This window comes from Salimicrobium flavidum (assembly GCF_900156645.1).
GTDB lineage: Bacteria > Bacillota > Bacilli > Bacillales > Halobacillaceae > Salimicrobium > Salimicrobium flavidum.
This window is the reverse complement of sequence record NZ_FTOC01000001.1, coordinates 288,358-519,043: the sequence shown is the minus strand read 5'-3', so window position 1 is coordinate 519,043 and position 230,686 is coordinate 288,358. Positions and strand designations below refer to the sequence as shown.

Sequence of the window (230,686 nt, the reverse complement as noted above, 5' to 3'; positions counted from 1 at the left end):
TACACGATGTTAAAAGAAGAAAATTTGCAGGAAAGTGAGCTTCGCTCCCAAGTTTCCGATATCAATGAAAAATATGGGCGCGTAATGGAAATCAACGAAACGTTCAATGAGCAGACGGAGCGTTTCAACGAATTGAAGAAAGAATTTTATGAAGCATCAGATCTCAATGTTGATTATAATGAAAGTTAAGTATAAAGGCCGCGCCTCCGGGGACGGTCTTTTTCTTTTGCAAATTCCCACATCATAAACTACAATTACAACAGAAGGATTAATAGAGTAATACAGATTTGGATAGTGGGAGGAAATGAATAACAAGAAACATTTGTACCTACAGGTCCTTCTTTTATTAAATGATCCGAAGTTCTGTCTATTGACGAATTCATTGGAAGTGGGCTAAACTATTAAAGGATTAAACATTGTACCAGTTAATAGTGTAGATCTTTTTGTAACAGTTGTACTATGGAGGTATGTGATTAGGATTTTTTCCAATCGGGTATCACTAATAAGAGGCGATAGGTACATGTTTCCTTTGAATTTGGCTACACTGAACAAAAGTACTCCTGGTCGAACAGGAATAGCATTTCACATTTTTTATATGGAAAGGAAGAGGTGACAGACATTGAAACGAACTCTTGAAAATATTGAAAATCAGTTCGAAACATTTCAAATTCTGAACGAAGAAGGCGAGATCGTGAATGAAGACGCAGTGCCTGAACTTTCAGACGACGATTTAAAAGAAATTATGCGCCGTATGGTTTATACACGTATCCTGGATCAGCGTTCCATTGCATTGAACAGACAGGGACGTCTCGGTTTCTATGCTCCGACAGCGGGACAGGAAGCATCACAACTGGGGAGCCAATACGCACTTGAACAAGCGGACTATATTCTTCCGGGCTATCGTGACGTACCTCAACTGATCTGGCAGGGTCTTCCACTATACAAAGCATTCTTGTTCTCTAAAGGACATTATGTCGGTAATCAGATGCCTGACGGGTTGAACGCGGTGAGTCCTCAAATTATTATCGGTGCTCAGATTACCCAGGCAGCCGGTGTAGGAATCGGATTCAAAAAACGTGGAGAAGAGGCTGTAGCGATTACTTACACAGGAGATGGCGGAGCTTCCCAAGGTGACTTTTACGAAGGAGTCAACTTCGCAGGTGCCCTAGGTGGACAGAACATTTTTGTCGTGCAGAATAACCAATTTGCCATCTCTGTACCTGTAGAGAAACAGTCTGCGGCTCAGACAATAGCTCAAAAAGCGGTTGCTGCCGGTATCGAAGGTATCCAGGTGGACGGAATGGACGTACTCGCCGTTTACGCTGTAACCAAAGATGCAAGAGAGCGCGCCATTAATGGAGAAGGTCCTACATTGATTGAGACTCTTACGTATCGTTACGGTCCTCACACAATGGCAGGGGACGATCCTACACGTTACCGTACGGAAGACATGAATGACGAGTGGGAGAAAAAAGATCCGATTGTCCGTTTCCGTAAATATCTCGAGAGCAAAGATCTATGGAATGAAGATGAAGAGAATAAAGTCATCGAGAAGGCAAAAGAAGAAATCAAAGCTGCAATTAAAGAAGCGGATAACACACCAAAACAGAAAGTCACTGACTTGATGGATATAATGTATGAAGAACTCCCACAGAGCCTGAAAGAACAAAGGGAAGAATACGCAGAGAAGGAGTCGAAGTAAATCATGGCACAAATGACAATGATACAAGCCATCACAGAAGCGATGCGCACAGAACTTGGTAATGATGAAAATGTGCTGGTCTTCGGGGAAGACGTCGGTCATAACGGCGGTGTATTCCGCGCTACAGAAGGCTTGCAGGATGAATTTGGCGAAGAACGTGTATTTGATACACCTCTCGCAGAATCAGGTATCAACGGCATGGCTATAGGTCTTGCTCTTACAGGATTCCGTCCTGTACCTGAGATTCAGTTCTTCGGTTTCGTGTTCGAAACGATGGACGCAATCAGCGGTCAGATGGCACGTTACCGGTTCAGGACCGGTGGCACTAAATCGATGCCGATTACAATACGTTCCCCGTTCGGCGGAGGTGTCCACACGCCCGAGCTGCACGCTGACAGTCTTGAAGGACTGATGGCTCAACAGCCTGGACTTAAAGTGGTGATTCCTTCAAATCCTTATGATGCGAAGGGCCTCCTGATTCAATCCATCCGTGATAATGATCCGGTCATTTTCCTTGAGCATATGAAACTGTACCGTTCTTTCCGTGAAGAAGTTCCGGAAGAAGAATACACAGTAGAACTCGGTAAAGCGAATGTGAAACGGGAAGGGTCAGATGTGACACTTGTAGCGTATGGAGCGATGGTTCACTCTGCACTTAAAGCTGCTGAACAGCTTGAAGAAGACGGAGTATCTGCTGAAGTGATCGACCTTCGTACGGTCAGCCCGGTCGATTATGAAACGATTCTCGAGTCGGTTAAGAAGACAAACCGCGCTGTTATGATCCAGGAAGCGCAAAAACAGGCAGGAATCGCCTCGAGTGTAGCTGCAGAGATTCAAGAGAAAGCTATTCTTCACCTTGAAGCTCCTGTTATGCGTGTTACTGCACCGGACACTGTTTATCCGTTTACGCAAGCGGAAGGTGTATGGCTGCCGGATCATACCTCTATCATTGAAAAAGTAGAAAGTGTAATGAATTTTTAAAATAAAAACCAGGTAGGAGGTTTTCGCAAATGGCATATGAGTTTAAATTGCCTGATATCGGTGAAGGTATCCATGAAGGTGAGATTGCAAAGTGGTTTGTAAAAGAAGGGGAAGAAGTATCAGAGGATGATGTGCTCTGTGAAGTTCAAAACGATAAAGCTGTCGTAGAAATCCCTTCACCAGTAGATGGAACAGTAAAAGCAGTACACGTAGCTGAAGGTGAAACGACAACTGTCGGCACGGTCATCATCACTTTTGATGCTGAAGGTTACGAAGATGAAGGTTCTTCTGAAGAGTCTCAGGAAGAAGAGAAAAAAGAAGAGCCGAAAGAAGGAAAGAAAGAGGAAGAAAAAGAAGAGAAGTCGGATGAAAAACCGGCTGCGTCATCTTCTTCAGACGAGTCAGAAGAAGATGATGGAACGCGCGTAATAGCTATGCCATCAGTGCGTAAATATGCGCGGGAGAACGATGTGAACATACAGAAAGTACAGGGAAGCGGAAAGAATGGTCGTATCCTGAAAGAAGACATTGAAGCTTATGTAAATGGTGATCAGACAGCTGCTGAAGGTGAGAAAGACGAATCTGCCGAAGAAACTCAAACAGATTCCACTGAATCTAAGCAGCAAGTTCCTTCCGGCGAAGCTTATCCGGAAACCCGCGAGAAAATGAGTGGCATGCGTAAAGCTATTGCGAAAGCTATGGTCAACTCGAAGCAGACAGCTCCCCATGTTACACTGATGGATGAAGTAGACGTAACGGAACTTGTCGCTCACCGTAAGAAGTTCAAAGAAGTTGCTGCTGAACAGGATATCAAGCTGACATATCTTCCATATGTAGTGAAAGCCCTCGTTTCAACGCTTAAGAAGTATCCGGTATTGAATACTTCTCTCGATGATGAAACGCAGGAAATTATTCAGAAGCACTACTATAACATCGGTATTGCAGCTGATACGGATAAGGGACTACTTGTTCCAGTAGTGAAAGATGCGGATCGTAAAGCGGTATTCTCGATTTCTGATGAAATCAACCAGCTTGCTGTCAAAGCACGTGATGGAAAACTTACTGGTGAAGATATGAAAGGTGCTTCGACAACGATCACAAATATCGGATCTGCTGGCGGTCAGTGGTTCACACCTGTAATCAACCATCCGGAAGTTGCAATCCTTGGTATTGGCCGAATTGCAGAAAAACCGATGGTCCGAGACGGAGAAGTAGTAGTTGCTCCGGTACTTGCGATTTCCCTAAGCTTCGACCACAGAATCATTGATGGAGCAACTGCACAGCACGCAATGAACAACATCAAGCGTTTACTGAACGATCCACAACTAATTATGATGGAGGCGTAAAGTATGGTAGTAGGAGATTTCCCGATTGAATTAGACACATTAGTAGTAGGAGCAGGACCTGGCGGCTACGTTGCTGCCATCCGTGCTGCTCAGACAGGCCAGAAAGTATCTATTGTTGATAAAGGAGACCTTGGAGGCGTTTGTCTTAACGTCGGTTGTATTCCTTCCAAGGCCCTTATTGAAGCTGGACACAATTTTGAAAAGGCTAAAGGGAACTCGGATATGGGTATATCTACTGAGAATCCTACTGTCGATTTCTCGAAAGTCCAGGAATGGAAAGGTAGCGTCGTGGAGAAACTTACGGGCGGCGTGCAAGGTCTTTTGAAAGGCAACAAAGTTGATATTCTGAGAGGCGAAGCTTACTTCGTGGATCAGAATACAGTGAAAATCATGGATGATAAGCAGTCCCAGACTTACAAGTTCAAAAACTGCATTATCGCTACAGGTTCCAGCCCGATCGAAATTCCTAATTTCAAATTCTCTGATCGCGTTCTTGATTCTACAGGAGCACTTGCTCTTAAGGAAATACCGAAGAAACTCATTGTAATCGGTGGAGGGTATATCGGTACTGAACTTGGTACGGCATACGCAAACTTTGATACAGAAGTTACGGTACTTGAAGGTACAGACCGAATTATGAACGGTTTTGAAAAAGACCTTGTTCAGCCGGTTATGAAGAACCTTAAGAAAAAAGGTGTCGAAGTAGTGACCAACGCCATGGCTCAAGGCGTGGAAGAAACGAAAGATGGAGTGAAAGTCACCTACGAAGTGAAAGGTGAAGAGAAGACTGTTGAAGCTGATTACGTACTCGTAACAGTAGGGCGTACTCCGAACACGGATGAGCTTGGTCTCGAAGAAATGGGAGTAGAAATGGACGACAAGGGCTATATTCAAGTAGATAAGCACAGTCGTACCAATTTCGAAAACATTTACGCTGTCGGAGATATTGTACCTGGTCCTCCGCTTGCTCACAAAGCTTCGTATGAAGGTAAAATTGCAGCGGAAGTCATCGGGGGAGAGAAAGCGGAGGTAGATTACCTAGCTATCCCTGCAGTCGTCTTCTCTGATCCGGAAATCGCTTCGGTCGGATATACGAAAGATACAGCGACAGAAGCTGGTTATGAAGTGAAAGAGTCCAAGTTCCCATTCCAGGCTAACGGACGCGCACTTTCACTTAATGACACGGACGGCTTCCTTAAGCTTATCACTCGAACTGAAGATGGTCTGATCATCGGCGGCCATGTCACAGGACCTAATGCCAGTGATATGATAGCTGAAATAGGTCTTGCGATCGAAACAGGCATGACGGCCGAAGATCTATCGCTTACGATTCATGCGCATCCATCTCTTGGTGAGATTACGATGGAAGCATCCGAAGTTGCAATCGGTCGACCGATTCACATTAAATAATCAATAAAAAGCCTGCATCAGAAAATTTCTCTTTTGCAGGCTTTTTTTATTTGTTATATCAGCGGTTATCGTTGATTTTCTTCTCTGGGGGCAGAAGCTTGCCGGGAGCATGACACTAGGTCTTCCGCAACTCTCTGTCATCGATTCAACTGATTCTCCGTTCATGCTCCTCTCGGCAGGCGTCTTCAGTCTTCGTTCAAAATCAAAACCCGGCTTTAACAGAGACGTTCATGTAAAGTCCTTTGCACCATGTTCTATGAAAATTTCGGGCTCTGTAAATGATTCGTGTTGTTAGGATAAATGTAGAGAAAGGCGGCGACTCCGACGGGAACTCGGGTAGCTGAAGACCCCACAGAGAAACGAGGAGGCTGAAGCATTGCCCGCGGAAAGCGTCCGCCTGAATATTTATTTTCAGGGTAGCCTTTTTATTTGTAATGGGAGAATGTGATCATACGCATATTAAAAAAGCTGTGAGCGGCGCTCACAGCTTTTGATCTTGAAGTATGGTATTTAACTGCTTAACGATCTGCTGCTTACTCAAGGACTCCCCAGAAACATCTCCGATGACTGTACCTTCTCTTTTGACAATTATCGAAGGGATCTCCTTGGAAGAATTTGTGACTTCCTGAGCTGTCATTTCCTCTCTGGTAAATTCAAAGGAGTGTGATTCTGTCTCTTTGAATTCAAGTAATGCAGACATGTACGGTTTCATGGATGCTTCATCTTCTTCTGCCACAAGTATAAGTTCATAATCATTTCCGCTGGCATAAATAACATCAATGGTGGGATCGGTCACCTGAAGATTTACTACAAATACTAGTATATAAATTAGCAAGAAAGAGTATTTCATTACACGCTCGTCTCCTTCCGTTTATCTCTATATAAAGAATAACAAAGATAGGAAGAAAAACCGTTAATGTAATTGAAATGTTAAGGAAAAGTCATCCATTTGTAGATTAGGGTCATTAAAACGAAAAAAATCTGAAGTTTTTTCTTTATCCTGGAACATATTCAGATGTGTTCTAAACATAACTTTACCTTTTACTCGACGGATTACACACTATGCTCTAATGTGAATCAAAAAAAGCGTCCGGATTTCCGGACGCTTTAAAAAAGCTATTTTTTCTTTTTCAAGTCGACGAGTTTTGCTTCTTCTTTGAATGCGATCATAAGGGAGAAACAAATCATAATCAAAATAAAAGTGAACGGGAAGGCAGAGATGATTGCAGCGGTCTGCAAAGCACTCAATCCACCTTGCCAAAGTAATACGGATGCTGCTCCGGCCTGTATGACCCCCCATGTAAATTTAACTCTACGATTCGGGTTCAGGCTGCCATTTGTCGTCTGCATTCCGAGAACGAAAGTAGCTGAGTCTGCAGAAGTGATAAAGAATGTACCGATCAGGAGCAGGCCGACGATAGACATTACTGAGCCAAACGGTACGTGCTCAAGCATGGAGAACAAAGCAACTTCCGTACCGAGTTCTGACATATCAGAAAAGACGTCGATACCGTCAAAATATTCTAGGCCGATTGTCGCTCCACCAAACGCGGAGAACCATAGGGCACCGAAAATAGTCGGCACGAGCAGGACACCAAGGACAAATTCGCGGATTGTACGACCACGGGACACGCGGGCGATAAACGTTCCTACGAAAGGAGCCCAGGAAATCCACCATGCCCAGTAGAAGATAGTCCAATCTTGGATCCATGAATTGTCCTGGGAGAACGGTGTCAACCGGAAACTCATATATGGTAAATCTCTAATATAAGCACCGAATGAAGTCGTGAAGAAGTCCATGATAAAGTTTGTCGGCCCTGCAAAAATCATGAAAAGCAGTAACAGTAAAGCTAACACGATGTTCGTATTACTTAAATACTTGATCCCCTTGTTCAGTCCTGTCATTGCGGAAGCCATGAACAGCACGGTTACTGCTACAATGATGATGAATTGAAGGGTGAATGTATTCTCCAAACCGGAAAATGTAAAAGAGAGCCCACTGGAAATCTGAAGTGCTCCCAGTCCGAGAGACGTAGCTACACCAAAGATGGTGGCGAATACTGCAATTGAATCAACGATAGTTCCGATAGGTCCCTGGATTCGTTTTTCACCAAGTAGTGGTACTAGTGCTGTACTAATAACTCCCGGGGCACCTTTTCTGAATTTGAAATACGCAAGGGCCAAAGCTAGTGTAGCATAAACAGCCCAAGGGTGAAGTCCCCAGTGGAAGAATGTATACTTCATAGCTGAATAGGCCGCGTCAGGCGTCTGACTTGATTGCTCAGGTACAGCTGGTGTATGGAAGTGGGATAGTGGCTCTGCAGCTCCCCAGAAAACAAGCCCGATTCCCATACCGGCACTGAAAAGCATAGCAAACCATGTGATGTATGGATATTCCGGTTCATCTTCCGGTTTTCCTAGTTTCAATCTTCCATACTTCGAGAAAACTAAGTAGATCGCAAAGATTACAAATCCTGTAGTGGAAAGCAGGTAGAACCATCCGAATTTTTCGGTGAGGAACCCTTGGATTTGTGTAGTAACAGTAGAGAGGTTACCGTTTGGTAGTACGCTTTCCGGGATGACTCCCCATCCGATAAATAAGAATGCGATAACTACTGAAATGTAGAATACTTTTGTTACTTGATTCATCAAGTGTTCATCCTTTCTTCTTTTTTTCATCATTAGACATGATATGGGCTCTATGCTTTGAAGTCAACTGGTTCATTTCTTCCAGGACATCGTGGAAAGACAACAATTCATAGACCAACACCACTTCAGAAGCGAAATGATGTCTGAAGCCATAGTTCTTCTGGATGTGTTCTTCTCGCCATTTCCAGAATAGACGATCCAGCTCTTCTATAAGTTTGAATTGCTCTTCACTTATCTCGTGATGGTCATCCATAATCGTCTGTTCGAAATGAGTGCTCAGGTTCTGAAGGAGATCAACCTCACTCTGACTGAATGAGGGAGATGCTTCTCTTGCGAATATCATATTTCCGAGATGATGAGCGAGTTGATGCATCAGAGATAAATGTTCTTTCACATAGACGAGCTGTTTCAAGTCTTTTCTGGAATGGCGATGATAATTCCATTCTTCACGTTGGAAATTCAACAGATTTTCAGTTCGTTCCAGCCGACTAGTCAACTGACGATGGAGCCTTTTCGTCAAGGCTTTCTTATGCTTGGCGGTGTGAGTAATATCGAGAATAATGCTACTGAGCAGTTGACTTGAAGTTTTATTCATCGCATGAAGGTTCTGCAATATAGTCGGTGTATAGTTGGGTGGAAGCAAAAAGAAATTCACAAGAGTGGAAACGACGATACCAATAGAAGTAGTACCCAACCTTGTGATAAACGAAACAATTTCACTTCCTCCAAAATCAGGGATCATAGCAATTGCAGTAATGGTTGCAACAAGAATACCCTCATCCAGTTTTAGTTTGTGACATATCCCGATGGTCAGCATTGCAGCCAGGCCGAATGTGAGTGCCCCTTTGCCGAACATTGAATACATAAGTACTGCAATGAGCGCTCCAATGGCTGACGCCGGAAATCGCACAGCGGCTTTTCTTATCGATGCAACAGCAGTATGTTCAATAGTAACCACAGCAGTAATCACAGCGAAAATTACCGGTAAGTTGAATATAGAACAAATCAGTGCAGTAAGAAATACCGAAATACCAGTCTTGATTGTTCGTCCGCCGAATAGTTTGAAATGTTTCAAATACTGCTTCACTCTAAGGGACCACCTTTTAAAGACTTCTCGATAAGTCACGTTTATATATTGTAATACAAATTTCGTTTGAATAATAGAGAATATGGAGAAACTATATTATAATTAAAGAAATTACATAATATTATAGGGGGAAATTATAATGAGATTGTGGATTATAATGGTTGTTGTTCTCCTTCTGGCGGCCTGTAGTGCTTCAGGAGATGCAACTTCGGAAGGTAAGAGTGAGGAAGAAACCGATAAAAAAGAAGGGACAACAGAAAAGAAAGAGGATGAACAAAAGAATGAAGACGAAGTTAAGGGTACTGAAGACATAGAAAAAGAAGAAAAAAAGAAGGTGACAGAACCACACTATAAGATTCAAGAGGATTGGTCATTTTCCCCTATCAATGAGGAAACTTCCAAAGTGGCACTTTTGACTATCGATGATGCTCCTGACGAACATGCCGTAGAAATGGCGGAAAAACTTAAAAAGAAAGATGCTCCTGCCATTTTCTTCGTGAATGGACACTTCCTGGATACGCCTGAAGAGGCAGAAATGCTTAAGAAAATTCATGAAATGGGTTTTCCGATAGGTAATCACACTCAAACTCATGCTTCATTGCCCGATTTAACTGAAAAAGAACAGAAAGAGGAAATCGTAGGTTTGAATGACCGGATCGAAGAAATCATAGGAGAGCGGCCTGATTTTTTCCGAGCTCCTTTTGGTCAGAACACTGAGTATTCAAAACAGCTCGTCCAAGAGGAGGGGATGCTTCTCATGAATTGGACATACGGGTATGATTGGAACGAAGAGTATACGAATGCAGAGAGTTTGGCAGACATTATGGTAAACACACCGTTACTAAGAGATGGAGCGAACCTTCTGATGCATGACCGGGAATGGACGAACAACGCTTTGAAAGATATAGTGACAGGTTTGCGTGACAAAGGTTATACCTTACTTGATCCTGAAAAAATAAAACATCCTTGATTATTTGAGACCTATTAAAAGGTCTCTTTTTTTCTTTCACAGAAGTGAGGGGGTTCGGAAGTGCCCAGTATACCCTCCACAATTTTTCACATTGCGAAAAAATATCAATATCAAATAAATAAAGCCCCTAAATAGGGTGAAAACTTTGCGCGATTAGTCTAAAATCAATTAGTATGACATTTTTATAAAAAAGTTATACTATACCATTGACTTTCTTGTTTTTCCCACTTATAATGAAACTACATTGAAAGCGATTACAAAAAAGAGAGGATGGATGCAAAATGGGAACTATCGTATGCCAAGACTGTCAAAGGGTAATTGAACATTTCGAGAATGAAAAGGTTTCGACGCTTTACAGTACTTGCCCGACTTGCAATACTAAATAACTATTTTACGGAAGAAGCTGCCGATTTCGGTGGCTTCTTTCATTTTGTATGACCTATAAATTGAATCTTTGATTTTAGATTGGCATTCATTTTATTCATGTATGCTAAACTGAAATGAGGAGGGGGCTATTATATGAATTGGAAAACAAAAATCACGGAATTGCTTTCTATCCGATACCCGGTTATTCAAGGGGGGCTTGCATACCTTGCTTATTCTGAACTTGCTTCTGCCGTATCGAATGCAGGAGGTCTGGGACAAATTACGGCTATGAGCCTGGAATCTCCGGAAAAACTTCGTGAAGAAATACATAAAACCAGGAATAAAACCGTTCATCCATTCGGTGTCAATTTTGCTATAGGAAGCCATGGAAGACCTTATGAAGATATGGTGCAAGTGGCGATTGAAGAGCAGGTGCCGGTGGTTTCTGTAACTGGAGGCAATCCGAAAGGTGTACTCGATATGTTGAGTAATACAGGGATTAAGAAGTTGGTATTGGTAGCTGCAAAGCGACAAGCAAAAAAAGCTGAGGAACTTGGGGCTGATGCTGTGATGGTTGTGGGACAGGAAGGCGGAGGTCATATTGGCCGCTCGGATACTGGTACCTTCATTCTTACTCCTGAGGTGGTTGATACTGTAGAAATCCCGGTTATTGCATCTGGGGGTATTTCGGATGGACGGGGAGTGATGGCTGCCCTTGCTCTTGGGGCCGAAGGTGTGGAAATGGGAACGAGGTTTATTGCGACGAAAGAGTGTCTGCATGCTCATGAAAAATACAAACAGAGTATTCTGGATGCGACTGATGAAGGCACGACGGTGATCAAAATATCGCTAGGTACTCCTGCAAGAGTACTGGCGAACGATTGGACTGATCAAATCCTTGCTTTGGAGAAACAGGGTGCAGATTATGATAAATTGAAAACACTCATTTCAGGAGAGGCAAATAAAAGTTTCATTCATATGGGGTTAGAAAAACAAGGGTTTGGATGGGCAGGGCAGGTCTCGGCCAGAATCCATGAAGAGCTGAGTGTTCAGCAATTATTTGATAAAATAAAAGAGGAAGCAGATTATATAAGTGACAAATGGAGGTGAGGAACGGTGGATTACACTTATCCTATAGATGAAGAATATTGGTCGAAAGAAGAAATTATAGATGTCGTGAACTTTTATTCACTGGTCGAAGAAGCTTATGAAAATGGCGTGGAAAAAGGGAAACTCATGGATGCGTATAAGCGATTCAAACAGGTAGTTCCTTCCAAAAGCGAAGAAAAACAGCTATTCAAATCATTTGAACGTGCTTCTGGTTATTCGGCCTATCATGTGGTTAAAGAAGCGAACAACGCAGACGTAGTAAATATAAAAATGTAAAGAGGGCTTCGACTGAAGCCCTCTTTACATTTTTTAGGTTCTTAATGCTTTTTCGTAAATAGGAAGTAGTGTCTCGAATGTTTCTTTCGCTTCCCGGATGAAGGACTGCTTGTCTTTTAGGATATCGTCGTCTGAAGAAATGCGTCGCCCTACAAGGAACTCTCCTTTTTTCACGTCCCGGAAGCGGGTGAGCGTCTCATTCAACGTGCTCTCGGAAAATGAAATACCTTCGTTCTTTGTGTGATCCTTAGATAGAACAAAATAATCGGGAATAGTCTGCTTTATCGCATCGAAGTCTTCGAGGAAAGTTTTTGCTATTTCTTCTTTGTTCGGAGCTTCGTAAATGAACGCCAGCCAGAGAAACACATTGTCCTCCCACATCCCTACCTGAAAATGGGGGATTTTTTTATAGCCACGCTTGTTATTGGCTATAGCGGCCCACGTATCATCTGGAGGGTTTTTACTGCGTCTAGCATGTTTCGCTACGTGTACAAACATCTCATCACCGGTTTGTGCTGCAAGGTCCGGAGCGATCGTTTGGGCTATATCTTCGAGCTTCGGCGAAACCCTGGACCTGAGAACTTCCATCCTTTCCTCGAGCCCATCAATTTGGAAGACTTCAAAGTCTTTTTCTGTAAATCCACTGAATGTAGTCATATTATCACCTCGAATTAAATTGACATTTTAAATGCTAACATAATTATACGAAAAGGTTGAATTTTATGTTTCAGAACCGGGGGAAACGGATAAATAATAGTAAATTAAAAGCTTTTGAGGAAGGGAGGATCTGTAATGAGAAAAGCTGTCGACATCTTAAGGGAAAGGGATGAAAAGCTGCTGTCCGTGGAAGAAGAGATAGACCGGGAATTGGAATTCTTGTTCCGCGCCTTGCAGGAGAATGACGAACACCAGATTTCATGGAGTAAAATGAGGTTAGCTTCGTTGAGTGGAAGAAAGTAGTGTAGACAAAAGGAAATGATTGCAATTCAATTTCGTGTAAAGGGTCGCTCCTTTTGATAACATGAGATAAGACATGGATGAAAAGGAGTTCGACTTATGGATAAACAGCAAATATTTCAAAAAGCAAAATCCTGGGTGCTTGAGGCCGGTAAGCATATCAGGGAAAATATCGGTGAACCATTGCACATAGAAACAAAGTCCAACCCGGACGATCTTGTCACACAGATGGATCAGGATACCGAACAATTTTTTGCGGATAAAATAAGAACGGAGTATCCTGAGCACCGATTATTTGGAGAAGAAGGTATGGGCGATGATATATTTGATTTGAATGGGGTCGTCTGGATTGTAGATCCGATTGACGGGACGATGAATTTTGTGCATCAACAGCAGAACTTTGCGATCTCGGTCGGTGTCTTTGAAGACGGGGTAGGAGAGATCGGAATAATCTATGACGTTATGAATGATAATCTATATACGGCAGTGCGTGATGAAGGCGCACACCTTAACGGTAAGTTACTTCCTGGATTATCAGTGGAACGACCACTTAAACGTTCTATCTTTTCATTGAATACCACTTGGCTGCTTGATGAGAATAAACGAGTAGATGCAAAAGGGATACGCGAACTTGTGAAACGGCTAAGAAGCACGAGGTCCTATGGATCAGCCGCACTTGAGTTCGCTTATGTTGCGGAAGGGCTGCTTGATGGTTACGTAACTATGAGTCTAATGCCATGGGATATCGCCGCTGGAAAAGTAATAGTAGAAGAAGTCGGAGGAGTGGTCACTACAGGAGATGGCAAACCTTTGTCAATGCTTGACCGAACCTCTGTCTGTGCCACGAGAGCGAATATACACGAAGAAGTTTCGACTACTTATATATCGTTGAAAGAAGAATAAAGCAACTGGCTTCTAGTCATATGAATAGCTTACATTAAGATGTGAAAAGGACCTCCCGAAATATCAGGAGGTCCTTTATAATTTTTGCCAATTATGAGATGAACCGCTCAATTGCCAATCAAGCGCTTCTTTGTTTGTTGATTTTGATACCATATCCCATAATGCCGCCTCCTGCTAAGAAAAAAAGTACGGCAAGCAGAAATAGTTCCACGGCTATTGAGAATCCGGTAAATACGAAACAGAAAATTACAGCACATGCTAATAAAATATTTTGCATTGTTCTTCACCTCTATTCTTTCGGCTCATTGATTTTTTGCTTGTCGTTTCCCAGTTGTACGATTACTGCGGTTACTGGCCCTTTCTCTGGATCGGCTTCAGGAGAGTATATTCCTGAAGCGTAGAAAAATTATGGACAAAGTTTCTACAAAGCCATTCTTTATAAGTATAAATTATTCTTTCTGAAACTTAAACAACTAGCATAAAAGATAGAATTTTAGTATGATGGGAGAAGATGAAACAGAGGGGGAAGCAACATGCAAGCGACATCTACACTACGGGTTCCGGATGATTTGTGGCCTGTAGCCGACTTTTTTTTCAAGGGTCTTGGTCCGGAAGTGAATTTGAATAATCCGGCGGAAGCATCTTCCTTGTTTCAAAGCTTTTTCTGGTTGTATATCACTATAGTTATACTGACGGTTATTACTTTCAAGCTCGGTTTCGCCAAAAAGCTTCCGCTTCTGAAAAATGTGGTCGTCTATACAGTGCTCGTCATCGGGACGTTTATTCTTACTTTGATGCTAGGGTTAAATCTGCCTCTTGCGGAAAGTCTGGTCGCATCCTCGATAGTTTTAGGACTCTACAGGCTACGACTGTCGAGAGAACGTAAAGAGAGACAGCCACAATAAAAGCCTTCCCGAAAAAGGGAAGGCTTTTATTCGTAATCCATCATCAGGAAAGGTAATGTTCATTTTTAATTTCTCGGCGAAAAATAAATTTCCCTGTATTGATCCGTTTTGCTGTATTAGCGGCAATGCGGTCATGACAGGTTTGACACATATATGTTGAGTTTCTGCGGTTCCGAAGTCTCTTTGCCTGAAGGCTTTTACTATCGATGGATTCTATATCGTCACATAAAACGCATTGTACGCGCATTTCCATCACCTCTTTTTTTCATTGTATCACAGAGGGAGTATGTATTCCTACATAATATAAGTAGTGTTGAAGAAGTTTGAATGGTGTATAATGGGGAAGAGTAATTGTAGCATGAATGAAAGGGTGGTAATGTGAGAAAACGTTGGAAGATAGCACTGGCAGGAGCTATAACAGGTGGAGCTGCTGCATACTTAATGTATGATGATGAACGTCGTACACAATTGACGGAAAAAGTTAAGCAACTGAACAGCACGAGCGACTCGAATGATATGCCGATCCGTGAAGCCGGGGACCCGGAAGCAGATAACCTGCAAAATGCCAAAATGGTTTCGGAAGGCTCGCAATTTGGCGTTCAATATTATAATGAGCTGACGGAGAAAGAAAGGGAAATCCTTGAAAAAAGCCGTCACGAAGATTAATTTAAAAAAGGCTTATCCTACCTGTTGGTGGGATAAGCCTTTTTTAAAAGGGCACTGACAACATACCCTCTGATAAGTTGAAACTTTTTATTCGAAACGTATTTTTTTCACACCTGTGATGGGATCGTTCAGGTTAGATTCATCACCAAAATATATGTGGATGGGTCCATCTTCTTTTAAAGGTTTCCCTTTTTCAGCAAATAAAGCGTAGGAATCACGTATTTTTTCAGTGGTGATAGAGATGTCGCCATCTGAAGTTTCTAAAACAGCTGTTTTAGCCTCATCGCTGATTTCACTAGTATATAAAAATGGTAACAAAGGCATAAGGAAAGTACCTTTGATTGCCCGTTCCTTCTCGTAGCGGTTCACGCTTTTATTGACCGGAGGGCTGACCTTCTGCTGATACATAGCACGATTGAATCGTTCGGCCTGCTCCCTTAACTCATCAATTTCCTGTTCTTCTCCGGTGCTGATTCCTTCTCCGAACACTTCAGAAAAAGTACGTTTACGATCATCAAATATCCATACTGTAGGATCGAGAGTAATCGGATAAGTAACCTTCCCGATGATTTGTACAATCATGGATGCAACCACCTTTCTTTTTCACTCTGATTTTTATCATAGCAGACATTATAACCGATTTCATTATGTCATTGAATTCTCTCGCGGAGAAATGATTTTTTTGCTATAATGGAAGAGTGTTTGATTCATCGATTTGTTGCAATTTTTCTATAGAAGCGATACTATAAATGAAAGAATGTCTAAGATGAGGGGGAGTTGGATGTTATCTGATGTGGCGGTGGATCACCGTGAAAAAGCATATGCCCTTCTTAAAGCGGATGCAGATAGAATTCTTCAACTGATTAAAGTACAGATGGATAATTTGACCATGCCTCAATGTCCTCTATATGAGGAAGTACTAGATACTCAAATGTTCGGTTTATCCCGTGAAATCGATTTTGCGGTGCGATTGAATCTTATTACTGAAGCTGAGGGCAAGGACTTGCTTGATGACTTGGAAAAACAATTGAATGTTTTACATGAAGCATCTCAACGGTCATAAATAACAGCTCAAATTGCGACCTTCTGTTGTAATTTGAGCTTTTTTGTACAAATGAACGTATTCAGAAAATTAAATGGTTTAACGTTAGGAATGAGATATATGAAAAGATGGAAATCGTTGGACTTCACTCTAATGTTTGCGCCACTTGTTCTGATCGGTTTCGGAACAGTGATGATATATAGTGCCAGTATGGTGGATGCTCCTGTCAAATTCGATGTAGCACCGAATCATTTTCTAGTGAAGCAGCTGCAGTGGGCGGCGATAGGGTTGGTCGTTTTCCTTGTGGCAGCGTTTATACCCTACAGACAGTATCGACGATTTGTGAAATTGACAGTTCTTATTATGGTTCTGTCGTTAGCTGGTCTGTTTGTTTTTGGAGAATCAAGAAACAACGCTAATTCATGGTATGTATTTGGAGGATTCAGTATCCAGCCTGCGGAGTTTGTGAAGATAGGGCTGATTCTTTACCTTGCTTCCGTTTATGCTAAGAAGCAGTCTTACATAGATAATTTCACAAGAGGTGTCTTACCGCCCCTGTATTTGACTGCTTTGTTACTGGGATTGATTATAATGCAGCCTGACATTGGTACAGCTGCGGTTGTAGCTATGATAGCAGCAAGTATCGTAATCTCCTCCGGTATCAGAATCAAGCATATGTCCATTCTTGTAGGGGGCATCCTGCTGGTTACGGTTTTTGCCAGTCAGCAGATGATTACAGAAGAGAGAGCCTCAAGGTTCACAGGAGCTTACCAGCCATTTGAAACTCCTGCCTCTGATGGGTACCATCTGATTCAATCCTATATCGCAATTGGAACAGGAGGGTGGTTTGGAGAAGGCCTCGGCCAAGGTGTCCAGAAACTGGGGTATCTGCCGGAACCCCATACAGATTTCATCATGGCGGTGATTGCTGAAGAGTTAGGGTTCATAGGCGTTCTGATAATTATTGGACTGCTATCTCTTATCGTATTGCGTGGATTGTACATTGCTAAAAAATGTGGGGATCCATTCGGGTCGCTGCTTGCTATCGGGATTTCTTCGATGATAGCCATTCAGGCTTTCATAAATCTCGGAGCAATGAGCGGTTTGCTTCCTATAACGGGTGTACCACTACCTTTTGTAAGTTATGGAGGATCAGCTTTACTTATTTTCATGTTGGCTGCAGGTATGTTGAATAGTGTAGCAAGAGGCGTGCACCACAGTGAAGAAAAAGAGGTGAAAGAGAAGACCACTGCAACTTCGAATAATGAATCGTATACTAAAAATCGAGGAGTGAAATCATGGCAGAACTGAAAAACATCGAAAAAGTACTTGTAGCAAATCGCGGGGAAATTGCGATCCGAGTGTTCCGAGCATGCACAGAACTTGATATACGTACAGTAGCTGTTTATTCCCAGGAAGACACAGGCGCATTCCACAGATACAAAGCGGACGAAGCTTACTTGATCGGAAAAGGGAAGAAGCCGATTGATGCCTATCTTGATATTGAAAATATTATAGAAGTAGCTAAAAATGTAGGGGTAGATGCGATTCATCCCGGTTATGGATTTTTATCAGAAAACATTCACTTCGCGAAGCGCTGTGAAGAGGAAGGAATAAAATTCATCGGTCCCGGGAGTAGACAATTAGAAATGTTCGGAGATAAGGTCAAAGCTCGGGAACAGGCGATTGACGCAGGTATTCCTGTGATCCCTGGTACAGACGAACCCGTGAATGGTATCGAGGACGTTCGTAATTTCGGTAATGAAAATGGCTATCCTATCATTATAAAAGCCTCAATGGGAGGCGGCGGCCGAGGTATGCGGATAGTCAGAAAGCCTGAGAACCTTGAAGATGCGTTCGACCGGGCTAGAAGTGAAGCGAAAGCTGCTTTTGGCAGTGATGAAGTGTACGTCGAGAAGCTCATAGAAAAACCGAAACACATAGAAGTGCAGATTATTGGAGATGAAGATGGGAACATCGTGCACCTGTACGAACGTGATTGTTCTGTACAACGCAGGCACCAGAAAGTGGTGGAAATCGCCCCAAGCGTATCCCTCTCGGAGGAATTGAGAAAAGAGATTTGTGATGCCGCAGTCAAATTGATGACGAACGTAGAGTATCTGAACGCTGGTACAGTAGAATTTCTGGTGACAAATGAAGAGTTTTTCTTTATCGAAGTAAATCCACGCGTTCAGGTGGAACATACGATTACAGAAATGATTACTGGTGTTGATATAGTTCAGACGCAGATTAAAGTTGCGGAAGGACGTAATCTTCATGAAAGCTCTATAGGTATTCCCGCGCAAGAGGATATCACTACTTATGGATATGCGATTCAATCACGTGTCACTACGGAAGATCCTCTGAACAATTTCATGCCGGATACCGGTAAAATCATGGCTTATCGGACAGGAGGAGGTTTCGGCGTTCGCCTGGATGCAGGGAACGGTTTTCAAGGAGCGGTCATCTCTCCCTATTATGATTCCCTACTCGTGAAATTATCGACATGGGCATTGACGTTCGAACAGGCTTCTCAAAAGATGGTGAGAAATCTTAAGGAGTTCCGTATCCGCGGTATAAAAACAAATATTCCGTTTCTTCAGAACGTTATTCAGCACAGCCAGTTCATCAATGGTAAGTATGATACAACGTTCATCGACAGTTCTCCTGAGCTGTTCGTCTTTCCGAAAAGGAAGGACCGTGGGACGAAAATGCTTCATCATATAGCAGATAAAACCATTAATGGATATGACGGGGAAGGCGGTAGGAAGAAACCGAATTTTTCAGAGCCGAGAATTCCGGAAGTTTCTTATACCAAGCATATTCCGAAAGGGACAAAGCAGATTTTGGATGAGAAGGGTCCGGAGGCACTGGCCGAATGGTTGAAACAACAAAAGGAAGTCCTTCTTACAGATACGACTTTCCGTGATGCTCATCAGTCTCTTCTGGCTACAAGAGTACGAACCAAAGATCTTGAAACTATCGCAGAACCTACCGTCAGATTGTTGCCAGAACTTTTTTCCATGGAGATGTGGGGAGGAGCGACATTTGATGTTTCTTACCGCTTCCTTAATGAAGATCCATGGTCCCGACTCCTCACTTTAAGGGAAAAAGCTCCGAATGTACTTTTTCAAATGCTTCTCCGTGCTTCGAATGCCGTAGGTTATAAAAATTATCCGGATAATCTTATTAATGAATTCGTGGATAAGAGTGCCAGTGCGGGAATCGATGTGTTCCGTATATTCGACAGCCTCAATTGGGTCGAAGGAATGAAACCAGCGATTGAAGCTGTCCGGAGAAGCGGAAAGGTAGCGGAAGCGGCTATGTGTTATACAGGCGATATTCTGGACTCGGAACGCTCGAAGTACGACTTGGATTACTATATAAAAGTGGCAAAAGAACTCGAAGAAGCCGGGGCACATATTTTAGGAATCAAAGATATGGCCGGTTTATTAAAGCCTGAAGCGGCTTACCAGCTGATCAATGCGTTGAAGGAAAACATAACGATTCCAGTGCACCTTCATACACATGACACTAGCGGCAACGGCACCTATACCTACGCACGCGCTGTAGAGGCAGGTGTAGATGTTGTAGATGTCGCTACAGGGTCTATGGCTGGCCTTACCTCCCAACCAAGTGCAAATAGCTTATACTATGCACTGGAAGGGAACGAGCGTAAACCTCAGGTAGATATAGACGCGTATGAGCAATTGGGCCACTATTGGGAAGATGTGCGGAATTATTATAATGATTTCGAGAGCGGTATGCGTGCTCCTCATACAGAAGTGTATGATCACGAAATGCCGGGCGGGCAATACTCGAATCTACAACAGCAGGCAAAAGCAGTAGGTCTCGCTGATCGTTGGGATGAAGTCAAGAGGATGTACCGCCGGGTCAACGATATGTTCGGAGATATCGTTAAAGTGACCCCGTCATCGAAAGTGGTGGGAGATATGGCTCTGTTCATGGTACAAAACGACTTGAATGAGGATGAGGTCTATGAAAAGGGGGAAACGATCGATTTCCCTGATAGTGTAATAGAGTTCTTCCAAGGGTATCTTGGCCAGCCTTACCAGGGTTTTCCTACGGAACTTCAGCGGATAATTCTGAAAGGGAAGGAACCGGTCATAGATAGACCCGGGAAATTTCTTGAACCTGTCGATTTCAAAGATTTAAAAGAGACCCTGTTCCATAAATTGGATCGACAAGTAACAAGCTTTGATATGATTAGTTATGCCCTTTATCCGAAAGTGTTCATGGACTACCAGAAGTTCATTGAACAATACGGCGATATGTCCGTGCTGGCTACTCCGACATTCTTTTACGGTATGCGACTCGGAGAAGAAATAGAGGTTGAGATCGAGCAGGGGAAAACACTGATTGTCAAGCTAGTTTCGATAGGAGAAGCTCAGGTGGACGGTACTAGAACCGTTTACTTCGAACTTAACGGTCAACCCAGAGAAGTGGTGATTAAGGATAATAATGTCAAAGCGACTGTCGCTACACGTCCCCAGGCAGATAAAACCAATGAAAAACACATCGGTGCAAGCATGCCGGGAACAGTGATCAAAGTGATTGCTGAAAAAGGGGAGAAGGTCAAAAAGGGTGATCATTTGATGATTACAGAAGCGATGAAAATGGAAACGACGGTCCAGGCACCTTACGAGGGTACGATCAAAGACATTTATGTATCTGATAATGATGCCATCCATGTCAGTGATTTATTGATTGAATTTGAATAAATGGCACAACCTAGTCTGTTAGGCTAGGTTGTTGTTATGAAAAGACTTCTTGCAAAATGGTTCGGACTTTGATAAAAATAAATAAGTCCTCACATTTTACATATGTTTTACATACTTTTTTCACATTCCCGTCACATTTATATAAAATTCTATTTATTAAATAGATAGAATAGGGGTTACATGATACAATTGTTTTGATGTTTCTTATGTCAGTGATTATTATTTCTGTAACTTTTGTTTGAAGGACAGAAGGCAGAAGGGGGAATTATAAGTGATGGACAATCCAAGAACTGTTGAATCAGCGTCTACTCACGTCATGGAGAAGGATGTAAGCCAGGACGCTTCCCTGGTTAAGGATATAAAAAGTTTAATAAAAACAGGAATTATCAATTCGAACCTGATCACCACTTTTGCAGGGTTTTGGCTCGCTTTATATTATACGGGTGCTTCTATCGTCAATGAGTGGATGACTCTGGTTTTGACTCTGCTCGGTACTGCGCTTGTCATAGCCGGTGGGTGTATATTGAACAATTGGTATGACAGGGATATAGACCCGATCATGGATCGTACGAAAAAACGCCCTACTGTTACCGGAACGATATCTTTGAAAGCGATTCTTTTAGGAGGAGTGATCACTTCTGCAGCAGGGGTGCTGGTCTTGACACTTGCGTCCTGGGAAGCCGCATTATGGGGAGTTTTTGGCTGGTTCGTATATGTAGTACTGTACACGATGTGGTCTAAACGCCGCTATACGTTGAATACGGTAGTAGGCAGTTTCTCAGGGGCAGTGCCTCCTTTGATTGGATGGGCCGCCATTGAACCGGGGCTGCGCATGGAAGCGTGGATTCTGTTTCTGATTATGTTTCTTTGGCAGACGCCTCACTTTCTTGCCCTTGCAATGAAGAAAAAAGATGATTATGAAAAAGCGGGAATCCCGATGCTCCCTGTGGTCAAAGGATTTCGGATGACGAAACGTCAAATCGTCGTCTACGTAGCTTGTCTTTTGCCTTTACCTCTTTACCTTGCGTCGCTTGGAGGTATTTTCCTTGCGGTCGCATATGTACTGTCAATCGGATGGTTGGCTTTAGCGTTTACAGGGTTCTTTATGAAAGATGATAAAAAATGGGCGACCTGGATGTTCATATACTCGCTCAATTATCTAACTGTACTATTCCTTACAATGGTGCTTGTCACCATGCCATTTCCTTATGTATGAAATTGGGTGAAAACCTGATTCACATTAATAAACTTTTTTAAATATAAAAGAGAAAGAGAGGTATTTCACATGATAGGTTTGATGGGCAAGCTTCGTCCTGTATTCATTTTCAGCGTGCTAGCATTATTCCTCGCCGGGTGTGGGGAAGAGAATCTGAGTGCGCTTAAACCGAAAGGGTACGGGGCAGAGTTATTACTTGATCTCATGATGATCAGTATTGCGATAATGTTATTTGTTTTCGTAATCGTCATGGCTATTTATACTTTTGTACTTATCCGTTACCGTCGTAAAAAAGGGGAGGAAGATTTCATCCCCAAACAGACCGAAGGTAACAAATCTCTGGAGATTATCTGGACGGTCATACCGATTTTGCTGCTTCTCATTCTGGCAGTACCTACAGTACAGGCCACCTTCGATCTTGCAGATGAACAACCACGAAGTGAAGATGGTTCTATTACGATTGAAGTCACAGGGAACCAGTACTGGTGGCACTTCAATTACCCGGACCAGGAAGTTTCCACCAGTCAGGATCTTTATATCCCTACAGGTGAACGCGTTTACTTAGATATGACATCCAGTGATGTTATTCATTCGTTCTGGGTTCCTTCTATTGCAGGTAAAATGGACACCAACCCGGGAGGGAACGAAAATACCATGTACTTAGAAGCATATGAAGAGGGTGTTTACTGGGGACATTGCGCAGAGCTTTGCGGACCATCCCACTCCCTGATGGATTTCAGAGTAGTAGCTGTAAGTTCTGAAGAGTATGATCAGTGGATTTCTGATATGCAGAACATTGATGCAGAAGCTACTCCTGAAACAGCCTCCGCGCAAGACGGAAAAGCTGCTTTTGAAAACAGTTGTATGGGTTGTCACGCAATCGGTAACTCTCCGGCAGGCGTAGGTCCCAATTTGAGTAACTTCGGTAATCGGACCAAAATCGCAGGTATTCTCGATTATAATAAAGAGAACCTTGTAGATTGGATCATGAACCCGGACGAAATCAAACCAGGCAACAAAATGCAGGGTTATAACGTATCGGAAGAAGAAGCTCAGCAAATTGCTGATTACTTGATGCAGCTCGATCATACGGAGGTAACTCCTGAAACTGTAAGCAATTCTTCGGGTGAAGAATAAACACTATCTAAAAAGGAGGTATAAGCGTGAGTAATGCAATAGCACAACAGCGTGGCCTCGCAGCAGCAATTTGGGACTATATGACAACGGTCGACCACAAAAAGATAGCACATCTTTATCTGGTCTCCGGTGGCTTGTTTTTCCTGATAGGCGGACTCGAGGCAATGATTATCCGAATTCAGCTTATGAAGCCGGATAATGACTTTATTTCAGCAGGACTTTATAATGAAATGATTACGATGCACGGTACGACGATGATATTCCTGGCAGCCATGCCGATCATATTTGCGTTGATGAACGCCGTTGTACCATTACAGATAGGAGCCAGAGACGTAGCATTTCCGTTTCTGAACTCCCTTGGTTTCTGGCTATTTCTCTTCGGAGGATTATTGTTGAACGTCTCCTGGTTCACCGGTGGCGCACCGGATGCAGGGTGGACGAACTATGCACCTTTATCAACGACCTCTCCAGGGCACGGGATCGATTATTACGTGATGGGACTCCAGATTTCGGGGGCTGGTACACTCATCGGGGGTATAAACTTCCTGGTGACGATCATTAACATGCGGGCCCCAGGGATGACTTACATGCGTATGCCTTTGTTTACATGGACTTCATTCATCACAAGTACCTTGATTCTATTTGCATTTCCGGCGTTGACTGTAGGTCTCTTCCTTATGATGTTCGACCGCATGTTCGGTTCTGCATTCTTTGACGTTACTGCTGGTGGTAATGAAATCATCTGGGAGCATTTGTTCTGGATATTCGGACACCCGGAAGTTTACATATTGATTCTTCCATTATTCGGTGCCTTCAGTGACATTATTTCCACTTTCTCGAAAAAGCGTCTGTTCGGATATTCCGCAATGGTATTCGCTACAGTGCTTATCGGTTTCCTAGGATTCATGGTGTGGGCTCACCACATGTTCACTGTAGGTCTCGGTCCGATCGCAAACTCGATATTCGCCGTTTCTACCATGGCGATTGCAGTACCTACAGGAATCAAAATTTTCAATTGGCTATTTACGATGTGGGGCGGAAGTATAAAAATGAGCGCGGCGATGCTTTGGACTGTCGCTTTCATCCCTTCCTTTACCATCGGTGGTATGACAGGGGTAATGCTTGCTTCTGCTGCAGCTGACTATCAGTATCATGATACCTATTTTGTGGTAGGGCACTTCCACTACGTTATCGTCGGTGGTGTGGTATTCGGTATCTTTGCAGCTTTACACTACTGGTGGCCGAAGATGTTCGGGAAAGTCTTGAATGAAAAACTTGGACACTGGGCTTTCTGGCCTTTCTTTATCGGTTTCCATTTAACTTTCTTTATTCAGCATTTTCTTGGCCTTATGGGGATGCCTCGCCGTTACTGGACATATTTCGAAGGGCAGAGTCTTGCCACAGGAAATATGATCAGTACGGTAGGTGCTTTCTTCATGGCACTCGGAACATTGATATTCCTTTATAATGTGGTGTATACAGCAATTAAAGAACCGAGAGCTTCCGCTGACCCTTGGGATGGGCGTACGCTGGAGTGGTCGATTCCTTCGACACCGCCGTTCTATAACTTTAAACAGACACCACTAGTACGTGGATTGGATCCGTTATGGATCGAAAAAATGGAAGGAAGAAAAGGAATTACACCTGCAGAGCCACTTGGTGATATTCACATGCCGAATGGATCGATTCTTCCTTTCCTCATGTCTTTCGGTTTATTCATCGCAGGGTTCGGATTCATTTATCAGGTCGATCATAATGCCTGGTTTATAGCGGTAGCTGTCGGAATGGGTCTAACACTCGGTTCGATGCTTACCAGATCCCTTAAAGATGACTTGGGGTACCATATCCACAAAGAAGATCTTATAGAGAAGGGGGAGGGTAAAGAATGAGTCAAGAGGACATTTTAAATCCAAAACAAATGCCTAGTGATCCTGAAAAAGCCACCCCGGAAGGTAAGAACAAGTTTGTAGGCTTCTGGATGTTCCTGGGAGGAGAGACGGTTCTTTTTGCCTCTCTCTTCGGGACATACCTTGCGCTGGTCCGGTCTACGTCAGGAGAGAACACACCAGAAAATCTTTTCGGACTGGAACTTGTGTTTATCATGACCATGCTTTTGTTAACGAGTTCTTTGACAAGTGTATACGCTATGTATCACATGAAGAATAACGATTTCAAAAAGATGCAATTGTGGTTGGGTATCACTGTAGTGCTTGGCCTAGGGTTCTTGGGTTGTGAAATTTATGAATTTTATCATTACATTCATGAGTATGGGTTCACATTCCGTTCTTCTGCCTTCGGATCGGCATTTTATACATTGGTCGGTTTTCACGGAGGTCACGTAGTGTTTGGACTCAGCTGGTTCATTGCTCTAATGCTCCGTAACCGTAAACGTGGTTTGAATCTTTATAACGCTCCGAAGTATTATATTGCAAGTCTGTATTGGCACTTTATTGATGTCGTTTGGGTATTCATTTTTACAGTTGTTTACCTATTAGGAAAGGTGGGGTAAGGAATGGAAGAGAATACAAGCTCCGCATCTAGACATAAGATTGATGTTCATAAAAAAGAGCACAAGGAAGAGATGATTCATCAGGTAATCAGTTTTATATTGATGATCCTTTTCACATTTATCGCTTTCGGAATGGTTGTACTGGAAATCAGTTCTTACTTCGTGAAACCTGTACTAATTTTGCTTGCAGTCATCCAGGTTGTGTTTCAACTATATTATTTCATGCACATGAAGAATAAAGGTCACTTCATGCCAGCAATGATGATGTATGGAGGACTCACCGTCGCGTTTTTTACAATTATCACTTTCACGACTATAATATGGTGGTAAGATCAAAGCCAGGGGTGTTACCCCTGGCTTTTTCTTATTTGTTCAGTCACCTTTAACTTTTGAAAGGGGACGTTCCTACTGGTCAATGATCTTTTAATTGACCTTATGAATCAAAGCAAATTTGACATTTTAGAAAACTTTAGCCGTTTTATCTCGTTTTTTTGCTTTGTGTCCTTTAGAATAGGCAATAGAATGTCTTACATGGGGTGAATAATAATGTGGCTAGAATTACAGATATTCGGGTTTCGCGCGCTATGGAGCCCTTATTATATGCTGTTCATTGCTGTTCTTGCATTAATATATTTCTATCTGACCGGGCCGGGGAAGAAACGTGAAGAAGAGAAAGCATCAGGATCACAACAGCTTATGTTTTATACGGGTTTGATACTTCTTTATATTATCAAAGGGTCACCGATCGATTTGTTGAGCCATATAATGTTTACTGCCCACATGACGCAGATGGCTCTGTATTATCTGTTAGTACCTATCCTGATCATCAAAGGGGTACCATTTGCGACGTGGAAAAGAATCCTGGACCGACCGGTTATTCGTCCCGTATTGAATTTTTTGACGACACCGCTTTTATCTTTATTGCTGTTCAACGGTCTGTTTTCGATGTACCATGTACCGGTCGTTTTTGATTTTGCTAAATCGAACGAACTTATTCATGCGGGTATTTCGACCCTGCTGCTGTTTCTTGCCTTTTGTATGTGGGTGTCTGTGTTTCCACCTTCCAAACAGTTCGACAGACTAAGCCCAATATTGAAAATCGGTTTTATATTTGCCAATGGGGTGTTAATTACACCAGCATGTGCTCTGATCATTTTTGCGGATACTCCGTTGTATGCGACTTACACCCAGTCAGGAGCTTGGATGGACGCGCTTAGTCTCTGTGTGCCTGCAGGTGTACTCGAAGGTCTGGCAGGTTCGCTCAGTGGCCCCGAGTTCTTCACACCTATTCCACTGGTGGAAGATCAGCAGCTTGGTGGAATTATTATGAAAGTGATGCAGGAAATTATATTCGGTGCCATCATCGCTTATATTTTCTTCAATTGGTTCAATAAAGATGAAAGAGGAATGGTGGATCCTGTTCCGGAGGCTGCCTATGAACAAAGATAATAGATACAGGAGAGATGGATATGCCGTTTTTGCCAACAATAAGCACAATTTTTATCGTACTTAGTGCCATCCTCGTAGGAATCGGATGGATCCTCATCGCAAACAACAAAAGGGCCGCTCATAAAAAAGTGATGTTGATGGGGGCTACGAGTGCACTGATTTTTTTCATCATTTATGTCAGTCGTACTATTTTTGTAGGGAATACAAGTTTCGGCGGACCGGAAGAATACGAAATATATTATACGATCTTTCTTATATTTCATATTATTCTTGCTACAACCGGTGCAGTTTTCGGTATTGTTACACTGACACTGGCTTTTAAAAGAAATATCAAAAAGCACCGTAAAATTGGTCCTGTGACCAGTATCATCTGGTTCTTCACTGCAATAACCGGAGTTGCTGTTTATCTGCTACTTTACATTCTATATGAGGGTGGACATACAACTAGTCTGATCAAAGCGATTCTGGGATCATAAATCAAAGGAACATTAGCTGAGGTGCCGTATAGGACAGCAATTCGGTCGAGGAATGGATTCTTTTAAATTAGGCTCTGTGAAAGCCGGCTGTTGATTTTAAGGACAAAGGGTGGAGACGCCTGCGGGAGTAGCATGAACGGAAAATCACCGGAATCGACAATAGGGAGATTCCGGAAGTTGACGTCATGCCCGCGGCAAGCTTCCACCCGAAGGAACGAAAATCAACAATAAACGCTAACAGAGCCTTAAATTATATGATTGAGCACCAGTTATTTCCAGTTTCATTTACGCTTTTTCTCCCAACGGAGGTTCGGTAAGGGAATGTCCCTGCAGTTCAAAATGTTTTCAAAAACAAGCATAACGACACAGTCAAAATTTAATTTTAAAAAACTCTCTGTTAATGGGGAGTGTTGATATTTGTTCATGTTGAGAAGAGACAGGCGGCGACTCCGACGGGAACTCGGGTAGCTGAAGACCCCGAAGGAAACGAGGAGGCTGAAGCATTGCCCGCGGAAAGCGTCCGCCTGAAGTGTTGAAAACGGGCAACAGGCTTTAATAGAGCCATAAAAAAGAAATGTGCCGATAAAAGGCACATTTCTTTTTTTAACTCTAATAAATATGAGTGTTGATTTCAGAACAGACGGAGGTAAATCAACAATAAAAAGAGCTTTAAATTTTGACGTTCAACTTGATAAGCCCTGCTTCTTTGGCTGAATTGAATGCAATCACAACCAGTGGCCCGATGAAGAAACCGAGAAATCCTATAAGTTTGAGACCTATGTACATAGCAATCAATGTAGCCAAAGGAGATAAACCTATTTGTGTTCCCATGAACTTAGGTTCTACAGTACGACGGATGGCTAAAAGAACGATTGCCAGTACTGCGAGCTGTGTGCCGGTAGTGAGATCACCGATAGCAATCATATAGATCGACCACGGTCCGATGATGGCTATGGAGCCGATAATAGGAATGAAGTCCACTAACCACGTTATTAAAGCCATAAGAATAGCTATTTCCGGTGCAATAAATAATAGACCAACTAACGTTACGATGAAAATGATGATACTCACCTGGAATTGGGCCTTCAGGAAGCCGAACACCACATAGGATAGACGAGCGTTCATGAATTTCACTTTTTCGGACGTTTCTTCAGTAAGATAACTGTGCAATTTACTTTTGAGTCGCGGTAAGTCCAACATGAATAAAAACAGGGCGATCAAATAAACTAAAAGACTTACAATCAGGTTAGGTATTTTCGTTGCTAAAGCAGCGACGTTCTCGATATTCAACGTTTCGGTCAGCCTGTCTGTAGAGTTTCTGAGGCTTTCCTCTATCCGGGAGGACGTCTGATCCACGAATTCTTTCGGGAGCATCTCCATAAAACTGTTCATATTGTTCTGTAAATCAATGAGCACCTGGTTCAACTGTGAAATATAATAAGGGGCGTTATCGATTAACTGGATAGTTTGTGCAACGGCTCTGGTCACAGCGAACGTTCCCATCAATCCAAGAAACATAAGGAACAACAGGAATACGATAGACACAGCGAATTGTCGGCTGATATGAAATCTGTACTGGAACCATCTTATAGAAGGGTTCAGAAAAAGCGCAGTAACGTAAGCGACAATCAATGGCACCGAAACCGGTAATATGAAGTAAGCAGCGATGATCCCGATTATAGTTAGAATGATTAATGTCCAGTGACGTTTAGTGATTTGTTTAAACAACGCTTGGCCGTGTCTCCTTTCCCTCAGCGGAATCTTTGATAAAAAGAGCCGCTCATCAACGGTGATGCGCGACTCGACTTCTTATTTCCGTTCAGTCTGGTTTGCTTCAGCCGGTGGCTGGACGTTTTCTACCAGTCGATAGGCTTTATCGCTAAGGTCTTTAGAGAAACCTTCCTCTTCTTCGCCATATTCTACTCCATGAGGATAATAGTGGCGTCCAAGCAGCGGAGTCAACAACTTGATGACCGCATTCCCTTTATCCACGTCCCCTTCAAGTGCGTAGCCCTGTATTCTCACATAATAAGTAATGTTCGTTTCATTCGACTCGATTTTATAGTCATATGTAACCCGCTCGTAATCCCAAGAGCCGCCTAGCATAAACCCGTTTGATTCCATAATTCTTGTCAATGTTCTAACGTTCAGAACCAAATCTTCAATACCTGTATTTACTAATTTCATACTTTCCACCTCGCAACAATTTATGTATATGGTTCATTTTATTATGAAAAAGGAAAAGTTGCAATTAAACCGGTTAGGTTTCTGTGCAAATCTGTACATTTTTGGATCTGTTATGGTTGATTGATGGTTTTTATCTTTACGGGTGGAAACTTGCTACGGGCATGACCTCGGATTTCCGGAATCTCCTTGCGTTCGCTTCCGGTGATTGAACCGTTCATGCTCCTCCCACAGGCGTCTTCGTCGTCCGTTGTTTGAAATCAACAACAATCTTTAAAAGAACTATTTTTTTAGAATTTGAAAATTTCCGTCGAAAGATTTTCATATCCCCTGTTGTCTGATATGATGAAGGTGGAGGTGAAGCCTTTTATGTTAGCTACAATGGAAATTGTAGATTTACTAGATAGATCAGAGGAAGTCGGGCAGTTGATAATGAAATCAGACGTTATGGAAGAGTTCTATGATTCAAAGACAGAACTTGATAATAATGAAGAAGCCCAGCGTCTTATCCATAATTTCAACAATATGAAAGAACAATACGAAGAGGTACAGCGCTTCGGCAGATATCATCCTGATTATAGCAAGATCACGAAAAGTATTCGAAGTGTCAAAAGGGATATGGATATGCATGAAAGTGTCGCCCGCTATAAGCGTGCGGAACGTAATGTCCAGAAGCTTCTTGATGATATCAGCCAGAACGTGGCGCACAGCGTAAGTGAACAGATAAAAGTCCCTAGAAACGGGATGGTTTTCACGGATACAGGCTGTTCATGTGGCACTGATGGCGGCGGCTGCGGCTGTTCTTAAGAAGGATGTGTCAATGATGAGAGTGAGTAGACAAGGGATAGTAGTATATTTTCAACAGATGAAAAATGTACGGCATCTAAAAAAACACGGTCATTTAATACATGCTTCCAAACGTAGAAAATATGCGATTATTTACGTCAATCGTGACGAAGTAGAAAGTAAAATGGCCGAACTCGACAAACTGTCTTACGTAATACGTACGGAACCGTCCCATAAACCGGAAATACGAACAGATTTCGAAAATGCCAAACCCGATAAAGCGAAGGAATATGATTACAAATTCGGAATATGAATAAACTGTAGATGGTATCTGAACCTCTGGAGTTTCTGCGCGTGTGAAAGCGCCAGGAAGGATAGAAACGGGGGTTTTGAGCATTTATTGCATTCAAGCTGAAAACTTCTCCAATCAGGAAAGTATCTGAAAAGGAGGGGGTTTCAGCTTGATTAATTAGAGGTCTCGGAATTTTCTTTGAATCAGATGTCCGCCTGATTCAAAGAAGTCGCGGGAGTTCTTTGTTGCTTCGGAGTATGCCTATTAAGTACTGATAATACAAATCAGTTTCCGGGAACATAGTGGAAGGTTTTAAGGTATACTCATGAATGTCGGTTTGTATCTCTTCGGTCATCTTCTGAAAAAGGTCGAACCGGGTATTGGGTATCTCGTGTGGATTCGGTATACCTTCCCGGCATATATAAATAGGCTGGAACTTTTCTGCCGGCTTCATTATTAATGCTAATGACGTTTTCGATTGTCCGTTTATTTCACTATGAAAGGCGAGTGCTGCCTTCACTCTTTCAGGCATTTGTCTCCCTAGTTCAATAAGTTCATAAATATCAGTATATCCTTCTCCAAGCTCAATGAATTTCTGTCGCATGCAATCGTTCCTTTCTTTGTTGATGTTACTTATACTGTAGCATGCAAGCATTTGAATGCAAAATTTTTATCGTGTCATACACTATCCTATAGCAAGACTATATCAGGGGGTACATAAAGGTATGAAAAGAATGCTCCTCGTGATCCTTTTCGTCATGTCAACAGGGACTATTATCCTGACTTATCAATGGCTTTCTTTTTCGGAAGACAATAAGCAGACGGAGGCTGATTTAGCCTCTTCCGTAGTTATCACTGCAAGGGGCCAGGAGCTTCGCGTAGAGCAGAGTTTCTATCGATATAGTCCCGGGACCTATGAGTTGGAATTTCCTCAGGCGGCGACCAACATTACTTGTAATGACGAAGCGTGCCCGGAAAAAGAAGAAGTGGTATTTGAAGAAGATACGCCGGTGATCAGTTTCGATCTTCCTTTGACTAAAAAAACCGAAGCATGGGCGGCACGAATAAAGGGTAAAACGTCCACGTTTGAAGTGACTTTAAGAGATACATCCTTCCAGAATAGAAGCTTTACTATGGTCGCTTCACCGGATGCCAGTGTTGAAAAAGAACGTCTCCATTACTATAAGTGGGAAAATGCATCCGTTGAAGAGCCACTTTATATGTTCAATCTGAAGAAGAAGCAACGGTTTGCCAATGAAGAGGTGACTATTTTACATGAGCCGGGTAAGTTGCTGGAACAAGATTTTGTGAAGGGTGCTACTTCTTTGGCAGAAGAATATGGTTCTTATCTGTTATTTGTGGATGAAAAGGGGAGTTCTTTTTCCGAATACAGCGTCTCCCTTAAGAATCGTGATCAGGAAGAACTTGAACAGCTGCTCTTCAGAAAGAAAACGGCAGAGATGACCCCCGGGCAGGAACACTGGGTGAATAGGATGTATGCCGCCCTGCTATTTGAAACATCCATGCAAGAGGCGGAAGATTTAGCTGCACCCCTATCAGCTACATTAACCGCAGAAGAGATAAATGAAATCAAGGGACGGTTTCTTACCATGCCCCCGTCTGAGGACCCTGTTTCCTTCTCGGATAGAGTATTATCGTCGTTGAGAGAAGGAGAAACCAATTATACGGAAATGAGCGAGAGTAAAGAAGAAGCGCGTTTTTATTATTTGATTCCATGGGTTTCGGATGAAGGTGGGGAATTCAGGTTCGTGGAGTATTCGAATGAAACCTATATTCCACTGAACGCTTTGAGGGAAGACGATTCATTTAAGGTGGTGATGGTGGGTGAAAATTCATTCTTTATCGAAACGGAAGACGAGCGATACAGACTCACTCTCGGTGCAGAAACTTTTGTGCAAAATGAATCCAGTTTCGGGATAGCTGAAGAAGCTGTGAATCTTTTCGAGGGAGACTTATATATCAAAGAGACATTTTTGAATGAAGTTCTTAATCTCTATCTGGGGAACCCATATTCTTCTGGGTGAGTTAGAGAAAACGGGACAGGTTTCACATAATGAAACGTAGATAGGTATCGATGATTTTTCTCCTATACGTTTTATGGTAGGATTAAGAAAAATATCATGGGAAGGAGGTGATTATAGTGAGAGTGATCAGCGGAACCCATAAAGGTCAACGCCTGTACTCTGTGCCCACTCACGATACAAGACCAACGACCGATAAAGTGAAAGAAGCGATATTTCAGATCATCGGCCCTTATTTTGAAGGTGGAATGGTATTTGATGGTTTTGCAGGAAGCGGAGGGCTCGGGATTGAATGTCTTAGTCGAGGGGCCAGCGAGGCTATTTTTGTGGATAAAGAGCAGAAGGCTATAAAAACTGTGAAAGATAATCTCAAGTCCTTGAAACTTGAAGATCGTGCGGAAGTTTATCGGACGGACGCTTCCAGGGCAATGAAGGCTGCAAGCAAAAGAGGGCTTGTGTTTTCGTATGTTTTCCTCGACCCTCCTTATAAAAAGTTCTCTTATGAGGAATTGATGGAAAATCTGCTGGAATATGGTCTGTTGGAGAAGAATACTCTTGTTGTGTGTGAACACGATGTTTCGGAAGCTTTACCTGAAAAGGTAGGAGCGCTACGCCTTTTTAAGCAGGAGGAGTACGGTTCCAACATAGGAGTAGCGTTTTATCAAAAGGAGGATTAACATGTCACGCTTAGCGATTTGTCCGGGAAGCTTCGACCCGATTACATATGGACATCTTGATATCATAGAAAGGGCCGCTCGCGTATTCGATGAAGTGAGAGTCGTAGTCTTCAATAATCAGAGTAAGTCCCCGCTTTTTTCGGTAGAAGAAAGAAAAGAGCTGATTGAAGTTTCAACGTCCGAAATACCTAACGTAACTGTGGATAGTTATGGTGGATTGCTGATGAACTATGCTGAAGATGTGGAAGCAGTTGCAATTATACGAGGTCTTCGTGCTGTAAGTGATTTTGAATACGAGATGCAGATAACCTCGATGAATCGCAAACTGAATGAAAAAATCGAAACTTTTTTTGTAATGACAAATAATCAGTATTCATTTTTGAGCTCGAGTATCGTGAAGGAAATCGCCAAATACCACGGGGAAATTACCGATCTAGTTCCGAAAGTGGTGGAAGATGCTTTAAAAGAAAGGTTCAAACAGGGATAAGAGGCGCGCCGTTTTATAGTAACAGTTCAAACCCGAGGTAAGCTTCCACTTGTAGAGATGAAAATCAACAAGGAACGATGATAGAAGCAATAATTAAATAGGAATCGATGAAAATGCGTGAAAATGTTGGTTATTATTATTTTTACGCATTTTTTTATGTGATCTCTGCTACCCCAACTGAGTAGTGGAGTGATCAAATTTCTGTGAATCTCGATATTTTTTCTCTTTCCGGCTGATTTCTGTACTTATTAAAAAAGCCCATGTAAAATAAATATGTATTATTCTAAGTGTAGTTTGGGAAGGGGTCTTTTTTAATGCAAATAAACAAGCGGACGATGATTGCTGTTGTGATTACAGCGGTGATTACAGCTTTATTATTTTCATATCAATTACCGTATTATGTATATAAACCCGGTTCAGCCGAAGCCCTGGATCCGGTTATCGAAGTAGAAGGCGGATATGCAAGCTCCGGGGATATGCACCTCGTTACGATCCGGGGAGGGCAAGCTACAATTGTGCAATGGGCTCTTGCTCAAATCAGACCATATTATGAATTGATGCCCCTGGAGCAGGTGAGACCGGAGGGAGTATCTGAGGAGGAGTATTTCCATGCACAGCTTCAAATGATGGAATCCTCCCAGGAAGCCGCACAAGTAGTTGCTTATGAAGAAGCGGGGAAAGATATCGATATTCAGTATGAAGGTGTTTATGTGATGCAAGTAATGGAAGGGATGCCGGCTACCGATCGTTTGCAATCAGGTGATCGGATTATTGAGGTGGACGGGCAGGAAGTGAAGGAATCCACGGACCTCATCGATTATGTAGAAGAGAAAGAAGCCGGAGAGAGCGTTTCGCTCCTGATCGAAAGAGAAGATGGAACATTAACCAGGGAGGTAGAGCTTGCACCATTTCCAGATGATGAAGAAAGAGTAGGGATAGGGATTTCGCTTGTAACCGACCGCTCAGTAGAAGTTGATCCGAATGTTACCGTCGAGAGTGGAGATATCGGAGGTCCGAGTGCCGGTTTGATGTTTTCGCTGGAAATTTATGATCAGCTCATAGAAAAGGATTTGACGGACGGCCGCCAAATTGCCGGGACAGGAGAGATCAACTACGAAGGAGAAGTGGGAAGAATCGGAGGGATCGATAAAAAAGTGGTAGCAGCAGATAATGAAGGTGCTTCTATATTTTTCGCTCCGAATGAAGAAGGTGCAGAAGAGTCGAACTATGAGGTAGCTAAGCAAACAGCAGAGGAAATCGGGACAGACATGGAAATCGTACCTGTGACATCTTTTGAAGATGCTGTTACTTATCTAGAAAAAAATTGAGAGGGGGATACGCCCTCTCAATTATTAATTTTGGCTGTGTTATCTGTTAAAACCTATTGTTGATTTCAAAACGGAGGGTGGCGACTCCAACTGAAAGTCAAGCAGATTAAGACTCCCACAAGGGACGAAGAGGCTGAAGCTTTGTACGTGGGAGGCACCCACCTGTCCCATTGAAAAAGCAACAACTAAAAGTGAGAGAGCCTTCTTGTCCTGGAAGAATCCCTTTATAAAAGTGGAATGGTTCAAGGGAACTAATAGAACACAGGTGGCATCTTCTCCCGGCGATAGCTGTCGACCCTGTTTTCCCCAGATAGAGGGTACAGGTAAGCTTTTTGTGCTTTCAGATCCAGGGTGAAGAGTGGATCCTCGAGTTGCTTTAATTGAGTAACTACAGGCACTTCGAAATCTTTTTTATGCTGCGAAAGATATTCACGCCCCCGGTCGTTCATCCCTAGAACTCTCACATAAGATACAGGCTTTTCGAGAAGCCTGCTGTCAGTTTTCTTTATATTAGTAAGCAGATGGATGAATAGTCGCTGTAACCTTGTCCAGGTATACCTTTTCGTTTTTACCGTATGCATGAGATCATGGAAGGAAGAACTCACATCAATCGCTTTCAGTAATCTGTGTTCCAGTCCTTCATCGACTCCTTGTATCATACGTAATTCTTCCGGAGAAGAAGTCCATAGCAAGTGTTGTATCAAAGGGAAATATATTTCCAGTGAATGCCACACCTGTTTTTCATCCCGATATGCCTGGAGTGCTTTTGAAGTGAAGGTGGGCAGGGTTTCGGAGGCTTTCTTTGTGATTTCCCCGTATTTATGTAAGTTCTTGCGGATGCTTGTGGCACTTGCAATCGTCCCTTCAATCGTTTCGTCATGGTAATCACTTTCGACCCGAGTAATAGTCTCCGGTGTAATGGATGGGGCATAACGATTGATGGCTTTGACATAGCTGTACCCCAGAATGTTGTTCGGGCGGGACAAATCGATTTCGCTGATACCGATAGCTTCATAAGCGAGTCTCGAGGACTCGGGGTATGAATTCCCTTTTTCCAAAAATGAGGTGAGGATGGAATCGAAGGAATCCCTCTTATCCTCCCACGTTTTGTGTGCGGTGAGAAACGGTTCTATAGTCCCCTGTTCACTGCCGAAGCAGATCGAGGATACATGTAAGTTCGCCAAAGTTTCGACGGCTCCCTTGCTGAAGTAGTCTCCATGCTGGACTGCGAAGAGATGAGGGAGTTCTACGACTAAATCGACCGATGCTTCAAGGGCTGTCTTTGTACGTTCCCATTTATCGATGATCGCTGGTTCCCCCCGTTGAAGGAAAGGACCGCTCATGACTGCAATAATGCAGTCTGCTTCCGTGGTTTTACGGGTCTGTTTGATATGGTGTAGATGACCGAGATGCAAAGGGTTGTATTCGACTATAATACCTGTGGCTTGCATGGAATCTTCCTCTCCTGTATTATTTGCACTTCTGTTTCATCTATTTTAACATTAGGTAAACACATTCATATGGTGTAAAGAAAAAATGTTGACAAAATACTGATTTGGTTTTAAAATTACTCTTGTTGTCATGAGGTGATGACCATGAAATTTCCTATACAAAAAGTAAAACAGGCAGGGGATAAACCCTTCTATTTTGAAGGGGATGTAGATATCTCTTCTTTGGAAGAAGCGAAAAATGACATTCGCAAAATCGCCCCTGTTTCAGTAAGTGGCCAAGCCGAGATGAAAGGGGATGAACTCGAGGTATCGATGAGCATCGAAGGAGATATGATTCTTCCTTGTGCCAGAACTCTCGTTGACGTTCCGTTCGTCTTTCATATCCAGGCAGAAGAGTACTTTAATCTTTCTCCTTATTATGAAATGGAAGACGATTCGGAAGTGCATCCTCTTCCCGGAGAAGTGCTTGACTTGACTCCTTATATCAAGGAGAATGTGCTATTGGAGGTTCCTTTCCGTGTGTTTGCGGAGAATCCTGAAGATACCCCTCCTCAAGAAGGAGATGGGTGGGAAGTTGTGGAGGAAAAACCACAATCCGAGGAGAAAGTGGATCCCCGATTAGCGAAATTGGAATCATTATTAGATGACAAAGAGAAATAGAGTTAGTAACACGACTTTCTCTATTATTCATAAAGGAGGTGTACAGCAATGGCAGTACCTAAGCGCAGAACGTCGAAAAAGGTGAAGAATCAACGCCGTACCCATAAGAAATTGAGTGCTCCTAAATTGGCTGCGTGCCCAAACTGTGGAGATATGACCAAGCCGCACCGCGTGTGCAGTTCATGTGGTCAATACAACGGAAAGCAAGTTGTAGAAGCATAAAGAAAAGCCTGTGATTGCAGGCTTTTTTTTATGAGGTTATTTACCTTTTTGTCTCTGTTAAAGCCGGTTGTTGATTTCGGAACGAAGGGGGGGAGACGCCTGCGGAAATGGCATGAACGGAAAATCACCGGAATCGACAATAGTGAGATTCCGGAAGTTTACGTCATGCCCGCGGCAAGCTTCCACCCGAAGAGACGAAAATCAACAATAAACGATAACAGAGCCAACTTTTTTAGAGTCTGGAATGATAGAGGAAGAAAAACCCACTTAGAGGAGGGGCCTATGGAGACGGTTGAAGTTACAAATGAAAAAGATATAGTAATCGTTACTCTTGACAGACCTTATAAAAGAAATGCTGTAAACCGAATAATGATCGAAGAGTTGAAGCAGGTCATCGAACAAGTTAAATATGATGAAAATCTGAAGGCTTTCGTGCTTACTGCAAAGGGGGAAGACGCCTTCTGTGCAGGAGGGGATTTAAGAGATCTTCACGGAGAGCTATCGAAGGAAGAAGCTTTTGCTCTGCTCTCACAGATGAGGCTTGTCTTGTACGACATAGCCACTTTGCCTGTACCTACCCTTGCTCTTTTGAACGGGGAAGCGCGTGGAGGAGGTTGTGAACTTGCCACTGCGTGTGATCTGAGGATTGGAAAGAATGGGGATAGTTACGGGTTTGTGCAAGGTAAGCTGGGTATTATTCCTGGCTGGGGTGGAGGCGCCCTTTTATATGAGAGGATATCAAGTGAAGAGACGTTCCGCTGGTTGATGAGAAGTGAAATGCTGAAATCCTCAGAAGCCCTTCGCATAGGCTGGTTACAGGAAGTTTCGGACTCCCCTGATTTCACTCTTTTCAGTGGAAAATCCAAAGAGCAGCTTAGGTTTTGGAAAAAACAATTTCTGAAAAGGCTGAACGAGCAAAGGCTTTATGAAATGATGGAGGAGGAGACCCGCCAGGCTTCTGAACTTTGGGGGTCGAAAGCTCACAAAGAGGCGATCCAGGCCTTTTACGATAGGAACCAAAAGCGGGGATAGTCTTGAGCGGATCGGTCACTCATATAAAAAGACAGCTGAGAGTCGCTCTTATCGAAGGACTCCCTGCTGTCTTTTCTCTATGGAGATTCTATTCTTCTACCTGTTCGTGAACACCTTCAGGCAACCAAAGCAATGGATTTTCTCCCAGGTCTCTTTCCACTTTGTACGTAGCTTTTTGAAAACCCATGCGCTCCCAGAAGCCGTGTGAGTTTATGCGGGGATTCGTTTTGATAGGGAGCTTGTAGCTTTTGGCGAATTCTACTAGCTGCTGTCCGTAGCCTTGTCCCTGATAATCTTTCAACACTTCAAGCTTCCAGAGCTCCATGTAATCCTGGGGAGGGTCGAAGTAGTTGTCGTATTTTGCCGGAATCCGGTAAAGGCTCATGCGAGCAATTAAAGCGTTACCTATATAAATTCCAAAAAAAGGTGATTCACTATTGTTTTCTACGATATTACTTTGTAAATCTTCGAGCATGGTAAGCTCCTGAATCCCATACTCTTTGAATCTTTTGAATTCTTCAAGTGTTTTATAATTAATAAGTAAGGGTTGGACTTGTGTAGTGATACCCATAATGTACCCGATTCTCCTTTCGACATTCGATCTTCTACATTTAATTATAGTATAAAAATTTTCAGAATGAAACGAATAATCCCTTCCTTATTTATTCTGCCATCACAAGGAAAAGTTTGCTACAATAGAATCTGGATTTATAGAGAGAGGTGATTCGTGTGACCAGTATGTTTGCTTTTATTGCGGCTATTATTATAACTATGCCGCTATTGTTCTATGTTCTATTATACATATGGTTTCATAAATGGACGAATAATAAAAGAAAAGCTTTTCGGGGAGCGGTTCATCTGACTGCCCCTGTAATTGTTGTGGCGGTGTATCTACTGTTGAACAACCTGGTGGATAGCGGGTTTGGCGGCTGGGTAATCGTAGCTTTACTCATTCTATTGGGAGTTTCTCTTATTATCCAGTACAGGACAACCGAAGAAATAAGGTTAGGGAAAACGTTCAAAGGATTGCTGCGTCTGACTTTTCTGGTATTTTCATTTGCGTACCTATTTCTCATTTCGTATGGACTGATGCGGGTAATACTTTCCTCCTGAGTGCTCTGACTTGAAATCAGTGATCGATCCCTACAGTATCCTCTGTAAACAGAATAGATGAATGCATTTTGATTATTATGTACAATGTGATGAGAATAGTTGATACATAGGTGCGTATAAAAGGAGAATGTGTGATGAAAATAGATCCGGTACAGTTCGGAGAAAAAAATCCATTGATGAGAGATTACCGCTCTCATTTTGAAAAAGTTGAGAATAAATTCGATTACCACCCGTTTGAAGAAAAATCCTGGAGTAGTCGATTAGAGGAACTGAAGAATCGATCTTTCAAAAGGGAAGAATTATCGGAAGTATTGAAAAAGATGAATGAGGCATATGGCGCAGGTCCTTCCACTCTGGCTCACATCGAAAGGTTGAAAGAAGATCATGCTACTGTGATGATCGCTGGTCAGCAAGCAGGTCTTCTCACCGGCCCGCTTTATACCGTCAATAAAGTCATTTCGGTCATAGAAGCAGCGAAGCAGAAAGAAAAATCTTTAGGAGTACCTGTCCTTCCGGTTTTCTGGATCGCTGGGGAGGACCATGATTTTGATGAAATCAACCACGTGTATTTGAACAGAGACGGACTGAAAAAGCAGAAGGTCGCACAGACCACAGATGGGAAAACGTCCGTTTCCAACGTGGAGCTGGATAAAGATGCTATGGTTGATTTCGTTGAAGAATGTTTCAGACAGTTACCTGAATCCTCCCATACGCGAAGAGTGTATGAGTATATTAATGAAGCTTTTGAAGAATCCCGTACCTATACTGATTTTTTCGCCCGTCTATTGGTAAGTTTATTCGGCGAGCAGGGGCTGATTGTAATGGATGCTCATGCCCCCGCTATTCGAAATATGGAAAGTGATTACTTCATCCAGATGATAGAGCATAACAAAGCTATATCATCAGGCGTTTACACAAAAGAGCAGGAAAATAGAAGACAGGGATATCCGGTTTCACTCGAGACGGAACCTGAGGACGCTCATCTTTTTTATCATAACAATAATCAACGTGTGTTGTTGATGCGTCAGGGAAAAGGGTTTGTCGGAAAACAGGGAGAACTGGAAATCAGCGAAGAAGAACTGTTGATGGTGGCCGAAGAAACACCCGAAAAGTTAAGCAACAATGTGGTCTCTCGTCCACTGATGCAAGACTTGCTTCTGCCTTGTCTGGGGTTTATCGGCGGTCCGGGAGAAATCACTTACTGGTCGGTACTTGGTCCTGCTTTCTCTGAATTGTCCATTAAAATGCCGCCGGTACTACCCCGGCTCAGTTTCACTTTCATTAACGAAGAAAAACGGTTGAAAGCCAAAAGGGAAGGTCTCGATCTTTATGAAGTCGTCCGTTACGGGTTGGGAGAAGAGAAAATGAATTATCTGGCTTCGCAAACGACAATTCCCATGGAGGAATTGAATAAAGAAGCGAAAGAAGAAATTTCACGTCTTCATTCCCCTTTTAGAGAGGAAGCCGAGAAAATCAGTCCGGATGTAAAAGCTTACGCAGATAAGAATCTTGAATATATAGAAGCTCTTATCGATGATATGGGAGAACGGATTTCAAAAGAAAAACAGAAACGGTATCAGAAAACATTGGAATTCTACACAGAATTGGAAGAACTGCTGCGGCCGAAGGGAGGGCTCCAGGAAAGAATCTGGAATCCGCTTCCTTTCCTCAATGAATATGGATGGCATTTCTTTACGGAGATCCCTGAGTATAATTGGGATTTCAGACAACAACATTATTTCATTTATAACTGACCCTACTTTTAAAGTGGGGTTTTTTTCGTTTTCCGTTAGTTTGCTGTGGTACATAGTGGAGGAATGTGGTACGCTTGAAACAGAAGGTGGGGGTCATCTAAATGTTAATGGGAGAATATCGCCACAATTTAGATTCAAAAAGCCGATTGATTGTCCCGAGTAAATTGAGGGATTCTCTTGGTGATTCTTTCGTGGTCACCAGAGGCTTGGATGAATGTCTGTTTGTTTATCCACCTTCTGAATGGGAGAGGCTTGAAAAGAAGCTTCAATCACTCCCCTTAACAAAAAAAGACGCCCGCGCTTTTGCCCGCTTCTTTTTGTCAGGAGCAATGGAAAGTTCACTTGATAACCAGGGGCGCCTCCACATCCCCCCACCACTCAGGCAACATGCATCGCTTGAGAAGCAGTGTGTAATAGTGGGGGTTTCCACAAGACTTGAAATATGGTCAGAGGAAAAGTGGGAGGTTTATATGGAAGAGTCCCGTCAGTCCCTGGAGTCGTTTTCAGAGAATTTGTTGGATCTTGATTTATGAATAATAGAAACGAGTGAGATTATGTTCGATCACTACAGCGTATTAAAAGAAGAGACTATTGAAAAATTGAATATTCGTCCGGAAGGTGTGTATGTCGATTGCACCTTAGGGGGCGGGGGTCATAGTGAAGAGATTGCCAAGCGTCTCACATCTGGTCATCTATATGCTTTTGATCAAGACGTGAATGCAATGACGGCCGCCAAAACCCGCCTTGCAGACTATGAAGCTAACATAACCTACATCTCAGCCAATTTCCGTGATTTGGAAAAAGAGCTTATGGATCATGGTGTAGAGCAGGTGGACGGTATTCTTTACGACCTCGGGGTTTCAAGCCCTCAGCTCGATGTAAAAGAAAGAGGGTTCAGTTATCACCAGGACGCCCCTCTTGATATGAGAATGAATCAGAATGAAAGTATCAGTGCTTATGAGGTCGTCAATGAATGGGCTTATGAAGACCTGGTCCGAATTTTCTTTAAATACGGAGAAGAGAAATTTTCAAAACAAATAGCCCGTAAGATCGAAAAACGAAGAGAAGAAGGACCGATCACTTCTACCGGAGAACTTGTAGAGCTGATTAAAGAAGGTATACCTGCAGCAGCCCGAAGAAAAGGTGGACATCCTGCGAAACGGGTTTTCCAGGCTATACGGATTGCTGTAAATGACGAGCTTGGTGCTTTTCTTTCCTCCCTCGACCAGGCCGCACGTTACATATCAACAGGTGGGAGAATCGCAGTAATAACCTTCCACTCCCTGGAAGATCGTATTTGTAAGCAAGCTTTTAAGCAGTGGAGTACAACTCCACCCCTCCCCAAAAATCTTCCTGTAATTCCAGATGATAAACAACCGCCTTTCGAACTTATCACGCGGAAACCGGTAGAAGCAGTGGAGGAAGAATTGGAAGAAAACAGGAGATCGCGATCAGCAAAGCTACGAGTTGTCGAAAAAGTAAGACCCTGGTCAGGAGAATTCAATTTTGAGAAAGGGCGGAAAATGACATGAGCATAGAAAAGGTAAGAGCTTCTCAAACGGAAAGACAACCGGAAAGAAAACAGGTTAAAGTTAAAGTAGCTAAGAAAAAGTGGATTAGTACAGGAGAAAAATATCTCTATTCGATAGTAAGCGGAGCGGTGTTGTGTGCATGCGCTTATGTAATCAGCTTTTCTAGTGCAACAGATTCACTGAATCGTGACATTGAAACACTCGAAGGAAATTTGGAGCAGCAACAGTCCGTAAACAGCTCTCTTTCCTATGACGTGGAACAGCTGAAAAATCCCGAGAGAATACTTGATGTCGCCAAAAAGCACGGGCTGGACATCCAGCAATCTCAAGTGAAACAGGCCGGTACAGTATCGTCAGACTGAAAATCTGGAGGCTCACAGCATGAAACATAAAAATACAACCCGGGGAGCTTCCCTTCTCTTATTGTTGTTCGGTCTCGCATTTCTAATTATTGCCGGACGGTTTCTCTACATCCAGTCTACGGGGGCGGTTCAGGGTGTTGATCTTGAAGAATGGGCCGATAAGAAACGGACGAGTTCTTATACGATCCCTGCCGAACGTGGGGAGATCTACGATAACAACGGGATGGTACTTGCATATGATCGTCCGACTTATCGGTTGCAGGCGATTGTCGACCCTGATTACTCCGATAATCTTCCCGAGCCTGAACATATAACCGAACCCGAACAAGCGGCCGAAGTTATCGCAGAATACCTGGCTATTGAGGAAAAGAAAGCTGTCGACCGTATAGTGGAGGCTCGTGAAGAAGGACGATTTCAAGTTGAATTCGGAAGCGCCGGCCGTGATATCCCTAAAGATGAAAAAGAAGAGATAGAATCTGCATTGAAAGAAGCGGAAGTATCCGGTGTTACTTTTGAAGAAGAGACGGAACGTTACTACCCTAACGGAACCTTCGCTTCACATATTATCGGCTTCGCCCAGTCCACGGATGATGGAGTGGAAGGGGTGACCGGTGTGGAGAAATCCATGGAGGAATATCTTAAGGGGGAAGACGGAAGCATCTCTTATCAACGTGATAAGTACGGAACAGAGCTTCTGGATCCTGAGCAAATTCTGAATCCTCCTGAAGATGGGGAAGACGTGTATCTGACCATCGACCAGAAGATCCAGACGTTCCTTGAAGATGCTCTTACTCAGGTGGAGAAGGAGTATGATCCTTCAAAAGTGATGGCGGGGGTGATGGACCCGGATACCGGAGAAATCCTGGCGATGGGTAACAGACCGGCCTACAACCCTAATAAGCGGAGTGACGTAGAGAACTGGTACAATGATATGATCGCTTATCCATTCGAAGTAGGTTCGACTATGAAAATGTTCACCTGGGCTGCGGCTATGGAAGAGGGAGTTTACAACGGTTCGGAAACTTACCAATCGGGATCATACTCCGTCGGTGGGTCTACGATATCGGATCATAACGACTCGGGATGGGGAACCATCACATATGATGAAGGGTTGATCCGTTCTTCAAATGTGGCAGCTGCGAAGCTCGGTTATGAAAAATTAGGACCTGAGAAGTTCGGTGAGTATATTGATAAATTCGGACTTAATGAAAAGACCGGCATCGACCTTCCCGGAGAGAAGACAGGTACGATTTTGAATGATAAGTCCATTGAAACTGTAACTACAACTTATGGGCAAGGCTCAACGATGACACCTATTCAACTTCTCACTGCAGCTTCCTCCATTGCCAATGATGGAAAAATGATGAAACCTTACGTGTTTGATTCTATAAGAGAAGCGGATTCTAAAGAAGTGATTACAGAAAATGAAACATCCGTCCTTGAAGAACCTATTTCCAAAAAGACTTCAGAACAGATGAGAAATCTATTGAAGCAGGTCGTCACCCATGAGAACGGAACAGGAAAACCTTTTGCTCTTGAAGACTTTTCTGTAGCTGGTAAAACCGGAACAGCGAGTATTTCGGAAGGGGGATATCTTGTAGGAAGGAATAATTACACATTTTCTTTTCTCGGGATGGCTCCTGCAGAGGATCCGGAACTTGTGATGTATGTCGCAGTGCGACAGCCTCAGCTCGAGAACTCTGAGGTCGGGTCTGATCCCGTCTCCCACATTTTCAAAACAGTGATGCAAAACAGTCTTCATTATCTGAATATATCACCTGATCAGAACGAACAGGTGAACGTTGAGAAGGTGGATATTCCTGAACTTGAAGGGAAATCGTTAGAAGAAGCAAGAAACTCACTGAAGGCATTTCAGGAAGTCACCGTGGTCGGAAGCGGCTCGACGGTAGAAGCTGTACTTCCGCAATCTCAGGAACAAGCGGTCAGCAGTGAGCATGTGATCGTAATTACTGATCAACCTACAATGCCTGATATTACTGGATGGTCACAGCGGGAAGTCCAAAGACTTGCAGATTACTTTGACCTTTCGCTTGAAGTAATGGGGAACGGGTACGTCACAAAGCAGAGTATTAAACGAGAATCTGCTTTAACAGACTCCAAGTACCTGGTTATTGAACTTCAACCTCCCGAAAGCCAATAGCAGTGTCCTGGATGTTTTCTCCTACATTTGTATAAGTAATGGTTGTGGGATATCTCCTCTGCCGTACTTGCTATGTGTGTAGTCAGAAAACTTTCAGGCGCTGTATTTTTTGTGAATAATAGGGGAGCTTCTGATGGATGGTGGTATTTCAATTTCTATTAAAGCATCCGCTTTTTGATCATGCGGATGCTTTTTCTGACCAAAAGTAAAGATGTTTTTGATATAATAAGTAAGAATGTGTTTTTTACTAAGATAGTTAGGATGAATACAATGAATTTACAAGAACTACTTACTTCCGTTCCCTTTTATCAAACGTACGGGGAAATTGATAAGGATATAACAGGTATTACTATGGACTCCCGGCAAATAAAGCCGGGTGACTTATTTATTTGTATCAAAGGGTTCGAAACGGATGGTCATCAATATATTACTTCAGCCATCCATGCAGGAGCAGCGGCAATCGTCGCTATGCATCATGTGGAGATGGATATTCCGCTTATCGTAGTTTCTGATACGAAACGTGTTATGGCCCAACTCGCCTCTTCTTTTTACGGGAATCCGACTCGAGAAGTGGGACTGATCGGGGTGACCGGGACTAATGGTAAAACGACGATCACTTATTTGTTGGATGAAATTTTCACAGAGAATAAGATGTCCACAGGAGTCATTGGCACGATTCAGACCAAAATAAACGGGAAGTCCTACGGAGTCTCGAATACTACACCGGACTCTGTGAGTCTCAATGAATTTTTCTTTGAGATGAGAAAAGAAGAGGTGCAGACTGCAATGATGGAAGTCTCCTCCCATGCTCTCGATCAGGGGAGAGTGTATGGGCTTGATTTCGATGTGGCTGTTTTTACGAATTTGAGCCAGGATCATCTTGATTATCATAAGGATATGGATGATTATTTGAGGGCTAAATCCTTGCTTTTTGCACAGCTTGGCAACCATTATGAACAAGGTCGTGAAAAATATGCCGTAGTAAATATAGATGACCCTGCTTCACACATATTGATAAAGTCAACAGCGCAGCCTGTACTTACCTATGGAGTCGAACAGGGGGATGTCCATACCCGAAACATACACATGGATGAGACGGGTGTATCCTTTACGATGATCACACCTGTCGGAAATATCCAGGTTGACAGTGGTCTGATGGGGCATTTCAGTATATATAATATGCTCGCAGCAGCTGGAGCTGCTATAGTACGAGGAGTCCAACTGGAAGTGATAGTTGCCGCTTTTTCCAAAACGAAAGGCGTGCCGGGGCGGCTTGAGCCTGTATTTGCTGGGCAATCTTTTGGGATTGTCGTTGATTACGCCCATACACCGGATTCACTTGAAAACGTCCTGAAAACACTGAAGGATGTATGCGAAGGGTACGTGAGAGTCATAGTCGGCTGTGGTGGTGACAGGGATGCAGGAAAACGCCCGAAGATGGCAGACGTAGCTATGAAATTTGCCGATGATGTATTCTTCACTTCCGACAATCCGAGATCTGAAAATCCCGAGAACATTCTCGATGATATGACGGGTCATTTAAAAGGTGAATTCCATCGGATCACTGATAGAAAAGAAGCGATTGAATCAGGCATAGCTTCCTGCAGGAACAAAGATATTCTGCTTATAGCAGGGAAAGGTCACGAAACATACCAGGAAGTGGATGGTATGAAATTGGAATTCGACGATCGGAAAGTTGCAACGCAGGCTGTAAAGCAAGGGAGACATAATAAATGATAATTACGACTGGACAACTGACCTCCCTCTTTGAAGAGGGTAAGGGTGGAACGGATAAGAATATCAGAATTGAATCTGTCATGACAGATACACGAATAGAACAAAAAGGCAGTCTTTTTATACCTATTGTCGGAGAAAACTTCGATGCTCATTCATTTCTTGATAAGGCGATAGAGAACGGCGCAGTAGCTGCACTTTGGCAAAAAAACATGGAATTTCCAGCAGACATCCATGAAGATTTTCCCGTATTTTTCGTGGAGGATACCGTCAGTGCCATGCAGTTGCTTGCGAATGAATATATTCGGCGCATTCAGCCGACTGTAGTAGCTGTAACAGGTTCAAACGGCAAGACGACTACAAAGGATATGGCTGCTTCCGTCCTCTCTCAGAAATTTCGTACTCATCACACGAAGGGCAATCTGAATAATCATATCGGAGTTCCGCTTACTATCTTTTCCATGCCTGAAGACACTCAGGTGCTCGTGCTGGAAATGGGGATGAATAATAAAGGGGAAATAGAAGTCCTGAGCAATATTGCGCGACCTCATTATGGTATTGTGACCAATATCGGGGAATCCCACATTGAACAGTTGGGAAGCAGGGAGAACATCGCTGCTGCGAAACTGGAAATAACTTCAGGGTTTCGTGACGACGGTGAACTGATTTTCGATGGAGATGAAAAGCTGTTAAAAGGGACAGATGGTCTTTCTTGCGGCTTCTCGGAAAACGTTGAATATAGAGCGAAAGAAATCTTCCTTCATGATGAGGGCAGTCGATTTCTGGTGGAGGGTCACAGATATCTTCTTCCGCTTGTTGGAAAGCACAACGTGAAGAATGCAACATATGTAATCCTGCTAGCAAAAAAACTGGGGATGGATGCCGCAGAGATTCAAAAAGGGTTCGATTCCCTATCTATGACCGGGATGAGACTTGAAAAACTGAACGGAATGAAGGGGTCTCATGTTTTCAATGATACGTATAATGCTTCACCGACTTCTATGAAGGCAGTGATTGAATTTGTGAGAACTTACAAAACAAAGTCTCATAAAGTGCTGGTGCTAGGGGATATGTATGAACTTGGTATGCATTCCAAAGAGCTTCATGCTCAAGTTGCGGAGGCGATCACTCCTGAGATCGATATCGTTATGACTGTAGGGGATGATTCCAAAGCGATTTCGGATAAAGTAGCTACGATCTTCTCTTCTATTACAACGAAGCATTTCAGAGAGAAAGGACCTTTGATCGAGGAACTGAAATCCGTGGTAGGAGAGCAAAGTATCGTCCTGGTGAAAGCTTCGAGAGGAATGAAGCTGGAGGAGATAGTAGATACTATTGTGAAAGATTAATGTTCGGTAAGAGGCTTAAGGAGGAAATATTGAAATGAATGAACTTTTATTACTGTCAATCATGGGAATAGCCTTTACAATGACAGTCGCTCTGTTCCCTGTGGTGATCCCATTTTTGAGACGACTGAAATTCGGTCAGGAAATTCGTGAAGAAGGACCTTCTTCACATCAGAAGAAAAGTGGGACGCCTACAATGGGAGGGGTTATGGTATTGTTTTCAGTCACCCTGACCATGTTAGTGTTTCTACCATTCTTTTATTCAAATGGAATAGGTATGGAAACGACCCTGTTATTGATTGTTCTACTGGGTTATGGTCTGATCGGATTTCTCGATGATTATATAAAAGTAGCTAAAAAAAGAAATCTCGGACTTACATCAAAGCAGAAAATGCTTATGCAGCTGGTAATTGCTACAGTAGTATACATCATACTTCTGGCAGGTGATTTCAATACAGCCATTCATATTCCTGCTACTTCCTTTTCGATAGACCTCGGTATAGGATACGGAGTACTTCTTCTCCTTATGCTTGTGGGAGGCTCGAATGCTGTCAATCTGACGGACGGTCTGGATGGTTTGCTTGCGGGTACGGCCTCGATCGCTTTTGGGGCCTTCGCTATACTCGCATGGGCTGTGTCGGGGGACGTGGAAACGGCGTTGTTCGCTGTAGCGGTCGTTGGTGCACTTCTCGGGTTCTTAGTATTTAACGCGCATCCGGCTAAGGTCTTCATGGGTGATACCGGATCGCTTGCGCTTGGAGCAGCAATAGCTATGATAGCTATTCTCCTTAAGATGGAATTGTTGCTCATCGTAGTCGGAGGTGTGTTCGTCCTCGAAACCCTTTCTGTGATTATACAGGTCGCTTCTTATAAAACCACGGGTAAACGTGTGTTTCGAATGAGCCCCCTTCACCACCATTATGAACTGAAAGGCTGGTCGGAGTGGAAGGTAGTGACAGCTTTTTGGGTAGCCGGTCTGTTATTCGCAGTACTTGGAGTATCGATGGAGGTGATGGTCGGATGAAACAATTGAAAAATTTCCCTTATAGTAGTGCGCTTGTAGTTGGTCTTGCAAAGAGCGGTTTCGCAGCAGCAGAACTCCTTCAAAACAGCGGGGTGAAGACTGTGGTCAACGATCTGAACGCAGATGAAGATAGCGAGCAGGCAGTAAGTCTGAAAGATGCAGGAGTCTCATTAGTCACAGGGAGTCATCCGTTTGAGCTGTTGGACAAGGCTGAAATTCTCGTCAAGAACCCGGGCATCCCTTATGAAAATGAAATGATCAGTGAAGCTCTCCGAAGGGAAATCCCCGTTATTACAGAAGTGGAACTGGTCTCTTATTTGCATGAAGGTAAAGTCATCGGTATTACTGGTTCGAATGGGAAGACCACTACTACGACTCTCGTGCACCGTATGCTTGAGGCTGATCGAAAAGGTGTATATGTAGCCGGTAATATCGGAGAAGTTGCATGTGAGGTTGCTCAAAGAACTTCACCGGAAGATATAATGGTGATAGAGCTATCTTCTTTTCAATTATTGGGGACGATTAATCTTCACGTAGATATAGCGGTGTGGCTGAATCTGTTCGATAGTCATCTCGATTATCATAAAACAAGAAATAATTATATTTCCGCTAAAGCGAAAATACTTCAGAACCAAACTTCAAAGGACAAATTCATCTATAATAGGAATGATTCGACAGTGAGTCCTTTTCATCAAAATACTTTCGCCGAGTCCGTGCCTTTCACTTTATCATATGAAGAGACTGGGGCCTCTGCCGATACTGCTTTCATCTATTTCAATGGAGAAATAGTAGCTGAAAGGGAGAAAATCGTCCTTGTCGGCGAACATAATATACAGAATTGTCTTGCTGCTGTAGCAGCCTGTAAAAGTGTAGGAGTTTCGAACGATGCTATCCAGTCGGTGTTGTACAGCTTTCAAGGGGTAGCTCATCGCCTGCAGTACGTAGATTATAAACATGGGCGTTACTTTTACAATGATTCTAAGGCTACAAATATCCGTGCTACAAGCTATGCGCTTGAAGCATTTGAGAAACCGGTAGTGCTTTTGGCCGGCGGGCTGGACAGAGGAAATTCTTTTGATGAGCTGAGTCCTTATCTTGCGGGGGTGAAGCGCCTAGTTCTATTCGGAGAAACAGCCTCAAAACTTGAAATTCTTGCCAAGAGTCTGGATATTCCTTTCATAAGAGTGAAGAGTATGGATGAAGCCGTCACCAAAGCTTATGATGCTTCTGAAGATGATGAAGTGATATTACTTTCACCAGCTTGTGCCAGTTGGGATCAATATCGTACGTTTGAAGAAAGAGGAGACGAATTCATAAATGCTGTGCTTAACCTTTGACGGAAACATGTAGATGATTTTTTCCTCCGGTTTCTGACAAAGAGGCCGGAGTTTCATTGGAAAGTATTCTATTGCCTTTCACTCGTGTTATCTATCAATGTGAATCAAAAGCGAAGAATACCTATGGGCCGATCTCTTCTTCACTGTTGTTAAGCGCTTTCAGGGAGGTTTCATGTTTAGAGGTTTGCTGGTGATTTGACGAGGGAAGAAGAGAAGTTGGAAGTTTCCTTCTATTTTTTTCGATTTCCTCTCCCAATCGTCGCCGCAGGAGCCTTAACATATGATATAATAAATTAGAAAACATCTATACTGGCTGGGTATCAAGCCTACCCGTACATAAGGGGTTCCTTAGATGAAGAAAGAAAAGAATGTCGTTTCGATTGAAGAACGGATTCCCCAATTGAAAAAACGGCGAAAAAGAAAAGTGAATCGACAGCTGATTCTATATTTGACCATTCTATTTTTGTTGATAGGAATTGTCATTTATCTTCAGACTCCGCTCAGTCATGTAAGGAATATTGAAGTGAGCGGGAATGCAGAAGTTACAAAAGAAGAGATTGTAGAACTCAGTGGTATAACTGAGAATAGCAGTTTATGGGGAATCGACCGCTCAAATGTTTCAGACAAATTGACTACTCATCCAGAGATCAAAAATGCTGAAGTGGGTCGTAATTTTCCTGCAAATGTTACAATTTCGGTAGATGAGAGAGAAAGAATCGCTTACGTGAAAAATGGAGAAAGCTACGCGCCTATCCTTGAAAACGGAACTATTCTGGATGAACTTGTTGAGAATCCAGGAGGAGACGCCCCGATATTTTTCGGCTTCCCGGATAAAGAGCATCTTAAAGAGCTCACCTCTGAACTGAGTGACCTTCCTTCAAGTGTGTCCAGCTTAATTTCTGAGGTTCATTGGGTGGAAGAAGAAGAATGGGACAAGGTGAGGCTTTATATGAGTGATGGGCATACAGTACTTGCTTCCGTAAGGCATTTTTCCGAAAAAATGCCTAGTTATCCATCGATTGTAGCTCAATTGAATCCTGAAACTGAAGGGATTATTCATATCGGTGTAGGTACTTACTTCGAATCATTTTCCTCTGAAGAAGACGAAGAGGAGGAGGAAAGTGAAGAAAGTGATGTAGAAGATCCTGCAGCAGAAACTGAAGAAGAGAACCCGGAAGAAACTGTGGAAGGTTAGTAGCGGATAAAGGTTTTTCTACAACAGTGGAAATACAATAAAATACTTTTATGAAGGTCTATAAACTCACGCTTTGATTTGATTGTGGTGCAAAAGAATCACACAGTCTATCAATTCGTTTACGATTACAAAAATCGATTGTTTTAAAAAATGTTATCCTTTAATATGTGACATACTTTCATGGTCGTTAACAGGAGGTGCGCTATAGTGATTAATGAAAAAGAGATACTCGTGAGCTTGGATGTAGGCACGAGTGAAATAAAAGCAATCATCGGTGAAGTGGCCAATGAGTCACTGAATATCATCGGTGTTGGTACGGCTCCTTCCCTTGGTATGAAAAAAGGCGCGATTGTTGATATAGACAAGACTGTACAATCGATTCGTTCGGCCGTGGAACAGGCTGAACGAATGATTGATATGAAAATTGATAGCGTCGTAGTAGGTGTGAATGGCAACCACGTTCAGCTTCAGGATTGCCACGGGGTCGTCGCTGTCTCAAGCGAGGATCGGGAAATTGAAGACGAAGATATTACTAGAGTTATCGATGCTGCTCAAGTAGTTTCTGTACCTCCAGAGAGAGAAATCATTGATGTCATTCCTAAAGAATTTATTGTGGATGGCCAGGATGAGATTACTGATCCTCGTGGAATGATTGGTGTTCGTCTGGAAATGGAAGGGACGATTATTACTTGTACCAAAACGGTATTACATAATACCCTTCGTTGTGTTGAAAGAGCTGGTCTACAGGTTACGGATGTGTGCCTTCAGCCTCTGGCTACCGGTTCGGCTTCTCTATCTGAAGATGAAAAACATCTCGGTGTGGCACTTATGGATATCGGCGGAGGATCGACAACTATTTCCGTATTCAAAGAAGGTCACCTGATTGGTACGGGAATGATCCCTCTCGGGGGAGACAACATTACAAAAGACTTATCTGTCGGGTTACGCACTTCTACAGAAGAAGCAGAAAAAATCAAAGTCGATTTTGGTCATGCTTTCTTTGATGATGCGAATGATCAGGAAACTTTCTCCGTTAATATTATTGGAAGTAATCAGCAGCAAACGTTCAATCAGCAGCAAATTTCTGATATGATTGAAGCTAGATTGGAAGAGATGTACGTCATGGTTGCAAAAGAACTTCAGCGTCTGGGTGTACGCGATTTACCTGGAGGATTCGTTCTGACGGGTGGAAGTATGAATATGCCTGGAGTGCTGGAGCTTGCACAGGATGTTTTCAGTGCTAATCTAAGGCTGGCAGTTCCTGATTATCTTGGGGTCCGTGACCCTAAATATACAAGTGGCGTAGGTATCTTGCAATTTGCCTATCGTAATGCGAAAATCCAAGGGAAGGATATCTTCCCAAGTGCTCCAAATCCTGTAAATTCAGGGAAATCTGTAACTAAACAGAAAAAAGTGCAGAAACCGAAACAAGATAAGCCTCAGAGAGAAGAGCAACAGCAGCAGAGTAAAGAAAAAGAAGAAACAGGTTTTTCGAAATTCATCAAAGCGTTTTTTGACTAAAATAAAAGAATGCGACTAGCCGGTTAGGAGGAACGAATAATGTTAGATTTTGATACGAGCATGGATCAGTTAGCTACGATTAAAGTTATTGGAGTCGGGGGTGGCGGTTCAAATGCCGTCAACCGTATGATTGAACACGGTGTCCAGGGTGTAGAATTCATAGCGGTCAACACTGATGCTCAGGCACTTAACATGTCCAAAGCTGAAGTTAAAATGCAAATTGGTAATAAATTGACTCGCGGTTTAGGTGCGGGTGCTAATCCGGAAGTAGGTCGAAAAGCGGCCGAAGAAAGTAAAGAGCAGCTAGAAGAAGCTTTGCAGGGAGCGGATATGGTGTTTGTCACTGCCGGTATGGGTGGTGGAACCGGAACGGGTGCAGCTCCGGTTATTGCTCAGGTTGCTAAAGAAGTGGGTGCCCTGACTGTCGGAGTGGTCACACGTCCATTCTCCTTCGAAGGAAAGAAACGTTCGACTCAGGCCTCCGGTGGTATTGAAAGCTTTAAAGGAAGTGTGGATACGCTCATTGTTATCCCGAACGACAGACTTCTCGAAATTGTGGATAAAAACACACCAATGCTTGAAGCGTTCCGCGAAGCCGATAACGTCCTTCGTCAGGGTGTACAAGGTATCTCCGACCTTATTGCAGTACCAGGACTTATCAACGTAGACTTTGCTGACGTGAAAACTATAATGGTTGATAAAGGTTCGGCGTTAATGGGAATTGGTATTGCGACTGGAGAGAGCAGAGCAGCAGAAGCGGCCAAGAAAGCTATCTCCTCTCCTCTTCTTGAAACTTCCATTGATGGAGCCCACGGAGTGCTTATGAATATCAGTGGCGGTACGAACCTCAGCCTGTATGAAGTCCAGGAAGCTGCCGATATTGTAACTTCGGCCGCTGATCAGGAAGTGAACGTCATTTTCGGTTCCGTCATCAATGAAAATCTGAAAGACGAGATTGTAGTAACCGTCATTGCTACCGGTTTTGATGAAGCCCAGATGAAAGAGGGACAGAATAAACCGAGACAACGCAATATTCAACAATCACAACCTGAACCTGAACAGGAAAACCGTTCGAGGGAAGAAGCAACGAGACGCGAGTCGAGAGAATCAGTGAATGAACAGCCGTCCTCTCAAGAAGAAGAAGATACGCTGGATATTCCGACATTTTTAAGGAATCGTAACAAACGTAAATAATTGTAAACCTTCCACTTGTGCTTCAAGTGGAAGGTTTTTCTCTTTGGCACTCTTAAAGCCTGATGTCCGTTTTATTGACGTTTCTGTCGCACACTTTAAAAGGAGGACTCTTCGGCTTCTTCGTTTCGCTGTAATATCTTCAGCTGTCTGATTTGTAGGCAGACGTCTCCTCCCTTCATTCTAAATCAAAACTGAAAATGAAAAGGATGGTCACTTTTATTATGATCCTGGACTGTTCTTCATATAAGTTCAGCGAAACTGATTCACCAGTGAAAATGAAGAATGATAAAGCAATGTAGAACAACTTATGATAAAATGAATGATAAATAGAGGTGTTTTTCATGTTTGTTCCTGCATCAGAAAAAATACTTGAATTAAAAAATACGGATTCCGCTATTAAATCAGGTTTCACTACACGCCGGGGAGGATTTTCTGCTTACCCGGATCAATCTCTCAACCTTGGCCTTCATATTGGGGATGACCCTTCTCTTGTTCTTAAGAACAGGGAGGCTGTAGCAAAAGAGGTGGGCGTTCCACTTTCAAACTGGGTTTTCGCAGAGCAGGTCCATGGTACTGAAATACAGGTTGTTTCCACAACGGAAAGAGGAAGTGGAGCAAAAGAGTTACATACAGCTATCGAGGGTGCGGATGGGCTTATCTGCAAGGATGAAGATATACTCCTTGCCTGTTTTTACGCTGACTGTGTGCCACTTTACTTTATGGATAAAAGTACTGGATGGATTGGGATAGCTCATGCTGGCTGGAAGGGTTCCGTGAACGGACTGGCTGGGAAAATGGTCCGGAAACTGATTTCAGAAGGAGCACGCAAAGACTCGCTGGAGATGGTGATTGGTCCTTGTATATCCAGAGAAAAATATGAAGTGGATGATTGTGTAGCGCATCAGATACAGGAGCGGTTCCGTGTTGAGGTACTTGAATATATAAGACCTGACACGTGGATGCTTGATTTGAAAAGACTGAACCGGGAGATTGCTATAGATAGTGGTATGAGTGAAAAGAACAACCATACTTCAGAATATTGTACGTATAAAGAGGAAGAGTTATTCTTTTCCCATCGGAGAGACCATGGATATACCGGCAGAATGCTCGGCTATATCGTCAGGTCTCGCTTGTGAAAGGAGTAAGAGCAGTGAACGTAAAAGAAAACGCAGAAAAAATCAAGAATACCATTGAAAATACCTGTGCTTCGGTTGAACGTGACCCTGAAGACGTTACGGTTATTGCAGTAACGAAATATGTAAGTACAGAAAGAGCTGAAGAAGCGATTGATGCTGGCATTGTAAATCTGGGGGAGAACCGCAAAGAAGGTTTTCTTGAAAAGCAAAGGGAAATCGGGAATAAAGCTACCTGGCATTTCATAGGATCTCTCCAGTCGAGAAAAGTAAAAGATGTCATTGAGCATATCGACGTTCTCCATTCCCTGGATCGTAAGTCCTTGGCTAAGGAAATCAATAAACGTGCAGAGACGTCCATTTCCTGCTTTGTACAGGTGAATATCAGCGGCGAAGAATCGAAACATGGAATCAATCCCGGAGACGTTCATGCCTTTATAAAAATGCTCAAGGATTATCCAAAAATAAATGTCGTAGGGCTGATGACGATGGCTCCTCATGTTGAAGATGAAGAAAAAACCAGGGGGATCTTCCGCAAACTGCGTGCGCTTCGGGACGAAATTAAAAATGAGGGTTGGCCCCACGCACCTTGTGAATTTTTGTCTATGGGCATGAGTAATGATTACACGATTGCCCTGGAAGAAGGGGCTACACACATTCGACTCGGAACGAGCCTTGTGGGGAATGAGACAACAGGAGGTGAATCATCTTGAGTATGAAGAATAAATTCAAATCTTTCTTTACCCTTGATGAAGATTATGAATATGTCGAAGAAGACGTATATGAAGATGAACAATCAGAAACACCCGCGGAAAAGAACAGAAACGGTAAAGAACAGAATGTTGTCAGTTTGAAAAGTGCCCAGAGATCTTCTAAAATGGTTTTACACGAACCGAGAAATTATAGTGAAGCACAGGAAATCGCTGATGAACTGGTGAGTCATCGTGCTGTCGTGATTAATCTGCAGCGGGTCGACCATGATCAGGCTAAACGGATCGTCGATTTTCTGAGTGGCACCGTGTATGCTATAGGAGGAGATATTCAGAAGCTCGGCAGTCAGACCTTTCTTTGTGTTCCTGATAATGTCGAAGTAACAGGGTCTATATCAGAAATGATGCAGAACGAGGACGATTTTAATAGAAGGTGGTAATGCGTTGTGGATTTGATTTTTTCTCTTTTGATCAATGCTATTCAAATTTATAGTTGGTTATTGATCATCTATATTCTTATGTCCTGGTTCCCTGGAGCAAGAGATTCCTCATTCGGCCAGGGACTGGCGAAAGTTACGGAGCCCTTCCTGGAACCGTTCCGTAAAATCATTCCTCCACTTGGAATGATTGATATTTCTCCGATTGTAGCTATTTTGACGCTGAATTTCGCATCAAGAGGGATTCAACAACTTTATTTTATGCTTATGTAGTAATGGAAGGAGCAGGAGGCAGGGCTTTCTGTTCTTTCTTTATATGTGGTTTTTTACGTGAGTAAGGAAGGCTGGACTTGAATTAGGCAGGATTGGATTGGGACGAGGTGCTCTGTAACGTCCTTTTTGCAGTTACTGTACATAATAATCGAAACTTTAAAAAGGAAGCAGGAGGTCCTATGGACGTTTATCAGCACTTTAGAAAAGAAGAGAGACCGTTCATCGATCAAGTGGAGGCATGGAAATCGGATGTTGAGATGAGGTTTGAACGAAAACTGACTGATTTTCTCAACCCGAGAGAGCGTCGGATAGCATATTCTCTTTTAGCTAACACCGATTTACAGATAGCTGTTTCCGGGCATGAAGAAGAAAGAATGCGGATGATTATTGCTCCTGAATACGAAATGATCGATGCGGAGGATTTTCAGGTAACGTTGCTGGAAGCTTCTTACCCGGAAAAATTTATGAACCTCGAGCACCGGGATGTGTTAGGGGCATTTATGTCCCTTGGAATCAAACGCGAAAAACTTGGTGATCTTGTAGTTCGAGACGGGTTGATACATATACTGGTAGCTTCCGAGATATCTGAATATATCAAAATGCAATTGACTCAGATAAAGAAAGCGAATGTCACTTGGGCGGAAAAATCGCCTGAAGAACGGATGGTTTCTGAAGAAGAATGGAAAGATTCCTTCGCTACTGTGTCTTCCCTGCGCCTGGACGTGGTGTTGAAAGAAATATATCGTATGCCGAGGAAAAAGTCGGTGATGCATATTCAAGCGGGCCATGTGAAAGTCAACTTCCGTACTGTTGATGACCCCTCTTTTATTCTAGAAGAAGATGATCTTCTTTCTTTGAGAGGAAAAGGAAGAAGCAAGCTCACTGAAGTGATGGGACAGACAAAAAAAGAAAAGTGGCGAATCACTTTTTCAGCGCTGAATTGATTTCTGATTTAAGTGAATTGATTATAAAAGGTTCTGTTAAATCCTGTTGTTGGTTTTTGGAACGAAGGGTGGAGACGCCTGCCAGAGGCAAGCTTCCACCCATAGAACGAAAACCAACAATAAACCATAACAGAGACGTTCATGCAAAGATATTTGCAACATGGTACATGAAAATTTTCGGGCTCTGTTAGTATTTGAGTTTGATAGGGTGGATATAGAGAAAGGCGGCGACTCCGACGGGAAGAGCAATAGCTGAAGACCCCACAGGGAACCGAGGAGGCTGAAGCATTGCCCGCGGAAAGCGTCCGCCTGAATATTTATTTTCAGGGTAGCATTATAAAAAGAAATCAGGACCGTTCTTTGTTTCAGTGGAATAAGGTGCCATAGAAAAGAAGTTCAAGGAGGTGGGTCGTATGCCGTTAACACCGCTGGATATACACAATAAGGAATTCTCTCGCGGGTTTCGAGGGTATAATGAAGATGAAGTGAATGAATTTTTGGATCAGGTGATCAAGGACTATGAAGTGGTTGTCCGCCAGAAAAAAGAGCTCGAAGGGGAAGTGGATCGTCTCAATGAAAGATTAACTCATTTCAACAACATAGAAGAGACGTTGAACAAATCTATTCTCATAGCTCAGGAGACAGCTGAAGAAGTCAAAGGTAATGCTACAAAAGAATCGAAACTGATCATCAAAGAGGCCGAGAATAATGCAGACAGGATCGTTAATGACGCACTTGAAAAATCCCGTCGTATCTCGATTGAAGTGGAAGAAATGAAAAAACAGGCTAAGGTTTTCAAAACCCGGCTCCGAATGCTTGTAGAAGCTCAGATTGATATGATCGAAAACGATGAATGGGATCGTCTCTTTGATGAAGAAGTGGAATCTGATCAGATCAAAGAAGAGTATACCTCATCCAATTCATGATGGAAGAAGCCTTTCCCGTGTAGGGGAAGGCTTTTTCATGTGAACAGGTATTGCTTGAAAGGCTCAGTACTGTTAACCATCAGAGAGAACATGAGTAATGAAAATCTCGACGGGTGATGAACACTCCTTATATAATATTATTGGTTTTATTTGTGATAATGGTATAATGGCAAAGGAAAAGACACGGATGGAGGATATTTATGATTTGGTTATATGGATTATCATTTTTCGTAATACTAATAGATCAGATTACTAAATGGCTCGTCACCATGTTCATGGAAGTAGGAGAACGAATCGCCATAGTCGATTCTTTTTTGTATTTGACTTCTCATCGGAATCAGGGTGCTGCCTGGGGGATTCTACAGGGACAGATGACTTTTTTCTATATCATTACTGTTATTATAGTAGCGTTTCTTGTGTATTACATGCAGACTCAAGCGAAAGAAAGTAAGTGGAGCGGCATCGCGCTTTCGCTGCTTTTGGCCGGCGCTATCGGAAACTTCATCGATCGTCTGTTCAGAAAAGAAGTGGTCGATTTTGTAGATGTATATATCGGAAATTATAACTATCCTATTTTCAATGTGGCGGACGCTTCATTAAGCATTGGTGTCGTTTTGTTTCTGATAGCGACATTTATAGAGGAAAAGAAACAGAAGGAGGCGAAGACGTCATGAGTGAGCAGAAGCAGGTTTTAGAAGAAGATAGTTCCAAAAGGATCGATAAATGGCTAAGCGATCATTTAGAAGACGTATCGAGAGCTCAAGTCCAGCAATGGATACGGGAACATCATGTGTCCGTCAATAGCAAGCATGTAAAAAGCAATTACAAAATCCAGGCTGGAGACATTGTGGAATGGAGCATTCCTGAAGTGAAACCGGCTACTATTGAAAAGGAAAATATACCGCTTTCGATTATATATGAGGATGAAGATCTTTTGGTCGTTAACAAACCTGTAGGAATGGTTGTTCACCCTTCAGCGGGGCATTACAGTGGCACACTCGTCAACGCACTTCTATACCACTGCAATGACCTCTCTGGTATAAATGGTGTGGAGCGTCCTGGCATTGTTCACCGGATTGATAAGGATACGAGTGGATTACTGATGGTTGCCAAGAATGATAAGGCCCATCAGCATCTTGCGGAACAACTGCAGGATAAAGAGGTGGAGCGAACCTATGAAGCGATAGCGCACGGGGTGATTCCGCACGATCATGGAACGATAGACGCTCCGATAGGTCGTGATCCTAAAGAGCGTCAACGTATGGCTGTCACTCAAGAAGGAAAAGAAGCAGTAACCCATTTCACCGTAGAAAAAAGATTCGCCGATTTCACACACCTCACTTGCAAATTAGAAACAGGAAGAACGCACCAGATCCGCGTTCATATGCGATATATTGAGCATCCACTTGCCGGTGATCCAAAATACGGTCCCCGTAAAACATTACCTCTTCCGGGACAGGCTCTTCATGCAAAAACACTGACATTCACTCATCCTGCGAATGGTGAGAAGCTTCACTTTACAGTACAGCCTCCTGAACATTTCCAAGATTGTTTACGTCAATTAGAAGAAGCTTATTGACAAAGGAACTGCCTTCTGTAATAATGTACGACAAGTGAATAAGACCTTTAATCACAGTCCCGTGAGGCTGAAAAGGAGACGGATATTTACCCTTTTCTGCCTACGTATGTCAGAAAAGGGTTTTTTATTAGGGGGAGACAGGATGAATAAAAAAACAGCAGTACTCGATGATGCAGCAATCAGGCGTACACTAACCAGACTCTCTCATGAAATAGTCGAAAGAAACAAAGGCGTAGAAGATCTGGTTCTTATCGGTGTGAAAACAAGAGGCGTGCCTCTTGCGACAAGAATTAAGGATAAAATCACAGATATCGAAGGTGTCTCGCTTCCTCAAGGGGAACTCGATATAACGTTGTATCGCGATGACCTGAAGGAAATCACTGACAACCGCGAACCGGAAATCAAGGCCTCTTCTCTTCCGGTAGACATCAGCGGGAAGAAAGTGATACTCGTGGATGATGTGCTTTACACAGGTCGGACGGTGCGTGCCGCAATGGACGCACTTATCGACCTTGGCAGACCCTCTTCGATACAGCTGGCTGTGCTTGTGGACCGGGGTCACAGAGAATTGCCGATTCGAGCAGATTTCGTAGGTAAAAATATACCAACGTCGAAAGATGAAATTGTCACAGTTTATGTGAATGAAACGGATGAAAAGGAAGAAGTAGTGATTTATGGAAAATGAATAGAATTACCTTTAATGAACGTCCCGTGAGACTTCAAAGGTAAGGAGTAGAGCACAGGTGTAGTGGACACCTGGGCAGAAACCTCTTTGCTTATTGAAGCGAAGAGGTTTTTTTGTAGCAAAATATAGGGGGAGATTTCCATGAACAAAGAACAGACCGTATACGATATCGAAGAACGTCCGACTATAGCGAAATGGCTTGTACTCAGCCTTCAGCATTTGTTTGCCATGTTTGGGGCGACGATCCTGGTCCCATTCCTCACTGGTTTATCACCTTCTGTCGCACTCGTGGCAAGTGGAACCGGTACACTGGCTTACCTCCTTATTACCCGAGGGAAGGTTCCTGCATACTTAGGGTCGAGTTTCGCTTTCATCTATCCTATATCCCAGATTTCTGAGACAGCGGGGGTGGCCGGAGCTATGGTCGGAAGTTTCCTCGCGGGGCTGGTTTACGGAGCCGCTTCCTTGCTCATCATGGCATTTGGAGTAAGATGGCTGACCAGACTCTTGCCACCGGTAGTAGTAGGGCCGGTCATCATGGTGATCGGACTTGGACTTGCTACAACAGCTGTAGACATGGCGATGTATGAACCGGGGAGTGACGACGTTTACAGTACCATCCATATCGTAACGGCTTTTATAACCCTCGGAGCGACAATCATAGCGATGGTTTTCTTAAAAGGAATTTTTCGACTGATCCCGATCTTGATCGGCATCATCGTCGGGTATTCATTCGCTTTGATCAATGGCATCGTAGATACTTCCGGTATCCGTTCGGAATGGGAAAGTTGGACAAGCACGGAATCCTTCGCTGGATTTTTACAGGCATTCTTTCAGACACCTGATTTTCTTCTACCCTTTGTCGATTATTCACCACTCAGTGTGCTCAGCTTCGATATCGCACTTTTAATGATGCCTTTCGCGCTTGTAACACTAGCGGAACATGTAGGAGATCAAATGGTATTATCCAAAGTCACAGGGAGGAACTTTTTGAAGAATCCTGGTCTTGACAGAACAATACTCGGGGACGGTACTGCGACATTAATTGCAAGTGTCTTAGGAGGACCGCCGAATACGACTTACGGCGAAAACATCGGAGTATTGGCAGTGACGAGAGTGTTCAGTGTTTTTGTTATAGGTTTGGCGGCAGTATTCGCTATCCTGTTTGGCTGGATTGGAATGGTGACGGTTTTAATAAGTTCAATCCCTCAAGCTGTCATGGGAGGAGTAAGTATTCTGTTGTTCGGGGTTATTGCAGCAAGTGGTCTGAGAATGATGATCGACCATGAGGTGGATCTCGGAGAAAACCGTAACCTGGTGATCACCTCCGTAATTCTTGTAACTGGGGTAGGCGGGGCTTTCATTCGGCTCTCCCCTCAGGTGGAACTCGGAGGAATGGCTCTCGCTGCTATTGTAGGAATCTTGCTCAATTTGCTCATACCGAGATCAGAAGAAGAGAAGCAGCAGAAGTCAGTATTTGAACAGGAAAAGGATATCGCCTAGGAGGTATAGGAATGAAACACTTACTATCTATGCACCAATTGAGTAACGACATGATTTTTTCTCTTTTGGAAAAGACTGAATGTATGAAAAAAGGTGAAGGTAAGACGTTACAGGGTAGTTTTGCCGCGAATCTATTTCTTGAGCCGAGCACGAGGACGAAACAAAGCTTTTATGTAGCTGAAAAAAGACTGGGAATGGAAGTATTGGATGTGGAAGCGGAGAGGTCAAGTGTCTTAAAAGGAGAATCTCTATATGATTCGGTCCGAACTCTTGAAGCGCTTGGAGCAGACGTCCTTGCTATCCGGCAATCAGAACGGGGGGCTCTTTCGAAAATTGCTGAGCATAGTGAAGTTTCGATTATAAATGCAGGAGATGGGACAGGAGAACACCCGACACAAAGCCTTTTGGACCTTTATACGATTTATGAGGAATTCGGGGGATTCAAGGATCTTACTGTGACAATCGCCGGGGATATCAAACATAGCAGAGTAGCGAGATCGAATGCATATGCTCTCAAACAATTAGGAGCCGACATTCAATTTTCCGCTCCGGAGCAATGGAGAGAAACAGAAGGTGATTACGTGTCCATGGAAGAAGCGGTAGAGACGAGTGATGTTCTCATGCTTCTCAGAATCCAGAGGGAGCGTCATGAAAACCAGGATGATATCGGTTCTTATCTTACGATGTATGGATTGACGAAGGAACGGGAGAAATGCATGAAAGAAAGAGCAATCATCATGCATCCGGCGCCGGTAAATAGAGGAGTAGAAATAGACTCGTCGCTGGTGGAATGCTCAAAATCCCGTATTTTCAAACAGATGAAAAATGGAGTTTTCATGAGAATGGCTATTATAGATGAATTAATGGAGGGGAAGCAGAATGAAGATCACAAACGCTTTTCGTTGGGACAAGGAATCTGTGCAACTATGTGAAATCAGGGTGAAAGAAGGAATCATCATTGAAATAGCATCGAACCTTTCTGAGGAAGAAGATGAAGAGGTCTTCGATGCGCAAGGGACATTTGTATCTCCAGGATTCACGGACGTACATGTACATTTGAGAGAGCCTGGGGGCGAGTACAAAGAAACGATTGCATCAGGTACAGAAGCGGCTTTGAGGGGCGGGTTCACGACAATTTGTCCTATGCCGAATACAGAACCGGTCCCTGACACTGTAGAGCATTTAGAAGCGTTGAAAGAGAAGATAAACGAAAGTTCACTTGTGGAAGTGTTACCTTATGCAGCCATTACTTCCGGACAAAAAGGAAAAGACCTCAACGACCTGAAAGCGTTGAAAGGGGCGGATGCCTTTGCCTTTACCGATGACGGAGTCGGTATTCAGTCAGCTGCGAAGATGAAAGAAGCGATGGAACAGGCGGCACAATTACATATGCCGATTGTCGCTCATTGTGAGGACAACAGCTTAGCAGGCAACGGTGTAGTACATGAAGGTGCTGTATCAAAAAGGCTTGGTCTGCCGGGGATCCCTCCCAGTGCAGAAGCGGCACATATTGCAAGAGACGCATTATTGGCTGAGGAAACGGGGTGTCATTATCATGTGTGTCACGTATCATCGAAGGAATCTGTAAGGGTTATCCGTAATGCCAAAGAAGCAGGGATCCATGTTACCGCAGAAGTGACTCCTCATCATTTATTACTGACGGAAAATGACATCATCGAGGACGATGGGATGTATAAAATGAATCCTCCTCTCCGTGAAGAAACGGATCGACAGGCTCTCATAAGCGGTCTCGAAGACGGTACAATCGACTGTATAGCAACAGATCATGCCCCCCATGCGGAACATGAAAAGCAGCAATCCATGAAACAGGCACCTTTCGGGATAACAGGCCTGGAGACGGCATTTCCACTCCTGTATTCTTATTTCGTTCAACGCGGAAGTTGGAGTCTCGGTCAACTCATCAACTGGATGACGACGGCACCGAGAAAAATCTTTTCTCTTCCAAAAAGGGAACTCGAACCTATGCATCCTGCCACACTGACGTTCATCGATATGACGGGAAATGAAAAAATAGACAGATATACATTTTCTTCTAAAGGAAAGAATACACCATTCCACGGAGTATCAGCCAGCGGTTTCCCGCTTTTTACGATGATTTCCGGGGAGATAGTCTGGAAGGGGAGGCAAGGACAATGAAAAAAATCATTCTTGAAGATGGAACGATTTTGACAGGGGAAGGCTTCGGAAGCGACAGGGAAGTTTTTGGTGAAATTGTTTTTCAAACGGGGATGACCGGCTACCAGGAAGTGATGTCCGACCCTTCCTATTGCGGTCAGATCATCACTTTCACCTATCCGTTGATTGGTAATTACGGAGTGAACCGGGACGACTTCGAAACCATTTTCCCATCTTTATTCGGAGTGGTAGTGAAAGAACATTGTGAATTTCCTTCGAATTTCCGTAACGAAGAATCGATCGACTCTTTCCTGAAATCGAGAGACATACCTGGAATAAGTGGAGTGGATACAAGATACCTCACCAAAGTGATCCGGAAGAATGGCACAATGAAAGCGATGATTGTAAACGGAGATCGAGACCCGGAAGAAGTACTTAAAAAAATGAACAGCTCCGATCTGCCGATCGACCAGGTACCGCGAGTTTCTACAGTTAAACCTTACGTTATTCCTCATAGAGGAGAGCGTATCGTTGTTATAGATTACGGGATAAAAAGTGGTCTGTTACGTGCATTCACTGAAAGAAATTGTCATATAACGGTGGTTCCTTATAACACTTCTGCAGAAGAAATAATGCGGCAAAAGCCGGATGGTGTGTTTTTATCGAATGGCCCAGGAGATCCGGCTCATATTCCTGAAGCGACTGCAACTGTCGAAAAGTTGATAGGGAAAGTTCCGATTTTTGGAGTTTGTATGGGGCATCACATCATAGCCAGAGCCTGCGGAGCAACTACAAGTAAATTGCATTTCGGTCATCGGGGAGTGAATCAGCCGGTATTTGATGTGAAGACGGAACGTACGTACATGACTTCCCAGAATCACGGCTATTCAGTCGACGATAATTCAATTATGTCAACTGAACTCAAAGTCACCGAATATTCTTTGAATGATAGGACAGTCGAAGCCCTCGAACATACTAAGCATCCGGTGTTTTCGGTTCAGTACCATCCGGAAAGTACTCCAGGGCCGGAGGATACCGGTCATCTATTCGAAAAATTTCTGAATAACATACGTCAGGAAAAAGGAGTGAGAAAGTATGTCTGAACAAAATACTATCAAAAAAATCCTTGTCATCGGTTCCGGACCGATTGTCATCGGCCAGGCTGCAGAATTTGATTATTCAGGAACACAGGCCTGTCAATCACTGAAAGAGGAAGGGTATGAAGTCATTTTGGCAAATTCGAATCCGGCTACTATCATGACGGATTATACCTTTGCAGATCAGGTATACATGGAACCTTTAACGGTGGAATTCATGTCGAAAATAATTCGCAAGGAACGCCCTGATGCTCTTCTTCCTACACTCGGAGGGCAGGTCGGATTGAATTTGGCTGTGGAGTTGGACCAGACCGGTATTTTAGAAGAAATGAATGTGAATCTTCTCGGAACATCTCTCGAAGCGATCCAGAAAGCCGAGGACCGGGAACTTTTCCGGTCACTCATGAGAGATATAGGACAACCGGTGCCGGAGAGTGACATCGTATCATCTGTAGAAGAAGCACTCACCTCAGCAGTCGATATCGGCTACCCTGTCATTGTGCGGCCCGCTTATACTATGGGAGGCGCCGGTGGAGGCATTTGTAATGATGAAGAAGAACTGGCGCAGATAGTCAGATCGGGTCTTGATTTCTCTCCTGTCCATCAGTGTCTTATAGAAAAGAATATAGCGGGATTCAAAGAGATTGAAATGGAAGTGATGAGGGACCACCGGGATAACTGTATAATTGTCTGTTCCATGGAAAACATAGACCCGGTCGGTATCCATACCGGGGATTCTATTGTTATCGCACCGACTCAGACACTCAGTGACAGGGATTTTCAACGGCTCAGGAACGCTTCGACAGAAATCATCCGTTCACTCCAGATAGAGGGAGGATGTAACGTCCAGTTGGCTATGGACCCTGAAAGCTTCGATTATTACGTGATTGAAGTAAATCCTAGAGTCAGCAGATCTTCGGCACTCGCGTCGAAAGCGACCGGCTATCCTATCGCTAAAATTGCGGCGAAAATCGCAGTAGGTATGACATTGGATGAAATTCGGAATCCGGTGACTGAAACGACGTATGCCTGTTTCGAACCTTCCCTCGATTATGTCGTGTGTAAAATACCACGCTGGCCGTTTGATAAATTCGAAGATGGTAATCGGATTTTAGGTACACAAATGAAAGCGACCGGGGAAGTAATGGCGATGGGGCGTACTCTTGAAGAAGCTTTGTTGAAGGGGGTGAGGTCTCTTGAACAGACGGATGGTGATTTCTATGACCCGTTATTTGACGGCTTCACTGAAGAAGAACTCCTCAGTCATATGCAGAGAGCTGACGATCGACGGTTGTTCGTTTTAGCCGAAGCGATAAGACGTGGAATGAAGCTTGAGGACATCCATGATCAAACGAAAATCGACTGGTTTTTCCTGCGTAAATTGGAATCGATTCTACTTCTCGAAAAAGAACTGGGAGAGGAAGGCTGGACTCCTGAGCGGATCAGGGTCGCTAAACAGAAAGGATTCTCGGACCGTCAACTAGCCCGTGTCCTGGACACTACAATAGAAGCGATCAGCAACAGAAGACAAGAAGCAGGGATTACTCCTGTTTATAAAATGGTGGATACCTGCGCGGGTGAATTCGAGTCGACCACTCCCTACTATTACTCGTCCTATGAAACGTATAATGAATCCGAAGTCACAGAAAAGGAAAAAGTTCTCGTGGTAGGGTCCGGGCCGATACGGATCGGCCAGGGCGTCGAGTTCGATTATGCAACCGTGCATTCCGTATTCGCCCTGAGAAATATGGGGTATGAAGCGATTATCATCAACAATAATCCGGAAACCGTGTCTACAGATTTCAGTGTTTCCGACAAATTGTATTTTGAACCGCTCACGGTAGAAGATGTGATGAACGTGATTGAACTTGAACAGCCGGAAGGGGTCATTTTACAGTTCGGTGGACAAACGGCAGTAAATCTTGCGGACGGGCTTCGTGAACGGGGGGTGCCTATTCTCGGCACGACGATCGAATCCATACGGCAGACGGAGGACAGAGATTCTTTTGAGAGTTTATTGAATGAACTCGAAGTTCTGCATCCTGGAGGAGAAAGTGTCGAAGAAAAAGAAGAAGCTTATCGTGTAGCAGAAAGAATCGGCTACCCGGTTCTGGTACGACCATCTTATGTCCTCGGTGGAAGAGCGATGGAAATCGTATACTCGGAAGAAGAACTGGCTTACTATCTGACCAGGTTCGTATCGAACGGGCATCCGGTACTGATTGATAAATATGTAACTGGTAAAGAAGTGGAAGTAGATGCTATTTCGGATGGAAAAGACGTAGTAATACCTGGAATCATGGAGCATATAGAAAGAGCAGGTGTCCACTCCGGTGACTCGATGGCAGTCTATCCTCCCCAGCGTCTTTCAAAAGACATCAAGAGGCAACTTGAAGAGGCGACGGTGAAAATCGCTAAGAACCTTCCATTGAAAGGACTCATCAATATACAGTTTGTTGTCCATGAAGAGAAGGCATATGTGCTGGAAGTGAATCCTAGAGCCAGCCGAACCGTTCCATTTCTAAGTAAAATCACAGGAATTCAGATGGCGAGACTTGCTACAAAAGTAATGATGGGACAGACGTTAGCGAACGAGGGTTTAAAAACCGGGGTCGCACCTGAACAGGAAGGGATATACGTCAAAGTTCCGGTTTTCTCATTTCAGAAATTGAGAAGCGTGGATACCACACTCGGCCCTGAAATGAAATCGACCGGAGAAGTAATCGGTTATGATGAAACCCTTGATAAAGCTCTTTATAAAGGAATGCTGGCAGCTGGATTGAAGATTCCTGAGCATGGCAGTGTATTATTGACCGTAGCCGACAAAGACAAAGAAGAAGTTGAAGCCATCGCTGCTTCGCTCGTGGACCTTGGCTTCGATCTATTGGCCACCGCAGGAACGGCAGCCTTCCTGGAGGAGAAGAATCTCCCGGTGAAGACGGTCGGAAAAGTCGGTGAGCAGGGGGACGTTCTATCAGTGATTCGCGAAGAGAAAGTGCAGATGGTTATCAATACGCTGAACAGAAAGCGAAAAGCGCATACGGACGGTTTCCGGATCAGACGAGAAGCTGTGGAGTATGGAAAAGCATGCTTCACGAGTATCGATACAGCTTCAGCAGCAGTAGGTATATTAAAGTCGATGAGTTTCACATCGCGTCCCCTTTTGAATCGGGAGGAGACCTACTCATGAATCTTCGGAATATGAAAGTAGCAGGGAACAGAAAAATTGCTGCAGACACTTATGAGTTAAAACTATACACTGGACCAGATTTTAAGACCTCTCCCGGACAGTTCGTCCATGTATTGGTCGACCCTCCCCATTACCTTAGGCGCCCCCTGTCAGTTGCTTCGATTTCTCGAGATGAACTGACGCTGGTGTACAAAACTTTTGGAGAAGGGACAAAGACATTAGCAGGCAAGAAGATAGGGGAAGAAATAAATATCCTTGGTCCTCTCGGTAACGGTTTTACATTTCCGGAAGAAAAGAGGGTGATGTTGATCGGTGGAGGGGTAGGTGTGCCGCCGCTGCTTGAACTCGCTTCCGATTTACACGAAATGGGTAAGAGTATTCATGCTGTTCTCGGATTCAAATCGGAGCAGGACGTATTTTACGAAGAAGAACTGAAGGGTTTTGCTGAAGTCACCGTAGTTACTGAGGACGGTTCCTATGGAAAAAAAGGACTGGTGACCGAATGGCTGGATGATAGTGCTGACATCTTTTATGCGTGTGGGCCGAACCCGATGTTGAGAGCCCTTTTGACCGAACTCGAAATTCCGGGTTTCATTTCCATGGAAGAGCGAATGGGGTGTGCGATAGGAGCATGTTTCGCCTGTACGATCGAGACGACCGACGGAGGATATGTCAATGTATGTAAAGATGGTCCGGTATTTCCAAAAGACAAGGTGGTGCTACCATGAAGCTGAGTCAGACTTTACCTGGCCTGAAGTTGAAGAATCCGGTCATGCCTGCTTCCGGCTGTTTTAGTTTCGGAAAAGAGTACGCTCAGTTCTATGACCTGAATCGTCTTGGGGCTATTGTAATGAAAGCAGCTACGAAGGACTCCCGTTTCGGTAATAAAACTCCGAGAGTGGCGGAGACTTCCAGTGGAATGCTTAATGCGATCGGGCTACAAAATCCCGGAGTGGATAACATTATTAACGAAGAGCTTCCTTTTCTTGATACGTTTTCGACTCCGAAGATAGCGAATATCGCAGGGTCTACAACGGAGGAATATGAAGAGGTGACTGAAAAGCTTTCCTCCCATGTAGACGCGGTGGAATTGAATATTTCCTGTCCAAACGTGAAAGAGGGAGGGATCCAGTTCGGTACGGACCCCGCACTCGCTTCGGAAGTCGTGCGTGCGGTAAAGAGAAAATCGAAGGTACCCGTGTACGTCAAGCTTTCCCCGAATGTTTCGGATATCAAAGGGATGGCTGTTGCCTGTGAAGAGGCGGGAGCAGACGGATTATCGATGATCAATACTCTGACTGGAATGCAAATTCTGAAAGAAAAAAGAAAGCCCCTGCTCGCCAATAATACTGGAGGTTTGTCAGGACCTGCGATCAAGCCGATAGCCATCAGGATGATCTATGAAGTCTATCCGCACGTCTCTATTCCGATTATAGGGATGGGAGGAATCGAAACGGCTGAAGACGTACTGGAATTTTTGCTGGCGGGTGCTTCTGCTACAGCTGTGGGTACTGCCAATTTCCATCAGCCCCTCATTATGCCTGAAATTATAGATGCACTTCCGGGGATTCTCGAAAAATATGGTTTATCTTCCGTTCATGAAGCGATCGGAGGTGCTCATGATGAAAACATTGCATCCTCTCTATATAGCTCTTGATTTTTCAAATGGGGAAGAAGCTCTTACTTTCTTGAATAAGAATAAGCTCACAGAAGTTCCGGTGAAAGTCGGGATGGAGCTTTTTTATAGAGAAGGACCTCCTATTGTACGAAATTTACGGGAGAGAGGCCATCCTGTCTTCCTTGATGTGAAAGTCCATGATATTCCGAATACTGCGGAAGGAGCTGTGAGAAGCCTTGCCTCCCTTGATGTAGATATCCTAACCATCCACGCCCAGGGGGGAAATGAAATGATGAGACGGGCCAAGGCAGCTGCCGGAAACACTGCGGTTTTTGCTGTAACTCATTTGACCTCTATGACTACCGAAACGCTGAATCAGGAGCTTGGAGTTATGGGGGAATTGAGCGACATCGTCGCACGTCTTGCCACTCAAGCAGAAGAATGTGGAATTGATGGCGTAGTGTGCTCTGTACATGAAATGGAAGCGATAAGAGAGAAAACGGGGGAGAGGTTCCTGACGCTTACGCCCGGAATCCGGCTTCTGGAGGGGGATCATCATGATCAGAAAAGAACTGCCACTCCAAGTCTTGCAAAAGAAAAGGGAGCAAATACTATCGTCGTAGGAAGAGCAATCACAGAAGCGGAAAATCCGAAGGAAGTCTATGAATTTATAAAAAAGGAGATGGGAGCAAATGAATCTGACTGAGAGCTTAATGTATATTGGAGCGATCCAAATCGACACCGATAACATGTTTACCTGGTCTTCGGGAATAAAGTCCCCGATTTACTGTGATAACAGATTGACGATTTCCTACCCCGTCATAAGAAAAGAGATAAGTCGGCGGTTGGCCCGTAGGATACAGGAATTTCCGGGTCACGTCGACGTAATCGCCGGATGTGCAACAGCTGGTATCCCTCACGCTGCCTGGGTTGCGGAAGAACTCGGGCTTCCGATGGTTTACGTTCGGGGTTCGAAAAAAAGCCACGGGAAAGAGAATCTAATTGAAGGAGTAGTGAAGGAAGACCAGCATGCTGTAGTGATTGAAGACCTCATTTCGACGGGAGCTTCCTCTATCCATGCCGCTAACGTTCTTCGAGAGAAAGGGGTCCAAATAGAAGGTGTGCTCAGTATTTTTACATATGAGCTTTCCCGTGCTTACGACGCTTTCGAAAATGAAAAGTTGAATTTCGATTCGTTGCTCAACTATTCGGATTTGATCGAAGCACTCCCTTTGGACGAAGAGAGCAGAAAGATTCTGGAGAAGTGGCGGGAAGATATGAACGAACCTGTGGATTGATATACTCAAAAAACATATAAAGCGACATATTTTTTCATCTTTTGTACCTTCAATTAACAACAGGCTTTTACAGAGACGTTTATGCAAAGATATTTGCACCATGATACATGAAAATTTTCAGGGTAGACTTCTCATTATAAGTCTATGAAACGAATGAAGATAAAAGATCCGAACAATTTTTTTGTTCGGATCTTTTATCTTTAAGGTTAGATTGTCCCTAAGGCTGATTTCCAATTATACTTTTTCAGAAGACTGACTATCATTCTTACTCGCGTTTTGCTTCAACTGTTTAACTACTTTTTCTTCAGGCGTAACAAAAAGTGTTTTCTGATGATCATAAGTGACAAAACCTGGTTTGGCCCCAGAGGGCTTTTTCACATGTCTGATTTTCGTATAATCGATAGGAACGGAAGCGGAAGCCGAAAACTTACTGAAGTATGCTGCTAGTTGAGCGGCTTCATGCAATGTCTCTTCAGTAGGGTCATTATCTTTGATTACGACGTGTGAGCCAGGAATATCTTTAGCATGGAGCCAGACGTCTTCCTTGTGGGCAAGTCGATTCGTAACATATTCGTTCTGCAGGTTATTCCTTCCGACATACATCTCTGTTTTATCCGAGGACATATATTTTTCGGGAGAAGGTTTTTTCTTCTTGTTCTTCCGCTTGCCTGTATTGGCCCGTTTCTTCATATAACCCTGATCTCGCAGTTCATCTCTGATATCTTCTACATCTTGAGAGCGTGCGGATTCAATCTGCTGAAGCAGACGTTCCAGATACTCTATTTCTCCGTAGGTCTTCTGTATTTCCTTGTCTACGTACAATTTTGAGTTTTTCAGCTTCTGGTACGTTTGAAATAGACTTTGGGCGTTCTCACTTGGAGATTTATTCGGGTTTAGGTCAATCGTCAATTCAGGCTGTTCCTCCTGGTAATAGTCGGTGACCGTCACTGATTTGTCTCCGGTTTTCACCATGTGCATATGGGCCGTCAGAAGTTCACCAAGTTTCTGATAATCTTCTGCAGCTTCCGATTTCTTCAGAGTTTCTTCATGTTTTTTGATTTTGCGGTGGTTTTTATCGATTTCGTTTTTAAGGAAACGATGCAGGTCTCCGGCCTGTTGTTTCACACGATCCCTTTCAGCTTTGCCGGAGTAAAACTCATCCAGCATTTCACTGACGGAATTGAATTCGGTATGCTCGCCTGTCAAATGCGAGAGTGGAAGAACGTGGAACCATTCTTTCTCCCCCTCATAAATGGCAGGAGTATAAGAATGGGTTTCAATCAGCTGTCTCAGGGTGTCATAAGCTCCCGCATAACTGGAAGAGTCACCGAGGCCTGCTCTATAGACGATTTCTTTTGTTATCAGCGGAGAGAAGCCCATAACTATAGTAAGAAGTTGCCTGTCCATCTTGCCGGCATTGAAGTCCAGTTTTCTGACGATATCCTCGCCGGAGAGTTCTAAAGGGTGTGTTTTTCCCTGGCCCGGTGGAGCGATATACGGTTGACCTGGCATAATAGTCCGGTACGTATTCTGTGCAGGCGGCAAATGTTTTATGCTGTCGAGAATATGACCGCCTTCGTTGTCAACGAGCATGATATTAGAATGTTTACCCATAATTTCAATGACGACGGTTTTCAGCGTCTCGTCACCGATTTCATTTTTCGTACGGATCTGTAGATATACGATCCGCTCATTCTCTACCTGTTCCACCCGTTCTACAAACCCTCCGACAAGATGCTTTCTGAGCAGCATGCAAAGCATTGGGGGTTGTTTCGGGTTGTCATATGAATCCTTCGTCATATGAAACCTCGCGTAGGTGGAGTGGGCCGATACGAGAAAGGAATGATTGGTGCGGTCTTTCCGTACCTGGAATACAAGCTCCGTATCCGTAGGCTGGTATATTTTTGTGATTCTTCCTGTTTGTAACGTAGTGTTCAATTCATGAACCATCGCGCGTGTAACTATTCCATCGAATGCCATAATTTCTTCACCTCTTGCCACAGTATAGCACGGAAGACAAACGTATGTTCAACTATCGCACAAAACGAATTTTTTTGTTACACTATACATCGTGGTTATAGAAGAAAACATGAGCAAATCCAAAAAATTCGACGTATCATTTGAGAAGAGTACCGTCATTCGCCTATAATGGAAGTGATACTATGGTAGGCAGTAATTGTTGGGAGGATACAGACTTGAGCTTAAAATTGATTAATATAGGATTTGGGAACGTTGTTTCAGCAAACCGCATCATTTCGATCGTGAGCCCGGAATCAGCTCCGATCAAACGTATCATAACTATTGCAAGAGATAATAATAAGCTGGTAGATGCTACATACGGAAGACGGACGCGCGCAGTGATCGTCACTGATTCTGATCACGTCGTTCTGTCAGCTGTACAGCCGGAGACAGTCGGCCAACGTGTACTCAGTCACGAGGAAATGTCGGACGACAACTAGGGGGAACATAGGTGTGATTAAAGAAAAAGGAATTTTGTTTGTGTTATCCGGACCTTCCGGAGTTGGAAAAGGCACGGTTCGAAAGGCTCTGTTCGAACAGGATACGGCCCTTCGATACTCGATTTCCATGACAACGAGAAACCCTCGTGAAGGCGAAACCGATGGGATCGACTATTTTTTCAAAACGAGAGACGAATTCGAAAAACTTGTCTCTGAAGGTGAACTGATAGAATATGCGGAGTATGCGAATAATTATTATGGGACCCCGAAAACTTATGTGCAACAGACACTGGATGAAGGGAAGGATGTCTTCCTGGAAATAGAAGTGAACGGAGCATTGCAGGTGAGGGAAAATTTCCCTGAAGGTGTCTTTGTATTTTTGATTCCCCCTTCCCTCGAAGAACTGAAAGACAGAATAGTTAACCGGGGTACAGAGACCGAAGATAAAATCAAAGCTCGGCTTGAAGCCGCCAGAGATGAAATCGACATGATGGATAAGTATGATTATGTCGTAGTCAACGACAACATCGAACATGCGGTGAAAAAAGTACAGTCGATTGTCGTGAGTGAACATTGCAAACGTACCAGGGTTGCAAAACAATACAAACAAGCACTGGAGGATGATGAAAAATGATGCTAGAACCGTCCATTGACTCTCTGCAAAAGCAGATCAGATCAAAGTACACACTTGTTGCACTTTCCGCTCGTAGGGCGAGAGAATTGAAACAAGGCTCAGAACCACTGGTAGAGAAGACAAAATCTCCACAGTCCGTAGGAATTGCGCTTCAGGAAATCGAAGAGGGACATCTTTCCTACTCCTATGCAGATAAAGTCCATACTCGTACGGAAAAAGATTAATTACTGAGGAAGAGCCGCGTGGAAAGCGCGGCTCTTGTTTATAATAAGAATAGTGACTTGGGAAAGGGAAAAGTATTACAGGTGCTTTTCTTTCTTATTTCAGTTCTTTTAAAGCCGGTTGTTGCTTTTCCTACCTGGAGAGTCACCACCTTTCTCTTTTCTATATCAATGAATAGCAACGCTACACGTAAACCGAGCCTTTATTAAAGGAGGAACCAGCTATGTTGCAGGGTAAAAAAATAGTTCTTGGGGTTTCAGGAGGAATAGCCGCCTATAAAGCAGCTGCACTTACGAGTAAACTGACCCAAAAGGGAGCCATTGTGAAAGTTATAATGACAGAAAATTCTAAAAATTTCGTCGGGGCCTCTACGTTTCAGGCGTTGTCCCGCCAACCGGTATATGATGATACCTTTGACGAACAGGATCCTACTGGAGTGCAGCACATAGATCTTGCAGACTGGGCGGACATGTTTATGCTTGCTCCTGCTACTGCAAATCTGATCGGAAAGCTCGCTAACGGCATCGCTGATGATATGCTTACGACTACTCTTCTCGCTACAGAGGCCCCTGTCTATATAGCTCCTGCAATGAACGTTCATATGTACCAACATCCATCTGTAATTTCCAATTTAAAAAAATTGGACAGCTTCGGGTTCAAGTTCATAGAACCGGGAGATGGTTACTTGGCGTGTGGGTATGTAGGAAAAGGGAGGTTGGAGGAGCCTGAAACAATCATTGCTGTGCTTGAAGATGAAGCAAAAAGACGGAAAAAACTTCAAGGAAAGAAAGTGATGATTACAGCGGGACCGACAAGGGAGCAAATCGACCCTGTTCGATATTTCTCCAATCCCTCTACCGGTAAGATGGGCTTTGCTCTAGCCAGACAGGCTGCTGATATGGGTGCGGAGGTCACCCTGATCGCCGGGCCGGTGAGTCTGGAAACACCTCCTAAGGTTGACAGAGTCGATGTCGTATCTGCGGAGGATATGTATGAGTCCGCAATGAAATATTACAAGGAACAGGATGTCATCATAAAAACGGCAGCCGTTGCCGATTACCGTCCTGCCCTCACTTATAATCATAAAATGAAGAAAAAAGATGAAGCGCTGGGTGTGGAAATGGAACGTACAGTTGATATATTAAAAGAACTGGGGAGTCATAAAACGGGTCAATTTCTGGTAGGGTTCGCTGCCGAAACGCAGCAGATCAGGGAGTATGGGCGAGAGAAAATGAAGAATAAGAATCTTGATGCCATCGTAATTAATGATGTGTCAGAAGAAGGTTCAGGGTTCGGGACGGACACGAACCGTGTCATCTGGATGAGTAGCCTGGAGGAAGAGGTTTTGCCACTTCTCGATAAACAGGAACTCTCAAGAGAAATACTTCACCGTATTTCGAAGGAGCTGGCAGACGTATGATTGCAAGAGTTATCGTGGACGTCCCGACAAATCAGACCAATCGCCCTTTCGACTATTTGATACCAGAGGAACTTACTGAAGTCGTCGACATAGGAATGAGAGTGATTGTCCCGTTTGGTCCTAGAAAAATAATGGGGTATGTCGTAGATATTGAAGATAAGACAGAGGTAGAAAAAGTGAAGCCTCTTGAAGAGGTGCTCGACGTCACACCGGTTCTTACGCCTGAACTCCTGCAGCTCGGGAAATGGCTGGCTTCCCAGACACTGAGCTTTTACATATCCTGTCTCCAGGTCATGTTGCCTCAGGTGCTTAAGGCGAAGTACAAGAAAGAGATCTGGAGAATGGAAGAACATCTTCCTGAAGAATTGGAGCACCTTTTCCAGGGAAGAGATGTACTTAGCAATGAAGAGTGGGAAGCCTCTCCTTATAAATATCATCAACTCAAAAAATGGGTGGATGAAGGGTCTCTTGACGTGCGTTATGAGGTGAAAAGCAAAGAAACGAAACGGAAAATCACGGTCATTGAACCCGGTATGGATGAACGGGAACTGGAGGAGCTTATTGCCGACATTCCTCCCCAGGCAAAAAAACAGAAGGCGCTCCTCGATTTTTTCATCGATTACCCCGATCCCATCCCGAAAAAAGATTTGCTGACTCAGGTGGGCACGACGGATGCTTCATTGAAACCTCTGCTTAAAAAAGGACATCTCCATTCCTATACCCAGGAAATATTAAGGGACCCTTATGAGGGCCATACATTTGATAAAACCAATCCTCCTTCATTGACGACACATCAGAAGCATGCAATGGACAGAATAGTTGCCTCTGTGAAAGAGGAGCACCCGGATGTTTTTTTATTGCACGGAGTAACCGGTAGTGGTAAAACGGAAGTTTACATGCAGTCGATCCAGGAAGTGCTCAACCGCGGAGAAGAAGCTATCATGCTTGTTCCGGAAATCGCCCTTACCCCGCAGATGGTGGAAAGATTCAAAGGGAGATTCGGCTCGAAGGTAGCTGTCCTGCATAGTGCGTTGTCGGCCGGGGAGAAATACGATGAATGGAGGAAGATACAACGTCAGGATGTGCAAGTCGTTGTCGGTGCGCGTTCTGCAATTTTTGCTCCTTTCAAGAAGCTGGGGTTAATCATTATCGACGAAGAACATGAAACCAGTTATAAGCAGGAAGACCGGACGAGATACCATGCCCGTGATGTAGCAATTCAGCGTGCTGCGAATCATGGATGCCCGGTTGTTCTGGGTTCTGCCACCCCTTCTCTCGAGAGCTTCGCCAGAGCTCAGAAAGGAAATTATCATCTGCTTGAATTGCCGGAGCGGATGAATGAACAAGCGATGCCTAATGTGGAGCTTATTGATATGAGGGCTGAACTGCATGAAGGCAACAGATCGATGTTTTCTCAGTCTTTGAAAGAGAAGCTGGATGAAAGATTACAGAAAGGGGAACAATCGGTATTGTTTCTGAACAGAAGGGGTTATTCGACGTTTGTTATGTGTCGCGATTGCGGCCACGTAGTCGAATGTCCATACTGTGATATTTCGATGACATATCACCGCAAACAGGAACAGTTGAAGTGCCATTACTGTTCCTATGAAAAACCGATGCCTACTGAATGTCCGGAATGTGAAAGTAAAACCATCAGATATTTCGGAACCGGTACCCAGAAGGTGGAAGAACATCTCCAACAGTTGATTCCTGAAGCGAGAATCTTGCGTATGGATGTCGATACTACGAGGCGAAAAGGGGCGCACGAGAAGATTCTTACTCAGTTTGGAAATCATGAAGCGGATATTCTCCTTGGCACGCAGATGATTGCCAAGGGCCTTGATTTCGGTAACGTGACGCTCGTCGGTGTGCTTGCTGCTGATTCACTATTGAATCTCCCGGATTTCCGCGCCTCTGAAAAGACTTTTCAACTTCTTACGCAGGTCAGTGGAAGAGCAGGTCGTCATGAGAAAGAAGGGGAAGTTGTCGTTCAGACGTATACTCCGGATCACTATAGTATACAACTCGCCAGTACGTATGATTTCGAAAAGTTCTACGCGGAAGAGATGAAGTATAGGAAGATGTTCCACTACCCTCCCTTTTACTATCTTACATTAGTGACAGTGTCACACCCGAATACCTTTCAGGCCCAGGAAGTAACGAGGAAGATCGCCCAATATCTGAAGAAGAATCTATCGGAAACTGCGGACGTGCTGGGCCCGACGCCTTCTCCTTTAGAACGTATCAATAATAGATATCGTTATCAAACCATGATAAAATATAAGGCAGAACCCGAACAGCATAAGTTCATTCAAAGAATATTGAATTATTATGAAAACGACATGAAAGAGCAGAATGGATTGCAAATCACCGTCGATTTCCAGCCATATCAGCTCATGTAGAAGAGAGGATTCAGTTATGACGAACATTGTATTCATGGGGACCCCTGATTTTTCGGTCCCTATTTTAAACAGAGTTATAGAAGAAGGGTATGAGGTCTCTCTCGTAGTCACACAACCAGATAGACCGAAAGGCAGAAAAAAGGTGATGACGCCTTCGCCATTGAAAACGGCAGCTGAAAAATATGGGATTCCTGTTTTTCAGCCTGAAAAAATCAAGAATGAATATGACGAAATATTAAAACATGAACCTGATCTGCTTATAACAGCTGCTTATGGTCAAATACTTCCGGCTGCCCTGCTGGATTATCCTGAATTTGGTGCGATAAACGTTCATGCTTCTCTGTTGCCGGAGTATCGGGGAGCCGCTCCGATTCACTATGCCCTTATGGATGGCAAAGACGAGACAGGAGTCACCATTATGTACATGGTGCAGGGTCTTGATGCCGGGGACATGCTGAACAAGAAGAAGATTATGATTGAAGAGAGCGATGATGTCGGAACCCTTCATGATAAGCTGGCTGTCGTCGGAGCCGAGCTTTTAGTGGAAACGATCCCCGGCCTCCTCAACCGCACGATCGAAGCTTCATCTCAGGATGAAAACAGAGTGACATATGCACCTACAATTAAGCGTGGAGAGGAGTTTGTGGATTTCTCCGGCTCAGCGGAAAACGTTTGGGGGCACATCCGGGGTATGAGTCCCTGGCCGGTAGCACACACCTTCTGGAAAGGAAAACCTTTAAAACTCTGGTCAGCAGTTAAAAGTGAAAAAATCTCTCAAAAAGCTCCGGGGACCGTGATAGAAAAATCAACGGGTGGAGTAACTGTAGTGTGTGGGGACGGACACAGTGTCACCATTAAAGAACTTCAGCCGGCCGGAAAGAAGAAGATGGATGCTGCTTCATTTGTGAATGGAGCAGGCCAGGCTATGGAAACTGGAGAGGTTTTGGGTGAGACAAATGACTGATACGGTCCGTGCAACGGCATTGAATCTTTTGACCCGTGTGGGAGAAGAAGGCGGCTTCAGCCATGTTCTGCTGGACCGGGAAATTGGTAAACAGAGATTTTCCTCTGCAGACGCCGGTCTACTGACGGAACTGGTGTACGGGACATTGCAGCACCGTGATTTATTACACTATTGGCTCGAACCTTCTATCAAAAAGCAGAAAAAAATTTCGCCCTGGGTGAAGTGGTTACTATATATGTCCTTGTACCAGATGAAGATGCTCGATAGGATTCCGGATCACGCAATCATCAATGAAGCGGTCGATATTTCAAAACGAAAAGGACACAAAGGAATAGCCTCCTTCACAAACGGGGTGTTACGTTCGATCCAGAGAAACGGAGTCCCTTCCGTTGAGGAGATTGAAGATGAAGCAGAGCGACTCGCAATTAAGACCAGTCATCCGTTATGGCTCGTAAAGCGATGGATATCCCAATACGGATACGAGGCCACGGAAGACATGTGTAGAACGAACCAATTACGGATGAACGAATCTATCCGTGTCCAGTGTCTTAGAATCAGCCGGGAGGACGTTTTGGCTGAACTCAGGGAAGACGGATTCGAAGTGGAAGAGTCCGGATTCTCTCCGCAGGGGATAATCATCCATAACGGAAACATTGTGAATCATCGCCTTTTGAAAGAAGGATTCGTGACTATCCAGGACCAGAGTTCGATGCTCGTTGCTGAATTGATGGATCTGAAGCCGGATCACGTAGTTTTGGATGCGTGTGCAGCTCCTGGTGGAAAATCAACTCATATTGCAGAGAAAATGGCTAATGAAGGAATCGTTTATGCGTATGATCTTCATAAAAAGAAAGCCGATCTTATAAAAGAGAAAGCTTCCTCTCTTCAACTGACGAATATCCATACGGAAGGGTACGATGCCAGAAAGTTACAGGAAAAACATAACGATGGAACGTTCGATCGTATATTGATCGATGCGCCTTGTTCCGGGTTTGGAGTGATTAGAAGCAAACCCGATATCAAATACAGCAAAGAGGAAAAGGATATTTACAGACTCAGAGAAATCCAGGACGCAATTCTCGATCATACAGCCGAGCTTCTGAAACAGGAAGGGCTACTTGTGTACAGTACGTGTACGGTGGATGTACATGAAAATGATCATGCTGTTCAGGATTTTCTCGAAAGACATCCGGAGTTTGAGGTGGAGAACTTCAAAGATGCGCTTCCAAACTTCCTCGAACATCGTTTTATAGAGGGCGTGGGTTTGCAAATTTTTCCTCAGGATGCAGATTCGGATGGTTTCTTTGTGACTCGACTCAAAAAAAGTTCGAAATGAGGTGATGGAATGGAAGGGTTTTTTTGGACAGACAGAGGTAAGGTCCGCCCTCATAATGAGGATGATGGTTCAGTGAAGGAACATCCCTCCGGAGATGCGTGGTTCGCAATTGTTGCTGATGGCATGGGGGGCCATCGTGCGGGTGATGTAGCCAGCAGAATGGCTGTCGAATACATGGAAAAAGCTTTTCTTGAGCAGGAGGGCTTTGAAACTCCTGAAGATATTAAAAATTGGCTGGAAGCTAGTATGCGGGAGGTTAATGAGAAAATAATACATCATGCTTCTGTGAATGAGGAATGCAGAGGTATGGGAACCACGGTAGTCGCTGCGGTTTCCACCGGGTCGTTCATCGGCATAGTGAACATCGGGGATAGCCGTTGTTATATCGCGGACGAGGAAGGTTTTCGTCAGGTTACCAAAGACCATTCTCTCGTCAATGAATTGGTCCGCTCCGGCCAGATCTCCGAAGAAGAAGCAAAAGATCATCCAAGGAAAAATGTGCTTCTCCAAGCAGTGGGCACGGAAAAACAGGTTAATCCTGATTTTCATTGTTTATCACCTGAAGGCCCTTCCAGGATTCTATTATGCTCCGACGGATTAACGAATAAAGTGTCGGATGACGAGCTTGCTGAGCTTGCTGATTTTGAACAGAGGGTTGAAACCATGGCAGGTAGATGGATAGAACTTGCCAATCAACGCGGTGGGGAAGATAATATTTCCATCGCACTTGTGAATCGACCTTCTTTCCCTGAGGAAGAAGGTGGAGAATAATGCTTGAAAATCAAATGCTGAATGAACGTTACCACGTGAAAAGGATGATCGGCGGCGGAGGTATGGCGAATGTCTATTTAGCTTATGATACTATCCTGGAACGGGAAGTAGCGATCAAAGTTCTTCGTCTGGAGTATGGTGATGATGAAGAATTTATCGCCCGTTTCCACAGAGAGGCCCAGTCGGCGATAAGCCTGAACCACGAGAATATCGTTAACATTTTTGATGTAGGGGAAGAGAATGATATTTATTACATGGTCATGGAATTCGTCGATGGTATGACTTTAAAAAGATACATACAGACTTACGACCCTATTGACCTTGATAAAGCCGTTGATATTATGAGACAGATCACCGATGCTATAGCTCTTGCTCATGAAAATGATTTGATACACCGGGATATCAAACCTCAAAATATTTTGATCGATTCCAAAGGTACTGTGAAAGTGACTGATTTCGGTATTGCAATGGCTCTTTCTGCGACTGCTCTCACCCAGACGAACTCTGTCTTAGGTTCTGTCCATTATTTATCACCGGAGCAGGCCCGTGGAGGTACAGCTACAAAAAAATCGGATATCTACTCCCTTGGTATCGTTTTCTTCGAACTGTTGACAGGTAGACTTCCGTTTTCGGGAGAATCCCCGGTTTCTGTAGCTCTGAAGCATTTACAGCATGACACACCGTCTATATCGAAATATGCGGACGTACCGCAAAGCGTCGAAAACATAGTCCTCAAATCTACAGCGAAAGATCCGCTGCACCGCTATGACAGCGTGGAGGATATGGAGGAAGATTTAAGTCAGTGCCTGGATGTGACTGATGCTGCTCCTTTTCATATCCCTGAGGAGGAAGGGGAAAAAACGAAAGCTATACCGGTTATAACAGAAGATGCCGTTTCTGAAGAAGGGGGAAAAACACTTCCTCATACAAAAGGAAAGGAAACAGTAAAGAAAAAAAAGAAGAAGCCGTGGATCATTTTTCTTTTTTTGTTCGTGTTTCTTGGAGCAGGAGCAGCAGTGGCTCTTCCGATGATGTTAGGACCGAAGGATGTGGAAGTTTCAGATGTCACGGGTATGGAATACGAAGATGCGTATAGTACCCTGCGTGATTTGAATCTGCAGGTCGAAAGAGAGACAGAATACTCTGATGAAGTCGAAGAAGGGTATGTAATCAGCACCGATCCTTCACCTGGAAGCATAACAAAGGAAGAGACGCAGGTAACGGTTGTCTCAAGTTTGGGAAAAGAAACAGTGGAAGTAGGGGATCACACGGGTAAAAATTTCGAAGCAACGAAAAAAGAGCTCGAGGAGAAGGGTTTTACATCCGTGTTTTCTATAAATGAAAGTTCCGAGCGTCCTGAAGGTGAAATTTTGGAACAACTCCAACCTTCTGTGGATCAGGAAGTAGTTCCTGGAGAGACGAGTGTACTTTTCAGAGTGAGTACCGGACCGCCTAAAATCATCCTTCGACCTCTGAGGAATATAACAGAAGAAGAAGCAAGATCCTACCTCGAAGAAGAAGGATTGGAAATGGAAGTAAGTGAACAATTTTCCCGAAACATTGAAGCAGGGCGGATCATTTCTCAAAAGCCCGAAGCTTTTACCGAAGTGAATACAGGGACTAGTGTGGCTGTGGTGCTTTCCCTCGGACAGAAACAGCAACCTTTAAAAGAAGAAACATTATCTCTGAATCTTCCTTATAATGGAGAGGATGGAGAAGAAGTGACGTATCAGATATATATTGACGATACTAACAGCAACGGTGATGAAGTATATCAGGAAGAAACGATTACGGAAGAAACTACAGTCGAGATCGATGTTCAATTAAGCGAAGGAGAGGAAGGCACTTATCGGATCGAGCAGGGCGACGAAGTCGTAGAAGAGGGAAATATGACTTATTGAAGGAGGAATGAAATGGGATCTGGTATCATAATTCAATCACTGAGCGGATTTTATGACGTTATGGCGGAAGAAGAAACCTATCGCTGCAAGGGACGCGGAGTGTTCCGGAATAAGAAGATTACGCCGCTGGTGGGTGATATGGTGGAATTCGACCCGGAAGAAAAAGTGATTCTGACCGTAAAGGAACGGAGCAATGAATTGGTGCGACCTCCGGTAGCGAATATCGATCAGGCGATTGTAGTTATATCCGCGGTAGAACCTGTTTTCAACTCAAGGCTCCTCGACCGTTTTTTAGTTCTGGTGGAGTCGAAGCGGATCGACCCGGTTATTGTCATTTCAAAACAGGATCAGATCCTATCAGCTGATGAAATATCCGGGTACCGGAACATGTATGAAAAGGCAGGGTACACGGTAATATTGAGTGAACCGGAGAGCTTGGAAGCGATGCAACAAGTCAAGGAGCTTTTCAAAGACAGGACAACTGTCATTGCCGGTCAATCAGGGGTTGGGAAATCGACATTGTTGAATGCGATTCTTCCTTCTCTCTCATTGGAAACAGCTGAGATATCCAAAAGTCTCGGTCGAGGAAAGCATACAACCAGACATGTTGAACTGTTCTCGATTAACGGAGGTTTGGTGGCAGACACTCCAGGTTTCAGTTCACTGGAATTTGATGATGTCACTTCCGAAGCACTTGGAGAATGTTTTCCGGAGATAAGAGAATATGACCCGGAATGTAAGTTTCGGGGATGCCTCCATGATAAAGAGCCTAAATGTGCGGTGAAAAAGGCTGTGGAAGAGGAAGAGATCGGCCGGGAAAGATATGACCATTACATCGAATTTTTGCATGAAATCCAAAATAGAAAGCCGAGGTACTGATTTATGACTAAAATCGCACCATCAATTCTGGCATCGGACTTTGCAAATCTCGAAGCAGAAATCAAGGAAGTGGAGCAAGCAGGGGCCGACTACATTCATGTGGATGTCATGGACGGTAAATTCGTCCCGAATATATCTATAGGTGTTCCTGTAGTGGAAGCAATACGTCCCGTAACATCTTTACCTTTGGACGTTCATTTAATGATTGATGAACCGGAAAATTATGTAGAAGCCTTCGCTAATGCAGGAGCTTCGATCATTACAGTGCATCAGGAAGCTACATCCCATTTACACAGGACTGTCCAACTGATTAAAAGCAAAGGGGTGAAGCCCGGTGTTGTTATTAATCCCGCTACACCGGTAGAGTTGATAAAACCGATTCTGCGCGATATCGATCTTGTTCTTATAATGACTGTAAATCCAGGATTCGGAGGGCAGGATTTCATATCGGAAGCGCTGGAGAAAGTGAAACAACTGGATACGTGGAGAAAAGAGGAGTCTGAGTACACTTATGAAATCGAAGTCGATGGAGGAGTGAATCAGCATACCTCGCTCTTATGCAAGCAACAGGGAGCGGATGTACTCGTGGCAGGAAGTGCAATTTTCAAAAGAGAAAATCGAAAAGAAGCTATAGAGGATATTCGTAATAGTTAGGAGAACGTAAAATGAAGACAGTAGCTATAGTCGGCGGAGGCCCTATCCAATATATCCCCGATCTTGTTTCTGAGAGCGCGTCCCTCTGGATCGGAGCGGACAGCGGAGCTCAGTTCCTCGTAGAACATGGACTGCCAGTAGATATTGCCATCGGAGATTTCGATTCGATATCCGAGACAATGTTTAAAAAAATAAAAGATAGAGCAGGGAAGACGGAAGTCTTTCCTGCAGCCAAAGATGAAACGGATCTTGAACTGGCACTTCAGGAGGCAGTACGTCAAGAAGCCGATTCCATTTTGTTATATGGGGTGACTGGTGGAAGAATGGACCACACACTGGCCAACATACAACTTCTTCATTCAATCGCTCATCACGGGGTGAATGCGACGATTGTGGACAGCCAGAACGAGATGGAATTAAAATTACCTGGACACTATAGAATCAAGCACAGCACTAATTACCCATATGTATCTTTTATTCCCATTTCACTTAAAGTGGAAGGGCTGACGCTCGAAGGTTTCAAATATGCCCTCAAAGATAGGCAGGTCCCTATAGGATCAACGTTATGTCTATCCAACGAAATCTCTGACGACTCAGGTGCTTATTCATTCGAAGATGGCATAGTGCTGGTGGTAAGAAGCAGGGATGAAAAGAATCTGTAAGTTTTTATAGACAAACAAAAAAGCACCCTCCAAGGGGTGCTTTTTAAAGTTACACGCGGGTAACTTTACCAGATTTCAAATCGCGTGCAGAAACGTAAACTTTCTTCGGCTTTCCATCCACTAGAATGCGGACTTTTTGTACGTTAGCTTTGAATTTACGTTTATTTGCGTTCATAGCGTGAGAACGGTTGTTCCCGCTTCGTGTTTGACGTCCAGAAACGACACAACGACGTGCCATATCGAATCCCTCCTGTAACAATTTAGATACCTAATTACTCTATCATACAAAAAAAAGTAATGCAATCGAATATATCAAGAAATTCCCCTTGACAGAACAAGAGAATTGTTACAGAGTATTATGGGGGATAGGGATTGTCCTGTGTTACAATTGATGTGAACATGCATGGAAAACATGTTAAAGGAGGATCCGAATGTCCGTGGAAATGAATACCAATAATGGTCAGATAACAATCAGTACCGAAGTTATTTCCACAGTGGCCGGAGGCGCTGCTGTAGAGTGTTATGGAATCGTTGGAATGGCTTCAAAAAACCAGCTTCGCGACGGATTGTCGGAAATGCTGAAAAAAGAAAATTTCTCACGTGGGGTGGTTGTGCGCCAACAGGAAGATAAGGTGCATATAGATATGTACATTATTGTCAGTTATGGAACGAAGATTTCTGAAGTCGCTCATAACGTGCAATCCCAGGTGAAATATACACTTAGTAGAACAATCGGACTTACCGTGGACTCTGTTAATATTTTCATCCAGGGTGTACGGGTAACAAGTGATGATTAAAGTGAGATAGATAGTCAAAGGAGGAAGACGGTGTGAGTTTACAGGAGTTGGATGGGCAGACGTTTGCGGCAATGGTGCTGCAAGGCTCCCGTTATTTGTCGAAAAATGCTCAGATGATTGATGCTCTGAACGTGTTCCCTGTGCCGGACGGAGACACAGGAACGAATATGAATCTCTCTATGACATCCGGAGAGGAAGAAGTGAGAAATGTCGCAACGAATCATACGGGCGACGTTTCGAAAGCACTTGCTAAGGGACTATTGATGGGCGCCCGGGGTAATTCCGGTGTTATTCTCTCTCAACTCTTCCGTGGGTTGTCCAAATCGATGGAAAAGAAAGAGACAGTTACTACTACCGAGTATGCTGAAGCAATGAAACATGGTGTTGAAACAGCATATAAGGCAGTTATGAAGCCGGTAGAAGGCACAATACTTACAGTAGCTCGTGAAGCGAGTGAAGAGGCGGGAAAAGCCGCTGAAGAAGAAAAGGAATTCATCCCGTTTTTTGAACGCATCGTAACTGCTGCAAAGAAGTCGCTGGAGAACACACCCGAGCTCCTGCCAGTTCTGAAGGAAGTTGGTGTCGTAGACAGCGGAGGCCAGGGTTTCCTTACAATATATGAAGGTTTCCTGGCGAACCTTAAAGGGGAAGAGGTCCCTGAAGGTAATTCTGTGGTAGACATAGAAGATATGGTCAGTGCTGAACATCATAAATTGAATCAGGATTTCATGAATTCTGAGGATATCCATTATGGATACTGCACTGAATTTATGGTGAAATTTGAGGAAAAGAAGCTGGAAGCTACTCCCTTTGATCAAGAAGCCTTCAGAGAAGCTCTGAGTGAGTTCGGAGATTCTCTTCTCGTGGTATCGGATGAAGAGTTGATAAAAGTTCACGTCCACGTAGAGGATCCGGGGAGAGCATTGACGCTCGGTCAACAGTATGGAAGTCTGACAAACATTAAAATTGAAAACATGAGGGAACAGCATACTTCCCTCGTAGGAGAACATCACAAGCCACCCAAGGAAAAAAGTCGGTACGGTATTGTTACGGTAGCGATGGGAGAAGGTGTGAAGAAGCTCTTTGAAAGTCTGGGAGTCTCGGTGGTTATCGAAGGTGGACAGACAATGAATCCTTCCACCCAGGATTTATCGGAGGCGATCGAGAAGGCGCATGCAGAATATGTGATCATCCTGCCGAATAACAAAAATATAGTCATGTCTGCCGAACAGGCAGCGGAACTCGCAAAAGAAGAAGCCACTGTCGTTCCAAGCAAGAGTATCCCTCAGGGAATGAGTGCTATGCTCGGATTCTCTGCTGAAGCTTCTTTAGAAGAAAACAGAGAGATAATGACTGATATGCTCAAGGATGTAAAAACCGGTCAGGTCACTTATGCAGTAAGGGATACTAAAATTGATGGAATAACAATTGAGAAAGATCATTTTATGGGTATTTTTGACGGGGATATCACTGTTTCTCACTCTGAAAGAATAGACGTAGCGAAAGATCTGATCTCAGAAATGATAGATGAGGAAGAGGATGAAATTCTGACTATCATCTATGGTGAGGAAATCACAGAAAGTGAACTCACCGAGTTGAAAGCTTATGTTGAAGCTGAGTTCGAGGAAATGGAAGTTGAAATCCATGATGGAGGTCAACCAATATATTCATATATATTCTCCGTGGAATAATACGCCGAACAAAAAACGCACCTGCGCAGGTGCGTTTTTTTTGATCTATGCTTCAGTTTTTCATATATATTGAGAAGTCGTCTCTTTTGTTTTAGTTATAGTGCGGAAGCACGTAATAAAAATTCAATGAAAAACGCTAAAGCAATCAGAACCATAGCCACGGTCAGTTCTTTCTGTTTACCCATTGCCAACTTAACCAGAGGATAAGCGATGAAACCGAAGGCCATGCCATCAGGAATGGAGTAGGTGAACGGAATCATTGCAATCATGAGGAAGGCAGGCAGTGATTCTGACAGATCATCAAAAGGAATGTGTCTGATTTCCTGAACCATCAATGATCCTACGATGATAAGAATCGGACTGATCGCTGTTGACGGTACGATGGATATCCACGGAATCAAAAATAGGGTGGCTACAAAAAGAACGGCCATCGTTATGGAGGCGCGCCACGTTTTTCCGCCGGCTGCAATGACTGCTGCACTCTCAGCTGATGATACGGTCGGTGACGTGCCCAGAAAACCGCTCGTCAGAGAAGAGAAAGCAGTAGCCTGATATGATTTATGGAACTTTGTGTCTGTTTTGTTCCCGACCATATCGAGCTGACCATGGATGAGACCCATGTTTTCGAAAATGATAACGAGAGCCAAAGGGAATACGCCCATCCAGAAACTGAAATCCACAACCACCGAAAAGTCAGGTGCGAAAACCCATTGCTGAGCTCCGAAGTCCAGAGCAGGTTGGGGGTCTTCAAGAATTCCGACGAAATAAGCGATAAGCGTCCCGATCACCAACGTTACCAAAAAGTTACCAGGGACATTTTTCGCAAAGAGAAAAATGGCGATAAACAGGGTGGCAAGAGTCGTTAGTACCACCGGAGATGTCGGGTCACCAAGAGCGATCAATGATTGCTCACCTTTTACAACGACGCCACCTTTCTCGAGCCCAAGCAGGGCAAGAAAGAAGCCGATTCCCACCGTGATGGCATGTATCAGTGAGACGGGCAATGCCCGGCTCAGCCAAGCGCCCAGGGAGGTGAAAGCGGTGATGACGAATAACAGAGAAGCTACTACAACAACTGCGAGTCCCTGTTCGTAAGTAAAACCGTTCCCCTCGACTATCGAATAAGCGAATAAGGCATTTATCCCCATTCCGGGTATCAATACCATCGGTGCATTCGCATACAAGGCGATCAATAGACAACCGAGAGCACTGGCTGCGATAGTCGCCACCATCCCTGTTTCAAGAGGGAGGCCTGCGTCGGAGAGAATCTGACTGTTTACGGCTACGATATAAACGGTAGTGAAATAACCGATAAATCCAGCAATCAGTTCCTGTTTCCAGGAAGTCTGTTGTCCGTTTTTGTTCAGCATCTCGATCTCCTTATGAAATTTGTCCCTCTCCCACCCGGTTACGAATGAACCCACAGCTTTCCATTTTACCTTTTCCTTATAAATATGGCAACCAAAAATCTATGTAAGCGCTACCTTTCCTTTTGCAGCAGTATTGCGTTAACGGGTAAAAGTGGGGGGATTTCCTATTTTGTGCTAAAATAAAGGAAGATATAGGATGAGGTGATGAAAATATGAAGTATAGATCCGTATTTGACATTATTGGCCCGGTCATGATTGGCCCCTCCAGTTCACATACAGCAGGCGCTGCACGTATCGGAAGGGCTGCGAGAAATCTTTTCGGTGAAAAGCCGGAACATGTGGACATACACTTTTATGGTTCTTTCAAATCAACGTATAAAGGTCACGGGACGGATGTTGCAATCGTAGGAGGAATTCTTGATTATGACACTTTTGACGACAGGATAAAGACTTCCCTCGAGACTGCTGAAACAGAAGGGATACAGGTGACGATCCATGAAGAACCATCCACTCCTGATCACCCGAACACAGCCAGAGTCCTTTTGAAGACGGGAGAAAATGAACTTGAGCTCACCGGTATCTCCATCGGAGGAGGTAAAGTGGAGATTACAGAACTTAACGGATTTCCATTGAGACTCTCCGGTAACCACCCGGCTATTGTCCTTCTTCACAACGATCGTTACGGAGCAATAGCTTCTGCGACTGCAGTCCTCGCTGAAGCGAGAATAAATATCGGAAGAATGGAAGTATCGAGAAAAGCAGAAGGAGCTCAGGCACTGATGGTCATCGAGGTGGATCAGAATATCTCGGATGAAGTGATGAAGCAGCTTGAAGGTGCTGAACATATTACACAGGTTGCGCGAATTTCAGATTAAGGGAGAGGTTAGTATGTTTCGTAATGTGGAAGAACTGATTGGAATTGCCAAAGCAGAAGATATAGCTATTTCGGAAGTGATGATTCGACAGGAAATGAAAGCAAAAGAAATGTCACGCGAACAAGTTTTCGAAAATATGGAGCAAAATTTGATTGTTATGGAAGAAGCTGTGGAAGAAGGGCTTAAGGGTGTCAAGTCCCATAGTGGATTGACAGGAGGAGACGCTGTACTTATTCAGAAATATATGGAAGAGAAACGGCCGTTATCCGGTGAACTTCTGCTCGATGCCGTCAGCAAAGCAGTTGCTACAAATGAGGTCAACGCGGCTATGGGGCGCATATGTGCTACACCGACAGCCGGAAGTGCCGGATGTGTACCGGGCACTCTTTTTGCGGTGAAAAATCGACTTGAGCCTTCCCGTGAGGATATGATCCGTTATCTGTTCACTTCTGGGGCATTCGGATTTGTGGTAGCGAATAACGCCTCCATCTCCGGAGCAGCAGGAGGGTGTCAGGCTGAAGTAGGTTCTGCGGCCGGCATGGCATCTGCTGCGATTGTTGAAATGGCCGGGGGTACACCTGAGCAGTCGGCTGATGCCATGGCAATTACACTTAAAAATATGCTAGGATTGATTTGTGACCCTGTGGCAGGATTAGTGGAAGTCCCCTGTGTGAAACGGAATGCTATGGGAGCATCGCAGGCTATCGTTTCAGCGGACCTTGCGCTTGCAGGTGTGAAAAGTAAAATCCCATGTGATGAAGTGATCGATGCCATGTTCAAAGTCGGTCAGCGTATGCCCTCGGCGTTCCGTGAAACAGCTGAAGGAGGACTTGCTGCAACCCCGACAGGAAAAGCGTTAGCAAAAGAAATCTACGGATCTTAAAACGGGAGAGTGTGAGTGATATTGTTGGATCAATCCGTACAACAGTTGAAGGGAGTAGGAGAAAAATTCGCTTCCTATTTAAATGAGCTCCAAATATATACAATTCACGATTTGATATTTTATTTCCCGTTCCGCTACGATGAATTTGAAGTGAAGCCGTTGACGGAATTGGTGCATAATGAAACTGCTACACTGGAGGGGAAGGTTGCTACACAGCCTTCCCTTGCCTATTATGGAAAAAAGAAATCCCGTTTATCATTCACGATGCAGGTCGGAGAATTTGCTGTGAAAGTAGTCATGTTCAATCGCGCTTTCGCCAAAAAGAACCTTGATCTGGACGATACGGTGACAGTAACAGGAAAATGGGACATGCATCGGTTACAACTGACAGCTACACATTTTAAAAAAGGGGAAGCTAAGTCGGACAACCCGATCCAACCTGTGTATTCAGTGAACGAAAATGTCAAAATGGCGAGTTTGAAAAAAGTCATGCGCCAGGCGATGGTTGATTACGGTGATTATATTGAAGAAGTTTTGCCGAAAAGTTATCAGGATATGTACAAACTACCCGGGAGAACGAGGGCGGTCTGGAATATGCATTTTCCTGAATCGCGGATCCTTCTGAAACATGCGCGCAGAAGATTTACATATGAAGAATTTCTCGTGTTTCAATTAAGGATGCAACTTTTAAGGAAAAGATATAAAGAAGCTACAGATGGTAATGAGCTATTTTATGATAATAATCTCCTTACTGATTTCGTACAGTCCCTCCCTTTTTCTCTTACGGATGCCCAGAAGCGTTCTCTTGCTGAAATACTGAAAGATATGAAAGAACCTCATCGTATGAATCGACTTCTGCAAGGTGATGTGGGATCAGGAAAAACCGTAGTGGCAGCCATCAGTATGTATGGGGCGGTTACAGCGGGGAAACAGGCGGCATTGATGGTACCGACTGAAATCCTGGCAGAGCAGCATGCTGCTTCGCTACAAGATTTTTTCGGCGATCGGCTTACTATTCGTCTGCTTACCGGGTCCGTTAAAGGAAAAAAACGAAAAGAAATCATGGAAGAAATGGAAGAAGGAACTATAGATATTTTGATTGGGACCCACGCTTTGATCCAGGAGGATGTGAAATTTTTCGATCTCGGTTTCGTAGTAATCGACGAACAGCACCGATTCGGTGTCGAACAGCGCAGAGTGCTCCGCGAAAAAGGAATAAAACCTGATGTGCTATTTATGACGGCTACCCCTATTCCACGAACTCTGGCTATTACAGCTTTCGGAGATATGGATGTTTCTTCCATCGATCAGATGCCCTCAGGAAGAAAAGAAATCGAAACGTATTGGGTGAAAGGGAAGATGACGGATCGTGTATTGAACTTTATTAAGAAGGAAATCGATCAGGGCGGGCAGGCATACGTGATTTGTCCACTTATCGAAGAATCGGATAAGCTTGATATTCAGAATGCTGTAGATCTGTACGAACAGTTACGAACTGTTTATGAACCAGATGTAACAGTCGGTCTTATGCATGGGAGGCTTCCTAATGAAGAGAAAGAGGACATCATGTCACAGTTTGCGGAAAATAACATGCAGATTCTGGTGTCGACTACAGTAGTGGAAGTAGGGGTGGATGTACCTAATGCAAGTGTCATGGTCATCTATGATGCTGATCGTTTCGGACTTTCGCAGCTCCATCAGCTCAGAGGCCGAGTGGGCAGAGGGGCACGCCAAAGCTATTGCATACTTCTTGCCGACCCAAAAGGGGAAACAGGGAAAGAACGTATGAGAATCATGACGGAAACGACAGATGGTTTTCGGTTATCTGAAGAAGATTTGAAAATCAGGGGGCCAGGTGATTTCTTCGGCAAAAAGCAAAGCGGCCTCCCAGAGTTCAAGGTTGCTGATATGGTGCATGACTACCGAGCTCTCGAAACCGCAAGAAAAGATGCTGCTGAAATTATCGATAATGGCTGGCTCGATAACAGAGTAGAATTTAAGCCACTCAAAAAAATAATGAGAAAAGATTTTGAAAACATGGGAGAAATACTCGATTGATACACAAATGTTGCGTTAGAAACAAGAGTATTATATATTACTATTAGTACCTAGTCATAAAATGGACGGTGGATAATAGAAGATGAAAAAAGGAAAACAACAGAGGCAGAAAGAGCTTCAGGAAACGATAGAGGCTACTCCGTTCGTGACCGATGATGAGCTTGCTAAGAGGTTTTCCGTCAGCATTCAGACGATAAGACTTGATCGGATGGAACTTCAGATTCCTGAAGTGCGTGAAAGAATCAAGTCGGTGGCGAATCATGAATGGACGGAAACGGTGAAAGCTTTGGCCATCGATGACGTAATTGGCGAGGTTATCGATCTTGAACTCGATGAAAAAGCGATTTCGATTATGGATATAAGAGAAGAACATGTTTTCTCGCGGAATGACATAGCGAGAGGGCATCATTTATTTGCCCAGGCTAACTCTCTGGCCGTTGCGGTTATTGATGACGAATTAGCGCTTACCGCCCGTTCCTCCCTGAAATTCATGAGACAGGTGAAACGGGGGGAACGGGTAGTAGCTAAGGCGATAGTGAATGGAACGGACGATAAGAACCGGACGATTGTGAACGTTTCAAGTAACGTCGGAAAAGAAGAAGTATTCCAAGGTATTTTTTATATGTATCGTTCGGAGGAACAAAAAGGAGAGAAGTGAAATGAAGATTGCGATAGACGCAATGGGCGGTGACCATGCTCCGGAAGAAATCGTGAACGGGGCGATGAACGCTTTGAAAGTTTATGAAGACATAGAGATTACGTTGGTCGGTGACGAGCAGGAAATCAATGGGTTAGTGGGAGATCACGAACGATTGCACGTCCTGCACGCTTCCGAGAAAATCACAAATGAAGATGAACCTGTGCGGGCAGTACGGAGGAAAAAGCAATCTTCTCTCGTTCTTGCTGCTGAGGAAGTGAAACAAAAACGGGCGGATGCCTGTATTTCCACAGGGAACACAGGAGCTCTCATGAGTGCCGGGTTATTCGTAGTCGGTCGGATTGAAGGTGTAGAGCGTCCTGCTTTAAGTCCCACACTTCCGACTCTCGATGGCAAAGGTTTTCTCATGCTGGATGTTGGTGCAAACGTTGATGCCAAAGCTGCGCACCTATTGCAATATGGAATCATCGGTTCCATTTACGCGGAGAAGGTCCGGGGGATTGCAAGTCCTAGGGTAGGTCTGTTGAACGTGGGTACAGAAGATGGTAAAGGGAGTGAGCTCACTAAGCAGAGTTTTGATTTGCTGAAAGAGGCTCCGATCAATTTCGTAGGAAATGTGGAAGCGAGGGACCTTTTAGACGGCATAGCGGACGTCGTAGTCACCGACGGTTTCACCGGAAATGTAGCTCTTAAGACGATTGAAGGAACCGCTTCTAATATGTTCAAAATGATCAAAGAAACATTCATGTCCAACATGAAAACGAAAATGGCGGCAGCGCTGGTGAAGAATGATTTAAAAGGTCTTAAGGATAAACTCGATTACTCGGAATACGGAGGCGCAGGTCTTCTCGGGCTCTCTGCTCCTGTTATAAAAGCTCACGGCTCTTCGGATCGCAGAGCGATTGTCAATGCTGTGCGTCAGGCTCGTGATATGGTGGAGAAAGAAGTTTCAGCCACTATCCAAACTACTCTTGAGCAAATGGAAGGTGAAAAGGAATGAAAAAGGTTGCGTTTGTGTTCCCTGGACAGGGATCTCAGAAGGTAGGTATGGGGAAAGACTTATATGATTCATCCGCACTCGTCAGACATTTATTTGATGAAGCGGACGAAGCATTAGGGTATTCGTTGACGTCGCTCATGTTTGAAGGGCCAGAGGAAGAACTGACGAAAACGGAAAATGCTCAGCCGGCTCTATTACTTTTGAGCGCTGCGATTGACCAGCGCTTGAAAAAAGAAGGGATCAAACCTGATATGACTGCGGGGCATAGCCTCGGTGAGTATAGTGCTCTCGTTTCGGCGGAATCCCTCGGAGCCCTGGAAGCAGTACGTTTGGTACATACAAGAGGGAAACTGATGGAAGAAGCTTATCCTTCCGGCAAAGGAGCGATGAGCGCAGTCCTTGGTCTTTCCGTCGATGAAATCGAGAAGGTTATCGAAAACGTGGACGGAGTAGTGAATATTGCGAATATCAATTGTCCCAAACAGGTGGTTATTTCAGGCGATAAAACCGCAGTCGAACAAGCTGGAGAGAAGCTGAAAGAAAGTCAGGCGAAAAGGGTCATGCCTTTGAATGTCAGTGGTCCGTTCCACTCGGATCTTATGAAAACAGCCGCCGGTGATTTTGAAACGTACCTGAGTGAAATAGCGGTGGAGGACGCACGAGTTCCAGTTTATGCGAACGTAACTGGAGCCCCGGTTGAGGAAAAGGAAGAGATAACTCGACTTCTCGTTCAACAACTATACTCTCCCGTCAAATTTCAGCAGACGATCGAAGCATTCGTAGAAGAAGATGTAGATGCAATCGTTGAAATCGGGGAAGGGAAAGTGCTTTCCGGACTCGTAAGAAAAGTGGAAAAAAGCATGAAAACATTCCAGGTCAGTGATGAAGAAAGCCTTCAAACGTTCATTGACTGGTATAGGGAGGAATCATAATGTTAACAGGAAAGTCGGCCCTGGTCACAGGTGCTTCCCGGGGCATAGGGAGAGCTATTGCTTTAGAACTCGCCGCCCAGGGAGCAAAGGTGGCTGTGAACTATTCCGGAAGTGAAGCGAAAGCGCAAGCGGTTGTGGAAGAGATTCAGGCCTCCGGAGGGGAAGCTATCAAAATCAAAGCGGATGTCTCTAATTCTGAAGACGTCCAAGCAATGATCAAAGAAGTGGTGGATACGTTCGGTGGGCTTGAATTGCTCGTGAACAACGCAGGGATTACGAAGGATAATCTGCTGATGAGAATGAAAGAGGAAGATTTCGATTCAGTGATCGATACGAATCTGAAAGGCGTGTTTCTGACGACAAAAGGGGTCACCAGACAAATGATGCGCCAGAAATTCGGACGGATTGTCAATGTTTCCTCTATCGTAGGCGTCTCCGGGAACCCCGGGCAGGCCAATTATGTAGCGGCAAAATCCGGTGTCATAGGGCTGACGAAGTCGAACGCCAAAGAACTTGCGGCCAAAAACATCCGCGTGAACGCTGTGGCGCCCGGTTACATCGCAACCGCAATGACTGAAGAACTTACGGAGGAGCAAAAGGAGCAGATGCTCTCCATGGTGCCTCTCAGCCGTCTCGGTAGCGGAGAAGACGTAGCGCGTGTGGTACGGTTTCTTCTGAGTGATGATTCCGACTATATGACCGGCCAGACACTCCATGTGGATGGCGGAATGGTTATGTAAGAATGGGCAGGGACACCTGCTCAGAATAAAGAATGAATTAAGAAAGGAAAAGATATGGTTTTTTCATAGGAATTTTACTATAATATCTGAAGGGAGGTGAGCCCTGATGGCCAATAGTTTTGAAAAAGTAAAAGAAATTATCGTCGACCGTCTGGATGTTGAAGAATCTAAAGTTACGATGGAAGCTTCTTTCAAAGAAGACCTGGAAGCTGATTCTCTCGACGTCGTTGAACTTGTTATGGAACTTGAAGATGAGTTCGACATGGAAATATCGGATGAAGAAGCCGAAAAAATCAATACAGTGGGAGACGCTGTCAATTACATAGACAGTGTGTCTTAATGAAGAGCTGCCTGGAAAACAGGCAGCCTTTCCTGTAAAGAAAGTAAAAAAGTAAAAGATTTATGTAAAGGAACGGGTGACTTATGGGGGATTTAAAAAAACTTCAGGAACATATGAATGTCCAATTTTCTGATGTGTCATTGCTTGAACAAGCTTTCACCCATTCATCCTATGTGAATGAGCATCGCCACACAGATCGGGAAGATAACGAGCGACTTGAATTCCTCGGAGACGCAGTGTTGGAACTCGGGGTCTCTCAATACCTGTATAGGAAGTATCCGAATATGGCAGAAGGAGATCTGACGAAATTGCGCGCTTCGATTGTGTGTGAAGCGTCTCTGGTGGATTTCGCCAACGACCTGAACTTCCAGGATTATGTACTTCTTGGAAAAGGGGAGGAGATGACCGGAGGACGTCATCGGCCTGCACTTTTGGCTGATGTTTTTGAATCGTTTATCGGGGCGCTCTACCTTGATCAGGGATTCGACCGGGTCCTGTCTTTCCTAAGTTATTATATTTACCCGAAGATTAAACGTGGTGCTTTTTCTCATGCGATGGATTATAAAAGCCAGCTGCAGGAATTCATCCAGCGGGAGAAACAGGCAGATATTGACTACAATATTGTCGAAGAGCGCGGACCTGCCCATAACCGGGAGTTTATCGCCCATGTACATATTCATGGTGACACGGCCGGTATAGGTGTAGGACGTACGAAGAAAGAAGCGGAACAAAAAGCTGCAGAAGAAGCGCTGCAGAAGTTGAAATAGCTTCAGGGACCATATTAAGCATAATTGAGAGAACTAAAAAAAGACTCGGGCCTCCGAGTCTTTTTTTAGGGTTTATTGATTTTGCAGGAACTTCACTTCTTAAGCAACCTTATATTCCGGAAGAATTACCGGGCATGACCCATTCATATCAACAGAAATGATGCTTTGCGAAGGGGGTTGCGGATCTTCACCATTCAACCTTTTCTATACTTGGAAAGCTCTGCGACGAAGGCCTGGATTTCAGAAACGCTGAGTTGGCCCTTCATTTCCACGATATCATACAATTCTTTGATATCGTAATAATGATCCATATCGAAATCATCCGCATTCAGCATACTACGGTTGACAACCTGCATTTTATCGGCAAGTGTTTCAATCATAAAGTTCAAGTTCTCTCTGTTTGCTTCTTCTAGACTCATAGTAATCTTCCCCCTGTTTTCAGTTATTGTCTATGATAGAGGATTCGTCGTGATTTTGAAACCCCTAAAAGCAAGGTGCGTGCCGGAACGGTTATGTGATAAAATATATAAGTTAGAGAAAGTACTTATAAACAGGAGGATAAATGATGTTCCTCAAACAATTGGAAACAGTCGGTTTCAAATCCTTTGCCGATAAAATAGATGTGCAATTCGTTCCAGGGGTCACCGCAGTGGTCGGACCGAACGGGAGCGGAAAGAGTAATATAACAGATGCCATACGTTGGGTACTCGGAGAACAATCCGCCCGCTCTCTCAGAGGTAGTAAAATGGAAGATATCATTTTCTCCGGGAGTGACACAAGGCGTTCTCAAGGGTATGCGGAAGTTACACTGACTCTCGATAATGAAGACAAGGGACTACCGCTTGACTATGAGGAAGTACAGGTGACGAGAAGAGTCTATCGTACTGGTGACAGTGAATTTTCGATAAACAAAGAAACGTGCAGGTTGAAGGATATTGTTGATTTATTCATGGACTCTGGCCTTGGGAGAGAAGCATTTTCAATTATCAGCCAGGGAAAAGTGGAGGAGATATTAAACTCCAAGCCGAAAGACCGGAGAGTCATTTTCGAAGAGGCTGCAGGTGTGTTGAAATACAAACAGAGGAAGCGAAAGGCGGAATCGAAACTCGAAGAAACCGAAGCCAACCTGTACCGTGTGAAAGATATCCTTTCTGAGATTGAAGGCAGAGTAGAGCCTTTGAAAGAACAAGCCTCTATCGCCAAAGATTATTTGGAGAAAAAAGAGGAACTTCAATCTGAGGAAGTTTCTCTACTCGTAACTCAGATAGAGGATATGCATGAAGAATGGCAGTCTCTAGAAGAAACGATCGAAGAACACCGAAAGCAGGAACGAAAGCTGGCAGAAAAAGCAGCTCAAAAAGAGCAGGAAGTAGCAGACCTTCGCAAGGAAGGTGCGAGCCTGGATGAGTCCATTGACGAAACCCATGGGACTCTTCTTCAGGTTACGAAAAAACTGGAGAGCCTTACAGGAAAACGGGAACTTTTCCAGGAGAAAAGGAAACACTATGAAGAGAAAAAGGCGAGTCTCGAATCGGACCGTGTAAAGCTGAAAGAAGAGCTTTCAACGCTTCAACAACAAATTGAAGAAGCAAAAGAAGATAAACAACTGAAAAAACAAGCGGAACAAGAAACGAAGAATCAGCTGAAAACAACGGCTACTGCTTTATATGAAGAGATAGAGACCATTGAAAAATCTGTAGACGATCTGAAAGCCGACTACATTGATCTGTTGAATGAACAGGCAGCCAAACGGAATGAAAAGCAACATCTTAATAAACGGCTTCAACAACTCGTATCCCATCAGTCTGACGAAAGAACAAAAGAAATGCGAGAACAGATGAACGCAGTGAAAAAGCAGCATCAGGAAGTTTGTGAAAAGCTTCAACCGCTACAAAAACAAGAAGAAGAGCTGCACGTTGAATACAAAGATATGGACGGACAGTTGAAAGAAACAAAGAAGAATTACGAAGAATGGCGTCAAAAGCTTTATCAGGGTTATCAATATATGGAGAGTCTCCGCTCTAAGAAAACCACACTGGAAGAAATGAAAGAGTCTTTCTCCGGATACTTCCAGGGAGTAAAGGCCATATTGAAAGCAAGGGAAGACCAAAGTATATCAGGAATAGAAGGCTCAGTGCTCGAAGCGGTGACGATTCCGAAGCACTATATAACAGCAATAGAAACGGCTCTCGGAGCCCAGGCCCAGCATGTTATCACATCTGATGAAAAATCTGCCCGTGCTGCCATTGAATGGTTGAAGAAGACGAATCAGGGAAGAGCGACTTTTCTCCCGATGGATGCTGTGAAAGAAAGGTTCGTCCCTGAAAGGACGCTTCAGGGAATACGGGGGAAAGCAGGTTTTGAAGGGGTGGCTAGTTCTCTTATTGAAGTGGGGGATGAATATTGCCACGTGCTTGAACATTTGCTTGGGCATATTTTGATCGCTGAGGATCTTCAGGCGGCCAATGATTTAGCCCGGACGACAGGACGGAAATTCAAAGTAGTAACTCTTGAAGGGGATGTAGTGAATCCCGGAGGGTCTATGTCCGGTGGAGCAAAATCAGGAAAGTCCTCCTCTCTATTTACTCAAGAGCAGGAACTCAGTGAATTGAAAGAGAAAATTACGGATTACGAGGAAAAAATGAAGCGGGCAGAGAAGAAAGTGAAATCTCTCAAAGATTCCATGGAGGACCAGGAACAATCTCTCCAACGTCTGGAAGAGAAAAGTGATGAAATCAAAGAACAGGTCCGTGTTTATCGTGAAGAAGAAAGAGAACTTCAATTTTCCCTATCCAATTATGAAGAACGGTTATCTTTTCTTGACCAGGAATATACTCAAAAACAGGAAGAGCATGACAGAATAGAAAGAGACGAACAAACGATTGACCGGGACTTGGTGGAACTTGAGGAGAAAATCAGTGAGACCCAGCAGGAAATCGATCGCCTCACCGGCGTGAAAGAAGAAAAAGAACAAAACAAAGAAGCTCTTGTCTCGAAAGAACAGGATCTCAAAGTAGAGCTTGCCACCCAACAGGCGGAAGTAAAAAATGCGACAGAAAGACTTGAACAAATGGGGGAAGAATATAAAGAGAAAGAATCCGCCTTGCAACAAACAGAAGAAAATTATCAGGAACTGATCTCGTTCTTCTCTTCCGGGGAGACAAAAGAAGAAATCGAGGAAAAGATCCGCTCGGAACAGGCGAATCAGGAGAGTCTGTCCAATAAACTTACGGAAACGAAAGAAAAACGCCGCACTTTACAGGAGCGTGTGGATCAGCTGGATGGAAATCTGAAGGAAGATCACCGTATCCATTCGAATTACGTACAGAACCTCCAGGATAAAGAGGTGAAGGCAAACAGGCTTGACGTAGAGCTTGAGAATCTTCTCCGCTACCTCGAAAAGGAATACGTCATGACTTTTGAAAAAGCCAGAGAAACGTATCCCAAGGTGGAGGATATCGACAAAGCCACTACGAAAGTGAAGCTTATTAAACGAGGTATAGAAGAACTGGGAACAGTCAATCTTGCGGCCATCGATGAATACGAAGAAGTGAAAGAGAGATTTGAATTTCTGAAAGCTCAGGAAGACGATCTATTATCTGCTAAACAAACACTTCGTAGCGTCATGAGCGAGATGGACGAGGAAATGGAACGGAAGTTCAAGGAAACATTCCAGGCTATCAGCGCCCAGTTCGATGATGTCTTTAAGCAGCTGTTCGGTGGTGGGAAAGCTGAGTTGAAATTGACTGAACCGGATGACCTGCTGGAAACAGGAGTGGATATCATAGCCCAGCCTCCAGGAAAGAAATTACAGAGTATGAGTCTGCTCTCCGGTGGAGAACGGGCGCTGACTGCTATCACGCTGTTGTTTTCCATATTGAAAGTTCGTCCCGTCCCTTTTTGTGTGCTGGATGAGGTGGAAGCGGCTCTTGATGAAGCGAACGTCGATCGATTTGCGAAATTCCTGACAGAATTCAGCAGTGAAACTCAATTTATCGTTATCACTCACCGTAAAGGAACGATGGAACAGGCTGATGTGTTGTATGGAGTGACGATGCAGGAGTCCGGAGTCTCTAGCGTAGTTTCGGTGAGACTCGAGGAGTCAGAGTCATTATTAGAAGTGTAAAGGAAGGATGATTTGATGGGATTTTTCAAGAAACTGAAAGAACAATTCACACCTATTGAAGTTGAAGAACCGGCCAGTCACGAGGAAAAGCCGACGGAACTTGAAAAAGATGAAACAGAAAAAGATAATAGTATTCAGGAATCTGAAGTTCAGGAAACCTCAGATGAACAATCTGAAGCACCTGTTGCCCCGCAGGAAGACGAGGAAAAAGAGGAAGAAGAGAAGCATGAATCTCCGGTAGAAGAAGACCAACCCGAGCTCGAAGCACCTGAAACTTCCGTTCCTCAGGAAGAATTAGAAGCTCCAAAGGTTGAAGAGCAGGAGGAGACTCCTCTCCCGGAACCGGAAGATACAGAAGCTCTTCCGGAAGAGCCGGCAGTCGTTGAATCGAAAGAGAAGCAAGCCTCTATTGCAGAGAAGTTCAGGAAGGGACTTGCGAAAACAAGAGATTCCTTCTCTACAAAAATCAATGAGCTGGTTGCGAAGTATCGCGAAGTCGATGAAGAGTTCTTTGAAGAACTTGAAGAAGTTCTGATTTCCGCGGATGTCGGGGTTCACGCGGTGATGGATCTTATTGAAGAGCTGGAGATGGAAGTGAAACGCCGTAATATCAAGGACACGAGAGAAGTGCGTGAAGTTATCTCCGAGAAGCTGGTAGAACTTTATTATGGGGATGAGGAAGAAGAAGAGGTTCAGGGGCTGCGTACAGAACCGGACGGTCTCAGTGTTTATCTTTTTGTAGGTGTCAATGGTGTAGGGAAAACGACTTCCATTGGTAAATTGGCTTATCAGTTAAGGCAGGAAGGCAAGAAAGTGATCCTTGCTGCGGGTGACACGTTCCGGGCCGGCGCCATCGAGCAACTTCACTCGTGGGGCGACAGGGTAGGTGTAGATGTCATTAAACACAGTGCCGGGAGCGATCCGGCAGCAGTGGTTTATGACGGGATTAAAGCAGCCAAGTCGAGGAAAGCTGATGTCCTCATCTGCGATACGGCAGGACGTCTCCAGAACAAAGTGAACCTCATGAATGAACTGTCTAAAGTGAAAAAAGTCATTTCCAGAGAAATACCCGGCGCTCCTCATGAAGTGTTGCTTACATTAGATGCTACGACCGGACAAAATGCGATGAGTCAGGCGAAGACTTTCTCGGAAGTGACCGACGTTACGGGAATTGTACTGACGAAATTGGATGGTACGGCCAAAGGCGGAATTATCCTCGCTATTCGAAAAGAACTGGAAATTCCGGTGAAACTGGTGGGTCTCGGCGAGGGTGTAAATGACCTGGAAGCCTTTGATGCCCATGCATTCGTCTACGGGTTATTCGCAGATATGATAGATGAATATGAAGAACAGGGAGAAGAGGAATAATCCTTGACAGTACGGAATATTCTCCTTTATTATTAAGTTTTGTAAAGGTATTTCACTTAACAAGGAGTCGAAGAGATGCTTGAAAAAACTACGAGAGTCAATTTTTTATTCGATTTCTATCAGTCGCTCTTAACTCCTAAACAAAGAAACTACATGGAGCTTTATTTTCTTGAGGATTACTCCCTCGGAGAAATTTCCGAAACGTTCGATGTATCCCGGCAGGCTGTTTATGATAACATCCGTCGTACAGAGATGATGCTTGAGGAATATGAAAAAAAACTGCTCCTGTTTGATAAATTCAGCAAACGTCAGAAACTTTTGGATGAAATGGAACAATCGCTCGATCAGGCGGACCCGTACAGGCGATATGTCGATCAATTGAGAGAATTAGAATAGGGGGGTCTCCCACATGGCTTTTGAAGGGCTTTCGGAACGATTGCAGGGAACAATTCAGAAGATTAAAGGAAAAGGGAAAGTTGAAGAAGATGATGTCAAAGAAATGTCCAGAGAAGTGCGTCTGGCACTTCTTGAAGCCGACGTAAACTTCAAAGTGGTGAAGGATTTCGTCAAAAGGATCCGTGAACGTGCTGTAGGACAGGAAGTCATGGAAAGCTTGACACCCGGGCAACAGGTAATAAAAGTAGTGAAAGAAGAACTTACAGAATTGATGGGTGGCGACGAAAGCAAAATTGCTGTAGCAAAAAAATCTCCCACAGTCATCATGATGGTAGGACTTCAGGGTGCCGGTAAAACGACGACTACCGGGAAACTCGCCAATCTGCTGCGGAAAAATTACAACCGTAGCCCGTTGCTTGCAGCTGCGGACGTTTATCGTCCGGCGGCGATCGACCAGTTGGAAACGATCGGGAAGCAGCTGAGCTTTCCTGTACACTCTGAAGGTACTGAAGCTAATCCTGTTGATATTGCGAAGCGGGCAGTGGAACAAGCCAAAGAGAACCATCAGGACTATGTGATCATCGATACCGCCGGTAGGCTTCATATCGATGGTGAGCTGATGGGTGAACTGGCACAGATCAAGGAAGCCGTGACACCTGATGAGATCTTTCTTGTCGTGGACTCCATGACCGGACAGGATGCTGTGAATGTTGCTCAGAGTTTTGATGAGCAGCTGGATATCACCGGCGTACTCCTGACTAAACTGGATGGCGACACACGCGGTGGTGCTGCACTATCGATCAAAGCGGTGACGGGCAAACCGATCAAGTTCGTAGGTATGGGAGAAAAACTGGATGAGCTGGAAGTTTTCCATCCGGAGCGCATGGCTTCTCGTATCCTTGGTATGGGGGACATGCTTTCGCTGATTGAAAAGGCGGAAACGCAGGTGGACGAAAAACAGGCGAAAGAACTGGAAGCCAAAATGAAGAACGCTTCGTTCACGTTCGATGATTTTCTTGATCAGATGTCGCAGGTCAAAAATATGGGTCCTCTGGATGAGATCATTGATATGATTCCGGGTGCGAATAAGATGAAGGGTCTGAAAAACGCTTCTTTTGATGACAAACAGATTGTACATGTCGAAGCGATCATTCAATCCATGACTAAAAAAGAACGCCAGGACCCTTCCCTCATGAATGCGAGTCGAAAGAAAAGGATTGCAAAGGGATCTGGAACCTCTGTGTCAGAAGTGAACCGTCTTTTGAAACAGTTCAATGAAATGAAGAAAATGATGAAGCAGTTCAGTAATCAAAAAGGTAAAAAAGGAAAAGGAATGAATTTTCCTTTTATGTAATGGAAAAATGCTTTACACAGTTTTGAAGTTCTGCTAAAATCTTAATCTGTGTGAGTCATTAATTTAATTCGGAGGTGCAATAAATATGGCAGTAAAAATTCGTTTGAAACGTATGGGTGCAAAACGTAACCCATTCTATCGTGTAGTAGTAGCAGACGCCCGTGCTCCGCGTGATGGTCGTATCATCGAGCAGATCGGAACTTATAATCCAGTAGCTAATCCTATCGAAGTAAGCATCGATCAGGAAAAAGCTCTTCAGTGGATGACAGATGGAGCTCAGCCTAGCGATACAGTTCGTAACCTTTTCTCTAAAGAAGGTATCATGAAGCAGTTCCACGATAGTAAAAATCAAAAATAAAAGTAGTGTGATCACATGGAAGCCTTACTTGAAACGATGATCACCCCACTGATCGATTATCCTGAGGAAATGAATGTCGAAGTGAAAGATGAAGCTGATAAGCTTGTCTATCACGTTACTGTTCATCAGGACGACGTGGGGAAAATAATCGGTAAAAATGGTCGGATCGCCAAATCGATCCGTACCGTCATCTATGCAGCAAATAGAGATAACACCAAGAAGGTTTATGTTGACATTATGTAAGAAGAGGGAGAGGGATATTGGCCTTTCCCTTTTTTTGCATCTGAAAAGAGGTGCCTCTTTGAAAGTCATTAAAAAAATTCCGGTGAAAGTAGTTCTGACAGAAAACGAACGGGAAGCCCAGAACAACCGTCTCGATCATCAACTTGAGCGCATGGAAAGAGAAGTGGAGCAATTTCATTTCGAACGTAAAAAAATGGAGAAAAAGCATGGTTCGCTCCCTTCTAACATTGACGAACGGTTGACTCAGGAAGTCAGGCAAAGGAAAGCGAAGATACAAACGCTCCAGTATCATAAGGAGCAGCTTGAAATACTTCCGGATTTCCATGAATTCACTATCGAAGAAATAGAGAGTGTCGTCGAAGTGAAGGAAGGTATGGAATGGAAGAAGTTACAGGAAAAAGAAATAGTGATTGAGAATGGATTCGTCAAACGAGTGAGGGATGGTTAAATGGAACAGGAGTATTTGAATGTTGGTAAAATTGTAAACACGCATGGCATTAAAGGTGAGGTGAAAATCAAAAGGATCACCGACTTTGAAGAACGTTTCAAGAAAGGGAGAACGCTTTACTGGACGAGCGGCGAAACGGACGATCCGATTGCCCTTACTGTGGATACTCACCGCATCCACAAAGGTTTTGATTTACTCTCCTTTCGTGAATACCCTACGATCAACGATGTAGAACCTTTAAAAAACGGCATGCTTATGGTTAAAAAAGAGGAGATCGGTTCTCTTGGTGCCGATGAATTCTATTTTCACGAAATCATCGGCTGTTATGTTTATACGAAGACTGGCCTCTATGTCGGAAAAATAAAAGAAATACTGACTCCGGGTGCGAACGATGTGTGGGTAGTTGATAGAGAAGATAAAGGAGATGCGTTGATTCCTTATATAGAGGATGTCGTCATTCGAGTCGATATCCAGAAGCAATCGGTGATCATTGAGCCGATGGAAGGGCTGTTGGACTGATGCACATAGATATACTGACATTGTTTCCTGAAATGTTCGACGGCGTGCTGAACTCCTCCATCTTAAAACGTGCTCAGAATAATGGAGCATTCTCTCATCAATTCATCAATTTCCGTGATTATTCAGAGAATAAGCATAATAAGGTGGACGATTACCCGTATGGAGGAGGAGCCGGACTTGTTCTGACTCCCCAACCCATGTTTGATGCCATGGCAACTATCGACCCTGAAAATAAGGCTAGGGTCATTATGATGTGCCCCCAGGGCGAACCACTCACCCAGGCGAAAGCGGAAGAATTTTCTAAAGAAAAGCACCTAGTGTTCTTATGCGGTCATTATGAAGGGTATGATGAGCGTATCAGAGAAAATCTTGTGACGGACGAGATTTCTATAGGAGACTATGTCCTCACCGGCGGGGAACTTCCGGCAATGGTAACGATGGATGCGGTCATCCGACTGCTGCCGGGTGTGCTTGGGAATGAACAGTCTGCCCCTGGTGACTCCTTTTCCGACCATCTGCTTGAGCATCCCCACTACACACGCCCGCAAAATTTCCGTGGGATGGAAGTTCCTGAAGTTCTTACTTCAGGCAACCATGCCAAAATCGATGAATGGCGTCGCAAGGAATCCTTGAAAAGGACTGCTTCGAGACGTCCGGATCTATTAAAAAAAGCAGAACTCACTGATAGTGAAAAAGAGTGGCTTGATCAGTGGGGAAAAACCTGAAGAACACTTGTGTTCAAGCGTGTGATATGCTATATTATACGTTGTGCTTAGACATTCGGTTTAAGTGTATAAACGGTGTTCCGCTCGCTCATAGAGTGAAGAGCATTAGTTAAAAGGAGAGTGAAAATAATGCAGGAACTACTTCATGAAATTACGAAGGATCAGCTTCGTACGGACCACCCTACTTTTCGCCCAGGTGATACTGTAAAGGTACATGCGAAAGTTGTGGAAGGTACCCGCGAGCGTATCCAGGTATTTGAAGGGGTTGTCATCAAACGCCAAAACGGAGGAATCAGTGAAACATTCACTGTGCGTAAGATTTCCTACGGTGTAGGTGTAGAGCGTACATTCCCACTTCATAGTCCTAGAATCGCTAAAATTGAGCGTTCCCGTCGTGGTAAAGTACGTCAGGCGAAACTTTACTATCTACGTAACCTACGCGGTAAAGCAGCGCGTATTAAAGAAATCATTTAATAGTGGAAAAGGAGCTTGCGCTGTCAAGCTCCTTTTTTCTAATCAATATTAATAAGGGTGAAGATGAAGCGACTCGTCGTGTAGTTCTGTAGATTTCTTTGAAACATCAGAGCTCAAGTCTCTAGCTTTACAGCTTTTTATGCTTTTTCATTAATATTTATCAAAGAAGGTGCCTTGGTCATGAAACGACAAATTATTGATTGGATAAAAGCATTGGCTATAGCTGCTGTACTTGCTATTATTGTACGTTTGTTCCTCTTTGCTCCGGTGGTTGTAGAGGGGCCATCTATGCTTCCAAGCTTACATAACAATGATCATCTGATTGTAAGTAAAATAAATTATACTTTAGGTTCTCCCCATCGCTTCGATATTGTAGTCTTTCATGCAACGGAAAGACGTGATTATATTAAGCGAGTGATCGGGCTTCCCGGTGAACATGTAGCTGTAGAGGATGATCAATTGTTCATAGACGGGGAAAAGGTGGAAGAACCATTTATAGAAGAAACAGTTAATTCCCTTCCTGAAGGTGAGACTTACACGAGGGATTTCACTCTTCAACAGCTAGAGGATGAACATGAAAAAATACCGGAAGACTCTGTCCTCGTACTTGGGGATAATCGAAGAAACTCCACAGACAGTCGCGCTTTCGGTGTGGTTCCACTGGAGAGGGTAGTAGGAGAAGCCGTTTTTTCTTACTGGCCCCCAGGCCGTATGCAGTGGCTTGATTGAGAGAAGGAGGTAAATAATTATGAGTATTCAATGGTACCCGGGACATATGGCAAAAGCGAGACGTGAAGTGAAAGAGAATCTGAATCTGGTCGACTTTGTTATTGAGTTGGTGGATGCAAGAGCACCTTTTTCTTCACAGAATCCGATGTTACAGGAAGAGATACAGGATAAGCCGAAGCTTGTTGTCATGATGAAGAAAGATTTGGCTGATCCGGAAGTGACTAAAGAATGGATCGACTATTTTGATACCCAGTTCTCCCATGCTATTGCCATAGATGTGAACAAACCGAAAGATATCCAGCAAATTGCCGAGGTCTCCCGTGAAATAACAAGGGCCAAGCTTGAAAAGCAGAGAGCCAAAGGGATTAACCCGAGGAATCCGCGAGCGATGATTGTAGGTATTCCGAATGTGGGGAAATCTTCTCTTATCAACAGATTGGCACATAAGAAGAAAGCCGAGACGGGTGACAAACCGGGAGTTACAAAAAAACAGCAGTGGATCAAAGTCAAAAATGAGTTTGAACTACTGGATACTCCAGGTATTCTATGGCCGAAATTTGAAGATGAAGAGACCGGCTTTCGTCTTGCTTCTATAGGCACGATCAAAGACCAGATTCTGCCCCAGGACGAGGTTGCCATCTATATCCTCAATCATTTGAGAGATTCTTATCCGGAGCTACTCGAAGGAAGGTTCGGCTTTTCCTCGTTCGATGATGTGGTAGAAGCCTTTGATATGATCGGGAGGAAAAGAGGCGCTCTCGAAAGTGGCGGGGTCGTGGATTATGAGAAAGTGGCGGAGATTATCATTCAGGATCTGAGAAGCAATCGAATAGGCAGAATAAGTTTTGAACGGCCATAACGCGCATGGATCCAGTCCGTGACGCGTTTTCTTTATATAGGTCGACGTAAATATTCTTCAGGAAATCATTGAATCTCCGATATAAAAAAGGAGTGCAATCATATGACAAGGAAATCAATACAACAATTGAAAGAAGAAGAAAAGCAGGGGTTACTTACCGTCGACAATCTACATAAAATAGAGATGGATGAACGGATAGGGGTCAAGCAACTTGTAAGCCGTATTAAAAAACGTGAAGAAAAGCGCATCTCTCTTCAAAATAAATGGGTGAAGATGAATGAATTGGAAAGACAAGCGAAGCAACAGAACTACGTTTATGTGGCCGGAATTGACGAAGCTGGTCGAGGACCGGTAGCGGGTCCGGTGATGGCAAGTGCAGTAAGGTTACCTGAGGGATTTACCCTTTACGGGCTGGATGACTCGAAAAAACTCACGGAGAAGGATAAGGAATACTTCTATGACGAAATCATGACTCATGCGGATGTAGGAGTAGGGGAAGCGAGCCCTGAAGAAATTGACCGATGGAACATTTATCAGGCTACGAAAATCGCTATGAGGCGTGCCGTGGAGAATATGACTTATACACCGGACTATTTGTTGGTGGATGCGATGGAAGTGCCCGTGCAGATAGAACAGACTTCGTATGTCAAAGGTGACGAGCGTAGCGTAGCGATTGCAGCTGCAAGCGTGATCGCCAAAGTTACGAGGGATCGATTCATGAAAGGACTCGATGAATCATTTCCGGCGTATAAATTCGCTAAGAACAAAGGATATGGCACGAAGGAACATTTGGATGCTATACGAAAAACCGGCATTACACCTTATCATCGAAAAACGTTCGTTCCTTCTGATATTCGAGGATAGCTCCTCTGTAATCCTTCGGAGGTTTATTTCTCAGTGACTTTCAGTCCATTTAGGGCAATCCGTCTTTCGATGCTATATATCGACAGTGTGCCTTTAACACATATGACAAAAAGGAGGTGGAGCGGGTGAAACCCTCTATGCAGAATATGTTTCAATCGCTTCAGAAAGTGCAGAAAGCGACTCCGCCTTCTTTGAATGCGGGGAAGGTCATCAACGGGAAAGTGACGGAATTGTTGCCCGGGAATAAAGCTATTGTGGATATCGGCGGCAGACAGGTCAATGCCCGTCTTGAGACATCATTGACCAAAGGGGGGAATTATCTTTTTCAGGTGCAGGCTCAAAAGAATCCTGTACATTTAAAGGTTGTTTCCAATGAAGCCAAAGGTAATGAAACAGTTTCTCTCCAAAAATGGATGCAGGCACATGGGATAAAAGTGAACAGTCAGACTATGGCGTTTGCGAAGTCACTGATGGATAAACAAATCCCCTTCAATGCCCAGGAGTTGAAACAGGCCTTTTCTATTTTACAATCGTCGAAGAATCCCCTTACGTCTACTGTTTTAAAGGAAATGTTCGAAAGACAGTTACCGATCAGAACGTCGGTTTTCCAGGCTCTTTCCGCCGGAAAGCAAAATCAACTCGGGGCCTTATTCGGCCAGTTAAGTAATAGAGGCAATCCTTTCCCGCCAGCCACAAGAGCTGCAGCACTGTTGAGTTCTATTGTTCCATCGGCCGGCCGTGGGAATTTCCCGCAGGTGGCGGGGCAAAAATTAAGTAATGAAGTACAGAATGACAATCGGCAATCATTTCAGCTCCTGAAACAGGCAGGGGCACTCCCTCCATCAGAAACGTTTGGGAATTTCAAGTCGAAAGTTATACTTCAGAACATGGCTGGATCTTCGACGGGAAGCCCTCCGGGTGCTGACACTTTGATGAGAAATATGCAGGGAGCCGTCGCTCCTCAAAACGATCACAGAGTAGCATCCCAGAGCAGTTTGCAACGGCTTTTTCCGGTGACTGCAGCTTTCTCCTTTTCTGAAAACAAGTCGTTGATGGCAGAAGGTACAGCTGAAAAAATACAGGGATTATTCAGACAACAGGCTCCTCTTTCAGGTTCGGAACAACAGCAACTATCCCGCTGGAGTGGGCAGTTCTCCAGAATCTTTCAATCAGACGGTAATGCTAAACCTTCACCGGCGCTGCTCCAATCTTTCGTTAATAACCATCAGCAGTTGACGGAGCAGGGAAGTTTTTCGAAACTAATGACTGCGTTGACAGGAGCGGAAAAATCTTCTGTGCAAAAGATGCTCGGACAAATATCAGGGGAAGCGGCTAAATCAGTTCATTCCAATTCAGGACAAACTTCGAATGGAACGATGGTACGTATGATGGAAGGGGCGGTAGCCAGGATAGATCAGGCGCTGCAATCCCAAGTACCTTCCTCCCTTCAGAAGACGCTGACAGAATGGACAGCCCTGTCTCAAAGGGAAACTCCCTTACCTGTACAGGAAAGACTTCTGTTACAGGTGAAAGCATTCCAGCAGTTGAGTGGTCTGGATGATGAAGCTGTGCTCAGGCAGAATAACTCTTCGCCGGAGAGTTCAATGAAATCAGGGCTGTTGTCACTTATAACAGACCTGAGTGCATCAAAAGGTGAAGCAGGGAGAAATATGCTCCATTTTTTCAATTCTATGCAAATGACCGCCTCTCAGGAGAACTCTCACTCCCTCCAGTTCACTTTGCAGTTTCCGGGACAGTTACTCGAGACAGAAAAAGATATTCACGTGAACGTAGATGGCAGAAAATCAGAAGACGGCACGATTGACCCGGATCACTGTCACATTCTATTTTACCTTGATTTACAGAGTCTTAAAGAAACGGTGATAGATATGCAGGTTCAAAACCGCGGTGTCCAGGTTACAGTTTTTAATGAGAATGAGGAGCTGACCGGGATTGCGGATGGTTTTGAAGAGAAACTGCAAAAAGGTCTCGAGAATGCGGGATATTCCCTAGTATCTTTACAGGTGAAAAATTCCGGCAAAGAAATTCCGGGTAAGATTCCTTCTTCAGTTACCACAAGTACGTACGAGGGGGTGGATTTTCGAATATGAGTGAGGATAAAAAAAGAAAAGAAGCCATAGCTCTTCGCTATGATCCCGAAAGCGGAGGCGCACCACAAATAACAGCGAAAGGCCAGGGCCACATCGCCGAGAGGATCATGAACAGAGCTGAAGAAGCGGATGTGCCTGTGCAGGAGGATGCGACCCTGGTGGAGCTGTTATCTGAATTGAATATAAATGAACAGATTCCGGAAGAGTTATACCAGGTGGTCGCTGAAGTATTTGCATTCATTTATCAGTCCGATCAGGAACTGAAGCAGAGAAATAAAGACGTGTAGGTAATTGTTTATGAAAGAATCATAAGGGGTAAAGCCGACTGTTGCAGACGTAGGTCTAAGTTTGCAAGGGTCACGCCATTATGCAGAAAGATGAAGAAAAACTGAAATACCTGCATAATGGTAGACAATGAAAGCGGATTTTATATACAATAAGATGTGCAGTAGAAATTGATGGGAGGATGAAACATGAACATTCATGAGTATCAGGGAAAACAGATCATGCGCGATTTCGGCGTTGCCGTACCGAATGGGCACGTTGCGTACTCTGCCGATGAGGCTGTTGAAGCAGCGAAAAAACTCGGCACAGACGTAACTGTCGTCAAAGCGCAAATTCACGCTGGCGGACGTGGTAATGCCGGTGGTGTAAAAATCGCCAAAAGTCTTGATGACGTTCGTACATATGCGGAAGAATTGCTTGGAAAAACGCTGGTCACTCATCAGACAGGCTCTGAAGGAAAAGAAGTAAAGCGCTTACTGATTGAAGAAGGCTGTGACATTCAGAATGAATATTACGTAGGGCTCGTCCTCGACCGTAATACCAGCCGTATCACGATGATGGCGTCGGAAGAAGGCGGTACTGAAATCGAACAGGTAGCGGAAGAGAATCCGGAGAAGATCTTCAAAGAGGTTATCGATCCGGTTGTAGGTCTAGCACCTTTCCAGGCTCGTCGTCTTGCTTTCAATATAAACATTCCGAAAGAATCTCTTTCCAAAGCGGTCAAATTCATGATGGGACTGTACGATGTCTTTGTGAAGAAAGATTGTTCCATCGCTGAAATCAATCCACTTGTCACCACTGGAGACGGAGAAGTACTTGCTCTTGACTCCAAGCTCAACTTTGACGATAACGCCCTGTTCCGTCAGAAAGACGTAGCGGATCTTAGAGACTTAGATGAGGAAGACCCGAAAGAGATAGAGGCTTCGAAATACGACCTGAGTTATATAGCTCTTGACGGAGATATCGGTTGCATGGTCAACGGTGCAGGTCTGGCGATGGCCACGATGGATACGATCAAGCACTATGGCGGCGAACCCGCGAACTTCCTTGACGTAGGCGGTGGTGCCACTACTGAAAAAGTGACGGGTGCATTCAAACTGATTTTGTCTGATGAAAATGTCAACGGTATTTTCGTCAACATCTTCGGCGGGATCATGAAGTGTGACGTCATTGCAGAAGGAATCGTAGCTGCTACGAAAGAAGTGGGACTAACACTTCCACTTGTCGTAAGACTTGAAGGTACGAATGTCGAAGAAGGCAAAAGAATTCTTGATGAATCCGGTTTGAACATTACATCTGCAGATTCTATGGCGAACGGTGCACAAAAAATCGTAGAACTAGTGAAGTAGAAAGGCGGGAATAGGATGAGTGTATATATTGATAAAAATACAAAAGTAATCGTCCAGGGGATCACCGGGTCGACTGCATTGTTCCATGCCAAGCAAATGCTTGAGTACGGGACTCAGATCGTCGGAGGAGTGACACCTGGTAAAGGCGGTACAGATGCGGAAGGTGTACCTGTTTTCAATACAGTGGAAGAAGCTGTGAAGGCAACAGGAGCGAACGCTTCCGTCATTTACGTACCTGCTCCATTCGCTGCTGATGCGATTATGGAAGCGACGGATGCCGAGATGGATATAGCTATTTGTATCACGGAACATATCCCTGTACAGGATATGATTAAAGTGAAGCGTTACATGGAAGGCAAAAAGACACGCCTTGTAGGACCGAACTGCCCGGGTGTCATCACGCCGGATGAATGCAAAATCGGTATTATGCCGGGATATATCCATAAGAAAGGCCATGTGGGTGTCGTTTCCCGTTCAGGTACATTGACGTATGAAGCAGTACATCAGCTTTCTGAGGCAGGCCTGGGTCAATCGACAGCTGTAGGTATCGGAGGAGATCCGGTAAATGGTACCGACTTCATCGATGTGCTGAAGGCGTTCCAGGAAGATGATGATACAGAAGCGGTCATTATGATCGGGGAAATCGGTGGTACTGCGGAAGAAGAGGCTGCTGAATGGGTGAAAGCCAACATGGATAAACCCGTTGTAGGCTTCATCGGAGGACGTACAGCCCCTCCAGGAAAACGTATGGGCCACGCAGGTGCTATCATTTCCGGCGGAAAAGGAACAGCAGACGAAAAAATCCGTGTAATGAATGAATGCGGAATTGAAGTTGCTGAAACACCGTCCGTCATGGGAGAAACACTTATCAATGTATTGAAATCGAACGATATTTATGACAAGTGTAAAACACATTAAGTTTAAATAAAGAAGGGGTTCCGCCCCTTCTTTCTATTTATATGTAATTAAACAGAATAAGAGTGAATGAGGTGGAGAATGGAAGAAAAAAGAAATCTTTTACTATTGCAAAGTTCCCCCCATGTGACCAGAAATCTTCTGAAGAAAATGATCAGACAGGACCCTTCTCTGGCCACTTATAATCAAATTCCCCCTGAGCGCTGGTATGACCAGCTGAATATCCCTCTTGAACGTGCACAAAAAATAAGGAATCATGTAGCGCTCTACTCTGTGCAGAAGTCACTGGATGAAGCTCTGGAACGATTTCATGCCATTATTTTTTCGGATGACTCCTACCCCGAAACACTGAAAATGATTCCTGACCCGCCCCTTGCCTTCTACGCATCAGGGGATTTGTCATTGCTCGGGCACAAAAAACTCATTAGTGTCATTGGTACGCGCAACCCCTCTTCCTACGCCTTACCTGCAATGAAAAAGATTTTCCTCCCCCTGGTGAAACAAGACTATTGTTTCGTTAGCGGGATGGCGATGGGGGTAGATCAGTTCGCTCATAAACTTGCCGTGCACAATAATGGAAGGACGATAGCAGTTCTTGGGTCAGGGTTCGAACACGTATACCCGAAGAACGACCTTTCCCTGTACAGTAAGATGGCCTCGGAGCACCTCGTAATATCGGAACATGCTCCCCATGTCGTGCCTCGAAAATTTCATTTTCCTGAAAGGAATCGGCTTATTTCCGGCCTGAGTGAAGCGACGATAGTAGTAGAAGCCCGAATGAAAAGCGGCACGATGATAACGGTGGATCAAGCTTTGGAACAGGGGAAAGAGGTATACGCATTTCCTGGTCCCGTTGGCAGTGAGACGAGTGAAGGTTGTCACGCAATCATTGACCAAGGAGCAAAAATCGTGCATACTCATCATGATATCCAAATAGGGGATAAAAGGTAAAAATTAATGGAAGCCGTTTGACAAAAGGTTTCTACCTATTTAATAATAAGGAAGATTTACTTTACCAAAACCTCTATGGGAGGCTCGTACATGGCAGATTATCTAGTAATCGTGGAATCACCTGCTAAAGCAAAAACGATTGAACGATATTTAGGAAAAAAATACAAAGTGAAAGCATCCCTCGGACACGTCCGTGATTTACCTAAAAGTCAAATGGGTGTAGATGTCGAAGAAGAAGACTTTAACCCGAAATATATTACCATCCGCGGAAAAGGTCCCGTGCTGAAAGAATTGAAAACTGCAGCAAAAAAGGCGAAAAAAGTTTATCTCGCTGCCGACCCTGACCGCGAAGGGGAAGCCATTGCCTGGCATTTGGCCCATAGTCTCAATATAGACGAAGACAGTGAGTGCCGTGTAGTGTTCAATGAAATTACAAAAGACGCAGTGAAAGATTCTTTCAAAAATCCAAGAACTATCAATAATGATCTTGTAAGAGCTCAACAGGCCAGAAGGATACTCGATCGTCTCGTCGGTTACAACATCAGCCCTATTCTGTGGAAGAAAGTTAAAAAAGGTCTCAGTGCTGGAAGGGTCCAATCTGTTGCCGTCAAATTGATCATTGACCGGGAAAATGAAATCAATAATTTCACTCCTGAAGAATACTGGTCGATAGAAGCAGAATTCATGAAGAATCAAGAAATGTTCGAAGGTTCTTTCTATGGGATAGATGGCAAAAAGCAAAAGCTCAGCACGAAAGAGGATGTGGATGCGGTCACCGAACGTATGAAAGGGAAATCCTTCGAAATTCAAAAAGTGAATAAGAGAGAAAGGAAGAGGAATCCGGCTTCTCCGTTTACGACTTCTTCTTTGCAACAGGAAGCAGCCAGAAAGCTGAATTTCCGGGCAAAGAAAACGATGATGCTCGCCCAGCAGCTGTATGAAGGGGTGGACCTGGGTGGAAAACAGGGTACTGCAGGTCTGATCACGTATATGCGTACTGATTCTACCCGTATATCGGACACAGCAAAAACCGAAGCCCTGAATTATATCGTTGAAGAATTCGGTGAGGAATACAGTGCCGGAAAGAAAGCCGATGAAAAGAAGAAGGAGGGGGCGCAGGATGCACACGAAGCCATCCGTCCTACTTCTACATTGAGGGAACCAAGCTCTTTGAAAAAGATTCTATCAAGGGACCAGCACAGACTTTATAAATTGATCTGGGAACGTTTTGTAGCCAGTCAAATGTCAGCTGCTATCATGGATACGATGACAGTGCATCTTTATAACGAAGGTGTGGAGTTCCGTGCGACAGGATCTGAAGTGAAGTTCAAAGGGTTCATGAAAGTCTACGTAGAGAGCAAAGATGACAATAAGGATGATAAAAACAAACAACTTCCCCGTTTGGAAGAAGGGATGGAAGTGGAAGCGAAATCGATCGAGCCGAACCAGCACTTCACTCAGCCGCCTCCGAGATACACGGAAGCGAGATTGGTCAGAACTCTTGAAGAACTTGGAATCGGCCGTCCTTCCACTTTCGCTCCGACGCTGGATACTATCCAGCGAAGAGGATATGTTTCTCTGGATAATAAACGATTCATTCCTACAGAGCTCGGAGAGATTGTCCTCGAGCAATTGCTGACATACTTCCCTGAAATTCTGGATGTTGAATTCACCAGAAAAATGGAAGATGATTTAGATCATATCGAAGATGGCGAGCAGGACTGGATCCAAGTGTTAAGAGAATTCTATGACGGATTTGAACCGAGGCTCAAAAAAGCTGAGAAAGAAATGGAAGAAATCGAAATCAAAGACGAACCTGCAGGGATCACTTGTGAAAAGTGCGGGCACGAAATGGTGTACAAAATGGGAAGATATGGTCAATTTCTTGCCTGTTCCAATTTTCCGGAATGCAGAAATACAAAACCGATCCTTAAGAAAATCGATGTTACTTGTCCGAAATGTCAGCAGGGAGAAATCGTCGAGAGAAAGAGTAAGAAAAACAGAAAGTTCTTCGGTTGTGAACGATACCCTGACTGTGATTTCATTTCTTGGGACAAACCGATAAGCAGACCATGTCCTAAATGTGAATCATTGCTCGTCGAAAAACGATTGAAAAAAGGCAATCAGATACAGTGTACAGGATGCGATTACAAAGAAGAGCTTCAAGAGAAATAAAACCCGGCGATGCCGGGTTTTTTATATGAACGCTTTCCGTTGACAGGTATAGAACGCTTCTATATAATAAGCGCTTGTGGTAAAATGTATATAGCCGGCGACAATTCAGAATTTTGTTACAATTTTGCGAAAACCGTTGTGTTTCTTTACTGCTAATGATATTATTTAATCGTTTTGTGAGGTGAGATGATATGACCGGTTACAAAGAGTGGCTGCGTCAGTATAAAGAATACTTACAAATTGAAAAGAACGCTTCTCCTCACACTGTACATATGTATATAAGAGACTTGGAGGAATTTCAAGAGTTCCTTCTTAAAGAAGTCGTTTCTACTATCGATGATATAGATATGGGAGTCGTTCGCTTATATTTGTCGCAATTATACGACAATGGATTATCGAGGAGAACGGTGTCGAGGAAACTATCTTCCCTGAGGGGTTTTTTCCGATTCATTGAAAGGGAAGAAGGAATAGAGAAGAGCCCTATGATGGATGTGCGGCTTCCGAAGGAGAACCACTACATCCCTCAGTTTTTCTATGAAGAAGAAATGGAAGAACTGTTCAAATCCGCAGATACGTCTACGCCCCTCGGTCAAAGAAACCTAGCTATTTTAGAGCTCCTTTATGGTACAGGTATACGTGTCAGCGAATGTGCAAACCTGGAGTTGGAACGTATAGATTTTTCTTTATCAACGATCTTGGTGACAGGGAAAGGGCGGAAAGAACGATACATCCCATTCGGTGAGTTTGCAAAGAGCGCCTTAGAGAATTATATAGAGAACGGTCGGAAAGAACTGTCAGCTAAAAGTGGAAGTGCTTCTTCTAAGGTTTTTCTTAATAACAGAGGTAATTCTATCACCCCGAGAGGGATTCGGGTGGTACTTGATAAACTCGTGACTAATGCATCTATGACGGTGGACATACACCCTCACAAGATGAGACATTCCTTTGCTACCCATCTTTTGAACGAAGGAGCGGATCTTCGTTCGGTGCAGGAATTGTTGGGTCATGAACATTTATCCAGCACTCAAATATATACCCATGTTTCAAAAGACAGGCTCAAGGATGTTTACGAAAACAGTCATCCAAGAGCCAGGAAATGAGGTGAGAAAAATGGAAGAAACATTCCATTCGACGACGATTTTCGCAGTACAGCATAATGGAAGAAGTGCTATGTGCGGGGATGGTCAGGTCACACTGGGGAACCAGGTGGTCATGAAACATAAAGCTACGAAAGTACGTAAGTTATACGGTGGGAAGGTTCTTGCCGGATTTGCAGGGTCTGTAGCGGATGCATTCACATTATTCGAAAAATTCGAAGCTAAACTGGAATCTTTTGATGGGAATCTCGCTCGAGCAGCTGTAGAGCTGGCCAAAGAATGGCGTGGCGATCGAATGTTACGAAAACTTGAAGCCATGCTCATCGTTATGGATAAAGATAATATGTTTCTTTTGTCAGGTACAGGAGAAGTGATCGAACCGGATGACGCTATCCTGGCTATCGGTTCCGGAGGGAATTTCGCATTGAGCGCGGGCCGGGCTCTTAAGCGATATGCGCCTGAGAAGGAAGCTGATGAGATTGCAGAAGCTGCTTTGGAAATAGCGGGTGAAGTGTGCGTATTCACGAATGATCAATTAACACTTGAAGTGCTTGAATAAAGGAGGGACAGCATATGTCTGTCAATTTAACACCACAAAGTATCGTCCATAAACTTGATCAATATATCATCGGGCAAAAAGAAGCCAAGAAGTCAGTGGCGGTCGCTCTCCGAAACAGATACCGAAGAATGCAGCTGGATGAAGAGATGAGAGATGAGATCGTACCTAAGAATATCCTTATGATCGGTCCTACCGGCGTAGGGAAAACGGAAGTGGCCAGACGATTAGCTAAATTGACGAACGCACCCTTTATTAAGGTGGAAGCCACGAAGTTCACGGAAGTCGGTTATGTAGGTAGAGATGTAGAGTCGATGGTACGTGACCTGGTAGAAGCCTCTATCAGAATCGTCAAAGAAGAAAAGATGGAAGGCGTGCAGGAAAAAGCCCGGGAAGAGGCGAACAAGCGGCTCGTTAAATTGCTCGTCCCCTCTGCTAAGCAAAAAACCGGTTCTGCGATGAAAAATCCGTTTGAGATGCTGTTTAACCAGGAAGAAGATGATGAAGAAGAACAAGAAGGAAACGAAGAGCAGGAAACGGTGACTAAACGCTCTGCCATTGAACGTCAACTGAAAAACGGGGAACTTGAAGATGAGATGGTGACTATTGAAGTCGAGGAGTCCCAGGCAGGAATGTTTGATATGTTCCAGGGCTCGGGAATGGACCAGATGGGTATGAACATGCAAGATGCTTTCAGTCAGTTTATGCCGAATAAGAAAAAAAACCGGAAGTTAGCTGTAAAAGATGCCAGAAAAATTCTTACACAAGAAGAGGCCCAAAAACTGATTGATACGGACGAAGTTAGTCAGGAAGCTGTGGAGCGAGTGGAATCTTCAGGCATGATCTTTATAGACGAAATAGATAAAGTAGCCGCAACAGGCGATTCTCAGGCGAATGTTTCCAGAGAAGGCGTGCAGCGGGACATTCTTCCCATAGTAGAAGGCTCGACAATTATGACGAAACATGGTTCCGTATCTACAAACCACATCCTGTTTATTGCAGCAGGAGCTTTTCATATGTCTAAACCTTCTGATCTGATTCCTGAACTACAGGGAAGATTTCCGATCCGTGTGGAGCTTGAAAAACTGGGGGCGGAAGACTTCGAAAGGATTCTGAAGGAACCGCAAAATGCTTTGTTGAAACAATATACAGCATTGCTCGAGACAGAAGGAATAAAAGTCACTTTCACTGACGATGCAGTCACAAGACTTGCTGAAATTGCTGCCACCGTAAATAGAGAAACGGATAATATAGGCGCCCGCAGACTCCATACGATCATGGAGAAACTGCTGGAAGACCTTTCCTTTGAAGCACCAGAGGTGACGATGGAAGAGATCGAGATAACTCCACAATACGTGGATAGTAAATTGTCTGCGATTGTAGACGACAAAGATTTAAGCAGATTCATACTTTAATGCAGGGAGGAATACGAAATGAATTTATTAGAACGTACAAGAAAGATTAACGCAATGCTCCAGACCACTACAGGAAAATCGGTGGATTTCAACGACATGTCCGCTACTTTGAGAGATGTGATCGGTGCAAACATATTTGTTGTCAGCCGCAGAGGTAAGCTGCTCGGGTTCTCCATTAAACAGGAAATGGAAAACGAACGAATGAAATCGATGTTATCCAACCGTCAATTTCCGCAGGAATACACGGAAAGTCTGTTCAATATCCAGGAAACAACTTCGAATCTCGATATTGATAGCCAATATACAGCCTTCCCCGAAGAGAACAGGGAATTGTTTGAAGAAGGTCTAACGACAATCTGCCCGATTATCGGAGGAGGCCAGCGTCTTGGAACCCTGGTTTTAAGCAGACTGGATGGTAACTTCAATGAAGATGATCTCCTGTTGGCGGAGTACGGAGCGACAGTTGTAGGGATGGAAATCCTTCACGAGAAAGCTGAAGAAATCGAGGAAGAAGCCAGAAGTAAAGCTGTAGTGCAAATGGCAATAAGCTCCCTTTCTTATAGTGAGCTTGAGGCCATCGAGCATATTTTTGAAGAGCTTGAAGGCAATGAAGGATTACTGGTTGCCAGTAAAATCGCTGACCGGGTAGGTATCACTCGTTCTGTCATCGTAAACGCCCTTCGTAAACTGGAGAGCGCAGGTGTGATCGAATCCCGTTCTCTTGGTATGAAAGGGACGTATATCAAAGTGCTGAACGAGAATTTCCTGGTGGAATTGCAGAAACTCAGAACGAACTGATAGAAGACAGTGGGACGAAAAGTTAATCTTGATTATACAAACCCGAACAAATTTTTGTTCGGGTTTTATATGCGGTCGTGTATAAGTTTATATTGGTTTTTCCGAAAGCCCGCTGTCATGCTCGCGGCTAACTTCCATCGTAAGGATGAAAATCAAAAACAAAAGCTCACAGAGACAGATCGATAAATATCAACAATAGCCTTCCATCTAGCCTTTTTTAATATAAGCCGCGGATGCTATTACTCATAGGATTGTGAAAAAACTTACAAAAATATGTTTATTTTTATTAAGAATTGTGGGAAAATGACGATAAGAGGATTCGCTTTTAAGATGAGGTCTTAATTTTTACACGCAGAGTCAATATCAAATCAAGGAGGAATCCTGTTAGTGCAGGTTGTTTTAAAAAAGACATGACTGGGGTGATGAAAATATGAAGCTATTTAGTGATACGTTCAGTGTGCTTGAAAATTCATTGAATTATTCTACTGCTAAAAACAGAGCAATATCAAATAACATAGCTAACGTAGATACTCCTAACTACAAAGCGAAGGATGTATCATTCAGTAATGTGCTGGCCGGAGAATTACAGGCTAACCGGACTGATTCACGGCATATCCCTTTCGATGAAGACAACAGAAAAGGATATAAAACGTTCGAACGTACCGGGACTACATATAATCATAATGGCAACAATGTAGATATAGACAAGGAAATGACAGAGCTTGCCAATAACCAAATACACTATCAGGCGCTGGTGGATCGTATGAGCGGGAAGTTCCGTTCTCTTGAAAGCGTCATTAAGGGTGGGAGTGCGTAATGGAAATGTTTCGTTCGATCAATAATAGCGCAAGCGGATTGACTGCTCAACGCTTGAGAATGGATGTGGCTTCTTCGAATATCGCTAATGCTGATTCCACCCGAGCGACTATGAACGAAAATGGAGAATGGGAACCTTATCGTCGCAAGATGGTAACTTTCCAGCCTCAAGAATCCTCTTTCCGTTCATTTCTCAACCAGGCCACAGGAAAGAGTTCTAATCCCGGGCAAGGTGTGCGGGCTACTCGGATAATAGAAGATGAGGAGCCTTTTAAAAATGTGTATCAGCCGAATCATCCGGACGCAGGTGAAAACGGTTATGTACAGATGCCTAACGTCGATCCGTTGAAAGAAATGACGAACATGATGAGTGCCACTCGTTCCTATGAAGCGAACGTCACTTCTATGAATGCTTCAAAGAACATGATGATGAAAGCACTCGAAATAGGAAGATGATTAAGGAGGTATTGTTATGGTCCAATCTATAAATGGATTACCCCAGATGTCCCTGCGTGAAACCTATGATACTTCACCTAATGAGGTTCATACCAAATTTGCCGACAGTTTGAAGAATGCCATTGATGGAGTGAATAAAGCGCAGGTGGAATCGAATGAAATGACGAAAGCATTAGCCCGTGGAGAAGTGGATGACCTTCATAATGTAATGATCTCTTCACAAAAGGCCAGTGTAATGATGACTACCGCAACAGAAGTTCAGTCTAAGGTTGTTGAAGCATATAAAGAAGTTATGCGCATGCAAGTGTAAGAGTATTAGTTAAATACGAATAAACGGTTGGTTTTTTTGGGGGCTATTATGAAAGAAAAAATAAAAAACTATCAGGATAGACTGGCTACTTATTGGAAGAAAAGGTCGAAAGGGCAGAAAGGGCTGATACTGGGTTCAATTTTTGCTCTTTTGTTCATTATAGTAATAGTAAGTGTTTTTGCTTCTAAGACGAATATGGTCCCCCTCTATCAGGAGCTTTCCAGGCAGGAAGTCGGCCAGGTGAAAGCTGAACTTGATACACGAGGAGTGAATTATGAAATCACTGATGGAGGAACGACTATCCACGTTCCTGAGGGGGAGGCTGAATCTCTGTTGGTTGATTTAGCGGCAGCGGGTCTTCCTGAAAGCGGAAATATCGATTATGGCTTTTTCAGCAGTAACGTCTCCTGGGGCATGACGGATAACGAATTCGATATGATCCGTCTCGACTCCATGCAGACAGAGCTTGCCAACCTTATGGCTAGTATTGAAGGAATCAATGAAGCGAACGTGATGATTAACATGCCGGAAGAGGAAGTCTTCGTCTCTGATAATCAGCAGCCCACTTCAGCTTCCATCGTTGTAAATACAGAACCAGGATATAATCTCGAAAGTGGTCAAGTAGAAGCCCTGTACAATCTGGCTTCAAAATCCGTGCCGAATTTAACGAATGAAAATATCGCAATCATGGATCAGAATTTCCAATATTATGATCCTGAAAACACGGACTCAATGGCAGGAGCGAGTGACTACACGGAACAACAAAAAGTGAAGAAACAGATTGAGCGCGATATTCAACAGCGCGTCCAGAAAATGCTCGGTGCAATGGTGGGACCGAATAAAGCAGTTACCACAGTAACAGCTGATATCGATTTCACGAAAGAAAACCGAAGAGAAGAGCTGGTGGAGCCTGTAGACCCCGAAGAAATGGAAGGATTGCCGGTAAGTATCGAAAGAATAGAAGAAGCGTATACCGGGGGCGTTCCTGAAGGGGTAGTAGGAGCTGGGGATGAGGATATACAAAATTACCCTGCCGGTGAAGAAGGTGCCCCAGACAATTATGAAATGACTGAAGAAACGATCAATAATGAGTTCAATAGAATTTATAGGGACATCGAAGAGAGCCCCTTTAAAATCCGTGATCTGGGTATTCAGGTTGCGGTTGATACAGTCCGGGGCCAGGACGAAAATGGAGAGCTTGAGTATTTGACGGAGCAGGAACAGCAGGAAGTCTCCGATGGTATTGACGACGTACTTAATTCCATTATCAATACTTCGATCAATACCCAGTATGAAGAGAATGTTAACCCCGATGACAGCGTGTCAATAATTTTCCAGGAATTTCAGGGCACACCTGAATTTGATAACGAAACCGCAGGTCTACCGTTTTGGGTATACATAGCAGGGGGCGTGTTGCTTCTGGTCGTTATTATTCTAATATTCAATATGGTACGCCGTCGTGAGGAAGAGGAAGAAGAATACGAAGAAGTTGTTCAAACCAAGACAGTTCCAGAAGAAATACCGGATATTGAGGAACGTGATGATGAGTCAACAAGAAAGAAAAAGCAGCTGGAACGGATGGCGAATGAAAACCCTGAGGACTTTGCCAAATTACTACGTTCCTGGATATCAGAAGATTAAGGAGGTGTCCGGATGCCTCAGCGTAAATTATCAGGAAAACAAAAAGCGGCAGCTCTACTGATTTCTCTCGGACCAGACGTCGCCGCTCAGGTGTATAAACATTTGAGTGAAGAAGAGATAGAACAACTCACGTTGGAAATCTCCTCTGTTCAAAAGGTGGAAGGATCGCAAAAAGAAGAGATACTCGAGCAATTTCACCAGATAGCGATAGCGCAGGATTATATTTCCCAGGGAGGGATTTCCTACGCAAAGGAAGTACTTGAGAAAGCCGTAGGCAATGATGAAGCTTCCAATATCCTTAACAGACTTACGTCTTCCTTGCAGGTGAAACCATTTGATTTTGCAAGAAAAGCGGATCCGGGACAAATATTGAACTTTATTCAGAACGAACATCCTCAAACAATAGCGCTCGTCTTATCATATCTCGATGCTACACAAGCGGGGCAGATTTTATCTGAATTGCCTCAGGATGCTCAAGCTGATATAGCAAGAAGGATTGCTACTATGGATTCCACGTCTCCTGAAGTGATAAATCAGGTGGAACAGGTGCTCGAGAAGAAGCTATCCGCCACTGTCACGAATGATTATACGGAAACAGGCGGTATCGAAGCAGTGGTAGAAGTGTTGAATGGAGTGGATCGTAGTACGGAAAGAACAATACTGGATTCTCTGGAATCTCAGGACCCTGAACTTGCCGAAGAAATCAAGAAACGGATGTTTGTATTTGAAGATATTGTCACTCTTGATAATCGGGGGATTCAACGGATTATCAGAGAAGTCAATAATGAAGATTTGCAGCTTTCCCTCAAAGTTGCGAGTGATGAAGTCCAGGAAGTCGTTTTCAGCAATATGTCGGAACGGATGGTTGGCAATTTCAAAGACGAAATGGAATTCATGGGGCCTGTCCGACTTCGTGATGTGGAAGAAGCACAGATGAGAGTGGTCGGAACGATAAGAAGGCTGGAAGAGATCGGTGAAATCGTGATCGCCCGTGGAGGAGGGGATGATATCATTGTCTAAACGACTGATACCAATACGTCCCTTGTCTTCTAAAGGGCAAGAATACACGGGGCCTGAGAAGGATGTTCTCGAGCAGAAGAAAGAAGAAGTCCAGACTGAAAAACTGGAGGCCGAGCGTTATTTCCAGGAAACTAAACAACAGGCGGAACACTTGCTTCAGGAAACGAACGAACAGATAAACAAGGAAAAAAAAGCATGGGAAGAAGAGAAGAAGCAATTAAGGGAACAGGCGAAAAATGAAGGATACGAAGAGGGATACGCTCAAGGGCTCGAGAACGGAGAGGCTCTGTATGCTTCTAAAATCGAACAGATGAACGAGGTCATTCGTCAGGCGGATGAAGTGTATAATCAAACGATATCAGATGCTGAGAAGGATATATTAGATATCGCCATGCAGGCAGGAAAAAGTATACTTGGCCGTTCTTTGGAAGGCAACCCGGAGCAATTCCGCTTTCTTGTCGCTGAAGCTGTGAAAGAAGTGACGGAACAGTCGAAGATTTCTATTTATGTACACCAGGACTATTTTGAAGAAATCTCTTCTTATCGGGAAGAACTCAGCAAAATGCTGGACGGCCAAGCGCAAATCTATGTATATGTGAAGCAATTCGAAGATCCTGAGCAGTGCTATATAGAGTCTCCTTTTGGAAGGGTTGATGCAAGTATAGACAGTCAGCTCGCGCTGATTCGTGAAGCGATTATCGAAATGGCGAGAGAAGGTGGATGAAATGGACGTATCAGCGACACTTAAAAAAATCGAAGAGGTTCAACGGTATAAGCATTATGGACGTATCCACCGGGTGGTTGGACTTATGGTTGAGTCGAAGGGTCCTGATGCTTCTGTGGGCGATGTATGTTACATACATCCTTCCAAATCTGATAACAGAAGGATTACAGCTGAAGTAGTGGGGTTTCAGGGGGAGAACATACTTCTCATGCCTTACCAGGAACTAATGAACATTAAACCGGGAAGTCTCGTAGAAGCAACCGGGTCACCCCTCTCGATTAAAGTCGGCAAAGGCCTGGTCGGGTCTGTACTTAACGCTACTGGTGAACCGATGGATGGAGGGGACCATCCAATTGGACTCCAAAGCTTCGCGACAGAACAATCTCCTCCTAACCCGCTTTCCCGTCCCAGAATCCAAGAGCCGATTGAACTCGGAGTCCGGGCCATCGATTCTCTGTTGACTGTCGGAAAAGGGCAGAGGGTTGGGATATTTGCTGGAAGCGGGGTTGGTAAAAGTACTCTGCTCGGTATGATAGCCCGTAACAGTTCAGCGGATATCAACGTAATCGCTCTGATCGGAGAGAGAGGAAGAGAGGTCCGCGAATTCCTGGAGAATGACCTTGGTCAGGAAGGGCTGGAGCGTTCCATCGTTGTAGTAGCTACTTCCGATCAGCCGGCTCTTCTCAGACAGAAGGGGGCTTATACAGCGACTGCTATCAGCGAGTATTTCAGAGAACTTGGATACGATGTGAACTTGATGATGGATTCTGTGACAAGGGTGGCTATGGCACAACGTGAAATAGGCCTTGCGACAGGTGAGCCACCGACTACTAAAGGATATACCCCTTCAGTATTCGCTATGCTCCCTAAATTATTGGAAAGAACGGGGACGAGTGAAAGAGGGACAATCACTGCATTCTACACTGTACTCGTAGATGGAGATGACCTGAATGAACCGATTTCCGACACCGTTCGCGGAATTCTCGATGGGCACTTTGTATTAAATAGAAAAATAGCCGAGCAGGGCAGGTATCCGGCCATAGATATCCTGGGTTCTGTAAGTCGAGTGATGAATCAGATCGTATCCCGCACTCATATCGAGAAAGCGAGCCGATTACGTTCATTATTATCAACATATGAAGAGAACAAAGAATTGATTCAAATCGGTGCTTACAAAAAAGGAAGCAGTAAGAAAATCGATGAGGCCATTAAAAAGGAACCTGAACTAATCTCATTCCTCTCGCAGGATATGAATGAAAAGGCTCCGTTTGAAACGACGGTCGCAGAGCTTGAGGAATTATTTTTAGCAGACAAATAAGGGGAGAGCTTGCGGATAAGCTTCGGCTGAATACATTGCAAAGCACGTGTGAAGTTTTCTGAACAGGGGTGGTGGAAGATGAATATCGATGCTTTTCATAAAATGAGAGATTACCAGGAGAGAGAGAAAGATGAGCGCCAAAGTAAGTACCAATCAGGTGTAGAAGCGTTCGAAGCTAAAGCGACTACTCTTTATAACTTACTTAAAGAGAAAGAACAGATGGAAACGACAGTGGAAGATGAACTTTCGGGTGGAATGGTGAACTTATATGCGGTTCAGCACTATCAACAAGCGATTCAGCGAGTAGAAGAAGAAGTGAAACGGCTCCAGCCCGAAGTCCAGGACGCCCGACAACGGATGTATAAGCTGGAACAACAGCGGGACGAGGCTTATATCGAAGTGAAGAAGTACGAAAAAATAATTGATCGAAAAACACAGGAACTTTCTGAATGGATGAGATTTGAAGAAGCCAAGGATATGGATGCTATTTCCATCCAGCAATTTTCGAACAAAGTGACCAGGTGATTACATGGCAAAGAATAAAAACAAAGAAGGAAAAAGCTCGGGGAAGCTTCAGTGGTTTTTCTTCGTAATAATCGTTCCCCTCGTTTTTGCGTTAACTTTGACTATCGTAGTTTTTACGATCATGGGGAAAAATGTGTTCGATGAAGCTGCGAAAGTAGGTCAGAAAATTCCCGGGGTCTCCGAGGTAGTGACAACGGAAGAGGAGAAGGGAAACGAGCAGGAAGTCGCTCAGCTTGAGGCCACAGTTGCAGACTACGAAGCACAGATTGCAGACCTTGAAGGTACAGTCGCCTCGCGTGATGGTGAAATAGAAGAATTAGAGCAGGAGATAGCCACACTTGAAAGCAGTATCGCTGCTGAAGAAGAGGAAAACACTGAAGACCAGGAGGCGCCGGACAGCGTGGCGGAACTTGCGTCTTCCTTCGAGGAAATGGATGCTGAAAGGGCTGCAGCTATTTCAGAGAATATGGATACAGGAACTATTGTTCAGGTTCTGAGAGAAGTCGAAAGTGAAGCGAGAGGAGAAATACTTGCGGAGATGGAACCTGAAACAGGTGCCGCCATCGCCGAACTTCTGGCTTCAGAAGAATAGATTTGAAGGGGGGTGAAATTATTGCAGATGATGGGATTGTTATCGGGACAGGTGAATGGTGGTAAAACTCTTACCTCTGATAGTGGGAAAATGAGCAACAAGGATAAGGGCTTCTCTACAGTCATCAGTGAAATGATGACAGGAGGCAGTGGTGATGATGTCAAATCACTTTTGAAAGGTGAAGAAGGGCTGAATCGCCTCAATTCTACAGGTGAAAAAGAACTGGTTTCAAAGTTGAAACAGTTATTGGAAGAGATTGACGCAAACATCAAGCAAGTGTTGAAGGATGCGCTTTCTTTCAAAAATGAAATGTCTACACATGGACCCGGAAATGATATGACTGAAGATGAAGTACTCGCAAATTTATTGAATAAGGCATCGAGTGAAGAGTTGTCTGTTCTCGGGAAATTATTTTCGGATAACAATAAGGTGACTGATGCAAATGGAACCGATCATTTAGCCTCCTTATTGGATAAGTTGGAAACGATCATCAAGGAAAGTGAGAATACGGTATCCGGCGAGTGGAAGGATCTTATAAGTAAAATGAATGATTTGATAAAATCTTCAGGAGATAAGCAAGATAACTTTCTGAATCAAATTTTGACAGGGGCTTCTTTTCCGGTCGATAGTCAAAAAGCGTTTGTTTCTCCAGAAAATAGAACAGGATCAACTCAAGGTAAGCTTGAAAACCTGTTTCAGAATTTTCAACAGATCCTTCGTTCAGCCGGGGAAGGTAAGCAATTGACAAATGACCAACTTAAACAAGTCAAAGAGATACTCATGAGTTATGCTAAAACCTCCGACGGCAAAAGTACGGCGACCAGCTTAGAGAATTTCAGCGGCACAAAAGAGGAAAAGGCATTATTTCAACAGTTGATCAGTAACGTCAACAGGAAACAACAAATGCCTTCCGCCTATAATCAGCAGCAGATCTCTGTGAAAGATATTTCGAAATGGATGGCTCAGGCGACCTCGAATTTAACTTCAGAAGAGGTGAATGGTAAACAGGTCGGCAGCGAACAAAAGACTACGCTAGCTTATCAGACTCCTATGACAAGGGTGGAACAGTTAGTCATTAAAGTAGACCAGCAATCATCAACACCAGCTCAGAAACAGGTTTTCCAGCAGATGCAGGGTATGATCCAGTCGAGTCGTATGTTTACGGACAAGGCGGGTAATCAGGAAATGCAGATAAAATTGAAACCTGCTTCACTCGGAGAGATGACGATTAAATTCACTCAACTAAGTGGAGAGATGGCGGTAAAAATCATGGTGACCTCACAGGCTGCCAAGGAGATGCTAGAAGGCAATATGCAGCAGCTTCGTCATATGTTTTCTCCTCAACAGGTAGTAGTGGAGAAAACGGATCAAAGTTTATCTCAGCAATTCCTAAGTGAAGAAGAAGCGGAAACATCTGGTGAAAAGGAAGACACGTCCTCTGAACAGAACTTGGAGGAGGATGGTGAGGATGAAGAAAATGGTAGTGACACTCTTTCTTTCTCCGATATATTAAATGAGAAAGTCTAGGAGGTAAAGAATGAATAATATCGATTCGACTTATTACCTTGAAAATCACCGGAAACAGGAAAGATCGACCAGCAGTGATTCTCTCGGAAAAGATGATTTTTTGAAAATATTGATGACTCAACTCCAGAACCAAAGCCCACAGGATCCGATGAAAGATAAAGATTTCGTGGCGCAGATGGCACAGTTCACCCAACTGGAACAGATGACGAACATGAGTAATTCTTTCCAGGACTTTTTTGAAAACAGACAGAGTTCTGTAGCTGATTACAGCAACATGATAGCAAAAGAAGTGACGTATCCGGTCAAAAATGAAAATACAGGGGAAACGGAAGGAATGAATACAGGTATTGTGGATGCAGTAAGTCAGAAAGACGGAGAAATATCACTGAAGCTGGATGATGGTTCCATGGTTCCGGTCAATCTGGTTCAGGAGGTAAGTAACCCGGGAAGCGGAGATGACAATGCAACCTAAAATTCATCAGACGTATCAGCCCTTACCGCTGAATCCCAATCAGAAACCTGCTTCTGCTAATAAGAGCACTACTTCCTTCCAGGAAGTGCTGAATCAGCAGCTGACTTTGACGAAGCATGCCAAAGAAAGACTGGATGAGAGAAACATTTCTATTCCTTCGGAGCAGTGGGCGAAAATAAGCGAAAAGCTCACGGAAGCCAAGGATAAAGGAGTGAGGGATTCTCTGGTATTAACTGAAGAAGCGGCACTTATTGTCAACACAAAGAACAATACAGTAGTTACAGCTATGGATAAGAAGTCAGCAGAAAGTCGTTTATTCACTAACATCGACGGAACAATAATCATGTAATAGGGCCGGACCTGAAAAAGGAAGCCTTGCGATCGTGGACCGATAGAAGCGATCGAATCAAAGAGAGGATGAATAGTAATGCTTAGATCTATGTATGCAGGTGTATCAGGAATGAAAGGGTTTCAAACGAAACTCGACACAATCGGTAACAATATCGCGAACGTGAACACATACGGATTCAAAAAAGGGAGAACGACGTTCCAGGATATGATGAGTCAGACGATGTCGGGTGCTCAGGGTCCACTCGTGGCTCAAGGTGGAGAAGAAGGCGATCGTTCACTTGGAGGGATTAACGCCACGCAGGTAGGCCTGGGCTCTCAGGTGGGCTCTGTGGATGATCTGCACACTCAAGGGAACAGACAGACGACGAACCGTACATTGGATCTGTCGATTGCAGGAGACGGCATGTTCGCTTTATATGATAGCGAAGGTGGGACAGATCCAGGGAACGGAATCCCTGATGATGCGAATATGACCTTCTCCAGAGCAGGTAATTTCTATTTGGATAGTGACGGTGCTCTGGTGAATGGAGACGGTAAGTATGTTGTAGGCAGAACAGAGAACGATGCTGGAAATCTTGTAGCGGGCTCTATTACCATCCCAAACGAAGCCCAAAGTTTCAGTGTGCAGAGTGATGGAACCATAAACTATGTAAACGGTGAAGGTGAAACAGAAGTAGCTGGTAGAGTGATGCTGGCTAACTTCTCCAACCCGGCTGGTTTGTTGAAAGTCGGCGGAAATGAATTCCAGAATACGGATAATGCCGGCTGGACGGATGCCGGGGACCCCGCTGACCTCGCTGATGGGGAACTTGCTATAAATGGAAATCTTTTGAACACAGCCGGTCAAAACGGAACGGGTACCGTCGTGTCCGGTTCGCTTGAGATGTCCAACGTGGACCTGGCTGATGAATTCACAGAAATGATCACGGCTCAGCGTGGGTTCCAGGCCAATACGAGAATCATCACTACCTCTGATGAAATCCTGAATGAACTGATCAATCTGAAGCGTTAATGATAAAGGGGGAAGGGGGCGCATAGCCCCCTATACATACTATGGTGGAATTGACGAAATTCAACGGCGAACACTTCACTTTCAATGCTGTCTATATTGAGCAGGTACAATCCACACCTGATACTACGATCACGACTACAAGAGGGAAGACATTCGTTGTGAAGGAAGATAAAAAGGAAGTCGTTCAAAAGATCAAACGGTTCTACAGGGAGATAGGTTTATGGCAAGTAGTCAGTAAGGCAGGTGAAGAGGATGTCTAAATTAATGAAGACTATGCTGATAGTACTGATCACACTTACTATTCTAGGGGTAGCTGCAATCATTATCATACTTAATTTGAATGGATCTGAAGCAAGTGGAGAAAGAAGTATCGATGAAATAAGAGAAGCTTCTCTTGAGACGGAGGAAATGACCACGGATTTAGAGAACGGAGGGTTCGTCCGAATCAGCTTCCGGGTCGTCGCTGACAGTAAAGATGGATTGGAAGAATTGGAGAAGCGTGATTTTCAGATGAAGAATGTGATCATTAAACAATTAGCCCAAATGAATGAAGATCAGTTCAAATCCGACCTTTCGACGCTTGAAGAGACTATCAAGCTGAAGCTCAATGAATTTATGGAAGAAGGAACAATCACGGATGTATATACGATCAGTAAAGTGTTGCAGTAATGGAAAAAACGAACGCTTGGAGGAGGTGGAACATTGGCGGAAGACGTACTATCCCAAAGTGAAATAGATTCATTGCTATCGGCGATCTCAACAGGTGAAATGGACGCAGAAGAACTGAAGGCAGAAAAGGAAGAGAAAAAAGTCCGGGTCTACGACTTCAAACGTGCACTACGATTTTCCAAGGATCAAATACGTTCGTTATCACGGATCCATGAAAATTTCGCAAGACTATTGACGACGTATTTCTCTGCTCAGTTAAGAACGTATGTAAGCATCAACGTAGCTTCCGTCGATCAGCTACCATATGAAGAGTTCATCCGTTCCATTCCTTCTATGACTATATTGAATATCTTCAGTGTGCAGCCGCTGGAATCCCGCATTCTTCTCGAAGCCAACCCGAACATAGCCTACGCGATGCTGGATCGTGTTTTAGGGGGGCATGGGGAAAGTGTCAATAAGGTTGAGAACCTTACGGAGATCGAAACGACACTGATGTCGAGACTTTTTGAAAAAGCTCTGGAGAATTATCAGGAAGCATGGGGTTCTGTCGTGGAAATCGATCCTATGCTTGAAGAATTCGAAGTCAATCCGCAATTTCTTCAGATGGTCTCCCCTAATGAGACGGTGATTGTTGTCTCACTTAATACAACAATCGGAGAGACGAGCGGAATGTTGAATATATGCATTCCTCATGTCGTACTCGAACCGATTATTCCTAATCTCTCCGTACATTATTGGATGCAGCAACAACAATCGAAAGAACGGGACCCTGAAGAGTATGCAGCACTTACGAAGACTGTAGAAAAGACGAAAGTCGATGTCAGGGCGATTCTGGGCGAATCTGACATGAGTATCGAAGAGTTTCTTCACCTGGCGACCGATGACGTCATACAGTTGAATCAGTCTGCAGATGAACCTATGAAATTGAGAGTTGATAACGAAGATAAATTCTTCATCCAGCCAGGAAAAATGAAGAACAAAGTGGCTGTACAAGTTCTAGAGACGGTCCGAGGGGAGGACGAAGGAAATGAATGATGATATGTTATCACAAGATGAGATTGATGCACTATTGAATGCCAGTGATGATGACCTGGAGGACGATGATTTTCTTGAAGATGCAAACAAAGAAACGGAAGAGGGTATTTTTTCGGAGATAGAGAAGGATGCGCTGGGTGAAATAGGAAATATTTCATTCGGTAATTCAGCCACAGCCCTTTCGTCTCTTCTGAATCAGAAGGTGGAAATTACTACTCCGCAAATTTCAACAGTACTACGGAACGAACTGGAAGAAAAATTCCCCCATCCTTATGTCGCCGTCCAGGTGGCCTATACCGAAGGTCTTTCCGGAGAAAACCTGCTAGTCCTTCAGACGAAGGACGCAGCTATCATCGCTGATCTGATGCTTGGAGGGGACGGGACGTCTGCAGAGGAAGAACTGAATGAAATTCATTTGAGCGCCGTGCAGGAAGCTATGAATCAGATGATGGGTTCTGCGGCAACAAGTATGTCATCTATCTTCAATAAACGGGTGGACATCTCACCTCCAGAAATTACTATGCTGGACTTGCCGAAGGAAAAAGGAGTGGATCACCTCCCAGAGGATGACAGACTTGCTCAAATATCTTTTCGGTTAAAAGTAGGGGAACTGATTGATTCTGATATCATGCAACTTCTTCCCGTCGGTTTTTCCAAGGAGCTGGTTGACCAGCTGATGAATCCGGAAAGCCCATCAGCATATGGAGAGCAATCTGACTCCCTCACCGGTGAAAAAGAAAAAACAGAAGAACCAACTACTTCCGGCGAGCGGAAGAGGGATGAAGAACAAGAAAAGCAGAAACCTTCCGGAACGAAGTCCTCCGTTGAGACTGAAAATAAAAAGCCGCAAATGATCGGGCACGGAGCTCAAGAAGAAAGTACAGTGGAAGCAGCTGAATTTGAGAGTTTCCAGCCGGTGAATATGTCTCAGGGAGAACGGAACAATCTGGACATGCTTATGGATATTCCGTTGAACGTCACAGTTGAGCTGGGACGGACGAAGCGTACAATCAGGGATATCCTCGATCTCAGTTCCGGTTCAATCGTGGAACTGGATAAACTCGCCGGGGAGCCGGTGGATATTTACGTGAATGAAAAACTCATGGCCACAGGGGAAGTGGTCGTTATCGACGAAAATTTCGGGGTTCGGGTGACGGATATTCTTAGCCAGCAGGATCGATTGAAAAAATTAAGATAAATTGAAGGAGTGGCAATCAAATGGCAGAACGTATACTGATCGTTGATGATGCAGCATTTATGAGAATGATGGTAAAGGACATACTTACGAAAAATGGATATGAAATAGCAGGTGAAGCAGAAAACGGGCAACAGGCCGTCGATATGTATCAGGAACAGAAACCGGACCTTGTAACGCTTGACATTACGATGCCGGAAAAAGACGGGATCCAGGCTCTGAAAGAAATTAAGGGGAAAGACCCGGAAGCTAATATAATCATGTGTTCTGCTATGGGGCAACAGGCGATGGTGGTAGACGCGATACAGGCAGGGGCCAAAGATTTCATCGTAAAACCATTTCAGGCTGATCGTGTAATCGAAGCCATACAAAAAGCATTGAGTTAAGAGGTTTTTATGAAGAAGTTTGGCTCTGTAATTTTTATTGCATTATTATTCGTAGTATTCGACCCGGTGGGTGTTCATGGCAGTAGCCCCAGTGTCAGTGAATGTGCGCAGAACCCCGAGCTTGAAGGGTGTGCCCAGGAAGAGCAGCAGGAAGGTAGCGGGGGAGAAACGGTAGATACTTCCGAACCGTTGTGGTGGAGTGTCACCAAATTACTGTTCGCCCTGTTGTTTGTACTCGCACTTATATATGGAATATTGAAATTTGTTCAGAAAAAGAATAAGCTCTTCCAAAGTACGAGGCAAATGGAGAATCTCGGCGGTGTACCGCTCGGTCAGAACCGCTCTGTGCAGGCAGTGAAAATCGGAGAGAGCATATATATCCTTGGTGTAGGGGACAGTGTAGAAATGCTCACAGAAATTACGGATGAAGAGACGAAACGACAGTTGATCCGGGAAGACGATGGAAAGTCACTTCCGGCTATGTCTTTTTCCGGTTCGAAGAGCGGAGAAGGCAAATCGACCATTCAGTTTCAGCAACTGTTTGAAAAGCAGCTGTCTGAAATGAAGCGGACGCAAGAGAACAGGAAGCATAGAAAGGGTAATTCCGATGAATGAATTCGTTGATCTTTTCTCGGGTACGAGTCCTGAAGATATATCTACTTCAGTCCGTCTCTTTCTATTAGTAACGGTACTTTCAGTGGCTCCGGGCATACTGATATTGATGACCAGTTTTGCCCGGATTATCATAGTTCTGTCCTTTGTACGGACGTCTTTGGCTACTCAGCAAATGCCGCCGAACCAGGTACTGATCGGACTCGCCCTTTTTCTCACTTTCTTCATCATGGCACCGACATTCAATGAAGTTAATGAGCAGGCGCTCACACCATTATTTGAAGAAGAGATCACCCTTGATGAAGCTTATGAACAGGCAAGTATTCCGATGAAAGAGTTTATGTCTACTCATACGAGGCAAAAAGATCTGGAACTCTTCCTTAATTATTCGGGAGCTGAAACTCCTGAGACTGTCCAGGATATACCGATGACCACACTTGTACCGGCATATGCGATTAGTGAATTGAAAACGGCTTTTCAGATGGGTTTTATGATTTTTGTTCCTTTTCTAGTCATTGATATGGCTGTAGCGAGTGTTTTGATGTCCATGGGTATGATGATGCTGCCTCCGGTGATGATATCACTGCCGTTCAAAATCCTGTTATTTGTTCTGGTGGATGGCTGGTATTTAATAACCCATTCTTTACTGGAAGGCTTCTAGGAGGAAAACGTAATGAATAGTGAAATGGTCATACAGTTTGCGAAAGAGGGGATTTACACAGTCCTTATTGTCACGGGGCCTTTATTGATCCTTGCCCTTGCCGTCGGTTTAATCGTGAGTATATTTCAGGCGACCACTCAAATCCAGGAACAGACGCTCGCTTTTATACCGAAGATTGTAGCGGTTCTCATCGGTCTCATATTTTTCGGGCCCTGGATGCTGACGAATATGATCGAGTTCACGGCTTCGGTGTTCAGAAACCTGAATATGTTAGTAGGATAACCGGATGACCGAATGGATCAATTTTGCGAATGTCCCTGCTTTTCTCCTGGTATTTATAAGAATTACTGCTTTTTTTGCAACGCTTCCGCTATTTTCATATCGGAATGTTCCGACCCAGCATAAAGTCGGTTTTTCCTTCTTTTTGGCACTTATTTTATATATAACGATCGATCCTCCGGTGTTTACAATCGATCATACATATTTGCTGTTGATGATCAAAGAAGCGATTGTCGGACTTTTCGTCGGACTCTTGGCGTACATAGTCATAACGGCCGTACAAATTGCGGGCGGTTTCATTGATTTCCAGATGGGTTTTGCTATTGCGAATGTGGTGGACCCGCAGACAGGGGCGCAGAGCCCTTTGATCGGCCAGTATTTATATATGATAACCCTTCTTTTCATCCTCGTCGTTGATGGCCACCACCTGATGATTGACGGTATGTTTTATAGCTATGAGGCTATCGGTATAGATCAGTTCATTCAATTCCAGGATGAAAACTGGATAGAATACGTTGTCTACACCTTCAATGAAATGTTCATCGTCGCTTTCTTAATGGCTATTCCACTGGTAGGTTGTCTGTTTCTCGTAGATGTGGCTCTTGGAATTATTGCCCGCTCTGTTCCGCAGCTGAACGTCTTCGTGGTAGGATTGCCGCTTAAGATCTTTGTGGCTCTCGTTGTATTGACTATTTTAATGGGTTTTTACGTAATGCTGATTGAAGAGCTTTTCGACATGATGCTCCGAACGATGAGAGGATTCATGGAGGTGCTGGGGAGGACGTAGTGTGAAAAGATTACAACTAGATTTACAATACTTTGCTGCTGACGAAAAGACGGAAGAGGCGACCCCTAAGAAAAAACAGGATTCGAGAAAAAAGGGTCAGGTCGCTAAAAGTCAGGATGTGAATACCGGTTTTCTTTTATTACTTACATTCGGTGCTCTTTATCTCACTGGTCCTTTGTTGAAAGACACCGCCCTCACGATGTTTGAGCAGGCATTCACCGAATACATACATCTGGAAGTCACTGAATTCACAGTGGGACGTGTGTTGAATGAAATGACCATCGAAATATCTAAAGCATTGGCACCGATCATGGGAATAGCGGTGGTTGCAGGGATTGCATCCAACCTGGTGCAGGTGGGGGTGATGTTCACAGGGGAACCCTTGAAAATAGACCCGAAGAAGCTAAATCCTATACAGGGGTTCAAACGGATTTTCTCGGCCCGGGCTATCGTAGAGCTCATCAAATCTTTACTGAAAATCACCATGGTCGGAGCTATCACTTTTTCGATCATATGGATCAATAAAAATGAAATGGTCATGGCCGCTCAGAAATCTGTGGACGCAGCACTTTCCTTTTTCGGAAACGTATCAATGGTAATGGGTCTTGCCTCTGCCTTGGCTCTGTTGATTTTGTCGATCATCGATTACACGTATCAAAAATATGATCATGAAAAAAACATAAGGATGTCTAAAAAAGATGTAAAAGATGAGCATAAAAATATGGAAGGGGATCCGCAGATCAGAGCGAAAATCAAAGAAAAGCAGCGGCAGATGTCCGCTGCAAGGATGATGAGCGAAGTTCCTGATGCGGATGTAGTCATAACGAACCCGACCCATTATGCTGTGGCTATCAAATACGATGAAGAAAAATCCGACGCCCCATTTGTGGTGGCGAAGGGTGTCGACTTTGTAGCATTGAAAATCAGAGAAGTGGCGAAAGCGAACGATGTCGTTACTGTCGAGAACAGAGGACTGGCTAGAGGGATATATGCTCAGACCGATATTGATCAGCCGATTGATGAGGACTTCTTTCAGGCTGTAGCGGAAGTTCTGGCCTATGTATATAAACTACAGAAAAAAGTTTGAAATCATTAAGGAGAGACGATCATGTCAGCCAGAGATTTATCAGTATTATTAGGAATCATATTAATTATCGTCATGTTGGTCATACCTCTTCCTGGATGGCTTTTAAGCTTTTTGATATTGGTGAATATCACATTGGCTCTTCTCGTTATCCTTGTATCGATGAACATGGATGATGTGCTTCAGTTTGCCGTGTTTCCGACTCTTCTATTATTGATGACTTTGTTCAGACTGGGCCTTAACGTTTCTACTACCAGATCGATTCTTTCGGAAGCCCAGGCAGGACAGGTTATTGAAACGTTCGGGACTTTCGTTATCGGCGGGAACGCGCTCGTAGGTTTCGTAGTATTCGTCATTCTGGTGATCATCCAGTTCCTTGTCATCACTAAAGGCGCGGAGCGGGTCTCTGAAGTTGCCGCCCGTTTCACCCTTGACGCCATGCCCGGTAAGCAGATGAGTATTGATGCGGATCTGAACGCAGGCATGATCAATGAACATCAGGCTAAAGAACGACGGGACAAGGTGGAGCAGGAAGCGGATTTCTATGGGGCTATGGATGGTGCCAGTAAATTCGTAAAAGGAGACGCCATCGCCGGAATCATCATCGTTTTGATGAATATCATTTTTGGACTTATCATCGGTATGGTGCAGATGGGCTTAGGTTTTCAGGAAGCGATTGATACATACATGAGACTTACTGTAGGAGACGGGCTTGTCAGTCAGATTCCGGCTCTTCTTTTATCCACTGCTACCGGTATCGTTGTCACAAGAGTCGCCTCCAAAGGTAATCTGGGTAACGACGTGACCGATCAGCTTCTTCGTTTTCCGAAACTTCTATACGTAGCCGGAGGAGCGATATTTTTATTAGGACTTACTCCTATTCCTTTCTCTCTGACGCTAATGATCTCTTCCTTTTTGATTTTCGGCGGTTTCTGGTTATCCCGGGAATCTTCGGAACCTGAAATAGAAGAACCGGAAGAAGATGACGCAACAGAAAGTGAACAGATGAGATCGCCCGATAACGTTGTCGACCTCATAAGCATGGATCCGATAGAATTCGAGTTCGGATACGCGCTTATTCCGATCGCTGATGCGAACCAGGGCGGGGATCTGCTCGATCGAATCGTCATGATCCGCAGGCAACTGGCGATTGAACTTGGAATTGTCATACCTGTAGTCAGGATCCGTGATAATATCCAGTTGAACCCGAATGAGTACCGTTTAAAAATCAAAGGGAATGAAGTGGCCACAGGAGAACTGTTACTTGACCATTACCTGGCGATGACTCCCGGGGATGACGATGAAGAAATCGAAGGGATCGAAACCGTGGAACCGGCGTTCGGCTTACCTGCGAAATGGGTGACAGAAGATATGAAGGATGAAGCGGAACTCACCGGCTATACGGTTGTGGACCCTCCTTCTGTCGTTTCTACCCACATCACAGAAATCATCAAACGGTACTCCCATGAATTACTGGGACGCCAGGAAACACAGAAGCTCATCGATCACCTTAAGGAATCCTACCCTATTCTGGTCGAAGAAGTGACACCGGAACCTCTCCACGTAGGGGATGTGCAAAAGGTTCTTGCAAAACTGTTGAGAGAAAACGTTTCCGTGAAAAATCTCCCGGTCATTTTTGAAACGCTGGCAGATTTTGCGAAAATGACGAATGATACGGACCTCCTCGGAGAGTATGCACGTCAGTCATTGGCTGTTCAAATCACCAATCAATATAAAAAAGAGGACGGGACGATCAAAGTAGTGACGATCTCCGGGCAAGTGGAAAAACTGATAGCTGATCATGTGCAACAAACGGAACATGGAAGTTTTCTTGCTCTCGATCCAGAGAAACAGCAGATGATCACACAACGTATCGCTCAACTCGCTGAACAGTTATCCCTTCAGGAAGAAACCGCGATTGTATTGTGCTCTCCGGCTATTCGTATGTATGTGAAACAACTGTTGGACAGGTTCCTGCCACAGGTCGTTGTACTTTCCTATAACGAAATCGATCCAAGTGTCGAAGTTCAAAGCGTCGGGGTGGTGAATATGGAATGAAGGTGAAAAAATTTCAGGCTGAATCAATGCCGAAAGCAATGAAGAAAGTGAAACAGGAAATGGGGACGGAAGCTGTCATCCTCAATTCCAAAGAAGTGAAAAGTAAAGGATTTCTCGGGTTCTTCAGAAAAAAAGAAATAGAAGTGATAGCAGCCAGAGATCCGGAAGCTTCGAAGCCGTTGCGTCCGGAGGTTACTTCAGCACCAGTGGAAAAAGAACGAACGCCTCTGCAGGAAGCTTCTGGTAATGAGTTACTCATGCAGGAACTCGATCAGTTGAAGACTTTGATCAGGGCCGAAAAAATGGACACGTCTGAAGTGAAAGAACATTATGCAAAACTTCAGAACCAGGAACTGGCTTCTGAATTCATTGAGGAAATCCTTTCCGGAAAGGAGGGGGAAAGCCTTCTTTCCATTGCAACTCAAGAGTATCTGACCGGGGAGGCCACTCAGGTCCCTGCCTCGTCTATAAACAAAAGCAAAAAGTTCCTGCATCTTATCGGACCGACCGGTGTCGGAAAGACGACTACGGCTGCTAAGCTTGCAGCCGATGCAATGTTGAATGAAGGGCTTTCTGTAGGGTTCATTACTACAGATACGTACCGGATAGCAGCAATCGAGCAGTTGCAGACGTACGCGAAACTGCTGGATGTACCTATGGAGGTCGCTTACAACATTGAGGATTATCTCACAGCGAGAGAGAAAATGAAGGACAAGGACTTTGTCATCGTGGATACGGCGGGTAGGAATTATAAGGATCCCGCCTACGTCGAAGAGCTCCGGCAAGTCATTGATTTCAGGAAAGATGCGGAGACGGTGCTCGTTTTATCCATGACAAGCAAATTCCAGGATATAGAATCTGTATTCAATCAATTTTCAAGTGTCCCTCTCCATTCTCTGATTTTTACGAAGATGGATGAAACAGGAAGTTATGGCGCTGCTATCAGTCTTGCTCTCAAACATCGGATCGGTATTTCTTATGTGACGAAAGGGCAAAGCGTTCCCGACGATATTTCTTCCGCTTCGTTATCGGAACTAATCGAGAAACTGAGGAAGGAGCTTGCTTCTGATGAGCGATCAGGCTGAAAAATTAAGGATGCGGTTACGTCAGAAACAAAATGGAAAAAAAGCAAAGGTGATTTCAGTAGCAAGTGGCAAAGGCGGGGTCGGTAAATCGAACGTTACCATCAATTTTGCACTTGAATTGATGTCCTATCAAAAAAAGGTGCTCGTCATCGATTTGGATATAGGAATGGGAAATATTGATATTCTCCTTGGTCTTTCCCCTGCCTATCATATGGTAGACCTGTTTCATAGAAACATTCCGATACGTGACATCATAGAAAAGGGACCTAATTCCTTACCGTATATAGCCGGCGGATCAAGCCTCAGTCAATTTTTCCATGTTGAAAAAGAGGAGTTCGCTTATTTCCTCTCCGAATTCGAATCTCTACTTTACGACTACGACTACATTTTTTTCGATATGGGTGCAGGGGCAAATGAAGAAAGCCTCCAGTTCATAGCCGCTTCAGATGAAACTTTCATTATTACCACTACAGAACCTACTTCTCTTACAGATGCTTATTCGATGGTCAAGCATATCTATGCAATGTCTCCTGGAATGAGTATCTCCATATTGATGAATCGCGCACTGAATGATAGGCAGGGCAATAGATCATTGGATCGCATACAATCAGTCGTTTCAAATTTCTTAGAAAAAGATGTTAAATCCCTCGGAGTTCTGATCGATGATAAAGCAGTGATGAAAGCTGTCCATCTCCAGAGTCCATTTATCCAAGAATTTCCGGCGAGTAAGGCAGGGAAATCCTTGAAGGCTGTGGTTCGCGCATATGTAGAAGGCAGGGAAGAAAAAGGGGATGGGTCCTTCCTGCAGAAATTGAAAAAGATGGTTACTGAAAGGTAGATGGTGATGGAAAAGCAATCTGTTCTAATTGTTGACGACTCGGCTTTCATGAGAAAAATGATTCATGAGATGATCGAGGAGGATCCGCGACTATATGTTATTGCTACCGCAAGGAACGGGGAAGATGCTCTTTTAAAAGTGGAGAAATTCGACCCCGATGTAGTCACCATGGATATTGAAATGCCTAAAATGGATGGGATAAGGGCTCTTGAGATCATCATGGAGAAATACCCGAGACCTGTAGTCATGCTATCGAGCCTGACTCAAAACGGAGCGGAAAACACAGTGCAGGCCTTGAGTGCAGGAGCGGTGGATTTCATCCCGAAACCCTCCGGTTCAATTTCGCTCGATATCAATAACATAAAGAAGCAAATCGTGCAGAAAGTGATTACTGCCTCTAAAGCGAAAGTTCCTAAAATGATTGGCACAGCAAGAGATGAGAGGATTCCGACTGTGACTACCAACAAGCCTTCACGTTCACTCATCGCGATAGGAACCTCGACAGGAGGCCCGAGAGCTTTACAGGAAGTACTTACGAGTCTTCCCATTGATTTTCCGAGTCCGATACTCATCGTCCAGCATATGCCGCCAGGGTTCACTAAATCCTTAGCCGATCGTCTCAATAAACTGGCACAAATTCATGTGAAAGAGGCGGAACACGGGGAAAGAATATTGGAAGGGACGGCATATATAGCACCTGGTGGTTATCATTTAAGTGTGAAAGAGAGTCCCGAACTTACTATAGTTTTAAGTGAAAATGAAGAAATATTCGGTCATCGGCCTTCGGTGAATTATCTGTTCGATTCCCTGACTTCTCTTATATCCCATCATCTGGTAACGGTTGTAATGACTGGCATGGGAGCGGATGGGACGGAAGGATTGATCAGGTTGAAGAAAGCCTTGCCGGGAACCCATTCGATCGCCGAAGCAGAAGAGAGCTGTATCGTTTACGGTATGCCGAAGTCAGTCGTCGTCTCGGGATTAGCTGATGAAGTTTTGACATTAAAGGACATCGCCAGAGGGATTCATAAAGCAACCATCCGCTAAGGGGGTAAGGTCATGGAAAATAATCAATATTTAGAAGTTTTCATCGATGAAAGTAAAGAGAATTTACAGACAATAAACGATCAGCTGCTTCATCTTGAAAATGCTCCAGGAGAGATTTCCATAGTTGAAGAAATTTTTCGTGCAGCACATACATTAAAAGGTATGGCAGCAACAATGGGGTATCAGGATATATCGAATCTCACACACAAAATGGAGAATGTTCTTGACCGGGTAAGAAAAGAAGAAATAGATGTAGATCCATCTATGCTGGATGTCGTATTCGAGTCCGTGGATGATCTCGAAGCTATGCTTCTTGACGTTCAAGAAGGTGGGACAGGAGCGAGAGACGTCGAAAAAGTCGTAGCTAAATTACAAAACATCGAAACAGGACAAAGTCCGGAACAGATTGATAAGGTCTCTGATCAAACCAAAACAGACGCTCCGACTTCCGCCGGTTTCCAGGTCGATCGATTTGTGCAGACCGTGCTGGAAGAATCACACGAACAAGGGATGTTTAACTTTCACGTAATAATCACACTACGTGAGGATTGTATGTTGAAAGCAGCTAGAGTATTTATGGTGTTCGAAGTGCTGGAACAGCTCGGGGAAGTGGTTCAGAGTCATCCTCATGCAGAAGCGCTCGAAAACGAAGAATTCGAATCTTTCTTTGAAGTGTTGCTGGTCACAGATAAGCAAGTCGATGAAATCAAAGCTAAGATAATGAAGGTTTCGGAGATTGAAGACGTAGATGTGCAAAGCTACCAGGTGGTTGCAGAAGAAACGGAAGCTGAAGAACAAACAGTCAGAGAAGAAAATGAAACGAACGAGATTGAAGAACAGAGCGATTCTCCCGGCACAAAGGAAGAGAAAAATCGGAAAGTGGCAAACAAAACGATCAGGGTGAACATCGATAGACTGGACGATCTCATGAATTTATTCGAAGAGCTGGTCATTGACAGGGGCCGCCTGGAACAGATTTCTGACGACCTCAAAAACACCGAATTGACGGAAACAGTGGAGCGTATGTCCAGAGTTTCTGGAGATCTGCAATCTATCATTCTGAATATGCGGATGGTGCCGGTAGAACAGGTTTTCAACCGCTTCCCTCGTATGGTACGTCAAATTTCAAGAGATCTGAATAAAGAGATCAATTTGGAGATCATCGGACAGGAAACCGAACTCGACAGAACGGTCATCGATGAGATCGGCGATCCTCTGATTCATCTGATCCGGAACGCTCTCGATCACGGCATTGAAACCCCGGATAAACGTAAGGCTAACGGAAAAGATCCTCAAGGAAATCTCCAGCTGAAAGCCTATCATAGCGGTAATCACGTGTTCATCGAAATAAGTGATGATGGAGCGGGGATCAACCGGGAAAAAGTTATCCAAAAAGCGATTTCAAATGAAGTGGTGACACGTGAACAGGCAGATGCAATGTCTAATGATAAGGTGAACGAACTGATAATGGCCAGTGGCTTCTCCACAGCTGATGAAGTCTCGGATCTATCTGGACGGGGGGTAGGTCTTGATGTCGTTAAAAATACGATCGAGTCCCTCGGAGGAACGATTGCAATTCAGTCTGAGCTCGACAGGGGCAGCACGTTTTCCATCCAACTTCCGCTAACGTTATCCATCATATCCGTCATGCTTGTCGAAGTTCAGAAGGAAAAATATGCAGTACCCCTCTCTTCTATTATTGAGACTGCGATTGTAAGTAAGGACGATATAATGCACGCCCATAATAAAAAAGTGATTGATTTTCGTGGGAAAGTAGTTCCTCTTGTATTCCTTGAAGATATATTCGAAGTACCAAAAGAACTTGAAGAGGAAGAATATTACTCTCTCGTAATGGTCCGAAAGGGAGAGAAGATGGCAGGTCTTGTCGTCGATTCCTTCATTGGCCAACAGGAAGTTGTACTTAAATCTCTCGGTGATTATTTATCAGGAGTTTTTGCGATTTCAGGCGCAACGATATTAGGAGATGGACAGGTCGCGTTGATTATAGACAGTAATGCTCTGATTAAATAAAAGGGGGTTTGAAGATATGGAGGAAGAATTGAATGATTTCAAGGTCATTGTGTTTCAAATTGAAGATGAGGAATATGCAATTCCGGTGGAACAGGTTCATGCTATTGAAAGGATGATGCCGATCACCCGTGTCCCGGGGACTCCTTCGTTTGTGGAGGGGGTTATGAATTTACGTGGGGTTGTCACTCCGGTGCTTGATTTGAGGGAACGGTTCGGTCTCTTCAGAAATGAGCACGCAGATCATACACGAGTGATTATTGTAGCTATCGATCAGATGAGCGTCGGGCTTGTAGTGGATCATGCTAATGATGTCCTCGATCTCAATTCAAGTCAGGTGGAACCCCCGCCTGAAGTCGTCGGAAATGTCGAAGCGGATTACATTCAAGGTGTAGCTAAAATAGGGAAACGTCTGCTCGTTCTTCTGAATCTTTCCAAGGTGTTGTCAAAAGAAGAAATGCTGGAGCTGAAATCTTCGGAGAGTTATTGATGAGTGACGGAATAGGGGAATTTCAGTTGGATGTACTTAAGGAGATTGGAAATATCGGCGCAGGTCATGCTGCAACGTCCCTTTCCGATTTGTTGGATCGGACCATTGACATGAAGGTTCCTACAGTAAGAAAAGCTACTTTCGAAGAAGCGACAGAAATGACAGGTGGTCCAGAAGAGATGGTGGTCACAACTTTTCTCCGAGTGCTGGGAGATGCTCCTGCAACGATGTTTTTTATTCTGCAACCCGACCAGGCTGATTATTTCACGAAGGAAATGATAGGACAGACCCAAGGTTCCTTTAAGGACTTGAGTGCAGGAACGATGATGTATTCAGCCGCTCAGGAATTAGGTAATATTTTGGCCGGTTCTTATTTGAGTGCCCTGTCGGATTTCACGAAACTCGATTTACAGCCAAGTGTCCCGGAACTTACTGTAGACATGTTCGGAGCCATTGTGAATTCAGGTCTCGTCGAAGTGTCAAATGAGACGGACGAAGTCATCATAGTTGAGACCGTATTGCTCGATCCGTTGAAGGACGAGGGGATCAATGGATATTTTCTCTTGTTGCCCGATCCCGGGTCTTACAGAGTGATCTTCGAATCCTTGGGAGTATCTACTGATGAGTACTGAGACAAAAGCAATCATCAAGGTAGGGATATCCGATGCAAAAGTCGCCAGGGCCCCTTATATTCTTAAGACTACCGGTTTAGGTTCTTGTGTAGGCATCGTAATATACAATCCCTTTTCGAATGTGGCAGGGATGGCTCATATTATGCTGTCTGAATCGAAAATGGCAAAAAAGAATGATTTCAATCCGATGAAATATGCGGATACAGCAATTGACTACCTTTTCCGAACGTTGGTGGAGGAAGGTATGAACAAACATGGTATGAAAGCAATCATCGTCGGAGGTGCTCAGATGTTTCGATTTAAAACTTCCAGTGATTTGATGCGTATTGGACCAAGGAATACAGAAGCTGTAAAATTGGAAATGAAAAAAAGAGGGGTTCCGGTCATTGCCGAGGAGACCGGCGGTAGTAACGGGCGGACGATTGAATTCAATATCGAATCTTACGAGCTGACCGTCAAAACTGTGAATGCAGGCGAAAAGGTGCTGAAATGATCGGGTCTATCCGCTGGAATATATGGATATCAATGCTTGTCGCACTGACTGCTTTTCTCCTCAGTTGGCGGGTAAACCCTCTTTTGACTTCTTTGCTTCGTTCGGGTATCGCTTTTATAATTTTGTTTATAACAGTTTTTCTTATTCGGGCTATCGTAACTAAGGTATCTACTCCGGAAACGAATGAGAGTGTTGCTGAAGATGAAATCGAGAGAACTCAGGCTCAGGAGCACAGCGACGCGGGAGAAGATGAAGATGGTGAAGAAACATCCAGGATTATAAAAGAGCTTATGAATCAAGACAAAGGAACGAACTAACATGAAGCCGGCAGTATAGGGAGGTGTAGCATGTCGAACTCAATTTCTTCCGAGGAGCAGAAATTGTGGGATCGTTGGCTAAATCAGAATGATAAAGATGCCGCAAATGAATTGATAGTTCAATATGAATATCTTGTCAGTTATCAGGTCCAGCGAATATCTCAGCACTTACCGAAAAGTGTGAGCAAAGATGATATCAAAAGTCTGGCTTACTTCGGGTTATACGATGCCCTGAAGAAGTTTGATCTAGGACGTGAATTGAAATTTGTAACCTATGCCTCTTTCAGAATAAAGGGCTCCATTATTGACGGATTGCGAAAAGAAGATTGGTTGCCACGAACGGTGCGCGATAAATCCAAAAAAATCGAGCAAGCGGCGGAAACTCTGGAACAGACACTGGGAAGAAGCCCAGATTCCCATGAAATTGCCGAAGTGCTTGAGATGACGCCTCAGGAAGTCGAAGAAATCACGAAAGATGCTTACTTTTCCAATGTGCTATCTGTAGAAGAAAAACCGAAAGATACAGGAGATGAACATAAAGAGGGGATCGGGTATATGATTCCTGATGAGCAAGGGGAGTTACCCGATGAGTCGGTCGTTAAGGACGAGAATATCAGGGAACTCATTGAAGAAATCAAGCAGTTGAATGATAAAGAGCAACTAGTATTAAGTCTCTTTTATGAAGAAGAGTTAACGCTAACAGAAATTGGTAAAGTGATGGAGTTGACAACCTCGAGGATATCTCAAATCCATGCCCGTGCTGTATTTAAACTCCGGGAATCGCTATGGAAGTATCAACGATAAGCCGGGGAGGGAGGTCATATGATTTCAACGATTGAAGTTCGTATTTCAGAAGATAAGACGAAAGCCTACCTTCACGCAGAGAGCGAAACGGAAACTCTGACTCGAGATTTTACTGTGCAATTTCTTAAAGAAGAAGGAATCATATACGGTCTGAATGATAGAAACATTTCTTCTGTTGAAGAAGAGGTCGTAACTTTTCCTGTCTGCGTTGCAGAAGGCACTCAGGCAGTGAATGGAGAGAATGGTTTTGTCACTTATAATGTCGATCTCTCCTTTCAAAAAAATGAAGTTGATAAAGATGATTTCCGGGAAGTGATGAGAATACCGAGTGTCCGTGAAGGAGAAGTTCTCGGTATGATCCACGATCCCACGGAAGGAATAAAAGGAAAAAACGTCTACGGAAAAGAGATTGCCCCGAGACATGGGAAACCCGCCAGAATCCGTCCCGGTAAAAATGTAATTTATGACCGGAACTCCGGTGTTCTTTATGCAGGGATAGATGGACAGGTCAGTTATGATGAAGTACATCTTTCGGTTCATCCGGTTTATCAGGTGGACGGGGATGTAGATATGAAAACCGGCAATATTCATTTCGTAGGCTCGGTAGTGATCACTGGAGATGTACCTACCGGGTACGTAATTAAAGCCGGGGCCGATATCAATGTGAAGGGCCTGGTGGAAGGTGCCAGACTGGAAGCGGGTGGTTCGATCTTTATAGAAGGCGGTGTCTCCGGTGTCGGAAAGTGTAGTCTCATAGCCGGGATGGATGTCAAAGCTTCGTATATAAATCAGGGTGATGTCGAAGCGGGGCAGGATATTATCGTAAACAGATCGATCGTCCATAGTGAGTGTGCCGCAAAAAGATACGTGATTTGCAGTAACGGAGGTATCATCGGTGGGAGTACTTCTTCCGGCCTTGAAATACGTTCTAAAGACATAGGGAATCGTATGAATACACCGACACGTATTTTTATGGGGATAAACAAGAAAATCAAAGAAAAGGTCGATGAATTCGAAAGCAAAATCCAGTCGAAAGAAGAAGAAAAACAGAAGCTGGTGGCCATAGGGGAAAAGCTTCTGCAAGTGTACAAAGTAAAGGGAGTCCTCTCCGACAAACAGAAATCCTTGTTACATAAACAAAAGAATTCTATGGGGTATCTGGACGCTGACGTTGCCGTACTAAAAGATGAATTGTTTGAATTGAACGCCTCCCTGGGTAACGTGGAGAAGGCTGTGGTTTCCGTGGACCGCGTCCTTTATTCCAACGTGAAAATAGGCTTCGGAAAATACGAGTATCAGATTAACCAGGAACAAAATCATGTTTATGTCCGTATGGAAAGAGGGGAAATAAAAGTAGTACCCCAGTAATAGAGAAACTGATGTTATTACAGTTTACAGTTAGTTGGTGAAACGCACATGACCACATTTTTGTTAGTCATCAATTTTATCATTGATGGGGTAATCATCCTTGGCCTGTTTCTATTGTTCACGAAACTTCGCAGTAAAGACGAAGACACCGAAAAGCAGGAGCGTATGGCCAGAGAAATTGAAGGGACGTTCCAATCATATCTGGAAGAAATCAAAGAAGAGAACAAGCGTTTCGAACAACAAATGACAAGCCATAGTCTCAGTCCTTACGACCAGTCAGACCAGGAAGAGAAACAGCAGACGGTGGAACCCCGGCTTCAAGAGGACCAGAGTGTCGTCTATCATCCCCCTGAGATCGAAGACGAAGGCACAGTGGAGCTTTCAGATCAGGTGAGGGTAAAGCAGATGGAGTTGCAGGGGTATTCAACTGAAGAGATTGCCAGAAGTCTTAATCTCGGGAAGACGGAAGTCGATTTAATGCTTAAATTCAATCGAGGGACGTAATCTTCACTTGTCAACGACCGTAAGTTGTGGTATATTAATTTTCGGTGTCAATACACACGTTTCCGGATTTCTATGTGGGTTGCTTTCTTAAGAAAGTAGAGGAAGTTCGCAAAGAAAAATGAAGGAAGCGGCGGATACTAAAATAAACCAAACAGGAGGATTTTAATTATGTCAGCTATTTCCATGAAACAGCTGCTTGAAGCAGGAGTTCATTTCGGTCACCAGACACGTCGTTGGAATCCGAAAATGAAAAAGTACATTTTCACAGAGCGTAATGGTATCTACATTATCGACTTGCAGAAGACAGTGAAAAAAGTGGACGAAGCGTTCAATTATGTTCGTGATCTTGCTGCTGATGGCGGTAAAGTTCTATTCGTAGGTACGAAGAAACAGGCACAGGACACTGTTCGTGAAGAAGCGAACCGTGCAGGTATGTACTATATCAACCAGCGTTGGTTGGGTGGTACTTTGACTAACTTCAAAACAATTCGTAAACGTATTACTCGTTTGAAAGATATCGAACGCATGGAAGAAGACGGAACTTTCGATGTTCTTCCTAAAAAAGAAGTTATGGAATTGAACAAAGAAAGAGAAAAACTCGAGAAATTCTTGGGTGGTATCCGTAACATGGAAGAACTTCCGGACGCTCTTTTCGTAGTAGACCCTCGCAAAGAACGTATCGCAATTGCGGAAGCTCATAAATTGAACATTCCGATCGTCGGTATGGTCGACACGAACTGTGACCCGGATGAAATAGATTATGTAATTCCTGCCAATGATGATGCTATTCGTGCTGTAAAACTTCTTACAGGTAAAATGGCTGATGCGATTCTTGAAGCCAAACAAGGTGAAGAGGAAGAAGCAGAAGTTGCTGAAGAAGAAGCAGAAGAAACAAAAGATGAATCAGAAACTGTAGAAGAGTAGGCAGGTTTCAGGAGGTGATAAGAGGGAAACCTTTTATCACCTTTTTTAAAGAAAAGGCTTTGTTCAAGCCTGTTGTTTATTTCAAAACGAAGGTTGGAGACGCCTGTGGGAGAAGCATGAACGGAAAATCACCGGAATCGAACGTAGGGATATTCCGGAAGTTTACGTCATGCCCGCGGCAAGCTCCCACCCGTAGAGATGAAATCAACCAGGAACGATGACAGAGTTAAAGAAATGGTCTCTATAAATACAAACGAAATACAAGGAGGAACAATTAATGGCTATTAATGCAAAAATGGTTAAAGAATTGCGCGAAGCTACAGGCGCAGGAATGATGGACTGTAAGAAAGCCTTGACAGAAACGGACGGAGATATGGAAGAAGCTCAGAACTGGCTTCGTGAAAAAGGAATCTCTAAAGCAGCCAAAAAAGCGGACCGTATTGCTGCAGAAGGTTCCGCTTATATCGTTACATCCGGTAATACGGCTGTTATGATCGAAGTGAACTGTGAAACGGATTTCGTTGTGAAAAACGATCAGTTCCAAACACTCTTGCAAGAGCTTGGAAATCACATTATTTCACAAAAGCCTGAGGATGTAGAAACAGCTCTTGAGCAGCCCCTTCATGGAGAAGGTCAAAAAGTCGGCGATTATATCACTGACGTTATCGCTAAAATCGGTGAAAAAATCTCGCTTCGTCGTTTCGTTATAAGAGAAAAAACAGACAACGACGCTTTTGGTGCTTATCTTCATATGGGTGGATCCATCGGTGCGCTTACCGTACTTGAAGGTTCAACAGACGAAGCTGCAGCTAAAGATATCGCAATGCATATTGCTGCAGTAAGCCCTCGCTACACGTCTCGTGATCAGGTGCCTGAGGAAGAATTGGACACTGAGCGCGAAACGTTGAAAACACAGGCTTTGAATGAAGGTAAACCTGAAAACATTGTGGAGAAGATGGTAGAAGGTCGTCTTGGCAAGTTCCTTCAGGAAATTTGCCTGTTAGAACAGGATTTCGTCAAGGATCCTGATCAGAAAGTGAAACAGTTTGTCGAGTCCAAAGGTGCGAAGATCAACGAATTCACACGTTTCGGAGTCGGTGAAGGTATGGAAAAACGTGAAGAGAACTTTGCTGATGAAGTGATGAGTCAGGTTAAAAAATAATACCATTCAACTAGAATAGGGGACACGCTGTGTTCCCTATTTTCTAAGGTGAAACTAAAGCTGAATGCTGCTACGGAGGTTATCATGAAAACAGCTCGTTATGACAGAATCGTGTTGAAATTAAGCGGAGAAGCACTTAGTGGCGAGGATGGATTTGGTATTGAACCTAAAATCATCAAATCTGTCGCCCAACAAATCAAGGATGTAGCCGAACTTGGTGTCGAAGTAGCTGTCGTAGTCGGCGGTGGCAACATTTGGCGTGGGAAGGTCGGAAGTCAGATGGGGATGGATCGTGCCAATGCAGACTACATGGGGATGCTGGCAACGGTCATGAATTCTCTTGCTCTTCAGGATAGTCTTGAGAATATCGGAATTCCTACTCGTGTGCAGACTTCCATCGAGATGCGCCAGGTTGCTGAACCTTATATCAGAAGAAAAGCAATTCGTCATCTTGAAAAGAAGCGTGTCGTAATTTTCGCGGCAGGCACAGGGAACCCGTATTTTTCTACAGATACGACTGCTGCCTTACGTGCGGCAGAAGTGGAAGCGGATGTAATACTTATGGCTAAAAATAATGTGGACGGGGTTTATACCTCTGATCCGACATTGAATGCTGATGCCAGAAAGTATGACCGTCTTTCCTATATGGACGTACTGAACGAAGGGCTCGGAGTCATGGATTCAACAGCTTCTTCGTTATGTATGGACAATGATATCGATTTACTGGTATTCTCGATTATGGAAGAAGGAAATATTAAAAAAGCCGTGCTCGGCGAGGATATCGGAACGTTAGTGAGGGGGAAATGAATCATGTCTGACAAATTGATCAAAGAAACGAAAGAACAAATGAAAAAAGCCACCCAGGCTTTTTCTAAGCAATTGGCTACTGTTCGTGCCGGACGCGCCAATCCAGCAATTCTGGATGCTGTTTATGTAGATTATTACGGAGCTTCTACACCGCTTAATCAGCTCGCCCAGGTTTCCGCACCTGAACCGAGGCTTCTGGTCATCACACCGTATGATAAGTCCGCGATTTCAGAAGTGGAAAAAGCTATTCAGAAAGCTGATCTCGGTTTGGCCCCTTCGAGTGACGGTAATGTTGTAAGAATCAACATTCCTGCACTTACTCAGGAAAGACGTAAAGAACTGACGAAAGTTGTCGGCAAGTATGCAGAAGAAGCGAAGGTACAGATCAGGAATATCCGTCGTGAAACCAACGACCAGTTAAAGAAGGATGAAAAAGACGGAGAGCTGACTGAAGACGATCTTCGTTCATCTCAGGATGAAGTTCAAAAGCTTACCGACGAACACGTGAAGAAAATCGATGATCTTGCGAAGCAAAAAGAAGAAGAGATGATGGAAGTATAAAATCAAAGGATGAGCCGTGCTGTATTTGTTTGGCAGTACGGCTTTTGTTTTGCCCTCATCTGTGGTAGTTTTGTTAAGAAGGATAACCGTTATCCTTCATTACATATAGTGAATTAAGAAAAGGATGGTATTCATGCCACTGAATCTCCCGTTCATAAATCGGAGATATCCGAGACAGGAAACAGCATCTGAAATTGATAAAGAGAATATACCAAAACATATCGCGATCATCATGGACGGAAACGGCAGGTGGGCAAAAGAGAAAGGCTTGCCACGGATAGCAGGACATAAAGAAGGCATGGATGTGGTGAAGAAGGTAGTCCGACATGCTTCTGACTTAGGGATCCACGTTCTTACGCTTTATGCCTTTTCAACGGAAAACTGGAAACGCCCCAAAAAAGAGGTGGATTTCCTCATGAAATTGCCCGTTGATTTTCTGCAGACCTACCTTCCTGAACTGATAGAAAAAAATGTGCGCGTGCAAACTATCGGAACGAAGGATCTTCTTCCTAAACACACACAGTCAGCTGTGGATGAAGCTATTTCCCGGACAGAAAACAATACTGGTATGGTGCTCAACTTTGCTTTGAACTATGGAAGCAGACATGAACTTGTGGAAGTGACGAAGCATCTAGCTGCGAAAGTGGAGCAAGGGGAGATTTCATCACAGGATATAACGGAAGAAATGTTTGAGAAGAACTTGTACACATCGCATCTTCGGGAGCCGGATCTTTTGATTCGGACCAGTGGAGAACAACGGTTGAGCAACTTTTTACTGTGGCAACTTGCGTATGCCGAATTCTGGTTCACAGAGGTGTACTGGCCTTCGTTCAATGAGGAAACTTTGGAACAGGCCATTGTCAATTATCAAAATAGAAAGCGTCGATATGGCGGCGTGTAAGGTGTGATTGAATGAAACAACGTACGGTTACCGCTATAATTGCCATCATGATTTTTGTACCCATCGTGCTGTTAGGTGGTACTTTATTTACTTTGTTCGTTTATTTGCTTGCAAGTATAGCCATCTTTGAGCTGATGAGAATGAAGAAGATAGCGAGGTATTCCGTATCTTCGCTGATCACCCTATTGTTTATGTGGGGGCTGATGTTACCGGTGATCAATTCCTATGATTTGACTACCTATGTAACGAAAGCTGAATTAGCTCTGGTAGCAGTACTGCTGCTTCTGAGTTATACAGTTCTTGTGAACAACAGATTCACTTTCGATGATGCCGGATTTCTTCTCATTTCTGCTATTTATGTAGGTATGGGTTTCTATTATCTCATCGAAACACGGGTAGAAGGCGGGCTTGCATATGTATTTTATGCTCTGTTTGTCGTTTGGGCCACTGATACCGGAGCATATGTTTTCGGTCGTATGTTCGGAAAAAGAAAGCTTTGGCCGAAGATAAGCCCGAAGAAAACGGTGGAAGGGGCGCTTGGGGGGGTGATTCTTGCATGTGTGACTGCTGTTATTTTTCAGTTTGTCCATCCTCTTCATTCCTCTATGCTATTACTTATTGTAGTTACGATTTTGATTTCTGTAGCCGGGCAAATCGGAGATCTGGTGGAGTCGGCTTTCAAACGACACTACCTTGTCAAAGATTCAGGGAACATCCTTCCTGGGCATGGGGGAGTGCTGGATCGATTCGACAGCCTGATTTTCATGCTTCCGGTCTTACACTTAATAAACTTCATACCATAATATAGGGAGCGTTCATATGAAAAAAATAGCACTTCTGGGGGCTACAGGCTCCATAGGCGAGCAGACTCTCGACGTAATGCGACAGCATACAGAGGAATTTTCGCTGTTTGCTCTGGCTTTTGGATCGAATACAGAGAAAGCTATCCCTATGATCAGGGAGTTCGAACCTGCTGTAGTCGTGACCGGAAATGAGAAAAGCAGGGAAGAAGTCCGTAAGGCGACCAATCATTCGAATATCCTGATCGGAGAAGAAGGGCTGAAAGCAGCGAGTACGGCGTCGGAAGTGGATGTTCTCGTGAACGCTGTGATGGGAAGTGTCGGATTGCCGGCCACCCTTGAAGCGATCAAGGCGCGAAAACGGATAGCTATAGCGAATAAAGAAACACTCGTCACCGCAGGTCATATAGTAATGGCTGAAGCAGAAAAATATAATACACCTCTCATCCCTGTTGATAGTGAGCATTCAGCAATCTTCCAGGCTCTGAATGGAGAAAGAATGGAGGATGTAAGGAGACTGATCATCACTGCATCCGGTGGAAGTTTCAGGGACAAAACGAGAGAACAGCTTCAGGGAGTGAAAGTCAAAGATGCATTGAATCACCCGAACTGGAGTATGGGGGCAAAAATCACGATAGATTCAGCATCCATGATGAATAAAGGACTTGAAGTGATAGAAGCGCACTGGCTTTTCAATATGCCTTATGAAAAAATCCATGTACTTCTTCATAGAGAAAGTGTCATTCATTCCCTTGTGGAATTCAAGGACCGGAGCGTCATGGCACAGCTCGGCTCTCCTGATATGAAAGTCCCCATTCAGTACGCTCTGACGTACCCGGATAGAATGGATCTTTCAAACACGGATTCGCTAGAGTTGGAGGAGTTTTCACAGCTCAATTTCAGTAAAATGGATTTGGATCGTTTTCGTTGCCTGAAGCTTGCCTTTGATGCAGGAAAGGCAGGCGGATCGATGCCTACGGTGCTTAACGCCGCCAATGAACAGGCGGTGGCTATGTTCCTGGAAGAGAAAATTTCTTTTCTGGAGATAGAATCACTTGTAGAAAAATCACTTACGGAGCATAATAGTATTTCAGAACCCTCTTTATCAGATATAATAGAAATTGATAAAGAAACGAGGAAACGCGTAGAACGTTACGTTAAATAAAGGAAGGTGCTTCATGTGACTACGGTTATTGCGTTCATACTCATGTTCGGATTGTTGGTATTTGTTCATGAGTGGGGGCATTTGATTTTTGCTAAGCGCGCAGGGATGCTTGCCCGCGAGTTCGCTATCGGTTTCGGACCGAAAATTGTTTCATTCACTAAGAATGAAACATTGTATACTATTCGTTTAATACCGGCCGGAGGATATGTCCGTGTTGCGGGGGAAGACCCCGAGATTATCGATCTGAAACCCGGACATCATATCGGTCTCACATTCAACGAAGCGGGTAAAGTCGATAAAATCATTGTAAATAATAAGTCGAAGCATCCGGATGCTCAAATTGTCGAAGTGGAGCATGCTGACCTGGATCACCGGCTAGTAGTGGAAGGCTATGAACCCGGAGAAGATGACAAATTGTTTTTTGAGGTCGATCCTAAAGCTTTGTTTGTATTGGATGAGAAAGAAACTCAGATCGCTCCTTATGACAGACAATTTGCGTCGAAACCGAAAAGAAGCAGAGCGATGCAGCTTTTTGCCGGGCCGATGATGAACTTTGTGCTGGCGATTATACTTTTCACTATTTTAGGATTCATCCAGGGCGTGCCGGCTGATGAGGCACGTTTTGGGGAGATTCAGGAAGAATCACCAGCCACTGAAGCGGGTTTTCAGCCCGGGGATGAAGTGATCCAGGCAGAGGGTCAACAGGTTGAAACGTGGGAAGATTTCACGTTGATCGTTCAGAATCATCCGGAAGAAACGATGTCCGTCACTCTGGAGCGGAATGGAACGACAGAAGAAGTGGAAGTGACACCTAGAGCGGTAGAAGCGCAGGAGCAGACTATCGGTCAAGTAGGTGTGACCCGGGCTTTTGAAGATTCTTTTGCGAAAAAATTGTCTTTCGGATTCACTCAGACATATGACTGGTCTACATTGATTTTGACGAATCTCGGGAAACTGGTCACCGGACAATTTTCCATCGACATGCTGTCTGGGCCTGTAGGTATCTATGATGCTACAGATCAGGTGGTGCAGACAGGATTGACGAACTTTGTAATGTGGACGGCAGTATTGAGTGTCAATCTCGGTATTGTCAACCTTATGCCGATCCCTGCACTTGATGGAGGCAGATTGTTATTCATCGGTGTGGAGCTGATCCGCGGGAAACCGGTGGACCCTCAAAAAGAAGGTGCGATCACTCTGGTCGGTTTTGCGTTGCTTTTGTTACTGATGATTGTAGTTACGTGGAACGATATCCAGCGACTTTTTCTTTAAATCTGGAAAAATCACCGAAGCAATAAAATAGTCAGTATTGATGTATAACAAATCTATCGGGTGAAGGGCATTATGTCCTTTCCCCTTTTTAAAACGAGGAGAGGTGTACGGGATGAGACAGAGTAAAATGTTGGTTCCTACGTTAAAAGAAAACCCGACTGATGCGGATATCGCCAGTCACCAGCTGCTCGTCAGGGCTGGATACATAAGGCAGTTGGCTTCTGGTATTTATACATTGTTGCCACTGGGTAAACGTGTCCTAAGTAAAATCGAAAAAATAATCAGGGAAGAAATGGACCGCTCAGGAGCTCAGGAGATGCTTCTGTCCGCTATGCAGCCGGCCGAGCTCTGGCAGGAAAGTGGAAGATGGTACACATATGGCCCGGAACTAATGAGGGTCAAAGACCGCCATGATCGGGAGTTCGCCTTAGGAGCTACTCATGAGGAAGCGGTGACGAGCGTTATACGTAATGAAATCGATTCTTATAAAAAACTTCCTATGACCCTTTATCAGATTCAGAATAAATTCAGGGATGAGAAGCGTCCCCGCTTCGGTCTTCTTCGTGGTCGGGAATTCCTTATGAAAGATGCTTATTCCTTCAATGAATCACACGAAAGTCTTGATGATAGTTACCAGACAATGTTTGATGCCTACTGTCGTATCTTTGAGCGACTCGGTTTGAATTATCGTGCGGTCATCGCAGATTCCGGAGCGATGGGAGGGAAAGAAACCCATGAGTTTATGGTGCTGTCTGAAGTAGGTGAAGATGTTATCGCATATTCAGATACTTCAAGATATGCAGCTAATGTGGAAATGGCCCCCGTGATAAAAGAATACGAGAAATCAGCGGACGCTCCGAAAGAAATGGAGAAAGTAGCGACGCCTGAGCAGAAAACGATGCAGGAAGTAGCTGATTACTTAGGGCATGAATTGCAATACGGACTTAAATCGATCATGTTCCAAGTGGATGATTTCTATTGTTTAGTGGTTACACGTGGTGACCATGAGGTGAATGATGTCAAAGTGAAAAATCTGTTTGATGCTAAAGTGGTCGAACTCGCAACAGAAGAAGAAACGGAACAGCTTATGGGGGCAGGGTTCGGTTCTCTCGGACCTATCAATGCACCAAAAGAAGTGCAGGTAGTCGCAGACAAGGCTGTCGAAGTTCTTGCGAATGTTACTTGTGGAGCTAATGAGGAAGGCTTCCACTTTACAAATGTGACACCTGAACGTGATTTCGTGCCGGATCATTATGCTGACGTCAGATTTGTGGAAGAAGGGGATCCTTCCCCGGACGGAGAAGGGACGATCAAATTCGCCCGCGGGATCGAAGTAGGTCACGTATTTAAACTCGGCTCATTTTACGCTGAGAATATGGGCGCTTCTTTTCTCGATAACAACGGAAAATCGAGGACGATGGTAATGGGTTCCTATGGTATAGGTGTTTCACGCACGTTAGCTGCAATTGTGGAACAATTCCATGATGAACAGGGTATCGTTTGGCCTGAACAGGTAGCCCCGTACCAGGTGCATGTTCTTTCTCTTAATCCGAAGAAGGAGGAACAGCGTGTATTGGCAGATAAAATATATTCCGATCTTCTGAGTGAAGGTATTGAAGTGTTATATGATGATCGACCGGAACGCGCCGGCGTCAAGTTTGCGGATAGTGATCTGATAGGTATCCCTCTACGTATCATAGTCGGTAAACGGGCCGGCGAAGATGTAGTGGAGATGAAGATGAGGAATGAAGATTCCAAAACGGAAGTGGACTATTCAACACTCCTTGGAGAAATCAAAAATCAGCTGGCATAAAGTGAATACCCTTGCTCTAGCAGCAGGGGTATTATTGCCGTTAGGGAGGACATAATTTTGAGCGTCAATAGTCAGGAAAAGATGCATTACCTGATAGAACAGCTGCAGTTACCGGAAGATGCCCGTGAATATTTCAAAGACAGTGAACTACGCAAACTTTCAGTGTACAGGACGGAAAAACGTTGGCATTTTCACTTCTATTTCCCGCATATGTTACCTGCTTCGGTTTATGAACTGTTCACAAAAAGTCTGCAATCGACCTTTCAATCTTTAGCGACAGTAAGCTTTGAGAGTGAAACGGATGCTTCCTTTGATGAAGAAACACTGCTCGATTACTGGAGAGTGTTCACGAGAATGATGACGGATATGTCTCCCGCCTATAAAGACTATGTATGTGAACAGAAGCCTGAAATCGACGGTAATAAAGTTATGTTAACCTGCAGAAATGAAGCTGAAGGGGAAGCTATTAAAAAGAAATTACAGCAGCCATTCCTCCAATTCTGCAAAGAAGCAGGCCTTCCTTCCTGTCAATTGAAAGTGAGGGTGCAGGACCAGGGGGAGGAAGTCACTAAATTCAAAGAAGAAAGAAAACAGGAAGACCAGGAATTGATGAAGAAAGCAGTGAAAGAGAAGGAGAAGGTGAAAGAAACGACGGCTCCGAAAGGACCTGTGGAAATAGGATATAAAATACAGGATGAACCGGTGCCTATGTCCTCGATAGAGGAGGAAGAACGTCGTATTGTCCTGCAGGGATATATATTTGACGCCGAGATAAAAGAACTCCGTTCCGGACGTCACCTTCTTCTGTTGAAAGTTACGGATTACACTGATTCTTTTTCAGTGAAAATGTTCTCCCGGGGCGATGATCAGGCAGCATCTTTCAAACAGATTAAGGCCGGCATGTGGATCAAAATGCGCGGGGGCATTCAGACGGATAATTTCACCAATGAACTGACGATGATGGTGAATGACATCAATGAAGTGAAAGTCAAGAAACGGGAAGACACCGCTCCGGATGGGGAAAAACGTGTGGAATTGCATGCTCATACTACCATGAGCCAGATGGATGCTCCCGTTTCTCCTTCGAAGCTGGTGGAACAGGCAGCTGCATGGGGTCATGAAGCCGTAGCGATTACGGATCATGCGGTAGCCCAGGCTTTTCCGGATGCTCACGCAGCCGGGGAGAAACATGGGATTCAGATCATCTATGGGCTGGAAGCGAATCTCGTGAATGATGGAGTGCCGATTGCATATGAACCACAGGATCGCTCTTTGAAAGATTCGACGTACGTTGTTTTCGACGTAGAGACTACTGGCCTGTCTGCAGTCTATGACAAAATCATCGAGCTTGCAGCGGTGAAAATTCACGAGGGAGAAATCGTGGATCGTTTTGAATCCTTCGCGAACCCACACCAGCCGCTTTCGGAGACGACCGTCGAACTTACAGGAATCACCGATGACATGGTGCGAGACGCTCCTGAGATCTCAGAGGTTCTGAACGATTTCAAATCCTGGGCCGCTGATGAAATTCTGGTCGCTCATAATGCTAGTTTCGATATGGGTTTTTTGAATACGGGTTACGAATCAGTAGGGCTCGATAAATCTAGTAATCCTGTGATTGATACGTTGGAATTGGCGAGATTCCTACTCCCTGAACTTAAAAATCATCGACTTAATACCCTTTGTAAAAAGTTCGATATCGAACTTACCCAGCATCACAGAGCGATATATGATGCGGAGGCAACCGGTTATCTGCTTTGGAAGTTACTTAAGAAAGCGATCGAAGAAAAAGAGATTACGAATCACCTGAATCTGAACGATTACATGGGGGAAGGAAAAGCATATCAGCGTTCGAGACCGAGTCACTGCACGATACTCGCGAAGAACGATACCGGGTTGAAAAATTTGTACCGGCTTGTGTCTGAATCGCACATCGATTACTTCTATCGCGTACCACGCATCCCCCGTTCCCGTCTTACCATGCACAGGGAAGGACTTATTGTAGGATCCGGGTGCGATAAAGGGGAATTGTTCGAAACGATGATGCAAAAATCCGAAGAACAAGCGGAAAAAGTTGCTGAATTCTATGATTATATTGAGATTCAGCCTGTCGGAAATTATGCCCATCTGATTGAAAAAGACATTCTGCAAACGGAAGCTCAAGTGTATGATATTCTGAAAAAATTAACGGAACTCGGTGATAAATTGAATAAACCGGTGACCGCTACGGGCAACACTCACTATATAGATGAGCACGATAAATTGTACAGACAGGTGCTGATCGCTTCTCAAAGCGGAAATCCACTGAACCGTCAGACATTGCCGGATGTCCATTTCAAAACGACGGAGGAGATGATCAATGAATTTTCCTTCCTCGGAGAAGAGAAGGCCAAAGAAGTAGTGGTAACCAATACTCAAAAAATTGCCGGTATAATGGAAGAAGTCCATCCGGTAAAAGAAGATCTGTATACCCCGAATATCGATGGGGCGGATCAGGAAATCAGGGATATGTCCTACAACAAGGCGAAGGGACTTTATGGGGAAGACTTGCCGGATCTTGTCGTCAATCGTCTTGAGAGGGAGCTTGAAAGTATCATCGGTAATGGATTTGCTGTTATCTACCTGATTTCACAGAAACTCGTGACGAAATCTTTGAAAGATGGGTATCTTGTAGGTTCAAGGGGGTCTGTCGGATCATCTTTTGTGGCTACGATGACGGATATTACCGAAGTGAATCCTCTTCCTCCTCACTATGTTTGTCCGTCCTGTCAAAACCACGAATTTTTCACAGATGGAAGCGTGGGAAGTGGTTTTGACCTCGAGGATAAACATTGTCCTGAATGCGGTGCTGCCTATAAGAAAGACGGGCAGGATATACCTTTTGAAACGTTCCTCGGGTTCAAAGGGGACAAAGTGCCCGATATCGACTTGAACTTTTCAGGTGAATACCAGCCGAGAGCTCATGACTACACAAAAGAATTATTCGGTGAAGACAAGGTGTACCGTGCCGGAACGATCGGTACGGTAGCTGAAAAAACGGCTTACGGGTTTGTGAAGGGGTACGCTTCCGATCATCAGCTGCAGTATAAGAACGCCGAAGTGGACAGGCTCGTGCAGGGGTGTACCGGAGTTAAAAGGACGACAGGCCAGCACCCCGGAGGTATCATAGTCGTTCCGGATGATAAAGACATTTATGATTTCTCACCGATCCAATTTCCTGCGGATGATACGGAATCCAATTGGCGTACAACGCATTTCGACTTTCACTCTATTCACGATAATCTTCTGAAGCTTGATATTCTCGGTCACGATGATCCTACCGTCATCCGTATGCTCCAGGATTTGTCCGGCATCGATCCGAATGATATCCCCGTGGATGACGAGGAAGTCATGAAAATATTCAGTGGACCTGATGTACTGGGAGTGACTGCAGAACAGATCAATTGCAAAACGGGTACGCTTGGAGTTCCGGAATTCGGTACAAGATTCGTCCGCCAGATGCTTGAAGATACGAAACCGAAGACCTTTGCGGAACTTGTAATCATCTCCGGGCTTTCCCATGGGACGGACGTGTGGCTTGGAAATGCGGAACAGTTGATCAGTGATGGTATATGCACCCTTCCTGAAGTGATCGGGTGCCGGGATGACATCATGGTATACTTGATGCACAAAGGTCTTGAGCCTGGTCTTGCCTTTAAGATCATGGAATTTGTACGGAAAGGCCGTGGCCTCGAAGACGAATGGATCGAAGAAATGAAAAAGCACGGCGTGCCTGACTGGTACATCGATTCCTGTAAAAAAATCAAATATATGTTCCCGAAAGCGCACGCAGCGGCATACGTGCTGATGGCAGTCCGGATCGCCTACTTCAAAGTCCACTATCCTATCTATTTTTATGCAGCTTATTTCACCGTAAGAGCAAGCGACTTCGAACTCGATACGATGGTGAAAGGGTCGAATGCAATCAGAGGAAGGATCGAAGACATTCAGGAGAAAGGTCTGGAAGCGACACCTAAAGAGAAAAGCCTCCTAACAGTTCTCGAAATCGCTCTTGAAATGTGTGAACGCGGGTATAATTTGGGAAGTGTGGATCTTTACCGCTCGACGGCTTCAGAATTTCTGGTGGAGGGCAACACGCTGATCCCTCCTTTCAACGCTGTGGACGGTCTGGGCACTAACGCTGCTATCAACATCGTTAAAGCGAGAGAACAGGGCGAGTTCTTATCCAAACAGGATTTGAGAGAGAGAAGCCGTATTTCGAAAACGGTACTGGAGTACCTTGATGAACATGGATGTTTATCGGATATGCCGGATGAGAACCAGCTATCGCTGTTCTAGACCAGTTGCGTACAGGTAATAATTGTGATATATTAATTATGGTTCGAAACGTGATAGCAAGCGAGGATAAAAGAGTGGGTGCACCCACTCTTTTGTTTCTATTTTTGAGTAGCCTCTCCTCGCTTATTGCTGCCGCTATGATAATGATCATAGCGGTTTCTCATGAAAAAAAGAAAATATAGTGTAAGGAGGTCGTGTGATTGAGTCAGGACGTAATTAAAGTCACAGAACAATTAGTCATGCCGATCTTGCAGGATCTTAATGCAGAATTAGTCGATGTTATATTCGAAAAAGAGGGAAAGAACTGGTTTCTTCGCGTCTTCATTGATAAAGAAGAAGGAATCGATATTGAAGAGTGCGGGATAGTTTCTGAAAAATTGAGTGAAAAGCTTGATGAAGAAAATCCTGTTGAATTTCCTTACTTTCTGGATGTATCCTCCCCGGGAGCGGAGCGACCGCTTAAGAAGAAAGAAGATTTTGAGCGATATGTCGGGGAATACGTATATATGAAACTGTATGAACCTGTAGATGGAGAAAAAGAATTCGAAGGAACGCTTCGCTCTTTTTCAGAAGAGGTTGCAGAAGTGGAAATCAGAATCAAAACGAGACGCAAAACTCTGAAAGTGCCATTCGAAAAAATAGCGAAAGCACGTTTGGCCGTCACGTTTAATCAATAAAGGGGTGGATTTAGGTGAGTCAACAGTTATTTGATGCCATGAACTATTTGGAAAAAGAAAAGGGCATCGATAAGGATTTGTTAATGGAAGCTTTAGAGGCTGCATTGATATCCGCGTATAAAAAGAATTTCAATTCCGCAACGAACGTACGCGTCAGTATAAATGAAGAAGAAGGTAGCATGAAGGTATTCGCTCAGAAACATGTAGTGGATGAAGTGATGGATAGCAATCAGGAAATTTCTGTAGAAGAAGCGAAAGAACTGAATATCAACTATGATGTGGAAGATGTCGTAGAGCTGGAGGTGACTCCTGCAGATTTCGGAAGAATCGCTGCTCAGGCTGCCAAACAAGTAGTGACCCAGCGGGTTCGCGAAGCAGAGAGAGGCATTATCTACGGAGAATATGTCGATCGTGAAGAGGATATCATGACTGGCATCATCCAGAGAAAAGATAACCGGTTCGTCTACGTAAACTTGGGTAAAATTGAAGCGAGATTGCCTGAAGGGGAACAGATGCCGACGGAGACTTACAATGTGCACGACCGTCTCAAAGTATATGTAACCAAAGTAGAGAATAATAACAAAGGTCCTCATGTCTATGTTTCAAGGACTCACCCGAATTTACTGAAACGTTTATTCGAAATGGAAGTTCCTGAAATATACGATGGGACCGTCGAGGTTACATCCGTCGCCCGTGAAGCGGGAGACCGTTCGAAGATATCTGTTTATGCCGAGGATCCTGAAATCGATCCTGTAGGTTCATGTGTCGGGCAGCGCGGTCAACGTGTGCAGACGATCGTAGATGAGCTCAAAGGTGAAAAGATAGATATCGTACAGTGGTCTGAAGACCCGGTCGCATACGTCACCAATGCCCTAAGTCCTTCGAAGGTGATGAAGGTTCTTGTGAACGAAGAAGAACAGGCAACTACAGTTATCGTTCCGGACTACCAGTTGTCACTCGCTATCGGAAAAAGAGGCCAGAACGCTAGATTGGCTGCTAAATTGACCGGTTGGAAGATTGATATCAAAAGTGAAACGGAAGCGCGTGAAGACGGGCTTCTCGATGATGAAGATGCAGCACTCGAAGAAGATGAGTGGGTAGAAGATACCGATACATTTGACGAAGACTGATAATAAAGGGGGGATTTCATGCCTAAACAGAAAAAGAAAACTCCTTTGCGTAAATGTGTAGTCACCCAGGAAATGAAACCGAAACAGCAGCTGATCCGAGTAGTACGCAACAAAGAGAATCAAGTTTTTGTTGATCCTACCGGTAAGAAAAACGGCAGAGGTGCTTATATTTCAAAAAGTCTCTCTACTATCGATAAGGCAGAAGATCAGGGGCTGCTAGCAAGACATTTAAACACGAATATTGAACCTGAACTCTTCGAAGAGTTGAGATCAATGGTGAATGATGATGAGTAAAAGTACCTATCTGGATTTCCTGGGTCTTGCGATGCGGGCTGGTAAATTGACTGTCGGAGAAGAATCCATCGTCAAGGATATCCAGTCCAATCGTGCCAAGCTTGTTTTATATGCAAATGACACCGGAAAACAGACAAAAAAAAAGCTGAATGACAAATGCAGCTTTTATCAAATACCGATTTTCGAAGTGGATGATCGTCAGACGATCTCTCAAGCCATCGGAAAATCGGGACGAGTCGCGATCGCAGTTGTAGATAAAGGGTTCGCAAAGAAAATGCAGTCGTTACTCGATGAAACTAATCGGGGGTGAGAGTATGAGTAAAATGAGAATTTACGAATACGCCAAGAAGAATAATGTCGAGAACAAAAAAGTGATTGAAACGCTTAAAGAGATGGGTATGGAAATTTCGAATCACATGTCTGCTATTTCAGACGAAACGCAGCAGAAGCTGGACGAAACTTTCAATCCTTCTACAAATCAGGAAGAGAAACCTGATAAAGAGGAAGAAAAACAGACCACAGAGAAAAAGACCAAGAAAAAGAAAAGTAATAATAAAAAAGCGAAGACGAAACAGGAAGCTCACAAACAGCAGGAGAGTAAACCGAAGAAAAAGAATGAAACACCTTCGAAAATATCCTATGAAGGTACCCTTACTGTGAGTGAACTTTCTGAGAAGTTGAACAAAGATTCTTCTGAAATTCTGAAAAAGCTTCTCCTTATGGGAGTAATGGCGAACAAGAACCAGACGCTCGATAGTGATACGATTGAGCTGATCGGGGATGAATTCGGTGTGGAAGTAGAGGAGAAAGAAGCGGTGGATGAAACGGATATAGAAAATCAGACGTTTGATGACGACCCTGAAGATCTTGAAGAACGTCCGGCTGTGGTTACTATTATGGGTCACGTAGACCACGGTAAAACAACCCTTCTGGATTCTATCCGTAACACGAAAGTAACTGCTGGTGAAGCCGGTGGGATTACACAGCACATCGGAGCTTATCAGATCGAGGATAACGGTAAAAAGGTCACTTTCCTTGATACACCTGGACACGCAGCATTTACGAGTATGAGATCCCGCGGGGCTCAGGTCACTGATGTAGCAATTCTTGTGGTTGCTGCTGACGATGGTGTGATGCCACAGACCCGAGAAGCCATTTCCCATGCGAAGGCTGCAGAGGTTCCGATTATCGTAGCAGTTAACAAGATGGACGTAGAAGGGGCAAACCCGGATCGTGTGATGCAGGAGCTCATGCAGTTTGAACTGGTAGCTGAAGACTATGGCGGGGAAACGATTTTCGTCAAAATGTCCGCAGTTAAGGGAGACGGTATTGATGAGTTGCTTGAAATGATTACTCTCGTTTCCGAAATGGAAGAACTGAAGGCGAACCCGAATCGCCCTGCCTTTGGTACGGTCATAGAAGCCGAACTGGATAAAGGAAAAGGTCCGATTGCGACATTGCTTGTACAAAACGGGACACTCCGGGTAGGAGATTCTGTTGTAGTAGGGAGTACGTATGGACGGGTCCGTGCCATGGTCAATGATATCGGCCGTCGTGTGAAAGAAGCAGCTCCTTCTATGCCGGTGGAAGTAACAGGTCTGAACGACGTTCCACGTGCCGGGGATCAATTCCTCGTATTTGAAGATGAGAAAAAAGCCAAGTCCGTCGGAGAGGCGAGAAAGCAGCAGAAAATCGAAGACGAACGACGCTCTACTCAAAAAGTCAGTCTGGATGATCTATTTGAACAGATTCAACAGGGTGAACTGAAAGAAATAAACCTGATTCTCAAAGCAGATGTTCAAGGTTCTGTCGAAGCATTGGCCGGATCTCTCGAAAAAATAGAAGTTGAAGATGTGAAGGTGAATATCATTCACACGGGAGTAGGCGCTATCACAGATTCTGATGTTTCTCTCGCTTCTGCATCGAACGGTGTCATTATCGGCTTCAACGTCCGTCCTGATGGGAACGCAAGAAAGACGGCGGAATCCGAAAATGTTGAAATCAGACTTCACAATGTCATTTATAAGGCTATTGAAGAAATAGAGTCGGCAATGAAAGGTATGCTCGATCCTGAATTTGAAGAGAAAATCATCGGTCAGGTAGAGGTTCGTGAAATTTACAAAGTTTCCAAGGTCGGTACTATTGCCGGTTCTTATGTAACGGATGGTAAAATCAACAGAAATGCCGGCATCCGAGTCGTGCGTGATGGTGTTGTTATCCACGAAGGTGAAATCGATCAGCTTAAGCGTTATAAAGATGACGCAAAAGAGGTCGCGCAAGGCTATGAATGCGGAATCACCGTGAAGAATTTCAATGATATCAAAGTAGGAGACATCATTGAGCCTTTCGTAATGGAAGAGATTGAACGTACGTGATTGTAAGTGCTGAAGTGGATGGAATGATTTACGGTGCTCAATCGCTCAAAGAGAAAAGAGCGGTTCTGCGCCGTGTTCAATCCAGGATTCAAAATGAATTCAATGTCTCCGTAAGTGAGATTGAGTTTCAGGATGTATGGCAACGGACCAGACTGGGCATTGTCACCATTTCCTATGATTATAAAAAAGCGGAACAGACGATACAGAAAGTACTTCATTTCATTGACTCTTTCCCGGAGTTTGAACGAACTGATACTGTGGTAGAACGCTTGTAAGAAGGTAGGTGAAAGACAAAATGAGTGAAATGAGAGCAAACCGTGTAGCAGAACAGATAAAGAAAGAACTCGGTGATATAATCAGCCGAAAAATAAAAGATCCCCGCATAGGCTTCGTTACGGTGACAGATGCTGAAGTTACTGGAGATTTGCAACAGGCTACCGTTTATATAACAGTTCTTGGTGATGAATCCGAAACCCACGATACTCTTGCAGGACTTGCGAAAGCAAAAGGATTCATACGCTCGGAAATCGGTAAAAGGATTCGTCTCAGAAAAACACCCGAAATTACATTCGAAATGGATGAAGCTGTAGAACAAGGGAATCGCATCGAATCCCTGCTGAAGGAATTGAATGATACGAATAAAGCGTAACCCCGGGTTTTCAAAGACCGGGGTTACATTTATAATAGAAGGAGAATCAGTAAATGAATGGAATACTACCTTTATGGAAACCTTCTGGATTAACTTCCCATGATTGCGTGGTGAAGGTGAGAAAGATTGCCGGAACAAAAAAAGTTGGACATACCGGCACTCTGGACCCAGATGTAGAAGGAGTCCTGCCTCTTTGTATCGGGCAGGCTACGAAACTTGTGCCTTTTTTGACGGATACACAAAAAACGTATGAAGCGGTCGTGTCGCTCGGTACTGCAACGGAAACTGAAGATGCTACAGGTGAAGTGATTGCTGAAGCTGAAGTTCCTTCGCTTTCGGATAGAGACATACAGAATGTCCTGAAGACGTTTACAGGAGAAATAACTCAAGTTCCTCCCATGTATTCCGCCGTCAAGGTGGGAGGTCGAAGGTTATACGAGTATGCCCGGGAAGGGATTGAAGTTGAAAGACCCGAAAGACAAGTGACTATTCATGAATTGGCCTGGAGTGAAAGACTGAGTGAGAACACTTTCAAAATACGGGTGCTCTGTTCAAAAGGGACATACATACGGACGCTTTGCGCTGATATAGGAAAAGCGCTGGGTCTCCCTGCTCATATGAAGTCTTTGAAACGTCTTGGAACCGGAGATTTCCAGGAAAAAGACTGTGTAAGACTCGAGGATCTGAACAAAGAAATTATCAAAGAAACATTATTACCTATGCAAAGAGCTGTGCCGCATCTACCCGAATGGAAAGTTTCGGAGAAAGAAGCAGCTATGATAAAAAACGGGGAGCGATTCTATGTTCCTGAGGGATGGGTAAGTGGAAACATCCATTCTGCTGTTTTCGAGAATGAGATCCTTGCTCTTTACCAGGATCATCCGGAAAAAGAAGGAATAATCAAACCGTTACGTGTACTTGTCAGTAATGAATGAAACGGGTGAAAAGTTATGGAAGTAATTCGAATTAATGATGACAAAAGTGCAGAAATTCAGGTGGAAGAAAGTGTAGTGGCTGTCGGTTTTTTTGACGGGTTGCACACCGGGCATCAGCGAGTGATACTGACTGCTAAAGAGATAGCCGAGAAAGAAGGAAAGAAGTGGGGCGTCATGACATTCGATCCTCATCCATCCGTGGTATTGAAAGGTGTGGAGAAGGCTCGGTATTTAACCCCTTTACCTGTAAAAGAAAAACTTATTCAGGACTTCGGTGCCGACTATCTTTTCATTGTATCGTTCACAAAAGGACTTGCTTCTCTTAGCCCAAAAAATTTCGTCGATGAATACTTTGCCGGGCTGGATATTGTTCATATTGTTGCTGGATATGATTTTTCCTTTGGCCATAAAGGGAAGGGGAACATGGACGTTATTGATGAGTTGGCTGAAGAACAATTTTCGACGACGACCGTAAAGAAAGTGGAAGAGGGCGATGAAAAAATAAGTTCTACCCGCATAAGAGGTTTGCTGGATGAGGGGAATATCCTCAAAGTGAACGAATTACTCGGGCGACCTTATGAAATTCATGGGGCTTTCACGTCGGCAGGGATGGTAGATGTACCTGATTACTACCATCTTCCGGGGGAAGGAAGGTATGAAGCAGAAATCGAGGGGGAGACTGTTTCTGTAAAGATTAGAGGGAGTGGAGTGATGGCTGATCCTCTTACATCTGTTACAAAAGATGAAGTCCCTATCTATTTCCGCAAAAAATTGTGAAAATGAACCAAATGGTTGCATTTTCAAGCCATATTGTGTACGATTTAAATTGAACCTTTGCTCGGCGTTTCGATTCACCGACGAACGCTTGGCGACAGGGAATGTTTAGAATTTAGGAGGTGGATTTATTATGGCTTTAACAAAAGAACGTAAACACGAAATTATTGATCAGTACAAGACTCACGAGAATGACACGGGGTCTTCGGAAGTTCAAATCGCTGTTTTGACAGAACAGATTACTACACTTAACAATCATTTGCGTTATCACAAGCATGACCATCACTCCCGTCGCGGATTGTTGAAAATGGTCGGTAAACGTCGTAACCTGTTGAACTATCTTCGTAACAATGATATTACACGTTACCGTGAGGTAGTCCGTAGTCTTGGATTGCGTCGATAAGGTATGGTTAAAGCGGGAGGGAATCCCGCTTTTTCTGTATGTTTACATAGGTTTTGGTTTTATTTATTAAGCTCTGTTATAGCCTATTGTTGATTATAGTAACGGAAGGTGGGGACGCCTGCGGGACTGGCATGGAAGGAAAATCAACCGGAACGACCAGAGGGAGTTTCGGGAAGTTTCCGCCCATGCCCGCGGCAAGCTTCCACCTGAAGAGACGAATATCAACAACAAACGATGACAGAGCGATTTATTAAAGCCGATATCCTCAAATGAGAGAGGAGTACAATCTTCTATGACAGATGAAAAACAAGTATTCAGTATTGACATCGCCGGACAAACGTTGTCCGTGGAAATAGGTGAGATGGCGAAACAGGCGAGTGGGGCTGCAATGATCAAGTATGGAGATACATCCGTGCTTTCCACAGCCACAGGGTCCAAAGAGCCGAAGGACCTGCCTTTCTTCCCACTTACGATTAACTATGAAGAACGCCTTTATGCTGTGGGTAAAATCCCAGGCGGGTTCATCAAACGCGAAGGACGCCCGAGTGATAAAGCGGTATTGACTGCACGTTTGATTGACCGTCCTATCAGACCATTATTCCCGGATGGTTTCCGTAATGATATTCAAGTGATCAACACCGTAATGAGTGTGGATCAGGACTGTTCTTCGGAAATCGCCGCAATGATCGGTTCTTCGATTGCATTAAGTGTCTCGGACCTTCCATTTGGTGGTCCAATCGCTGGCGTAGTAGTCGGCCGGGTAGACGGTGAATTGGTTATCAACCCTACGATCGAACAACAGAAGGCCAGTGATATCGACCTGACGGTTGCCGGAACGAAAGACGCAGTAAACATGGTGGAAGCAGGTGCTCTTGAAGTACTTGAAGAAGATATGCTGGAAGCTATTATGTTCGGTCATGAAGAAATCAAGCGTCTTGTGGAGTTCCAGGAAGAGATTGTTCAGGCAGTCGGTAAAGAGAAGAGAGAATTTGAACTTCTTTCAAACGATGAACAACTACAGCAAAAAACGGAACGGGAAGCTACTTCGTCTATCGTAGAAGCGATCCAGATCAACAACAAGAAGGCACGTGAAGAAGCTATAGATCAGGCGAAAAAGGATTATACGGAAAAGCTTGAAGAAGAAGGGGCCGAAGAGGAAGAAATCACTCAGGTGAAATCCATCCTCGATGATATCGTAAAGGCGGAAGTACGTCGTCTCATCACGAAAGAGAAAATCAGACCGGATGGACGCGCACCCAATGAAATCCGCCCGCTAACTTCCCGTGTGGATGTTCTGCCGCGTACTCACGGCTCGGGTATGTTTACACGGGGCCAGACACAGGCTCTAAGTGTATGTACGCTTGGTGCTCTCGGAGAAGTTCAGATTCTGGATGGCTTGGACCTTGAAGAATCGAAACGCTTTATGCATCATTATAACTTCCCTAATTTCTCTGTAGGTGAAACAGGACCTATCCGTGGGCCTGGTCGTCGTGAAATAGGACACGGAGCTCTTGGTGAAAGAGCTTTGGAAGTAGTGATTCCTTCTGAAGAGGAGTTTCCTTACACGATTCGTCTCGTTTCAGAAGTGCTTGAATCAAACGGTTCTACCTCTCAGGCAAGTATCTGTGCAAGCACAATGGCGATGATGGATGCTGGAGTACCAATCAAGGCTCCTGTAGCCGGTATCGCGATGGGTCTTGTGAAATCCGGAGATGATTACACTATTTTGACGGACATCCAGGGAATGGAAGACTTCCTTGGAGACATGGACTTCAAAGTAGCAGGTACAGAGCAGGGAGTTACAGCTCTTCAGATGGACATCAAGATTGAAGGCCTCTCCCGCGAAATTCTGAAAGAAGCATTGGAACAGGCGAAAAGTGGACGCATGGATATTCTTTCTCATATGCAAGAGGTGATTCCAGAGTCCCGCAAAGAACTGGCTTCCCACGCTCCGAAAATCATGAAGATGTCGATTAACCCTAATAAAATCCGTGATGTCATCGGACCAAGTGGAAAGCAGATCAATCAGATCATTGAAGATACTGGTGTGAAAATTGATATTGAACAGGACGGAACTGTATTCATTTCCTCGCAGGATAATGAAATGAACAAGAATGCGAAGAAAGTGATCGAAGATATCGTTCGTGAAGTCGAAGCCGGTGAAATATATGAAGGCACGGTGAAACGGGTGGAGAAATTCGGTGCTTTTGTAGAATTATTCAAAGGAAAAGAAGGCTTAGTCCATATTTCTGAACTTGCTGAAGAACATGTGAAGAATACGGAGGATATAGCTAAGGTAGGTGATACACTGACGGTGAAAGTGAAAGAAATAGATAAACAAGGCAGAATCAATCTATCAAGAAAAGCGATTCTGTTGGACGAAAAAGAAAAAGAACAAAATGAAGCTCAAAGTGAAAAGTGAGTAAAGAAGAAAAGAACTGGATGTCCTCCAGTTCCTTTTTTTATTTGCTGTATTCGTCCCAAGAGGGGAGCGTTGCGAGCATAATTTTTGGCTCTCGGCGTCGTGTAGCTGCTGACGATCTTCTTCCATGGCAGTTCCTGTGGGTGTCCATCGCGGTTTTATCATCGAAAATGAAGGCGAAAAAATTTTTGAGAAAAGGTACTCGTGAGGCTGGTTCAGGAAGTCTATTACGAAGCTGAAGGTTATTTCAGCGAGTAAAATGGCGTATGTGTGCATTGGCTGATCCGGATGGAATTCAATGAGGCTTAAGGTTGCCACGGAGCCTTTAATCGTATTAGCCAACTTTATTAATAATACGTTAAGATAGTATGGTGTGACTTTACTGAAATCGTAATCGATTCCCATATTACGGGGTCCATGTATAGTTCAGGGAGTGTTTGTAAGGACTTAAGTCTGTGTATAAGGAACGCTCACCTTTGTCAGGAGCGCCCTTTTCGGACATTGTTCCCTTTCACGTATTGTTGCAAAGTATGATAAAATAACAAAATAGTGACACTGTATTTTATTTTCAAAATTCAATTATAGGCAGGAAAGGAGACTATTATGAGTAACCAAAAAGCAATAAATATCGCCGTGCTCGGTGCGACCGGAGCTGTCGGCCAAAAAATGATAGAAACCCTGGAGGATCGGGATTTTCCTATAAAAGAACTGAAGTTATTGTCTTCCAGTCGTTCTGCAGGTTCGAAAATTACATTTAAAGGTACAGAATATACCGTAGAAGAAGCAAAGCCTGAAAGTTTTGAAGGAGTGGATATCGCTCTGTTTTCAGCAGGAGGATCGATCTCTAAGAAACTCGCTCCTGAAGCAGTCAAACGAGGAGCACTTGTTATTGATAACACAAGCGCTTACCGTATGGACCCCGAAGTTCCTCTAGTGGTTCCTGAAGTGAACGAAGCTGATATCAAAACGAACAACGGAATCATAGCTAACCCGAACTGCTCCACCATTCAGATGGTCGCTGCCTTGAAACCGTTAGAAGATAAATACGGGCTGAAGAGAGTCCTGGTCTCCACCTATCAGGCTGTTTCAGGTGCCGGTAATGAAGCTGTGGACGAAATGAATGAACAGTCGAAAGCGATGCTGAACGGAGAAGAGTATGAGGCGTCCATTCTACCGGTGAAAGGTGACGAGAAACATTTTCCGATTGCATTCAATGCTCTTCCTCAAATTGACGTATTTGAAGATGATGGTTATACGTTTGAAGAGAAGAAAATGATGAATGAAACGAAAAAAATCATGCATATGGATAATCTTCCGGTCTCGGCAACTTGCGTTCGTTTGCCGATCGCAGTCTCCCACGCAGAAAGTGTTTATGTAGAGATTGATGAAGAAAAAGTTGATGTCCCTGCCTTCAAAGAAGTGATCGCTTCCGGGGATGGTGTCACGCTTCAGGATAACCCGTCTGAACAGGAATATCCGACCCCATTATCTGCAGCAGGAAAGAAGGATGTATTTGTAGGAAGAATCCGTAAAGACCCGGACGTAGACAATGGTTTTCATATGTGGGTAGTTTCGGATAACCTTCTTAAAGGTGCGGCATGGAACTCTGTACAAATCGCAGAAAAAGTTGTGAAAAATAACTGGTTATAATCCAAGGATTATTGAGGTGTAAGGAATGGAAATCTTAGTTCAAAAATTCGGCGGGACATCTGTCCGGGATAAAGATAGTCGAGCCCGGGCCATGTCCCATATTGAAAAAGCAGTAAAAGAAGGTTATAAAGTTGTCGTTACGGTTTCAGCTATGGGGAGAAAAGGCGAACCGTATGCGACGGATACGCTACTGAGTCTGGTCGATCATCCAAACTCCACCCTTTCTTCTAGAGAACAGGACCTGCTCATGTCCTGCGGAGAGGTGATTTCTTCCGTAGTTTTTTCGGATGAACTGTCTAAGGTCGGAGTGAGCTCTACAGCTCTGACAGGAGCCCAAGCCGGGTTTCTGACCAACAGTGATTTTACAAAGGCTAAGATAGTGGATATGAACCCGGATCGAATCCTTCAGGAATTGAAAGATCTTGATGTAGTCGTCGTCGCCGGATTTCAGGGGAAAAATGATGATGGAGAAACGACTACTTTCGGACGTGGAGGAAGTGATACAACGGCAGCTGCTTTAGGTGCAGCCCTGAATGCTGACTACGTCGATATTTTCACTGATGTGGAAGGTATCATGACTGCAGACCCGAGGATTGTGGAATCTGCACGTACGATGGAACAGATCACATATAATGAAATCAGTAACCTTGCCTATCAGGGGGCGAAAGTCATCCACCCTCGTGCTGTAGAAATTGCTATGCACGCTAAAGTACCTCTCAGAGTCAGGTCGACGTATTCGGATCTTCCGGGTACTCTTGTGTCAGCTTCTACAGAAGGGGAAAAAGGCAGCGATATCGATGACCGACTTGTAACCGGCATCGCACATATGACTGGTATTACCCAAGTGACCCTCCCAGTGGAGAACGAGGACAGCAGCGTACAGTCGAAAGTATTCGGAATGATGGCTGAAGCGGGAATTTCGGTTGATTTCATTAATATTTCTCCGCAAACCATCGTGTATACGATTGACGATACTTATACAGATAAAGCTACAAAGTTACTAGAAGGAGAGGGATTTTCTCCGCGGATCAAACGAAATTGTGCGAAGGTCTCCACGGTCGGCGCAGGAATCTCGGGAGTTCCCGGTGTTACGTCCAAAATTGTTAACACGCTTACTAGTGCCGGAGTGCAGATTCTTCAGTCGGCGGACTCTCATACGACTATTTGGGTGCTGATTCATGAAGACGATATTAAGAAGGCTGTTAATGCTCTCCATTCAATTTTTCAACTGAACGAAGATAGATAAAAGGGGGGATTGTATTATGGATTTCGGTCGTGTACTTACAGCTATGGCTACTCCTTTTGATGACCATGGCCAAATAGACTTTCCGAAAATAAATGTGTTGGTGGATCATTTGATTGAGAACGGCAGTGACGGATTGGTAGTAGCAGGTACTACTGGTGAATCTGCTACTCTTTCCTTTGATGAAAAAGTGAAGGTTTGGAAACGGACAGTTGAAGCAGCGGATGGAAGAATACCGGTGCTCGCCGGAGCTGGGACGAACGGAACGAATGAGTCTCTGGAACTTTCTCTATTAGCAAAAAATACCGGCGTAGACGGATTGATGCTTGTCGTCCCTTATTATAATAAGCCTAATCAGGAAGGTCTCTACCTTCACTTTAAAACCATTGCCGAAAAAATCGATTTGCCGATCATGATTTACAATGTACCTGGTAGGACTGTAGTACGGATGACGCCGGAAACGGTAATCAAACTTTCTCAGGTACCGAATATTGTGGCCGTGAAGGAAGCGACGGGTGATCTTAGTGCAATGGCGGAAATGATCGATGGATCCTCTGAGGATTTCAATATTTATACTGGGGATGATCATTTGACTTATCCTTCATACGCTATCGGAGCTCGTGGCGTCGTATCTGTCTCAGCTCATGTCGCTGGAGCAATGATGCAGGAGATGCTCGATCTCTTTGATGAAGGAAAAACGAAAGAAGCAGCAATGTTGCATCGTAAACTCGTTCCCGTCTGTAAAGGAATGTTCATCGCACCTTCCCCTGCCCCTATAAAAGCGGCTATAAAAAGGAAAGGTCTGGATGTCGGGGGCGTTCGTCTGCCGATGGTCCCATTGACCAAGGAAGAAGAACAATTTGTACACGATCTCGTCGATAGTCTGTAAAAACCTCGTGATTACTTATAAAGCGGAATGAATGATGGCTTCACCGGTTCTCTTTGAACTGTGGCTGAAACGAGGCGGATTATGATATACTGAATAAGATAAACAGTGCAGGATGCCCCGGTGTGAATGGCATCCTGTTTTTTCGTCACAACTGGGAGGATTAACATGGCAAAAAGGAAAAGAAACAAAAAAAAGAAATCTAAAATAAATAATCAGGTCCGATTTGAATTATTCGGCTTGCTTTTTATTGCGCTAGCCATATTTGGAAGTGGGATTCCTTTCATTGAAGCTGGGGCAGTTCCGAGGTTTTTGAGTTACGTATTCCAGCTAATTCTGGGTTTGTGGTATTTCATCATCCCCCTCGGCTTATTAGTGCTCGGGGGTTATCTTATGATCAAACGTTCATGGCCTGTAGTTCAAAAAGCAGGAGGAGTGACACTCGTCGCTTTCGGTATATTGCTTCTCACACATGCTCAGGCACTTGCTGAGACTCAGGGTGGTGTATTTGGAGCTACTTGGGAGCTTTACCGAACAGGAGAACCTTTTTTTGAACTCGGGGGCGGCTTTACAGGAGCGATACTTTTCAGTTTCACTCACTTCCTTTTCGGACAAGTAGGGTCGATTATCATTTCGGTATTCTTTATTACCATCGGAAGTATGATGATCAGAGAATGGTCGCCTGCCGAGAAGCTGTCTTCGTTATGGAAAAAACGTCGGGAGCTGATAAGTAAGAAAAATAATAAGAAAAAAGTGCGGAAAGAGAAAGCTGATAAAAAAGAAGATGAGGTGATAGATTCTCCGGTAGTACAAGAAAAAGAGAAGGAAGCGGAACGGCCGATCATACAGGATTTCACTGAACAGGCGAAAGTGAGCCCAGCCCCTTCTAAAGCTGATCATAAGGATGAGACCAAGGAACAGGGAAAGACAGAAACGGCACTTGCGACTACGGAGATGGAAAACCATGATTATGAGCTCCCGGGTTTCGATTTGCTGAAAGCACCGGAGAGTACTGCTCAAAGTCAGGATCGCAGCCATATCCAAAAAACCGTCAAAAAACTTGAAGCCACTTTTGAAAGTTTCGGCGTCAAGGCGAAAGTGACAAAAGTACACGTAGGCCCTTCTGTCACAAAGTATGAAATAAATCCCGATACTGGCGTAAAGGTCAGTAAAATCGTCAACCTTCATGATGATCTGGCTTTGTCTTTGGCTGCAAGGGACATTCGTATAGAAGCGCCTATTCCTGGGAAATCAGCTGTAGGTATCGAGGTTCCGAACAAGGAAATCTCTATGGTCACGCTTAGAGAAGTATTGGAAACTACCACGTTGACGAAAGAACAGAAGCTGGGTTTCGCCCTCGGAAGAGATATTTCCGGAGAAGCTGTCATGGCTGAATTGAATAAAATGCCTCACCTGCTTGTTGCGGGTGCTACAGGAAGCGGGAAAAGTGTATGTATCAATGGGATTATCACGAGTATTCTCATGCGAGCGAAGCCGCATGAAGTGAAGATGATGATGATCGATCCTAAAAAAGTGGAATTGAATGTGTATAACGGAATTCCTCATCTGTTGTCTCCTGTAGTGACAGACCCGAAAAAAGCATCACGTGCTTTGAAGAAAGTTGTCAGTGAAATGGACAGGCGTTATGATCTTTTTTCAGAGTCAGGAACTAGGAATATCGAAGGGTATAATGAGTACATCAAGAAACATAACGAACAGGAGGAGGATGACCAGCCTACCCTTCCTTACATCGTTGTACTTGTAGATGAACTCGCAGATTTGATGATGGTCGCTTCCAATGAAGTCGAAGATTCGATTACCCGTCTCGCTCAAATGGCTAGAGCAGCCGGTATTCACCTTATCATAGCCACACAACGTCCTTCTGTTGATGTAATTACAGGGGTGATCAAGGCGAATATCCCATCCCGCATTGCGTTCAGCGTCTCTTCTCAAACAGATTCACGGACGATCCTCGATTCCGGTGGAGCAGAAAAATTACTTGGACGGGGAGATATGCTATTCACGCCTGTCGGTGCAAACAAACCGACAAGGGTACAGGGAGCGTTTCTTTCAGATGCAGAAGTTGAAAATATAGTGAATTTCTGTGTGGAACAGCAGAAAGCCCAGTACCAGGATGAGATGATTCCGGAAGAAGAAAGTGAAATGCAACAGGAAGTCGATGATGAGTTGTATCCGGAAGCTGTACAAATGGTCATCGATATGCAAAGTGCTAGTGCGTCTATGATCCAAAGAAGATTTCGTGTAGGTTACACTCGCGCCGCCCGACTTGTAGATGCCATGGAAGAGAATGGAGTAGTCGGACCTTCTGAAGGGAGTAAACCCAGGTCAGTACTGGTATCCGGTTCCCAGAGTGATGAAAACCTCGAGTCCTGAAAGGCTCGGGGTTTTTGCTATAATTTCAAAAAACTATCTAAATTGTCATAAGACTATTTATTTATTGTAAAAAAAGTGTTATATTTATCTCAAATAATATGTGTCGAACGTCAGAGGTCAGATCTCCAACATTCGAGCATGAAAATAGGAAGGGGGGGTTACACATGGCGATTAAACAAGACCCGAGACATCTATATTTGCAGGTCATCGAACAGCTGAAGAAAGACATCCAGGGAGGCATGTACAAGGAAAGAGAGAAACTGCCTTCTGAGTTTCAACTTTCAAAGAAACTGGGGGTATCCCGCGCAACATTGAGGGAGGCCTTAAGAATCCTGGAAGAGGAAAACATGGTGACCCGTAGGCATGGGGTAGGAACGTTTGTAAATCCGAAACCTATGTTCTCAGCAGGAATTGAAGAACTCGACAGTGTTACGGGGATGATAGCCAGTTCAGGGATGACGCCAGGCACTCAATATTTATCTGCGGATCTGGTAGAACCTACAGAAGAAGACCGTGAAAGATTCCATCCGATTGAACTACATAAAATTGCGAAACTTGAACGGGTGAGAACAGCAGACGGAGAACCTGTAGTGTACTGCGTGGATAAATTACCGGAAGGAGTCATACCTCTTCACGATGTTAAAGAGACCGATTCATTATTCAATCTTATTGAAGAGTATACTCAGAAAACGATTGCTTACGCCGTTACCCACATTGAGCCGATCGGCTATCATGACATTGTATCGCCAGTACTGAAAAGTGCACCGGCAGAAGCTTTGCTTCTCTTGAAACAGATGCACTATACTTCGGATGACGAGCCGCTGCTACTATCTCTGAACTACTTCAGAGCAGATAAGTTCAGTTTCCACGTTTTAAGACGAAGAGTGTAAGGGTTTTCAATTGTATGGTATATTTTATTGAGGGAGGTGAGGCCCTGAAGGGAAGAAGGTCTCTGTTGGGATGAAGATTTAATGTTCAAAAAATTTGAAGGGGGATTTATAACTATGCGTCGTTTGCTATTTTTACTGACTTTAGTACTTACGCTCGGTATTTTCCTGGCAGCTTGTGGTTCTTCTGAAGAAGGCGGCTCCAGCGATTCTGAAGGCTCCGGTAGTGACTCGGAATCACAGGAAGAAGGTTCAGGAGAAGGCGGCAACGAAGATTTCTCCGTCGCTATGGTAACAGACACTGGTGGGGTGGACGATAAGTCCTTTAACCAGTCCGCTTGGGAAGGTCTGCAAGCTTTTGGTGAAGCTAACGGACTTGAAGAAGGCGAAGGTTTTGACTACGCCCAATCAGAAAGTGACGCGGACTATACAACTAACCTGAACCGTCTTGTCCGTGAAGAGTATAACCTTATTTTCGGAATCGGGTTCCTTTTGCAGCCTGACGTTGAAAAAGTGGCTTCCCAATTTCCGGAAACCAACTTCGCTCTCGTTGATGCTGTAGCAGAAGGCGACAACGTTGCAAGCATCACATTCAAAGAGCATCAGGGATCTTTCCTTGCTGGAGTAGCAGCAGCACATAAAACACAGTCCGATCACGTCGGGTTTGTCGGAGGCGTTGACAGTGAACTGATCAACAAGTTCGAATCAGGTTTCCGTGCCGGTGCGAAAACAGTCAATCCTGACATCCAGATTGATGTCCAGTATGCGGAAAGCTTCAACTCCGCTGACCAGGGTAAACTTATCGCATCTAACATGTATTCCCAGGGTGCTGATGTAATCTATCACGCAGCTGGTGGAACAGGGAACGGTGTTTTCTCTGAAGCGAAAGACCGCGTGCGCGGTGGCGACGAAGAAGTGTGGGTTATCGGTGTAGACCGTGACCAGCATGATGAAGGAGCGATCGGTGACACGAACGTTACTCTTACTTCCATGGTGAAACGTGTTGACCTTGCTGTTCAGGATGTTTCTAAACAGGCGATGAACGGAGAGTTCCCTGCCGGTGAAGTCGTTGAATACGGTCTTGAAGACGATGGTGTAAGTCTTGCGCGTACGAATGAAGAAGCCATGACAGAAGAAATTGTCTCAGCTGTCGAAGAGTGGAAACAGAAGATCATTGATGGTGAAGTTGAAGCACCACAAACTCGTGACGCAGCAGAAGAATATATCAATTCACTGTAAGTAAAAGAGAAGGACAGAGGTCGGCGACAGACCGGCCTCTTTCTATCTCAAAATCATTGAAGGACTTCATCTTTTCCTTTAATGATTTGGAAATAGAAAAAAAGTAAGAGTGGGGGAGGATCTCATGGATTACGTAATAGAAATGCTTAATATCAGAAAGGAGTTTCCCGGAATTGTAGCAAACGATGACGTCACGCTACAGGTGGGAAAAGGGGAGATTCACGCATTATTAGGTGAAAACGGTGCAGGTAAATCGACTCTGATGAACGTTTTGTTCGGTCTTTATAAACCTGAAAAAGGAAGTATCAAGGTACACGGAAAAGAAGTGAATATCGAAGACCCGAACGTGGCTAACCGATTAGGGATAGGGATGGTCCACCAACACTTTATGCTGGTAGATACATTTACTGTTACGGAAAACATCGTTCTCGGTAGTGAACCAAGTAAAGCGGGAACTGTCGATATAAAAGCCGCGGAGAAGGAAGTGCAGGCGCTTTCTGAAAAATATGGATTGAATGTGGATGCCACAGCGAAAATCAGGGATATTTCTGTCGGAATGCAGCAAAGAGTGGAAATTTTGAAAACGCTTTACAGAGGTGCTGAGATTTTAATTCTTGACGAACCTACCGCTGTGCTTACGCCTCAGGAAATAAAAGAGCTTACTCAAATCATGAGGGATCTCGTTAAAGAAGGTAAGTCCATTATTCTTATTACACATAAATTGAAAGAAATCATGCAAATATGTGATAAATGTACGATCATCCGTAAAGGGAAAGGGATTGGAACGGTTGACGTAAGTGAAACGAATCCTACAGAACTGGCCTCTTTGATGGTAGGGAGAGAAGTGACCTTTAAAACGGATAAGACACCTGCCTCACCAGGAGAGACAGCTTTGAATGTGAAAAACCTCAAAGTGAAAGACTTTCGAGGGGTGGAGATGGTCAAGGGGCTGAACCTGGATGTTCGTAAAGGAGAAATTGTCGGCGTAGCCGGTGTAGATGGAAATGGGCAGGTGGAGCTTGTTGAAGCCCTCACTGGTCTGAAAAAAAGTTCTTCAGGAGAAATATCGTTGAATAACCGTTCCATTTACAATCTCGAACCGCGAAAGGTCACCGAGTCCGGTGTCGCCCATATACCGCAGGACCGTCACAAACATGGCCTGTTGCTGGACTTTCCTATCGGTGAAAATCTGGTTATGCAAAATTACTACATGGAGCCGAACTCGAAACGAGGGGTGCTGAACTTCAAGAAGATCTATGAAAAGGCGCGTTCTTTGATAGAGGAATATGATGTTCGGACACCAAATGCGTATACGCAGGCACGTTCTCTCTCCGGAGGTAACCAGCAAAAGGCGATCATAGCTCGCGAAGTCGACCGCTCTCCTGACTTGCTTATAGCAGCTCAACCTACCCGGGGACTCGATGTAGGAGCCATTGAATTTATTCATAGCAAATTGATTGAAGAAAGAGATAAGGGAAGAGCGGTATTGCTCGTTTCTTTTGAACTGGATGAAATAATGAACGTCAGTGATCGTATTGCCGTTATGTTCGATGGGCAAATTATAGCGGAAGTGAAACCGGAAGAGACAGACGAGCAGGAACTCGGACTGTTGATGGCCGGAAGAAAGTCGGAAAAGCGGGGTGAAGCATAATGTTCAGTAGTCGGATGTTTAATATTCTTGTACCTCTCATCTCGGTCGTTCTCGGTTTGTTAGCCGGTGCACTCATTATGATATCTTTCGGTTACAACCCGGTTGCCGGATACGCGGCAATGTGGAACGGTGCGTTCGGTGATGCGTACTTTCTTGGAGAAACGGTGCGCCAGGTCACTCCTTATGTCCTTTCCGGTCTTGCCGTAGCATTTGCTATGCGAGCGGGACTGTTGAATATCGGAGTGGAAGGGCAGGTTATCGTCGGTTGGTTAGCGGCTGTATGGATCGGCTCTTCCTTCGGTATGCCTCCGGTCCTTCACGTTATTGTAGCACTATTAGTTGCAGCTATCGCCGGTGGGTTATGGGGTTTTGTGCCAGGCCTATTGAAAGCCAAACTCGGCGTTCACGAAGTTATCGTGACGATTATGATGAACTACATAGCTCTGTATCTTTCCAACTCTTTAATAAGAGGGGTCCTCACGGATGGATCGGATCGTACGGAAAATGTAGCCTCAACAGCTTCACTTGCCGCACCCTGGTTGAGAGAGATAACATTCTTCTCACGTATCCACTACGGGTTTATCGTTGCACTATTGATGGCTTTCACGATGTGGTTTGTTCTCAATAAAACGACTAGAGGTTTCGAACTTCGGGCTGTAGGAAGCAACCCGTTCGCTTCTGAGTATGCGGGAATGAAAGTAGGACGGAACATTATTATAGCTATGGTCATATCCGGTGGTTTTGCCGGTCTTGCCGGTGCGATGGAAGGTCTCGGTACGTTCCAGTATGCTTCGGTGAGTTCAGGATTTACGAATATAGGTTTTGATGGTATCGCGGTTGCCCTCCTTGGAGCCAATACCGCAATCGGTGTTGTGCTGGCGGCTATTTTGTTCGGCACGCTTAAGATCGGTGCTCTTAATATGCCGACACAAGCGGGAGTCCCGACGGAACTTGTTGATATAGTAATCGCGCTGATCATCCTTTTCGTAGCGTCCGGTTACGTCATTCGTTGGGTATTCCTGAAATTCAGTAAGGAGGGGAAATAAATGGGTTTTTTAGATGCATTAGCTATCATGGTTTCGTCTGCACTTGTGTTTGCTGCCCCCCTTATATTCACAGCAATCGGGGGAGTGTTCAGTGAACGCTCCGGCATCATCAATATTGGTCTTGAAGGTTTAATGGTAATGGGGGCTTTCGTCGGTATCGTTTTCAACCTTACGTTTGCCGACATGTTCGGGGCGATGACACCGTGGATATCTATGTTGGCGGCGATGGTGCTCTCAGCGATCTTTGCTCTGGTACATGCGGTCGCTTCGATTTCTTTCCGGGCTGACCAGGTTGTTAGTGGTGTAGCTATCAACTTCCTGGCCCTTGGAATCGGACTTTTTCTGACCCGTGAATTCTATGACCGTGGTCAGACAGATATCATCAGTCAGCCATTCTTTACACGGGATATCCCAATCCTTTCTGATATTCCAGTTCTTGGCAGAATGTTCTTTGAAACGTATCCTTCCACTTACCTCGCTATTGCGGTGGCACTGATAGGCTGGTTTGTCCTGTTCAAGACTACTTTCGGTCTACGTCTCCGTGCTGTAGGTGAACATCCCATGGCGGCGGATACGAACGGAATCAAAGTTTACCGGATGCGGTACATTGCAGTAATGATTTCCGGAGCGCTTGGTGGTCTGGGCGGGGCTACTTATGCTCTTACAGTAGCTCAGTCATTCTCTCAAGCCACTATCGTAGGGCAGGGTTTTATGTCCTTGGCAGCGGTCATTTTCGGAAAATGGCATCCCCTGGGCGCTCTCGGAGCAGCGATATTCTTCGGCTTTGCTCAGGCGATCAGTGTTAACGGTGCCAGTTGGCCGCTATTCGCCAACATTCCGCAGGTGTTCCTGCTGATCCTTCCTTATGTACTTACCATACTTGCATTGGCAGGTTTCATTGGACGGGCAGAAGCACCCAAGTCTCTGGGCGAACCTTATATCAAAGGAAGTCGTTAATCTCAAACATATAATCCGGGTAATTCCGGGTTATATGTTTTTACTTTTTCATAACCATCATTTAGCATAGGATAGAGACAAAAATCCATCGTCGGTATTTAGGAGGAAGATTATGAAGACAGCAAAACAGATAACCGAAGATAAAAGGGGCTTCCGCCTTCACGTGCTGCCCACTAATAAATACAAAACGGTTTCCATCGTAGTGAAATGGAAAGCGCCGCTAGAGAAAGAAACGATTACCAAAAGATCCCTGCTTCCGAGCATCATGCAAAAAGCGACTGAAAGGTATCCTACGTCACGACAATTGCAGGGGGCTCTAGAGGATTTGTACGGCACAGCTTTGAGTGCGGATGCTGCAAAGAAGGGTGAGAATCACGTTCTTTCGTTCCGGATGGAAGTGGTGAACGACCGATATTTGAAAGAAGAGGGTTCCATTCTTGAAAAAGCCGTACGTATACTTAGCGAAGTTCTCTATCAGCCGGAACGGGAAGGGGAAGGATTCTCTTCTTCGATATTCGAAAGGGAAAAAGAAACGTTGACCCAGCGGATCCATTCCGTGAAAGATGATAAAATGAGTTACGCTAATATACGTCTCATGGATCATATGTGTGAAGGGGAGGCTTATGGCGTTCATGCGCAGGGGCATCTTGAAGAACTTGAACCTTTGACGAATGAACAATTGTTTTCCTATTATAAAAAGATGATCCAGGAGGATGAAATGGACGTGTATGTTACAGGAGATGTTTCAAAAGAGAGCATTGAACCTCTGTTTGATGAATTCTTCTCCCGTGATGCGGATTTGTCTTCCCATCATCGTACTCAAGCTACTGATAAACAGGTGGACGGTTCACGTGAAATAATCGAACGTGAGGAAATGAGCCAGGGGAAACTCCACATTGGTTTTCGGACTCATACTTTCTTTGGAGAAGATGACTATTATCCTCTCCAGGTATTCAATGGTATTTTCGGAGGCTTTCCAAGTTCCAAATTGTTCATGAATGTACGGGAAAAACATAGTCTTGCTTACTACGCCGCTTCCCGATTTGAAAGTCATAAAGGGCTGTTGTTTGTATTCAGCGGAATCGACCCTAATGATTATCGTCAGGCGAAAACGATTATACTTGATCAGAAAAAAGCAATTGAAAATGGGGAGTTCAGCGAAGAAGAAGTGGAAGAATCCAAGCAGCAGATCATCCACCAATTGAAAGAAACGATGGAACACCCTTACGGCCTGATCGAGATACTTTATCACCAGCAGTTGAGTGGAAAAGAAATAGATGCGGATGAGCTGTTCCGACGTCTGGAACAGGTGACAAGTTCAGATGTTATCCGTCTTGCGAAAAAAATAGAACTGGATACGATCTACTTTTTAACCAGCACAGAGAAAGGGGATTCCTAATATGAATCGCCAGGAATTCAATCACATAAACGAAACCATCCACGAAGAAAAAATGGACAACGGGCTTCAGGTATTCCTGTTATCAAAACCGGAGATGATAAAAACATATGGTATCTTCACTACTAATTACGGTTCCATAGACCAGACATTCACTCCTCTAGGAAAAGAAGAAGAGGTGACTGTACCTGAAGGAATTGCCCATTTCCTTGAACACAAACTTTTCGAGAAAGAGGACAGAGACGTATTTCAGGATTTCACTAAGCTAGGAGCTTCCGCTAACGCCTTCACTTCTTTCACGAAAACTGCATATCTGTTTTCAGCAACGTCTCACATTTATGAAAACGTAAGGACGCTTGTGGATTTCGTTCAGGATCCGTACTTTTCAGAGCAATCAGTGGAGAAAGAGAAGGGGATCATCAGTCAGGAGATCCGGATGTATGATGATCAACCGGATTGGAGAGGGTTCTTCGGAACAATCGGAAGCTTATATCACAAACATCCGGTGAAAGTGGATATTGCAGGTACCGTGGAGTCGATCCAGGATATTTCCAAAGATGACTTATATATGTGCTATGAAACATTTTATCATCCATCAAATATGGTGTTGTTCCTTGCTGGGAATTTTGAACCGGAAGAAATGATGAACTATGTACGTGAGAACCAGAACAGCAAAGAGTTTCCGGAAGCGCCGGCTATTAATCGGAGATTCCCCCGGGAACCTGTTTCCGCATTCAAATCGGAAAATTCCATTCAGATGGCCGTATCCACTCCGAAAGCGTATATCGGTCTGAAAGAACAAGTAGCTGAACTTTCAGGTGAGGAGCTGCTTCGTTCTGAATTATTGTCCGACATGCTCCTGGATTTCTATTTCTCCACGAGCGGGAAATATTATGATGAGCTTTATCAGAGTGGTTTGGTCGATGATAGTTTTCATTTTGAAACGGAGTGGGAGAGAGAGTTCGGGTTCACCGTCCTTGGCGGAGATTCACGTTCGCCGGATGCTTTTTTGAAACGCTTGAAAAAAATGCTGCTTACAATGAAGAAAGAAACGATCACTGATGAAGATTTCGCACGGATGAAGCGCAAGAAAATTGGAGAATTCATGCGTGCACTTAATTCTCTTGAGTTCATTGCTAATCAGTATACGCACTATCACATGCTCGGAATTAATCTGTTTGACGTATTGCCGTTCATCGAATCACTGAAAAAGGAAGACATGGAGGAATTCGTTGAAAACTGGATGCAGGAAAGCAGGATGACGACTTTTCAGGTTAAACCGAAAGAATGAAGAAATGTTTGGTCATAGGTGGCAGCGGTGATATCGGACAGGCGATTTGCCGAAAACTATTAGACGACGGATGGACTGTTGGGGTCCATTATCACTCTTCGCCCCCCACCTTGGAACTACCCTCTTCCAGTTTCACTATTCAGGGTGATCTCTCCAATTCAGAAGGTATCGAATTATTCCTGGAGAAATTGTCCCCCGACTGGGACGGGGTCGTGTTCGCAGCCGGAAGCGCTTTTCGAGGCTTGTTTCAGGATAGTGGCGAAAAAGAGATGGATCTTCTGTATAACATCCATGTGAAGTCGATGTGGCGCATTACAAGTTATATCATTCCTTCTATGATAACGAAAAAGTGCGGAAGCATTCTTGTGGTTACTTCGATTTGGGGAGAAACCGGAGCCAGTACAGAGGTGCTGTACAGTTCAGTGAAGGGGGCCCAGCGCACTTTCATTTCTGCGCTTGCAAAAGAAGTTGGCCCAAGCGGGGTAAGAGTTAACGGCGTGGCGCCAGGAATGATTGATACAAAAATGAATCAGGATTTCAGCGAAGAAGACCTTCATACAATCGAGCAGGAGATTCCTTTGCATAGACAGGGGAAAGCCTCGGAAGTAGCGGACGTATGTTCCTTCCTTCTTGGGGAACGTTCTTCCTATATAACTGGAGAAATAATCAACGTTTCCGGGGGATGGAAATGATTCTTTCCCGTATGTTCATAGAGGAAGCGTTGAATAGCTACAGGGGGAGGAGTAACAACCCCAACCGCCTGATAAACACTTAATTCGAGACCGTTCAGAAATTCTGGACGGTCTTTCCGATTTTTGGTGTAGATATTCTTTCTTAATGAATCAAAATCATTTATGATAGTAAGAGAGCATCTAGTCTCTCATCATTCGTTACATTGAGGAGCTTCTGATATGGAGAAAAAAGAATGGTATCTGGAATATCAAATTCAATATAATCGACCAGGCCTGCTCGGGGATATAGCGTCTTTGCTAGGTATGATGTCCATAAACATCATCACCATCAATGGGGTGGAAGATTCTCACAGAGGGATGTTGCTGTTATGCAAGGAAGAAGTGCAAATTAGCCGGTTAAGGTCAATTTTAAAAACGATGGATACTATTGAAATTACGAAATTGAGGAAACCTAAACTGAGAGATCGATTAGCGGTACGGCATGGGCGGTATATACATAGCGATATCGATGATCGAAAAACATTTCGTTTTGTCCGTAAAGATCTTGGTCTGCTGGTAGACTTCATGGCGGAACTATTTATGAAAGAAGGGCATAAGATGATAGGCATTCGTGGTATGCCTAGAGTAGGAAAGACGGAATCGATCGTAGCCGCGAGTGTCAGTGCTAATAAACGATGGTTGTTTTTGTCCAGCACTCTATTGAAACAGACGGTGCGCAGTAAATTGATCAAAGAGGAATTCAATCCGGATAACGTTTATATCATCGATGGAATGGTGTCTGCAAGAAAAGCTTCCGAAGAACATTGGCAGTTGATCCGTGAGATTATGCGACTGCCTGCGATGAAAGTTGTGGAACATCCGGATATTTTTGTTCAGGAAACAGAATACAAAATGGATGATTTCGATTATATTATAGAATTGAGAAGTGACGAAAACCAGGAGATCACTTACGAAATAGCTGAGAAACAAAGGGACCACGGTTTCGGAGATTTCGGTGATGGGTTTAATACGTTTGATTTTTAAAGGTTGGTGAAAAAATGGAACTCGGATCCCGGCTCAGAGAAGCGCGGAATGCCAAAGGAATGTCATTGGAAGAAGTACAGGCATCCACTAAAATTCAAAAAAGATATTTGCAGGCAATCGAAGAGAATAATTTTGATACACTTCCAGGGAAATTTTACACCCGGGCATTCATCCGGGAGTATGCTTCGACGGTAGGGTTGAACCCTGAAGAAGTTATGGAAGAACATAAGAGTGAGCTTCCATCGATGGATGATGAAACTACCATCCCTTATACAAGAGTGCAAAAATCAAAGCAACAGCCTTCCCCGACAAAAGGAAGCAGTTCAGGGAAATCATCGAAAGTTTTTCCTGCTATCATAACTGCAGCGCTCGTCGTCGTCATCGTTTTTGTCATATATTTCTTTACACAGCAGCTTTCCACTCCGTCAGAGACCGCACCGGAGGACGATCAACCACAGGACGAAGTGGTGATCTCTGATGATGAAGGAAACGGTAACGAGGAAGAAAGTCAGGGAGAGAATGCTGGCGAAAGTGGCTCGGGGGAAACTGAAGGAGAAGGAGAGACGGATTCAGAGAACACGGAAGAAAACCCTCCTTCGGAAGAATCAGAAAAGGAACCTGAAGAGGAGCAGGCAGCACAAGTGGAGTTGCAACAGACAGGAACCGGCGGTTTTCCTGAGCATACGTATCAAGTGACGGACGCCGAAGAGAAACAGGTGACGATTGAACTGACAGGTGAGTCATACCTCGAAGTGACAGCACCGAAAAATGGTGAAAACCTGATCGATCCTATCATTTACTCCCAGGCGGACAGTCCGCTTACGATTGATGCCTCCGCTCACGAGCAACTCTTTTTGAAAACTGGGTCTGCCGGAGCATTGAATGTCTCCATCGATGATCAGCCGGTTGAATTTCCTGCTGATATGACGACACAAAAGTTACTTATCAATTTTAATTAGATGAAAAGCTGTCTCTTACCATGTAGACAGCTTTTTGTTAGCAGGGAAGAAAAATATTTCCTCCTTGTATAAGTTTTCACGAAAAGGGGATGTTGTTTTGAATTTACCAAATAAGATTACGATTTCACGCATTTTTCTCATACCGATTTTCATTATTCTCGTGTCCGTACCTTTCGGGTGGGGCTCGTTCGAGATGGGGGAAAGAGAACTCCCTATCTCTCATCTACTCGGAGCTATTTTGTTCATCATCGCTTCTACGACGGACTGGGTGGATGGATACATTGCTCGTAAGTACAATCTGGTGACGAATCTCGGGAAATTTCTCGATCCTCTTGCCGATAAGCTGCTCGTCAGTGCCGCGTTGATTGTGCTCGTCGAAGCGGGCCTTGCTCCGGCCTGGATCGTCATCATCATCATCAGTCGTGAATTCGCTGTGACCGGCCTTCGTCTTGTAGCTGCCGGTGATGGTGCCGTCCTGGCGGCGAGTCAAATGGGGAAACTGAAAACATGGATACAGATCGTTTCGGTCTCTCTGTTGTTGCTTCACAATTTCCCGTTCGCTTTTGTAGGTCTGCCGCTCGGGATCATCTCTTTATATCTAGCTATGATTATCACCGTTTATTCCGGGTATGACTACTTCAAGAAGAATTGGCACGTAATGAGGGATTCGAAATGATGAAGTGGAAAGCTGAAATCATCGGCATAGGGACGGAACTTCTGCTCGGTCAGATCGCCAACACGAATGCCCAGTGGCTTTCCGATCAATTGGCAAGACATGGCATTTCGATTTACTATCACACAGCTGCTGGAGATAATCATTCCCGTCTATCGGAACTTTTCCATACCGCCCAGCAACGCTCCAACTTGATTATCGTAACCGGAGGACTCGGACCTACCGAGGATGATTTGACAAAAGAGGCAGTGAATACGCTGTTTCATCAATCTTTTCACATGGACGAGAATGCTAAAGAAAAAATAGAGGCTTTTTATGAAAAGAACGGGACTACCATGACTTCGAATAACTATAAACAAGCCCAAGTCTTCGACAACGCATATGTTCTGACGAATGAAGAAGGTATGGCCCCGGGGCAGATTGTCGAGCATGAGGGAGCGGTGTGGGTATTTCTACCGGGCGTGCCGGTAGAAATGAAGTATCTCATGACAAATGGGGTGTTCCCTTATTTGAAAGAAAAATATGTCCTTCAAACAGAAATAAAGTCTGAAATGCTCCGGTTCATCGGGATCGGGGAATCCACACTTGAAGACCTTTTGGCTGAACGAATTCGCACTCAGACGAACCCCACTATAGCTCCCCTCGCTTCTCTCGGAGAGGTGGGGGTACGTCTTACAGCTTCAGGAGACTCGATAGAAGAAGCGGAAGACATGCTGGCAAAGGAAAAGAAAAGTATTTTGGCTTTAGCCGGGAATTATTATTATGGCAGTGATGATATTATGATCGAAGAAAAAGTATCTGAACTGCTCGATAGTCGCGGCTGGATGATTTCGGCAGCTGAAAGCCTGACCGGAGGTGGCTTCCTCAACAATCTGATAAGTGTTCCTGGTGCTTCTGATGTTTGCGCCGGAGGTATGGTTACATATACGAAAGATTCCAAAGAGAAGGCACTCGGCGTTTCTTCGTATATTACAAACAGATACGGAACTATCAGTAAGCAATGTGCGGAAGCTATGGCAGAAAGAGCCCAGTCCGTATTCGGCTCTGACATAAGCGTCAGCTTCACTGGTGTAGCGGGCCCTTCCACTAGCGAAGGACAATCTCCGGGGACGGTGTATATCGGTGTGAAAGTTGCTGAAAATCGAGCATATCATCATTTCCTACACGTACAGGGCTCCAGGGAACAAGTTCAGAAAAAGGCGATCAAGAAAGCTTATCAACTTTTATTTCATATACTGAAAGATTAATTATTTCTCGTTTCAAACGTATGATTGTGAAATTTTCTCCTTGGGATTTCTCAAGTTTCCATGATATCCTGCTGAGGAAAAAAAGGGAACGTTTATTCGTGTTTTAGTTGGCAAATGAATTAAAAAGAGTTATGATAGGTATAGAAAAGAGGAAAGGGGTATTTGATGAGTGAACGTAAACAAGCCTTAGATATGGCGTTAAGACAAATAGAAAAACAGTTCGGTAAAGGCTCTATCATGAAGATGGGGGACCAGGCAGGTAGAAGAATCAGTACTGTTCCGAGCGGATCGCTTGCTCTCGACGTCGCTTTGGGAGTAGGTGGGTATCCGAGAGGGAGAATCGTAGAGATTTATGGTCCTGAATCTTCTGGTAAAACCACGGTCGCTCTCCATGCGATTGCAGAAGCTCAAGCATCAGGAGGGCAAGCAGCTTTCATCGATGCCGAGCATGCTCTTGACCCGACGTACGCAAAAGCCCTCGGTGTCGATGTTGAAGAACTACTGCTCTCACAGCCTGATACCGGAGAACAGGCTCTTGAAATAGCTGAAGCACTTGTGCGAAGTGGAGCAGTGGATATGATTGTAGTGGATTCCGTGGCTGCTCTCGTACCTAAAGCTGAGATAGAAGGGGAAATGGGAGATGCGCATGTCGGTCTCCAGGCAAGACTTATGTCTCAGGCTCTTCGTAAGCTCTCAGGCGCGATCAGTAAGTCGAATACTACAGCAGTATTCATTAACCAGATCCGTGAAAAAGTAGGAGTTATGTTCGGTAGTCCGGAAACGACTCCCGGAGGACGTGCGCTTAAATTCTATTCGTCCGTACGGTTAGAAGTGCGTCGGGCTGAAACATTGAAACAGGGAAATGATATGATCGGTAATAAAACGAGAATCAAGGTCGTGAAAAACAAGGTTGCTCCTCCGTTCCGTAAGGCCGAAGTCGATATCATGTACGGCGAAGGAATATCCCGGGAAGGAGAGCTTGTCGACATAGCGACAGAGCTGGACTTGATTAATAAGAGCGGCTCCTGGTACTCCTACAATGGGGATCGTCTCGGTCAAGGCCGTGAAAATGCGAAACAGTATCTCAAAGAAAATGCGGAAGTATATGAAGATCTGAAACAGCAGATCCGGGAACATTATGGAATGAATGGAGAAACGAAAGAAGCGCCGGAGGAAGGGAAATCCTCTGACGATGAAAACCAGGAATCGCTGGATGTATGATTGAAAGCAGGGCTAAACGGCCCTGCTTTTATTCGTATGCGTATGTACTATCTTGACATACTATATAGGCAAGCATAAAATGGATATGTATCATTCCATTTATTTTACCTATGATTTCGATACGAATTAATGAAAAAGTAATGATGGTAAAACAAAAGATGGGCTTTTTGAAGCATGAGGAGGTGAAACTATGGGTATTGTATCCACGATCATCTTCATCTTGCTTGCCCTGATCATCGGATTGGCTGCAGGATATTTCGTCCGGAAATCCATTGCCGAAGCGAAGATTTCCAGTGCTGAAGATCTTGCGAAGCAAATTGTTGAAGAAGGTCGAAGGAATGCAGAATCAGCAAAAAAAGAGGCTCTTCTTGAAGCGAAAGAAGAGAATCAGGCGTTTCGTCAGGAAGCCGAAAGTGATATTCGTGAACGTCGTACGGAACTGCAAAAGTTCGAAAATCGTTTGAATCAAAAAGAAGAAAACCTCGATCGTAAGAGTGTGACACTCGATCAGCGGGAGCTTTCTCTTGAGACGAAGGAAGAAACGCTGACAGAGAGACAGACTCAACTCGAAAAAGAAGAGGCAGATATGCAGCAGCTTGTAGAGCAGCAGCAATCTGAATTGGAAAGGATTTCAGGTTTGACATCGGACCAAGCGAAACAAGTCATTTTGGACCGTGTCGAAAATGATCTGTCCCACGAGACAGCACTCATGGTGAAAGAAGCGGAAAACAGGGCGAAAGAAGAAGCAGATAAGAAAGCGAAAAACATTCTTTCTCTTGCGATGCAGCGGTGTGCTGCCGATCACGTTGCAGAAACAACAGTTTCTGTCGTGAATCTTCCGAATGATGAAATGAAAGGGAGAATCATCGGGAGAGAAGGTAGAAACATCCGCACTCTGGAAACACTCACAGGAATTGATCTGATCATAGATGATACTCCAGAGGCAGTTATTCTTTCAGGATTCGACCCTGTACGCCGTGAAATAGCCCGTATGTCCCTTGAAAAACTCGTGCAGGATGGGAGAATCCACCCGGCACGGATCGAGGAAATGGTCGAAAAATCACGTAGAGAAGTTGATGACTATATCCGGGAAATCGGTGAAGAAACGACGTTTGAAGTTGGAGTGCATGGTCTCCACCCAGATCTTGTTAAAGTGCTTGGACGTCTCAAATACCGTACTAGTTATGGTCAGAACGTTTTGAAACACTCGACGGAAGTAGCGCACCTCTCCGGATTGATGGCAGCAGAGCTGGGTGAAGACGAAACACTTGCCAAGCGGGCAGGTCTTCTCCACGATATCGGTAAAGCCATTGATCATGAGGTAGAAGGAAGCCACGTTGAAATTGGTAAGGAGCTGGCGGTTAAATATAAAGAAAATGAAACTGTCGTCAATGCTATCGCTTCTCACCATGGAGACGAAGAGCCGACTTCGATCATCTCTGTACTCGTCGCAGCTGCGGATGCACTTTCCGCTGCAAGACCGGGAGCGAGAAGTGAAACGTTAGAAAATTACGTGAAACGATTAGAGAAACTCGAAGAAATTTCGGAATCATACGATGGAGTAGAAAAATCTTTTGCAATCCAAGCCGGTCGCGAAATCAGAATCATGGTAAGTCCTGATGAAATTGATGATTTAGAGGCAACCAAGCTGGCCCGAAATATTCGAGGCCGAATTGAAGATGAGTTGAATTACCCTGGACATATCAAGGTCACCGTAATTAGGGAGACGCGTTCAGTGGAATACGCAAAATAAATGACAGGAAAAGCGGCTTAATGCCGCTTTTCTTTATGTTCATACTTAAGTGGGAAAGGAAGAGGATTGATGAGAATATTATTCATAGGTGACGTTGTAGGGTCTCCGGGAAGAGAAATGGTGGATACTTATCTGCCGAAATTGAAACAGAAGTATCAGCCTACGATGACAGTCGTCAACGGGGAAAATGCAGCATCAGGTAAGGGAATAACAGAAAAAATTTACCGTCGTTTTCTTGAAAAAGGGGCTCAGGCAGTTACATTAGGTAATCATGCGTGGGATAAGAAGGAGATTTTTGAATTCATAGATGATGCAGACCATATGGCCCGGCCTGCAAATATGCCAGAGGGTACGCCTGGGAAAGGGCTTGTTTTCGTAAAAACACCTCATGCGGAAGTAGCTGTCATAAATCTTCAGGCTCGTACATTTATGGCACCGATCGATGACCCCTTCCGGAAAATAGATGAGCTGATCAAGGAAGCGAAGAAACGAACAAATATAATATTCCTTGATTTTCACGCGGAAGCCACCAGTGAAAAACAGGCTATGGGATGGTACGTCGACGGAAGAGTCAGTGTGAACGTGGGCACACATACACATGTCCAGACCGCCGATGAGCGTATTCTTCCGCAGGGCACCGCTTATATTTCCGATGCAGGTATGACTGGTCCGTATGACGGGATTCTTGGTATGGAGCGGGAAGCAGTTATGAAAAGATTTCTTACTCAGTTGCCTGTACGTTTTGAAGTACCGAAAGAAGGAAGAAGTCAATTGAGTGGAGTGTTAATAGATATTGATGATAAGACCGGTAAAGCTAAAAAGATCAAGCGGATTCTGATTAACGAGGACCATCCCTTTTTCAGCTGAAGTTTGAATTTTGTAAAAACTTCCTTCATAATAAAAGGTAAATGATTTCTCATCCTACGAATCTAGTAATGCGTGAGAGTAGTATATGAAGGAGGAACCAGTGATGGATGTTTTAAAAGTATCAGCCAAATCAATACCGAAATCTGTTGCCGGAGCTGTAGCGATGAAAGTCCGAGAAACAGGCACTGCCGAAATCCAGGCAATAGGAGCAGGTGCTTTAAACCAGGCTGTGAAAGCGGTTGCGATAGCGAGAGGTTTCGTCGCTCCAAGTGGGATGGATCTTATTTGTATCCCCGCCTTTACGGACATTACAATTAACGAAGATGAGCGGACAGCTATTAAACTCATCGTGGAACCGAGATAAATAACAGGCGTTTCTCCCGACCGGGGGGAACGCTTTTGTATAGTGCGATTTCTTTCGTAAAAACATAAATAGTTACTAATCATTCCTGATGTAAACTGTTATATGTTATAATTGCATAGTTAATTTGCACGGTTGAAAGGGGATAGCTATGAACGAACAGCAGAGAAGAGAAATGGATCAGGTTCGTCAGAAAGATCCAAAAGATAACCTTGATCGAATTAAAGATAAAAGCACCGACGAGTTTCTGAAATATTTTGAAACAACATATCAACCACCTAACATGCGTGACGCTCAGAGACGTCGCAAAAAGGATGTCGATGTGCATTATGATTTTTCGATACCAGAAGAGATGCAAGGTGTGGGAAAAGATAGAAAGTACTTAATCCGTACGTATGGCTGTCAGATGAACGAACATGATACGGAAGTGATGGCAGGAATTTTTGAAGCAATGGGGTATGAATCCACCAAAGAAGCACATGAAGCGGATATCATTCTATTGAATACGTGTGCCATACGTGAAAACGCTGAGAATAAAGTGTTCGGGGAAATCGGTCATTTGAAATCACTGAAGCGGGAGAATCCTGATCTTATCCTCGGGGTTTGTGGATGTATGGCTCAGGAAGAAGGAGTAGTCAACCGGATTCTCAAGAAGCACCCGTTTATCGACATGATTTTCGGAACTCATAATATCCATAAGATTCCGGAACTCTTGAAAGAAGCGATGTTCAGTAAAGAAATGGTCGTAGATGTCTGGTCTAAAGAAGGAGACATTATAGAAAATCTGCCTCGCTCCAGAAAAGGCAAAATCAAAGCATGGGTCAACGTCATGTATGGGTGCGATAAATTTTGCACATACTGTATCGTTCCTTATACAAGAGGGAAAGAACGTAGCAGAAATCCTGAGGACATCATTCAGGAAGTTCGTCATTTGGCAGCTCAGGGATACAAAGAAGTAACGCTTCTCGGGCAAAACGTCAACGCTTACGGCAAAGACCTCGATCTTGAATATGGTCTCGGGGATTTGATGGATGATCTTCATAAAATAGATATCCCTCGAGTAAGGTTCACGACGTCCCACCCGAGAGATTTCGATGATAGATTGATAGAAGTTCTTGCTAAGGGTGGGAACATGCTCGACCACATCCATCTTCCGGTTCAATCCGGAAGCAGTGACATCCTGAAGATCATGGGCCGTAAGTATTCACGGGAAGATTATCTGGAGCTCGTTCGGAAAATCCGTGCAGCGATGCCTGATGCGACACTTACGACAGATATCATTGTAGGGTTCCCGAATGAAACGGAAGAACAATTCCAGGAAACTCTGTCTCTGGTTGAAGAAGTAGGGTTTGAAGCTGCATACACATTCATATTCTCGCCCAGGGAAAACACCCCGGCTGCGAAAATGAGGGACAAGGTGTCGGATGAAGAGAAGAAGGACCGCCTCCAGCGGCTGAACGCCCTCATCAATAAACAATCGAAAGAAACGATGGAGACCTATGAGGGAGAAGTCGTACACGTACTGGTCGAAGGCGAAAGCAAGAATAACCCCGATGTCCTGGCCGGTTATACGAAAAGGAACAAACTCGTGAACTTCATAGGTCCTGATTCGGCTATCGGAAAAATTGTTCCGGTCAAAATCAAGCAAGCAAAAACGTGGTCTCTTGATGGAGAAATGGTAGAGACGACAGTAGGAGTGAAAGAATAATGGCAGAGTATACAAGAGAACAGGTATTGGACGAAGCGAAGGATTTGGCAAAAATGATTTCCGAAATAGAGGAAATCGATCGTTTCAAGCAATTGGAAGCAAAACTGAATGAAAATGATAAAGTTCAGTTATATATCAAAAAGATAAAAGCTCTTCAGAAACAGGCGGTGAACTTCCAGGCTTACGGGAAGACGGAAGCTCTGGAAAAAGTGGAGAAAGAGATCGACCGGCTACAGGATGAACTGGACGAAATTCCGGTAGTAGCCGAATTCAAACATTCCCAGGTGATTGTGAATGATTTGTTGCAGATGATTTCACGCACGATTTCAAGAGAAGTTACGAACGAAGTGATTAAATCCACCGGTGGTAATATTCTGAGTGGGGAAACAGGGTCGAAACAGGCAAATAGCGGATGTTGAATTGAAAGAAGCCCTCTGATCAGGGCTTCTTTTTTCTTCTCATAAAAGACAATTTTAAGGAGTTAGTATTAATAACAAATTTAATATATCTTTTTTCATACTTAGTAGCAACTCGAATATAAGAAAAAAATCAACAAACTATACATCGGAATACTACTTACGACGGTAGATGCGATTTTTTAATAGGTTCATAAACTATGCTATAATTGATACGACTATAGAGTAAGTGCTGGGGGAAAAGATATGTCTACATACACACCAATGATGCAACAATACTTACAGGTCAAAGCGGACTATAAAGATGCATTTTTGTTTTTCAGACTCGGGGATTTTTATGAAATGTTTTTTGAAGATGCTTTAAAAGCTGCCAAAGAACTGGAAATTACGTTGACCGGTAGAGATGGTGGAGGAGAAAGGATTCCGATGTGTGGTGTTCCTTATCACTCTGCCGAGAATTATATTAAACAACTCGTAGAAAAAGGATATAAAATAGCTATATGTGAGCAAGTTGAAGATCCTAAGCATGCAAAAGGAGTAGTGAGAAGAGAGGTTGTTCAACTCATTACTCCAGGGACGGTGATGGAAGGGGCGATGCTTGAAGAAAATGAGAATAATTTTCTTGCGTCCATATCTGAACTCGATGGAGAGACGTATGCTTTAAGTTATGCAGACTTGACCACCGGAGAGACGAGCGCGTCTTATCTCGGGACGGATTTCCATTCATTGATCGGAGAATTGTATCATCGTCCGGTTAAAGAAATTGTACTGAGTGAAACGATTGCTGCTGAAAAACAGGAACACCTGGTAGAGCAACTTAACTGTACGATTTCTTTTGAGGAAAGAACCGAAGTGCCTGATGAAGAGAATAAGCTGGTGGAAGAGCTCGAAGAAGATCTTATTCCTGTCTTCGGTAGACTTTATAACTATATTAAACGGACACAAAAAAGAGCGATGGACCATCTTCAGCCTGTTCAATTTATTGAAATCGATCAATATATGAAACTGGATATGTACTCGAAAAAGAATTTGGAACTTACTGAAACTCTTATGAAAAAAGGAAAGAACGGGAGTCTGTTTTCTGTCATTGATGCGACCGTCACAGCAATGGGAGCACGACTCCTGAAAAAATGGGTGGATCGTCCTTTATTGAACGAAGACTCTATTGTTGAACGTCAGTCCATCGTTCAGGGTTTTATGGATAATTTCCTTTATAGGGATGAGTTCAGAGAAGATCTCACTTCTGTTTACGATTTGGAGAGGCTTGCCGGTAGAGTGGCTTACGGGAATATCAACGCCAAAGATCTAATCCAACTGAAGCAATCGCTCCAGAAGATTCCTTATATTTTATCATTGCTATCCCACATCGATGTTCCAGCTGTTCAAACGTTTGTTCAACGCATGGACCCTTTGACAGAGCTGGAAAGCCTTCTCGATAAAGGCATTCACGAAGAAGCGAGAATCACAATTAAAGAGGGAAACATCATCAAAGATGGCTATTCAGATTCCTTGGATGAGTATAGGGATGCACAGATAAACGGAAAGAAATGGATTGCTGAACTGGAACAACAGGAAAAGGAACGTACAGGCATCAAGTCTCTGAAAATCAAGTATAACAAAGTTTTCGGCTATTTTATTGAAGTGACCCGTGCAAATCTCACCCATGTTCCAAAAAGGTACGACCGAAAACAGACACTTACGAATGCAGAGCGCTTTATCACTCCTGAACTGAAAGAGAAGGAAACTGTCATTCTAGAAGCTGAAGAAAAGAGTATAGATCTGGAATATGAGCTGTTCCTGGAAATAAGGGAACAGGTAAAAGGTTATGTTAACAAAATCCAGCGCTTAGCCAAAGATATTAGTGAATTGGACGTTTTACAGGGGTTCAGTTTTATAGCGGAAAATAATGGATATGAAAAACCTTCTTTTTCTTCTCGAAGAACCGTCGATTTGAAAAATAGTCGTCATCCAGTCGTAGAAAGGGTAATGAAGGATGATTTCGTGCCAAACGATATATACATGGACGAATCAACGAATATATTTCTTATCACCGGGCCGAATATGTCAGGGAAAAGTACGTATATGAGACAGATGGCATTAACCTCAATCATGGCTCAAATAGGTTCCTTCGTTCCGTGTGAAAAGGCCACTCTTCCAATATTTGATCAGATCTTTACGAGGATCGGCGCAGCGGACGATCTGATTTCAGGACAGAGTACTTTTATGGTGGAAATGCTCGAAGCGAATAATGCGATCCAGCATGCAACGAATCGGAGCATGATTTTGTTCGATGAAATCGGGCGAGGCACGAGCACGTATGACGGTATGGCTCTGGCTCAATCGATCGTTGAATATATCCATGAAAACATCAAAGCCAAGACATTATTCTCGACCCATTACCATGAGCTTACAACACTTGATAAAGAACTTCTTTCCTTGAAAAATGTTCATGTAAGAGCGGAAGAAATAGAGGGAAGGGTCGTCTTTCTCCATCAGATCAAAGACGGGGCCGCTGACAAGAGTTATGGAATCCATGTAGCTGAGTTGGCAGAGCTTCCGAAAAACGTGATCTCAAGGGCACAGAAGCTCTTGGATCAATTTGAAGCGGGGGATTCTCCAAACGATGACCGGCAGTTAACATTATTTGAACCGGAAAAGATCGTTACAGAAGCACCAGGGGACACATCTTCAACTTTGCTGGAGGAAGAGTTGTCTCGGCTGCAATTGATGGAAATGACACCTATGGAGGCAATGAATGAACTATACAGGCTTCAAAAAATGGTGAAATGACAGGAGGGGCGCTATGAGTTCTATTCATGTGATGCCTGATGCTCTTGCTAATAAAATAGCTGCAGGGGAAGTCGTTGAACGGCCGGCTTCTGTTGTCAAAGAGTTGATGGAAAACAGTATGGATGCCGGAAGTACAGTGATCAATATAGAATTGCAGGAAGCCGGGCTTGAATTCATTCGAATTTCTGATAATGGAAAAGGTATGGAAAAGGAAGACGTCGAGAAGGCCTTCCATCGTCACGCGACTTCCAAAATAAAGGACGAACATGATCTGTTTCATGTGAAAACTCTCGGGTTTCGGGGAGAAGCTTTAGCAAGTATAGCAGCTGTCAGTAAATTGACGGTGAAAACGTCTACAGGGGATTCATCAGGAACACGTTTATATATGGAAGGTGGAGAAACGAAAGAACAGACGCTCAGTGATGCAAGGCAGGGAACAGATATAAAAGTCGAAGAACTCTTTTTCAACACTCCTGCCAGATTGAAATACATGAAAACCATCCACACAGAACTCGGGCACGTGACGGATGTTGTAAATCGAATGGCTTTAGCCCATCCGGAAGTGAAAATCAAACTGGAACACCAGGGAAAAGTGATTTTTCAAACAAGTGGACGAGGAGAGAAACTGCAGGTCATTTCTCAAATTTACGGTAGTCATGTGGCCAGGCTCATGAAGAGAGTTTCGGGGGAAGATAAAGATTTCAGAATCGATGCTTATGTAGGAAAACCCGAAATCACCAGAGCTTCAAGGCAATACATGTCGTTAATAGTGAATGGGAGGTTCATACGAAATCAGAAATTGGTGCAGGCTATCTTGAAAGGGTATGACACCTTATTGCCGATTGGTAAATATCCGATAGCCCTGATTGCGATAGAAATGGATCCGGTTCTCGTTGATGTAAACGTCCATCCTGCAAAATTGGAGGTCCGTTTCAGCAAAGAGCAGGAACTTTTCGACTTGATTCAGCAAACAATCCGAAAAGCATTCCGTGAAGAAACACTCATCCCTGAGGCTTCCATGGCCCAAAAGAAAGATAAAAGCAAAAATGAACAAACTTCTATGGTATTCGAAAGATCTGAACCGGTTGCTGAAAAAAAAGGAATGCAAGACCCGCCACGACAAAATAAAGGTGAACAACAAGCAGTTATTGAAAAAATGGAGGAGGAACCTTCGTTGAAAGAAGAGGAGGGTATCTCCAGGCAGGAAGAAAAGATTACTGGTCCTCCTTACAGCAATGAAACTACCTCTAAAAGAAGAGTGCCGAAAATGTATCCGATCGGACAGCTGCACGGAACATATATAATTGCTCAAAACGATGAAGGAATGTACATGGTCGACCAGCATGCTGCACAAGAAAGGATCAAATATGAGCGATTCAAGAAAAACCTGGCTGAACCTGAGCATACGGTTCAGGAGTTGCTTGTCCCCCTTACGTTCACTTTTCCTGCGAAAACGGCAATGAAAATCGAAGAGAACATGAAAGCTCTTGAAGAAGTCGGTTTGTTTTTTGAAACTTTCGGTACTAACACATATATCGTCCGTTCTCATCCGAAGTGGTTTCCGGAAGGATATGAAAGTGAAGTCATCGAAGAAATCGTAGAAGAGCTTGAGCAGACCGATAGATTGAGTATCGAAGAATTGAGAGATGATGCTGCAGCACTTATGTCATGTAAAGGATCGATCAAAGCTAATCATCATTTGACGACGAACGACATGGAAGTGCTGTTAGAAGATCTGACAGCGGCAAAAGATCCGTTCACTTGTCCGCATGGCCGGCCCATCATCGTATTCTTTTCAGGATATGATATCGAGAAAATGTTCAAAAGAGTGATGAATTGAACGTTTATTCAATTTAAAAGGAGATGTTAAGAGGATAACCTCTTAACATCTCCTTTTTTGTTTGATTATGTCATCTTTATGAATAAAAAATTAAAATTGCTGTTGCTTTTGTTGCTGTAGCAGAAATTGAAAATAGTTCTCCAGTTGCTGAACATTGCTGGTCTCCAATTTCATCAACTCTTCATACTTAAGAAAAAGAGGGGGAGAAAGATTCATTTCTCTCATATGTTGCATAATTTTTGAATATTGATCCACCGATGAGTCAGATAATCCTAAAAGATAATCGGAAGTAGTATATAAAGCAGAAGCCAGATTACGAATATCATTCACATCAGGAAAAGTGTATGCTCTTTCCCAATTAGAAACAACCTGGGAGGTGACTTCGATTTTTGCAGCCAGTTCCTGTTGAGTATAATTATTCTCTTTTCTCAACTCCTTGATTTTCTCATGTAACATTAGTATCACTCTCCTATAATCATCATACTAAAAAATAACGGAATAAGAAAGAGAAACTAACGATAAAGTTTACCTTTTGTAACGATTTCCGTTTCTTATCTGTAACGTAATCAGTTACAAGTTAATAACGTTTTCCGTTACTAAAGAATAACAAAACCCGTTACCTATGTAGTTTTTCCTTCGACTCATGTAAAATGAGGGGTGGAAAGTGGTGATAATTGATGAAAAATACAGTGATCTCTATTGTAGGGCCGACGGCAGTCGGGAAATCCAAATTAGGAATCGAACTTTGCGAAACATTCAATGGAGAAATCATCAGCGGGGATTCCATGCAGATTTATAAAGGTATGGATATTGGTACTGCCAAGGTTTCAAGTGAGGAAGCCCGTAATATCCCGCACCATATGATTGATATAAAATCTCCTGATGAAGAATTTTCTGCAGCAGAGTTCCAAAGTAAAGCCAGGCATTTAATTGAAGATATTATTTCGAGAGGGAAACTTCCAGTCGTTGTAGGAGGCACGGGGATGTATATCCAATCCCTTCTATTCGACTATTCTTTTGCGAAACAGCCAAAAAACTATGAAGTAACAAAAAGGTTGGAAGATGAGTTGAGTGAGCGTGGAGGAAAAGCTATGCATGAACGTCTGGCTGTTGTTGATCCGGAAGAAGCCGGTAAGATCCACCCCAATAACACAAAGAGAACGATACGCGCTCTCGAAATATTGGAAACCACCGGAATAACGAAAACAGAACACCACAAAAATCAAAATACTTCTCCTTATAATTATTGGATCATCGGTTTGGAAATGGAAAGAAATTTGTTATATAACAGAATTGACCAAAGGGTCAATTCAATGGTCAGAGAAGGACTGGTAGAGGAAGTGGAAACTTTATTGAAAAGTGTGCCGAGGGACGCCCAAGCTATGAAAGCTATCGGTTATAAAGAATTGATCCCTTACCTGGATGGCGAGATCGAATTTGAAGAAGCGGTGGAATTGTTGAAGAGGAATTCCCGCAGGTATGCAAAGAGGCAGTACACGTATTTTAAAAATAAGCTTCCGGTTGATTGGTACGAAGTGAATGAACAGAACTTCACTGAAAAAAAGTTGATGATTTTAGAAGAAATAGAAGGATTTTTATTTGGAACAGAGAATTAAATATATATGTAGAGAGATAGAATGGAGGAGGTACATTTCATGGCACAATCAGTAAACATTCAGGACAATTATTTAAATCAGTTACGTAAAGACAGAATCCCAGTTACTCTATTTTTATTAAATGGTTTTCAATTAAAAGGTACCGTTAAAGCATTTGATAATTTCACCGTCCTTGTAGAAACCGAAGGGAAGCAGCAACTAATATTCAAACATGCTATATCGACGTTTGCTCCTACTAAAAATGTATCAATAGAAGAAATGTGAATTGGGTGCTTTAAGCACCCAATTTTCTTTTTTCGAATCTTTTTCCATATGAAGTATTTATGAGATAATGAAAGACGACCTGGATTTCGTTTATGATGTCGCTTTTGTATAATCTGTAGTAAATATGAAAAAGAGAGTGCAACACACGAGGAGGAATTAGCTTTTGGATAAAGAAAAAGTCCTGATACTAGCACGTAAAAACCCTTTACATAAGGAAGATTTCGACTATTCGATCGAAGAATTGAAGGATCTGACGGATACTGCGGGAGGAGAAGTGGTTCACACGTTAGTGCAACAACTCGAACGACCCCATCGAGCTCACTATCTCGGGGATGGTAAACTTACGGAAGCTGAAGAGCTGATTGATGACTTGGGCATTAACCTCGTAGTCGTCAATGACGAGTTGACCCCTTCTCAGCTCCGAAATATTACGAATAGACTTGAGGTGAGGGTCATTGATAGAAGTCAACTTATTCTTGATATATTCGCTTACCGGGCTAAGACGAAGGAAGGGAAGTTGCAGGTGGAGCTTGCTCAACTGCAATATTTGCTTCCGAGACTATCAGGACAGGGGACTGAGCTATCGCGTCTCGGAGGTGGCATTGGTACCCGTGGTCCTGGTGAGACGAAATTGGAAACGGATCGCCGGCACATAAGAAGAAGAATCACCGATGTCAAAAAACGGCTGGAACAAGTAGTCGAACATAGAAAACAGTATCGGGAGCGCAGAAAAGAAAATAATGTTTTTCAAATAGCTATCGTAGGATATACGAATGCTGGAAAGACGACATTTTTTAACAAAATCACTTCTGCAGAGTCCTTGCAGGAAAATCAGTTATTTGCAACGCTTGATCCGCTGACGAGACAGACGAAACTCCCTTCCGGTTTACAAGTGCTGATTTCTGATACCGTCGGATTTATTCAACATTTGCCGACCACGTTGATCGCTGCTTTCCGTTCCACGCTTGAAGAAGTGACGGAAGCCGATTTCATTCTGCATATTGTAGATGCCTCTCACCCGAATCATGAAAGTCATGAAAAGACTGTCCTTTCGTTGCTAGGGGAGCTCGAGGCAGAAAATATCCCGAAACTGACTGTTTATAACAAGCAGGATAAAGTGAGTGGGCCGTTCACTCCGATGGAAAAACCTTTTGTGAAAACCTCCCTCACAGATGATACAGATGTCCCAAACGTGATTTCGGCCATCGAAGGTGTACTTCGTGACATCTGGGATCCGTATCATATTTATGTGAAGGCAGAAGAAGGGAAATTTCTGAACACGCTGGAAATGAACACCATTGTTACGGTGCGTGAGTTCAAAGAAGATAGAAAAGAGTACGTGGTGCGAGGGTATATAAATCCGGAACATCCGCTTAGGGATAAACTGATCCCGAAGGAGTCGGAAGATGAATAAATCGATGCATGTGGAAGAAGAATTAGCCCCATATAAGAAAATGATTGAAGATACAGCCCTATATAATCAGGAGAAAGTGCTGGATGCTTTTCAGGCAAAGCGAGTGTCGGATCGTCATTTCCACTCGGAAACCGGATATGGGTATGACGATGAAGGGCGAGAAGTTCTTGAAAGTGTCTACGCTGAAATTTTTGGTGCTGAAGATGCTCTCGTAAGGCCCCAATTCGTCTCCGGAACACACGCGATCTCTACTTCATTTTTCGGTATTTTGAGACCTGGAGACAAGCTATTGTATGTCACTGGTGCTCCTTATGACACGTTAGAAGAGGTGATCGCGCCCTCGAAGGAGGGGGAGGATAACGGATCTTTATATAACTATGGCATCGCTTATGAATCATTGCCATTGAAAGACGGTCAGGTCGACGTCGGGAGATTCGAGGAGGTTATCACCTCCCGTACTAAAATGGTGGCTATCCAACGGTCGAAAGGATATGCGGATCGACCTTCATTTACGATTGAAGAAATTGGAGAAATCGTCAGGGAAATTAAAAAAGTGAATCCAGAAGCGGTTGTATTCGTCGACAACTGCTACGGAGAGTTTGTGGAAAAGCTGGAACCTCCGGAAGTCGGGGCCGATCTCATAGCAGGGTCATTAATCAAAAATCCCGGTGGTGGAATCGTAAGGACCGGCGGGTATATAGCCGGAAGAAAAAGTCTTATTGAAAGATGTGCTCACAGACTCACGGCCCCCGGACTCGGTAAAGGAGTCGGCTCAAGCCTTTCTGTTTTGCAGGAAATGTATCAGGGCATTTTTCTTGCTCCTCATATAGTGGGGGAAGCGCTGAAGGGAGCTGTATTTACTGCCAGATACCTGGAGACGGAAGGGTTCGCTACAAGTCCCTCCTATGATGAGTATCGAACGGATCTCATTCAGTCGGTTTATTTCGATTCTGCTGAACAGATGATAGCCTTCTGTCGGCAGATTCAAGCTGCTTCTCCTGTGAATAGCTTCGTTCATCCGGAACCTGGCCCGCTGCCCGGGTACGATAATGAAGTCATCATGGCTGCAGGTACCTTTATTCAGGGGGCGAGTCTTGAATTGACAGCGGATGGTCCGCTTCGCCCGCCTTATATGGCCTTCATTCAGGGTGGGTTAACTTTTGAACATGTGAAAATTGCTATAAGCAGGGCGGTCAAAGCTGTGTGGAAACAAGGATCAGAGTAATCTGGTCCTTGTTTTATGTGAACTTTTCTAACATCCCTTGACATTTATCTGTTTTGAATTATACTAATAGTAAGAATTTTTTGAGGAGGTGGCACAAATGAGTGATGATATCAGACGCTCGATGCCGCTATTTCCAATGGGGATCGTCCAGTCTCTGACCGACCTCACTCCTCGGCAAATTCGTTATTACGAGCAAAATGAACTTGTAACTCCTGCTCGTTCCAAAGGAAATCAGCGCTTGTTTTCATTTAATGATGTAGACCGGCTTTTAGAGATCAGATCTCTGATTGAAAAAGGTGTAAACCTTGCCGGAATCAAGCAGGTGTTTGATTTGAAACAGGAAGAGAAGCAGCCGGAATACAAACCGGAAGAAATCGAAGAGGTGCACAATCAACTCTCCGAGAAAGAGTTGCGGAAAATGCTTCGTAATGAAATTATGCACGAAGCGGGTAAAGGGAAATTTGGACTTAGACAGGGAGAACTGTCCAGGTTCTTCCACTAAAAATGTACAGGAGGCACACGCATGGGATTAACCAGAAAAGAAATTTACAAAAAGATCGAGGAAGAGAACGTAAAATTCATCCGACTACAATTCACTGATATGCTCGGAGTAATTAAAAACGTAGAAATTCCATTCAGCCAGCTTGATAAAGCTTTAGATGGGGTAATGATGTTCGATGGTTCTTCAATCGAAGGTTTCGTACGTATTGAAGAATCCGACATGTACTTAGTTCCTGACTACGATTCGTTCCTGGTACTGCCTTGGACGTCCGAAAAAGGGAAAGTCGCAAGATTCATCTGTGACATTTACAACCCGGATGGTACACCTTTTGAAGGTTGCCCACGGTATAACTTAAAGCGTAATCTCAAGAAAATGGAAGAACTCGGATTTTCCGCGTTCAACCTCGGTACAGAGCCTGAATTCTTCCTTTTCAAACTTGATGAAAATATGGAACCGACTCTTGAACTCAACGATAAGGGTGGCTATTTCGACCTTGCGCCAACCGACTTGGGTGAAAATTGCCGTCGTGATATCGTGCTTGAGCTGGAAGAGATGGGTTTTGAAATTGAAGCGTCCCACCACGAAGTGGCACCTGGACAGCATGAAATTGATTTCAAATACTCTGATGCAGTGAAACACTGTGATGACATCCAAACGTTCAAACTTGTCGTTAAGACGATCGCCCGTAAGCATGGTCTGCACGCAACCTTTATGCCGAAACCATTGTTTGGTGTGAACGGCTCCGGTATGCACGCAAATATGTCTCTTTTCACAGAAGATGGTAATGCTTTCTTCGACGAAAATGGGAAAGAGCAGCTTTCTGAGGTAGCTTATCAATTTACAGCGGGAATCCTGAAGCACGCAATGGCTTTCACAGCTGTGACGAACCCGACTGTAAACTCGTACAAGCGCCTGGTTCCCGGTTATGAAGCGCCTTGTTACGTGGCGTGGTCTGCACAGAACAGAAGCCCACTCATCCGCGTGCCTACTTCCCGTGGTGTGAGTACACGTATCGAAGTACGTAGTGTTGACCCTGCCGCTAACCCGTACCTTGGCATGGCAGTTCTATTGGCAGCCGGACTTGACGGGGTAGAGAATAAACTCTCCGTACCTGAACCGGTAGACCGTAACATCTATGTTATGGATAAAGAAGAACGTGAAGCAGCGGGCGTTAGAGACCTTCCTGCTACACTTTACGATGCACTTCAGGAGCTGAAAAAAGATAAAACAATGGTTGATGCTCTTGGCGAACATCTATACGAACACTTTGTCGAAGCAAAAGAAATCGAATGGGATATGTTCCGTACCCAAGTACACCCTTGGGAGAGAGAACAGTACCTGCAGATCTATTAATTCAAAAACCCTTCGGAGCGCAGCTCTCCGAAGGGTTTTTATTCATTTCCCCACAATAATGAAGAGTTTGAATAAGAACAAACAGACCCGCACGGGAGCGATAAATTCACTCGCGTGCGGGTCTGTTTTGAAAAGAACGATTTAATTTATATGGCTATCTGATCAGTGAACACTCCGGAACAACCCGACCACTTTGCCTAGAATAGTTACATCATCGAGAAGGATAGGGTCCATCGCTCTGTTCTCTGGCTGAAGCCGAACATGATCCGATTCTTTGAAAAAGCGTTTGACAGTAGCTTCCCCTTCATCGGTCATACCAACGACGATATCTCCGTTTTGTGCCGTGCTCTGTTTGCGAACGATAACTTTGTCTCCATCGAGAACCCCGGCTTCAATCATACTTTCCCCCTGAACGACCAGGATGAACGTGTCTTCATCTGTGCTACTTATAGCATCAGGAATCGGTAAATATTCCTCGATATTTTCTATTGCTGTAATAGGAGTACCCGCTGTTACTTTACCTATGACAGGAGCGAAAGATGCTTCTCTTTTCGGGATTTTCGATTCCTGTTCGTCTTCCAAATCGATAACCTCGATAGCGCGCGGTTTCGTAGGGTCTCGTCTGATGAAACCTTTCTTTTCGAGACGGGCCAGATGACCGTGGACTGTAGAACTTGAGGCAAGACCCACGTACTTGCCGATTTCTCTGACAGACGGAGGGTAGCCTTTGTCAATCACTTCCTGTTTAATGAAGTCTAATATCTCTTGCTGTCGTTTTGATAGGTTAGTCATGTGCTCACATCCTGTATATAAAATTTATTACATACATTGTAGCATGGTGTTCGCATAAATACAAACAGGCGTTCGAATTTCCTGTTGACAAGAACAATAGTTCGTATATAATATGAATTACACGAACACAAGTTCCAAGGAACAATAGTTCTTACAGGAGGTATTCTATGTTTCACAAACTTTCGAAACAAGACGTGACACACATCATTTTATTTATTTTGAGCTTGGTTTTTCTTTATTTCTCCATGGTCTCCAGTGCCTGATTCCTGTATCATCTCCGGAGAGAAGGGGGTCATAGGATGAGGGCGGTCTTGTATTGCAGGGTAAGTACAGAAAAAGAAACGCAGGAAACATCCATACAGAGACAAAAAGAAGAATTATTGAAACTGGCCGGAATTCATGGCATGGAAGTCATAGAAATTATCATAGAAAAAGAAAGCGGCTACTCTATTGAAAGAGAAGGGGTATTGAAAGCACTCGATCTTTTTTCTGCCGGGGATGCAGAAGCACTGTTGATTCAGGATGAAACTCGTCTCGGGAGAGGGAATACGAAAATAGCTTTATTACACCAATTGGAAAAACTAGGAGTTTCGGTGTTTTCCGTTACAGGAAATGGAGAACTTGAGGTGTCGGAATCAGACTCCATGGTGCTCCAGATTGTAGGTATCGTGGAGGAGTACCAGCGCCAACTTCACAATATGAAAATAAGACGGGGTATGAAAAAAGCAGTGGAGGAAGGGTTCAATCCTCTCGAAAATCTGAAAAACATAGATCAAGCCAAAGGCAGGGAACGGAAAGATTTTCCTATAGAAGAAGTGATAAAGCTAAGGGATAAAAAACTCACGTTCCAGGAAATTGCATCCACGTTGAGGGGGATGGGGTACGATATTTCCAAAGCTACCGTTCATAGAAGATTCAAAGAATATCAATCAGTTGAAAACAGTGAGTACACGCGTTACGATATATAAATAAATCAATTCTGCAATAAGAATGAATAAGAGGTGATGGAACCGTGTTATCACAGGACAAACTTGATCGTATAAATGCACTGGCCAATAAGAAGAAGGAACAGGGCTTAACTTCCGAAGAACAGTCAGAACAGCAGGAATTACGCCAGGAATATTTACAAAACGTTCGCAAATCGTTCAAAAATCACTTGAAAGGGATGACAGTCATCGACCCTGAAGGGAAAGACGTAACCCCTGAAAAAGTGAAACGCATGCAAGAAAATGAGAAAAAACATTAAAAACCTGCGAATCAAAACGCAGGTTTTTTGATGAAAACGCTTTAGTGACTTGCTATGAAACTGATTTCATTATAGGATTGTACTTGTTACATATTCCGCACCTGAAAGGGGAATGACATTGACAAAAAATATTGAAGCACAGTCTATTAATACTATTCGTACACTGACAATTGATGCAGTCGAAAAAGCGAGCTCCGGACATCCGGGGATGCCAATGGGCACAGCTCCTTTAGCTTACAAGCTTTGGACAGAATTCATGAACCATAACCCTAAAAACGCCGACTGGTTTAACAGAGACCGGTTTGTTTTATCAGCAGGGCACGGATCCATGCTGCAGTACAGTCTCCTGCATCTATCCGGGTACAATGTTTCTATTGATGATTTGAAAAATTTCCGTCAGTGGGATTCTAAAACTCCCGGTCACCCGGAAGTAGGTCACACCCATGGCGTAGAAGCGACGACGGGTCCACTCGGTCAAGGTATCTCTATGGCAACCGGAATTGCTATGGCTGAAGCGCACCTTGCAGCGAATTACAATACGGACAAACATAACGTGGTGGACCACAATACGTATGTTGTCTGCAGTGACGGAGATCTGATGGAAGGTATTTCACACGAATCAGCTTCTCTTGCCGGACATCTGGGTCTCGGGAAACTCATCGTATTGTATGATTCCAACGATATTTCACTCGATGGTGAACTGAATCGTGCTTTCAGTGAAAACGTGGAAAAAAGATACGAGGCTTACGGCTGGCAGGTTCTTCGTGTGGATGATGGAAATGACACGAAAGCTATCGTCGATGCGTTGAAACAAGCGAAAGATAATACGGAACAGCCGACAATGATTGAAGTGAAAACGGTTATCGGCTATGGGGCGCCGACGAAATCCGGAAAAGCGGACGCTCACGGTGCACCTCTCGGTGAAGAAGAAGTGCAGAAGACCAAAGAGTATTATGGATGGGAGCACGAACCTTTCCATGTGCCGGATGAGGTTTATGCGGACTTCAAAGAGAAAATTCAGGATCGTGGCGAAAAGAAAGAACAAGAATGGAATCAGCTATTTGAAGAGTATAAGAATTCCAATCCTGAACTAGCCGAGGAACTGGAAAAAGCGATGAATGGTGAATTGCCGGAGGGATGGGAACAAGCCCTTCCTGTTTATGAACCTACCAGTGATAAAGTGGCTACTCGTGCGACCTCCGGAGAAGCGATCAATGCACTATCTGACAAAATCCCTTATTTCTTCGGGGGCAGTGCAGACCTTGCAGGATCAAACAAAACGACAGTAAAAGCGCAGGAGGACTTCGCTAAAGGGAATTATGCCGGTCGTAATATATGGTTCGGGGTACGTGAACATGCCATGGCTGCCGCATTGAACGGTATGGCTCTTCACGGCGGTCTGAAAGTGTACGGTGGCACGTTCTTCGTGTTCAGTGACTATTTACGTCCTTCTCTTAGACTGTCAGCGATTCAGAACCTTCCCGTTAACTATGTGTTTACTCATGATTCTATCGCTGTCGGGGAAGATGGACCTACACATGAACCGGTAGAACACTTGGCCGCTCTTCGTGCAATTCCTAACCTCTCCGTCATTCGTCCGGCGGACGGTAATGAATCAAGTGCTGCATGGAGACTTGCACTTGAATCTACGTCGCAACCGACGGCCCTTGTGCTCACAAGACAGGGACTGCCGACGCTTGAAGGTACAAAGGAAAAAGCGTACGAAGGTGTGAAAAAAGGTGCCTATGTGTTGAGCGGTTCCGAGAAAGAGACGCCGGATACGATTCTTTTAGCTTCCGGGTCTGAAGTGCAGCTCGCTGTAGCAGCCCAAAAGGAACTGAAAAATAAAGGCATCGACGCCCGGGTTGTCAGTGTAGCTTCCTTTGATCGATTTGAAGCTCAGAGTGACGCGTATAAAGAAGAAGTACTTCCAACGAGTATCCGTAACCGTGTCGCTATTGAAATGGCCACGTCCTTTGGATGGGACCGTTTCGTAGGACTCGACGGAAAAGTTGTCGGCATTGACCGCTTCGGTGCTTCTGCTCCAGGAGATACGGTTATCGAGAACTACGGCTTTACTGTAGAAAACGTAGTGAAACAGGTGGAAAGTTTCGTTAAGTGAAATTAATACAGAAACTCCGGATACCTTCCGGAGTTTCTGTATGTTACATACTTTTGCAAAAGATCAAAGCACCGTTCATCAGTAGTGTTGCTATCCATCAAGAGGCCCAAGAGCAGACCAGCCGACTCCGGCGGAAAGCTTCCGTTCATATGGGAGGCATTCCGGGGAATCGTCTGTGAAGGGTGAAGAGGATAAGTTTCTTGTTTCAGCTTATGAGCGGCGATATGATATAATGTAGGAAGAAATGCAGTAGTGGTACGAGGGTTTACTAGTCCGACAGATATGAATTTGGACAGTTTTTCTTGACTGGCGACTAGGGAACGAGCAATTTTTTAATCGGAAAAGATTTCTTAGTGAGAGAGGGCGTTGTTTTGGGCAAACAATAGGTGGTAGCCGTGCATCCCCTATTGTAATCCCCGTCCCGATTTACTATACTGTTATGGGATATATCACGAAAGGGGAACTAATCATGGAATTAGGAATTATATGGATCATTCTGATTGCATTGGTTGCGCTGCTTGCAGGAGCGGCATTAGGGTTTTTCATTGCAAGAAAATATATGATGAATTATTTGAAAAAGAACCCGCCAATTAACGAACAAATGTTGCGGACGTTGATGATGCAGATGGGGCAAAAGCCGTCTCAGAAGAAAATCAATCAAATGATGAAGCAAATGAATAATCAATCGAATCAATCAAAATAACGGGATTCCTTATTAACGAAAATACTTTCAAGCCACTCTTACTATTGGTGATGATCACTAATGTTGAGTGGCTTTTCTATGTATAGAGCGGAGATTTTGCGAATCACATCTTATAAATACTTAGTAGTTACTCCGAAACGCAAAACAACCTCCAACCAATAATCAAACTACAAGTGATGAAGGAAATTTTATTCGTCTTTTAAAATAATTTTTGGTAGAATGAACACACAAATGTATAGTTGAAGAAAGTAGGTGTCTTTTTGTGAAGAGAAACAGCAATGATTTGATTTTAAAAACGATGACTTCGATAATCGCGTTTATTCTTCTTGGCTTCTCCGTTTACTTATTCTTCGCGGGGCATAATGCGCCGGGAGGAGGATTTATCGGAGGCTTGATGACCTCTGCAGCTATAGTATTAATGAATATGGCGTATGGGCAGTCAGGGATGAGGAATTCTCTGCCGATTAATTTCCGATTTCTCTTTAAACTTGGGCTTTTAATCGCATTGTTGACCGGTATGGGTTCTTTTCTTTTCGGGGAACCGTTTCTGAGCCAGACCTTTGCTTACTTTCAGCTTCCTATCCTTGGTCGGACGGAACTGGCTACAGCACTCTTATTCGATCTCGGTGTTTATTTAACGGTAATCGGTGTCACGATGACGATCATACTTTCCATCGCGGATGATCGTAGGGAAGAAGTTACGCAGTAAGGAGTTATCCTATGAATACTTTTTTGTTGATTGTTTCCACGTTTGTAGGGGCTGTCATGGCCGTTGTTATGATTTTTGTCAGAAAAAAGGCATCCGAACGACCTGCCAGTATCAAAAAAATTATACTACCGCCTTTGTTCATGAGTTCAGGAGCACTGATGTTTGTGTTTCCGATGTTCAGAATCAGCGCATCTCAAGTGGTGGAAGCATTTGCTGTAGGAGTATTGTTTTCAGTATTCCTGATTTTCACCTCCCGGTTTGAAGTATGGGAGGGGAGGATCTACCTTACTCCTTCGAAGCTGTTCATCGGGGTATTGATGGGATTATTGGCTTTCAGGATTGTTTTCAAACTGATCATCGGCCAGGTGATTTCCTTCGGTGAAACGAGCGGGATGTTTTTTGTGCTCGCTTTTGGAATGATCATTTCCTGGAGACTGGCAATGCTTTATAAATATATTAAGCTAGAGAAAAGTATGGAAACGACAAAAGCACCGCTATAATCAGCGGTGCTTTTGTTTATACTTCAAGCAGTTCTTCATAAGGAGCTGTATCTATTTCTTTCTCTTTCAGTTTCTTTACGAGAAATTTATGGTCACGTTTTGGTGTAGCAAGGATATAACCTTCTATAATCGTATCCTGTGTCATGTGACGGAGTCTTCTTTCTAATGCGAGTCTCCCGATTTCGCCGGCGATTCGTTGCTGAGCCACGTCCCTGAACAATTCGGGGACAGGAGAAGTCAATTCTTCTAAAAAGATTTTCTGATCCTCGCTCCACAACTGTCTTGTCTTTTCTATATAGAATTCTTCCCAGTCAATCGTTGAAATCCCATCTTCTTTCGGCATCCGTTTCAGGAATTTGCGGAACATGAAAAATCCACCGATCCCCATAAGTACGATCATGATGAGGATCCAACCTATTATGAACAATGAAAATCCGAGATTCATAGTATCACCTATTCTTTCATAGTCACTCTTTATTATAAAAGGAATGGGGCACAAACACAATGAAGTGCAGCATAAAAAAATAGTCTATTCATTTTACTTTGAAATTGTTTTCATTTACAATATAAAGGGCGTAATTATAGTATTGCAGTAGGTGAAAAGAATACATTTTTCTTTTTACAGTAAGAATGATAAGGGGGATAAGAGACATGGCAAACCATCCATTCAATGCGAAAAAGCAATTTGAATCAAATGGAAAAACGTACAATTATTATGACTTGAAATCTCTGGAGGAAGCGGGACTGGGTAAAATATCACGCCTTCCTTTTTCAATTCGGATTTTGCTTGAATCTTTGCTTCGTCAGCACGACGGAAGAGTAATCGCTGACGAACACGTAGAAAGCCTGGCGAAATGGGGACAGGACGACAGCAAAGGAGAAGATGTGCCTTTCAAACCATCTCGTGTCATCTTGCAGGACTTCACCGGGGTGCCGGCGGTCGTCGATTTGGCAAGCTTAAGAAGAGCGATGGTCGACATGGGTGGCGAACCGGAAAAGATCAACCCGGAAGTACCGGTGGACCTTGTTATCGACCACTCTGTACAGGTAGATCAGTACGGTACAAGTTCGGCGCTTCAAGCGAACATGGAACTGGAATTCGAACGGAACAAAGAGCGTTATGAATTCCTTCACTGGGCTCAGAAAGCATTTGATAACTATCGTGCTGTACCACCTGCAACCGGTATTGTGCACCAGGTGAACCTGGAGTACATAGCGAACGTCGTACATTCAAAAGAGAATGAAGACGGGAGTGTGGATACATACCCTGACACACTTGTAGGTACAGACTCTCACACGACGATGATCAACGGTCTCGGTGTTCTCGGCTGGGGTGTAGGCGGCATTGAAGCGGAAGCGGGCATGCTTGGCCAACCTTCCTATTTCCCTGCACCGGAAGTTATCGGAGTTAAACTTAAAGGAAGTTTCCCTCAAGGTACTACAGCGACTGACCTGGCTCTTAAAGTGACCCAGCGCCTGCGTGAAGCGAACGTGGTCGGGAAATTCGTCGAGTTCTTCGGGCCTGGGCTCCAGGAAATGCCGCTTGCCGATCGTGCTACGATTTCCAATATGGCTCCTGAATACGGTGCAACTTGCGGTTTCTTCCCGGTAGACGGAGAATCCCTTGATTATCTTCGCCTTACAGGGCGTACGGAGGAACAGATTGACCTTGTTGAAAAATACTGCAAGGAAAACAGCCTGTGGTATGACCCTTCTTATGAAGATCCGGAATTCACTGAACTTATTGAAATAGAACTGGATGAACTGGAGCCGAACCTTTCTGGACCGAAACGTCCTCAGGATTTGATTCCTTTCTCTGAAATGAAAGAGTCGTTCACAAATGCGATAACTGCTCCGGAAGGAAACCAGGGCTTCGGTTTTGATGAATCCGAGTTCAATAAGAAAGCAACCGTGGAATTCGCAAACGGAGACACAGCGGAAATGAACACAGGGGCACTGGCTATCGCAGCTATTACATCATGTACGAACACGTCCAATCCACATGTGATGCTCGGAGCAGGTCTGGTAGCGAAAAACGCAGTTGATAAGGGCTTGGATGTTCCAGAATACGTAAAAACTTCTCTTGCACCCGGTTCTAAGGTCGTAACCCGCTATCTCGAAGATTCCGGGTTGATGAATTATCTGAATCAGCTAGGTTTCAACCTTGTCGGGTATGGTTGTACGACATGTATCGGTAACTCGGGTCCCTTGCTTCCTGAGATTGAAAAAGCGATTGCGGATACAGATTTGACCGTTTCGTCCGTACTTAGTGGGAACCGGAACTTCGAAGGTCGTATTCACCCGCTCGTGAAAGCGAACTATCTGGCGTCGCCACCTCTTGTCGTTGCCTATGCACTGGCAGGAACTGTAAATATCGACCTGAAGAACGAACCGATTGGTCAGGATCAGCAGGGCAATGATGTATTCTTCGACGATATCTGGCCAAGTCAGGAAGAGATCAAAGAACAGATCTCCAGTGTAGTGACGCCTGAAATCTATCGTAAAGAATATGAAAATATATTTAATTCCAATGAAAAATGGAATGAGATTGAAACGACCGATGAGCCTCTGTATGACTGGGATGATGAGTCCACCTATATTCAGAATCCTCCGTTCTTCGAAGGGCTTTCCAAAGAATCAAACCCTGTGAAGCCGTTGAACGGAATGCGGGTAATCGGTAAGTTCGGAGATTCTGTCACAACCGACCACATTTCACCGGCCGGTGCCATCCCGAGCAGTATGCCGGCAGGCGAATATCTGCAGGAAAAAGGCGTGTCTCCTCGTAACTTCAACTCCTACGGGTCCCGTAGAGGTAACCATGAAGTGATGATGCGTGGTACGTTCGCTAACATCCGTATCCGTAACCAACTGGCTCAGGGTACAGAAGGCGGCTATACGACGTACTGGCCGACAGAAGAGGTTATGCCTATCTATACAGCAGCTATGAAGTACAAAGAGGATAACACGCCTCTTGCTGTCATCGCCGGAGATGATTACGGTATGGGAAGCTCCCGGGACTGGGCTGCGAAGGGTACGGACCTTCTTGGTATCGAAACGGTCATCGCTCAGAGTTTCGAGCGTATCCACCGTTCCAACCTGGTTATGATGGGTGTCCTGCCATTGCAGTTCCAAAGTGATGACACGATCGAAACACTCGGCCTTACTGGTCGTGAAACGATCGACGTGGAAATCGGTGAAGACGTGAAGCCGCATGATCTTGTAAAAGTCACAGCTACGGATGAAGACGGGAATAAGAAAGAATTCGAAGTTATCGCCCGTTTCGACAGTGAAGTAGAAATTGACTACTACCGTCATGGTGGCATCCTGCAAATGGTGCTTCGTAACAAGCTGAAATAAGAAGTTCTCGAATGAAGAGGTGTGCGGTTCGTCCGCACACCTCTTTCTTTTTCCTGCTAACGTTCAGGATTTCTATTCGGAAAACTTTTATGGTAAACTTTCAGAAGATACGGTAAAGGGGTTCGTTCACGATGAAAAAATTGACCACACTTATCATAGCATCATTCCTTATCGCACTTGTACTTTATAGTGTAGTGGAATACACCAATGGAGCGGAGGAGTCGGGAGGCGAGTACAATGTGTCCGGGGACACCGATCAGGAAGGCACAGCAATCGTCCCTCCTGAAGCCGACGAAGGAATCGAAATAGGGGAACAGGCGCCGAATATCCCGCTTCAGACTCTCCAGGGAAAAAAGACAAACGTGGATCACTACAAAGGCAAACCAGTCATATTGAACATATGGGCTACCTGGTGCCCGCCCTGCAAGGAAGAAATGCCGGGGGTGCAAAGATTCCATGAGAAGTATGGGGAAGACGTGACTGTTCTCGCTGTCAATGCGACCTCCACCGAAGAGGATCCTTCGAATGTTTCCCGGTATATCCAGAAGGAAGGTTTTACATTCGAAACGTTGCTTGATAAGGAAGATCAGCTTTCTGAAAAGTATCAGACTTTCACGATTCCAGCCACCTATTTCATTAATAGTGATGGAACGATCCACTCCCGTAAATTCGGGCCAATGACCTATGAGTTCATGACAGACAAAATGAAAAAACTTGATTGATACTTGATTGTAAAAAGATCACTCCTTCTGGTGGTCTTTTTTTAAAGCGATCGAGCTATGGTAAAATACAGACAGGAAGGAAGTGAAAGGATGGCCGTGTCAGAAGAATGGAAATCAATCGAAACTGCTCCGCCGTGGAAAGAACCGGAGATTCTGCGGATGCTCGAAGAAGAAGGACGTAATGCGAGGGAGAAAGCTTTGCTTCGTGTTGCTCTCGTTTATCATAGACTTCAAAGACAGCCGAAAGGGGATGAATTATCTCCGGGGATATTGGCAGAAGCGAAGAATGCAGACGGTACACTGAAACTGATCAGGGAAATGGAATCGCTGCAGCATCTGTTGCGCCTTATCCACTATACAAATCGGTTTATTCAACATGCCCCTAGTTTACGTGAAACGGATCATATCAGCCAAAAGGTGAAAAAAACGACTGAACTCCAGGAGTCTCTATTGTTCCTTTTACGGTTATTCGACGAAGATTATGTGAATCAGACCGTAGTGGATGCGAGGTCGCAGTGGAAGACGTACCAACAGTTAAATGAAACGATGGCTCATCTGGAAGAGATAGTCAGGTATGCATTGGAGACACGCGAATCGAAACGGATGAAGATATCGACTTCAGAGGTTAGCCGTCTGTTACGCCGGGTGGAAGAGGAGACGAAGGAGCTTGAATTCCATCTTCCTATTGCTTTCAAACATACACCCGGACGTTCGGCACTGGATGCGCTTGAAGATATGATCGGACTTGAAGATGTGAAGACTTACATCCATCAGTACTATCATTTCCTGAAATATCAGCAGGACCGGAAGACATTCGGTTTTTCCATGGTGGATGAACCTTCCCTGCACATGATTATGACGGGGAATCCAGGAACAGGCAAAACGACCCTGGCAAGATTATTGGCTGAGATCTACTATGAACTAGGACTGCTCCAAACGACGGAAGTGGTGGAAGTGAACCGTTCCCATCTGGTCGGTTCTTATATGGGACAAAGTGAAGAAAACACGATGAATTACATAAAAGAAGCACAAGGGGGGGTATTATTCATCGATGAAGCCTATAGTCTTAAGCGGGAAGGCCAATCCGGAAACGACTACGGTCAGGCTGTGATCGATACGCTCGTTTCCGCCATGACGAGTAAGGAGTACGCAGGGACGTTCGCGGTGATCCTTGCCGGATACCCGGAAGAAATGAGACAGTTTCTGTGGGCGAATCCCGGGCTGAGAAGCCGTATACCTGAACAGAACCGCCTCGATCTTCCGGACTATTCCTCGAGTGAGCTACTTGAGATCGGCGAACATATGGCACTCGAGAACGATTTCTTTTTTACCAAAGAAGCGCTAGGACGCCTGGAGATATTGATTGAAAAAGAACAGGTCGATGAATCGTTCGGTAACGCCCGTAGCGTCAGAAACCTCGTCCTGAAAACCATTTTCTATAAAGGATCCCGGGAGGCCGTGGACGAAGGGGATAACTGGCTTGCCCATATGAGGATCACAGAGGAAGACATGCGCTGGGAGGATGAGAAGGAGCAGAAACAACGTTCCGGGGTGGAGCGGCTGCATGAATTGATAGGTCTCGATACAGTGAAAAGAGAGGTGGAGAAGCTTTCCTCCTTTGTCCAAATGCAACAACAGCGGAAAAAGGAAGGCTATCCTACTGTACCTATCCAGCTCCATTCTGTATTCAGCGGAAATCCGGGCACCGGTAAAACGACGGTCGCCGAGATCTACGCCACTGTACTGAAAGATTGTGGCCTTTTAAAACGGGGGCATGTCGTAGTCGCTTCCCGTAGTGATCTCGTAGCGGGATTTGTAGGTCAGACAGCGATAAAGACGAAGAAAAAGATACGAGAGGCTCTTGGTGGAGTGTTGTTCATCGATGAAGCTTATTCGCTCCGAAGCGGAATGAAAGATGATTTTGGGAAAGAAGCTATTGAAACACTCGTGGATGAAATGACCAAACAAAATGAAAACCTCGTCGTCATCCTTGCCGGGTACGAAGAAGAAATGAAGAAGCTGATTGAAAGTAATCCGGGACTTGCTTCCCGTTTTAAGAAATTTTTCCACTTCCCGGATTATTCCGCGCAGGAATTGCTCCGAATGATGGAGAAAACCGTAGCAACTTACTCGTATGAGCTGTCTCCAAAAGCGCGGGAGTACTTGGAAACGGCTTTGTTGAATACTCGCGTAGAAGGAAATGGTCGTTTCATCGGAAATCTGATGGATGAAGCCGTGCAGTATCATGCATGGCATCAGCAGGGAGAAAATACGAGCCTCATTTTTACTGAAAAAGATATAGAAGAAGCATGGAGAGCAGTACGAAGGGAGTCCTAAGAATGAAGATCAATACGACAGAAATTCAGGTAAGGTATCAGGAGACGGATATGATGGGAGTGGTCTACCATGCGAATTATCTCATATGGTTTGAAATAGGCAGGACGTCCCTGATCGAAGAGTTCGGGTTCAGCTATAAGGAGATGGAGGATGCGGGAATCGTCTCCCCGGTGACAGATGTAAGAGTCTCTTTTCAAAAACCGGTAAGGTATGGAGACCAAGTATCGGTGCGTACGTGGATTGCTGAATACACCGGTGTCAAAACGACGTATGCTTATGAAGTGGTCCATCATGACGGCACGGTTGCTGTCACCGGATCTTCCGACCATGTCCTCGTTAAGAAGGACACATTTCGCCCTACCTCCCTCAGAAAAGCGTTCCCGACCTGGCATGAAACATATAAGCTTGCGGTGGAACAAGACTGATGGCGTTCGGCATCGGAAAAAGCGAGTTAAGGCAGTGGAAAAAGGACGTGGTACAAGGGGAGATTTCTTTTTTGACACATTATTGGATCGATGATCGATTCCCTGGATGTGACACGGTGACGAAAGTGGGCTGTAGTGATGTCGAAAAGTTGAAAAGGTGGGGGAGGAAGTACGGACTTAAGCCGGAATGGATCGATTTCAGAGAAGCCTTCCCCCATTATGACCTGTTCGGGAAGCATCAGTTTGACATATTGCAGGCGGAAGGAAAAGAGGATCACATCAGGCGTTTTGAACTGGATAAAAAAAGGAGCCGCTATATGTGAAGCGGCTCCTTTTTAGCAATGGATGTTCAGTTTTCGTAAGACATCGCAGGCTCTTCCCATTGCTCATCATAAGAAACGTGGAGGGAGTGATTGTCAAAGTACCATTCATCCGATTTTTCAATATAAAATGTTATACCTTCGACGCTCGTTTCAGCCACAGCTTCGTAAGGGGTATCCACTTTGATACCCAATGAAAAACCGGGTTGCAATCCGCCGACTCCCCCGTACCTTACATAAAACTGGAGATTATCGTTTTCCTCAAGGTCAAGCTCGTCTTTATACCAGGAGGCTGCTTCTTCTGTAACTGTAATATTCATGGAATCACTCCTTCTGTTTTTTCTCCGGTACCACGTCTACTCCTCCAGGATGAAACGGGTGACACTTCAGGATCCGTTTTCCAGTGAGGACCATACCTTTCAGGAAGCCGTGCGTTTGAAAAGCAACGAGGCCATATTCCGAGCATGTCGGATAAAACCTGCAGGTCGGGGGAGTGAAAGGACTGATTCCTTTTCGGTAAAAACGGATCAGACCGATCATCAGTTTCGTCATCATCAGAGTTCATCAGTTCGTTTATCGAAAGTCAGGGAGGCGACAGCATCGTGTAAATGAATCGACTCTTCGTTGCGACAGGATACTTCGAAAGCTTCTACAAACGGGTGTTCATATAAATCTGCGGCCACAAGGCGGACCATGTCTTCGACGAATCTCGGATTTTCATAAGCCTGTTCCGTGACCATTTTTTCATCCGGACGTTTCAGAACAGGGTGGATGCGTGCGCTGGCGTTGCTTTCAGCGGCTTCGAGAAGAGCTTCCTTCCAATCCGTGCGGGCTTCGTCAAAATCTTCTTCAAGAGTGACGGCCATAGATACATTCCCTCGTTGGTTATGAGCACTATACTCACTGATTTCTTTCGAGCATGGACACAGTGTCGTTATTTTCCCGGTTAATCCGGTCTGGATATCGAATCCGTCCGTTCTGGAATAAGATACGGAAATAAAAGCGTCCGCATGATTCATACCGGCAAGTTCCGAAGAAGGACCTTTCCGCTCAAAAAACCAGGGAAAATCGACCTTGATGAAGGCATCATCCCGCTTGAGACGTCCGGCAAGCTCTCTGGCAAACTCTTTCAAAGAGGCGATCGTCACGGTGAACCCCTGTTCATAGTACTTGGTGAGCTGTTCGGTGAAGCGGCTCATGTTGGTTCCCTTGCTTCCCTTTGCGATAGAGGAAGAGAAGGTGAAGGTGCCGATGGTGGTCTGTTCCTCAGGGGTCATAAAGCTTTTCACTTTAATCGGGTGCTTTACATTATTGATGCCGACTACGTCTATATCGAACAGATAATCCTGTTTTGCATTTTGTAAATCCGCCATCTTATCTTTGTCCACAGGCTTGGTTTTCGGCCCTGGGTCTATAGAACCGAATAATTTGTGGCGTTCTTGTTTAGGTGGCAAAGATGCCGGAGTGTCTATATCAGTTTTGTTCATCACGAAGACTCCTTTCCACGACTTTTCTCACAAGAAGTATACCTTATATGTTTTTTGATTTACAATTAAATGCTTTCTGGAAGCGATTCATGAACTCAAGTATAAGGTATTACATCCAGGTGATTTTCGGTTCTTCTTTATTTTTGATCCGGACTATATTGGTACGATGCCGATAGATCACAAAGACCGTAAGTATTCCTGTGACGAGAGTAAGCAAATATTCCTGCTGGATGATCGTAACCCCCACGATAACCACGCCAGTCACCATCGAAGAGAGGGAGACGTATTTGCTTAGGTACAGGGCAATGAAGAAAGTGAGAAGCATGATCGCAAACAGGAGCGGATTCACACCAAGAATGATCCCTCCTGAAGTCGCCACGGCTTTTCCGCCTTTGAATCTGGCGAAGACAGGGTACATATGTCCGATGACCGCAAATATACCGATAATGATTCCGTTCAGTTCTGTACCGAGCCATAAGGGGAGGGCAGCGGCTACACTACCTTTCAGGATATCAGCGATTGTTACGAAAAGACCAGGCTTGAAGCCAAGTACCCGAAAAGCGTTGGTGCCACCGAGGTTACCACTGCCATGTTCTCTTATATCTATATTGTAGACAAGTTTTCCTACGAGTAAGCCTGATGGAATGGAACCTAATATATATGCGATAATAGCAAATAGTAAAAATTCCACTGATCTTCCTCCAATCATAAAAAGATAACTTCATTTTATCATGTGTCTCTGAAGAAAAGAATGGGCAAATATAGTAGTTTTATACTTAATAGTAACTCCAACCATTATATAAAAAACGTTTATTAACCCATAATTCGGGAATTAACTAAACAATCTCTCTTAAACAGAAAGAAGGTATCCCATGATCAGATTTGAAAATGTCGGAAAAACATTCCCTGATGGTACCAAGGCCATAAGCGGTTTTGATTTAGAGGTGGACCAGGGGGAATTCATTACGTTAATCGGGCCGAGCGGTTGCGGTAAAACCACTACAATGAAGATGATCAATCGACTCATTGTACCAACCGAAGGTAACATATACATAAATGACAAAAGGGTGAAAGACTATGCAATACACGAATTAAGATGGAATATAGGATATGTATTACAGCAGATTGCTTTGTTTCCTCATATGACAGTTGAAGAGAATATAGCAATCGTACCTGAGATGAAAAAATGGAAAAAACAAACGATATCTACCCGAATCAATGAATTGATGAACATGGTCGGCCTCAATGCTGACACTTACCGTAAAAGAAAACCTTCAGAACTCTCCGGGGGCCAACAGCAGAGGGTCGGCGTGGTTCGGGCCTTAGCAGCTGATCCTGATATCATTCTGATGGATGAGCCCTTCAGTGCGCTCGACCCAATCAGTAGGGAACAATTGCAAAAAGACATCCAGGCATTGCAGCAGGAAATTAAAAAAACCATTGTTTTTGTTACCCATGATATAGATGAAGCTCTTGCTCTTGGCGACAGAGTATGTCTTATGAAGGACGGAGAGATTGTCCAGCTCGGCACCCCGCAGGAGTTGATCCTTAATCCTGCTAATGATTTTGTGAAAGATTTCATCGGTGATCGGAAAAGCCCGTGGCAAACAGCGGTTGATGTCGTAATGACAAATGGATCCGAAACCGCTTCCGGATTAACGTTTGTTATCGATGAGAACAAACGTTTCACCTATGCAGAAAAGAACGGGGAGCGAATAGACCTCCCGGTGTTAGCAAATAGCAACACGATAAAGGAAGCTACCGAACGACTGGAATTCAGTAATGCAGAAGCATTGCCCATTGTAAAAAATGAGCAGTTTCTCGGTTTCATCACTTATGAAAACATCGTTCAATATTTGAAAGAATCAGCTGAACGCAAGGGAGGTGTCGTTCAACAATGAATGAATTTATCGATGTGTTTCAGCAGAGACAGGACGAATTCTGGGTAAAAATTTGGGAACATTTGCAGATTTCTCTCATCTCCCTTGTAATCGCAGTCATCATTGCGGTACCCTTGGGACTTATTTTGACAAGATACAAAAGAACCGCTGAGCCGATAATTCAGATGACTGCTGTGCTTCAGACAATTCCGAGTCTGGCGGTTTTGGCTTTTCTCATACCTTTCTTCGGTATTGGACAGACTCCCGCAATCATAGCTCTGATTGCTTATGGCCTTCTCCCTATTTTGAGAAATACATACACGGGAATCAGTGAAGTGGATAATTCTCTGATCGAAGCTGCTACAGGAATGGGGATGAATTCGATAAAACGTCTTTCCAAGGTAGAGTTGCCGCTGGCGATGCCTGTCATTATGGCAGGGATACGTACCTCCATGGTACTGATTGTAGGTACGACTACCATCGCTGCACTAATAGGAGCCGGCGGCCTCGGTGATTTGATTCTACTAGGCCTTGATCGTGGAGGCGACATCAATCTAATTTTGTTGGGGGCTATACCTGCAGCGCTGCTGGCTATTATTCTGGATATCGTATTACGATTGTTTGAAAAGACTTCTGCGAAGACGGGCCTCCGCTCTATGGTGACTTTGCTCATCATTGCAGTGTTGGTTGCTGTAGCTCCTCTGGTATTCAGCAGGGAAGAACAGAATGACCTCGTGATAGGCGCCAAGCTGAATGCTGAACCGACGATTCTGATTAATATGTATGAACTTCTGATTGAGGAACAGACGGATCTTGAAGTTGGTCTTGAACCTAATCTCGGCAAGACTGACCTGGTGTTCAGCGCGCTTCAGGAAGGCAGTATCGATATTTATCCTGAATTCACCGGTACTGCTCTAGTGTCTCTTTTGAATCGTCAGCCGGATAGTTACGAAGCTGAAGAGGTGTACCAGCAGGCAAAAGAGGGCATGGCCGAAGAATTCGACATGGCCTATCTTGAGCCGATGGAATACAATAATACGTATGCAGTAGCAACGACCGAGGAATTTGCGAATGAACACAATTTGGAAACCATTGGTGATTTGGCCCCGATCGATGATCAGGTCACTGCAGGTTTTACGTTAGAATTCAATGATCGGGAAGATGGATACCAGGGGATGAAAGAACTGTACAACCTGGAATTCGGTGAAGTCAGAACGATGGATCCCGGCTTGCGTCAGGGAGCCATTGAAAGTGGAGAAGTGGATATCATCGATGCTTATGCCACAGACAGCTATATGGTCGAGCTTAATCTGAAAGTACTAGAAGACCCTGAAAACCTTTTCCCTCCTTATCAGGGCGCACCTCTTATGAGACAGGAGACACTTGAAGAATACCCTGAACTCGCAGATGTCCTCAATCAGCTTGGCGGGAAGATTACAGCTGACCAAATGAGGGAAATGAATTACCAAGTGGATGTTGAGGATAGAGCCCCGGCCGATGTTGCCAGGGACTTTCTCACAGAACAAGGGCTACTCGAAGAATAGGAGGTTTATTCATGACTTTTACGAATCCGGATTCTCATGTAATCGCCG

At 44.2% G+C, this 230,686-nt stretch carries 232 protein-coding genes (2 of these 232 running past the window's edge); 209 read left to right on the top strand and 23 right to left on the bottom strand.

The genetic code is table 11. The features are described from left to right. The 5 genes from BW944_RS02685 to lpdA form a co-directional block, all read left to right on the top strand. Positions 1-189 carry the final stretch of a YkyA family protein gene (locus BW944_RS02685; protein ID WP_234983090.1) on the top strand. It extends 474 nt beyond the left edge of the window, so 189 of the gene's 663 nt are visible here — the last part of the coding sequence; the start codon falls outside the window, past its left edge; it ends in the stop codon at positions 187-189. 430 nt (positions 190-619) lie between these two features. Next, positions 620-1,702, top strand: a complete 1,083-nt coding sequence (gene pdhA / locus BW944_RS02680) for a pyruvate dehydrogenase (acetyl-transferring) E1 component subunit alpha (protein WP_076556794.1) — start codon at positions 620-622, stop codon at positions 1,700-1,702. Positions 1,703-1,705: 3 nt separating this feature from the next. Further along, complete coding sequence (locus BW944_RS02675) at positions 1,706-2,683, top strand: alpha-ketoacid dehydrogenase subunit beta (RefSeq protein WP_076556793.1); 978 nt, start codon at positions 1,706-1,708, stop codon at positions 2,681-2,683. A 29-nt stretch (positions 2,684-2,712) separates the two neighbouring features. Continuing rightward, entirely contained in the window at positions 2,713-4,029 is a 1,317-nt protein-coding gene (locus BW944_RS02670; protein ID WP_076556792.1) for a dihydrolipoamide acetyltransferase family protein, read from the top strand. Positions 4,030-4,032: 3 nt separating this feature from the next. Then, positions 4,033-5,439, top strand: a complete 1,407-nt coding sequence (gene lpdA / locus BW944_RS02665; protein ID WP_076556791.1) for a dihydrolipoyl dehydrogenase — start codon at positions 4,033-4,035, stop codon at positions 5,437-5,439. A gap of 481 nt (positions 5,440-5,920) precedes the next feature. Here lpdA and BW944_RS02660 read toward each other — a convergent pair whose 3' ends face one another. From BW944_RS02660 to BW944_RS02650, 3 genes are all read right to left on the bottom strand, one after another. Then, complete coding sequence (locus BW944_RS02660) at positions 5,921-6,289, bottom strand: hypothetical protein (protein ID WP_076556790.1); 369 nt, start codon at positions 6,287-6,289, stop codon at positions 5,921-5,923. Between the two features lie 266 nt (positions 6,290-6,555). Next, positions 6,556-8,088 (bottom strand): glycine betaine uptake BCCT transporter, encoded by a 1,533-nt coding sequence (locus BW944_RS02655; RefSeq protein WP_076556789.1) that lies wholly within the window; start codon positions 8,086-8,088, stop codon positions 6,556-6,558. Positions 8,089-8,095: 7 nt separating this feature from the next. After that, positions 8,096-9,175 carry an FUSC family protein gene (locus tag BW944_RS02650; protein ID WP_076556788.1) on the bottom strand — a complete coding sequence of 360 codons (1,080 nt, stop codon included), beginning with the start codon at positions 9,173-9,175 and terminating at the stop codon, positions 8,096-8,098. A gap of 139 nt (positions 9,176-9,314) precedes the next feature. Here BW944_RS02650 and BW944_RS02645 point away from each other — a divergent pair, with 139 nt between their 5' ends. The 4 genes from BW944_RS02645 to BW944_RS02630 all read left to right on the top strand — a co-directional run bounded on the left by BW944_RS02645 (position 9,315) and on the right by BW944_RS02630 (position 11,897). After that, a complete protein-coding gene (locus tag BW944_RS02645) occupies positions 9,315-10,145 on the top strand; it encodes a polysaccharide deacetylase family protein (RefSeq protein ID WP_076556787.1) in 831 nt (276 codons plus the stop codon). 281 nt (positions 10,146-10,426) lie between these two features. Then, positions 10,427-10,531 (top strand): GapA-binding peptide SR1P, encoded by a 105-nt coding sequence (locus tag BW944_RS02640; RefSeq protein WP_076556786.1) that lies wholly within the window; start codon positions 10,427-10,429, stop codon positions 10,529-10,531. Between the two features lie 133 nt (positions 10,532-10,664). After that, the gene (locus BW944_RS02635; protein ID WP_076556785.1) at positions 10,665-11,621 is read left to right on the top strand and encodes an NAD(P)H-dependent flavin oxidoreductase; all 957 of its coding nucleotides are present in this window, start codon (positions 10,665-10,667) and stop codon (positions 11,619-11,621) included. A gap of 6 nt (positions 11,622-11,627) precedes the next feature. Continuing rightward, a complete protein-coding gene (locus BW944_RS02630; RefSeq protein ID WP_076556784.1) occupies positions 11,628-11,897 on the top strand; it encodes a UPF0223 family protein in 270 nt (89 codons plus the stop codon). 33 nt (positions 11,898-11,930) lie between these two features. Here BW944_RS02630 and BW944_RS02625 read toward each other — a convergent pair whose 3' ends face one another. Further along, positions 11,931-12,554, bottom strand: coding sequence for a YktB family protein (locus BW944_RS02625; protein WP_076556783.1), 624 nt, complete (start codon positions 12,552-12,554; stop codon positions 11,931-11,933). Between the two features lie 135 nt (positions 12,555-12,689). Between BW944_RS02625 and BW944_RS14955 the strand changes: the two genes are divergently transcribed. Beyond that, complete coding sequence (locus BW944_RS14955) at positions 12,690-12,857, top strand: hypothetical protein (RefSeq protein ID WP_159438128.1); 168 nt, start codon at positions 12,690-12,692, stop codon at positions 12,855-12,857. Positions 12,858-12,953: 96 nt separating this feature from the next. Continuing rightward, entirely contained in the window at positions 12,954-13,757 is an 804-nt protein-coding gene (locus BW944_RS02620) for an inositol monophosphatase family protein (RefSeq protein ID WP_076556782.1), read from the top strand. A gap of 118 nt (positions 13,758-13,875) precedes the next feature. On the opposite strand, the gene BW944_RS14950 is transcribed toward BW944_RS02620, so the two are convergent. Continuing rightward, positions 13,876-14,034, bottom strand: coding sequence for a hypothetical protein (locus BW944_RS14950; protein WP_159438126.1), 159 nt, complete (start codon positions 14,032-14,034; stop codon positions 13,876-13,878). A gap of 256 nt (positions 14,035-14,290) precedes the next feature. Between BW944_RS14950 and BW944_RS02615 the strand changes: the two genes are divergently transcribed. Then, positions 14,291-14,662 carry a YlaH-like family protein gene (locus BW944_RS02615; protein ID WP_076556781.1) on the top strand — a complete coding sequence of 124 codons (372 nt, stop codon included), beginning with the start codon at positions 14,291-14,293 and terminating at the stop codon, positions 14,660-14,662. Between the two features lie 43 nt (positions 14,663-14,705). Here the strand turns inward: BW944_RS02615 and BW944_RS02610 are convergent, their stop codons facing one another. After that, on the bottom strand, positions 14,706-14,909 hold the full coding sequence (locus tag BW944_RS02610; protein ID WP_076556780.1) for a YlaI family protein: 204 nt from the start codon (positions 14,907-14,909) through the stop codon (positions 14,706-14,708). Positions 14,910-15,040: 131 nt separating this feature from the next. Here BW944_RS02610 and BW944_RS02605 point away from each other — a divergent pair, with 131 nt between their 5' ends. Next, positions 15,041-15,328, top strand: coding sequence for a hypothetical protein (locus BW944_RS02605; protein WP_076556779.1), 288 nt, complete (start codon positions 15,041-15,043; stop codon positions 15,326-15,328). Positions 15,329-15,415: 87 nt separating this feature from the next. On the opposite strand, the gene BW944_RS02600 is transcribed toward BW944_RS02605, so the two are convergent. Continuing rightward, the gene (locus BW944_RS02600; RefSeq protein WP_076556778.1) at positions 15,416-15,910 is read right to left on the bottom strand and encodes a hypothetical protein; all 495 of its coding nucleotides are present in this window, start codon (positions 15,908-15,910) and stop codon (positions 15,416-15,418) included. Positions 15,911-16,109: 199 nt separating this feature from the next. Between BW944_RS02600 and BW944_RS02595 the strand changes: the two genes are divergently transcribed. From BW944_RS02595 to BW944_RS02550, 10 genes are all read left to right on the top strand, one after another. Then, positions 16,110-16,391: an Fpa/YlaN family protein gene (locus BW944_RS02595; RefSeq protein ID WP_076556777.1), complete on the top strand. Its 282-nt coding sequence runs from the start codon at positions 16,110-16,112 to the stop codon at positions 16,389-16,391. A 99-nt stretch (positions 16,392-16,490) separates the two neighbouring features. Then, a complete protein-coding gene (gene ftsW, locus BW944_RS02590) occupies positions 16,491-17,681 on the top strand; it encodes a putative lipid II flippase FtsW (RefSeq protein ID WP_076556776.1) in 1,191 nt (396 codons plus the stop codon). Further along, entirely contained in the window at positions 17,669-21,112 is a 3,444-nt protein-coding gene (gene pyc / locus BW944_RS02585) for a pyruvate carboxylase (protein ID WP_076556775.1), read from the top strand. The genes ftsW and pyc overlap by 13 nt, the downstream gene beginning before the upstream one ends. A 274-nt stretch (positions 21,113-21,386) precedes the next feature. Beyond that, complete coding sequence (gene cyoE / locus BW944_RS02580; protein WP_076556910.1) at positions 21,387-22,328, top strand: heme o synthase; 942 nt, start codon at positions 21,387-21,389, stop codon at positions 22,326-22,328. A gap of 69 nt (positions 22,329-22,397) precedes the next feature. Continuing rightward, positions 22,398-23,465 (top strand): cytochrome c oxidase subunit II, encoded by a 1,068-nt coding sequence (coxB, locus tag BW944_RS02575; RefSeq protein WP_076556774.1) that lies wholly within the window; start codon positions 22,398-22,400, stop codon positions 23,463-23,465. 26 nt (positions 23,466-23,491) lie between these two features. Continuing rightward, on the top strand, positions 23,492-25,354 hold the full coding sequence (gene ctaD, locus BW944_RS02570) for a cytochrome c oxidase subunit I (protein ID WP_076556773.1): 1,863 nt from the start codon (positions 23,492-23,494) through the stop codon (positions 25,352-25,354). Then, complete coding sequence (locus BW944_RS02565; RefSeq protein WP_076556772.1) at positions 25,351-25,974, top strand: cytochrome (ubi)quinol oxidase subunit III; 624 nt, start codon at positions 25,351-25,353, stop codon at positions 25,972-25,974. Before ctaD ends, BW944_RS02565 begins: the two co-directional genes overlap by 4 nt. Positions 25,975-25,977: 3 nt before the next feature. Continuing rightward, positions 25,978-26,304: a cytochrome c oxidase subunit IVB gene (ctaF, locus tag BW944_RS02560; RefSeq protein ID WP_076556771.1), complete on the top strand. Its 327-nt coding sequence runs from the start codon at positions 25,978-25,980 to the stop codon at positions 26,302-26,304. Positions 26,305-26,520: 216 nt separating this feature from the next. Further along, a complete protein-coding gene (gene ctaG, locus BW944_RS02555; RefSeq protein WP_076556770.1) occupies positions 26,521-27,423 on the top strand; it encodes a cytochrome c oxidase assembly factor CtaG in 903 nt (300 codons plus the stop codon). Between the two features lie 20 nt (positions 27,424-27,443). Continuing rightward, positions 27,444-27,899 carry a DUF420 domain-containing protein gene (locus BW944_RS02550; protein ID WP_076556769.1) on the top strand — a complete coding sequence of 152 codons (456 nt, stop codon included), beginning with the start codon at positions 27,444-27,446 and terminating at the stop codon, positions 27,897-27,899. A gap of 669 nt (positions 27,900-28,568) precedes the next feature. Here BW944_RS02550 and ytvI read toward each other — a convergent pair. Together ytvI and BW944_RS02540 are read right to left on the bottom strand one after the other, a co-directional pair. Next, positions 28,569-29,627, bottom strand: a complete 1,059-nt coding sequence (ytvI, locus tag BW944_RS02545) for a sporulation integral membrane protein YtvI (RefSeq protein ID WP_076556768.1) — start codon at positions 29,625-29,627, stop codon at positions 28,569-28,571. Positions 29,628-29,708: 81 nt separating this feature from the next. Continuing rightward, positions 29,709-30,086 (bottom strand): YugN family protein, encoded by a 378-nt coding sequence (locus BW944_RS02540; protein ID WP_076556767.1) that lies wholly within the window; start codon positions 30,084-30,086, stop codon positions 29,709-29,711. Between the two features lie 366 nt (positions 30,087-30,452). Between BW944_RS02540 and BW944_RS02535 the strand changes: the two genes are divergently transcribed. Continuing rightward, on the top strand, positions 30,453-30,890 hold the full coding sequence (locus tag BW944_RS02535; RefSeq protein ID WP_076556766.1) for a YlbF/YmcA family competence regulator: 438 nt from the start codon (positions 30,453-30,455) through the stop codon (positions 30,888-30,890). Positions 30,891-30,906: 16 nt separating this feature from the next. Next, positions 30,907-31,182: a YlbG family protein gene (locus BW944_RS02530; RefSeq protein ID WP_076556909.1), complete on the top strand. Its 276-nt coding sequence runs from the start codon at positions 30,907-30,909 to the stop codon at positions 31,180-31,182. A gap of 199 nt (positions 31,183-31,381) precedes the next feature. Here the strand turns inward: BW944_RS02530 and BW944_RS02525 are convergent, their stop codons facing one another. Next, positions 31,382-31,765, bottom strand: coding sequence for a DUF7147 family protein (locus BW944_RS02525; RefSeq protein ID WP_076556765.1), 384 nt, complete (start codon positions 31,763-31,765; stop codon positions 31,382-31,384). Between the two features lie 121 nt (positions 31,766-31,886). On the opposite strand from BW944_RS02525, the gene BW944_RS02520 reads away from it, so the two are divergent. The 4 genes from BW944_RS02520 (at position 31,887) to BW944_RS02505 (ending at position 35,695) form a co-directional block, all read left to right on the top strand. Then, positions 31,887-33,206 (top strand): hypothetical protein, encoded by a 1,320-nt coding sequence (locus tag BW944_RS02520; protein WP_076556764.1) that lies wholly within the window; start codon positions 31,887-31,889, stop codon positions 33,204-33,206. Positions 33,207-33,313: 107 nt separating this feature from the next. After that, a complete protein-coding gene (gene rsmD / locus BW944_RS02515; RefSeq protein ID WP_327290688.1) occupies positions 33,314-33,880 on the top strand; it encodes a 16S rRNA (guanine(966)-N(2))-methyltransferase RsmD in 567 nt (188 codons plus the stop codon). 1 nt (position 33,881) lies between these two features. Continuing rightward, on the top strand, positions 33,882-34,367 hold the full coding sequence (gene coaD / locus BW944_RS02510; protein ID WP_076556762.1) for a pantetheine-phosphate adenylyltransferase: 486 nt from the start codon (positions 33,882-33,884) through the stop codon (positions 34,365-34,367). A gap of 314 nt (positions 34,368-34,681) precedes the next feature. Next, a complete protein-coding gene (locus BW944_RS02505; protein ID WP_076556761.1) occupies positions 34,682-35,695 on the top strand; it encodes a SepM family pheromone-processing serine protease in 1,014 nt (337 codons plus the stop codon). Positions 35,696-35,946: 251 nt separating this feature from the next. On the opposite strand, the gene BW944_RS02500 is transcribed toward BW944_RS02505, so the two are convergent. After that, on the bottom strand, positions 35,947-37,146 hold the full coding sequence (locus BW944_RS02500; protein ID WP_076556760.1) for a nucleotidyltransferase: 1,200 nt from the start codon (positions 37,144-37,146) through the stop codon (positions 35,947-35,949). A gap of 144 nt (positions 37,147-37,290) precedes the next feature. Here BW944_RS02500 and BW944_RS02495 point away from each other — a divergent pair, with 144 nt between their 5' ends. The 3 genes from BW944_RS02495 (at position 37,291) to BW944_RS02485 (ending at position 39,060) form a co-directional block, all read left to right on the top strand. Next, positions 37,291-37,806, top strand: a complete 516-nt coding sequence (locus tag BW944_RS02495) for a YceD family protein (protein WP_076556759.1) — start codon at positions 37,291-37,293, stop codon at positions 37,804-37,806. A gap of 48 nt (positions 37,807-37,854) precedes the next feature. After that, on the top strand, positions 37,855-38,028 hold the full coding sequence (gene rpmF, locus BW944_RS02490) for a 50S ribosomal protein L32 (RefSeq protein WP_076556758.1): 174 nt from the start codon (positions 37,855-37,857) through the stop codon (positions 38,026-38,028). Positions 38,029-38,310: 282 nt separating this feature from the next. Beyond that, positions 38,311-39,060, top strand: coding sequence for an enoyl-CoA hydratase/isomerase family protein (locus BW944_RS02485; RefSeq protein ID WP_076556757.1), 750 nt, complete (start codon positions 38,311-38,313; stop codon positions 39,058-39,060). A gap of 88 nt (positions 39,061-39,148) precedes the next feature. Here the strand turns inward: BW944_RS02485 and BW944_RS02480 are convergent, their stop codons facing one another. Further along, the gene (locus BW944_RS02480) at positions 39,149-39,631 is read right to left on the bottom strand and encodes an N-acetyltransferase (protein ID WP_076556756.1); all 483 of its coding nucleotides are present in this window, start codon (positions 39,629-39,631) and stop codon (positions 39,149-39,151) included. A 167-nt stretch (positions 39,632-39,798) separates the two neighbouring features. Between BW944_RS02480 and BW944_RS02475 the strand changes: the two genes are divergently transcribed. From BW944_RS02475 to pyrE, 31 genes are all read left to right on the top strand, one after another. Continuing rightward, on the top strand, positions 39,799-40,173 hold the full coding sequence (locus tag BW944_RS02475) for a DUF3397 domain-containing protein (protein WP_234983098.1): 375 nt from the start codon (positions 39,799-39,801) through the stop codon (positions 40,171-40,173). Positions 40,174-40,307: 134 nt separating this feature from the next. Beyond that, on the top strand, positions 40,308-41,927 hold the full coding sequence (bshC, locus tag BW944_RS02470; RefSeq protein WP_076556754.1) for a bacillithiol biosynthesis cysteine-adding enzyme BshC: 1,620 nt from the start codon (positions 40,308-40,310) through the stop codon (positions 41,925-41,927). A gap of 101 nt (positions 41,928-42,028) precedes the next feature. Beyond that, the gene (mraZ, locus tag BW944_RS02465; protein WP_076556753.1) at positions 42,029-42,460 is read left to right on the top strand and encodes a division/cell wall cluster transcriptional repressor MraZ; all 432 of its coding nucleotides are present in this window, start codon (positions 42,029-42,031) and stop codon (positions 42,458-42,460) included. Between the two features lie 21 nt (positions 42,461-42,481). Beyond that, positions 42,482-43,459 (top strand): 16S rRNA (cytosine(1402)-N(4))-methyltransferase RsmH, encoded by a 978-nt coding sequence (gene rsmH, locus BW944_RS02460; protein WP_076556752.1) that lies wholly within the window; start codon positions 42,482-42,484, stop codon positions 43,457-43,459. Then, entirely contained in the window at positions 43,456-43,821 is a 366-nt protein-coding gene (ftsL, locus tag BW944_RS02455) for a cell division protein FtsL (RefSeq protein ID WP_076556751.1), read from the top strand. Before rsmH ends, ftsL begins: the two co-directional genes overlap by 4 nt. Before the next feature lie 19 nt (positions 43,822-43,840). Continuing rightward, on the top strand, positions 43,841-45,982 hold the full coding sequence (locus BW944_RS02450) for a penicillin-binding transpeptidase domain-containing protein (protein WP_076556750.1): 2,142 nt from the start codon (positions 43,841-43,843) through the stop codon (positions 45,980-45,982). A gap of 270 nt (positions 45,983-46,252) precedes the next feature. Next, positions 46,253-47,719: a UDP-N-acetylmuramoyl-L-alanyl-D-glutamate--2,6-diaminopimelate ligase gene (locus tag BW944_RS02445; RefSeq protein ID WP_076556749.1), complete on the top strand. Its 1,467-nt coding sequence runs from the start codon at positions 46,253-46,255 to the stop codon at positions 47,717-47,719. Further along, positions 47,716-49,065 (top strand): UDP-N-acetylmuramoyl-tripeptide--D-alanyl-D-alanine ligase, encoded by a 1,350-nt coding sequence (locus tag BW944_RS02440; RefSeq protein ID WP_076556748.1) that lies wholly within the window; start codon positions 47,716-47,718, stop codon positions 49,063-49,065. Before BW944_RS02445 ends, BW944_RS02440 begins: the two co-directional genes overlap by 4 nt. Before the next feature lie 34 nt (positions 49,066-49,099). After that, entirely contained in the window at positions 49,100-50,086 is a 987-nt protein-coding gene (gene mraY / locus BW944_RS02435) for a phospho-N-acetylmuramoyl-pentapeptide-transferase (protein WP_076556747.1), read from the top strand. Next, on the top strand, positions 50,083-51,423 hold the full coding sequence (gene murD / locus BW944_RS02430; RefSeq protein ID WP_076556746.1) for a UDP-N-acetylmuramoyl-L-alanine--D-glutamate ligase: 1,341 nt from the start codon (positions 50,083-50,085) through the stop codon (positions 51,421-51,423). Before mraY ends, murD begins: the two co-directional genes overlap by 4 nt. A 352-nt stretch (positions 51,424-51,775) precedes the next feature. Continuing rightward, positions 51,776-52,618, top strand: a complete 843-nt coding sequence (locus BW944_RS02425) for a cell division protein FtsQ/DivIB (protein ID WP_076556745.1) — start codon at positions 51,776-51,778, stop codon at positions 52,616-52,618. 210 nt (positions 52,619-52,828) lie between these two features. Then, positions 52,829-54,139: a cell division protein FtsA gene (gene ftsA / locus BW944_RS02420; RefSeq protein ID WP_076556908.1), complete on the top strand. Its 1,311-nt coding sequence runs from the start codon at positions 52,829-52,831 to the stop codon at positions 54,137-54,139. A 39-nt stretch (positions 54,140-54,178) separates the two neighbouring features. Further along, positions 54,179-55,333: a cell division protein FtsZ gene (gene ftsZ, locus BW944_RS02415; RefSeq protein ID WP_076556744.1), complete on the top strand. Its 1,155-nt coding sequence runs from the start codon at positions 54,179-54,181 to the stop codon at positions 55,331-55,333. A gap of 341 nt (positions 55,334-55,674) precedes the next feature. Beyond that, positions 55,675-56,469, top strand: coding sequence for a peptidoglycan editing factor PgeF (gene pgeF, locus BW944_RS02410; RefSeq protein ID WP_076556743.1), 795 nt, complete (start codon positions 55,675-55,677; stop codon positions 56,467-56,469). Between the two features lie 14 nt (positions 56,470-56,483). Next, positions 56,484-57,179 (top strand): YggS family pyridoxal phosphate-dependent enzyme, encoded by a 696-nt coding sequence (locus tag BW944_RS02405; RefSeq protein WP_076556742.1) that lies wholly within the window; start codon positions 56,484-56,486, stop codon positions 57,177-57,179. Next, complete coding sequence (locus BW944_RS02400) at positions 57,176-57,616, top strand: cell division protein SepF (protein ID WP_076556741.1); 441 nt, start codon at positions 57,176-57,178, stop codon at positions 57,614-57,616. The genes BW944_RS02405 and BW944_RS02400 overlap by 4 nt, the downstream gene beginning before the upstream one ends. 6 nt (positions 57,617-57,622) lie before the next feature. Then, positions 57,623-57,886, top strand: a complete 264-nt coding sequence (locus BW944_RS02395; protein WP_076556740.1) for a YggT family protein — start codon at positions 57,623-57,625, stop codon at positions 57,884-57,886. Between the two features lie 179 nt (positions 57,887-58,065). Continuing rightward, entirely contained in the window at positions 58,066-58,830 is a 765-nt protein-coding gene (locus BW944_RS02390) for a YlmH family RNA-binding protein (RefSeq protein ID WP_076556739.1), read from the top strand. 413 nt (positions 58,831-59,243) lie between these two features. Continuing rightward, the gene (locus BW944_RS02385) at positions 59,244-59,756 is read left to right on the top strand and encodes a DivIVA domain-containing protein (RefSeq protein ID WP_076556738.1); all 513 of its coding nucleotides are present in this window, start codon (positions 59,244-59,246) and stop codon (positions 59,754-59,756) included. 200 nt (positions 59,757-59,956) lie between these two features. Further along, positions 59,957-60,430 (top strand): signal peptidase II, encoded by a 474-nt coding sequence (lspA, locus tag BW944_RS02380; RefSeq protein ID WP_076556737.1) that lies wholly within the window; start codon positions 59,957-59,959, stop codon positions 60,428-60,430. Then, the gene (locus BW944_RS02375) at positions 60,427-61,335 is read left to right on the top strand and encodes an RluA family pseudouridine synthase (protein ID WP_076556736.1); all 909 of its coding nucleotides are present in this window, start codon (positions 60,427-60,429) and stop codon (positions 61,333-61,335) included. Before lspA ends, BW944_RS02375 begins: the two co-directional genes overlap by 4 nt. A gap of 142 nt (positions 61,336-61,477) precedes the next feature. Beyond that, positions 61,478-62,020 (top strand): bifunctional pyr operon transcriptional regulator/uracil phosphoribosyltransferase PyrR, encoded by a 543-nt coding sequence (pyrR, locus tag BW944_RS02370; RefSeq protein WP_076556735.1) that lies wholly within the window; start codon positions 61,478-61,480, stop codon positions 62,018-62,020. 141 nt (positions 62,021-62,161) lie between these two features. After that, positions 62,162-63,523 (top strand): uracil-xanthine permease family protein, encoded by a 1,362-nt coding sequence (locus BW944_RS02365; protein WP_076556734.1) that lies wholly within the window; start codon positions 62,162-62,164, stop codon positions 63,521-63,523. An 11-nt stretch (positions 63,524-63,534) separates the two neighbouring features. Beyond that, positions 63,535-64,455 carry an aspartate carbamoyltransferase catalytic subunit gene (locus BW944_RS02360; RefSeq protein WP_076556733.1) on the top strand — a complete coding sequence of 307 codons (921 nt, stop codon included), beginning with the start codon at positions 63,535-63,537 and terminating at the stop codon, positions 64,453-64,455. After that, positions 64,403-65,680: a dihydroorotase gene (locus BW944_RS02355; RefSeq protein WP_076556732.1), complete on the top strand. Its 1,278-nt coding sequence runs from the start codon at positions 64,403-64,405 to the stop codon at positions 65,678-65,680. The genes BW944_RS02360 and BW944_RS02355 overlap by 53 nt, the downstream gene beginning before the upstream one ends. Then, a complete protein-coding gene (carA, locus tag BW944_RS02350) occupies positions 65,677-66,762 on the top strand; it encodes a glutamine-hydrolyzing carbamoyl-phosphate synthase small subunit (RefSeq protein WP_076556731.1) in 1,086 nt (361 codons plus the stop codon). The genes BW944_RS02355 and carA overlap by 4 nt, the downstream gene beginning before the upstream one ends. Beyond that, positions 66,755-69,946 (top strand): carbamoyl-phosphate synthase large subunit, encoded by a 3,192-nt coding sequence (gene carB / locus BW944_RS02345; RefSeq protein ID WP_076556730.1) that lies wholly within the window; start codon positions 66,755-66,757, stop codon positions 69,944-69,946. The genes carA and carB overlap by 8 nt, the downstream gene beginning before the upstream one ends. Continuing rightward, positions 69,943-70,674 carry a dihydroorotate dehydrogenase electron transfer subunit gene (locus BW944_RS02340; protein WP_076556729.1) on the top strand — a complete coding sequence of 244 codons (732 nt, stop codon included), beginning with the start codon at positions 69,943-69,945 and terminating at the stop codon, positions 70,672-70,674. The genes carB and BW944_RS02340 overlap by 4 nt, the downstream gene beginning before the upstream one ends. After that, positions 70,671-71,603: a dihydroorotate dehydrogenase gene (locus BW944_RS02335; protein WP_076556728.1), complete on the top strand. Its 933-nt coding sequence runs from the start codon at positions 70,671-70,673 to the stop codon at positions 71,601-71,603. The genes BW944_RS02340 and BW944_RS02335 overlap by 4 nt, the downstream gene beginning before the upstream one ends. Next, positions 71,569-72,270, top strand: a complete 702-nt coding sequence (gene pyrF / locus BW944_RS02330) for an orotidine-5'-phosphate decarboxylase (protein ID WP_076556727.1) — start codon at positions 71,569-71,571, stop codon at positions 72,268-72,270. Before BW944_RS02335 ends, pyrF begins: the two co-directional genes overlap by 35 nt. Then, positions 72,257-72,862, top strand: a complete 606-nt coding sequence (pyrE, locus tag BW944_RS02325) for an orotate phosphoribosyltransferase (protein ID WP_076556726.1) — start codon at positions 72,257-72,259, stop codon at positions 72,860-72,862. Before pyrF ends, pyrE begins: the two co-directional genes overlap by 14 nt. Before the next feature lie 234 nt (positions 72,863-73,096). Here pyrE and BW944_RS02320 read toward each other — a convergent pair whose 3' ends face one another. Continuing rightward, a complete protein-coding gene (locus BW944_RS02320; RefSeq protein WP_076556725.1) occupies positions 73,097-74,842 on the bottom strand; it encodes an Rqc2 family fibronectin-binding protein in 1,746 nt (581 codons plus the stop codon). A gap of 215 nt (positions 74,843-75,057) precedes the next feature. Here BW944_RS02320 and remA point away from each other — a divergent pair, with 215 nt between their 5' ends. The 12 genes from remA to BW944_RS02255 all read left to right on the top strand — a co-directional run bounded on the left by remA (position 75,058) and on the right by BW944_RS02255 (position 87,166). After that, a complete protein-coding gene (remA, locus tag BW944_RS02315; RefSeq protein WP_076556724.1) occupies positions 75,058-75,321 on the top strand; it encodes an extracellular matrix/biofilm regulator RemA in 264 nt (87 codons plus the stop codon). Between the two features lie 13 nt (positions 75,322-75,334). Beyond that, entirely contained in the window at positions 75,335-75,955 is a 621-nt protein-coding gene (gene gmk, locus BW944_RS02310; RefSeq protein WP_076556723.1) for a guanylate kinase, read from the top strand. Continuing rightward, complete coding sequence (gene rpoZ / locus BW944_RS02305; protein WP_076556722.1) at positions 75,952-76,179, top strand: DNA-directed RNA polymerase subunit omega; 228 nt, start codon at positions 75,952-75,954, stop codon at positions 76,177-76,179. The genes gmk and rpoZ overlap by 4 nt, the downstream gene beginning before the upstream one ends. 221 nt (positions 76,180-76,400) lie before the next feature. Continuing rightward, the gene (gene coaBC / locus BW944_RS02295) at positions 76,401-77,597 is read left to right on the top strand and encodes a bifunctional phosphopantothenoylcysteine decarboxylase/phosphopantothenate--cysteine ligase CoaBC (protein ID WP_076556720.1); all 1,197 of its coding nucleotides are present in this window, start codon (positions 76,401-76,403) and stop codon (positions 77,595-77,597) included. Further along, positions 77,594-79,999, top strand: coding sequence for a primosomal protein N' (gene priA / locus BW944_RS02290; protein ID WP_076556719.1), 2,406 nt, complete (start codon positions 77,594-77,596; stop codon positions 79,997-79,999). The genes coaBC and priA overlap by 4 nt, the downstream gene beginning before the upstream one ends. A 16-nt stretch (positions 80,000-80,015) precedes the next feature. After that, entirely contained in the window at positions 80,016-80,963 is a 948-nt protein-coding gene (gene fmt / locus BW944_RS02285) for a methionyl-tRNA formyltransferase (protein ID WP_076556718.1), read from the top strand. After that, a complete protein-coding gene (gene rsmB / locus BW944_RS02280; RefSeq protein ID WP_076556717.1) occupies positions 80,956-82,299 on the top strand; it encodes a 16S rRNA (cytosine(967)-C(5))-methyltransferase RsmB in 1,344 nt (447 codons plus the stop codon). Before fmt ends, rsmB begins: the two co-directional genes overlap by 8 nt. 9 nt (positions 82,300-82,308) lie before the next feature. Beyond that, entirely contained in the window at positions 82,309-83,070 is a 762-nt protein-coding gene (locus tag BW944_RS02275) for a Stp1/IreP family PP2C-type Ser/Thr phosphatase (protein ID WP_076556716.1), read from the top strand. After that, the gene (gene pknB / locus BW944_RS02270; RefSeq protein WP_076556715.1) at positions 83,070-84,971 is read left to right on the top strand and encodes a Stk1 family PASTA domain-containing Ser/Thr kinase; all 1,902 of its coding nucleotides are present in this window, start codon (positions 83,070-83,072) and stop codon (positions 84,969-84,971) included. Before BW944_RS02275 ends, pknB begins: the two co-directional genes overlap by 1 nt. 12 nt (positions 84,972-84,983) lie before the next feature. Beyond that, positions 84,984-85,850 (top strand): ribosome small subunit-dependent GTPase A, encoded by an 867-nt coding sequence (rsgA, locus tag BW944_RS02265; RefSeq protein WP_076556714.1) that lies wholly within the window; start codon positions 84,984-84,986, stop codon positions 85,848-85,850. Positions 85,851-85,853: 3 nt separating this feature from the next. After that, positions 85,854-86,504 carry a ribulose-phosphate 3-epimerase gene (gene rpe / locus BW944_RS02260; RefSeq protein WP_076556713.1) on the top strand — a complete coding sequence of 217 codons (651 nt, stop codon included), beginning with the start codon at positions 85,854-85,856 and terminating at the stop codon, positions 86,502-86,504. Positions 86,505-86,515: 11 nt separating this feature from the next. Continuing rightward, on the top strand, positions 86,516-87,166 hold the full coding sequence (locus tag BW944_RS02255; protein WP_076556712.1) for a thiamine diphosphokinase: 651 nt from the start codon (positions 86,516-86,518) through the stop codon (positions 87,164-87,166). Positions 87,167-87,215: 49 nt separating this feature from the next. Here the strand turns inward: BW944_RS02255 and rpmB are convergent, their stop codons facing one another. After that, the gene (gene rpmB, locus BW944_RS02250; protein ID WP_076556711.1) at positions 87,216-87,404 is read right to left on the bottom strand and encodes a 50S ribosomal protein L28; all 189 of its coding nucleotides are present in this window, start codon (positions 87,402-87,404) and stop codon (positions 87,216-87,218) included. A gap of 193 nt (positions 87,405-87,597) precedes the next feature. On the opposite strand from rpmB, the gene BW944_RS02245 reads away from it, so the two are divergent. Continuing rightward, positions 87,598-87,963: an Asp23/Gls24 family envelope stress response protein gene (locus tag BW944_RS02245; protein ID WP_076556710.1), complete on the top strand. Its 366-nt coding sequence runs from the start codon at positions 87,598-87,600 to the stop codon at positions 87,961-87,963. A gap of 32 nt (positions 87,964-87,995) precedes the next feature. Beyond that, positions 87,996-89,654, top strand: coding sequence for a DAK2 domain-containing protein (locus tag BW944_RS02240; protein ID WP_076556709.1), 1,659 nt, complete (start codon positions 87,996-87,998; stop codon positions 89,652-89,654). 95 nt (positions 89,655-89,749) lie between these two features. Here BW944_RS02240 and BW944_RS02235 read toward each other — a convergent pair whose 3' ends face one another. Further along, positions 89,750-91,024 (bottom strand): NCS2 family permease, encoded by a 1,275-nt coding sequence (locus BW944_RS02235; protein WP_076556708.1) that lies wholly within the window; start codon positions 91,022-91,024, stop codon positions 89,750-89,752. Positions 91,025-91,236: 212 nt separating this feature from the next. Between BW944_RS02235 and sdaAB the strand changes: the two genes are divergently transcribed. The 9 genes from sdaAB to rnc all read left to right on the top strand — a co-directional run bounded on the left by sdaAB (position 91,237) and on the right by rnc (position 99,277). Then, positions 91,237-91,899: an L-serine ammonia-lyase, iron-sulfur-dependent subunit beta gene (gene sdaAB / locus BW944_RS02230; protein WP_076556707.1), complete on the top strand. Its 663-nt coding sequence runs from the start codon at positions 91,237-91,239 to the stop codon at positions 91,897-91,899. Positions 91,900-91,912: 13 nt separating this feature from the next. Continuing rightward, complete coding sequence (gene sdaAA / locus BW944_RS02225) at positions 91,913-92,782, top strand: L-serine ammonia-lyase, iron-sulfur-dependent, subunit alpha (RefSeq protein WP_076556706.1); 870 nt, start codon at positions 91,913-91,915, stop codon at positions 92,780-92,782. Between the two features lie 21 nt (positions 92,783-92,803). Next, complete coding sequence (gene recG, locus BW944_RS02220; protein WP_076556907.1) at positions 92,804-94,840, top strand: ATP-dependent DNA helicase RecG; 2,037 nt, start codon at positions 92,804-92,806, stop codon at positions 94,838-94,840. Positions 94,841-94,922: 82 nt separating this feature from the next. Further along, on the top strand, positions 94,923-95,498 hold the full coding sequence (gene fapR, locus BW944_RS02215; RefSeq protein ID WP_076556705.1) for a transcription factor FapR: 576 nt from the start codon (positions 94,923-94,925) through the stop codon (positions 95,496-95,498). A gap of 1 nt (position 95,499) precedes the next feature. After that, on the top strand, positions 95,500-96,498 hold the full coding sequence (plsX, locus tag BW944_RS02210; RefSeq protein ID WP_076556704.1) for a phosphate acyltransferase PlsX: 999 nt from the start codon (positions 95,500-95,502) through the stop codon (positions 96,496-96,498). Continuing rightward, positions 96,495-97,430 carry an ACP S-malonyltransferase gene (fabD, locus tag BW944_RS02205; RefSeq protein ID WP_076556703.1) on the top strand — a complete coding sequence of 312 codons (936 nt, stop codon included), beginning with the start codon at positions 96,495-96,497 and terminating at the stop codon, positions 97,428-97,430. Before plsX ends, fabD begins: the two co-directional genes overlap by 4 nt. Further along, complete coding sequence (gene fabG, locus BW944_RS02200; protein ID WP_076556702.1) at positions 97,430-98,170, top strand: 3-oxoacyl-[acyl-carrier-protein] reductase; 741 nt, start codon at positions 97,430-97,432, stop codon at positions 98,168-98,170. The genes fabD and fabG overlap by 1 nt, the downstream gene beginning before the upstream one ends. Positions 98,171-98,276: 106 nt before the next feature. After that, positions 98,277-98,510, top strand: coding sequence for an acyl carrier protein (acpP, locus tag BW944_RS02195; RefSeq protein WP_076556701.1), 234 nt, complete (start codon positions 98,277-98,279; stop codon positions 98,508-98,510). 83 nt (positions 98,511-98,593) lie between these two features. Beyond that, on the top strand, positions 98,594-99,277 hold the full coding sequence (gene rnc / locus BW944_RS02190; RefSeq protein WP_076556700.1) for a ribonuclease III: 684 nt from the start codon (positions 98,594-98,596) through the stop codon (positions 99,275-99,277). A gap of 194 nt (positions 99,278-99,471) precedes the next feature. Here the strand turns inward: rnc and BW944_RS02185 are convergent, their stop codons facing one another. After that, positions 99,472-99,696 (bottom strand): DUF1128 domain-containing protein, encoded by a 225-nt coding sequence (locus BW944_RS02185; protein WP_076556699.1) that lies wholly within the window; start codon positions 99,694-99,696, stop codon positions 99,472-99,474. 146 nt (positions 99,697-99,842) lie between these two features. On the opposite strand from BW944_RS02185, the gene smc reads away from it, so the two are divergent. From smc to mutL, 103 genes are all read left to right on the top strand, one after another. Next, complete coding sequence (smc, locus tag BW944_RS02180) at positions 99,843-103,403, top strand: chromosome segregation protein SMC (protein WP_076556698.1); 3,561 nt, start codon at positions 99,843-99,845, stop codon at positions 103,401-103,403. A 15-nt stretch (positions 103,404-103,418) separates the two neighbouring features. Continuing rightward, the gene (gene ftsY / locus BW944_RS02175; protein WP_076556697.1) at positions 103,419-104,771 is read left to right on the top strand and encodes a signal recognition particle-docking protein FtsY; all 1,353 of its coding nucleotides are present in this window, start codon (positions 103,419-103,421) and stop codon (positions 104,769-104,771) included. A gap of 75 nt (positions 104,772-104,846) precedes the next feature. Then, a complete protein-coding gene (locus BW944_RS02170) occupies positions 104,847-105,167 on the top strand; it encodes a putative DNA-binding protein (RefSeq protein ID WP_076556696.1) in 321 nt (106 codons plus the stop codon). 13 nt (positions 105,168-105,180) lie between these two features. Beyond that, complete coding sequence (gene ffh, locus BW944_RS02165) at positions 105,181-106,521, top strand: signal recognition particle protein (protein ID WP_076556695.1); 1,341 nt, start codon at positions 105,181-105,183, stop codon at positions 106,519-106,521. An 85-nt stretch (positions 106,522-106,606) separates the two neighbouring features. Beyond that, complete coding sequence (gene rpsP, locus BW944_RS02160; RefSeq protein ID WP_076556694.1) at positions 106,607-106,879, top strand: 30S ribosomal protein S16; 273 nt, start codon at positions 106,607-106,609, stop codon at positions 106,877-106,879. Between the two features lie 15 nt (positions 106,880-106,894). Continuing rightward, a complete protein-coding gene (locus BW944_RS02155; RefSeq protein WP_076556693.1) occupies positions 106,895-107,122 on the top strand; it encodes a KH domain-containing protein in 228 nt (75 codons plus the stop codon). A 58-nt stretch (positions 107,123-107,180) separates the two neighbouring features. After that, on the top strand, positions 107,181-107,570 hold the full coding sequence (locus BW944_RS02150; RefSeq protein WP_159438122.1) for a YlqD family protein: 390 nt from the start codon (positions 107,181-107,183) through the stop codon (positions 107,568-107,570). Further along, positions 107,571-108,089 (top strand): ribosome maturation factor RimM, encoded by a 519-nt coding sequence (gene rimM / locus BW944_RS02145; RefSeq protein WP_076556691.1) that lies wholly within the window; start codon positions 107,571-107,573, stop codon positions 108,087-108,089. Then, positions 108,089-108,814 carry a tRNA (guanosine(37)-N1)-methyltransferase TrmD gene (gene trmD, locus BW944_RS02140; protein ID WP_076556690.1) on the top strand — a complete coding sequence of 242 codons (726 nt, stop codon included), beginning with the start codon at positions 108,089-108,091 and terminating at the stop codon, positions 108,812-108,814. The genes rimM and trmD overlap by 1 nt, the downstream gene beginning before the upstream one ends. A gap of 129 nt (positions 108,815-108,943) precedes the next feature. Continuing rightward, positions 108,944-109,288: a 50S ribosomal protein L19 gene (gene rplS, locus BW944_RS02135; protein ID WP_076556689.1), complete on the top strand. Its 345-nt coding sequence runs from the start codon at positions 108,944-108,946 to the stop codon at positions 109,286-109,288. 180 nt (positions 109,289-109,468) lie between these two features. Then, complete coding sequence (gene lepB, locus BW944_RS02130; RefSeq protein ID WP_076556688.1) at positions 109,469-110,017, top strand: signal peptidase I; 549 nt, start codon at positions 109,469-109,471, stop codon at positions 110,015-110,017. 19 nt (positions 110,018-110,036) lie between these two features. Continuing rightward, the gene (gene ylqF / locus BW944_RS02125) at positions 110,037-110,876 is read left to right on the top strand and encodes a ribosome biogenesis GTPase YlqF (RefSeq protein ID WP_076556687.1); all 840 of its coding nucleotides are present in this window, start codon (positions 110,037-110,039) and stop codon (positions 110,874-110,876) included. A gap of 102 nt (positions 110,877-110,978) precedes the next feature. Continuing rightward, positions 110,979-111,740 (top strand): ribonuclease HII, encoded by a 762-nt coding sequence (locus BW944_RS02120; RefSeq protein ID WP_076556686.1) that lies wholly within the window; start codon positions 110,979-110,981, stop codon positions 111,738-111,740. A 125-nt stretch (positions 111,741-111,865) separates the two neighbouring features. Further along, positions 111,866-113,851, top strand: coding sequence for a hypothetical protein (locus BW944_RS02115; RefSeq protein WP_076556685.1), 1,986 nt, complete (start codon positions 111,866-111,868; stop codon positions 113,849-113,851). After that, on the top strand, positions 113,848-114,138 hold the full coding sequence (locus BW944_RS02110) for an EscU/YscU/HrcU family type III secretion system export apparatus switch protein (protein ID WP_076556684.1): 291 nt from the start codon (positions 113,848-113,850) through the stop codon (positions 114,136-114,138). Before BW944_RS02115 ends, BW944_RS02110 begins: the two co-directional genes overlap by 4 nt. A 186-nt stretch (positions 114,139-114,324) precedes the next feature. Beyond that, positions 114,325-115,485: an ADP-forming succinate--CoA ligase subunit beta gene (sucC, locus tag BW944_RS02105; protein ID WP_076556683.1), complete on the top strand. Its 1,161-nt coding sequence runs from the start codon at positions 114,325-114,327 to the stop codon at positions 115,483-115,485. A gap of 15 nt (positions 115,486-115,500) precedes the next feature. Continuing rightward, positions 115,501-116,403 carry a succinate--CoA ligase subunit alpha gene (gene sucD / locus BW944_RS02100; protein WP_076556682.1) on the top strand — a complete coding sequence of 301 codons (903 nt, stop codon included), beginning with the start codon at positions 115,501-115,503 and terminating at the stop codon, positions 116,401-116,403. 78 nt (positions 116,404-116,481) lie between these two features. Next, a complete protein-coding gene (gene dprA / locus BW944_RS02095) occupies positions 116,482-117,351 on the top strand; it encodes a DNA-processing protein DprA (RefSeq protein WP_076556681.1) in 870 nt (289 codons plus the stop codon). Positions 117,352-117,441: 90 nt separating this feature from the next. Beyond that, positions 117,442-119,526, top strand: a complete 2,085-nt coding sequence (gene topA, locus BW944_RS02090; RefSeq protein ID WP_076556680.1) for a type I DNA topoisomerase — start codon at positions 117,442-117,444, stop codon at positions 119,524-119,526. A gap of 191 nt (positions 119,527-119,717) precedes the next feature. Continuing rightward, positions 119,718-120,626, top strand: coding sequence for a tyrosine recombinase XerC (gene xerC, locus BW944_RS02085; protein WP_076556679.1), 909 nt, complete (start codon positions 119,718-119,720; stop codon positions 120,624-120,626). A gap of 10 nt (positions 120,627-120,636) precedes the next feature. Continuing rightward, a complete protein-coding gene (gene hslV / locus BW944_RS02080; RefSeq protein ID WP_076556678.1) occupies positions 120,637-121,182 on the top strand; it encodes an ATP-dependent protease subunit HslV in 546 nt (181 codons plus the stop codon). Between the two features lie 14 nt (positions 121,183-121,196). Further along, positions 121,197-122,594, top strand: a complete 1,398-nt coding sequence (gene hslU / locus BW944_RS02075) for an ATP-dependent protease ATPase subunit HslU (protein ID WP_076556677.1) — start codon at positions 121,197-121,199, stop codon at positions 122,592-122,594. Between the two features lie 18 nt (positions 122,595-122,612). Continuing rightward, positions 122,613-123,392 carry a GTP-sensing pleiotropic transcriptional regulator CodY gene (gene codY, locus BW944_RS02070; protein ID WP_076556676.1) on the top strand — a complete coding sequence of 260 codons (780 nt, stop codon included), beginning with the start codon at positions 122,613-122,615 and terminating at the stop codon, positions 123,390-123,392. A 430-nt stretch (positions 123,393-123,822) separates the two neighbouring features. Continuing rightward, positions 123,823-124,209, top strand: coding sequence for a flagellar basal body rod protein FlgB (gene flgB, locus BW944_RS02065; RefSeq protein WP_076556675.1), 387 nt, complete (start codon positions 123,823-123,825; stop codon positions 124,207-124,209). Beyond that, positions 124,209-124,664 (top strand): flagellar basal body rod protein FlgC, encoded by a 456-nt coding sequence (gene flgC, locus BW944_RS02060; RefSeq protein ID WP_076556674.1) that lies wholly within the window; start codon positions 124,209-124,211, stop codon positions 124,662-124,664. The genes flgB and flgC overlap by 1 nt, the downstream gene beginning before the upstream one ends. A gap of 16 nt (positions 124,665-124,680) precedes the next feature. Then, positions 124,681-124,974: a flagellar hook-basal body complex protein FliE gene (fliE, locus tag BW944_RS02055; RefSeq protein ID WP_076556673.1), complete on the top strand. Its 294-nt coding sequence runs from the start codon at positions 124,681-124,683 to the stop codon at positions 124,972-124,974. Positions 124,975-125,022: 48 nt separating this feature from the next. Continuing rightward, the gene (fliF, locus tag BW944_RS02050) at positions 125,023-126,615 is read left to right on the top strand and encodes a flagellar basal-body MS-ring/collar protein FliF (protein WP_076556672.1); all 1,593 of its coding nucleotides are present in this window, start codon (positions 125,023-125,025) and stop codon (positions 126,613-126,615) included. 12 nt (positions 126,616-126,627) lie between these two features. Beyond that, the gene (gene fliG, locus BW944_RS02045) at positions 126,628-127,635 is read left to right on the top strand and encodes a flagellar motor switch protein FliG (protein WP_076556671.1); all 1,008 of its coding nucleotides are present in this window, start codon (positions 126,628-126,630) and stop codon (positions 127,633-127,635) included. After that, positions 127,628-128,359: a flagellar assembly protein FliH gene (gene fliH / locus BW944_RS02040; protein WP_076556670.1), complete on the top strand. Its 732-nt coding sequence runs from the start codon at positions 127,628-127,630 to the stop codon at positions 128,357-128,359. The genes fliG and fliH overlap by 8 nt, the downstream gene beginning before the upstream one ends. Position 128,360: 1 nt before the next feature. Beyond that, a complete protein-coding gene (fliI, locus tag BW944_RS02035; protein WP_076556669.1) occupies positions 128,361-129,677 on the top strand; it encodes a flagellar protein export ATPase FliI in 1,317 nt (438 codons plus the stop codon). Between the two features lie 78 nt (positions 129,678-129,755). Further along, complete coding sequence (gene fliJ / locus BW944_RS02030; RefSeq protein ID WP_076556668.1) at positions 129,756-130,202, top strand: flagellar export protein FliJ; 447 nt, start codon at positions 129,756-129,758, stop codon at positions 130,200-130,202. Positions 130,203-130,206: 4 nt separating this feature from the next. Then, positions 130,207-130,794 carry a MotE family protein gene (locus BW944_RS02025; protein ID WP_076556667.1) on the top strand — a complete coding sequence of 196 codons (588 nt, stop codon included), beginning with the start codon at positions 130,207-130,209 and terminating at the stop codon, positions 130,792-130,794. A 12-nt stretch (positions 130,795-130,806) separates the two neighbouring features. Then, positions 130,807-132,321: a flagellar hook-length control protein FliK gene (locus BW944_RS02020; RefSeq protein ID WP_143525634.1), complete on the top strand. Its 1,515-nt coding sequence runs from the start codon at positions 130,807-130,809 to the stop codon at positions 132,319-132,321. Positions 132,322-132,331: 10 nt separating this feature from the next. Then, the gene (gene flgD, locus BW944_RS02015; RefSeq protein ID WP_076556665.1) at positions 132,332-132,793 is read left to right on the top strand and encodes a flagellar hook assembly protein FlgD; all 462 of its coding nucleotides are present in this window, start codon (positions 132,332-132,334) and stop codon (positions 132,791-132,793) included. Then, a complete protein-coding gene (locus BW944_RS02010; protein ID WP_076556664.1) occupies positions 132,783-133,142 on the top strand; it encodes a TIGR02530 family flagellar biosynthesis protein in 360 nt (119 codons plus the stop codon). The genes flgD and BW944_RS02010 overlap by 11 nt, the downstream gene beginning before the upstream one ends. A 78-nt stretch (positions 133,143-133,220) precedes the next feature. Further along, complete coding sequence (flgG, locus tag BW944_RS02005) at positions 133,221-134,156, top strand: flagellar basal body rod protein FlgG (protein WP_076556663.1); 936 nt, start codon at positions 133,221-133,223, stop codon at positions 134,154-134,156. A 41-nt stretch (positions 134,157-134,197) separates the two neighbouring features. Continuing rightward, positions 134,198-134,416 carry a flagellar FlbD family protein gene (locus BW944_RS02000; protein ID WP_076556662.1) on the top strand — a complete coding sequence of 73 codons (219 nt, stop codon included), beginning with the start codon at positions 134,198-134,200 and terminating at the stop codon, positions 134,414-134,416. Between the two features lie 4 nt (positions 134,417-134,420). Next, positions 134,421-134,825: a flagellar basal body-associated protein FliL gene (gene fliL, locus BW944_RS01995; protein WP_234983088.1), complete on the top strand. Its 405-nt coding sequence runs from the start codon at positions 134,421-134,423 to the stop codon at positions 134,823-134,825. Positions 134,826-134,858: 33 nt separating this feature from the next. Further along, entirely contained in the window at positions 134,859-135,860 is a 1,002-nt protein-coding gene (gene fliM / locus BW944_RS01990; protein ID WP_076556660.1) for a flagellar motor switch protein FliM, read from the top strand. Next, on the top strand, positions 135,853-137,058 hold the full coding sequence (fliY, locus tag BW944_RS01985) for a flagellar motor switch phosphatase FliY (RefSeq protein ID WP_076556659.1): 1,206 nt from the start codon (positions 135,853-135,855) through the stop codon (positions 137,056-137,058). Before fliM ends, fliY begins: the two co-directional genes overlap by 8 nt. 20 nt (positions 137,059-137,078) lie before the next feature. Then, on the top strand, positions 137,079-137,441 hold the full coding sequence (locus tag BW944_RS01980) for a response regulator (protein WP_076556658.1): 363 nt from the start codon (positions 137,079-137,081) through the stop codon (positions 137,439-137,441). A 9-nt stretch (positions 137,442-137,450) separates the two neighbouring features. Next, positions 137,451-138,056, top strand: a complete 606-nt coding sequence (locus tag BW944_RS01975; RefSeq protein WP_076556657.1) for a flagellar biosynthetic protein FliO — start codon at positions 137,451-137,453, stop codon at positions 138,054-138,056. Next, positions 138,049-138,714: a flagellar type III secretion system pore protein FliP gene (gene fliP, locus BW944_RS01970; protein WP_076556656.1), complete on the top strand. Its 666-nt coding sequence runs from the start codon at positions 138,049-138,051 to the stop codon at positions 138,712-138,714. Before BW944_RS01975 ends, fliP begins: the two co-directional genes overlap by 8 nt. A 12-nt stretch (positions 138,715-138,726) precedes the next feature. Then, on the top strand, positions 138,727-138,996 hold the full coding sequence (gene fliQ, locus BW944_RS01965) for a flagellar biosynthesis protein FliQ (protein ID WP_076556655.1): 270 nt from the start codon (positions 138,727-138,729) through the stop codon (positions 138,994-138,996). A 4-nt stretch (positions 138,997-139,000) separates the two neighbouring features. Next, on the top strand, positions 139,001-139,780 hold the full coding sequence (gene fliR, locus BW944_RS01960; RefSeq protein WP_076556654.1) for a flagellar biosynthetic protein FliR: 780 nt from the start codon (positions 139,001-139,003) through the stop codon (positions 139,778-139,780). Between the two features lies 1 nt (position 139,781). Continuing rightward, entirely contained in the window at positions 139,782-140,867 is a 1,086-nt protein-coding gene (gene flhB, locus BW944_RS01955; RefSeq protein WP_076556653.1) for a flagellar biosynthesis protein FlhB, read from the top strand. A gap of 21 nt (positions 140,868-140,888) precedes the next feature. Further along, positions 140,889-142,922 carry a flagellar biosynthesis protein FlhA gene (gene flhA / locus BW944_RS01950; RefSeq protein ID WP_076556652.1) on the top strand — a complete coding sequence of 678 codons (2,034 nt, stop codon included), beginning with the start codon at positions 140,889-140,891 and terminating at the stop codon, positions 142,920-142,922. After that, a complete protein-coding gene (flhF, locus tag BW944_RS01945; RefSeq protein WP_076556651.1) occupies positions 142,919-144,007 on the top strand; it encodes a flagellar biosynthesis GTPase FlhF in 1,089 nt (362 codons plus the stop codon). Before flhA ends, flhF begins: the two co-directional genes overlap by 4 nt. Then, the gene (locus tag BW944_RS01940; protein ID WP_084193584.1) at positions 143,991-144,845 is read left to right on the top strand and encodes a MinD/ParA family protein; all 855 of its coding nucleotides are present in this window, start codon (positions 143,991-143,993) and stop codon (positions 144,843-144,845) included. The genes flhF and BW944_RS01940 overlap by 17 nt, the downstream gene beginning before the upstream one ends. A gap of 6 nt (positions 144,846-144,851) precedes the next feature. Continuing rightward, positions 144,852-145,892, top strand: a complete 1,041-nt coding sequence (locus BW944_RS01935; RefSeq protein WP_076556650.1) for a protein-glutamate methylesterase/protein-glutamine glutaminase — start codon at positions 144,852-144,854, stop codon at positions 145,890-145,892. 12 nt (positions 145,893-145,904) lie between these two features. Beyond that, positions 145,905-147,923, top strand: a complete 2,019-nt coding sequence (locus tag BW944_RS01930; RefSeq protein WP_076556649.1) for a chemotaxis protein CheA — start codon at positions 145,905-145,907, stop codon at positions 147,921-147,923. Between the two features lie 16 nt (positions 147,924-147,939). Next, positions 147,940-148,410, top strand: a complete 471-nt coding sequence (locus tag BW944_RS01925; RefSeq protein WP_076556648.1) for a chemotaxis protein CheW — start codon at positions 147,940-147,942, stop codon at positions 148,408-148,410. Beyond that, on the top strand, positions 148,410-149,042 hold the full coding sequence (locus BW944_RS01920; RefSeq protein ID WP_076556647.1) for a chemotaxis protein CheC: 633 nt from the start codon (positions 148,410-148,412) through the stop codon (positions 149,040-149,042). The genes BW944_RS01925 and BW944_RS01920 overlap by 1 nt, the downstream gene beginning before the upstream one ends. Continuing rightward, positions 149,032-149,535, top strand: coding sequence for a chemotaxis protein CheD (locus tag BW944_RS01915; protein WP_076556646.1), 504 nt, complete (start codon positions 149,032-149,034; stop codon positions 149,533-149,535). The genes BW944_RS01920 and BW944_RS01915 overlap by 11 nt, the downstream gene beginning before the upstream one ends. Beyond that, on the top strand, positions 149,532-149,852 hold the full coding sequence (locus BW944_RS01910; RefSeq protein ID WP_076556645.1) for a hypothetical protein: 321 nt from the start codon (positions 149,532-149,534) through the stop codon (positions 149,850-149,852). Before BW944_RS01915 ends, BW944_RS01910 begins: the two co-directional genes overlap by 4 nt. A gap of 30 nt (positions 149,853-149,882) precedes the next feature. After that, complete coding sequence (locus tag BW944_RS01905) at positions 149,883-150,656, top strand: FliA/WhiG family RNA polymerase sigma factor (RefSeq protein WP_076556644.1); 774 nt, start codon at positions 149,883-149,885, stop codon at positions 150,654-150,656. 18 nt (positions 150,657-150,674) lie between these two features. Further along, positions 150,675-152,024: a DUF342 domain-containing protein gene (locus tag BW944_RS01900; RefSeq protein ID WP_076556643.1), complete on the top strand. Its 1,350-nt coding sequence runs from the start codon at positions 150,675-150,677 to the stop codon at positions 152,022-152,024. Between the two features lie 48 nt (positions 152,025-152,072). Further along, a complete protein-coding gene (locus BW944_RS01895) occupies positions 152,073-152,528 on the top strand; it encodes a DUF6115 domain-containing protein (RefSeq protein ID WP_076556642.1) in 456 nt (151 codons plus the stop codon). Positions 152,529-152,696: 168 nt separating this feature from the next. Then, entirely contained in the window at positions 152,697-153,452 is a 756-nt protein-coding gene (gene rpsB, locus BW944_RS01890; RefSeq protein ID WP_076556641.1) for a 30S ribosomal protein S2, read from the top strand. 277 nt (positions 153,453-153,729) lie between these two features. Beyond that, positions 153,730-154,614, top strand: coding sequence for a translation elongation factor Ts (gene tsf, locus BW944_RS01885; RefSeq protein WP_076556640.1), 885 nt, complete (start codon positions 153,730-153,732; stop codon positions 154,612-154,614). A gap of 84 nt (positions 154,615-154,698) precedes the next feature. Then, entirely contained in the window at positions 154,699-155,421 is a 723-nt protein-coding gene (gene pyrH / locus BW944_RS01880) for a UMP kinase (protein ID WP_076556639.1), read from the top strand. Positions 155,422-155,424: 3 nt separating this feature from the next. Further along, positions 155,425-155,982 carry a ribosome recycling factor gene (gene frr, locus BW944_RS01875; protein WP_076556638.1) on the top strand — a complete coding sequence of 186 codons (558 nt, stop codon included), beginning with the start codon at positions 155,425-155,427 and terminating at the stop codon, positions 155,980-155,982. Positions 155,983-156,115: 133 nt separating this feature from the next. Beyond that, entirely contained in the window at positions 156,116-156,883 is a 768-nt protein-coding gene (locus tag BW944_RS01870) for an isoprenyl transferase (protein WP_143525633.1), read from the top strand. Between the two features lie 11 nt (positions 156,884-156,894). Continuing rightward, positions 156,895-157,686: a phosphatidate cytidylyltransferase gene (locus BW944_RS01865; protein ID WP_076556636.1), complete on the top strand. Its 792-nt coding sequence runs from the start codon at positions 156,895-156,897 to the stop codon at positions 157,684-157,686. A gap of 16 nt (positions 157,687-157,702) precedes the next feature. Further along, entirely contained in the window at positions 157,703-158,848 is a 1,146-nt protein-coding gene (gene dxr, locus BW944_RS01860; RefSeq protein ID WP_076556635.1) for a 1-deoxy-D-xylulose-5-phosphate reductoisomerase, read from the top strand. 15 nt (positions 158,849-158,863) lie between these two features. Beyond that, entirely contained in the window at positions 158,864-160,120 is a 1,257-nt protein-coding gene (rseP, locus tag BW944_RS01855) for an RIP metalloprotease RseP (protein WP_076556634.1), read from the top strand. 112 nt (positions 160,121-160,232) lie between these two features. Continuing rightward, complete coding sequence (locus BW944_RS01850) at positions 160,233-161,933, top strand: proline--tRNA ligase (RefSeq protein ID WP_076556633.1); 1,701 nt, start codon at positions 160,233-160,235, stop codon at positions 161,931-161,933. 57 nt (positions 161,934-161,990) lie between these two features. Next, on the top strand, positions 161,991-166,271 hold the full coding sequence (locus BW944_RS01845) for a PolC-type DNA polymerase III (RefSeq protein ID WP_076556632.1): 4,281 nt from the start codon (positions 161,991-161,993) through the stop codon (positions 166,269-166,271). Positions 166,272-166,471: 200 nt separating this feature from the next. Then, positions 166,472-166,948, top strand: coding sequence for a ribosome maturation factor RimP (gene rimP, locus BW944_RS01840; RefSeq protein ID WP_076556631.1), 477 nt, complete (start codon positions 166,472-166,474; stop codon positions 166,946-166,948). Between the two features lie 14 nt (positions 166,949-166,962). Beyond that, positions 166,963-168,078: a transcription termination factor NusA gene (gene nusA, locus BW944_RS01835; RefSeq protein WP_076556630.1), complete on the top strand. Its 1,116-nt coding sequence runs from the start codon at positions 166,963-166,965 to the stop codon at positions 168,076-168,078. 18 nt (positions 168,079-168,096) lie between these two features. Continuing rightward, a complete protein-coding gene (gene rnpM, locus BW944_RS01830) occupies positions 168,097-168,372 on the top strand; it encodes an RNase P modulator RnpM (RefSeq protein WP_076556629.1) in 276 nt (91 codons plus the stop codon). Then, complete coding sequence (locus BW944_RS01825; protein ID WP_076556628.1) at positions 168,365-168,682, top strand: YlxQ family RNA-binding protein; 318 nt, start codon at positions 168,365-168,367, stop codon at positions 168,680-168,682. The genes rnpM and BW944_RS01825 overlap by 8 nt, the downstream gene beginning before the upstream one ends. A gap of 4 nt (positions 168,683-168,686) precedes the next feature. Then, positions 168,687-170,747: a translation initiation factor IF-2 gene (gene infB / locus BW944_RS01820; RefSeq protein ID WP_076556627.1), complete on the top strand. Its 2,061-nt coding sequence runs from the start codon at positions 168,687-168,689 to the stop codon at positions 170,745-170,747. Next, positions 170,744-171,022: a DUF503 domain-containing protein gene (locus tag BW944_RS01815; protein WP_076556626.1), complete on the top strand. Its 279-nt coding sequence runs from the start codon at positions 170,744-170,746 to the stop codon at positions 171,020-171,022. Before infB ends, BW944_RS01815 begins: the two co-directional genes overlap by 4 nt. 20 nt (positions 171,023-171,042) lie before the next feature. Next, the gene (gene rbfA, locus BW944_RS01810; protein WP_076556625.1) at positions 171,043-171,396 is read left to right on the top strand and encodes a 30S ribosome-binding factor RbfA; all 354 of its coding nucleotides are present in this window, start codon (positions 171,043-171,045) and stop codon (positions 171,394-171,396) included. 53 nt (positions 171,397-171,449) lie between these two features. Next, positions 171,450-172,331: a tRNA pseudouridine(55) synthase TruB gene (gene truB, locus BW944_RS01805; RefSeq protein WP_076556624.1), complete on the top strand. Its 882-nt coding sequence runs from the start codon at positions 171,450-171,452 to the stop codon at positions 172,329-172,331. A 15-nt stretch (positions 172,332-172,346) separates the two neighbouring features. Then, entirely contained in the window at positions 172,347-173,108 is a 762-nt protein-coding gene (locus BW944_RS01800) for an FAD synthetase family protein (protein WP_076556623.1), read from the top strand. 130 nt (positions 173,109-173,238) lie between these two features. After that, positions 173,239-173,508, top strand: a complete 270-nt coding sequence (gene rpsO / locus BW944_RS01795; protein ID WP_076556622.1) for a 30S ribosomal protein S15 — start codon at positions 173,239-173,241, stop codon at positions 173,506-173,508. 292 nt (positions 173,509-173,800) lie between these two features. Next, positions 173,801-175,930 (top strand): polyribonucleotide nucleotidyltransferase, encoded by a 2,130-nt coding sequence (gene pnp, locus BW944_RS01790; RefSeq protein WP_076556621.1) that lies wholly within the window; start codon positions 173,801-173,803, stop codon positions 175,928-175,930. 603 nt (positions 175,931-176,533) lie between these two features. Beyond that, complete coding sequence (gene asd, locus BW944_RS01785) at positions 176,534-177,580, top strand: aspartate-semialdehyde dehydrogenase (protein WP_076556620.1); 1,047 nt, start codon at positions 176,534-176,536, stop codon at positions 177,578-177,580. Positions 177,581-177,605: 25 nt separating this feature from the next. Then, entirely contained in the window at positions 177,606-178,826 is a 1,221-nt protein-coding gene (gene dapG / locus BW944_RS01780) for an aspartate kinase (protein WP_076556619.1), read from the top strand. 16 nt (positions 178,827-178,842) lie between these two features. Continuing rightward, the gene (gene dapA, locus BW944_RS01775; protein WP_076556618.1) at positions 178,843-179,712 is read left to right on the top strand and encodes a 4-hydroxy-tetrahydrodipicolinate synthase; all 870 of its coding nucleotides are present in this window, start codon (positions 178,843-178,845) and stop codon (positions 179,710-179,712) included. A 165-nt stretch (positions 179,713-179,877) separates the two neighbouring features. Further along, positions 179,878-182,103 carry a DNA translocase FtsK gene (locus BW944_RS01770; RefSeq protein ID WP_076556617.1) on the top strand — a complete coding sequence of 742 codons (2,226 nt, stop codon included), beginning with the start codon at positions 179,878-179,880 and terminating at the stop codon, positions 182,101-182,103. Positions 182,104-182,267: 164 nt separating this feature from the next. Further along, the gene (locus BW944_RS01765; protein WP_076556616.1) at positions 182,268-182,993 is read left to right on the top strand and encodes a GntR family transcriptional regulator; all 726 of its coding nucleotides are present in this window, start codon (positions 182,268-182,270) and stop codon (positions 182,991-182,993) included. A 114-nt stretch (positions 182,994-183,107) separates the two neighbouring features. After that, on the top strand, positions 183,108-184,229 hold the full coding sequence (locus BW944_RS01760) for a BMP family lipoprotein (protein WP_076556615.1): 1,122 nt from the start codon (positions 183,108-183,110) through the stop codon (positions 184,227-184,229). A 124-nt stretch (positions 184,230-184,353) separates the two neighbouring features. Next, positions 184,354-185,880, top strand: a complete 1,527-nt coding sequence (locus tag BW944_RS01755; RefSeq protein WP_076556614.1) for an ABC transporter ATP-binding protein — start codon at positions 184,354-184,356, stop codon at positions 185,878-185,880. Further along, the gene (locus BW944_RS01750) at positions 185,880-186,926 is read left to right on the top strand and encodes an ABC transporter permease (RefSeq protein ID WP_076556613.1); all 1,047 of its coding nucleotides are present in this window, start codon (positions 185,880-185,882) and stop codon (positions 186,924-186,926) included. The genes BW944_RS01755 and BW944_RS01750 overlap by 1 nt, the downstream gene beginning before the upstream one ends. Further along, on the top strand, positions 186,927-187,883 hold the full coding sequence (locus BW944_RS01745) for an ABC transporter permease (protein WP_076556612.1): 957 nt from the start codon (positions 186,927-186,929) through the stop codon (positions 187,881-187,883). A gap of 112 nt (positions 187,884-187,995) precedes the next feature. Beyond that, positions 187,996-189,282, top strand: coding sequence for an EF-P 5-aminopentanol modification-associated protein YfmF (gene yfmF / locus BW944_RS01740; protein ID WP_076556611.1), 1,287 nt, complete (start codon positions 187,996-187,998; stop codon positions 189,280-189,282). 1 nt (position 189,283) lies between these two features. Further along, entirely contained in the window at positions 189,284-190,570 is a 1,287-nt protein-coding gene (gene yfmH, locus BW944_RS01735; RefSeq protein WP_076556610.1) for an EF-P 5-aminopentanol modification-associated protein YfmH, read from the top strand. Next, a complete protein-coding gene (gene ymfI, locus BW944_RS01730; RefSeq protein ID WP_076556609.1) occupies positions 190,567-191,262 on the top strand; it encodes an elongation factor P 5-aminopentanone reductase in 696 nt (231 codons plus the stop codon). Before yfmH ends, ymfI begins: the two co-directional genes overlap by 4 nt. Positions 191,263-191,481: 219 nt before the next feature. After that, positions 191,482-192,285: a YmfK family protein gene (locus BW944_RS01725; protein WP_076556608.1), complete on the top strand. Its 804-nt coding sequence runs from the start codon at positions 191,482-191,484 to the stop codon at positions 192,283-192,285. Positions 192,286-192,299: 14 nt separating this feature from the next. Then, positions 192,300-193,244, top strand: a complete 945-nt coding sequence (locus BW944_RS01720; protein WP_076556607.1) for a helix-turn-helix domain-containing protein — start codon at positions 192,300-192,302, stop codon at positions 193,242-193,244. Positions 193,245-193,341: 97 nt separating this feature from the next. Then, a complete protein-coding gene (gene pgsA, locus BW944_RS01715) occupies positions 193,342-193,920 on the top strand; it encodes a CDP-diacylglycerol--glycerol-3-phosphate 3-phosphatidyltransferase (RefSeq protein ID WP_076556606.1) in 579 nt (192 codons plus the stop codon). Next, on the top strand, positions 193,917-195,164 hold the full coding sequence (locus BW944_RS01710) for a competence/damage-inducible protein A (protein ID WP_076556605.1): 1,248 nt from the start codon (positions 193,917-193,919) through the stop codon (positions 195,162-195,164). Before pgsA ends, BW944_RS01710 begins: the two co-directional genes overlap by 4 nt. A 165-nt stretch (positions 195,165-195,329) precedes the next feature. Next, positions 195,330-196,385 carry a recombinase RecA gene (gene recA, locus BW944_RS01705; RefSeq protein ID WP_076556604.1) on the top strand — a complete coding sequence of 352 codons (1,056 nt, stop codon included), beginning with the start codon at positions 195,330-195,332 and terminating at the stop codon, positions 196,383-196,385. 190 nt (positions 196,386-196,575) lie between these two features. Next, positions 196,576-198,138, top strand: coding sequence for a ribonuclease Y (gene rny, locus BW944_RS01700; RefSeq protein WP_076556603.1), 1,563 nt, complete (start codon positions 196,576-196,578; stop codon positions 198,136-198,138). Between the two features lie 69 nt (positions 198,139-198,207). Then, on the top strand, positions 198,208-199,005 hold the full coding sequence (locus BW944_RS01695) for a TIGR00282 family metallophosphoesterase (protein WP_076556602.1): 798 nt from the start codon (positions 198,208-198,210) through the stop codon (positions 199,003-199,005). 103 nt (positions 199,006-199,108) lie between these two features. Beyond that, positions 199,109-199,369 carry a stage V sporulation protein S gene (locus BW944_RS01690; RefSeq protein WP_076556601.1) on the top strand — a complete coding sequence of 87 codons (261 nt, stop codon included), beginning with the start codon at positions 199,109-199,111 and terminating at the stop codon, positions 199,367-199,369. A gap of 148 nt (positions 199,370-199,517) precedes the next feature. After that, positions 199,518-201,074 (top strand): tRNA (N6-isopentenyl adenosine(37)-C2)-methylthiotransferase MiaB, encoded by a 1,557-nt coding sequence (gene miaB, locus BW944_RS01685; protein WP_076556600.1) that lies wholly within the window; start codon positions 199,518-199,520, stop codon positions 201,072-201,074. Beyond that, on the top strand, positions 201,074-201,493 hold the full coding sequence (locus tag BW944_RS01680; RefSeq protein WP_076556599.1) for a YlbF/YmcA family competence regulator: 420 nt from the start codon (positions 201,074-201,076) through the stop codon (positions 201,491-201,493). Before miaB ends, BW944_RS01680 begins: the two co-directional genes overlap by 1 nt. A 243-nt stretch (positions 201,494-201,736) precedes the next feature. Next, a complete protein-coding gene (gene mutS, locus BW944_RS01675) occupies positions 201,737-204,280 on the top strand; it encodes a DNA mismatch repair protein MutS (RefSeq protein ID WP_076556598.1) in 2,544 nt (847 codons plus the stop codon). A 13-nt stretch (positions 204,281-204,293) separates the two neighbouring features. Then, positions 204,294-206,120, top strand: coding sequence for a DNA mismatch repair endonuclease MutL (gene mutL / locus BW944_RS01670; RefSeq protein WP_076556597.1), 1,827 nt, complete (start codon positions 204,294-204,296; stop codon positions 206,118-206,120). Between the two features lie 90 nt (positions 206,121-206,210). On the opposite strand, the gene BW944_RS01665 is transcribed toward mutL, so the two are convergent. Further along, positions 206,211-206,576 carry a helix-turn-helix domain-containing protein gene (locus BW944_RS01665; RefSeq protein WP_076556596.1) on the bottom strand — a complete coding sequence of 122 codons (366 nt, stop codon included), beginning with the start codon at positions 206,574-206,576 and terminating at the stop codon, positions 206,211-206,213. Positions 206,577-206,797: 221 nt separating this feature from the next. Between BW944_RS01665 and miaA the strand changes: the two genes are divergently transcribed. From miaA to glnA, 6 genes are all read left to right on the top strand, one after another. After that, positions 206,798-207,736 carry a tRNA (adenosine(37)-N6)-dimethylallyltransferase MiaA gene (gene miaA / locus BW944_RS01660; RefSeq protein ID WP_076556595.1) on the top strand — a complete coding sequence of 313 codons (939 nt, stop codon included), beginning with the start codon at positions 206,798-206,800 and terminating at the stop codon, positions 207,734-207,736. 39 nt (positions 207,737-207,775) lie between these two features. Then, the gene (hfq, locus tag BW944_RS01655) at positions 207,776-208,000 is read left to right on the top strand and encodes an RNA chaperone Hfq (RefSeq protein ID WP_076556594.1); all 225 of its coding nucleotides are present in this window, start codon (positions 207,776-207,778) and stop codon (positions 207,998-208,000) included. 163 nt (positions 208,001-208,163) lie between these two features. Continuing rightward, complete coding sequence (gene hflX / locus BW944_RS01650; RefSeq protein ID WP_076556593.1) at positions 208,164-209,414, top strand: GTPase HflX; 1,251 nt, start codon at positions 208,164-208,166, stop codon at positions 209,412-209,414. After that, the gene (locus BW944_RS01645) at positions 209,407-210,639 is read left to right on the top strand and encodes a methionine gamma-lyase family protein (protein WP_076556592.1); all 1,233 of its coding nucleotides are present in this window, start codon (positions 209,407-209,409) and stop codon (positions 210,637-210,639) included. Before hflX ends, BW944_RS01645 begins: the two co-directional genes overlap by 8 nt. Before the next feature lie 97 nt (positions 210,640-210,736). Continuing rightward, positions 210,737-211,141 carry a MerR family transcriptional regulator gene (locus BW944_RS01640; RefSeq protein WP_076556591.1) on the top strand — a complete coding sequence of 135 codons (405 nt, stop codon included), beginning with the start codon at positions 210,737-210,739 and terminating at the stop codon, positions 211,139-211,141. Between the two features lie 21 nt (positions 211,142-211,162). After that, entirely contained in the window at positions 211,163-212,494 is a 1,332-nt protein-coding gene (glnA, locus tag BW944_RS01635) for a type I glutamate--ammonia ligase (RefSeq protein ID WP_076556590.1), read from the top strand. A 162-nt stretch (positions 212,495-212,656) separates the two neighbouring features. On the opposite strand, the gene lexA is transcribed toward glnA, so the two are convergent. Continuing rightward, the gene (gene lexA / locus BW944_RS01630; protein WP_076556589.1) at positions 212,657-213,286 is read right to left on the bottom strand and encodes a transcriptional repressor LexA; all 630 of its coding nucleotides are present in this window, start codon (positions 213,284-213,286) and stop codon (positions 212,657-212,659) included. A gap of 299 nt (positions 213,287-213,585) precedes the next feature. Between lexA and BW944_RS01625 the strand changes: the two genes are divergently transcribed. The 6 genes from BW944_RS01625 (at position 213,586) to BW944_RS01595 (ending at position 218,566) form a co-directional block, all read left to right on the top strand. Next, positions 213,586-214,254: a YneB family resolvase-like protein gene (locus BW944_RS01625; protein WP_076556588.1), complete on the top strand. Its 669-nt coding sequence runs from the start codon at positions 213,586-213,588 to the stop codon at positions 214,252-214,254. Positions 214,255-214,298: 44 nt separating this feature from the next. Continuing rightward, a complete protein-coding gene (locus BW944_RS01620) occupies positions 214,299-214,532 on the top strand; it encodes a DUF896 domain-containing protein (RefSeq protein ID WP_076556587.1) in 234 nt (77 codons plus the stop codon). Positions 214,533-214,650: 118 nt separating this feature from the next. After that, positions 214,651-216,654: a transketolase gene (gene tkt / locus BW944_RS01615; protein ID WP_076556586.1), complete on the top strand. Its 2,004-nt coding sequence runs from the start codon at positions 214,651-214,653 to the stop codon at positions 216,652-216,654. A gap of 469 nt (positions 216,655-217,123) precedes the next feature. Next, positions 217,124-217,357, top strand: coding sequence for a YneF family protein (locus BW944_RS01605; RefSeq protein ID WP_076556584.1), 234 nt, complete (start codon positions 217,124-217,126; stop codon positions 217,355-217,357). A gap of 262 nt (positions 217,358-217,619) precedes the next feature. Then, positions 217,620-218,066 (top strand): Na(+)/H(+) antiporter subunit B, encoded by a 447-nt coding sequence (locus BW944_RS01600; RefSeq protein WP_076556583.1) that lies wholly within the window; start codon positions 217,620-217,622, stop codon positions 218,064-218,066. An 11-nt stretch (positions 218,067-218,077) separates the two neighbouring features. Then, on the top strand, positions 218,078-218,566 hold the full coding sequence (locus tag BW944_RS01595) for a CcdC family protein (protein WP_076556582.1): 489 nt from the start codon (positions 218,078-218,080) through the stop codon (positions 218,564-218,566). Positions 218,567-218,582: 16 nt separating this feature from the next. Here the strand turns inward: BW944_RS01595 and BW944_RS01590 are convergent, their stop codons facing one another. Beyond that, positions 218,583-219,011 (bottom strand): DUF2621 family protein, encoded by a 429-nt coding sequence (locus BW944_RS01590; protein WP_076556581.1) that lies wholly within the window; start codon positions 219,009-219,011, stop codon positions 218,583-218,585. Positions 219,012-219,217: 206 nt separating this feature from the next. Between BW944_RS01590 and acnA the strand changes: the two genes are divergently transcribed. The 5 genes from acnA to BW944_RS01565 all read left to right on the top strand — a co-directional run bounded on the left by acnA (position 219,218) and on the right by BW944_RS01565 (position 225,730). Then, positions 219,218-221,923 carry an aconitate hydratase AcnA gene (gene acnA / locus BW944_RS01585; RefSeq protein ID WP_076556580.1) on the top strand — a complete coding sequence of 902 codons (2,706 nt, stop codon included), beginning with the start codon at positions 219,218-219,220 and terminating at the stop codon, positions 221,921-221,923. A 131-nt stretch (positions 221,924-222,054) separates the two neighbouring features. Further along, positions 222,055-222,645: a TlpA family protein disulfide reductase gene (locus tag BW944_RS01580; RefSeq protein ID WP_076556579.1), complete on the top strand. Its 591-nt coding sequence runs from the start codon at positions 222,055-222,057 to the stop codon at positions 222,643-222,645. A gap of 90 nt (positions 222,646-222,735) precedes the next feature. Further along, complete coding sequence (locus BW944_RS01575; protein ID WP_076556578.1) at positions 222,736-224,982, top strand: AAA family ATPase; 2,247 nt, start codon at positions 222,736-222,738, stop codon at positions 224,980-224,982. A gap of 2 nt (positions 224,983-224,984) precedes the next feature. Continuing rightward, positions 224,985-225,407 carry an acyl-CoA thioesterase gene (locus BW944_RS01570; RefSeq protein ID WP_076556577.1) on the top strand — a complete coding sequence of 141 codons (423 nt, stop codon included), beginning with the start codon at positions 224,985-224,987 and terminating at the stop codon, positions 225,405-225,407. Between the two features lie 71 nt (positions 225,408-225,478). Continuing rightward, complete coding sequence (locus tag BW944_RS01565) at positions 225,479-225,730, top strand: hypothetical protein (RefSeq protein ID WP_327290621.1); 252 nt, start codon at positions 225,479-225,481, stop codon at positions 225,728-225,730. A 26-nt stretch (positions 225,731-225,756) separates the two neighbouring features. On the opposite strand, the gene BW944_RS01560 is transcribed toward BW944_RS01565, so the two are convergent. The 4 genes from BW944_RS01560 to plsY all read right to left on the bottom strand — a co-directional run bounded on the left by BW944_RS01560 (position 225,757) and on the right by plsY (position 227,905). Then, positions 225,757-226,047, bottom strand: coding sequence for a HesB/YadR/YfhF family protein (locus BW944_RS01560; protein ID WP_076556575.1), 291 nt, complete (start codon positions 226,045-226,047; stop codon positions 225,757-225,759). Between the two features lie 4 nt (positions 226,048-226,051). Beyond that, positions 226,052-226,279 (bottom strand): membrane protein insertion efficiency factor YidD, encoded by a 228-nt coding sequence (yidD, locus tag BW944_RS01555; RefSeq protein ID WP_076556905.1) that lies wholly within the window; start codon positions 226,277-226,279, stop codon positions 226,052-226,054. Between the two features lie 2 nt (positions 226,280-226,281). Beyond that, complete coding sequence (gene folE2 / locus BW944_RS01550) at positions 226,282-227,214, bottom strand: GTP cyclohydrolase FolE2 (RefSeq protein ID WP_076556574.1); 933 nt, start codon at positions 227,212-227,214, stop codon at positions 226,282-226,284. A gap of 109 nt (positions 227,215-227,323) precedes the next feature. Further along, positions 227,324-227,905, bottom strand: coding sequence for a glycerol-3-phosphate 1-O-acyltransferase PlsY (gene plsY, locus BW944_RS01545; RefSeq protein WP_076556573.1), 582 nt, complete (start codon positions 227,903-227,905; stop codon positions 227,324-227,326). 181 nt (positions 227,906-228,086) lie between these two features. Here plsY and BW944_RS01540 point away from each other — a divergent pair, with 181 nt between their 5' ends. The 3 genes in view from BW944_RS01540 to BW944_RS01530 are tightly spaced (at most 11 nt apart) and all read left to right on the top strand, a layout consistent with a single transcriptional unit that may run on beyond the window. Beyond that, positions 228,087-229,115 (top strand): ABC transporter ATP-binding protein, encoded by a 1,029-nt coding sequence (locus BW944_RS01540; RefSeq protein WP_076556572.1) that lies wholly within the window; start codon positions 228,087-228,089, stop codon positions 229,113-229,115. Then, positions 229,112-230,638: an ABC transporter permease/substrate-binding protein gene (locus BW944_RS01535; protein ID WP_076556571.1), complete on the top strand. Its 1,527-nt coding sequence runs from the start codon at positions 229,112-229,114 to the stop codon at positions 230,636-230,638. Before BW944_RS01540 ends, BW944_RS01535 begins: the two co-directional genes overlap by 4 nt. An 11-nt stretch (positions 230,639-230,649) precedes the next feature. After that, a protein-coding gene (locus BW944_RS01530) for a CoA-binding protein (protein WP_076556570.1) crosses the window boundary here: on the top strand, positions 230,650-230,686 show its start. 377 nt of this gene lie beyond the right edge of the window; 37 of the gene's 414 nt are visible here — the first part of the coding sequence; the start codon lies at positions 230,650-230,652; the stop codon falls past the right edge of the window.

Coding starts and splice junctions, on each gene's coding strand:
- BW944_RS02675 (WP_076556793.1), top strand. CDS start 1,706: ATGGCACAAATGACAATGATACAAGCCATCACAGAAGCGATGCGCACA.
- BW944_RS02670 (WP_076556792.1), top strand. CDS start 2,713: ATGGCATATGAGTTTAAATTGCCTGATATCGGTGAAGGTATCCATGAA.
- lpdA (WP_076556791.1), top strand. CDS start 4,033: ATGGTAGTAGGAGATTTCCCGATTGAATTAGACACATTAGTAGTAGGA.
- BW944_RS02660 (WP_076556790.1), bottom strand. CDS start 6,289: ATGAAATACTCTTTCTTGCTAATTTATATACTAGTATTTGTAGTAAAT.
- BW944_RS02655 (WP_076556789.1), bottom strand. CDS start 8,088: ATGAATCAAGTAACAAAAGTATTCTACATTTCAGTAGTTATCGCATTC.
- BW944_RS02645 (WP_076556787.1), top strand. CDS start 9,315: ATGAGATTGTGGATTATAATGGTTGTTGTTCTCCTTCTGGCGGCCTGT.
- BW944_RS02640 (WP_076556786.1), top strand. CDS start 10,427: ATGGGAACTATCGTATGCCAAGACTGTCAAAGGGTAATTGAACATTTC.
- BW944_RS02635 (WP_076556785.1), top strand. CDS start 10,665: ATGAATTGGAAAACAAAAATCACGGAATTGCTTTCTATCCGATACCCG.
- BW944_RS02625 (WP_076556783.1), bottom strand. CDS start 12,554: ATGACTACATTCAGTGGATTTACAGAAAAAGACTTTGAAGTCTTCCAA.
- BW944_RS14955 (WP_159438128.1), top strand. CDS start 12,690: ATGAGAAAAGCTGTCGACATCTTAAGGGAAAGGGATGAAAAGCTGCTG.
- BW944_RS02620 (WP_076556782.1), top strand. CDS start 12,954: ATGGATAAACAGCAAATATTTCAAAAAGCAAAATCCTGGGTGCTTGAG.
- BW944_RS14950 (WP_159438126.1), bottom strand. CDS start 14,034: ATGCAAAATATTTTATTAGCATGTGCTGTAATTTTCTGTTTCGTATTT.
- BW944_RS02615 (WP_076556781.1), top strand. CDS start 14,291: ATGCAAGCGACATCTACACTACGGGTTCCGGATGATTTGTGGCCTGTA.
- BW944_RS02610 (WP_076556780.1), bottom strand. CDS start 14,909: ATGCGCGTACAATGCGTTTTATGTGACGATATAGAATCCATCGATAGT.
- BW944_RS02600 (WP_076556778.1), bottom strand. CDS start 15,910: ATGATTGTACAAATCATCGGGAAGGTTACTTATCCGATTACTCTCGAT.
- BW944_RS02595 (WP_076556777.1), top strand. CDS start 16,110: ATGTTATCTGATGTGGCGGTGGATCACCGTGAAAAAGCATATGCCCTT.
- ftsW (WP_076556776.1), top strand. CDS start 16,491: ATGAAAAGATGGAAATCGTTGGACTTCACTCTAATGTTTGCGCCACTT.
- pyc (WP_076556775.1), top strand. CDS start 17,669: ATGGCAGAACTGAAAAACATCGAAAAAGTACTTGTAGCAAATCGCGGG.
- cyoE (WP_076556910.1), top strand. CDS start 21,387: ATGGACAATCCAAGAACTGTTGAATCAGCGTCTACTCACGTCATGGAG.
- coxB (WP_076556774.1), top strand. CDS start 22,398: ATGATAGGTTTGATGGGCAAGCTTCGTCCTGTATTCATTTTCAGCGTG.
- BW944_RS02565 (WP_076556772.1), top strand. CDS start 25,351: ATGAGTCAAGAGGACATTTTAAATCCAAAACAAATGCCTAGTGATCCT.
- ctaF (WP_076556771.1), top strand. CDS start 25,978: ATGGAAGAGAATACAAGCTCCGCATCTAGACATAAGATTGATGTTCAT.
- ctaG (WP_076556770.1), top strand. CDS start 26,521: ATGTGGCTAGAATTACAGATATTCGGGTTTCGCGCGCTATGGAGCCCT.
- BW944_RS02550 (WP_076556769.1), top strand. CDS start 27,444: ATGCCGTTTTTGCCAACAATAAGCACAATTTTTATCGTACTTAGTGCC.
- BW944_RS02540 (WP_076556767.1), bottom strand. CDS start 30,086: ATGAAATTAGTAAATACAGGTATTGAAGATTTGGTTCTGAACGTTAGA.
- BW944_RS02535 (WP_076556766.1), top strand. CDS start 30,453: ATGTTAGCTACAATGGAAATTGTAGATTTACTAGATAGATCAGAGGAA.
- BW944_RS02530 (WP_076556909.1), top strand. CDS start 30,907: ATGAGAGTGAGTAGACAAGGGATAGTAGTATATTTTCAACAGATGAAA.
- BW944_RS02525 (WP_076556765.1), bottom strand. CDS start 31,765: ATGCGACAGAAATTCATTGAGCTTGGAGAAGGATATACTGATATTTAT.
- BW944_RS02520 (WP_076556764.1), top strand. CDS start 31,887: ATGAAAAGAATGCTCCTCGTGATCCTTTTCGTCATGTCAACAGGGACT.
- coaD (WP_076556762.1), top strand. CDS start 33,882: ATGTCACGCTTAGCGATTTGTCCGGGAAGCTTCGACCCGATTACATAT.
- BW944_RS02505 (WP_076556761.1), top strand. CDS start 34,682: ATGCAAATAAACAAGCGGACGATGATTGCTGTTGTGATTACAGCGGTG.
- BW944_RS02500 (WP_076556760.1), bottom strand. CDS start 37,146: ATGCAAGCCACAGGTATTATAGTCGAATACAACCCTTTGCATCTCGGT.
- BW944_RS02495 (WP_076556759.1), top strand. CDS start 37,291: ATGAAATTTCCTATACAAAAAGTAAAACAGGCAGGGGATAAACCCTTC.
- rpmF (WP_076556758.1), top strand. CDS start 37,855: ATGGCAGTACCTAAGCGCAGAACGTCGAAAAAGGTGAAGAATCAACGC.
- BW944_RS02485 (WP_076556757.1), top strand. CDS start 38,311: ATGGAGACGGTTGAAGTTACAAATGAAAAAGATATAGTAATCGTTACT.
- BW944_RS02480 (WP_076556756.1), bottom strand. CDS start 39,631: ATGGGTATCACTACACAAGTCCAACCCTTACTTATTAATTATAAAACA.
- BW944_RS02475 (WP_234983098.1), top strand. CDS start 39,799: ATGTTTGCTTTTATTGCGGCTATTATTATAACTATGCCGCTATTGTTC.
- bshC (WP_076556754.1), top strand. CDS start 40,308: ATGAAAATAGATCCGGTACAGTTCGGAGAAAAAAATCCATTGATGAGA.
- mraZ (WP_076556753.1), top strand. CDS start 42,029: ATGTTAATGGGAGAATATCGCCACAATTTAGATTCAAAAAGCCGATTG.
- rsmH (WP_076556752.1), top strand. CDS start 42,482: ATGTTCGATCACTACAGCGTATTAAAAGAAGAGACTATTGAAAAATTG.
- ftsL (WP_076556751.1), top strand. CDS start 43,456: ATGAGCATAGAAAAGGTAAGAGCTTCTCAAACGGAAAGACAACCGGAA.
- BW944_RS02450 (WP_076556750.1), top strand. CDS start 43,841: ATGAAACATAAAAATACAACCCGGGGAGCTTCCCTTCTCTTATTGTTG.
- BW944_RS02445 (WP_076556749.1), top strand. CDS start 46,253: ATGAATTTACAAGAACTACTTACTTCCGTTCCCTTTTATCAAACGTAC.
- BW944_RS02440 (WP_076556748.1), top strand. CDS start 47,716: ATGATAATTACGACTGGACAACTGACCTCCCTCTTTGAAGAGGGTAAG.
- mraY (WP_076556747.1), top strand. CDS start 49,100: ATGAATGAACTTTTATTACTGTCAATCATGGGAATAGCCTTTACAATG.
- murD (WP_076556746.1), top strand. CDS start 50,083: ATGAAACAATTGAAAAATTTCCCTTATAGTAGTGCGCTTGTAGTTGGT.
- BW944_RS02425 (WP_076556745.1), top strand. CDS start 51,776: ATGAAGAAAGAAAAGAATGTCGTTTCGATTGAAGAACGGATTCCCCAA.
- ftsZ (WP_076556744.1), top strand. CDS start 54,179: ATGTTAGATTTTGATACGAGCATGGATCAGTTAGCTACGATTAAAGTT.
- pgeF (WP_076556743.1), top strand. CDS start 55,675: ATGTTTGTTCCTGCATCAGAAAAAATACTTGAATTAAAAAATACGGAT.
- BW944_RS02390 (WP_076556739.1), top strand. CDS start 58,066: ATGGACGTTTATCAGCACTTTAGAAAAGAAGAGAGACCGTTCATCGAT.
- BW944_RS02385 (WP_076556738.1), top strand. CDS start 59,244: ATGCCGTTAACACCGCTGGATATACACAATAAGGAATTCTCTCGCGGG.
- lspA (WP_076556737.1), top strand. CDS start 59,957: ATGATTTGGTTATATGGATTATCATTTTTCGTAATACTAATAGATCAG.
- BW944_RS02375 (WP_076556736.1), top strand. CDS start 60,427: ATGAGTGAGCAGAAGCAGGTTTTAGAAGAAGATAGTTCCAAAAGGATC.
- pyrR (WP_076556735.1), top strand. CDS start 61,478: ATGAATAAAAAAACAGCAGTACTCGATGATGCAGCAATCAGGCGTACA.
- BW944_RS02365 (WP_076556734.1), top strand. CDS start 62,162: ATGAACAAAGAACAGACCGTATACGATATCGAAGAACGTCCGACTATA.
- BW944_RS02360 (WP_076556733.1), top strand. CDS start 63,535: ATGAAACACTTACTATCTATGCACCAATTGAGTAACGACATGATTTTT.
- BW944_RS02355 (WP_076556732.1), top strand. CDS start 64,403: ATGAAGATCACAAACGCTTTTCGTTGGGACAAGGAATCTGTGCAACTA.
- carA (WP_076556731.1), top strand. CDS start 65,677: ATGAAAAAAATCATTCTTGAAGATGGAACGATTTTGACAGGGGAAGGC.
- carB (WP_076556730.1), top strand. CDS start 66,755: ATGTCTGAACAAAATACTATCAAAAAAATCCTTGTCATCGGTTCCGGA.
- BW944_RS02340 (WP_076556729.1), top strand. CDS start 69,943: ATGAATCTTCGGAATATGAAAGTAGCAGGGAACAGAAAAATTGCTGCA.
- BW944_RS02335 (WP_076556728.1), top strand. CDS start 70,671: ATGAAGCTGAGTCAGACTTTACCTGGCCTGAAGTTGAAGAATCCGGTC.
- pyrF (WP_076556727.1), top strand. CDS start 71,569: ATGAAAACATTGCATCCTCTCTATATAGCTCTTGATTTTTCAAATGGG.
- pyrE (WP_076556726.1), top strand. CDS start 72,257: ATGAATCTGACTGAGAGCTTAATGTATATTGGAGCGATCCAAATCGAC.
- BW944_RS02320 (WP_076556725.1), bottom strand. CDS start 74,842: ATGGCATTCGATGGAATAGTTACACGCGCGATGGTTCATGAATTGAAC.
- rpoZ (WP_076556722.1), top strand. CDS start 75,952: ATGATGCTAGAACCGTCCATTGACTCTCTGCAAAAGCAGATCAGATCA.
- coaBC (WP_076556720.1), top strand. CDS start 76,401: ATGTTGCAGGGTAAAAAAATAGTTCTTGGGGTTTCAGGAGGAATAGCC.
- priA (WP_076556719.1), top strand. CDS start 77,594: ATGATTGCAAGAGTTATCGTGGACGTCCCGACAAATCAGACCAATCGC.
- fmt (WP_076556718.1), top strand. CDS start 80,016: ATGACGAACATTGTATTCATGGGGACCCCTGATTTTTCGGTCCCTATT.
- rsmB (WP_076556717.1), top strand. CDS start 80,956: ATGACTGATACGGTCCGTGCAACGGCATTGAATCTTTTGACCCGTGTG.
- BW944_RS02275 (WP_076556716.1), top strand. CDS start 82,309: ATGGAAGGGTTTTTTTGGACAGACAGAGGTAAGGTCCGCCCTCATAAT.
- pknB (WP_076556715.1), top strand. CDS start 83,070: ATGCTTGAAAATCAAATGCTGAATGAACGTTACCACGTGAAAAGGATG.
- rsgA (WP_076556714.1), top strand. CDS start 84,984: ATGGGATCTGGTATCATAATTCAATCACTGAGCGGATTTTATGACGTT.
- rpe (WP_076556713.1), top strand. CDS start 85,854: ATGACTAAAATCGCACCATCAATTCTGGCATCGGACTTTGCAAATCTC.
- BW944_RS02255 (WP_076556712.1), top strand. CDS start 86,516: ATGAAGACAGTAGCTATAGTCGGCGGAGGCCCTATCCAATATATCCCC.
- rpmB (WP_076556711.1), bottom strand. CDS start 87,404: ATGGCACGTCGTTGTGTCGTTTCTGGACGTCAAACACGAAGCGGGAAC.
- BW944_RS02245 (WP_076556710.1), top strand. CDS start 87,598: ATGTCCGTGGAAATGAATACCAATAATGGTCAGATAACAATCAGTACC.
- BW944_RS02235 (WP_076556708.1), bottom strand. CDS start 91,024: ATGCTGAACAAAAACGGACAACAGACTTCCTGGAAACAGGAACTGATT.
- sdaAB (WP_076556707.1), top strand. CDS start 91,237: ATGAAGTATAGATCCGTATTTGACATTATTGGCCCGGTCATGATTGGC.
- sdaAA (WP_076556706.1), top strand. CDS start 91,913: ATGTTTCGTAATGTGGAAGAACTGATTGGAATTGCCAAAGCAGAAGAT.
- fapR (WP_076556705.1), top strand. CDS start 94,923: ATGAAAAAAGGAAAACAACAGAGGCAGAAAGAGCTTCAGGAAACGATA.
- plsX (WP_076556704.1), top strand. CDS start 95,500: ATGAAGATTGCGATAGACGCAATGGGCGGTGACCATGCTCCGGAAGAA.
- fabD (WP_076556703.1), top strand. CDS start 96,495: ATGAAAAAGGTTGCGTTTGTGTTCCCTGGACAGGGATCTCAGAAGGTA.
- fabG (WP_076556702.1), top strand. CDS start 97,430: ATGTTAACAGGAAAGTCGGCCCTGGTCACAGGTGCTTCCCGGGGCATA.
- acpP (WP_076556701.1), top strand. CDS start 98,277: ATGGCCAATAGTTTTGAAAAAGTAAAAGAAATTATCGTCGACCGTCTG.
- rnc (WP_076556700.1), top strand. CDS start 98,594: ATGGGGGATTTAAAAAAACTTCAGGAACATATGAATGTCCAATTTTCT.
- BW944_RS02185 (WP_076556699.1), bottom strand. CDS start 99,696: ATGAGTCTAGAAGAAGCAAACAGAGAGAACTTGAACTTTATGATTGAA.
- smc (WP_076556698.1), top strand. CDS start 99,843: ATGTTCCTCAAACAATTGGAAACAGTCGGTTTCAAATCCTTTGCCGAT.
- ftsY (WP_076556697.1), top strand. CDS start 103,419: ATGGGATTTTTCAAGAAACTGAAAGAACAATTCACACCTATTGAAGTT.
- BW944_RS02170 (WP_076556696.1), top strand. CDS start 104,847: ATGCTTGAAAAAACTACGAGAGTCAATTTTTTATTCGATTTCTATCAG.
- ffh (WP_076556695.1), top strand. CDS start 105,181: ATGGCTTTTGAAGGGCTTTCGGAACGATTGCAGGGAACAATTCAGAAG.
- rpsP (WP_076556694.1), top strand. CDS start 106,607: ATGGCAGTAAAAATTCGTTTGAAACGTATGGGTGCAAAACGTAACCCA.
- BW944_RS02155 (WP_076556693.1), top strand. CDS start 106,895: ATGGAAGCCTTACTTGAAACGATGATCACCCCACTGATCGATTATCCT.
- rimM (WP_076556691.1), top strand. CDS start 107,571: ATGGAACAGGAGTATTTGAATGTTGGTAAAATTGTAAACACGCATGGC.
- trmD (WP_076556690.1), top strand. CDS start 108,089: ATGCACATAGATATACTGACATTGTTTCCTGAAATGTTCGACGGCGTG.
- rplS (WP_076556689.1), top strand. CDS start 108,944: ATGCAGGAACTACTTCATGAAATTACGAAGGATCAGCTTCGTACGGAC.
- lepB (WP_076556688.1), top strand. CDS start 109,469: ATGAAACGACAAATTATTGATTGGATAAAAGCATTGGCTATAGCTGCT.
- ylqF (WP_076556687.1), top strand. CDS start 110,037: ATGAGTATTCAATGGTACCCGGGACATATGGCAAAAGCGAGACGTGAA.
- BW944_RS02120 (WP_076556686.1), top strand. CDS start 110,979: ATGACAAGGAAATCAATACAACAATTGAAAGAAGAAGAAAAGCAGGGG.
- BW944_RS02110 (WP_076556684.1), top strand. CDS start 113,848: ATGAGTGAGGATAAAAAAAGAAAAGAAGCCATAGCTCTTCGCTATGAT.
- sucC (WP_076556683.1), top strand. CDS start 114,325: ATGAACATTCATGAGTATCAGGGAAAACAGATCATGCGCGATTTCGGC.
- sucD (WP_076556682.1), top strand. CDS start 115,501: ATGAGTGTATATATTGATAAAAATACAAAAGTAATCGTCCAGGGGATC.
- dprA (WP_076556681.1), top strand. CDS start 116,482: ATGGAAGAAAAAAGAAATCTTTTACTATTGCAAAGTTCCCCCCATGTG.
- topA (WP_076556680.1), top strand. CDS start 117,442: ATGGCAGATTATCTAGTAATCGTGGAATCACCTGCTAAAGCAAAAACG.
- xerC (WP_076556679.1), top strand. CDS start 119,718: ATGACCGGTTACAAAGAGTGGCTGCGTCAGTATAAAGAATACTTACAA.
- hslV (WP_076556678.1), top strand. CDS start 120,637: ATGGAAGAAACATTCCATTCGACGACGATTTTCGCAGTACAGCATAAT.
- hslU (WP_076556677.1), top strand. CDS start 121,197: ATGTCTGTCAATTTAACACCACAAAGTATCGTCCATAAACTTGATCAA.
- codY (WP_076556676.1), top strand. CDS start 122,613: ATGAATTTATTAGAACGTACAAGAAAGATTAACGCAATGCTCCAGACC.
- flgB (WP_076556675.1), top strand. CDS start 123,823: ATGAAGCTATTTAGTGATACGTTCAGTGTGCTTGAAAATTCATTGAAT.
- flgC (WP_076556674.1), top strand. CDS start 124,209: ATGGAAATGTTTCGTTCGATCAATAATAGCGCAAGCGGATTGACTGCT.
- fliE (WP_076556673.1), top strand. CDS start 124,681: ATGGTCCAATCTATAAATGGATTACCCCAGATGTCCCTGCGTGAAACC.
- fliF (WP_076556672.1), top strand. CDS start 125,023: ATGAAAGAAAAAATAAAAAACTATCAGGATAGACTGGCTACTTATTGG.
- fliG (WP_076556671.1), top strand. CDS start 126,628: ATGCCTCAGCGTAAATTATCAGGAAAACAAAAAGCGGCAGCTCTACTG.
- fliI (WP_076556669.1), top strand. CDS start 128,361: ATGGACGTATCAGCGACACTTAAAAAAATCGAAGAGGTTCAACGGTAT.
- fliJ (WP_076556668.1), top strand. CDS start 129,756: ATGAATATCGATGCTTTTCATAAAATGAGAGATTACCAGGAGAGAGAG.
- BW944_RS02025 (WP_076556667.1), top strand. CDS start 130,207: ATGGCAAAGAATAAAAACAAAGAAGGAAAAAGCTCGGGGAAGCTTCAG.
- flgD (WP_076556665.1), top strand. CDS start 132,332: ATGAATAATATCGATTCGACTTATTACCTTGAAAATCACCGGAAACAG.
- BW944_RS02010 (WP_076556664.1), top strand. CDS start 132,783: ATGCAACCTAAAATTCATCAGACGTATCAGCCCTTACCGCTGAATCCC.
- flgG (WP_076556663.1), top strand. CDS start 133,221: ATGCTTAGATCTATGTATGCAGGTGTATCAGGAATGAAAGGGTTTCAA.
- BW944_RS02000 (WP_076556662.1), top strand. CDS start 134,198: ATGGTGGAATTGACGAAATTCAACGGCGAACACTTCACTTTCAATGCT.
- fliL (WP_234983088.1), top strand. CDS start 134,421: ATGAAGACTATGCTGATAGTACTGATCACACTTACTATTCTAGGGGTA.
- fliY (WP_076556659.1), top strand. CDS start 135,853: ATGAATGATGATATGTTATCACAAGATGAGATTGATGCACTATTGAAT.
- BW944_RS01980 (WP_076556658.1), top strand. CDS start 137,079: ATGGCAGAACGTATACTGATCGTTGATGATGCAGCATTTATGAGAATG.
- BW944_RS01975 (WP_076556657.1), top strand. CDS start 137,451: ATGAAGAAGTTTGGCTCTGTAATTTTTATTGCATTATTATTCGTAGTA.
- fliP (WP_076556656.1), top strand. CDS start 138,049: ATGAATGAATTCGTTGATCTTTTCTCGGGTACGAGTCCTGAAGATATA.
- fliQ (WP_076556655.1), top strand. CDS start 138,727: ATGAATAGTGAAATGGTCATACAGTTTGCGAAAGAGGGGATTTACACA.
- fliR (WP_076556654.1), top strand. CDS start 139,001: ATGACCGAATGGATCAATTTTGCGAATGTCCCTGCTTTTCTCCTGGTA.
- flhA (WP_076556652.1), top strand. CDS start 140,889: ATGTCAGCCAGAGATTTATCAGTATTATTAGGAATCATATTAATTATC.
- flhF (WP_076556651.1), top strand. CDS start 142,919: ATGAAGGTGAAAAAATTTCAGGCTGAATCAATGCCGAAAGCAATGAAG.
- BW944_RS01940 (WP_084193584.1), top strand. CDS start 143,991: ATGAGCGATCAGGCTGAAAAATTAAGGATGCGGTTACGTCAGAAACAA.
- BW944_RS01935 (WP_076556650.1), top strand. CDS start 144,852: ATGGAAAAGCAATCTGTTCTAATTGTTGACGACTCGGCTTTCATGAGA.
- BW944_RS01930 (WP_076556649.1), top strand. CDS start 145,905: ATGGAAAATAATCAATATTTAGAAGTTTTCATCGATGAAAGTAAAGAG.
- BW944_RS01925 (WP_076556648.1), top strand. CDS start 147,940: ATGGAGGAAGAATTGAATGATTTCAAGGTCATTGTGTTTCAAATTGAA.
- BW944_RS01920 (WP_076556647.1), top strand. CDS start 148,410: ATGAGTGACGGAATAGGGGAATTTCAGTTGGATGTACTTAAGGAGATT.
- BW944_RS01915 (WP_076556646.1), top strand. CDS start 149,032: ATGAGTACTGAGACAAAAGCAATCATCAAGGTAGGGATATCCGATGCA.
- BW944_RS01910 (WP_076556645.1), top strand. CDS start 149,532: ATGATCGGGTCTATCCGCTGGAATATATGGATATCAATGCTTGTCGCA.
- BW944_RS01905 (WP_076556644.1), top strand. CDS start 149,883: ATGTCGAACTCAATTTCTTCCGAGGAGCAGAAATTGTGGGATCGTTGG.
- BW944_RS01900 (WP_076556643.1), top strand. CDS start 150,675: ATGATTTCAACGATTGAAGTTCGTATTTCAGAAGATAAGACGAAAGCC.
- BW944_RS01895 (WP_076556642.1), top strand. CDS start 152,073: ATGACCACATTTTTGTTAGTCATCAATTTTATCATTGATGGGGTAATC.
- rpsB (WP_076556641.1), top strand. CDS start 152,697: ATGTCAGCTATTTCCATGAAACAGCTGCTTGAAGCAGGAGTTCATTTC.
- tsf (WP_076556640.1), top strand. CDS start 153,730: ATGGCTATTAATGCAAAAATGGTTAAAGAATTGCGCGAAGCTACAGGC.
- pyrH (WP_076556639.1), top strand. CDS start 154,699: ATGAAAACAGCTCGTTATGACAGAATCGTGTTGAAATTAAGCGGAGAA.
- frr (WP_076556638.1), top strand. CDS start 155,425: ATGTCTGACAAATTGATCAAAGAAACGAAAGAACAAATGAAAAAAGCC.
- BW944_RS01870 (WP_143525633.1), top strand. CDS start 156,116: ATGCCACTGAATCTCCCGTTCATAAATCGGAGATATCCGAGACAGGAA.
- BW944_RS01865 (WP_076556636.1), top strand. CDS start 156,895: ATGAAACAACGTACGGTTACCGCTATAATTGCCATCATGATTTTTGTA.
- dxr (WP_076556635.1), top strand. CDS start 157,703: ATGAAAAAAATAGCACTTCTGGGGGCTACAGGCTCCATAGGCGAGCAG.
- BW944_RS01850 (WP_076556633.1), top strand. CDS start 160,233: ATGAGACAGAGTAAAATGTTGGTTCCTACGTTAAAAGAAAACCCGACT.
- rnpM (WP_076556629.1), top strand. CDS start 168,097: ATGCCTAAACAGAAAAAGAAAACTCCTTTGCGTAAATGTGTAGTCACC.
- BW944_RS01825 (WP_076556628.1), top strand. CDS start 168,365: ATGAGTAAAAGTACCTATCTGGATTTCCTGGGTCTTGCGATGCGGGCT.
- infB (WP_076556627.1), top strand. CDS start 168,687: ATGAGTAAAATGAGAATTTACGAATACGCCAAGAAGAATAATGTCGAG.
- rbfA (WP_076556625.1), top strand. CDS start 171,043: ATGAGTGAAATGAGAGCAAACCGTGTAGCAGAACAGATAAAGAAAGAA.
- truB (WP_076556624.1), top strand. CDS start 171,450: ATGAATGGAATACTACCTTTATGGAAACCTTCTGGATTAACTTCCCAT.
- BW944_RS01800 (WP_076556623.1), top strand. CDS start 172,347: ATGGAAGTAATTCGAATTAATGATGACAAAAGTGCAGAAATTCAGGTG.
- rpsO (WP_076556622.1), top strand. CDS start 173,239: ATGGCTTTAACAAAAGAACGTAAACACGAAATTATTGATCAGTACAAG.
- pnp (WP_076556621.1), top strand. CDS start 173,801: ATGACAGATGAAAAACAAGTATTCAGTATTGACATCGCCGGACAAACG.
- asd (WP_076556620.1), top strand. CDS start 176,534: ATGAGTAACCAAAAAGCAATAAATATCGCCGTGCTCGGTGCGACCGGA.
- dapG (WP_076556619.1), top strand. CDS start 177,606: ATGGAAATCTTAGTTCAAAAATTCGGCGGGACATCTGTCCGGGATAAA.
- dapA (WP_076556618.1), top strand. CDS start 178,843: ATGGATTTCGGTCGTGTACTTACAGCTATGGCTACTCCTTTTGATGAC.
- BW944_RS01770 (WP_076556617.1), top strand. CDS start 179,878: ATGGCAAAAAGGAAAAGAAACAAAAAAAAGAAATCTAAAATAAATAAT.
- BW944_RS01765 (WP_076556616.1), top strand. CDS start 182,268: ATGGCGATTAAACAAGACCCGAGACATCTATATTTGCAGGTCATCGAA.
- BW944_RS01760 (WP_076556615.1), top strand. CDS start 183,108: ATGCGTCGTTTGCTATTTTTACTGACTTTAGTACTTACGCTCGGTATT.
- BW944_RS01755 (WP_076556614.1), top strand. CDS start 184,354: ATGGATTACGTAATAGAAATGCTTAATATCAGAAAGGAGTTTCCCGGA.
- BW944_RS01750 (WP_076556613.1), top strand. CDS start 185,880: ATGTTCAGTAGTCGGATGTTTAATATTCTTGTACCTCTCATCTCGGTC.
- BW944_RS01745 (WP_076556612.1), top strand. CDS start 186,927: ATGGGTTTTTTAGATGCATTAGCTATCATGGTTTCGTCTGCACTTGTG.
- yfmF (WP_076556611.1), top strand. CDS start 187,996: ATGAAGACAGCAAAACAGATAACCGAAGATAAAAGGGGCTTCCGCCTT.
- yfmH (WP_076556610.1), top strand. CDS start 189,284: ATGAATCGCCAGGAATTCAATCACATAAACGAAACCATCCACGAAGAA.
- ymfI (WP_076556609.1), top strand. CDS start 190,567: ATGAAGAAATGTTTGGTCATAGGTGGCAGCGGTGATATCGGACAGGCG.
- BW944_RS01725 (WP_076556608.1), top strand. CDS start 191,482: ATGGAGAAAAAAGAATGGTATCTGGAATATCAAATTCAATATAATCGA.
- BW944_RS01720 (WP_076556607.1), top strand. CDS start 192,300: ATGGAACTCGGATCCCGGCTCAGAGAAGCGCGGAATGCCAAAGGAATG.
- BW944_RS01710 (WP_076556605.1), top strand. CDS start 193,917: ATGATGAAGTGGAAAGCTGAAATCATCGGCATAGGGACGGAACTTCTG.
- recA (WP_076556604.1), top strand. CDS start 195,330: ATGAGTGAACGTAAACAAGCCTTAGATATGGCGTTAAGACAAATAGAA.
- rny (WP_076556603.1), top strand. CDS start 196,576: ATGGGTATTGTATCCACGATCATCTTCATCTTGCTTGCCCTGATCATC.
- BW944_RS01695 (WP_076556602.1), top strand. CDS start 198,208: ATGAGAATATTATTCATAGGTGACGTTGTAGGGTCTCCGGGAAGAGAA.
- BW944_RS01690 (WP_076556601.1), top strand. CDS start 199,109: ATGGATGTTTTAAAAGTATCAGCCAAATCAATACCGAAATCTGTTGCC.
- miaB (WP_076556600.1), top strand. CDS start 199,518: ATGAACGAACAGCAGAGAAGAGAAATGGATCAGGTTCGTCAGAAAGAT.
- BW944_RS01680 (WP_076556599.1), top strand. CDS start 201,074: ATGGCAGAGTATACAAGAGAACAGGTATTGGACGAAGCGAAGGATTTG.
- mutS (WP_076556598.1), top strand. CDS start 201,737: ATGTCTACATACACACCAATGATGCAACAATACTTACAGGTCAAAGCG.
- mutL (WP_076556597.1), top strand. CDS start 204,294: ATGAGTTCTATTCATGTGATGCCTGATGCTCTTGCTAATAAAATAGCT.
- BW944_RS01665 (WP_076556596.1), bottom strand. CDS start 206,576: ATGTTACATGAGAAAATCAAGGAGTTGAGAAAAGAGAATAATTATACT.
- miaA (WP_076556595.1), top strand. CDS start 206,798: ATGAAAAATACAGTGATCTCTATTGTAGGGCCGACGGCAGTCGGGAAA.
- hfq (WP_076556594.1), top strand. CDS start 207,776: ATGGCACAATCAGTAAACATTCAGGACAATTATTTAAATCAGTTACGT.
- BW944_RS01645 (WP_076556592.1), top strand. CDS start 209,407: ATGAATAAATCGATGCATGTGGAAGAAGAATTAGCCCCATATAAGAAA.
- BW944_RS01640 (WP_076556591.1), top strand. CDS start 210,737: ATGAGTGATGATATCAGACGCTCGATGCCGCTATTTCCAATGGGGATC.
- glnA (WP_076556590.1), top strand. CDS start 211,163: ATGGGATTAACCAGAAAAGAAATTTACAAAAAGATCGAGGAAGAGAAC.
- lexA (WP_076556589.1), bottom strand. CDS start 213,286: ATGACTAACCTATCAAAACGACAGCAAGAGATATTAGACTTCATTAAA.
- BW944_RS01625 (WP_076556588.1), top strand. CDS start 213,586: ATGAGGGCGGTCTTGTATTGCAGGGTAAGTACAGAAAAAGAAACGCAG.
- BW944_RS01605 (WP_076556584.1), top strand. CDS start 217,124: ATGGAATTAGGAATTATATGGATCATTCTGATTGCATTGGTTGCGCTG.
- BW944_RS01595 (WP_076556582.1), top strand. CDS start 218,078: ATGAATACTTTTTTGTTGATTGTTTCCACGTTTGTAGGGGCTGTCATG.
- BW944_RS01590 (WP_076556581.1), bottom strand. CDS start 219,011: ATGAATCTCGGATTTTCATTGTTCATAATAGGTTGGATCCTCATCATG.
- acnA (WP_076556580.1), top strand. CDS start 219,218: ATGGCAAACCATCCATTCAATGCGAAAAAGCAATTTGAATCAAATGGA.
- BW944_RS01580 (WP_076556579.1), top strand. CDS start 222,055: ATGAAAAAATTGACCACACTTATCATAGCATCATTCCTTATCGCACTT.
- BW944_RS01575 (WP_076556578.1), top strand. CDS start 222,736: ATGGCCGTGTCAGAAGAATGGAAATCAATCGAAACTGCTCCGCCGTGG.
- BW944_RS01570 (WP_076556577.1), top strand. CDS start 224,985: ATGAAGATCAATACGACAGAAATTCAGGTAAGGTATCAGGAGACGGAT.
- BW944_RS01560 (WP_076556575.1), bottom strand. CDS start 226,047: ATGAATATTACAGTTACAGAAGAAGCAGCCTCCTGGTATAAAGACGAG.
- yidD (WP_076556905.1), bottom strand. CDS start 226,279: ATGACGAAACTGATGATCGGTCTGATCCGTTTTTACCGAAAAGGAATC.
- folE2 (WP_076556574.1), bottom strand. CDS start 227,214: ATGAACAAAACTGATATAGACACTCCGGCATCTTTGCCACCTAAACAA.
- BW944_RS01540 (WP_076556572.1), top strand. CDS start 228,087: ATGATCAGATTTGAAAATGTCGGAAAAACATTCCCTGATGGTACCAAG.
- BW944_RS01535 (WP_076556571.1), top strand. CDS start 229,112: ATGAATGAATTTATCGATGTGTTTCAGCAGAGACAGGACGAATTCTGG.